213 protein-coding genes, 5 tRNA genes and 1 other RNA gene (2 of these 219 running past the window's edge) are annotated in these 226,826 nt (G+C 62.8%); 88 read left to right on the forward strand and 131 right to left on the reverse strand.

Translation table 11 applies throughout. The features are described from left to right. The 12 genes from ccoN to ABNP31_RS18040 form a co-directional block, all read left to right on the forward strand. Positions 1-125, forward strand: partial view of a cytochrome-c oxidase, cbb3-type subunit I gene (ccoN, locus tag ABNP31_RS17985; RefSeq protein WP_350012618.1) — the final stretch only. The gene continues 1,318 nt to the left of window position 1, outside the view; only the last 125 of its 1,443 coding nucleotides appear in the window; the start codon falls outside the window, past its left edge; the stop codon is at positions 123-125. Beyond that, positions 125-733 (forward strand): cytochrome-c oxidase, cbb3-type subunit II, encoded by a 609-nt coding sequence (ccoO, locus tag ABNP31_RS17990; RefSeq protein ID WP_013973496.1) that lies wholly within the window; start codon positions 125-127, stop codon positions 731-733. The genes ccoN and ccoO overlap by 1 nt, the downstream gene beginning before the upstream one ends. 5 nt (positions 734-738) lie before the next feature. Then, complete coding sequence (locus ABNP31_RS17995) at positions 739-930, forward strand: CcoQ/FixQ family Cbb3-type cytochrome c oxidase assembly chaperone (RefSeq protein WP_003259925.1); 192 nt, start codon at positions 739-741, stop codon at positions 928-930. Continuing rightward, positions 927-1,904 (forward strand): cytochrome-c oxidase, cbb3-type subunit III, encoded by a 978-nt coding sequence (gene ccoP / locus ABNP31_RS18000; protein WP_046615057.1) that lies wholly within the window; start codon positions 927-929, stop codon positions 1,902-1,904. Before ABNP31_RS17995 ends, ccoP begins: the two co-directional genes overlap by 4 nt. A gap of 321 nt (positions 1,905-2,225) precedes the next feature. Beyond that, positions 2,226-3,641 (forward strand): cytochrome c oxidase accessory protein CcoG, encoded by a 1,416-nt coding sequence (ccoG, locus tag ABNP31_RS18005; RefSeq protein WP_085664018.1) that lies wholly within the window; start codon positions 2,226-2,228, stop codon positions 3,639-3,641. 15 nt (positions 3,642-3,656) lie between these two features. Continuing rightward, positions 3,657-4,181 (forward strand): FixH family protein, encoded by a 525-nt coding sequence (locus ABNP31_RS18010; RefSeq protein ID WP_054572585.1) that lies wholly within the window; start codon positions 3,657-3,659, stop codon positions 4,179-4,181. Positions 4,182-4,336: 155 nt separating this feature from the next. Next, entirely contained in the window at positions 4,337-6,811 is a 2,475-nt protein-coding gene (locus ABNP31_RS18015) for a heavy metal translocating P-type ATPase (protein WP_350012619.1), read from the forward strand. Further along, entirely contained in the window at positions 6,790-7,005 is a 216-nt protein-coding gene (gene ccoS, locus ABNP31_RS18020) for a cbb3-type cytochrome oxidase assembly protein CcoS (protein ID WP_025340014.1), read from the forward strand. Before ABNP31_RS18015 ends, ccoS begins: the two co-directional genes overlap by 22 nt. Further along, positions 6,998-7,681, forward strand: coding sequence for a sulfite exporter TauE/SafE family protein (locus ABNP31_RS18025; RefSeq protein ID WP_046615052.1), 684 nt, complete (start codon positions 6,998-7,000; stop codon positions 7,679-7,681). The genes ccoS and ABNP31_RS18025 overlap by 8 nt, the downstream gene beginning before the upstream one ends. Before the next feature lie 142 nt (positions 7,682-7,823). Continuing rightward, complete coding sequence (gene hemN / locus ABNP31_RS18030; RefSeq protein WP_025340016.1) at positions 7,824-9,206, forward strand: oxygen-independent coproporphyrinogen III oxidase; 1,383 nt, start codon at positions 7,824-7,826, stop codon at positions 9,204-9,206. 184 nt (positions 9,207-9,390) lie between these two features. Continuing rightward, complete coding sequence (gene fnrA, locus ABNP31_RS18035; protein WP_015271145.1) at positions 9,391-10,125, forward strand: Crp/Fnr family transcriptional regulator FnrA; 735 nt, start codon at positions 9,391-9,393, stop codon at positions 10,123-10,125. A 55-nt stretch (positions 10,126-10,180) separates the two neighbouring features. After that, on the forward strand, positions 10,181-10,729 hold the full coding sequence (locus ABNP31_RS18040; protein WP_009683910.1) for an adenine phosphoribosyltransferase: 549 nt from the start codon (positions 10,181-10,183) through the stop codon (positions 10,727-10,729). Positions 10,730-10,860: 131 nt separating this feature from the next. Here the strand turns inward: ABNP31_RS18040 and recR are convergent, their stop codons facing one another. From recR to dnaX, 3 genes are all read right to left on the reverse strand, one after another. After that, positions 10,861-11,463, reverse strand: a complete 603-nt coding sequence (gene recR, locus ABNP31_RS18045) for a recombination mediator RecR (RefSeq protein ID WP_003259670.1) — start codon at positions 11,461-11,463, stop codon at positions 10,861-10,863. A 290-nt stretch (positions 11,464-11,753) separates the two neighbouring features. Beyond that, on the reverse strand, positions 11,754-12,089 hold the full coding sequence (locus tag ABNP31_RS18050; RefSeq protein ID WP_003259671.1) for a YbaB/EbfC family nucleoid-associated protein: 336 nt from the start codon (positions 12,087-12,089) through the stop codon (positions 11,754-11,756). A gap of 64 nt (positions 12,090-12,153) precedes the next feature. Then, on the reverse strand, positions 12,154-14,220 hold the full coding sequence (gene dnaX / locus ABNP31_RS18055; RefSeq protein WP_238066674.1) for a DNA polymerase III subunit gamma/tau: 2,067 nt from the start codon (positions 14,218-14,220) through the stop codon (positions 12,154-12,156). A 123-nt stretch (positions 14,221-14,343) separates the two neighbouring features. On the opposite strand from dnaX, the gene ABNP31_RS18060 reads away from it, so the two are divergent. Continuing rightward, positions 14,344-15,111, forward strand: coding sequence for a substrate-binding periplasmic protein (locus ABNP31_RS18060; protein WP_085664013.1), 768 nt, complete (start codon positions 14,344-14,346; stop codon positions 15,109-15,111). Positions 15,112-15,292: 181 nt separating this feature from the next. Here ABNP31_RS18060 and ABNP31_RS18065 read toward each other — a convergent pair whose 3' ends face one another. Then, positions 15,293-15,568: a hypothetical protein gene (locus ABNP31_RS18065; RefSeq protein ID WP_350012620.1), complete on the reverse strand. Its 276-nt coding sequence runs from the start codon at positions 15,566-15,568 to the stop codon at positions 15,293-15,295. Positions 15,569-15,927: 359 nt separating this feature from the next. Next, positions 15,928-16,416: a DUF2938 domain-containing protein gene (locus ABNP31_RS18070; RefSeq protein ID WP_350012621.1), complete on the reverse strand. Its 489-nt coding sequence runs from the start codon at positions 16,414-16,416 to the stop codon at positions 15,928-15,930. Positions 16,417-16,498: 82 nt separating this feature from the next. On the opposite strand from ABNP31_RS18070, the gene ABNP31_RS18075 reads away from it, so the two are divergent. Continuing rightward, positions 16,499-16,921 (forward strand): helix-turn-helix domain-containing protein, encoded by a 423-nt coding sequence (locus ABNP31_RS18075; RefSeq protein ID WP_085664011.1) that lies wholly within the window; start codon positions 16,499-16,501, stop codon positions 16,919-16,921. 54 nt (positions 16,922-16,975) lie between these two features. Here ABNP31_RS18075 and ABNP31_RS18080 read toward each other — a convergent pair whose 3' ends face one another. After that, entirely contained in the window at positions 16,976-17,746 is a 771-nt protein-coding gene (locus ABNP31_RS18080; RefSeq protein WP_350012622.1) for a pirin family protein, read from the reverse strand. A gap of 226 nt (positions 17,747-17,972) precedes the next feature. Between ABNP31_RS18080 and ABNP31_RS18085 the strand changes: the two genes are divergently transcribed. From ABNP31_RS18085 to ABNP31_RS18135, 11 genes are all read left to right on the forward strand, one after another. Continuing rightward, entirely contained in the window at positions 17,973-18,299 is a 327-nt protein-coding gene (locus ABNP31_RS18085) for a hypothetical protein (RefSeq protein WP_085664010.1), read from the forward strand. Positions 18,300-18,618: 319 nt separating this feature from the next. Beyond that, positions 18,619-19,995, forward strand: coding sequence for a site-specific integrase (locus tag ABNP31_RS18090; protein ID WP_350012623.1), 1,377 nt, complete (start codon positions 18,619-18,621; stop codon positions 19,993-19,995). Continuing rightward, complete coding sequence (locus ABNP31_RS18095; RefSeq protein WP_350012624.1) at positions 19,996-20,394, forward strand: hypothetical protein; 399 nt, start codon at positions 19,996-19,998, stop codon at positions 20,392-20,394. 172 nt (positions 20,395-20,566) lie between these two features. Next, positions 20,567-20,761, forward strand: a complete 195-nt coding sequence (locus ABNP31_RS18100; protein WP_350012625.1) for a hypothetical protein — start codon at positions 20,567-20,569, stop codon at positions 20,759-20,761. Between the two features lie 58 nt (positions 20,762-20,819). Next, on the forward strand, positions 20,820-21,578 hold the full coding sequence (locus ABNP31_RS18105; RefSeq protein ID WP_350012626.1) for a phage regulatory protein/antirepressor Ant: 759 nt from the start codon (positions 20,820-20,822) through the stop codon (positions 21,576-21,578). Then, positions 21,578-21,865 (forward strand): hypothetical protein, encoded by a 288-nt coding sequence (locus ABNP31_RS18110; protein ID WP_350012627.1) that lies wholly within the window; start codon positions 21,578-21,580, stop codon positions 21,863-21,865. Before ABNP31_RS18105 ends, ABNP31_RS18110 begins: the two co-directional genes overlap by 1 nt. Positions 21,866-22,129: 264 nt before the next feature. Further along, the gene (locus ABNP31_RS18115) at positions 22,130-22,963 is read left to right on the forward strand and encodes a helix-turn-helix domain-containing protein (protein ID WP_350012628.1); all 834 of its coding nucleotides are present in this window, start codon (positions 22,130-22,132) and stop codon (positions 22,961-22,963) included. Between the two features lie 1,051 nt (positions 22,964-24,014). After that, complete coding sequence (locus ABNP31_RS18120; protein WP_350012629.1) at positions 24,015-24,587, forward strand: hypothetical protein; 573 nt, start codon at positions 24,015-24,017, stop codon at positions 24,585-24,587. 25 nt (positions 24,588-24,612) lie between these two features. Beyond that, complete coding sequence (locus tag ABNP31_RS18125) at positions 24,613-24,981, forward strand: hypothetical protein (RefSeq protein ID WP_223624320.1); 369 nt, start codon at positions 24,613-24,615, stop codon at positions 24,979-24,981. A gap of 66 nt (positions 24,982-25,047) precedes the next feature. Beyond that, positions 25,048-25,659: a hypothetical protein gene (locus ABNP31_RS18130; RefSeq protein WP_350012630.1), complete on the forward strand. Its 612-nt coding sequence runs from the start codon at positions 25,048-25,050 to the stop codon at positions 25,657-25,659. A gap of 350 nt (positions 25,660-26,009) precedes the next feature. Further along, positions 26,010-26,486 (forward strand): hypothetical protein, encoded by a 477-nt coding sequence (locus tag ABNP31_RS18135; RefSeq protein ID WP_350012631.1) that lies wholly within the window; start codon positions 26,010-26,012, stop codon positions 26,484-26,486. Positions 26,487-26,792: 306 nt separating this feature from the next. Here the strand turns inward: ABNP31_RS18135 and ABNP31_RS18140 are convergent, their stop codons facing one another. After that, positions 26,793-27,644: an AbiJ-NTD4 domain-containing protein gene (locus ABNP31_RS18140; RefSeq protein ID WP_350012632.1), complete on the reverse strand. Its 852-nt coding sequence runs from the start codon at positions 27,642-27,644 to the stop codon at positions 26,793-26,795. Between the two features lie 206 nt (positions 27,645-27,850). On the opposite strand from ABNP31_RS18140, the gene ABNP31_RS18145 reads away from it, so the two are divergent. Beyond that, a complete protein-coding gene (locus ABNP31_RS18145; RefSeq protein ID WP_350012633.1) occupies positions 27,851-28,423 on the forward strand; it encodes a recombinase family protein in 573 nt (190 codons plus the stop codon). Positions 28,424-28,464: 41 nt separating this feature from the next. After that, entirely contained in the window at positions 28,465-28,683 is a 219-nt protein-coding gene (locus ABNP31_RS18150) for a hypothetical protein (protein WP_183674011.1), read from the forward strand. A 215-nt stretch (positions 28,684-28,898) separates the two neighbouring features. Here ABNP31_RS18150 and ABNP31_RS18155 read toward each other — a convergent pair whose 3' ends face one another. The 6 genes from ABNP31_RS18155 to ABNP31_RS18180 form a co-directional block, all read right to left on the reverse strand. Further along, positions 28,899-29,690, reverse strand: coding sequence for a short-chain dehydrogenase (locus ABNP31_RS18155; protein ID WP_350012634.1), 792 nt, complete (start codon positions 29,688-29,690; stop codon positions 28,899-28,901). Positions 29,691-29,898: 208 nt separating this feature from the next. Further along, positions 29,899-29,995: signal recognition particle sRNA small type (gene ffs / locus ABNP31_RS18160), an RNA gene on the reverse strand. Between the two features lie 314 nt (positions 29,996-30,309). Then, complete coding sequence (ligA, locus tag ABNP31_RS18165) at positions 30,310-32,640, reverse strand: NAD-dependent DNA ligase LigA (RefSeq protein WP_085664009.1); 2,331 nt, start codon at positions 32,638-32,640, stop codon at positions 30,310-30,312. Between the two features lie 238 nt (positions 32,641-32,878). After that, positions 32,879-33,769, reverse strand: coding sequence for a cell division protein ZipA (gene zipA / locus ABNP31_RS18170; protein WP_025340022.1), 891 nt, complete (start codon positions 33,767-33,769; stop codon positions 32,879-32,881). 205 nt (positions 33,770-33,974) lie between these two features. Further along, a complete protein-coding gene (gene smc, locus ABNP31_RS18175) occupies positions 33,975-37,463 on the reverse strand; it encodes a chromosome segregation protein SMC (protein ID WP_238066679.1) in 3,489 nt (1,162 codons plus the stop codon). A 3-nt stretch (positions 37,464-37,466) separates the two neighbouring features. Continuing rightward, on the reverse strand, positions 37,467-38,126 hold the full coding sequence (locus ABNP31_RS18180) for a GntR family transcriptional regulator (protein WP_015271155.1): 660 nt from the start codon (positions 38,124-38,126) through the stop codon (positions 37,467-37,469). 268 nt (positions 38,127-38,394) lie between these two features. Here ABNP31_RS18180 and xdhA point away from each other — a divergent pair, with 268 nt between their 5' ends. From xdhA to guaD, 4 genes are all read left to right on the forward strand, one after another. Further along, positions 38,395-39,849 (forward strand): xanthine dehydrogenase small subunit, encoded by a 1,455-nt coding sequence (gene xdhA, locus ABNP31_RS18185; RefSeq protein ID WP_350012635.1) that lies wholly within the window; start codon positions 38,395-38,397, stop codon positions 39,847-39,849. Further along, entirely contained in the window at positions 39,842-42,241 is a 2,400-nt protein-coding gene (gene xdhB / locus ABNP31_RS18190) for a xanthine dehydrogenase molybdopterin binding subunit (RefSeq protein WP_350012636.1), read from the forward strand. Before xdhA ends, xdhB begins: the two co-directional genes overlap by 8 nt. Positions 42,242-42,411: 170 nt before the next feature. After that, entirely contained in the window at positions 42,412-43,257 is an 846-nt protein-coding gene (xdhC, locus tag ABNP31_RS18195; protein WP_025340026.1) for a xanthine dehydrogenase accessory protein XdhC, read from the forward strand. A gap of 10 nt (positions 43,258-43,267) precedes the next feature. After that, a complete protein-coding gene (gene guaD, locus ABNP31_RS18200) occupies positions 43,268-44,572 on the forward strand; it encodes a guanine deaminase (protein ID WP_075045889.1) in 1,305 nt (434 codons plus the stop codon). Here guaD and aqpZ read toward each other — a convergent pair. Beyond that, on the reverse strand, positions 44,569-45,267 hold the full coding sequence (gene aqpZ / locus ABNP31_RS18205; RefSeq protein ID WP_025340028.1) for an aquaporin Z: 699 nt from the start codon (positions 45,265-45,267) through the stop codon (positions 44,569-44,571). The two genes, guaD and aqpZ, sit on opposite strands and share 4 nt — an antisense overlap. 232 nt (positions 45,268-45,499) lie before the next feature. After that, on the reverse strand, positions 45,500-46,255 hold the full coding sequence (locus tag ABNP31_RS18210) for a GntR family transcriptional regulator (RefSeq protein ID WP_085664005.1): 756 nt from the start codon (positions 46,253-46,255) through the stop codon (positions 45,500-45,502). A 282-nt stretch (positions 46,256-46,537) separates the two neighbouring features. On the opposite strand from ABNP31_RS18210, the gene ABNP31_RS18215 reads away from it, so the two are divergent. Then, positions 46,538-47,887 carry an NCS2 family permease gene (locus ABNP31_RS18215; RefSeq protein WP_013973528.1) on the forward strand — a complete coding sequence of 450 codons (1,350 nt, stop codon included), beginning with the start codon at positions 46,538-46,540 and terminating at the stop codon, positions 47,885-47,887. Positions 47,888-48,202: 315 nt separating this feature from the next. Here ABNP31_RS18215 and uraH read toward each other — a convergent pair whose 3' ends face one another. Then, the gene (uraH, locus tag ABNP31_RS18220) at positions 48,203-48,556 is read right to left on the reverse strand and encodes a hydroxyisourate hydrolase (protein ID WP_003259496.1); all 354 of its coding nucleotides are present in this window, start codon (positions 48,554-48,556) and stop codon (positions 48,203-48,205) included. Positions 48,557-48,955: 399 nt separating this feature from the next. On the opposite strand from uraH, the gene puuE reads away from it, so the two are divergent. From puuE to ABNP31_RS18255, 7 genes are all read left to right on the forward strand, one after another. Next, positions 48,956-49,882, forward strand: coding sequence for an allantoinase PuuE (gene puuE, locus ABNP31_RS18225; RefSeq protein ID WP_085691624.1), 927 nt, complete (start codon positions 48,956-48,958; stop codon positions 49,880-49,882). Beyond that, complete coding sequence (gene uraD / locus ABNP31_RS18230; protein WP_025340030.1) at positions 49,882-50,397, forward strand: 2-oxo-4-hydroxy-4-carboxy-5-ureidoimidazoline decarboxylase; 516 nt, start codon at positions 49,882-49,884, stop codon at positions 50,395-50,397. The genes puuE and uraD overlap by 1 nt, the downstream gene beginning before the upstream one ends. Positions 50,398-50,453: 56 nt before the next feature. Next, a complete protein-coding gene (locus ABNP31_RS18235) occupies positions 50,454-50,957 on the forward strand; it encodes an ureidoglycolate lyase (RefSeq protein WP_003259500.1) in 504 nt (167 codons plus the stop codon). 59 nt (positions 50,958-51,016) lie between these two features. Next, positions 51,017-52,345 carry a urate hydroxylase PuuD gene (locus tag ABNP31_RS18240; RefSeq protein ID WP_013973534.1) on the forward strand — a complete coding sequence of 443 codons (1,329 nt, stop codon included), beginning with the start codon at positions 51,017-51,019 and terminating at the stop codon, positions 52,343-52,345. Between the two features lie 209 nt (positions 52,346-52,554). Next, on the forward strand, positions 52,555-53,910 hold the full coding sequence (locus ABNP31_RS18245) for a nucleobase:cation symporter-2 family protein (RefSeq protein ID WP_085593158.1): 1,356 nt from the start codon (positions 52,555-52,557) through the stop codon (positions 53,908-53,910). 136 nt (positions 53,911-54,046) lie between these two features. Next, complete coding sequence (locus tag ABNP31_RS18250; RefSeq protein ID WP_075045891.1) at positions 54,047-54,832, forward strand: outer membrane protein OmpK; 786 nt, start codon at positions 54,047-54,049, stop codon at positions 54,830-54,832. A 352-nt stretch (positions 54,833-55,184) separates the two neighbouring features. Further along, on the forward strand, positions 55,185-55,967 hold the full coding sequence (locus ABNP31_RS18255; protein WP_025340033.1) for an outer membrane protein OmpK: 783 nt from the start codon (positions 55,185-55,187) through the stop codon (positions 55,965-55,967). Between the two features lie 137 nt (positions 55,968-56,104). Here the strand turns inward: ABNP31_RS18255 and ABNP31_RS18260 are convergent, their stop codons facing one another. Beyond that, the gene (locus ABNP31_RS18260) at positions 56,105-57,019 is read right to left on the reverse strand and encodes a DUF808 domain-containing protein (protein WP_085664004.1); all 915 of its coding nucleotides are present in this window, start codon (positions 57,017-57,019) and stop codon (positions 56,105-56,107) included. A 132-nt stretch (positions 57,020-57,151) separates the two neighbouring features. Here ABNP31_RS18260 and ABNP31_RS18265 point away from each other — a divergent pair, with 132 nt between their 5' ends. Next, entirely contained in the window at positions 57,152-57,763 is a 612-nt protein-coding gene (locus tag ABNP31_RS18265; RefSeq protein WP_015271167.1) for a TetR/AcrR family transcriptional regulator, read from the forward strand. Positions 57,764-57,901: 138 nt separating this feature from the next. Here the strand turns inward: ABNP31_RS18265 and ABNP31_RS18270 are convergent, their stop codons facing one another. Then, complete coding sequence (locus ABNP31_RS18270) at positions 57,902-58,342, reverse strand: GlcG/HbpS family heme-binding protein (protein ID WP_013973539.1); 441 nt, start codon at positions 58,340-58,342, stop codon at positions 57,902-57,904. 257 nt (positions 58,343-58,599) lie between these two features. Between ABNP31_RS18270 and gcl the strand changes: the two genes are divergently transcribed. The 6 genes from gcl (at position 58,600) to ABNP31_RS18300 (ending at position 66,309) form a co-directional block, all read left to right on the forward strand. Further along, the gene (gene gcl / locus ABNP31_RS18275; RefSeq protein WP_015271168.1) at positions 58,600-60,375 is read left to right on the forward strand and encodes a glyoxylate carboligase; all 1,776 of its coding nucleotides are present in this window, start codon (positions 58,600-58,602) and stop codon (positions 60,373-60,375) included. Positions 60,376-60,443: 68 nt separating this feature from the next. Beyond that, positions 60,444-61,226 (forward strand): hydroxypyruvate isomerase, encoded by a 783-nt coding sequence (hyi, locus tag ABNP31_RS18280; protein WP_003259508.1) that lies wholly within the window; start codon positions 60,444-60,446, stop codon positions 61,224-61,226. A gap of 181 nt (positions 61,227-61,407) precedes the next feature. After that, positions 61,408-62,301, forward strand: coding sequence for a 2-hydroxy-3-oxopropionate reductase (locus ABNP31_RS18285; protein WP_350012637.1), 894 nt, complete (start codon positions 61,408-61,410; stop codon positions 62,299-62,301). A gap of 258 nt (positions 62,302-62,559) precedes the next feature. Further along, positions 62,560-63,834: a glycerate kinase type-2 family protein gene (locus ABNP31_RS18290; protein ID WP_025340038.1), complete on the forward strand. Its 1,275-nt coding sequence runs from the start codon at positions 62,560-62,562 to the stop codon at positions 63,832-63,834. Further along, complete coding sequence (pyk, locus tag ABNP31_RS18295; RefSeq protein WP_025340039.1) at positions 63,831-65,246, forward strand: pyruvate kinase; 1,416 nt, start codon at positions 63,831-63,833, stop codon at positions 65,244-65,246. The genes ABNP31_RS18290 and pyk overlap by 4 nt, the downstream gene beginning before the upstream one ends. 187 nt (positions 65,247-65,433) lie before the next feature. Further along, complete coding sequence (locus ABNP31_RS18300) at positions 65,434-66,309, forward strand: urea transporter (RefSeq protein ID WP_350012638.1); 876 nt, start codon at positions 65,434-65,436, stop codon at positions 66,307-66,309. Between the two features lie 15 nt (positions 66,310-66,324). Here ABNP31_RS18300 and ABNP31_RS18305 read toward each other — a convergent pair whose 3' ends face one another. Further along, on the reverse strand, positions 66,325-67,080 hold the full coding sequence (locus ABNP31_RS18305; RefSeq protein WP_371915765.1) for an RHS repeat-associated core domain-containing protein: 756 nt from the start codon (positions 67,078-67,080) through the stop codon (positions 66,325-66,327). 173 nt (positions 67,081-67,253) lie between these two features. Here ABNP31_RS18305 and ABNP31_RS18310 point away from each other — a divergent pair, with 173 nt between their 5' ends. Both ABNP31_RS18310 and ABNP31_RS18315 read left to right on the forward strand, forming a co-directional pair. Then, positions 67,254-68,075, forward strand: a complete 822-nt coding sequence (locus tag ABNP31_RS18310; protein WP_085664001.1) for an ion transporter — start codon at positions 67,254-67,256, stop codon at positions 68,073-68,075. Between the two features lie 216 nt (positions 68,076-68,291). Beyond that, positions 68,292-69,293 carry a sulfate ABC transporter substrate-binding protein gene (locus tag ABNP31_RS18315; protein ID WP_015271174.1) on the forward strand — a complete coding sequence of 334 codons (1,002 nt, stop codon included), beginning with the start codon at positions 68,292-68,294 and terminating at the stop codon, positions 69,291-69,293. 124 nt (positions 69,294-69,417) lie between these two features. Here ABNP31_RS18315 and ABNP31_RS18320 read toward each other — a convergent pair whose 3' ends face one another. Then, on the reverse strand, positions 69,418-70,344 hold the full coding sequence (locus ABNP31_RS18320; protein WP_238067639.1) for a class I SAM-dependent methyltransferase: 927 nt from the start codon (positions 70,342-70,344) through the stop codon (positions 69,418-69,420). 145 nt (positions 70,345-70,489) lie between these two features. Further along, positions 70,490-71,386, reverse strand: a complete 897-nt coding sequence (locus ABNP31_RS18325; RefSeq protein WP_238066684.1) for a DMT family transporter — start codon at positions 71,384-71,386, stop codon at positions 70,490-70,492. 134 nt (positions 71,387-71,520) lie between these two features. Between ABNP31_RS18325 and ABNP31_RS18330 the strand changes: the two genes are divergently transcribed. The 3 genes from ABNP31_RS18330 (at position 71,521) to ABNP31_RS18340 (ending at position 74,794) form a co-directional block, all read left to right on the forward strand. Next, entirely contained in the window at positions 71,521-71,958 is a 438-nt protein-coding gene (locus ABNP31_RS18330) for an Lrp/AsnC family transcriptional regulator (RefSeq protein WP_025340043.1), read from the forward strand. Positions 71,959-72,516: 558 nt separating this feature from the next. Next, on the forward strand, positions 72,517-74,049 hold the full coding sequence (locus tag ABNP31_RS18335; RefSeq protein ID WP_075045895.1) for an NCS1 family nucleobase:cation symporter-1: 1,533 nt from the start codon (positions 72,517-72,519) through the stop codon (positions 74,047-74,049). A 16-nt stretch (positions 74,050-74,065) separates the two neighbouring features. Then, on the forward strand, positions 74,066-74,794 hold the full coding sequence (locus ABNP31_RS18340) for an aspartate/glutamate racemase family protein (RefSeq protein ID WP_075045896.1): 729 nt from the start codon (positions 74,066-74,068) through the stop codon (positions 74,792-74,794). 204 nt (positions 74,795-74,998) lie between these two features. Here the strand turns inward: ABNP31_RS18340 and ABNP31_RS18345 are convergent, their stop codons facing one another. From ABNP31_RS18345 to ccmA, 16 genes are all read right to left on the reverse strand, one after another. Beyond that, positions 74,999-75,661, reverse strand: coding sequence for a histidine phosphatase family protein (locus ABNP31_RS18345; RefSeq protein ID WP_085588975.1), 663 nt, complete (start codon positions 75,659-75,661; stop codon positions 74,999-75,001). A 238-nt stretch (positions 75,662-75,899) separates the two neighbouring features. Beyond that, positions 75,900-76,406 carry a hypothetical protein gene (locus ABNP31_RS18350; RefSeq protein WP_085663999.1) on the reverse strand — a complete coding sequence of 169 codons (507 nt, stop codon included), beginning with the start codon at positions 76,404-76,406 and terminating at the stop codon, positions 75,900-75,902. Between the two features lie 289 nt (positions 76,407-76,695). After that, positions 76,696-77,034 carry an FKBP-type peptidyl-prolyl cis-trans isomerase gene (locus ABNP31_RS18355; protein WP_085614511.1) on the reverse strand — a complete coding sequence of 113 codons (339 nt, stop codon included), beginning with the start codon at positions 77,032-77,034 and terminating at the stop codon, positions 76,696-76,698. 112 nt (positions 77,035-77,146) lie between these two features. Then, the gene (locus tag ABNP31_RS18360; RefSeq protein ID WP_085614512.1) at positions 77,147-77,554 is read right to left on the reverse strand and encodes a GFA family protein; all 408 of its coding nucleotides are present in this window, start codon (positions 77,552-77,554) and stop codon (positions 77,147-77,149) included. Positions 77,555-77,735: 181 nt separating this feature from the next. Continuing rightward, a complete protein-coding gene (locus ABNP31_RS18365) occupies positions 77,736-78,524 on the reverse strand; it encodes a PhzF family phenazine biosynthesis protein (protein ID WP_085663998.1) in 789 nt (262 codons plus the stop codon). 50 nt (positions 78,525-78,574) lie between these two features. After that, positions 78,575-79,513, reverse strand: a complete 939-nt coding sequence (locus ABNP31_RS18370) for a 2-hydroxyacid dehydrogenase (protein WP_350012639.1) — start codon at positions 79,511-79,513, stop codon at positions 78,575-78,577. 212 nt (positions 79,514-79,725) lie between these two features. Next, the gene (locus ABNP31_RS18375) at positions 79,726-80,142 is read right to left on the reverse strand and encodes a hypothetical protein (protein WP_025340051.1); all 417 of its coding nucleotides are present in this window, start codon (positions 80,140-80,142) and stop codon (positions 79,726-79,728) included. Positions 80,143-80,154: 12 nt separating this feature from the next. Beyond that, positions 80,155-81,345 carry a c-type cytochrome biogenesis protein CcmI gene (ccmI, locus tag ABNP31_RS18380; protein WP_085588983.1) on the reverse strand — a complete coding sequence of 397 codons (1,191 nt, stop codon included), beginning with the start codon at positions 81,343-81,345 and terminating at the stop codon, positions 80,155-80,157. Continuing rightward, complete coding sequence (locus tag ABNP31_RS18385; RefSeq protein WP_025340052.1) at positions 81,338-81,826, reverse strand: cytochrome c-type biogenesis protein; 489 nt, start codon at positions 81,824-81,826, stop codon at positions 81,338-81,340. The genes ccmI and ABNP31_RS18385 overlap by 8 nt, the downstream gene beginning before the upstream one ends. Beyond that, the gene (locus ABNP31_RS18390; RefSeq protein ID WP_085663996.1) at positions 81,823-82,359 is read right to left on the reverse strand and encodes a DsbE family thiol:disulfide interchange protein; all 537 of its coding nucleotides are present in this window, start codon (positions 82,357-82,359) and stop codon (positions 81,823-81,825) included. The genes ABNP31_RS18385 and ABNP31_RS18390 overlap by 4 nt, the downstream gene beginning before the upstream one ends. Next, positions 82,356-84,329 carry a heme lyase CcmF/NrfE family subunit gene (locus tag ABNP31_RS18395; protein ID WP_015271186.1) on the reverse strand — a complete coding sequence of 658 codons (1,974 nt, stop codon included), beginning with the start codon at positions 84,327-84,329 and terminating at the stop codon, positions 82,356-82,358. The genes ABNP31_RS18390 and ABNP31_RS18395 overlap by 4 nt, the downstream gene beginning before the upstream one ends. 11 nt (positions 84,330-84,340) lie before the next feature. Then, the gene (ccmE, locus tag ABNP31_RS18400) at positions 84,341-84,796 is read right to left on the reverse strand and encodes a cytochrome c maturation protein CcmE (protein WP_019096399.1); all 456 of its coding nucleotides are present in this window, start codon (positions 84,794-84,796) and stop codon (positions 84,341-84,343) included. Further along, positions 84,793-84,969: a heme exporter protein CcmD gene (gene ccmD, locus ABNP31_RS18405; RefSeq protein ID WP_013973562.1), complete on the reverse strand. Its 177-nt coding sequence runs from the start codon at positions 84,967-84,969 to the stop codon at positions 84,793-84,795. The genes ccmE and ccmD overlap by 4 nt, the downstream gene beginning before the upstream one ends. Further along, entirely contained in the window at positions 84,966-85,733 is a 768-nt protein-coding gene (locus ABNP31_RS18410; RefSeq protein WP_350012640.1) for a heme ABC transporter permease, read from the reverse strand. Before ABNP31_RS18410 ends, ccmD begins: the two co-directional genes overlap by 4 nt. A 46-nt stretch (positions 85,734-85,779) precedes the next feature. Further along, positions 85,780-86,457 (reverse strand): heme exporter protein CcmB, encoded by a 678-nt coding sequence (gene ccmB / locus ABNP31_RS18415; RefSeq protein WP_013973563.1) that lies wholly within the window; start codon positions 86,455-86,457, stop codon positions 85,780-85,782. Then, positions 86,445-87,077: a cytochrome c biogenesis heme-transporting ATPase CcmA gene (gene ccmA, locus ABNP31_RS18420; RefSeq protein WP_350012641.1), complete on the reverse strand. Its 633-nt coding sequence runs from the start codon at positions 87,075-87,077 to the stop codon at positions 86,445-86,447. The genes ccmB and ccmA overlap by 13 nt, the downstream gene beginning before the upstream one ends. A 266-nt stretch (positions 87,078-87,343) precedes the next feature. On the opposite strand from ccmA, the gene ABNP31_RS18425 reads away from it, so the two are divergent. From ABNP31_RS18425 to ABNP31_RS18440, 4 genes are all read left to right on the forward strand, one after another. Next, the gene (locus ABNP31_RS18425; protein ID WP_350012642.1) at positions 87,344-88,900 is read left to right on the forward strand and encodes a flagellar hook-length control protein FliK; all 1,557 of its coding nucleotides are present in this window, start codon (positions 87,344-87,346) and stop codon (positions 88,898-88,900) included. Next, on the forward strand, positions 88,897-89,241 hold the full coding sequence (locus ABNP31_RS18430; protein ID WP_350012643.1) for an EscU/YscU/HrcU family type III secretion system export apparatus switch protein: 345 nt from the start codon (positions 88,897-88,899) through the stop codon (positions 89,239-89,241). Before ABNP31_RS18425 ends, ABNP31_RS18430 begins: the two co-directional genes overlap by 4 nt. A gap of 131 nt (positions 89,242-89,372) precedes the next feature. Beyond that, entirely contained in the window at positions 89,373-92,126 is a 2,754-nt protein-coding gene (locus tag ABNP31_RS18435; RefSeq protein ID WP_085663992.1) for a dermonecrotic toxin domain-containing protein, read from the forward strand. Beyond that, positions 92,123-94,987, forward strand: coding sequence for a dermonecrotic toxin domain-containing protein (locus ABNP31_RS18440; RefSeq protein ID WP_350012644.1), 2,865 nt, complete (start codon positions 92,123-92,125; stop codon positions 94,985-94,987). The genes ABNP31_RS18435 and ABNP31_RS18440 overlap by 4 nt, the downstream gene beginning before the upstream one ends. Before the next feature lie 56 nt (positions 94,988-95,043). Here the strand turns inward: ABNP31_RS18440 and ABNP31_RS18445 are convergent, their stop codons facing one another. From ABNP31_RS18445 to ABNP31_RS18645, 41 genes are all read right to left on the reverse strand, one after another. Then, positions 95,044-95,439 carry a DUF2802 domain-containing protein gene (locus ABNP31_RS18445; RefSeq protein ID WP_025340064.1) on the reverse strand — a complete coding sequence of 132 codons (396 nt, stop codon included), beginning with the start codon at positions 95,437-95,439 and terminating at the stop codon, positions 95,044-95,046. 1 nt (position 95,440) lies between these two features. Further along, a complete protein-coding gene (locus ABNP31_RS18450) occupies positions 95,441-95,920 on the reverse strand; it encodes a chemotaxis protein CheW (RefSeq protein ID WP_003254393.1) in 480 nt (159 codons plus the stop codon). 41 nt (positions 95,921-95,961) lie between these two features. Further along, positions 95,962-96,855 (reverse strand): CheW domain-containing protein, encoded by an 894-nt coding sequence (locus ABNP31_RS18455; protein ID WP_025340065.1) that lies wholly within the window; start codon positions 96,853-96,855, stop codon positions 95,962-95,964. Further along, a complete protein-coding gene (locus ABNP31_RS18460; protein ID WP_025340066.1) occupies positions 96,855-97,643 on the reverse strand; it encodes a ParA family protein in 789 nt (262 codons plus the stop codon). Before ABNP31_RS18460 ends, ABNP31_RS18455 begins: the two co-directional genes overlap by 1 nt. A 214-nt stretch (positions 97,644-97,857) precedes the next feature. Beyond that, positions 97,858-98,715 carry a flagellar motor protein MotD gene (motD, locus tag ABNP31_RS18465; protein WP_075045915.1) on the reverse strand — a complete coding sequence of 286 codons (858 nt, stop codon included), beginning with the start codon at positions 98,713-98,715 and terminating at the stop codon, positions 97,858-97,860. A gap of 3 nt (positions 98,716-98,718) precedes the next feature. Beyond that, entirely contained in the window at positions 98,719-99,459 is a 741-nt protein-coding gene (locus tag ABNP31_RS18470) for a flagellar motor protein (RefSeq protein ID WP_085614522.1), read from the reverse strand. Continuing rightward, positions 99,459-100,592, reverse strand: a complete 1,134-nt coding sequence (locus tag ABNP31_RS18475; RefSeq protein WP_350012645.1) for a protein-glutamate methylesterase/protein-glutamine glutaminase — start codon at positions 100,590-100,592, stop codon at positions 99,459-99,461. The genes ABNP31_RS18470 and ABNP31_RS18475 overlap by 1 nt, the downstream gene beginning before the upstream one ends. Positions 100,593-100,638: 46 nt before the next feature. After that, positions 100,639-102,867 carry a chemotaxis protein CheA gene (locus ABNP31_RS18480; RefSeq protein WP_238066699.1) on the reverse strand — a complete coding sequence of 743 codons (2,229 nt, stop codon included), beginning with the start codon at positions 102,865-102,867 and terminating at the stop codon, positions 100,639-100,641. Positions 102,868-102,879: 12 nt separating this feature from the next. Next, on the reverse strand, positions 102,880-103,668 hold the full coding sequence (locus tag ABNP31_RS18485) for a protein phosphatase CheZ (protein WP_015271204.1): 789 nt from the start codon (positions 103,666-103,668) through the stop codon (positions 102,880-102,882). A gap of 20 nt (positions 103,669-103,688) precedes the next feature. Beyond that, positions 103,689-104,063: a chemotaxis response regulator CheY gene (locus tag ABNP31_RS18490; protein ID WP_075045918.1), complete on the reverse strand. Its 375-nt coding sequence runs from the start codon at positions 104,061-104,063 to the stop codon at positions 103,689-103,691. 103 nt (positions 104,064-104,166) lie between these two features. After that, complete coding sequence (gene fliA / locus ABNP31_RS18495) at positions 104,167-104,907, reverse strand: RNA polymerase sigma factor FliA (protein WP_046614576.1); 741 nt, start codon at positions 104,905-104,907, stop codon at positions 104,167-104,169. After that, positions 104,904-105,737, reverse strand: a complete 834-nt coding sequence (gene fleN / locus ABNP31_RS18500; RefSeq protein ID WP_003254408.1) for a flagellar synthesis regulator FleN — start codon at positions 105,735-105,737, stop codon at positions 104,904-104,906. Before fleN ends, fliA begins: the two co-directional genes overlap by 4 nt. Positions 105,738-105,830: 93 nt before the next feature. After that, entirely contained in the window at positions 105,831-107,138 is a 1,308-nt protein-coding gene (gene flhF, locus ABNP31_RS18505) for a flagellar biosynthesis protein FlhF (RefSeq protein WP_085589005.1), read from the reverse strand. Between the two features lie 11 nt (positions 107,139-107,149). Next, positions 107,150-109,279: a flagellar biosynthesis protein FlhA gene (gene flhA / locus ABNP31_RS18510; RefSeq protein ID WP_025340073.1), complete on the reverse strand. Its 2,130-nt coding sequence runs from the start codon at positions 109,277-109,279 to the stop codon at positions 107,150-107,152. 416 nt (positions 109,280-109,695) lie between these two features. After that, on the reverse strand, positions 109,696-110,838 hold the full coding sequence (gene flhB, locus ABNP31_RS18515; RefSeq protein WP_350012646.1) for a flagellar biosynthesis protein FlhB: 1,143 nt from the start codon (positions 110,836-110,838) through the stop codon (positions 109,696-109,698). Between the two features lie 2 nt (positions 110,839-110,840). Then, positions 110,841-111,617, reverse strand: coding sequence for a flagellar biosynthetic protein FliR (gene fliR / locus ABNP31_RS18520; RefSeq protein ID WP_346616475.1), 777 nt, complete (start codon positions 111,615-111,617; stop codon positions 110,841-110,843). 7 nt (positions 111,618-111,624) lie between these two features. Continuing rightward, positions 111,625-111,894: a flagellar biosynthesis protein FliQ gene (gene fliQ, locus ABNP31_RS18525; RefSeq protein WP_075045922.1), complete on the reverse strand. Its 270-nt coding sequence runs from the start codon at positions 111,892-111,894 to the stop codon at positions 111,625-111,627. A 21-nt stretch (positions 111,895-111,915) separates the two neighbouring features. Next, positions 111,916-112,671 carry a flagellar type III secretion system pore protein FliP gene (gene fliP, locus ABNP31_RS18530; RefSeq protein WP_003257293.1) on the reverse strand — a complete coding sequence of 252 codons (756 nt, stop codon included), beginning with the start codon at positions 112,669-112,671 and terminating at the stop codon, positions 111,916-111,918. Next, complete coding sequence (gene fliO / locus ABNP31_RS18535) at positions 112,671-113,105, reverse strand: flagellar biosynthetic protein FliO (protein ID WP_085664062.1); 435 nt, start codon at positions 113,103-113,105, stop codon at positions 112,671-112,673. The genes fliP and fliO overlap by 1 nt, the downstream gene beginning before the upstream one ends. 12 nt (positions 113,106-113,117) lie before the next feature. Further along, positions 113,118-113,588: a flagellar motor switch protein FliN gene (gene fliN / locus ABNP31_RS18540; RefSeq protein ID WP_003257291.1), complete on the reverse strand. Its 471-nt coding sequence runs from the start codon at positions 113,586-113,588 to the stop codon at positions 113,118-113,120. Positions 113,589-113,634: 46 nt separating this feature from the next. After that, a complete protein-coding gene (gene fliM, locus ABNP31_RS18545) occupies positions 113,635-114,603 on the reverse strand; it encodes a flagellar motor switch protein FliM (RefSeq protein ID WP_013973595.1) in 969 nt (322 codons plus the stop codon). Between the two features lie 9 nt (positions 114,604-114,612). Then, the gene (gene fliL, locus ABNP31_RS18550; protein WP_025340078.1) at positions 114,613-115,110 is read right to left on the reverse strand and encodes a flagellar basal body-associated protein FliL; all 498 of its coding nucleotides are present in this window, start codon (positions 115,108-115,110) and stop codon (positions 114,613-114,615) included. Positions 115,111-115,328: 218 nt separating this feature from the next. After that, positions 115,329-116,597, reverse strand: coding sequence for a flagellar hook-length control protein FliK (locus ABNP31_RS18555; protein ID WP_238066701.1), 1,269 nt, complete (start codon positions 116,595-116,597; stop codon positions 115,329-115,331). A 72-nt stretch (positions 116,598-116,669) separates the two neighbouring features. Beyond that, positions 116,670-117,017, reverse strand: coding sequence for an Hpt domain-containing protein (locus ABNP31_RS18560; RefSeq protein WP_061304343.1), 348 nt, complete (start codon positions 117,015-117,017; stop codon positions 116,670-116,672). 48 nt (positions 117,018-117,065) lie between these two features. Next, on the reverse strand, positions 117,066-118,757 hold the full coding sequence (locus ABNP31_RS18565) for a fused response regulator/phosphatase (protein ID WP_085663988.1): 1,692 nt from the start codon (positions 118,755-118,757) through the stop codon (positions 117,066-117,068). A gap of 8 nt (positions 118,758-118,765) precedes the next feature. Continuing rightward, positions 118,766-119,071: an STAS domain-containing protein gene (locus ABNP31_RS18570; RefSeq protein ID WP_013973600.1), complete on the reverse strand. Its 306-nt coding sequence runs from the start codon at positions 119,069-119,071 to the stop codon at positions 118,766-118,768. A gap of 244 nt (positions 119,072-119,315) precedes the next feature. Next, positions 119,316-119,768 carry a flagellar export protein FliJ gene (fliJ, locus tag ABNP31_RS18575; protein WP_046614584.1) on the reverse strand — a complete coding sequence of 151 codons (453 nt, stop codon included), beginning with the start codon at positions 119,766-119,768 and terminating at the stop codon, positions 119,316-119,318. Between the two features lie 6 nt (positions 119,769-119,774). Further along, positions 119,775-121,133, reverse strand: a complete 1,359-nt coding sequence (gene fliI / locus ABNP31_RS18580) for a flagellar protein export ATPase FliI (RefSeq protein WP_238066708.1) — start codon at positions 121,131-121,133, stop codon at positions 119,775-119,777. Then, positions 121,123-121,917 (reverse strand): flagellar assembly protein FliH, encoded by a 795-nt coding sequence (gene fliH / locus ABNP31_RS18585; protein WP_085663986.1) that lies wholly within the window; start codon positions 121,915-121,917, stop codon positions 121,123-121,125. The genes fliI and fliH overlap by 11 nt, the downstream gene beginning before the upstream one ends. A 100-nt stretch (positions 121,918-122,017) precedes the next feature. Beyond that, positions 122,018-123,037 carry a flagellar motor switch protein FliG gene (gene fliG, locus ABNP31_RS18590; protein ID WP_003257289.1) on the reverse strand — a complete coding sequence of 340 codons (1,020 nt, stop codon included), beginning with the start codon at positions 123,035-123,037 and terminating at the stop codon, positions 122,018-122,020. After that, positions 123,030-124,808, reverse strand: a complete 1,779-nt coding sequence (gene fliF, locus ABNP31_RS18595) for a flagellar basal-body MS-ring/collar protein FliF (protein ID WP_025340086.1) — start codon at positions 124,806-124,808, stop codon at positions 123,030-123,032. Before fliF ends, fliG begins: the two co-directional genes overlap by 8 nt. A 15-nt stretch (positions 124,809-124,823) precedes the next feature. Further along, positions 124,824-125,156, reverse strand: coding sequence for a flagellar hook-basal body complex protein FliE (gene fliE, locus ABNP31_RS18600; protein ID WP_013973606.1), 333 nt, complete (start codon positions 125,154-125,156; stop codon positions 124,824-124,826). A 262-nt stretch (positions 125,157-125,418) separates the two neighbouring features. Further along, the gene (locus tag ABNP31_RS18605) at positions 125,419-126,774 is read right to left on the reverse strand and encodes a sigma-54-dependent transcriptional regulator (protein WP_085663985.1); all 1,356 of its coding nucleotides are present in this window, start codon (positions 126,772-126,774) and stop codon (positions 125,419-125,421) included. Continuing rightward, the gene (locus ABNP31_RS18610) at positions 126,774-127,991 is read right to left on the reverse strand and encodes a sensor histidine kinase (protein ID WP_085663984.1); all 1,218 of its coding nucleotides are present in this window, start codon (positions 127,989-127,991) and stop codon (positions 126,774-126,776) included. The genes ABNP31_RS18605 and ABNP31_RS18610 overlap by 1 nt, the downstream gene beginning before the upstream one ends. A 383-nt stretch (positions 127,992-128,374) precedes the next feature. Further along, positions 128,375-129,850 carry a transcriptional regulator FleQ gene (gene fleQ / locus ABNP31_RS18615; RefSeq protein WP_046614590.1) on the reverse strand — a complete coding sequence of 492 codons (1,476 nt, stop codon included), beginning with the start codon at positions 129,848-129,850 and terminating at the stop codon, positions 128,375-128,377. 166 nt (positions 129,851-130,016) lie between these two features. After that, positions 130,017-130,313 carry a flagellar protein FliT gene (locus ABNP31_RS18620; protein ID WP_075045931.1) on the reverse strand — a complete coding sequence of 99 codons (297 nt, stop codon included), beginning with the start codon at positions 130,311-130,313 and terminating at the stop codon, positions 130,017-130,019. A gap of 14 nt (positions 130,314-130,327) precedes the next feature. After that, entirely contained in the window at positions 130,328-130,723 is a 396-nt protein-coding gene (fliS, locus tag ABNP31_RS18625; protein ID WP_003257284.1) for a flagellar export chaperone FliS, read from the reverse strand. Positions 130,724-130,857: 134 nt separating this feature from the next. Next, a complete protein-coding gene (gene fliD / locus ABNP31_RS18630) occupies positions 130,858-132,276 on the reverse strand; it encodes a flagellar filament capping protein FliD (RefSeq protein WP_085589027.1) in 1,419 nt (472 codons plus the stop codon). A 78-nt stretch (positions 132,277-132,354) separates the two neighbouring features. Further along, complete coding sequence (locus ABNP31_RS18635) at positions 132,355-132,714, reverse strand: flagellar protein FlaG (RefSeq protein ID WP_015271224.1); 360 nt, start codon at positions 132,712-132,714, stop codon at positions 132,355-132,357. Positions 132,715-132,783: 69 nt separating this feature from the next. Further along, positions 132,784-133,632: a flagellin domain-containing protein gene (locus tag ABNP31_RS18640; protein WP_015271225.1), complete on the reverse strand. Its 849-nt coding sequence runs from the start codon at positions 133,630-133,632 to the stop codon at positions 132,784-132,786. A gap of 252 nt (positions 133,633-133,884) precedes the next feature. Further along, complete coding sequence (locus ABNP31_RS18645) at positions 133,885-134,820, reverse strand: ketoacyl-ACP synthase III (protein ID WP_085589029.1); 936 nt, start codon at positions 134,818-134,820, stop codon at positions 133,885-133,887. Positions 134,821-135,131: 311 nt separating this feature from the next. Here ABNP31_RS18645 and ABNP31_RS18650 point away from each other — a divergent pair, with 311 nt between their 5' ends. From ABNP31_RS18650 to ABNP31_RS18680, 7 genes are read left to right on the forward strand one after another with little or no spacing between them, the layout of a single operon-like run. Next, complete coding sequence (locus ABNP31_RS18650) at positions 135,132-136,250, forward strand: DegT/DnrJ/EryC1/StrS family aminotransferase (protein WP_350012647.1); 1,119 nt, start codon at positions 135,132-135,134, stop codon at positions 136,248-136,250. Continuing rightward, positions 136,247-136,990, forward strand: coding sequence for a WbqC family protein (locus ABNP31_RS18655; protein WP_176240863.1), 744 nt, complete (start codon positions 136,247-136,249; stop codon positions 136,988-136,990). The genes ABNP31_RS18650 and ABNP31_RS18655 overlap by 4 nt, the downstream gene beginning before the upstream one ends. Beyond that, complete coding sequence (locus ABNP31_RS18660) at positions 136,983-137,963, forward strand: hypothetical protein (RefSeq protein ID WP_238066710.1); 981 nt, start codon at positions 136,983-136,985, stop codon at positions 137,961-137,963. The genes ABNP31_RS18655 and ABNP31_RS18660 overlap by 8 nt, the downstream gene beginning before the upstream one ends. Continuing rightward, positions 137,960-138,517, forward strand: a complete 558-nt coding sequence (locus tag ABNP31_RS18665) for a GNAT family N-acetyltransferase (protein WP_085589037.1) — start codon at positions 137,960-137,962, stop codon at positions 138,515-138,517. The genes ABNP31_RS18660 and ABNP31_RS18665 overlap by 4 nt, the downstream gene beginning before the upstream one ends. Beyond that, positions 138,514-139,293 (forward strand): phytanoyl-CoA dioxygenase family protein, encoded by a 780-nt coding sequence (locus ABNP31_RS18670; protein WP_350012648.1) that lies wholly within the window; start codon positions 138,514-138,516, stop codon positions 139,291-139,293. Before ABNP31_RS18665 ends, ABNP31_RS18670 begins: the two co-directional genes overlap by 4 nt. A gap of 5 nt (positions 139,294-139,298) precedes the next feature. Next, the gene (locus ABNP31_RS18675; RefSeq protein ID WP_085589204.1) at positions 139,299-140,027 is read left to right on the forward strand and encodes a class I SAM-dependent methyltransferase; all 729 of its coding nucleotides are present in this window, start codon (positions 139,299-139,301) and stop codon (positions 140,025-140,027) included. 2 nt (positions 140,028-140,029) lie between these two features. After that, positions 140,030-143,533 (forward strand): glycosyltransferase family 2 protein, encoded by a 3,504-nt coding sequence (locus tag ABNP31_RS18680; RefSeq protein ID WP_350012649.1) that lies wholly within the window; start codon positions 140,030-140,032, stop codon positions 143,531-143,533. Positions 143,534-143,657: 124 nt separating this feature from the next. On the opposite strand, the gene ABNP31_RS18685 is transcribed toward ABNP31_RS18680, so the two are convergent. The 16 genes from ABNP31_RS18685 to ABNP31_RS18760 all read right to left on the reverse strand — a co-directional run bounded on the left by ABNP31_RS18685 (position 143,658) and on the right by ABNP31_RS18760 (position 164,162). Further along, positions 143,658-146,378: a glycosyltransferase gene (locus ABNP31_RS18685; RefSeq protein WP_350012650.1), complete on the reverse strand. Its 2,721-nt coding sequence runs from the start codon at positions 146,376-146,378 to the stop codon at positions 143,658-143,660. Positions 146,379-146,432: 54 nt separating this feature from the next. Next, the gene (locus tag ABNP31_RS18690; protein ID WP_350012651.1) at positions 146,433-150,008 is read right to left on the reverse strand and encodes a glycosyltransferase; all 3,576 of its coding nucleotides are present in this window, start codon (positions 150,006-150,008) and stop codon (positions 146,433-146,435) included. 76 nt (positions 150,009-150,084) lie between these two features. Continuing rightward, a complete protein-coding gene (locus tag ABNP31_RS18695) occupies positions 150,085-151,668 on the reverse strand; it encodes a flagellar hook-associated protein 3 (protein ID WP_085589047.1) in 1,584 nt (527 codons plus the stop codon). 13 nt (positions 151,669-151,681) lie between these two features. After that, complete coding sequence (gene flgK / locus ABNP31_RS18700) at positions 151,682-153,715, reverse strand: flagellar hook-associated protein FlgK (RefSeq protein ID WP_238066717.1); 2,034 nt, start codon at positions 153,713-153,715, stop codon at positions 151,682-151,684. A gap of 12 nt (positions 153,716-153,727) precedes the next feature. Further along, positions 153,728-154,882, reverse strand: a complete 1,155-nt coding sequence (gene flgJ / locus ABNP31_RS18705) for a flagellar assembly peptidoglycan hydrolase FlgJ (RefSeq protein WP_085663975.1) — start codon at positions 154,880-154,882, stop codon at positions 153,728-153,730. Between the two features lie 11 nt (positions 154,883-154,893). Next, the gene (locus tag ABNP31_RS18710; protein ID WP_015271237.1) at positions 154,894-156,003 is read right to left on the reverse strand and encodes a flagellar basal body P-ring protein FlgI; all 1,110 of its coding nucleotides are present in this window, start codon (positions 156,001-156,003) and stop codon (positions 154,894-154,896) included. A gap of 12 nt (positions 156,004-156,015) precedes the next feature. Further along, positions 156,016-156,711: a flagellar basal body L-ring protein FlgH gene (gene flgH / locus ABNP31_RS18715; protein WP_085589051.1), complete on the reverse strand. Its 696-nt coding sequence runs from the start codon at positions 156,709-156,711 to the stop codon at positions 156,016-156,018. Positions 156,712-156,761: 50 nt separating this feature from the next. Further along, entirely contained in the window at positions 156,762-157,547 is a 786-nt protein-coding gene (flgG, locus tag ABNP31_RS18720) for a flagellar basal-body rod protein FlgG (protein ID WP_015271239.1), read from the reverse strand. Positions 157,548-157,594: 47 nt separating this feature from the next. Further along, a complete protein-coding gene (locus tag ABNP31_RS18725) occupies positions 157,595-158,335 on the reverse strand; it encodes a flagellar basal body rod protein FlgF (RefSeq protein WP_015271240.1) in 741 nt (246 codons plus the stop codon). Positions 158,336-158,763: 428 nt separating this feature from the next. Continuing rightward, complete coding sequence (locus ABNP31_RS18730) at positions 158,764-158,949, reverse strand: hypothetical protein (protein WP_039612679.1); 186 nt, start codon at positions 158,947-158,949, stop codon at positions 158,764-158,766. A gap of 72 nt (positions 158,950-159,021) precedes the next feature. Next, positions 159,022-160,377 carry a flagellar hook protein FlgE gene (gene flgE / locus ABNP31_RS18735; protein ID WP_075045942.1) on the reverse strand — a complete coding sequence of 452 codons (1,356 nt, stop codon included), beginning with the start codon at positions 160,375-160,377 and terminating at the stop codon, positions 159,022-159,024. Between the two features lie 31 nt (positions 160,378-160,408). Continuing rightward, complete coding sequence (gene flgD, locus ABNP31_RS18740) at positions 160,409-161,113, reverse strand: flagellar hook assembly protein FlgD (protein ID WP_075045943.1); 705 nt, start codon at positions 161,111-161,113, stop codon at positions 160,409-160,411. A gap of 15 nt (positions 161,114-161,128) precedes the next feature. Then, the gene (gene flgC / locus ABNP31_RS18745) at positions 161,129-161,572 is read right to left on the reverse strand and encodes a flagellar basal body rod protein FlgC (RefSeq protein ID WP_003257260.1); all 444 of its coding nucleotides are present in this window, start codon (positions 161,570-161,572) and stop codon (positions 161,129-161,131) included. Between the two features lie 2 nt (positions 161,573-161,574). Next, positions 161,575-161,985 (reverse strand): flagellar basal body rod protein FlgB, encoded by a 411-nt coding sequence (gene flgB / locus ABNP31_RS18750; protein WP_015271243.1) that lies wholly within the window; start codon positions 161,983-161,985, stop codon positions 161,575-161,577. 368 nt (positions 161,986-162,353) lie between these two features. Further along, entirely contained in the window at positions 162,354-163,181 is an 828-nt protein-coding gene (gene cheR, locus ABNP31_RS18755) for a protein-glutamate O-methyltransferase CheR (RefSeq protein WP_015271244.1), read from the reverse strand. A gap of 51 nt (positions 163,182-163,232) precedes the next feature. Further along, complete coding sequence (locus tag ABNP31_RS18760) at positions 163,233-164,162, reverse strand: chemotaxis protein CheV (protein ID WP_350012652.1); 930 nt, start codon at positions 164,160-164,162, stop codon at positions 163,233-163,235. Between the two features lie 77 nt (positions 164,163-164,239). On the opposite strand from ABNP31_RS18760, the gene flgA reads away from it, so the two are divergent. From flgA to ABNP31_RS18780, 4 genes are all read left to right on the forward strand, one after another. Then, positions 164,240-164,992 (forward strand): flagellar basal body P-ring formation chaperone FlgA, encoded by a 753-nt coding sequence (gene flgA / locus ABNP31_RS18765; RefSeq protein WP_085663973.1) that lies wholly within the window; start codon positions 164,240-164,242, stop codon positions 164,990-164,992. A 164-nt stretch (positions 164,993-165,156) separates the two neighbouring features. Further along, positions 165,157-165,471 carry a flagellar biosynthesis anti-sigma factor FlgM gene (flgM, locus tag ABNP31_RS18770; RefSeq protein ID WP_025340104.1) on the forward strand — a complete coding sequence of 105 codons (315 nt, stop codon included), beginning with the start codon at positions 165,157-165,159 and terminating at the stop codon, positions 165,469-165,471. 49 nt (positions 165,472-165,520) lie between these two features. Beyond that, positions 165,521-165,988: a flagella synthesis protein FlgN gene (locus ABNP31_RS18775; RefSeq protein ID WP_085705027.1), complete on the forward strand. Its 468-nt coding sequence runs from the start codon at positions 165,521-165,523 to the stop codon at positions 165,986-165,988. Positions 165,989-166,068: 80 nt separating this feature from the next. Continuing rightward, positions 166,069-166,812 carry a flagellar brake protein gene (locus ABNP31_RS18780; RefSeq protein ID WP_085663972.1) on the forward strand — a complete coding sequence of 248 codons (744 nt, stop codon included), beginning with the start codon at positions 166,069-166,071 and terminating at the stop codon, positions 166,810-166,812. Positions 166,813-167,152: 340 nt separating this feature from the next. Here ABNP31_RS18780 and ABNP31_RS18785 read toward each other — a convergent pair whose 3' ends face one another. Then, positions 167,153-168,493 carry an MFS transporter gene (locus tag ABNP31_RS18785; RefSeq protein ID WP_085663971.1) on the reverse strand — a complete coding sequence of 447 codons (1,341 nt, stop codon included), beginning with the start codon at positions 168,491-168,493 and terminating at the stop codon, positions 167,153-167,155. Between the two features lie 250 nt (positions 168,494-168,743). Here ABNP31_RS18785 and ABNP31_RS18790 point away from each other — a divergent pair, with 250 nt between their 5' ends. Further along, the gene (locus ABNP31_RS18790) at positions 168,744-169,328 is read left to right on the forward strand and encodes a hypothetical protein (RefSeq protein ID WP_238066720.1); all 585 of its coding nucleotides are present in this window, start codon (positions 168,744-168,746) and stop codon (positions 169,326-169,328) included. A gap of 24 nt (positions 169,329-169,352) precedes the next feature. Here ABNP31_RS18790 and bkdR read toward each other — a convergent pair whose 3' ends face one another. Further along, positions 169,353-169,838 carry a Bkd operon transcriptional regulator BkdR gene (bkdR, locus tag ABNP31_RS18795; RefSeq protein ID WP_012273540.1) on the reverse strand — a complete coding sequence of 162 codons (486 nt, stop codon included), beginning with the start codon at positions 169,836-169,838 and terminating at the stop codon, positions 169,353-169,355. Positions 169,839-170,036: 198 nt separating this feature from the next. On the opposite strand from bkdR, the gene ABNP31_RS18800 reads away from it, so the two are divergent. From ABNP31_RS18800 to lpdA, 4 genes are read left to right on the forward strand one after another with little or no spacing between them, the layout of a single operon-like run. Continuing rightward, positions 170,037-171,269, forward strand: a complete 1,233-nt coding sequence (locus tag ABNP31_RS18800) for a 3-methyl-2-oxobutanoate dehydrogenase (2-methylpropanoyl-transferring) subunit alpha (protein ID WP_085614551.1) — start codon at positions 170,037-170,039, stop codon at positions 171,267-171,269. A 1-nt stretch (position 171,270) separates the two neighbouring features. Continuing rightward, positions 171,271-172,329, forward strand: coding sequence for an alpha-ketoacid dehydrogenase subunit beta (locus ABNP31_RS18805; protein WP_013973637.1), 1,059 nt, complete (start codon positions 171,271-171,273; stop codon positions 172,327-172,329). Beyond that, the gene (locus ABNP31_RS18810) at positions 172,330-173,616 is read left to right on the forward strand and encodes a dihydrolipoamide acetyltransferase family protein (protein WP_350012653.1); all 1,287 of its coding nucleotides are present in this window, start codon (positions 172,330-172,332) and stop codon (positions 173,614-173,616) included. A 2-nt stretch (positions 173,617-173,618) separates the two neighbouring features. Continuing rightward, complete coding sequence (gene lpdA / locus ABNP31_RS18815) at positions 173,619-174,998, forward strand: dihydrolipoyl dehydrogenase (protein ID WP_085589062.1); 1,380 nt, start codon at positions 173,619-173,621, stop codon at positions 174,996-174,998. A gap of 179 nt (positions 174,999-175,177) precedes the next feature. On the opposite strand, the gene ABNP31_RS18820 is transcribed toward lpdA, so the two are convergent. Then, positions 175,178-176,176: a sensor domain-containing diguanylate cyclase gene (locus tag ABNP31_RS18820; protein ID WP_085663968.1), complete on the reverse strand. Its 999-nt coding sequence runs from the start codon at positions 176,174-176,176 to the stop codon at positions 175,178-175,180. A 234-nt stretch (positions 176,177-176,410) separates the two neighbouring features. Then, positions 176,411-177,289, reverse strand: a complete 879-nt coding sequence (locus ABNP31_RS18825) for a LysR family transcriptional regulator (protein WP_025340113.1) — start codon at positions 177,287-177,289, stop codon at positions 176,411-176,413. Between the two features lie 121 nt (positions 177,290-177,410). On the opposite strand from ABNP31_RS18825, the gene ABNP31_RS18830 reads away from it, so the two are divergent. Together ABNP31_RS18830 and ABNP31_RS18835 are read left to right on the forward strand one after the other, a co-directional pair. Further along, positions 177,411-178,145, forward strand: coding sequence for an AzlC family ABC transporter permease (locus ABNP31_RS18830; protein WP_350012654.1), 735 nt, complete (start codon positions 177,411-177,413; stop codon positions 178,143-178,145). Continuing rightward, complete coding sequence (locus ABNP31_RS18835; protein ID WP_085614556.1) at positions 178,142-178,468, forward strand: AzlD domain-containing protein; 327 nt, start codon at positions 178,142-178,144, stop codon at positions 178,466-178,468. The genes ABNP31_RS18830 and ABNP31_RS18835 overlap by 4 nt, the downstream gene beginning before the upstream one ends. A gap of 74 nt (positions 178,469-178,542) precedes the next feature. Here the strand turns inward: ABNP31_RS18835 and ABNP31_RS18840 are convergent. Together ABNP31_RS18840 and phnN are read right to left on the reverse strand one after the other, a co-directional pair. Continuing rightward, positions 178,543-178,619, reverse strand: a tRNA-Arg gene (locus ABNP31_RS18840). A 111-nt stretch (positions 178,620-178,730) separates the two neighbouring features. Next, positions 178,731-179,324, reverse strand: coding sequence for a phosphonate metabolism protein/1,5-bisphosphokinase (PRPP-forming) PhnN (gene phnN / locus ABNP31_RS18845; RefSeq protein WP_085589085.1), 594 nt, complete (start codon positions 179,322-179,324; stop codon positions 178,731-178,733). 345 nt (positions 179,325-179,669) lie between these two features. Between phnN and ABNP31_RS18850 the strand changes: the two genes are divergently transcribed. Further along, entirely contained in the window at positions 179,670-179,996 is a 327-nt protein-coding gene (locus ABNP31_RS18850; protein ID WP_012273554.1) for an Arc family DNA-binding protein, read from the forward strand. A gap of 96 nt (positions 179,997-180,092) precedes the next feature. Here the strand turns inward: ABNP31_RS18850 and mgtE are convergent, their stop codons facing one another. From mgtE to alaS, 8 genes are all read right to left on the reverse strand, one after another. Then, positions 180,093-181,535 (reverse strand): magnesium transporter, encoded by a 1,443-nt coding sequence (gene mgtE, locus ABNP31_RS18855; RefSeq protein ID WP_025340118.1) that lies wholly within the window; start codon positions 181,533-181,535, stop codon positions 180,093-180,095. Positions 181,536-182,581: 1,046 nt separating this feature from the next. Continuing rightward, a tRNA-Arg gene (locus ABNP31_RS18860) sits at positions 182,582-182,658 on the reverse strand. Between the two features lie 73 nt (positions 182,659-182,731). Continuing rightward, positions 182,732-182,808, reverse strand: a tRNA-Arg gene (locus ABNP31_RS18865). Positions 182,809-182,879: 71 nt separating this feature from the next. Beyond that, positions 182,880-182,956 (reverse strand) — tRNA-Arg (locus ABNP31_RS18870). Positions 182,957-183,062: 106 nt separating this feature from the next. Further along, positions 183,063-183,153, reverse strand: a tRNA-Ser gene (locus tag ABNP31_RS18875). A gap of 72 nt (positions 183,154-183,225) precedes the next feature. Then, positions 183,226-183,414: a carbon storage regulator CsrA gene (gene csrA / locus ABNP31_RS18880; RefSeq protein WP_003254503.1), complete on the reverse strand. Its 189-nt coding sequence runs from the start codon at positions 183,412-183,414 to the stop codon at positions 183,226-183,228. A 164-nt stretch (positions 183,415-183,578) separates the two neighbouring features. Then, a complete protein-coding gene (locus tag ABNP31_RS18885; RefSeq protein ID WP_013973645.1) occupies positions 183,579-184,814 on the reverse strand; it encodes an aspartate kinase in 1,236 nt (411 codons plus the stop codon). An 84-nt stretch (positions 184,815-184,898) separates the two neighbouring features. Continuing rightward, a complete protein-coding gene (gene alaS / locus ABNP31_RS18890) occupies positions 184,899-187,523 on the reverse strand; it encodes an alanine--tRNA ligase (protein WP_350012655.1) in 2,625 nt (874 codons plus the stop codon). Positions 187,524-187,788: 265 nt separating this feature from the next. Here alaS and ABNP31_RS18895 point away from each other — a divergent pair, with 265 nt between their 5' ends. After that, positions 187,789-189,066, forward strand: coding sequence for a M91 family zinc metallopeptidase (locus ABNP31_RS18895; protein WP_350012656.1), 1,278 nt, complete (start codon positions 187,789-187,791; stop codon positions 189,064-189,066). 21 nt (positions 189,067-189,087) lie between these two features. Here ABNP31_RS18895 and astE read toward each other — a convergent pair whose 3' ends face one another. The 13 genes from astE to acs form a co-directional block, all read right to left on the reverse strand. After that, positions 189,088-190,095, reverse strand: coding sequence for a succinylglutamate desuccinylase (gene astE / locus ABNP31_RS18900; RefSeq protein ID WP_085614560.1), 1,008 nt, complete (start codon positions 190,093-190,095; stop codon positions 189,088-189,090). 10 nt (positions 190,096-190,105) lie between these two features. Beyond that, complete coding sequence (locus tag ABNP31_RS18905; protein ID WP_003256592.1) at positions 190,106-190,396, reverse strand: topoisomerase II; 291 nt, start codon at positions 190,394-190,396, stop codon at positions 190,106-190,108. A gap of 14 nt (positions 190,397-190,410) precedes the next feature. After that, positions 190,411-191,760 carry an N-succinylarginine dihydrolase gene (gene astB, locus ABNP31_RS18910; RefSeq protein WP_085614561.1) on the reverse strand — a complete coding sequence of 450 codons (1,350 nt, stop codon included), beginning with the start codon at positions 191,758-191,760 and terminating at the stop codon, positions 190,411-190,413. 23 nt (positions 191,761-191,783) lie between these two features. Beyond that, a complete protein-coding gene (gene astD / locus ABNP31_RS18915; RefSeq protein WP_085663963.1) occupies positions 191,784-193,247 on the reverse strand; it encodes a succinylglutamate-semialdehyde dehydrogenase in 1,464 nt (487 codons plus the stop codon). Further along, positions 193,248-194,276, reverse strand: coding sequence for an arginine N-succinyltransferase (gene astA / locus ABNP31_RS18920; RefSeq protein WP_350012657.1), 1,029 nt, complete (start codon positions 194,274-194,276; stop codon positions 193,248-193,250). A 78-nt stretch (positions 194,277-194,354) separates the two neighbouring features. Continuing rightward, positions 194,355-195,374: an arginine/ornithine succinyltransferase subunit alpha gene (gene aruF / locus ABNP31_RS18925; RefSeq protein ID WP_085663962.1), complete on the reverse strand. Its 1,020-nt coding sequence runs from the start codon at positions 195,372-195,374 to the stop codon at positions 194,355-194,357. A 147-nt stretch (positions 195,375-195,521) separates the two neighbouring features. Continuing rightward, on the reverse strand, positions 195,522-196,742 hold the full coding sequence (locus tag ABNP31_RS18930; RefSeq protein WP_013973653.1) for an aspartate aminotransferase family protein: 1,221 nt from the start codon (positions 196,740-196,742) through the stop codon (positions 195,522-195,524). 432 nt (positions 196,743-197,174) lie between these two features. Next, positions 197,175-198,155, reverse strand: a complete 981-nt coding sequence (gene argR / locus ABNP31_RS18935; protein ID WP_085663961.1) for a transcriptional regulator ArgR — start codon at positions 198,153-198,155, stop codon at positions 197,175-197,177. A 98-nt stretch (positions 198,156-198,253) separates the two neighbouring features. Beyond that, complete coding sequence (locus tag ABNP31_RS18940) at positions 198,254-199,018, reverse strand: ABC transporter ATP-binding protein (RefSeq protein ID WP_025340127.1); 765 nt, start codon at positions 199,016-199,018, stop codon at positions 198,254-198,256. 22 nt (positions 199,019-199,040) lie between these two features. Then, a complete protein-coding gene (locus ABNP31_RS18945; RefSeq protein WP_003260115.1) occupies positions 199,041-199,739 on the reverse strand; it encodes an ABC transporter permease in 699 nt (232 codons plus the stop codon). Next, complete coding sequence (locus ABNP31_RS18950; protein ID WP_003260113.1) at positions 199,736-200,425, reverse strand: ABC transporter permease; 690 nt, start codon at positions 200,423-200,425, stop codon at positions 199,736-199,738. The genes ABNP31_RS18945 and ABNP31_RS18950 overlap by 4 nt, the downstream gene beginning before the upstream one ends. Positions 200,426-200,513: 88 nt before the next feature. Beyond that, positions 200,514-201,299 (reverse strand): ABC transporter substrate-binding protein, encoded by a 786-nt coding sequence (locus ABNP31_RS18955; RefSeq protein WP_075045965.1) that lies wholly within the window; start codon positions 201,297-201,299, stop codon positions 200,514-200,516. Positions 201,300-201,920: 621 nt separating this feature from the next. Continuing rightward, positions 201,921-203,882, reverse strand: a complete 1,962-nt coding sequence (gene acs / locus ABNP31_RS18960) for an acetate--CoA ligase (protein ID WP_015271271.1) — start codon at positions 203,880-203,882, stop codon at positions 201,921-201,923. Positions 203,883-204,280: 398 nt separating this feature from the next. Between acs and ABNP31_RS18965 the strand changes: the two genes are divergently transcribed. Further along, complete coding sequence (locus ABNP31_RS18965; RefSeq protein ID WP_003260110.1) at positions 204,281-204,535, forward strand: DUF2790 domain-containing protein; 255 nt, start codon at positions 204,281-204,283, stop codon at positions 204,533-204,535. A 141-nt stretch (positions 204,536-204,676) separates the two neighbouring features. Here ABNP31_RS18965 and ABNP31_RS18970 read toward each other — a convergent pair whose 3' ends face one another. Then, entirely contained in the window at positions 204,677-206,236 is a 1,560-nt protein-coding gene (locus ABNP31_RS18970) for a sigma-54-dependent phenylalanine hydroxylase transcriptional regulator PhhR (RefSeq protein WP_025340129.1), read from the reverse strand. 256 nt (positions 206,237-206,492) lie between these two features. On the opposite strand from ABNP31_RS18970, the gene phhA reads away from it, so the two are divergent. The 4 genes from phhA (at position 206,493) to ABNP31_RS18990 (ending at position 209,357) form a co-directional block, all read left to right on the forward strand. Next, positions 206,493-207,281, forward strand: a complete 789-nt coding sequence (gene phhA / locus ABNP31_RS18975) for a phenylalanine 4-monooxygenase (protein ID WP_003260109.1) — start codon at positions 206,493-206,495, stop codon at positions 207,279-207,281. Between the two features lie 39 nt (positions 207,282-207,320). Continuing rightward, a complete protein-coding gene (locus ABNP31_RS18980; RefSeq protein ID WP_003254532.1) occupies positions 207,321-207,677 on the forward strand; it encodes a 4a-hydroxytetrahydrobiopterin dehydratase in 357 nt (118 codons plus the stop codon). A 274-nt stretch (positions 207,678-207,951) separates the two neighbouring features. After that, positions 207,952-208,080, forward strand: coding sequence for a hypothetical protein (locus ABNP31_RS18985; RefSeq protein WP_015271274.1), 129 nt, complete (start codon positions 207,952-207,954; stop codon positions 208,078-208,080). Between the two features lie 89 nt (positions 208,081-208,169). Beyond that, positions 208,170-209,357: an MFS transporter gene (locus ABNP31_RS18990; RefSeq protein ID WP_350012658.1), complete on the forward strand. Its 1,188-nt coding sequence runs from the start codon at positions 208,170-208,172 to the stop codon at positions 209,355-209,357. Between the two features lie 125 nt (positions 209,358-209,482). Here the strand turns inward: ABNP31_RS18990 and ydiJ are convergent, their stop codons facing one another. After that, positions 209,483-212,503, reverse strand: coding sequence for a D-2-hydroxyglutarate dehydrogenase YdiJ (gene ydiJ, locus ABNP31_RS18995; protein ID WP_350012659.1), 3,021 nt, complete (start codon positions 212,501-212,503; stop codon positions 209,483-209,485). A 152-nt stretch (positions 212,504-212,655) separates the two neighbouring features. Between ydiJ and ABNP31_RS19000 the strand changes: the two genes are divergently transcribed. Then, positions 212,656-213,540, forward strand: a complete 885-nt coding sequence (locus tag ABNP31_RS19000; protein WP_085663958.1) for a LysR substrate-binding domain-containing protein — start codon at positions 212,656-212,658, stop codon at positions 213,538-213,540. 176 nt (positions 213,541-213,716) lie between these two features. On the opposite strand, the gene ABNP31_RS19005 is transcribed toward ABNP31_RS19000, so the two are convergent. Beyond that, positions 213,717-215,135: an amino acid permease gene (locus ABNP31_RS19005; protein ID WP_075047028.1), complete on the reverse strand. Its 1,419-nt coding sequence runs from the start codon at positions 215,133-215,135 to the stop codon at positions 213,717-213,719. Here ABNP31_RS19005 and ABNP31_RS19010 point away from each other — a divergent pair. Continuing rightward, a complete protein-coding gene (locus ABNP31_RS19010; protein ID WP_350012660.1) occupies positions 215,134-215,553 on the forward strand; it encodes a hypothetical protein in 420 nt (139 codons plus the stop codon). The two genes, ABNP31_RS19005 and ABNP31_RS19010, sit on opposite strands and share 2 nt — an antisense overlap. 307 nt (positions 215,554-215,860) lie before the next feature. Here the strand turns inward: ABNP31_RS19010 and rluB are convergent, their stop codons facing one another. The 5 genes from rluB to ABNP31_RS19035 all read right to left on the reverse strand — a co-directional run bounded on the left by rluB (position 215,861) and on the right by ABNP31_RS19035 (position 220,315). Beyond that, positions 215,861-216,928 (reverse strand): 23S rRNA pseudouridine(2605) synthase RluB, encoded by a 1,068-nt coding sequence (gene rluB / locus ABNP31_RS19015; RefSeq protein WP_350012661.1) that lies wholly within the window; start codon positions 216,926-216,928, stop codon positions 215,861-215,863. Positions 216,929-217,203: 275 nt separating this feature from the next. Beyond that, a complete protein-coding gene (scpB, locus tag ABNP31_RS19020; RefSeq protein ID WP_274079293.1) occupies positions 217,204-217,974 on the reverse strand; it encodes an SMC-Scp complex subunit ScpB in 771 nt (256 codons plus the stop codon). Beyond that, positions 217,961-218,686, reverse strand: coding sequence for a segregation and condensation protein A (locus tag ABNP31_RS19025; protein ID WP_162276787.1), 726 nt, complete (start codon positions 218,684-218,686; stop codon positions 217,961-217,963). Before ABNP31_RS19025 ends, scpB begins: the two co-directional genes overlap by 14 nt. A gap of 125 nt (positions 218,687-218,811) precedes the next feature. Continuing rightward, positions 218,812-219,441 (reverse strand): L-threonylcarbamoyladenylate synthase, encoded by a 630-nt coding sequence (locus ABNP31_RS19030; RefSeq protein WP_038408376.1) that lies wholly within the window; start codon positions 219,439-219,441, stop codon positions 218,812-218,814. Positions 219,442-219,454: 13 nt separating this feature from the next. Further along, positions 219,455-220,315, reverse strand: coding sequence for a PHP domain-containing protein (locus ABNP31_RS19035; protein ID WP_023661025.1), 861 nt, complete (start codon positions 220,313-220,315; stop codon positions 219,455-219,457). 67 nt (positions 220,316-220,382) lie between these two features. Between ABNP31_RS19035 and ABNP31_RS19040 the strand changes: the two genes are divergently transcribed. The 5 genes from ABNP31_RS19040 (at position 220,383) to ABNP31_RS19060 (ending at position 224,080) form a co-directional block, all read left to right on the forward strand. Then, positions 220,383-220,976, forward strand: coding sequence for a septation protein A (locus ABNP31_RS19040; RefSeq protein ID WP_003259096.1), 594 nt, complete (start codon positions 220,383-220,385; stop codon positions 220,974-220,976). A 1-nt stretch (position 220,977) separates the two neighbouring features. Beyond that, positions 220,978-221,277, forward strand: coding sequence for a YciI family protein (locus ABNP31_RS19045; RefSeq protein WP_015271283.1), 300 nt, complete (start codon positions 220,978-220,980; stop codon positions 221,275-221,277). Positions 221,278-221,483: 206 nt separating this feature from the next. Further along, complete coding sequence (locus ABNP31_RS19050) at positions 221,484-222,161, forward strand: response regulator transcription factor (RefSeq protein ID WP_085663953.1); 678 nt, start codon at positions 221,484-221,486, stop codon at positions 222,159-222,161. A gap of 101 nt (positions 222,162-222,262) precedes the next feature. Further along, positions 222,263-222,679: a Spy/CpxP family protein refolding chaperone gene (locus tag ABNP31_RS19055; protein WP_025340137.1), complete on the forward strand. Its 417-nt coding sequence runs from the start codon at positions 222,263-222,265 to the stop codon at positions 222,677-222,679. A 60-nt stretch (positions 222,680-222,739) separates the two neighbouring features. Continuing rightward, entirely contained in the window at positions 222,740-224,080 is a 1,341-nt protein-coding gene (locus ABNP31_RS19060; protein ID WP_085663952.1) for a sensor histidine kinase, read from the forward strand. Positions 224,081-224,402: 322 nt separating this feature from the next. Here ABNP31_RS19060 and ABNP31_RS19065 read toward each other — a convergent pair whose 3' ends face one another. Next, positions 224,403-224,960, reverse strand: a complete 558-nt coding sequence (locus ABNP31_RS19065) for a nitroreductase family protein (RefSeq protein ID WP_350012662.1) — start codon at positions 224,958-224,960, stop codon at positions 224,403-224,405. Positions 224,961-225,062: 102 nt separating this feature from the next. Here ABNP31_RS19065 and ABNP31_RS19070 point away from each other — a divergent pair, with 102 nt between their 5' ends. Then, entirely contained in the window at positions 225,063-226,517 is a 1,455-nt protein-coding gene (locus ABNP31_RS19070; RefSeq protein WP_013973677.1) for a TrkH family potassium uptake protein, read from the forward strand. Here the strand turns inward: ABNP31_RS19070 and ABNP31_RS19075 are convergent. Then, positions 226,474-226,826, reverse strand: partial view of an AraC family transcriptional regulator gene (locus ABNP31_RS19075; RefSeq protein ID WP_085663950.1) — the final stretch only. It continues 709 nt past the right edge of the window; only the last 353 of its 1,062 coding nucleotides appear in the window; its start codon lies off the right edge, out of view; it ends in the stop codon at positions 226,474-226,476. The two genes, ABNP31_RS19070 and ABNP31_RS19075, sit on opposite strands and share 44 nt — an antisense overlap.

The following is a 226,826-nucleotide window of genomic DNA, read 5'->3' on the forward strand; positions in this document are numbered from 1 at the left end:
TGGGCGGTGCGTTCTTCGCCACCGGCATGCTGCTGATGGCCTACAACGTGTTCCGTACCGTACGTGCCGCCAACCCGGCACAGGCTGAGGAAGCCGCCAAGATCGTCGTCGTGGGAGCGCTCTGATGAAGCATGAAGCCGTCGAGAAGAACATAGGCCTGCTGGCCTTCTTCATGGTCATCGCCGTGAGCGTCGGTGGCCTGACCCAGATCGTCCCGCTGTTTTTCCAGGACGTCACCAACAAACCCGTGGAAGGCATGAAGCCGCGCACCGCGCTGGAACTTGAAGGCCGCGATATCTACATCCGCGAAGGCTGCGTGGGCTGCCACTCGCAGATGATCCGCCCGTTCCGTGCCGAAACCGAGCGCTACGGCCACTACTCGGTAGCCGGCGAGAGCGTGTGGGACCACCCATTCCTGTGGGGCTCCAAGCGTACCGGGCCGGACCTGGCGCGGGTCGGTGGCCGTTACTCCGATGACTGGCACCGTGCGCACCTGTACAACCCGCGCAACGTGGTACCGGAATCGAAGATGCCGTCGTACCCATGGCTGGTCGAGCACAAGCTCGACGGCAAGGACACCGCGAAGAAGATGGAAGTGCTGCGCACCCTCGGCGTGCCGTACACCGACGCCGATATCGCCGGGGCCCGCGACGCGGTCAAGGGCAAGACCGAAATGGACGCCATCGTCGCGTACCTGCAGGGTCTTGGCACCATCATCAAGAGCAAACGGTGACGCTGATGGATATCGGGATGATTCGCGGCCTGGGCACCGTCGTGGTGATGGTGGCCTTCGTGGGCCTGGCGCTGTGGGTGTTCAACCCACGGCGCAAGAAGGACTTCGACGAAGCGACCCAACTGCCCTTCGCGGATGACCCCGAAGCCAGCCGGCACGTCGAGCAAGCAAAAGCTTCTGGGAGCAAAAAACAATGACAACCTTCTGGAGTCTGTACGTTACCGTCCTGACCCTGGGCACCATCTTCTCGTTGACCTGGCTGCTGCTGTCGACCCGCAAGGGCCAGCGCGAAGAGGTCACCGACGAAACCGTCGGGCATGCCTTCGATGGCATCGAGGAGTACGACAACCCGCTGCCGAAATGGTGGTTCTGGCTGTTCGTCGGCACCATCGTCTTCGCCCTCGGCTACCTGGTGCTGTACCCGGGCCTGGGCAACTGGAAAGGCGTCCTGCCGGGCTACTCGTACCTGGATAACGACAAGCAGACCGAGTTTTCCAACGGTCAGCCGGGCTGGACCGGCGTGCACGAGTGGGAAAAGGAAATGGCCAAGGCCGACGCCCGCTTCGGGCCGATCTTCGCCAAGTTCGCCGCCATGCCCATCACCGAGGTGGCCAAGGACCCGCAGGCCCTGAAGATGGGCGCGCGGCTGTTCGCTTCCAACTGCTCGGTGTGCCACGGCTCCGACGCCAAGGGTGCCTTCGGCTTCCCTAACCTCACCGACAACGATTGGCGCTGGGGCGGCGAGCCAGACACCATCAAGACCACCATCATGGGCGGTCGCCACGGCGTGATGCCGGCCTGGGCCGAGGTGATCGGTGACCAGGGCGTGGCCGATGTGGCTGCGTTCGTGGTCAGCAAGCTCGATGGCCGCACCCTGCCAGAGGGCGTGAAGGCCGATGCCGAGAACGGGCAGAAGATCTTCGCCGCCAACTGCGTGGCCTGCCATGGGCCGGAGGGCAAGGGTACGCCAGCCATGGGCGCGCCGAACCTGACCCATCCGCAGGCGTTCATCTACGGTTCGAGCTTTGCCCAGTTGCAACAGACCATCCGCTACGGTCGCCAGGGGCAGATGCCGGCCCAGGAGCAGTTGCAAGGGAATGACAAGGTGCACTTGCTGGCGGCTTATGTGTACAGCCTGTCGCAGCAGGCCGAACCGGCCAAGGCCGAGTAAGGCAGGCCTGGCCTCTTCGCGGGTAAACCCGCTCCCACAGGTACTGCGCTCGCGTCAGGATCTGTGCGATCCCTGTGGGAGCGGGTTCACCCGCGAAGAGGCCGGCAAAGACACAGCATTTCTTGCAGGCTGATGACCTGGATCAATTGACACCCGCCATAACACGATTCATGCCACGAACCCAACGCGACTAAAGGTCGCAGTGCAGCCCCATACTGCCATCAGCGGCGTATCATGGGCCGCAGAGCGCTAGCAGATTGCGCGAGACTGCGGCCGGCACGCACTGGCTGCGGCGTTTTTCCACTGCCGTGGGACTTGATGATGAGCAAGCAAATTCCGGTACATGACGTCACCCCGCCTGCCAACAAAGGGAAGGATTCCGTCGACCTCTACGCCTCCCGGGAAAAGATATACACCCGTGCCTTCACCGGCCTGTTCCGGCGCCTGCGCATGGTCGGCGGGGCTGTGCTGTTCCTGCTGTACTTCGGCACCGTGTGGCTGAACTGGGGCGGCCACCAGGCCGTGTGGTGGAACCTGCCCGAGCGCAAGTTCTACATCTTCGGCGCCACCATCTGGCCGCAAGACTTCATCCTGCTTTCGGGCATCCTCATCGTGGCCGCCTTCGGCCTGTTCTTCATCACCGTGTTCGCCGGCCGGGTGTGGTGCGGCTACACCTGCCCGCAAAGCGTGTGGACCTGGATTTTCATGTGGTGCGAAAAGGTCACCGAGGGCGACCGCAACCAGCGCATGAAGCTCGACAGAGCCCCCATGAGCGGCAACAAGTTCCTGCGCAAGTTCGCCAAGCACAGCCTGTGGCTGCTGATCGGCTTCGTCACCGGCATGACCTTCGTCGGCTATTTCTCGCCGATCCGTGAACTGGCCACCGAATTCTTTACCGGCCAGGCCGACGGCTGGGCCTACTTCTGGGTCGGCTTCTTCACCCTCGCCACCTACGGCAACGCCGGCTGGCTGCGCGAGCAGGTGTGCGTGTACATGTGCCCCTACGCGCGCTTCCAGAGCGTGATGTTCGACAAGGACACGCTGATCGTTTCCTACGACCCGCGCCGTGGCGAAACCCGCGGCCCGCGCAAAAAAGACCTGGACTACAAGGCCGCGGGCCTGGGCGACTGCATCGACTGCACCATGTGCGTGCAGGTCTGCCCCACCGGCATCGACATCCGTGACGGCTTGCAGATCGAGTGCATCGGCTGCGCAGCGTGCATCGACGCCTGCGACAACATCATGGACAAGATGAACTACCCCAAAGGGCTGATCAGCTACACCACCGAGCACAACCTGTCCGGGCAGAAGACCCACATGCTGCGCCCACGCCTGATCGGCTACGCCGTGGTACTGCTGGTGATGATGGTCGGCCTGGCCACTGCCTTCGCCACCCGTTCGCTGGTCGGTTTCGACGTGAGCAAGGACCGCGTGCTGTACCGCGAGAACGCCCAGGGCCGGATCGAGAACGTGTACAGCCTGAAAGTGATGAACAAGGACCAGCGTGACCACGTCTACGTGCTGGACGCCACCGGCCTGCCAGACCTGAAGCTTGAAGGCCAGCGCGAGATCCGCGTGGACGCTGGTGATATCGTCAGCCTGCCGGTGCAGCTGTCTATCGCACCCGAGAAACTGCCATCGACCACCAACGAAATCACCTTCATCCTCAAGAGCGCCGATGACAGCGACGCCCAGGTTGAAGCCAAGAGCCGCTTCATCGGCCCACAGATCCGCTGAGAGAGATAACCCACAATGCCTGCCACCGCCGCCAGCCCCTGGTACAAGCACCTCTGGCCCTGGATCATCATCGGCATCCTCGCCACCTCGGTGTGCCTGAGCCTGACCATGGTCAGCATCGCCGTGCACAACCCGGACAACCTGGTGAACGACAACTACTACGAGGCTGGCAAGGGCATCAACCGCTCGCTGGACCGAGAACTGCTGGCGCAGACGCTGGGCCTGAAGGCCGGCGTGCACCTGGACGAGCTGACCGGCGAAGTGGACGTGCGCCTGGCCGGCAACAGCGACCCGCAGAGCCTGGAGCTGAACCTGATTTCGCCAACCCAGCCGGAGAAAGACCGCAAGGTGCTGCTGAGCCGGGTCGAGGCTGGGCGCTATGTGGGGCAGCTGGAGGACAAGGTTGACGGGCGGCGCTTCGTTGAGCTGCTGGGTAGCGAAGGTGGCCAGGTTTGGCGCTTGTTCGAGGAAGAGAAAGTGGAGCATGGTGTCACTTTGCAACTGGGTGACGAAGCCATTCAAGGCGCCGAGCACCTGTAGGAGCGGCCTTGTGTCGCGAAAGGGCTGCAGCGCAGCCCCAGCGATGCATGCACCGCTGCTGAAGTCCCGGGGCCGCTTCGCGGCCCTTTCGCGACACAAGGCCGCTCCTACAGGGATGCGTGCCAGCCGGCCGATTTGTGTAAGGCAATGACGTGATGACCCAGCCCACCCCCTGCTACCACTGCGCCCTGCCCGTCCCCGCCGGCAGCCGCTTCAACGCCGTGGTCCTCGGCCAGCCCCGGCAGTTCTGCTGCCCCGGCTGCCAGGCGGTGGCCGAGTCGATCGTCGCCGGTGGCCTGGAGCACTACTACCAGCACCGCAGCGACAACAGCGCCAACCCCGAGGCCCTGCCCAAGCAGCTACAGGACGAACTGGCCCTCTACGACCGCAGCGACGTACAGCAAACCTTCGTTCGCCATGCTGGCGACCTGGCCGAAACCACCCTGCTGGTCGAAGGCATAAGCTGCGCCGCCTGCGGCTGGCTGATCGAAAAGCACCTGCGCAACCTGCCCGGCGTCGCCGAGGCGCGCCTGAACCTGTCCAACCACCGCCTGCTGCTGAACTGGCATGACCAGCAACTGCCGCTCTCGCGCCTGCTCGCCGAGCTGCGCCAGATCGGCTACGCCGCCCACCCCTATCAGCCCGACCAGGCCGCCGAGCAACTGGCCCGCGAGAACCGCAGCGCCCTGCGCCGCCTGGGCGTGGCCGGGCTGCTGTGGTTCCAGGCGATGATGGCAACCATGGCCACCTGGCCGGAATTCAACATCGACCTGTCGCCCGAACTGCACACCATCCTGCGCTGGGTGGCGCTGTTCCTCACCATCCCCATCGTGTTCTACAGCTGCGCACCGTTCTTCAAGGGCGCGGCACGCGACCTGCGTACCCGCCACCTGACCATGGACGTTTCGGTGTCGCTGGCCATTGGCCTGGCCTTCGGCGCCGGCATCTGGACCGCCATCACCGGCAGCGGCGAGCTGTATTTCGACACCGTGGGCATGTTCGCGCTGTTCCTGCTCACCGGCCGCTACCTGGAGCGCCGCGCCCGCGAACGCACCGCCGCGGCCACTGCGCAGCTGGTCAACCTGCTGCCGGCCTCGTGCCTGCGCCTGGACGCCGTCGGCCGCAGCGAGCGCATCCTGCTCAGCGAACTGCAGCGCGGTGACACGGTGCAGGTGCTGCCAGGCGCGGTAATCCCCGCCGACGGGCGCATCGTCGAAGGCCGCTCCAGCGTCGATGAATCGTTGCTGACCGGTGAATACCTGCCGCAACCACGGCGGGTCGGCGAGCGGGTCACCGGCGGCACCCTGAACGTCGAAAGCACCCTGAACGTGGAAGTCGAAGCCCTCGGCCACGACTCGCGGTTGTCGGCAATCGTCCGCCTGCTGGAACGCGCCCAGACCGAAAAACCACGCCTGGCCGAAATCGCCGACCGGGCCTCGCAGTGGTTCCTGCTGTTCTCGCTGCTGGCCGCTGCGGCCATCGGCCTGTGGTGGTGGCACCTGGACCCGGCGCGGGCGTTCTGGATCGTGCTGGCCATGCTGGTAGCGACCTGCCCTTGCGCGCTGTCCCTGGCAACGCCAACGGCGCTTACTGCGGCCACCGGCACCTTGCACAAGCTCGGCCTGCTGGTCACCCGTGGCCATGTGCTGGAAGGCCTGAACCAGATCGACACGGTGATTTTCGACAAGACCGGCACGCTGACCGAAGGCCGCCTGACCTTGCGCAGCATTCGCCCGCTCGGCAGCCTGCCCGCCGACCGCTGCCTGGCCCTGGCCGCAGCGCTGGAGAACCGCTCCGAACACCCCATCGCCCGTGCCTTCGGCCGCACCGCCACGCCTGCTGACGACGTGCAGACCGTGCCGGGCCTGGGCCTGGAGGGGCTGGTCGAAGGCCAGCGCCTGCGCATTGGCCAGGCCACCTTCGTCTGCGCCCTGAGCGGCGCGGAAATCCCCGGCGTGCCAGAGCCGCGCGGCCAGTGGCTGCTGCTTGGCGACCGTCAGGGCCCACTGGCCTGGTTCGGCCTGGACGACCGCCTGCGCGACGATGCCCCTGCCCTGCTGGCGGCCTGCAAGGCCCGTGGCTGGCGCACGCTGCTGCTGTCGGGCGACAGCTCGCCGATGGTTGCCGAAGTGGCCGCACAGCTGGGCATCGACCAGGCCATCGGCGGCCTGCGCCCGGACGATAAACTGGACCGGCTGAAGGCGCTGCAGGCGGCCGGGCGCAAGGTGCTGATGCTGGGTGACGGGGTCAACGACGTGCCGGTACTGGCCGCCGCCGACATCAGCATCGCCATGGGCAGCGCCACCGACCTGGCCAAGACCAGCGCCGACGCCGTGCTGCTGTCCAACCGCCTGCAGGCGCTGGTACAGGCCTTCGAGCTGGCCCGCCGCACCCGCCGCAACATCCTCGAGAACCTGCTGTGGGCGACCTTGTATAATGGCCTGATGTTGCCGTTCGCCGCGCTTGGCTGGATCACCCCGGTTTGGGCAGCCATCGGCATGTCGGTCAGTTCACTGATCGTGGTACTCAACGCCCTGCGCCTGACCCGCCTGCCCCTGCCATCGGGCCTGCCAGCGAACGAAGCGCCCCTGCCCGGGAGGAAGTCGTCATGCCCGCACTCTATGTCATGATCCCCGCAGCCCTGCTGCTGGTCGGCGTGGCCGTGTACATCTTCTTCTGGGCGGTGGACAGCGGCCAGTACGACGACCTGGAAAGCCCTGCCCACAGCATCCTGTTCGACGACCAGGACCCGCGCCACCAGGCGGCGGTGAAGCCTGACGACAACCAGGCCGACACCGACAAGGAACCCCCACCCCGTGCCTGACCTGCTGCCCCTGCTGGGCTCGGCGTTGATCCTCGGCCTGCTCGGCGGCGGCCACTGCCTTGGCATGTGCGGCGGCCTGATGGGTGCGCTGACCCTAGCCATACCACCCGAACAACGTGGCCGGCGCTTGCGCCTGCTGCTGGCGTACAACCTTGGGCGCATTCTCAGTTATGCCTGTGCCGGCCTGCTGCTGGGCCTGGCCGGCTGGGCCGTGGCCAGCAGCCCGGCGGCGCTGGCACTGCGGGTGGTGGCGGCGCTGCTGTTGATCGCCATGGGGTTGTACCTGGCCGGCTGGTGGAGCGGGCTGACCCGCATCGAGGCGCTGGGCCGAGGGCTGTGGCGGCATATACAGCCAGTGGCGTCGCGCTTGCTGCCGGTGTCCAGCGTGCCTCGGGCGTTGTTGCTGGGGGCCCTGTGGGGGTGGTTGCCGTGCGGGTTGGTGTACAGCACCTTGCTGTGGGCGGCCAGCCAAGGCAATGCCGGGTACAGCGCGGCGCTGATGCTGGCTTTCGGCGTGGGGACCTGGCCGGTATTGCTGGCTACCGGATTAGCCGCGGAGCGGGTAAACATTTTGTTGAAAAGACGCAGTGTGCGGGTGGCTGGCGGGGTGCTGGTGATGCTGTTTGGTATCTGGACCATGCCGGGGCCGCACCAGCATTGGTTGATGGGGCATTGATGGGGGCCGCTTTGCGACCCTTCGCGGGCAAGCCCGCGAAGGGCTGCAGAGCAGCCCCAATGCCCTTGATACAAATCAACACAGATTCCTACAGACGGCCATAGACTCCGGGGCACTGCTGCTCTTTCCGGGGACCGCCCTCATGCTCGACGACCTTCGTTGGGATACCGACCTGATCCGCCGTTACGACCTGGCCGGACCACGCTACACCTCTTACCCGACCGCCGTGCAACTGCACAGCGAAGTGGGCTCGTTCGACCTGCTCCACGCCCTGCGCGAAAGCCGTCGGGCCGCGCGCCCGCTGTCGCTGTACGTGCATGTGCCGTTCTGCGCCAACATCTGCTACTACTGCGCCTGCAACAAGGTCATCACCAAGGACCGCGGCCGCGCCGCGCCCTACCTGCAGCGCCTGGAGCAGGAAATCCAGCTGATCGCCTGCCACCTCGACCCTAAACAGCGTGTCGAGCAGCTGCATTTCGGCGGCGGCACGCCAACTTTCCTCAGCCATGTGGAACTGCGCCAGCTGATGGCCACCCTGCGCCAGCACTTCCACCTGCTGGACGACGACTCCGGCGACTACGGCATCGAGATCGACCCGCGCGAAGCCGACTGGTCGACCATGGGCCTGCTCCGCGAGCTGGGCTTCAACCGCGTCAGCCTGGGCGTGCAGGACCTCGACCCGGCCGTGCAGCGCGCGGTAAACCGCCTGCAGAGCCTGGAGCAGACCCGCACCCTGATCGAAGCCGCGCGCACCTTGCAGTTCCGCTCGATCAACCTCGACCTGATCTACGGCCTGCCCAAGCAAACCCCGGAAGGCTTTGCCCGCACCGTCGAAGAAGTGATCCGCCTGCAACCCGACCGCCTGTCGGTGTTCAACTACGCCCACCTGCCCGAGCGCTTCATGCCGCAACGGCGCATCGACAGCAATGACCTGCCCAGCGCGGCCGCCAAGCTGGAGATGCTGCACGCCACCATCGACCAGCTGACCGCCGCCGGCTACCGCTACATCGGCATGGACCACTTCGCCCTGCCCGACGACGAGCTGGCCATCGCCCAGGAAGAAGGCACCCTGCAGCGCAACTTCCAGGGCTACACCACCCATGGGCACTGCGACCTGATCGGCCTGGGCGTATCGGCCATCAGCCAGATCGGCGACCTGTACTGCCAGAACAGCAGCGACCTCAACACCTACCAGGACAGCCTGTCCAACGCCCAGCTGGCCACCCAGCGCGGCCTGCTGTGCAATCACGACGACCGCATCCGCCGGGCAGTGATCCAGCAACTGATCTGCCATTTCGAGCTGGATTTCGAGCCGATCGAACAAGCCTTCACCATCGATTTTCGCGGCTACTTCAACGACCTCTGGCCAGAACTGCTGACCTTGCAGCGCGACGGCCTGATCCGCCTGGACGACAAAGGCATCCGCATCCTGCCGGCAGGCCGCCTGCTGGCGCGTTCGGTATGCATGGTGTTCGACGCCTACCTGGCGATGCACAACCGCCAGCGCTTCTCGCGGGTGATCTGAACCGAGTCGTTCAACCGCATGGACAAAGTTCCTTGCCAGGCACACCATGGGCACAGCGAAGGCCCCGGCGCACACCCGCCGGGGCCCGGCCAGTTCGCACCACAACAGCGCACGCTGGCCTACAACCTACGCCGTGAGTTACCCTTACGTCTTATGTGTGCTTTCCCACAAGGATCGAATGAAAATGTCCGAGCCAGTCAAACTGCGCCCACACAACCAGGCCCATTGCAAGGACTGCAGCCTGGCCCCCCTGTGCCTGCCTCTGTCCCTCAACCTGGAAGACATGGATGCACTGGATGAAATCGTCAAGCGTGGGCGGCCGTTGAAAAAAGGCGAGTTCCTGTTCCGCCAGGGCGACAATTTCGGCTCGGTCTACGCGGTACGTTCCGGCGCGCTGAAAACCTTCAGCCTCAGCGACAGCGGCGAAGAGCAGATCACCGGCTTCCACCTGCCCAGCGAGCTGGTCGGCCTGTCGGGCATGGATACCGAAGCCTACCCGGTGTCGGCCCAGGCCCAGGAAACCACCTCGGTGTGCGAAATCCCGTTCGAACGCCTCGACGAGCTGTCGGTGCAGCTGCCGCAGCTACGCCGCCAGCTGATGCGGGTAATGAGCCGGGAAATCCGCGACGACCAGCAGATGATGCTGCTGCTGTCGAAAAAGACCGCTGACGAGCGTATTGCCACCTTCCTGGTCAACCTGTCGGCGCGCTTCCGCGCCCGCGGCTATTCGGCCAACCAGTTCCGCCTGAGCATGTCGCGCAACGAAATCGGCAACTACCTGGGCCTGGCGGTGGAAACCGTGTCGCGGGTGTTCACCCGCTTCCAGCAGAATGGCCTGATCCGTGCCGAAGGCAAGGAAGTGCACATTCTCGACCCGATCCAGCTGTGCGCGCTGGCCGGTGGCGCAATGGAGGCCTGAGGCCGGCGTTTAGCGGGTATACTTGGGCATTCGTTTTCCCAGGATACCCGCAACAATGCACAGCGACGCCTTCGACCTCAAAGCCCTGATCCGCCCGGTAGTGGACTTCCCCAAACCGGGCGTGATCTTCCGCGATATCACCCCGCTGTTCCAGTCGCCACGCGGGCTGCGCTATGTGGCCGACCAGTTCATCGAACGCTATGTCGAAGCCGAGTTCAGCCACATCGGCGCCATGGACGCGCGGGGCTTCCTGATCGGCTCGATCATCGCCCACCAGCTGAACAAGCCACTGATCCTGTTCCGCAAGCAGGGCAAGCTGCCGGCTGACGTGCTGAGCGAAGGTTACCAGACCGAGTACGGCGAAGCCTTCCTGGAAGTGCATGCCGACAGCCTGTGCGAAGGGGATTCGGTGTTGATCTTCGATGACTTGATTGCTACTGGCGGTACGCTGCTGGCAGCGGCCAACCTGGTGCGCCGGACCGGTGCGCAGGTGTTCGAGGCGGCGGCGATCATCGATCTGCCGGAGCTGGACGGGTCGCGCCGGCTGCAGGCGGCCGGGGTACCGACTTTCTGCCTGACCGAGTTTTCGCTCAGCGAATACTGAGTTGGGTTTTGGGGCTGCTTTGCAGCCCATCGCGACACAAGGCCGCTCCTACAGTATCCGAAAATTGCGCGGCCCCTGTAGGAGCGGCCTTGTGTCGCGATGGGCCGCAAAGCGGCCCCAACCATTCTGAATCAGAGCGAAATCGGCCGACGCCCCGCAAACGCATGGGCCAAGGTCCCACCATCCACCAGCTCCAGCTCGCCGCCCAGCGGCACGCCATGGGCAATCCGCGACGCCACCAGGCCCTTCTCGCTCAGCAACTGGGCAATGTAATGCGCCGTCGCCTCCCCTTCCACCGTCGGGTTGGTCGCCAGGATCACCTCGGTGAAGGTGCCCTGCTCCTCGATCCGCGCCATCAGCTGCGGAATCCCGATCGCCTCAGGCCCCAACCCATCCAGCGGCGACAAGTGGCCCTTGAGCACGAAATAGCGGCCACGGTAGCCGGTCTGCTCCACTGCATACACATCGGTCGGCCCTTCGACCACACACAACTGGGTATCGTCACGGCGCGTGTCGGCGCATTGCGGGCACAGCTCCTGCTCGGTCAGGGTGCGGCACTGACGGCAATGCCCAACCCCCTCCATGGCCTGGGTCAAGGCCTGGGCCAGGCGCAGGCCGCCGCTGCGGTCACGCTCGAGCAGTTGCAGGGCCATGCGCTGGGCGGTTTTCTGGCCGACACCCGGGAGAATTCGCAGGGCATCGATCAGTTGGCGGATGAGAGGGCTGAAGCTCATGGGAAAGGCCTGACAAATCAATAAGAGGCGGTTTATACCCAGCGGGGGCAGTGGCGTCAAATCAGCCATGCGCACATCGCAAGGCTTGCTCGGTCCCTGTAGGAGCGGCCTTGTGTCGCGATGGGGCGCGAAGCGGCCCCAGGTTATCAGCTTCACAGCATGGATTGCCGGGGCTGCTGCGCAGCCCTTTCGCGACACAAGGCCGCTCCTACAAAGACCGCGCAGGCTGCAGGAACGCACAAAAAAACCGCCGCTGTCATCAGCGGCGGTTTTCGGTAACGCAAATGCCCTTAGAACGGCATCTTGAAGCCCGGCGGCAGCTGCATGCCGGCGGTCATGCTGCCCATCTTGTCCTGGCTGTTCTGCTCGACCTTGCGCACGGCGTCGTTCAGCGCGGCGGCGATCAGGTCTTCCAGCACTTCCTTGTCGTCTTCATCAGTCGACATCAGGCTCTGGTCGATGCTGACACGCTTGACGTCGTGACGACCGGTCATCACCACGCTCACCAGGCCACCACCGGACTGGCCGGTGACTTCGGCGTTGGCCAGCTCTTCCTGCATCTTCTGCATCTTTTCCTGCATCTGCTGGGCCTGCTTCATCAGGCCGGCCATGCCACCTTTCATCATGGGGGTATACCTCGATTGGGTCATGTGATGCGGCCCGGCACCGGGCCGGCCGCATGGTTATCCGTTACTGGCCCTGGTTAACCAGGGCATCTACAGGCTCAATAGTATCCTGCCGCACCTTGGCGCCGAACAACTTGATCATCTGCTGGATCAACGGATCCTGCTCGATCGAGGTGACTGCGTCCTGCTGGCGCTCGGCGCGTTTGCGCGCCGCTGCCTGGGCTGGGGTTTCCTGCTCGGGCAGGATCAGCTCGATGCGCAGGTTCAGCGTGCGCCCCAGGTGCTGGTTGAGCGCTTCGTTGAGGCGCCGCTGCTGGGTGGCGTTGAACAGCGCACCCTGGCCAGGGTCCAGGTGCAGCAGCCAGTCGTCGCCATCGGCGGCAATCAACGTACAGTTTGCCGCGATGTTGCCTGTCATCCCGGATACAGGCAACTGTGGGAATAATTCCAGCCATTGCAGGGCCAGGCCGGTGGCCGGCTTGGCTGCGGGCAGCGGTTCGGCTGCCGGCTTGGGTGCTTCTTCCTGGACGTGTTCGGCCAGTTCGTCCAGGTAGCTGAAGCCGACCGGGTCGCTTTCGCCGCCGTAATAGTCTTCGTCCAGGGGCGGTTCATCGTCGCGGTCCATGCCTACTGCGGCATAAGCGGACGGGTCGAAGGGCGGCTCGTCGTCGTGTGCCGGGGCAGCGGGTGCCAGCGTGGGCGCAGGGGGCGGAGCAGGAGCAGGAGCCGGCACAGGCTCGGCCACTACTGGCGCGGGCTCTTCCCATGGCAGGTCAACCACCTCTGCCACGGGTTCTGGTGCTGGCTCAGGTTCGCTGACCGGGGCAGGCTCAGCCGCCACCACAGGCTCGACAACCGGCTGTGGCGCTGGCTCGACCGGTGCGGGCGCCTGCACTTGTTGCGCGGCAACCGGTGCAACAGGCTCCACGACAGCAGCGGCCGGCGGCGCCATGGCAACCGCCGGCGCTGCCACCGGTGTTGCAGGATCAGCTGTGGCCTGGCTGATCCCCACTGGCTTTAGTACCGGCTTCGGCGCGTCGTCGGTGTCGGCCGGGCGGAACGCCAGCATGCGCAGCAGGACCATTTCGAAACCACCGCGCGGATCCGGCGCCAAGGGCAGGTCACGGCGGCCGATCAGGCCCATCTGGTAATAGAACTGCACATCCTCGGCTGGCAATGCCGAGGCCAGCGCCAGCACCCGCTCACGGTCGCCCTGGCCGTTGTCCACCGCTTCCGGCAGCGCCTGGGCAATGGCCACGCGGTGCAGCACATTGAGCATCTCGGCCAGCACGCCAGCCCAGTCCGGCCCCTGCTCGGCCAGGTTGCGCACGGCCTCGAGCAAGGCCCGGGCATCGCCTTCGAGCAGCGCCTGCAGCACCCCGTAGACCTGGCCATGATCGAGGCTGCCGAGCATGGCCCGCACATCGGCGGCCAATACCTTGCCTTCGCCAAAGGCGATGGCCTGGTCGGTCAGGCTCATGGCGTCGCGCATCGAACCATCGGCCGCGCGACCCAGCAGCCACAGGGCATCCGGCTCGAACGGCACGTTTTCCGCAGCCAAGACATGGCTGAGGTGCTCGACCACCCGCTCCGGGCTCATGTTCTTCAGCGAGAACTGCAGGCAGCGCGACAGGATGGTGGCCGGCAGTTTCTGCGGGTCGGTAGTGGCGAGGATGAACTTGACGTAGGGCGGCGGCTCTTCCAGCGTCTTGAGCAAGGCGTTGAACGAGTGGGTCGAGAGCATGTGCACTTCGTCGATCAGGTAGACCTTGAAGCGCCCACGGCTCGGGGCGTACTGCACGTTATCGAGCAGTTCGCGGGTGTCCTCGACCTTGGTGCGGCTGGCGGCGTCGATCTCGATCAGGTCGACGAAACGGCCTTCGTCGATCTCCCGGCACACCGAGCAGGTGCCGCAGGGCGTGGAGGTGATGCCGGTTTCGCAGTTCAGGCACTTGGCAATGATACGGGCGATGGTGGTCTTGCCCACACCCCGGGTACCGGTGAACAGGTAGGCATGGTGCAGGCGCTGGTTGTCCAAGGCATTGATCAAGGCCTTGAGCACATGGGTCTGGCCGACCATTTCGCGGAACGAGCGCGGACGCCATTTACGTGCAAGAACCTGATAACTCATCGAAAAACCATCGTAGCCTGATCGAGCGGAAGATCGCTAATGCTAGCGGAGCGGGGGCAAAATTGCACCCTGCGCAAGTCGTCTAAGCTTTGAAACTGGCGCGCCATCCAGGGAGGATTGCCTTTGCGAAGACTGCTGGCCCTGTTGCTGCTGTGGAGCACCTACAGCCAGGCTGAACAGCCCGTGTTGCGTTTTTCTGTCGCCGAGAGCTGGAGCATGCCGCTGGTGCGCATCGAAAGCGACCAGCCGGTGGAAGGTTTGCTGTACGACCTGATGCAGGCCTTGGCCAAGGAGGTGGGCGTACGCCCCGAATACCACGTCATGGCCCGCCTGCGCCTGCAGGAGGCGATGAACAGCGGTGATATAGATGTGCGCTGCTATGTCAGCACCCAGTGGTTCAATGACCGGCCGGGGGATTTTGTCTGGAGCATCCCGCTGCTGCACCAGCGAGACCTGCTGGTAGGCCGCGCTGGCGACAGTACTCCACTGCCCCCGGAGCAACTGCCTGCCCAGGCCATCGGCACAGTGCTTGGCTACACCTATTCGACCTTGCAACCGCTGCTGGACCAGGGCCGCCTGCACCGCGAAGACAGCCGCAGCCAGTTGCTGGTGCTGCAGAAGCTGCAAGCCGGGCGCTATCGGCATGCGGTAAGCAACCAGCTGTCGTTGCAGTGGTTCAACCAGGGGCTACCCGCCGAGCAGCAATTGCAGGCGCTGGCGGTGCTGGAGGACCAGGACCTGGGGTGCATGGTACGCAATGACCCGGCGATACCGACCCAAGGGCTGCTGCGGGCACTGGTGCGGATGAAGCAGTCGGGGGAGATCGAGCGGATTGTGCAGCGGTATGGGGGGATGGGCAACCAAGAACCCATGTCTGTGGCTCGCCCCTGAGCCACGCGTACCTGATGAAAGACAAACCCGCCCGAAGCTTGCACGCCCGCTGTGGGAGCGGGTTCACCCGCGAACACCGGCAAAGCCGGTGCCATCCATCGCGTCGCGTTCTTCGCGGGTAAACCCGCTCCCACAGGGTTAATTGATATCCCTGCTATCTCTACTTACTCCAAGGCCGACTTCACTGGTTTCTACGCTCAACTGCCAGTGCCACAGCATCCGCCTGCTCCCAGGCAATCTGCATGGCCCGCCACCCGTGCTCCAGCAACTGCCGCGTCTCCTCGTCCTGGATACGCTCCAGCGCCCGCCGGCTGTCGCTATAGGCAAACATCAGATAGTGGGTGACATTCATCAACGCGAACTCCATCGGCACGATGCCTTCGCTGATGGCGCGGGAAAGGGATTTACCTTGGGGAAGCTCGAAGACGTGGGGTGGATCGGGGACTAGTTTTTTCATGGGTTCACCATACCGGGCTGAGAACACCCTTTCGCTTCCACACGTAGGGCGACAGTTGTACGCGGGGTGGAAGACCAGGGGTATGGTGAGCCCGGCAGGCCGGAGGCCTCCCACGTACAACTGTCATGACGACAGCCACCACACCCCAGGCTTCCACACCCGATCGCTGAACCGACAGCGACCGCAAAAGCCTAGTGGGTGGTGATTCCCGGGACAATCAGACGGGAGTCGACGCAGTGCGTAGGATATTTCGACACCTCCTACAGAAAAAGCGGGAAATTGCCCTGACCGTTGTAGGAAGCATCCTGAAAGCAGATCGCATTACTGCTACCGATTGCTCGTCTTGAGGAATGTAGCTCTCACACAGCCGCAACCAAACCCGCACTCAAGAACATCCCCACGCCAAACACAAAATGCGTGGCCAGGCTCTTCAAGCAGTTGCGCGCAGGCGTCGGCGTCCTCGACGCAAAGAACCCCGCGCCCATCGCCGGCTGCATGAAGCACAAAGGCGCCACGACCGTCACCACACCAACAACCAGCGCAGGCAACAATGTAGGTGCCAGCAACCAGCCCTCCCCCACGATCACGACCAGCAGCATCGCGAACAGCACGCCGATGGCGTAATGAATCCCCCATCCCAACGCCAGCTCATGCCGCACCGGTTCCGCCTTGGCAATCGCCTGGTGCCGCACACGCCCGTGCAGTAAATGCCCCGCCCAACGCCCGACCATGGCGAAGTTCAGCGTGGCGACACCCATCCGCCTCAGCAGCAGCCCCCACAAGTCCATCACCATCGTGGCACCGATACCAATTGGCAAAGCAGCGGAAAACATCGCAGTAAACGTCATTGAACAAGCCCTCGAAGATTGACGGTCATCACCATGCCGCGCAGCATAGAAGTTGAAGTCAACTTCAAGTCAAGGGCCCGAAATGGACATTGCCGACGTCGCCAAACGCACAGGCGTACCCGCCTCGACGCTGCGCTACTACGAGAAGAAAGGCCTGCTCAAGTCACTCGCCGGGCCTGGCCAGCGGCGGCAGTTCGCAGCCGATGTTGCAGACCGGCTGGCGTTGATCGCCCTGGGCCAGGCTGCGGGGTTTTCGCTGGATGAAGTGGGGACGATGCTGGTGGACCTGCAGGTCGACCGGCAGATGCTGATCGCCAAGGCCGACGAACTGGATGCACGGATCAGGCGCTTGCAGGCGATGAGCAAGGGCCTGCGGCATGCGGCGCAGTGCCCTGAGGAAGATCACCTGGAATGCCCGAAATTCCAGCGGCTGATGAAGCTGTCGGCGGCGGGGCATGGGAAAAAACAGGGCAGTTCAATATTTGTCTTGAAGCGGCCAGATTAAATCACCACCCGACTGCATCGGGACGGTCGCGGCAGGAAGGCAGTCAGAAGGCACCTACCGGCGCCGGGCACATGCCTGCGTCTTGCAGCCCCCGAAGGATTGCTTCCTGGAAGGTACCAAGCCTGTTGCCCGGAGATCGAACACCAGCACCTGCGCATCAGTAGCGTGGCTGAACGTGACCGCCTGGGTTTCCGTCAGCTTCAGTCCATCGCCCTCCACAACAGTTTCTCCGTTCACCCGGAGCCTGCCAGCGACAACGTGGACATAGGCGTGTCGTCGCCCTGCGAGGGCCAAAGTATGCGACTCACCTTGTGAGAAGTTGCCCGCATAGATTTTCGTATCCTGGAGGATTTTCAGCGATCCGGCTTGCCCCGTTTTCGAGGCGATCAGCTGGAGCTTTCCATGCCGTTCTCCGGCCGGAAAGTGCTTCTGTTGGTATGAAGGCTTGGTGCGAGACAAATGAGGGGTCAGCCAGATTTGTAGCAGGTGCACAGGCTGGGTAGCGGAGGCATTGAATTCGCTGTGCTCGATACCTGAGCCGGCGCTGATGAGCTGAAAGTCGCCTGCGTGAATCCTGGTGCTGTTTGCCAGGGTGTCTCGATGGGCCAATGTTCCCTTGAGGACATAGGTCAGGATCTCCACATCACGATGGCCATGTTGGCCGAAGCCTTTACCCTGTGAAATCCAATCTTCGTTGATGACGCGCAGGTCCGAGAAACCACTCTCTTCCGGGTTTCTATAGCTTCCAAACGAGAAGGAATGCCGGGATTTCAGCCACGGCAAACGGGTAGCGCCCCGATCACCTGCCTTGCGGATCTCTTTCATGCTCACACCGAAATGCATTGCTTCAAAGAGGACGCAGCTTAGAGGAGAGTTTGATCGAATAAAAATATCAGAAACTGCTCTGAATCATCGATTTGATAGACATTCGGTGATCCTGAGACGCTCGTTACTCATCAAAATCAATGATAGGTAACATCGATATTTGCCTGTTTTCTATCAGCCAAATGAAATGGAGAATGGCGCCTGAACTCAAATCTGGAACTGTCTGATGCGCTTTCTGCCTCTTGCTGCTGCCTCCTTCACTATCACACTGCTGGCGGGGTGCGCATCCGCGCCTAACCAGCCGACAAAGGAGTTGCTGACCGCAAAATCTCCAGAAGCTTTTTCCGCCTGCGTCATGCAGAAGTTGCAAGAGAATCAGCAATCGCCGAACGTCACCCATTCGAGCCGAAGCTATCGCGTGATCCTGAGCAGCCCTGTTGCGGCGGACAATGTGATCGAGACGTTCAAAGGAGACACGGGCGGGAAAGTCTACGTTTATCAGCGAGGGCTCTTTTCTGAAAACCTCGTTCGCGTAGCTTCCCAATGCGCTTGAGGAGAGGAAGGCTCTCACCAGGCCGAAGTTGTCGAGTTGGGTAATGCGAGGAATCCTTGAGAATTCAAGGACCTGAAATGGAGGCGGCCCCACCAGCCACACCCCGGCACTCGATGTTCCCGCTATGGCTGCTCCCTTCCGGGCCTGACCAGGTCGCATGCAAGCATGCTCGGGAATCGATGCAGGCCTTACAGGGCAAGGGTTTCAGGCTGATGGGGTAGCAGACGCTCTACCCGTGCAGACACTCAGTACGGTCGCTTAAAACTTGGGGTGTAGCCAGCACTGTCACACTTTGCTGTCACACTTTGGTGTCACACCCATGGCCTATCTGATCAGACGCAAAGCCGTCTACTACCTGAATCTCAAGCTACCCAGGCACCTCTTCCCGAAGTGTCACACTTTGCGTTTGAGCCTGAACATCAGGCACCGGCAGAGCGCCTTGTTCCTTGCCGCATCCATAGTCCAACGGCTACATGGCCACCTTAACGAACACCCGCTGACAGACCTTCAGACGCTTCGTGCGTTATGTTCACAGTGGCGAGACTCAGTCCCAACACCAGCCATTCCCGTAGCACCACGTGCGACCTCGACTGCGCCAGTGAAGGTCGGGAGCGACAGCCCGACCCTCGCCACCCTATCGAAGCTCTATATAGAAGAAGGAAAACGCGGTGGCACATGGCGGCAGGTCAGTGCGGATGAAGTCGAGCGTGCTTTATCTGACCTGTTCGAGCTGATGGGTGACATGCCTGCCCTAGCCTTCGATGCTCAGCAAGCACGCCTGCTGAAAGAACGACTCAGCCGCTGCCCGCAATATTTCGGGTTACGCCCCGAGTTCAAGGGCAAGACGTTGAAGCAGATTGTGGAGTCGGGCACCACCTACAAGACGATCACCGCCGTTACGGTAAACAACCGGCTACGTAAGCTCACGGCCTTCATGAACTGGTGCAAGGTGAACAGGTACGTCACCGAGAATCACTTGGCGGGCATCAAGGTCATGACGGGGTCGGCCAAAGAAGCTCGCCTGTCATTTGATCGTAGCGATCTGGCAGCACTACTGGATCATGAAACGCTACGAAAGGAAGCCCGTAAGCACCCATGGCGATACTGGCTACCGCTGCTTGGGCGAGCTACCGGGGCACGATTGGAAGAGCTGTGCCAGTTGCGGGTTGATGACTTCACAGAACAACAGGGTGTTCACTGCATGCGCATTGATGACAGCCGTGAAGGCCAGAACCTGAAGAACGCCAGCAGTCGTCGCATACTCCCTCTGCACCCTGCCCTGCTGGACCTGGGCCTGCTTCAGCATGTTGAATCCGTCAGAGCCAGTGGCGCTGATCGCCTGTTCCCCGAACTGGAAGCGGTACGAGGGAAGCTGGGCCATGCTCCGTCGAAGTGGTTCGGTCGGTACAAGACGAAGCTCGGCATCACCGATTCTAGAAAGACCTTTCACAGCTTCCGTCACACGCTCATTGATGATCTGCGAGATGCTGGGATACAGGACTCGCTGATCAAGCGTATCGCTGGCCATGAAGATGGGGCGGTGACCTTCAGCATCTATGGCAGCCGGAGCCCGTTGAAGGCGATGGAAGTGGCAATACGCCATGTCCCCATTCACCCAATCTGCGATAATAGAGAACACCGCACACCTCATGCTCCCCAATCAATGTCTCACGCGAATAGTCAGGACCTAAGCTAAATGTTTAAGAAAGTATTTATACCATGCCTCGCTCTTGCAACAATAAATTTCCTCGGCGCCTACTTATCTTATAAGATCGGCAAAGATTACCCATGGGGAGTAGGTATTCTAACATCTGGGGCCTTAGTTTTCTTCATGCAGCTCAGCTCCCCATCAAACGAAAGCAAAGATTCAAGGCTTCGATCTGCCATCGCCGCAGGAATTGTTATCCAATATCTCGCACTGGTTGCAACAGTAGCATTCTTTGAACAAGGCCCCAAGGAACTCCCCCCAATCACACAGACACTCATAACAAATTTCACATCGATTGTCGGAGTTGTGATCGCCTTCTACTTTGGCTCTTCCGCCTATATCGAAGCTCACAAAAAAGAAAATAAGCCCTCTTCGGAAAAGCAATAGACCTCGTTTAAAAACCAACCGCCCCTATTGCCGTTAAAACTGACGTACAACAACCGTTGATAACGGCAATAGCTCTCACCCTTCCGAAATCCAACCCCTCCCCCCAGGTTACGGCAAAGAGTCTGATGTAAGACTGAGCGTTGCCTACACGGAACGTGTAAACCGTGAATGGGTGCAGCGAACTTACGCCGGCTTCCTGACTGACGAAGAGTTTGTAGCCATTCTGGACAACGGCAAGGATTTGTATTTCTTCGCTGATGATTTGCGTGAACGTCTGCCTAAGTACGCTGAGTACCGGGCAGAACGGGAAGCAGAGTATATGGCTCAGATGCAGCAGTATCTGAGCGAGATGAACGAAGCAGCATAAATAATAAGGCGCCTACAGAGGTGGGCGCCAATTCATGCCCTGGAGGGCAACCGAGTTAATGAGTCAAGTTACACATATTACTGGCAACACCGATGCACCGCTGACTATGAGCAGCGTAGAGATTGCCGAGCTGACTGGAAAGCGGCCCGCTGATGTTAAGCGTGACATCCGCAACATGCTGGAAGCGATGGGTTCCACGACTGAGCAGTTTTGCTCACACATGAAAGTGCCTATGCCACGCGGGGGATACCGCAAGCAGGAGGTGTACGCCCTGCCCCGGCGAGAGGTAGACATTCTGCTTACCGGCTACAGCGTACCCTTGCGGGCCAAGGTGATCGACCGTTGGCGTGAGCTGGAAGCCGAGGTGGCCAAGCCAGCACCTGTGGCCAATCTGAACGATGCAGCACAGCTCCGTAGTCTGCTGCTGGGCTACACCGAACAGGTGATGCAGCTGGAACACAAAGTCGGTATCCAGGCAGCGAAGATTGCCGAAGACGCACCAAAGGCAAATTTCCACGATAAGGTTGCTGACTCGGAAGGTTTGAAGCCAGTTGCTGAAGTTGCAAAGATCCTTGGTACTGGTGAGAAACGCCTATTCAAGTATCTGCGTAAACACAAGATTCTGATTAGCGAGGGTGCCACACGTAACACGCCATACCAGCCGTACTTGGATAGTGGCCGTATGGATGTGAAGTGCAGTGACTACACCGTTCCTGAGACTGGGAAGGTTGTAATCCATTCTCAGCCGTTGTTCACAGGTAAGGGTTTGATTTGGATTCAACAATTTATCGAGGAGCATGGACGGGTGGGCCTGTAATGATCGACTTTGTACTAGCAAAATGGATGGCAATTGCTATTGCCTACGGCATTATCTATGCCGTGTATGTGATCTACGCCCTGTTCGCACTGCGATTCAAGCGTCAGGCACAAGGTCGCCGGGTAACAGAAGATGACTTCTATGAGGTACTGGGTGAAGCCCTGATTGGCCCAGTGTTGTTGTCTTACCGTGTGATGAAGAACTTCTTCAGCGGTATCAAGACTTCGATCTTGGCGATGGTGAATGCTGGTCTGCCTAAGCCGGGGAGCGCCTGGCGTGCCCTATAATTGACACAATGGCAATTAATGGTATTAAACAAAAACCTCTTGACACATACTGGTTGGGCTGTACTATCGCCACACCTGTCCATAGCAGGCATCCGCAACACCTCACCTTACAGACCAACACATCTCGCTTGCTCAAGCCAATAGGCCACTGAGCAGAGCGGGTTTCGTGCGGCCTGAAATAAGGATCACCGTTTCCAACTACCAAATGCCGGAACACGTCGAGGATTTGCACATGAAATAACAACACACGAAGAGCAAACAATTATGGAACAAGACGAAACCGATAGCATCTTACTTTCTAAATCCGAATTTGAAGCGCTAGATGCACGAATTAGAGCCAACGCTGACAGATGGCTTGAAGATAACACCCCGAAGAAAAAGTTTAAGGTCAAACGTAAAGCCAAAAGCAATCGTGGACCCAAGCCACGAGTAGTCGAAAATCCATTCTACGGGGTCATTGGCTGTGCAACACGTTGGGGCCGTTACCCAGTGTTTGCACTTGACGTCATCGAAGGAATCGCACGGTTGGACTGGCATAGTCGTGGTATCGGCGCTGATGGAAAGTCCATGCCCTTGTCTGTAAGCAATCTCACGGTGATTCTGGAAAACTTACCTATCATCACCAACGAAGCAATAGAAGATCTGCTGCAACTGGGGGAAAGGCACGCTCGGCGTTACTTCAAAGCGATTGAGTTGATCATTCCATGGATGATGAAGAGTCGGCCTCAGTCCCTGATCAATGAAATGGATGACATCGACCCTGTGCCGAAACCTTGTGATTGGGAAGATTTGGACGACGCTCGGACACCGAGTGCAGAAGAGCTGGCAAAGCTGCACCACGACCTTCGTACCCTGACTGAATACAATGCGGCTGAAGAGTACGAGTGGGATTACCCAACCTGCCAAACCACAGCGACAATCGTAGCGTTCCCAGCTTGCCATCAGCGTCGACACCCCAAGAAGCAGGCCGTGATGCGGATGCTGGCACAAGACCAGGCGGTTAAGGCCATTGAGCGGTTGACTGGCGTATCGGCAAAGACCATCAGAAAGTGGCGAGACGAGGTGCAGACCCTACAAGATAGGCTGCAAGTCGCGTAAGCGGCCTTCTCACAGGGGGGGAGTAATACGGCCGCATGTATCTGTAGGCAATCACCAAAGCAGAGAATTGAAACCATTTACCTCTATGAACTTATCATCGTGGCGCCCACGCCACAGCAGGACAACCTGTGCCTGAAGCACGGATAACACTCTATTAAGCAGGGGAAGAAAGGGGCAAACCCTTTCCCCGCTCTTGATCTTGCTTCTAACTCTACAAGCATCTTGTGCAGCAAAACCTAGTAACGGTACGTTACATCTAACCCTATAGCTCAAGCTTAGAGGTCTGGGGGCTCTTGCCTCTGCCCCCACCATATCTATGGCCATACTTCAAAGAAGTTATAACTCTATAAGTTGGAAGCAGAGTGGTGCACCAGCACCCACCCATCACCAGCGCTTAAAACTTCTGATCAGTGCATCGTGACGATGCCGTCACACATTAACACGCACTGTGCAGGCTGATAACACTGTAGAGCCAGCCACTGCCCTACCACACAGTCTGGCACTATGGGCAAGACACCACTCCTGCACGCCCTGTCAGGCATGTGACCATAACTCTAATGCCAGACAGCAACATGCGAGGCACAGCACAAGAGCACCGTGAAATGAAAATAAAGTTTCAAAATAGGACCCAAAACACTTGACACCCATGCCATTGTGGTAAACTAGGTATTAGTTTAGCGAGACTGCCATCAGCTCTCATCATTGCCTGCAACGGGCAACAGCGTACAAACACTCAGTACGCAGAAAGACAACTTAATAGAAACCTAACCCGAAGCTCGCCATGAGTGACGGGTTTTCTATTGCCACAAAGAAACACCTACACAAACAAGAGTACACACATGCAAAAGAGTTACCCATTGCAGCGGAAGTCTTGCGACCACTGCAACAAGACCTACTACAGTCGGTCACACCGTTCCCGCTGGTGCAGCTCGGCCTGCCAGACGAGAAACCACAGAGCCAATAATGCAGTCAGCCAAGAAGAGCTAGAGCAACAGTATCTTGCCCAAGAAGCAACAACCAATGAATCACAACAACAGGAAACACATCAGCAATGATTAGTACAGAATACACATACGGTGAAAAAGTCATCGAGTTCTTCAAGCACGATGAAGCAGAGCTAAGCCGCCTGATAGAGCAGAAGGTTGCACGTTACAACGCTAACGCTCAGGGGCTGTACTTCAAAGACCCTGCTGCCAATATCGAGTGGTCGTGTAAGAAACCTCTTCATCTCGCACTGCTCGACTTACAGGAAGAATGGCGAAAAGGCTATACCCTCGTCAATGCCCGATACGACACACTTGATTTCAAAGCCCAGCTGCGAAAGCCAGACAAGGTAATTAAGTCTGAGCTTCGCACACTAGCAGACCAAGCACGAGCTGAGTACGAGAAACACCGACACGAACGAAACATAGCGGAAACAACTCGCCAAGTTGAAATCACGCTATCCATTAAGCGTCGCCGTGAAGAGAAAGCCCTTGCTGCAACCAACGTAGCCACAGCAGAAGCTGAAGCCGCAGCAGCCGAGGCGATGGCACTGGCAAAGATCCAACAAGACCTATTAGATGAAGAAACAGCGTTGGCTGATCTAGTACGCGCCTACTCAAAATCACAAGGGGCGAGCTAATCGTCCTACCCACTTGGAAGCACTCTTGAACTATTTCGCAGTACACAAGCAGTCGAACACAATTCAACGTGTCATATCTTCAAGCTTTACGCCCACCAACACCGACAACACTACCTTCTATCCAGCAACCGATGGTCGATTGAGTCAGTATTACGCCAGGCTTAAATTTGATACCCCTATCGACATATACTCGATCATCGGCAAACCAAAGATTCCAGAGATCCTACCGCTGACACCAGAAGGCAAGATCGCACTTACAGACTATGTATTGAAGCATCGCCAGCATGAGACAACCGAAGCAATGGCGTCAGCATGGCGGGTGTCAGAGCGGACCATCAGAGACATCTTGTCCAAGCTTACCACCCCCCTACCCTTGACTACCCTACAGGGCTAGGGGGTGGTAGCCCTCTGGAAGCCCCGTATATAGGGGCTTGTAGAAGCACTGTCGGACGAGTCTGAGATGCTGGCAGCAGAGTTACAGACCCACCATTCAATGAATATGCCCAGCTTCATCGCTGCCTATATCGGCACATGTTATCAGTTCACCATCCAGATTCCAGCTGATACAAAGTACATCTTCTTCAGCTCCCCGGTTGTCCGCACCATCGGGCTTATGAAGAAGGCGGGAACAGCCCACACCTTCCGAACGAACATCGAAGGCACGGTTGAGGTCTATGGGTTCAGAGACTCACCACCACAAGCATCTGGCAACGTCGGGTTCCAGCTCTTTGATGAGTACGGAAATCTGACCTTTGATGCCGGCTTCATGAAGCCTGTAAACGCCCTCACCGTACCGACGACAGGTGTAGAAGTTCAGCCTTGGCCAAACGCTGCCCGCCAGTACGCTGTGGGCTTGGGTGTGTACCCGAAGCAATGCCGTGGCGCTTCGCAGGCTGGCGTCCCGTGGGGCATATTGATGTCGTACTGTGTTCGCGTTGGCCCTAACTCTGGCGGTGGTGGTTTGACCGCCATTGCTAGCCGACCTTGGGGCAGTGCGGGCGGACCAGCTCCAGGCACAACACCACTTGCATCGCCACCAACAGCAATGACGGTTGATGTAACGGGGCGTTGATTGATCAGCACCCACAAGAATTAAACAGTTCGTAGAGCCGGGCAGGTGTAATAGATTTCAACCTGAGCAATACTCGAAAGTTGTTGAGTTTTTGGAAGTAGCCGAATGCACTAGTTGTCGACTTTCTGGAAAACATAGAAACACTACACACACACTACGAAAAGCAAGTATCGACTTAGTGAAAGAGAAAATTTTAGTTAGTTTTCGAGTTTTTGTACTTAGTGTTCGAGTTTCCTAGAAATCCCAACCAAAGTGCCAGCACCCGATCAAGAAAATTCTACCAAACCGCTTGACAAGCTCTCAGGCACGCCGCTAGCTTGGAATAAGAATCCAACCGAAGGAGCATGTCAGTGCTTACCGAAAAGCCCGACCTAAGTGCCGATGAAGACAAATGGCGAGAATATGCCAAAGCAGGATGCGAACACCTGAAGCAGGAACTTTCTGTGTTTCTTCAGGAAGAGTTTGGTTTCACAAAGTCCAAGGTGGATCGTTACCTGTATATCGCCCTAGGCTCGACCGTAAAAGCCGATAACGGCCAACGCGACTATGATCTTTACTTGCGGCTCTTCCCGCCCTTGGCAGTCGGATGGCCTCAGGAAACACTGGTACTTGCACGACTCATTTTTGTAGCCGAACGCAAAGGCCACGGTCGAAGCCTATTGAATTTCCTTGTGAAGCTCGCACCAGTGATTGGCTACAGGTACATCGCCATCGAGGCAGCAAATGATAAATCGAGCGCTTTCGGCAAACGCTTTGGATTTGAACTTTACAAGGGTAAGAACGGCTGGCTTGGCTCTATCGATAACATCCAACAAGCACTTCTCTAAAACCAAGTTCAAACTTATCTGGTGACCGCACAGCATTTGCTGCGGTGGCTCACTCGGCTGACTTATTAGAACATGAAATTTCAGAAGAGCTGGACACAGTGAACTGTGTTCAACGTAGACCGCTGTCTAAGCTAGTTCGCCAAGGTCGGCCTGAGGCGATGACCGTTCAAAAGGAGCCGCAATGAGCTAATGAACAGCTAACGGATTAACTAATCGAGTTGTCTACCTTTCTTGGTCGTCTGGATGCTGCCAAGCTTGTATAAGCCCCTATTCACGGGGCTTATGAAACGCAAGGATCAAGCCAAGTCAGCGTTCGCAAGTGTCAATGGCGAAATTTATGAATGCCGAACAGCATATCAGCATGAAGCGAGCATCCGCCTTGGTCGTTGTAGCATCATCTTTCATCATTGCGTGCCGAATACCGTCGCCATCACTCGCATAGCCGTACAGTTTACTGAAAGCCTGCTTCACTGTAGGCTCGAGACTATGCTTATTTTCCAAGACTTTGAGGGCATCCCCTAAAGTAGCTTTTGAGTTGCCGGTAATGTGCCTCGCCAGAGACTCAACGGCACTAATGCTTTCCTTTATCGAATTCCGATAATCGGGCTTATCTCTGTTGGTGAGTAGACCTAAAGCTGTCTGAAGGTGGCGTTTCACACCCGCATAAGGCTGCGACGCTTGAATAGCACCTTCAATCTCGTCCAGCTCGGCGCCTGAGGTTATTGGTGCGATTTTCAGATCAATGAACCTATAACCAGAGTTGTGACGCTCCAGCACATGATTTGCGAACTCAACGAATGAGCTCCTCCAGCGCCGTGAGTTATTCGTCTCATCTGGCCCGCTTTCTGCCATGAACTCTAAGAAATCGTAGACTTTGTTCCAAGCGCTACCCATGAACCTTGTGCGTATGGAAGCAACAAGCTCATACCAATAACCGGGGAGCTCATCAATACTGATCTCATGATGGAAAGCGTAGATTTTCGCGAAACTAGCGAAGTTGGAATAACAGAGTCGGTTAGACGAGTATCCGTTCTGATAATGCTCCCAGAACGAGAGAGTGAGCACATTCCAGAGCGCAAGACGAAGCCTTTCATCTATGTCGTCAACCTGGATAGCCCTAGTGGCCGGCTCCAACCCCATACGCTGCGAGAAACTCATTTGCACCCCCTTGGCGAGTTGACCCGATAGTAGCGCATAGGATAACCAAACGGTAAGCGTTGCACCTCTGAGTCACAGCATCATAAAACGACCGTTAAACGATGCCGTCAAATCTGGTCTGTATAGGTATCAACAAAATAGGGTTTACACCACATGGCGATACCGATACTATGATCCCACGTTAAATGATCCCTTGGGTGATGCCGATGTCTCGTACCTTCCTTTACTGCCGTGTAAGCACGTCGAATCAGTTCACCGAGAACCAAGTCCAGGACGTGAAGAACGCTGGCTTCGATGTACAGGCCAGCCGGGTAATCGAAGAGACTATTTCCGGCAGCGTCCCCGCCAGTGAGCGCCCCGGCTTCCAGAAGTTGCTTGAGCGGATGGAATCGGGTGATGTGCTGATCGTCACCAAGCTGGACCGTCTTGGACGCAACGCTATGGATGTACGACAGACCGTCGAGCAACTGGCAGCAACCGGCATCCGTGTTCACTGCCTTGCCCTTGGTGGCGTAGACCTGACCAGTGCAGCGGGCAAGATGACCATGCAGGTGCTTGGTGCTGTCGCAGAGTTTGAGCGAGATTTGCTGATTGAGCGTACCCAGTCCGGCCTGAAACGTGCCAAGGCAGAAGGCAAGAAGTTGGGACGCCCTGAAGCGGTTGATACCACCAAGGCGGTGCAGAAGGCCAAGGCCAAGAACATGACACAGGCGGAAGTGGCAGCCGAACTCAACATCGGTATCGCCACGGTCAAACGCCACTGGAACAAGCCGCTGTAAGGCCCTACGCTGCGGTATCTGCCCTATAACGAGAACGCCACATGGATGATAAAGCTACGGCTGATTTCTCAGCTACAGCCGACGCCCTAGAGCTGCTGCATATGAACCAGACAGCCTTGAGAGCAGCCATTGAAGAAGTAAGTACATGGATTAGACAGCGTGGGTCTGTAAATGCCCACGAAAACACCATGACCTGCCTACAGGCACTTGATGCCAACGCTGATGCCATCACTTCAGCGATAGAACGCCTTCGCACGTAGCCGCCTTCGGGCGGCTTTTTGCTGTCTTGGATATTCTGAAATCGTACGGTGTGGCTTGCACCGGGCCAGCTAGTAGCATTAAGCACTGACCCACACTGAGCCGACTTTTCGGCCCAATGCTGCCGATGATATTCCCGCCCCGGCTCATGGACGATATTCGACTGTGGGCGATGGTCTGCGTGCAAAAGTTGGGGTGACCACTTTGCTTCCCGTGATCACGCTTTACTGACAAGGCCATGAATAGCGCTTCTTGCCTGTTGCAGCTTTTTCTGCTTTGCCGCTGCGGCCAGCTTTTCATCTAGCACCAGTTCAATTCCCATTTTTACGACCGGGAACGCCGCTAGGCACTCGTTCTCTGTCAGCTCGTGTACGCCTTGACTTAGAATCTTGTACATCGAACGATTCTCTACAAGGAATTCGGGCAGGTGCCCATCTAGCAACAGTATCCGTTCAGCCATGCGCCCGTTGCGGTAAGCCTCGTCATCCCATCCATCATCGGTTTTCGCGACCTGATATGCAGCATCAACAAGATTCTCGAAAATTCGCCTTAGATAGACGAATGAGCCCACCCCCACACCGTGTGCAGCCAAGCCGATAGCTTTTGTGAACTCCTTGAAGTCTTCTTTGGAAAGCACAGCAGAGTACTGACGGACATCATAGGTGTTAAGGGCCGCAAGGGACGGATACTGACCAATTTTCTGCACCGTCCTGCCCTCAACGTCGAACAGGAAATACAAGGTGTGGGACGTATTCCGAGAGCACTTAAGCCAGACGCTAAGCCGTCTACTCCCTACCCACGCGCTAGCATATTGCGGAATGCTCCCGCTGATGGTCTGGTGGAAAATGCTGTGTGAATTACATCCCGGGCAGTACGTGTCGATTGGGTCCTGGGCGAAGAAAATGTTCCAGCCTTCCTGATCGTGCTCTTCAGCAAAAGTGAATTGCTCGTACAACGGATAGTCGATACAGAATTCTTTTTTCGTGGGTGGTGGTTTCTGTGCGGTCATACAAGCTGACTCAAAATGGCGAGATAGGAAGTGTAAGCCATCGACAGAGGCGACCAAACCCCTTCAAACCACTAGATTGGCTACTGGCAGTGGGAACGATATGATTGCGGGTACAGTGCACCACCTAGGTGTACCCAAACGCTGTCACACTTCGAGATTTTTGAGCGAAAAATCCTTGTAGAATCAAGGATTTAGAGAATGGAGGCGGCCCCACCAGCCACACCCCGGCACTCGATGTTCCCGCTATGGCTGCTCCCTTCCGGGCCTGACCAGGTTAACGGGTAATCAATGCGGGGGGACCGATGGGGCCACCACTACAAGGCTCGCTGAACAGCGAGTGGCGCCATTGTACCGGTCTTGGGGGCAGATACAACCTCTGGAGCAGAAAAAGTCATCATTTCTCAATGACTTGTCCGGGTCGGGGTGGCCTGGAGCTGCCAATTCGCGGGTGAACCCGCTCCTACAGGGGTAGCGTTGACAGCAAGACCAGCGCAGGACCTGTGGGAGCGGGTTCACCCGCGAAGCAGGCGCCGCGGTGGATGGCACGGGCTTCGCCCGTGTTCGCGGGCATGCCCGCTCCCACAAGGACCGCGCAAGCCACAGGGGATTGCGCAGGGCGTTAGACAGCGATGCCCTGCTCGCCCAGGAAGGTGACGAAGGCATCTTCATCAAGCACCTTCACCCCCAACTCACTGGCCTTGGCCAGCTTGGACCCCGCCCCCGGCCCCGCCACCACGCAGTGAGTCTTGCCGGAAACCGAACCCGCCACCTTGGCCCCCAGGCTTTCCAGCTTTTCCTTGGCGATATCACGGCTCATGCGCTCCAGGGTGCCGGTCAGCACCCAGGTCTGGCCGGCCAGCGGCAAGCCTTCGGCGACTTTCTTCTCGCTGCTCCAGTGCATGCCGAACGCCAGCAACTGTGCCTCGATGTCCCGGGCCAGTTTCTGGTTGGCTTCATCCTTGAAGAACTCGCGCACGGCTTCGGCCTGCTTGGCCGCCAGGGCCTGGCGCAGGTCGATGCCGTCGGCGGCGATGATCTTGTCCAGGCTGTCGAGCTTGGCCACCAGCTTCTCGGCACCGGTCGGGCCAACCGAGGCGATATCGAGCTTGGCGATCATGCCGGCCAGGGTGGTGCTGGCGGCGAATTCGGCAGCCAGCTCGCCTTCGTCCTGCAGTTGCATGCCGCTGTCGAGCAACTGCTTGATGACCTTGCGGTTGTGCTCGTCCTCGAAGAAGTTGTGGATCTCGTACGCCACCTCCAGGCCGATGTCCGGCAGGTAGGTGAGCACTTGCGGCAGCGCTTGCTGCACGCGCGACAGGCTGCCCAGCGAGCGGGCCAGCACCTTGGCGGTCTCCTCGCCTACGTCCGGGATGCCCAGGGCGTAGATGAAGCGCGCCAGGCCCGGGCGCTTGCTGGCTTCGATGGCATCCAGCAGCTTCTTGCTGGACACTTCGGCAAAACCTTCCAGGCCGACGATCTGGTCGAATTCCAGCTTGTACAGGTCGGCCGGCGAGCCGATCAGGCCTTCGTCCACCAGCTGCTCGACGCTCTTCTCGCCCAGGCCGTCGATGTCCATGGCGCGGCGTGACACGTAGTGGATGATCGCCTGCTTGAGCTGGGCGCCACAGGCCAGGCGACCGACGCAGCGGTACACCGCCCCCTCGCTGGTGGTTTCCTTGCCCTTGCTACGCTTGACCAGCTGGGTACGCTCGACCTGCGAGCCGCATACCGGGCATTCGCTAGGCACCTGCACCGGGCGCGCATCTTCCGGGCGGCGCTCCAGCACTACCTGCATCACCTGCGGAATCACGTCACCGGCGCGGCGGATGATCACCGTGTCGCCAATGCGCAGGCCCAGGCGGGCGATTTCGTCCATGTTGTGCAGGGTGGCGTTGGACACGGTCACACCGGCGACCTTGACCGGCTTCAGGCGTGCCACGGGCGTTACCGCGCCGGTGCGGCCGACCTGGAACTCGACATCCAGCACCTCGGTCAGCTCTTCCATGGCCGGGAACTTGTGGGCGATCGCCCAGCGCGGCTCACGGGCGCGGAAGCCCAGTTCGCGCTGGGCGGCCAGGCTGTTGACCTTGAACACCACGCCGTCGATTTCGTAGGGCAGGCTGTTGCGTCGCTCGCCGATGTCGCGGTAGTAGGCCAGGCATTCTTCAATGCCAGCGGCATGCTTGAGTTCGCGGCTGATCGGCAGGCCCCAGGCCTTGAGCTGCTCGAGGATGCCGATGTGGCTGTCGCCGATGCTCGCGGACACCTGGCCGACGCCATAGCAGCAGAATTCCAGCGGGCGGCTGGCGGTGATTTTCGAATCCAGCTGACGCAGGCTGCCGGCGGCGGCGTTGCGCGGGTTGGCGAAGGTCTTGCCACCGGCTTCGGCCTGGGCGGCGTTGAGCCGGTCGAAACCGGCCTTGCTCATGTACACCTCGCCGCGCACCTCCAGCACCGCCGGCCATCCCTCGCCTTGCAGCTTGAGCGGGATGTTGCGCACGGTACGCACGTTGGCACTGATGTCTTCGCCAGTGGTGCCGTCGCCACGGGTGGCACCCTGCACCAGTTGGCCGTCGCGGTACAACAAGCTTACGGCCAGGCCGTCGAGCTTGGGCTCGCAGCTGTAGTCGACCGCACCGGGCTGGTCGAGGCCGTCTACCACGCGGCGGCCGAACTCACGCAAGTCGGCTTCTTCGAAGGCGTTGCCCAGGCTGAGCATGGGCACTTCGTGGCGGACCTGGCTGAACGCGGCCAGGGCTTCGCCACCCACGCGCTGGGTGGGCGAGTCGGGGGTTACCAGGTGCGGGTGTTCGGCTTCAAGCGCCTTGAGCTCGTTGAACAGGCGGTCGTATTCGGCATCGGGCACGCTTGGCTCATCGAGCACGTAGTAGCGGTAGTTGTGCTGGTCGAGCTCGGCACGCAGTTCGTGGATACGGGTTTCGGCGGTCATGGGATTTGTCTTCTCTTGCAAAGCAAAAGAGCAGCCTGGGGGTGGGTGCCGGGGGCTTGAGGTATTTATTGCCTGTCCGGCCTCTTCGCGGGTAAACCCGCTCCCACAGGGACATCACAGCCCTTGAGGTTTGTGGTGTCCCTGTGGGAGCGGGTTTACCCGCGAAGAGGCCGGCACAGGCGATAACAACACCCGAACCGACCAGCACGCCCTCAGGCTGCTCTTTCGTCTGGATCTGTCAGCGCTTCTGGGTCAGCGCACGGCGCTCGAACTCGACGATGCGCTGGCGGTAGTGCTCGATGGTCTGGGCGGTCAGCACGCTGCGCTGGTCGTCCTTGAGCTCACCGTTCAGTTCGTGCGCCAGCTTGCGCGCCGCAGCCACCATCACATCGAAGGCCTGCTTCGGATGACGCGGGCCCGGCAGGCCGAGGAAGAAGCTCACCGCGCGGGTGCTGAAGTGGTCGATGTCGTCCAGGTCGAACACGCCGGGCTTGACGGCGTTGGCCATGGAGAACAGCACCTCGCCGTGACCGGCCATGCTCTCGTGACGGTGGAAGATGTCCATTTCGCCGAAGCGCAGGCCGCTTTCCAGAATGTTCTGCAGCAGCGCCGGGCCCTTGAAGCCACCCTCGTCGCGGGAGATGACGCTGATCACCAGCACTTCCTCGGCCGGCGGCAGCTCCTTGACGCTGTTGCTGGCAGGCGCCGCACCGTTGCTGCGGGTATTTTCCGCGGCAAAGTCGTCATCGCTGTCGGCAAACAGGTCGGGCTCGCGTGGCTCGGCGCTCAGGTTCAGGTCGCCCTGCTGTGCATCCGCAGCAGCGGTGGCGCGCTTGCCGCGCTTGGCAGCCTTGGCCGGCTTGGGCTCACGCTCGCGATCACGCGCAGAAGCACTGAGCGACGGCAGGTCGCTTTCGTCCAGCTCAGGCTCCTTGTGGGTATCCAGCACCCGCGACGGGCCAAGCACTTCGGCATTGCCCTCTTCGTCCGGCAGGTTGGAATAACTGCGATCCAGACGGAATTTCAACTTGCCTTTCCCGCCGCGCATGCGGCGCCAGCCGTCGAAAAGAATCCCGGCAATGACAATGATGCCGATGACGATCAGCCACTCGCGCAGACCGATTTCCATGTAATCCCGTGCCTCTATAAAAATATGCTTGAAAACAAAGGGTTCAAAGCCCTTTAACACGTGGCGCCAACTCTATGTTCTGACAGGCGTTTTACCCACGCAAAAAACGAGTGACATTAAGCTAGCACGACCAAAGACAACTTTACACCGTCTGTCGCACATGGCGGGGGCATTTCGCTACGGAATATGCCCTTATCGTCGAGCATCAGGCATCGACCATGGCCATGGCCTCCTCCACATCGACGGCAACCAGACGTGAACAGCCCGGTTCATGCATGGTCACCCCCATCAATTGATCCGCCATCTCCATGGCAATCTTGTTATGGGTGATGTAGATGAACTGCACGCTTTCACTCATTTCCTTGACCAGACGGGCGTAACGCCCGACGTTGGCATCGTCCAGCGGCGCGTCGACTTCGTCGAGCATGCAGAACGGTGCGGGGTTCAACTTGAAGATGGCAAACACCAGCGCCAATGCGGTCAGTGCCTTCTCGCCGCCGGACAGCAGATGGATGGTGCTGTTCTTCTTGCCCGGTGGTCGCGCCATGATCGTTACCCCTGTATCGAGTAGATCTTCGCCCGTCAGTTCCAGATAAGCGCTGCCACCACCGAAAACTTTTGGGAAAAGTGCCTGTAATCCGGCATTTATCTGATCAAAGGTATCCTTGAAGCGGTTGCGGGTTTCCTTGTCGATCTTGCGAATGACGTTTTCCAGGGTCTCCAGGGCTTCGACCAGGTCGGCGTCCTGGGCGTCCAGGTAGCGCTTGCGCTCGGACTGCTGCTCGTACTCTTCGATGGCCGCCAGGTTGATCGCCCCCAGGCGCTGGATACGCGCCTCGAGCTGCTCCAGCTCCTGTTCGGTGCCCTGCTCGCTGGCCTCGGCCTCCAGGGTGGCGAGCACGCCTTGCAGGTCGTAGCCATCGGCCAGCAACTGCTCCTGCAGGGTCTTGCGCCGCACATCCAGGCCCTGGCACTCCAGGCGCAACTGCTCCAGCTGGCCACGCAGCAACTGGGCCTGCTGCTCGGCCTGGGTACGGCGCTTTTCGGCGTCGCGCAGTTCGCGGTCGGCTTCGTCCATGTGCAGGCGAGCCTGGCGCATTTCCTCGTCGACGCTCATGCGCCGCTCCAGCAGCTCTTCCAGCTTCAGGCGCAGTTCTTCCTGTGGGGCCTCGCCCTCTTCCAGGTTCAGGCTCAGTTGCTCCTGGCGCTCGGTCAGGCGCGCGGCCTGCTGCTCAAGGCGCTCCAGGGCCTGGCGGGTGGAATCATGCTGTGCGCGCAGCGAGCCCAGGCGTACAGCCAGCTGGTGGGCGTGATCCTTGTGCTGGCGGGCCTCCTGGCGCACGCGATCGAGGCTTTCGCGCAGGGTGTCGCGGCGGGCCATCAACTGCTCGCGCTGCTCGGTGTCCTGGGCCATCAGCTCCAGGGCCTCCTGCAGCAGCAGGCGGGCTTCGCCCAGCTGCTCATGCTCCACGGCGCGCTGTTCTTCCAGCTCGGTCAGCTCTTCCTGCAGGCGCCGGCGGCGCAGCTCGACCTGCTCGGCACGTGCGCGGCCAGCCGACAGGTTGGCCTTCAGCTCGCCATGCAGGCGGTTTTCTTCCTGGGTGCGACGGCGCAGTTGTTCACGCTGTTCTTCAAGGTCCAGCTGCTGCTCGCGCAGGGCCTGCAGTTGCTGTTCCAACTGCTCCAGCGCCGCTTCCTGCTCCAGTTGCTCCTGGCCCAGGCGCTCGATCTCCTGGCCACGCGCTAGCACGCCGCCTTCGGCTTCGCCGCCACGGCGCACCCGCAGGAAGTGTCGGCCAACCCAGTAGCCATCGCGGCTGACCAGGCTCTGGCCTTCGCCGAGCGACGCGCGCTGCGCCAGCGCCTGGGCAAGGTCTGCCACGGGCTTGACCTGGCCCAGCCAGGGCGCCAGGTCGACACGGCCTTCGACCTTTTCCAACAGGCTCCCGGGCAGCGACGAGCCGGTACCGCTCGCCAGCAGCAAGCGCAACTCGCCCTGCTCCAGGCCGGCAAAATCCAGATTACTGAAGTCGTCCACCAGCACAGCCTGCAGGTCGGCGCCGAGCACGGTTTCTACCGCAAGCTCCCAGCCCGGCTCGACCCGCAACCCTTCAGCCAGCCGCGGCTGTTGCTCCAGGCCTTGGCCCTGGAGCCAGTCCGCAGCACCTGCACCCGGCTCCAGGGCGGCCTGCTGCAAGGCTTCGAGCGAGGCCAGGCGCCCGCCCAGGCGTTGCAGGTCGCCCTGCGCCTGCTGTTGGGCCTGGGTGGCCTGCTGCAGTTGTTCACGCGCGCCTTCCAGGCGCTCGACCACCTGCTCTTCCGACAACTGCAACTCTTCCAGCAACATTTCGCTGCTAGCCAGCTGCTCGGCCAGTTCGAGCATGGCCGCATCCTGCGGGTCGCTGCCCAGCAGCTCACGCTCCTCGCCCAGCTTGCGCTGGCGCTCGGCCTGGCGTTCCAGGCTGGCCTCCAGCTGTTGCAGGCGCGCCTGCTGCACTTCGGCCTGGCGGCGCGGCTCGGCGGAACGGCTGTTGAAGCTGTCCCACTGTTCCTGCCAACCGTGCATGCCCAGCTCGGCCTCTTCAAGGGCGGCAGTGGCTTCTTCGGCAGCGGCCAGGGTCATTTCCTGCTCGGGTTCGAGCATGGCCAGCTCTTCGCCCAAGGTAGCCAGCAGGGTACGGTCGTGGCCCAGGTGCGACTCGGTTTCCAGGCGCGTGCGCTCGGCTTCCTTGAAGTCATCCTGCAGCTGGCGCAGGCGCTGCTGGCCGTGCTGGATGCTCTGCTCGACCCGGGCGATGTCACCGGCCACCGAGTAGAAACGGCCCTGCACCTGGTTGAAGCGTTCGGACAATTCGTGATGGCCATCGCGCAGGCGCTCGATGCTGGCATCGGCATTGCGCTGCTCGGCCACCAGCGCCTCATGGGACACATCCTGGTCGCCGATCACCGCCTCGCGCTGGCGCACCCGGTCGTCCAGGTCGCGCCAGCGCAAGGCCGACAGGCGTGCCTTCAGCTGGCGTTCCTGGGCCTTGTATTCGCGGTACTTCTCGGCCGCCTGGGCCTGCCGGTGCAGGCGCTCCAGCTGGCGCTCCAGCTCTTCGCGCAGGTCGGTCAGGCGCGCCAGGTTTTCCTGGGTGCGGCGGATGCGGCTCTCGGTTTCACGGCGGCGTTCCTTGTACTTGGAAATGCCGGCGGCTTCCTCGATGAAGTTGCGCAGCTCCTCGGGCTTGGCCTCGATCAGCTTGGAGATCATGCCCTGTTCGATGATCGAGTAGCTGCGCGGCCCCAGGCCGGTACCGAGGAAGATGTCGGTGATATCGCGCCGGCGGCACTTGGTGCCGTTGAGGTAGTAGCTGTTCTGCCCGTCGCGGGTGACCTTGCGGCGGATCGAGATCTCGGCGTAGGCGGCATATTCGCCGACCAGGGTGGTTTCGCTGTTGTCGAACACCAGCTCGATGCTGGCCTGGCTGACCGGCTTGCGGCCACTGGAGCCGTTGAAGATGACATCGGTCATCGACTCGCCGCGCAGGTTCTTCGCCGAACTCTCGCCCATCACCCAGCGCACGGCATCGATGATGTTGGATTTGCCACAGCCGTTGGGGCCGACCACGGCCGCCATGTTGCTGGGAAAGTTGACCGTGGTCGGGTCGACGAACGACTTGAACCCGGCCAGGCGAATGCACTTCAGGCGCATCGGTCAGCCTCGGGCCAACGCCGCCAGCACCAGTTCGCAGCTGCGCTGGCCATAGGCGGTGAGCACCTCGCGAATGCGCGGCAGATCACGGGCGATCACGGCGTCGAGCAGGCGGGCGAACAGGTCCAGGTAATCGATCATGTTGGCCTGGCGCTGGTCCAGCGACAGGTAGTAGGCACGGCTCATCGCCGGCTGCAGGTTTTCCACGGTTTCCTGCAGGAACGGGTTGTCGGCGAACGGATAGGCCGCCCGCATGACCGCGAAGCTGTCGGCGACGAAGGCCTTGATGTCCAGCTGGTCATGGGCCCGCTGCAGGCGCTGCTGGATCTCCAGGAACGGGCGCAGGTCGGCATCGGTGCGCCATTTTTGCGCAACCGCGTTACCCAGCAGGATGTAGAACTCACCCATCAGTGCGCACAGGCTGCGCACACTGCGCTCGTCGAGTTCGGTCACATGGGCACCCCGGCGCGGCAGGATCGCCACCAGGTGGCGGCGTTCGAGGATCAGCAGCGCCTCGCGCACCGAGCCGCGGCTGACGTTGAGAGCCTGGGTGACCTTCTGCTCCTGGATACGCTCGCCTGGCGCCAGCTCGCCGCGGATGATGCGTTCGGCCAGGTAATCGGCAATCTGCTCGGAGAGGCTGTCCGGGGCCTTGAACGTCATGGTTTTCCTTCAAAATCATTGAACTGGGCACAAGAAGCGGATTGTAGCGTACTTGGCCGGTAATCGCGCAGAGGGGCCTGGCGGTTTATTTGACCTGCAAGGCATCCAGGCGCCCGGCGCGATCTATGCTTGAAATATGGGCAATGTGTGCGGCCGGGCTCGGACATGAGCAATTTCTTGACCTTTGAGTCAGAAAAATATTGACCAGCTGGACAGCTCTTGCTTAGAGTCCGCCCAACAACAATAAAACCATTGCGAGGCCATCCCCGTGATCCAGTTTCTCGTCAACCAGGAGCTGCGTAGTGAGCATGCCCTGGACCCGAACATGACGGTGCTGCAGTACCTGCGCGAGCACCTGGGCAAACCTGGCACCAAGGAGGGCTGCGCCAGTGGTGACTGCGGCGCCTGCACCGTGGTGGTCGGCGAACTGACCCAGGACGACCAGGGCAACGACAGCCTGCGCTACCGCAGCCTCAACTCGTGCCTGACCTTCGTTTCGTCGCTGCACGGCAAGCAACTGATCAGCGTCGAAGGCCTCAAGCACCAAGGCCAGCTGCACAGCGTGCAACAGGCCATGGCCGATTGCCATGGCTCGCAGTGCGGCTTCTGCACCCCCGGCTTCGTCATGTCGCTGTTCGCCCTGCAGAAGAACAGCAGCGGCCCCGACCTGCACCAGGCCCAGGAAGCCCTGGCCGGCAACCTGTGCCGCTGCACCGGCTACCGGCCGATCCTCGACGCCGCCGAGCAGAGCTGCCGCCAGCCTTGCCGCGACCAGTTCGATGCCCAGCAGGCACAGACCATCAGCCGCCTCAAGGCCATTGCGCCAACCCAGACCGGCGAACTGAACAGCGGCGACAAGCGCTGCCTGGTACCACTGACCGTGGCCGACCTGGCCGACCTGTACAGCTCGCACCCCGAAGCGCGGCTGCTGGCCGGCGGTACCGACCTGGCCCTGGAAGTCACCCAGTTTCACAAGACCTTGCCGGTGATGATCTACGTCGGCCATGTGGCCGAGCTCAAGCGCATCGAGAAAACCGCCAGCCACCTGGAAATCGGCGCCGCCACCCCGCTCACCGACTGCTACGGCGCACTGAACGAGGAATACCCGGACTTCGGCGCCCTGCTGCACCGCTTCGCTTCGCTGCAGATCCGCAACCAGGGCACCCTGGGCGGCAATATCGGCAACGCTTCGCCAATCGGCGACTCGCCACCCCTGCTGATTGCCCTGGATGCGCAGATCGTCCTGCGCCAGGGCGAGCGCCAGCGGGTGATGCCACTGGAAGACTACTTCATCGACTACCGCATCACTGCCCGCCAGGACAGCGAGTTCATCGAGAAGATCATCGTGCCGCGCGCCACCGGCGATTGGGCGTTCCGCGCCTATAAAGTGTCCAAGCGCCTGGACGATGACATTTCCGCCGTGTGCGGCGCCTTCAACCTGAGCATCGAAGACGGCGTGGTCAGCGGTGTGCGTATCGCCTTCGGCGGCATGGCGGCGATCCCCAAACGGGCCCTCGCCTGCGAAGCGGCGTTGCGCGGCAAGCCGTGGAACCAGGCTGCCATCGAGCGCGCCTGCCAGGCCCTGGCGGAAGACTTCACCCCGCTCAGCGACTTCCGCGCCAGCAAGGAATACCGCCTGCTGACCGCGCAGAACCTGCTGCGCAAGTACTTCATCGAACAGCAAACGCCGTACATCGAAACCCGGGTGACCGCTTATGTCTAACCATCACGTAGCCAAGAGCCAGGCCGAGATGGCCGAACTGTTCAGCCAGGACCTGACCACCGGGGTCGGCCGCAGCGTCAAGCACGACAGCGCCGACAAGCATGTGTCCGGCGAGGCGGTGTACATCGACGACCGCCTGGAATTTCCCAACCAGCTGCACGTCTATGCACGCACCGCCGACCGCGCCCACGCGCGCATCCTGCGCATCGACACCACGCCGTGCTATGCCTTCGAGGGCGTGCGCATCGCTATCACCCACGAAGACATCCCCGGCCTCAAGGACATCGGCCCGGTGGTCGCCGGCGATCCGCTGCTGGCCATCGACAAGGTCGAGTTCTTCGGCCAGCCGGTGCTCGCCGTGGCCGCCCGCGACCTCGATACCGCACGCCGTGCGGCCATGGCCGCCATCGTCGAGTATGAAGACCTGGAGCCGGTGCTGGATGTGGTCGAAGCATTGCGCAAGAAGCACTTCGTGCTCGACAGCCACACCCACCAGCGTGGCGATTCCGCTGCTGCCCTGGCCAGTGCCCCGCACCGCATCCAGGGCACCCTGCACATCGGTGGCCAGGAGCACTTCTACCTGGAAACGCAGGTTTCCTCGGTGATGCCCACCGAAGATGGCGGCATGATCGTCTACTGCTCCACGCAAAACCCCACCGAAGTGCAAAAGCTGGTCGCCGAAGTACTCGACGTGCCAATGAACAAGGTGGTGCTGGACATGCGCCGCATGGGTGGCGGTTTTGGCGGCAAGGAAACCCAGGCCGCCAGCCCGGCGTGCCTGTGCGCCGTGGTCGCGCGCCTGACCGGCCAGCCCACCAAGATGCGCCTGCCACGGGTCGAAGACATGACCATGACCGGCAAGCGCCACCCGTTCTACGTCGAGTACGACGTGGGCTTCGACGACGACGGGCGCCTGCACGGCATCAACTTCGATCTGGCCGGCAACTGCGGCTACTCGCCCGACCTGTCCGGTTCGATCGTCGACCGCGCCATGTTCCACTCCGACAACGCCTACTACCTGGGCGATGCCACCGTGCACGGCCACCGCTGCAAGACCAACACCGCCTCCAACACCGCATACCGCGGCTTCGGCGGCCCGCAGGGGATGGTCGCCATCGAGCAGGTGATGGACCACATCGCCCGCCACCTGGGCCGCGACCCGCTGGCGGTGCGCAAGGCCAACTACTACGGCAAGACCGAGCGCAACGTCACCCACTACTACCAGACCGTCGAGCACAACATGCTCGAAGAGATGACCGCCGAACTGGAAGCCAGCAGCGACTACGCCGAGCGCCGCGAGTCGATCCGCCGCTTCAACGCCAACAGCCCGATCCTGAAGAAGGGCCTGGCGCTGACCCCGGTCAAGTTCGGTATTTCGTTCACCGCCACCTTCCTCAACCAGGCCGGTGCGCTGATCCATATCTACACCGACGGCAGCATCCACCTGAACCATGGCGGCACCGAGATGGGCCAGGGCCTGAACACCAAGGTGGCACAGGTGGTGGCACAGATCTTCCAGGTCGATTTCAGCCGTATCCAGATCACCGCCACCAACACCGACAAGGTGCCCAACACCTCGCCGACCGCAGCCTCCAGTGGTGCCGACCTGAACGGCAAGGCGGCGCAGAACGCTGCCGAAATCCTCAAGAAGCGCCTGACCGAGTTCGCCGCGCGGCACTACCAGGTGACCGAGGAAGACGTCGAGTTCCGCAACGGCCATGTGCGCGTGCGCGACCAGATCGTCAGCTTCGAGCAGCTGGTGCAGCAGGCCTACTTCGCCCAGGTGTCACTGTCCAGCACCGGCTTCTACCGTACGCCGAAGATCTACTACGACCGCAGCCAGGCACGTGGCCGGCCGTTCTACTACTTCGCCTTCGGCGCCGCCTGCGTGGAAGTGGTGGTCGACACCCTGACCGGCGAGTACAAGATGCTGCGTGCCGACATCCTGCACGATGTGGGTGATTCGCTGAACCCGGCCATCGACATCGGCCAGGTGGAAGGCGGCTTCATCCAGGGCATGGGCTGGCTGACCACCGAAGAGCTGGTGTGGAACGCCAAGGGCAAGCTGATGACCAACGGCCCGGCCAGCTACAAGATCCCGGCAGTGGCCGACATGCCGCTGGATTTGCGGGTAAAGCTGGTGGAGAACCGCAAGAACCCGGAAGACACCGTGTTCCACTCCAAGGCCGTGGGCGAGCCGCCGTTCATGCTCGGCATCGCTGCCTGGTGCGCGATCAAGGACGCCGTGGCCAGCATCGCCGACTACCGCGTGCAGCCACAGGTGGATGCGCCGGCGACGCCGGAGCGGGTGTTGTGGGGTTGCGAGCAGATGCGCAATGCCGTGGCTGCAGCGCAACCTGCCGAGCCGGAGCTGGAAACCGTCACCCAGTAACACCGCCGCTCCGCTTTTTGTAGGAGCGGCCTTGTGTCGCGAAAGGGCCGCGCAGCGGCCCCAAAACTTGTACAGCAACATGGATTTCTGGGGCTGCTGCGCAGCCCTTTCGCGACACAAGGCCGCTCCTACACAAAGCGGACCGCGTTGTTCTGAAGAGGAATTGCATCATGCACCAATGGATCAACGCCCTCGCCGACCACCAGTCCCGTGGCGAAGCCTGCGTGCTGGTTACCATCATCGAGGAACGCGGCTCGACCCCGCGCAATGCCGGCTCGAAAATGGTCGTCAGCGCCAGCGGCCTGTTCGACACCATCGGCGGCGGCCACCTGGAATACAAGGCCCTGCACATCGCCCGGCAGATGCTCGAAGAGCACCGCACTACCCCGCACCTGGAGCGCTTCAGCCTCGGTGCCAGCCTTGGCCAGTGCTGCGGCGGCGTCACGGTGCTGCTGTTCGAACCCATGGCCGCGGTGCAGGCGCAGATCGCGGTGTTCGGCGCGGGCCATGTCGGCCGGGCTCTGGTACCCTTGCTCGCCGCGCTGCCCTGCCGGGTGCGCTGGATCGATTCGCGCGAGCAGGAATTCCCTGCCCTGATCCCCGACGGGGTGACCAAGGTGGTCAGCGAGGAGCCGGTCGACGAAGTGGCAGACCTGCCGCCAGGCTGCTACTGCATCGTCATGACCCACAACCACCAGCTCGACCTGGAACTGACCGCCGCCATTCTCAAGCGCAACGACTTCACCTGGTTCGGCCTGATCGGCTCGAAGACCAAACGGGTCAAGTTCGAGCACCGCCTGCGCGAGCGCGGCTACGACGATGCCGTGATGGCGCGCATGCGCTGCCCGATGGGCCTGGCCGAGGTCAAGGGCAAGCTGCCCATAGAGATTGCCGTGTCCATCGCCGGTGAAATCATCGCCACCTACAACGCCTGCTTCGGCCAGCACGATGCTGCCGCCAATGCCGGCCCCATTGCCCAGTTGCTGCCGCCTTCCCGGCGCAGCCAAGCCATTTGACGAGTGAGTTATGACCGTTACCCGCAAAGCCTACCGTGCCGCCATCCTGCACAGCATCGCCGACCCGGCCGAGGTGGGCCTGGAGGCTTCCCATGAATACTTCGAGGACGGCCTGCTGGTAGTCGACGACGGCCGCATCCGCGCCGTAGGCCACGCCGCCGAACTGTTGCCGACCCTGGACGCCGATATCCCGGTCGAGCACTACCAAGACGCACTGATCACCCCGGGCTTCATCGACACCCACATCCACTTCCCGCAGACCGGCATGATCGGCTCCTACGGCGAACAGCTGCTGGACTGGCTGAACACCTACACCTTCCCCTGCGAAAAGCAGTTCGCCGACAAGGGCCACGCCGACCAGGTGGCGAAGATCTTCCTCAAGGAACTGCTGCGCAACGGCACCACCACCGCCCTGGTGTTCGGCAGCGTGCACCCGGAATCGGTCAATGCCCTGTTCGAGGAAGCCGAGCGCCTGGACCTGCGCCTGATCGCCGGCAAGGTGATGATGGACCGCAACGCCCCGGACTACCTGACCGACACCGCCGAGTCCGGCTATGCCGAAAGCAAGGCACTGATCGAGCGCTGGCATGGCAAGGGCCGCCTGCATTATGCAGTCACCCCGCGCTTCGCCCCGACCAGTACGCCTGAGCAGCTGACGCTGGCAGGCCAACTGCTCAAGGAGCACCCGGGCGTGTACATGCACACGCACCTGTCGGAAAACCTCAAGGAAATCGATTGGGTCAAGTCGCTGTTCCCCGAGCAGAAGGGTTACCTGGACGTATACGACCACTTCGAGTTGCTGGGCGAACGCTCGGTATTCGCCCATGGCGTGCACCTGTGCGATGACGAATGCCAGCGCCTGGCCGAAACCGGCTCGGCCGTGGCCTTCTGCCCCACCTCCAACCTGTTCCTCGGCAGCGGCCTGTTCAACCTGCCCCAGGCCGAGCGCTTCAAGGTCAATGTGGGCCTGGGCACCGACGTTGGCGCCGGCACCAGCTTCTCGCTGCTCAACACCCTCAACGAAGCGTACAAGGTGATGCAGCTGCAGGGCGCGCGCCTGCACCCGTACAAGTCACTGTACCTGGCCACCCTCGGCGGCGCCCGCGCGCTGCGCCTGGACGACCGCATCGGCAGCCTGCGCCCGGGCAACGATGCCGACTTCGTGGTACTGGACTACAAGGCAACGCCACTGCTGGACTACCGCATCCAGCAGTCCAACAGCATCGAGGAAACCCTGTTCGTGCTCACCACCCTCGGCGACGACCGCACCGTGCGCGAAACCTACGCCGCAGGGCGTTGCGTGCACCAGCGCTAAGGTTCTTTTGCCAGGCCCCGGTACAGTGCGCCGCCGATCGCAGCACCAATCAGCGGCGCCACCCAGAACAGCCACAGCTGTTGCAGGGCCCAGCCTCCGACGAACAAGGCCGGCCCCGTGCTGCGCGCGGGGTTGACCGAGGTATTGGTCACCGGGATCGAGATCAGGTGGATCAGGGTCAGGGCCAGGCCGATGGCGATCGGTGCAAAACCCGCTGGCGCCCGGGCGTCGGTGGCGCCCATGATCACCACCAGGAACATCGCCGTCATCACCACTTCACTGACAAAGCCCGCCCCGAGCGTGTAGCCGCCGGGCGAGTGGTCGGCGTAGCCGTTCGAAGCCAATCCCGCAGACAGCTCGAAACCTGCCTTACCGCTGGCAATCAGGTAGATCACACCCGCCGCCAGGATGGCGCCGATCACCTGGGCGATCACGTAGGGCAACAGCTCTTTGGCCGGGAAGCGCCCGCCCACCACCAGCCCGAACGACACGGCGGGGTTGAGGTGGCAGCCGGAGATATGGCCGATGGCGAAGGCCATGGTCAGCACGGTGAGGCCGAAGGCGAAGGCGACGCCGAGTACACCGATGCCGATGGGGGAACTGGCGGCGAGTACCGCACTGCCACAGCCGCCAAGCACCAGCCAGAAGGTGCCGAGCAGCTCGGCGCCCATGCGTTTACCGAGGGACATGCTCATGAGTCCATTCCTCAAGAAGTTGAACGCAACGAATGCGCAAGCCCAACTGCTTGATGAAGGTTTGCTCACAAGAATTTAGCAGACCTTTGATCAATGACCAGAAATGGCCGTGCTTCTTGTGGGAGCGGGTTTACCCGCGAAGAAGGCGACACCATGTATGGCACCGGCTGCGCCGGTGTTCGCGGGTGAACCCGCTCCCACAACGGCGCATTACGTTCACCTAGGCAAACGATCAACCCTTGATCGATACCTTGGGCTTTTTCAACAGATGCGAGAACACCGCATGCAGATCGTCCGAGGCACTCTCCTCGTCCAGGTTCAGCTTGCTGTCGATGTGGTCCATGTGGTGCATCATCAGGCTCACCGCCTGCTCGGCATCGCGCGCCTCGATGGCATCGATCAGCTGCATGTGTTCGTCATACGAGCAATGCGAGCGGTTGCCGCTTTCGTACTGGGCAATGATCAGCGAGGTCTGCGACACCAGGCTGCGCTGGAAGCTGACCAACGGCGCATTACCTGCGGCCTCGGCCAGCTTGAGGTGGAATTCGCCGGAAAGACGAATGCCGGCACCGCGGTCACCACGGGAGAAGCTGTCGCGCTCCTCGCGCACCATCTGCCGCAGCTCGTTGAGCTGCTCGAGGGTAGCGTGCTGCACGGCCAGTTCGGTGATGGCCCGTTCGACCATGCGCCGGGAGAAGAACACCTGGCGGGCCTCTTCCACCGTCGGGCTGGCCACCACCGCGCCGCGGTTCGGCCGCAACAGCACCACGCTTTCGTGGGCCAGGCGCGACAAGGCGCGGCGGATGATGGTGCGGCTGACGCCGAAGATCTCGCCCAGCGCTTCCTCGCTCAACTTGGTGCCCGGTGCCAGACGCTGCTCGAGGATCGCCTCGAAAATATGCGCGTAGACGATGTCGTCCTGGGTACCACTGCGGCCAGCCTTGCCGGTACGCGCAGGTTTCTTCAGAGGTTGCAGCTGTTCGTTCATGGGCTCTCGAGGCACGAAGGAAAGTATGGCGCCATTGTACACAGGCTGAGCCGTTTCTGCAGGTGGCCTTTTACCTATATAGCCGTTGTACGACGCATTGCGCACACAAAACATAAAACATTATTTGCATTCTTTGTACACAAAAGCATAATCCACCGAGCAACTTCTTGACCCATAAGTCAACAAACCGGTCAGACGTCTGCCTTCCCTCGCGGAGCCGCCAAGTGCATTGCTCAGGCCCCTGGCTCCATAACAACAAGAAAGACTTGAGGAGTACTCGCTGTGGAAAGCCGCAAATCCGAAGCCCCTACGCTGGATCTTGCCCCACCGCTCGAAACGAGCTGGCTGGAGCGGATTTTCAAACTCAAGCAACACGGCAGCACCGTCAGAACCGAAATGATCGCCGGGGTGACCACCTTCATCACCATGGCCTACATCATCTTCGTCAACCCCAACATCATGGCCGACGCCGGCATCGACCACGGTGCCGCCTTCGTCGCCACCTGCATCGCCGCCGCGCTGGGTTGCCTGCTGATGGGCCTGTACGCCAACTGGCCGGTAGGCCTGGCGCCGGGCATGGGGCTTAACGCCTTCTTCACCTACACGGTGGTCGGCACCATGGGCTACAACTGGGAAACGGCACTGGGCGCAGTATTCGTCTCGGGTGTGCTGTTCATGTTCCTGACCTTGTCGAAAGTGCGCGAATGGTTGCTCAACAGCATCCCGGTCAGCCTGCGCCATGCCATGGGGGCCGGCGTCGGATTGTTTCTCGGGCTGATCGGCCTGAAGACGGCAGGCATCATCGTCGACAGCCCGGCCACGCTGATCAAGCTGGGCTCGCTGCATGAACCGGGGCCGCTGCTGGCGGCGGTGTGCTTCCTGCTGATCGCCATCCTCAGCTACAAGCGGGTGTTCGGGGCGATCCTGATCAGCATCATCGGTGTCACCCTGGCCGGCTGGGGCCTGGGCCTGGTGAAATTCGGCGGGGTGATGTCGATGCCGCCAAGCCTGGCACCGACCTGGATGGCCATGGATGTGGCTGGCGTGTTCAACGTCAGCATGATCAGCGTGGTGCTGGCGTTCCTGTTCGTGCACATGTTCGACACCGCCGGCACCCTGATGGGCGTGGCGCAGCGGGCCAACCTGGTGGCGCCGGACGGGCGTATCGAGAACCTGTCGAAGGCGCTGAAGGCTGACAGTGCTTCAAGTGTGTTCGGCGCCGTGGTCGGCGTGCCGCCGGTGACCAGCTATGTGGAAAGTGCTGCCGGCGTGGCCGCAGGTGGTCGTACCGGCCTGACTGCCGTGGTGGTCGGCCTGCTGTTCATCGCGGCGATGTTCTTCGCTCCGCTGGCCGGGATGATTCCGGCCTATGCCACCGCCGGTGCGCTGATCTACGTGGCGATGCTGATGATGGGCAGCATGGCGCATATCCACTGGGACGAGGCCACCGACAGCATTCCGGCGATCGTCACGGTGATCATGATGCCGCTGACTTTCTCGGTCGCCGACGGTATTGCCCTGGGCTTCATCAGCTATGTGGCATTGAAAGCAGGTACTGGCAAATACAAGGAAATCTCCGCCAGCCTGTGGGTGCTGTGCGCGATCTTCATTGCCAAGTTCGTGTTCCTCTGAACCCTGCTGCACCAACCAAGGGCGCCTCGGCGCCCTTTCTTTATTTGGCCGGCATCAATCTGCTGACCTGCACTGGCCTTTGTAGGAGCGGCCTTGTGTCGCGAAAGGGCTGCGGAGCAGCCCCGGCAATTTGTGCGTCTGCGCTGAAACCCTGGGGCTGCTTTGCAGCCCTTTCGCGCCACAAGGCCGCTCCTACAAGGGCCAGTGCTACCGATCAGATGGCAGCTGGCTTGCCGGCGACAAACAGCAGACGAAAAAAAGCCCGCCAGTGTGAGAGCGGGCCAAAGGACCTACGAAGATTCTTCTAGCGACCAACTAGCTTCCACGATAGGTCGAATAGCTGTACGGCGAGATCAGCAGCGGCACGTGGTAGTGCTCCTGCTGCTCGTCGATGCCAAAGCGCAGCACGACAACATCCAGGAACGCCTGGGCCGGCAGCTGTACACCGCGAGCGCGGTAGTAGTCGCCAGCGCTGAACTGCAGCTGGTAGACGCCGGTACGGTAGTCGTCACCCTGCAGCAGCGGCGCGTCGACACGGCCATCGCTGTTGGTCAGGGCGGTGTTCACCAGCTCCAGCTGCTGGCCTTCGACACGGTACAGCTCGACCTTGATCGAGCTGCCCGGGCAGCCATGCGCGGCATCCAGTACGTGTGTGGTCAAACGTCCCATTGCTTGTCGCCTCTTGATCAATCTGTGGGCAAAAAATACACGGCCATCATCACGCCAAAGGGCCTGAGATGTGCGGGAATGACGCCATTAAGACATTCCATCGCCAAATTGTACACAATTTTTTGAGCCCTTCTGTCGTACCTGCCGTTTCTTGCCCATAAACGACCCATCGGTCGCAAATACAGGCGCCGTAAAGACGCCAACGTCATTAGCTGACCAATCAGGCAGGTTTCTTGCACTGTTTTTCCAGGTCGCTGCGAGGCGACAAAAGGGAAGAAATGCGGAAAAACAGGCTTACAAAAGATTTCAGAAGTTGTATACAATCAGCCCATCCGGTGGTGCGACATACCGACGCGGCCCGCCCACCCCCCGCACTAACGCACAAGAAGGAAGACTGCAGTGAGCGCTGACTACCCTCGCGACCTGATCGGTTACGGCAACAACCCTCCTCACCCGCAATGGCCGGGCAACGCTCGCATCGCGCTGTCTTTCGTCCTCAACTACGAGGAAGGTGGCGAACGCAACATCCTGCACGGCGACAAGGAGTCCGAAGCATTCCTCTCGGAAATGGTCGCCGCCCAGCCACTGCAGGGCGTGCGCAACATGAGCATGGAATCGCTGTACGAATACGGCAGCCGCGCCGGCGTATGGCGCCTGCTGAAGCTGTTCAAGGACAGCGGCGTGCCACTGACCATCTTCGCCGTGGCCATGGCCGCCCAGCGCCACCCCGACGTGATCCGCGCCATGGCCCAGGCCGGCCATGAAATCTGCAGCCACGGCTACCGCTGGATCGACTACCAGTACATGGACGAGGCCCAGGAGCGCGAGCACATGCTCGAAGCCATCCGCATCCTCACCGAAATCACCGGCGAGCGCCCGCTGGGCTGGTACACCGGCCGCACCGGCCCGAACACCCGTCGCCTGGTGATGGAGGAAGGTGGCTTCCTGTACGACAGCGACACCTATGACGACGACCTGCCCTACTGGGAGCCGAACAACTCTACCGGCAAGCCGCACCTGGTGATCCCCTACACCCTCGATACCAACGACATGCGCTTCACCCAGGTACAGGGCTTCAACTGCGGCGAGCAGTTCTTCCAGTACCTGAAGGACGCCTTCGATGTGCTGTACGCCGAAGGCGCCGAAGCACCGAAAATGCTGTCCATCGGCCTGCACTGCCGCCTGGTCGGCCGCCCGGCACGCCTTGCCGCACTGAAGCGCTTCGTCGACTACGCAAAAAGCCATGACCAGGTCTGGTTCGCCCGTCGCGTGGACATCGCCCGCCACTGGCACGCCACCCACCCGTACAAGAAAGAGAACGCCTGATGACCGCCTTCAACACCCTCAAGCCATCCGCCCTGGGCCGTGACGCCTTCGTCAAGGCATTCGCCGACATCTACGAGCACTCGCCGTGGGTAGCCGAAAAAGCCTATGACCTGGGCCAACTGGGCGAGCTGGACGAGATCGAGGCGCTGCACCAGCGCATGAGCGACATCCTGCTCAGCGCCAACCACGCCGACCAGCTGGCGCTGATCAACGCTCACCCGGACCTGGCCGGCAAGGCCGCCATCCAGGGCGAGCTGACCGAATCGAGCACCAACGAGCAGGCCGGCGCCGGTATTCACCAGTGCACCGCCGAAGAGTTCGCCCGTTTCACCGAGCTGAACGACGCCTACAAGGCCAAGTTCCAGTTCCCGTTCATCATGGCGGTTAAAGGCAGCAACCGGCACCAGATCCTCGCCTCCTTCGAAAAACGCATCCACAACGATGCCGATGCCGAATTCAAGGAAGCCCTGGCGCAGATCAACCTGATCGCCCTGTTCCGCCTGCTGCAGCTGTAAAGCCGCGGCAACGCTTGAGCCTTATCCAGAACAACGAACATAGAAGAGATATCCGCATGCGCACCCTGATGATCGAGCCCCTGACCAAAGAAGCCTTCGCCCCTTTCGGAGACGTGATCGAAACCGACGGCAGCGACCACTTCATGATCAACAACGGCTCGACCATGCGCTTCCACAAGCTCGCCACGGTCGAAACCGCCGAGCCTGAAGACAAGGCGATCATCAGCATCTTCCGCGCCGACGCGCTGGACATGCCGCTGACCGTGCGCATGCTGGAACGCCATCCGCTGGGCAGCCAGGCTTTCATCCCGCTGCTCGGCAACCCCTTTCTGATCGTGGTCGCGCCAGTTGGCGATGCACCTGTATCAGGTTTGGTCCGAGCCTTCCGCAGTAATGGCAGGCAGGGCGTCAATTACCATCGCGGCGTCTGGCACCACCCGGTGCTGACGATCGAAAAGCGGGATGACTTCCTGGTGGTTGATCGCAGTGGTTCCGGTAACAACTGCGACGAGCATTACTTCACCGAGGAACAGATGCTGGTCCTCAATCCCCACCAATAAGAAAAGGTCGGTCATTCAAGGGCAATGCCCGAGCGGGTGACCGGCAAGAGGTACATACTGTGGAAGCACACCTTCACGAATGGCTGAACCTGAGCATTCGCTGGGTTCACATGATCACCGGTGTCGCCTGGATCGGTGCATCGTTCTACTTCGTCTGGCTGGAGAACCACCTGAACCGAAGCAACCCGCGCGATGGGTTGTCGGGTGATCTCTGGGCAATTCACGGCGGTGGTATCTACCACCTGGAGAAATACAAGCTCGCACCCCCGAAAATGCCCGAGAACCTGCACTGGTTCAAATGGGAAGCCTACTTCACCTGGATGTCCGGTATCGCCCTGCTGTGCGTGGTGTTCTACTGGAACCCGACCCTGTATCTGCTGGCCCCTGGCAGCACCCTTAGCGGTGCCGAAGGCGTGGCCATCGGTATCGGCTCGCTGATCGCCGGCTGGTTCATCTACGACTTCCTGTGCGACTCGCCCCTGGGCAAGAAGCCAGCGCTGCTCGGTGCTGTACTGTTCGTGCTGATCATCGCCGCGTGCTGGGGCTTCAGCCTGGTGTTCAGCGGCCGTGGTGCGTACCTGCACACCGGCGCGATCATCGGCACCATCATGGTCGGCAACGTGTTCCGCATCATCATGCCGGCCCAGCGCCAGCTGGTGGCTGCGATCGAGAACAACCAGACCCCCGACCCGGTACTGCCGGCCAAAGGCCTGCTGCGCTCGCGCCACAACAACTACTTCACCCTGCCGGTGCTGTTCATCATGATCAGCAACCACTTCCCGAGCACCTACGGTAGCCAGTACAACTGGCTGATCCTGGCCGGTATCGCAGTAGCCGCGGTCCTGATCCGCCACTACTTCAACACCCGCCACGACAGCAACAAGTACGCCTGGACCCTGCCGGTCGGCGCCCTGGCGATGATCTGCCTGGCCTACGTCACCGGTCCGAAACCGATGGCCGTCAGCCCTGAGCAAGCCGCGGCGAAGGTCGAGTACCAGCCACTGCCTGCGACCGCTGTAGGTGGCAAGACCGCTGCCGAGCAACGCGCCGAGGACGCCGCCAAGGCTGCCGCAGCACCTGCCGCGCCGGCCGAAGCCCCTGCCCAGGCCACGGCCCAGGCTGGCGGCGAGAGCTTCGACAAGATCCACAATGTCATCCAGGAACGCTGCACCGTGTGCCACTCGTCCAAGCCGACCAGCCCACTGTTCAGCGCCGCCCCTGCCGGCGTGATGTTCGACACCCCGCAGCAGATCCAGGCCCAGGCCGCGCGCATCCAGGCGCAAGCGGTCGCCAGCCAGATCATGCCGCTGGGCAACATCACCCAGATGACCACCGAAGAGCGCAAGCTGGTCGGTGACTGGATCGCCAAAGGCGCCCCGGTCAACTGAAACACAATTGTCGGGATAACACCGCCCCCTGTGGGAGCGGGTTCACCCGCGAAGAGGCCGGCACCCCCGGCCTCTGTTTCAAGACATACGCAACAAGCAAGCATCGAGCGTTCAGCCTCAAGCGGGAACCTCAGGCTCTCTTAACCGGAAGCCTGCCGCCTGAGGCCGGCGCTTGGATCCGAGAATAAAAACAAAACTCGAGGTGCTGCATGTCCGAGTCACGCAAGGCGTACATCCCTGTTGCGCCGCCGCGCGAGCCCTTGCCCCTGTTCCAACTGATCCTGGTTGGCCTGCAACACGTTCTGCTGATGTACGGCGGCGCCATCGCCGTGCCATTGATCATCGGCCAGGCCGCCGGGTTGTCCCGTGAAGAAGTCGCTTTCCTGATCAACGCCGACCTGCTGGTCGCTGGCGTCGCTACCATCATCCAGTCCTTCGGTATCGGCCCGGTGGGCATCCGCATGCCGGTGATGATGGGTGCCAGCTTCGCTGCCGTCGGCAGCATGGTGGCCATGGCCGGCATGCCTGGCGTGGGCCTGCAGGGGATCTTCGGCGCGACCATCGCCGCCGGGTTCTTCGGCATGCTGATCGCGCCGTTCATGTCCAAGGTCGTACGCTTCTTCCCGCCACTGGTCACCGGCACGGTGATCACCTCGATTGGCCTGTCGCTGTTCCCGGTGGCAGTCAACTGGGCCGGTGGCGGCCACCAGGCAGATACCTTCGGCTCGCCGATCTACCTGCTGGTGGCCGGCCTGGTGCTGGCGGTGATCCTGCTGATCAACCGTTTCATGCGCGGTTTCTGGGTCAACGTGTCGGTGCTGGTGGGCATGGGCCTGGGCTACATCCTGGCCGGCTCCATCGGCATGGTCGACCTGTCGGGCCTGAACGACGCACCGTGGCTGCAAGTGGTGACCCCACTGCACTTCGGCATGCCGACCTTCAGCCTGGCACCGATCCTGTCCATGTGCCTGGTGGTGGTGATCATCTTCGTCGAGTCCACCGGCATGTTCCTGGCCCTGGGTAAGGTGACCGATCGTGAAGTTACCCCAGGGATGCTGCGCCGCGGCCTGCTGTGCGATGCAGGCGCGTCGTTCATCGCCGGCTTCTTCAACACCTTCACCCACTCTTCGTTCGCCCAGAACATCGGCCTGGTGCAGATGACCGGGGTGCGCTGCCGCTATGTCACCATCGTGGCCGGTGCACTGCTGATCCTGCTCAGCCTGCTGCCCAAGGCGGCCTTCCTGATTGCCTCGATCCCGCCTGCGGTACTGGGCGGCGCGTCCATCGCCATGTTCGGCATGGTCACCGCCACCGGGATCAAGATTCTCCAGGAGGCGGACATCGGCGACCGTCGCAACCAGCTGCTGGTTGCGGTGAGCGTCGGCTTCGGGTTGATCCCCGTGGTACGTCCGGAGTTCTTCGCCCAGATGCCCCAGTGGATGGAGCCCATCACCCACAGTGGCATCGCCATGGCCACGGTCAGTGCCCTGGTGTTGAACGTGCTGTTCAACATCCTTGGTGGTGCCGACCGCGCGGTGCACAACGAAGCCTGTCACCAGCATTGAGCAAGGGGGGCGGCGCACTGCCGCCCCGCCTCGAATTCGCCGTAAACGCTACACCGTCGGCCCGCCGGAATGGGCCGTCCGGGGCGCCTGCGCGCCAAAAAAACCCAACAAAAACAATAAGTCCGGGAACCACAACATGAAACGCATCACCTCGTCCCTCTTGCTGGGCAGCAGCCTGCTGGCCACCCTCCCCGCCCACGCTGGCGAATGGCTGCAGTGGCATGGCGAAAGCCTGACCTACCTGTACGGCAAGGATTTCAAGGTCAACCCACGCATCCAGCAGACGGTGACCTTCGAGCACGCCAACAAATGGAAGTACGGCGATACCTTCATGTTCGTCGACAAGGTCTTCTACAACGGCAAGCCCGACCCGGGCAAAGGCGTCACCTCCTACTACGGTGAGTTCAGCCCGCGCCTGTCGTTCGGCAAGATCTTCGACCAGAAGCTGGCGTTCGGCCCGATCAAGGATGTGCTGCTGGCCATGACCTACGAGCGTGGCGAGGGCGACAACGAGGCCTACCTGATCGGCCCCGGCTTCGACCTGGACATCCCCGGCTTCAACTACTTCACCCTCAACTTCTACCTGCGCAACACCGAAGGCAGCCGCCCCGGTGACAACGTCTGGCAGATCACCCCGGCCTTCTCGTACACCATTCCGGTGGGCAAGTCCGACATTCTGATCGACGGTTACATGGACTGGGTGGTCGACAACGACCAGACCCGCCGTGGTACCTACCACGCCAACCTGCAGTTCAACCCACAGGTCAAGTACGACCTGGGCAAAGCCCTGAACCTGGGCGCCAAGCAGCTGTACGTGGGCATCGAGTACAGCTACTGGAAGGACAAGTACGGCATCGACAGCCAAGGCAATATCGACAGTAACCAGAGCGTCACCAGTGCCCTGATCAAGGTGCACTTCTAGAAAGCTGACCAAACGCACAAGTTTGTACCACACTGCTCCAGGACGGAGCACTTGAGGCAAGGCGCGCAAGCCAGTAATCTGCGCGCCCCCTCGATCAGGGCAGAAGGGATTCTGCCTGCGTTTACTGACCGCTCAGTCAATGAATTCGGGCGGTTGGCCAACGTGTTGCCAGCCTGAAAGACCCTTTTCATCCGTTCAGAACGAAGTCGAGCAGGAAGGTTTTGCCAGCCCAGGAAAGTTGGCTCAACCCTTGCCAAACAGCTGTGGCCTATCGAAAAAAGCTGACTCAAAAGACAAAAAAGCGCCAACAACGAGCGCTGACAATAGATCAATCAAGGGAGCGACACTCGCAATGCGTACCATCAACAGCCTGATCCTCGCCGGCGGCCTGCTGGCCTGTGGCACCACCTTCGGCGGCGACCTGCTGCAATGGCAGAACAACAGCCTGACCTACCTGTGGGGCAAGAACTTCAAGGTCAACCCGTCGATCCAGCAAACCGTGACCTTCGAGCACGCTGATGGCTGGAAGTACGGCGATAACTTCATCTTTGTCGACAAGATCTTCTACCAGGGCCAGAAAGATGAGGGCAATGGCCCGAACACCTACTACGGCGAAATCAGCCCGCGCCTGTCGTTCGGCAAGATCTTCGACCAGAAGCTGGCCTTCGGCCCGGTCAAGGACGTGCTGCTGGCGATGACCTACGAGTTCGGCGAAGGTGATACCGAGTCGTACCTGATCGGCCCTGGCTTCGACCTGGACATCCCTGGCTTCGACTACTTCCAGCTGAACTTCTACAACCGCACCACCGACGGCAGCCGCGCCGGCGACAACGTGTGGCAGATCACCCCGGTGTGGTCGTACACCATTCCGGTCGGTTCGTCCGATGTGCTGATCGACGGTTTCATGGACTGGGTGGTGGACAACGACGAGAACCGCCGCGGCACCTACCAGGCCAACCTGCACTTCAATCCGCAGATCAAGTATGACCTGGGCAAAGCCTTGCACCTGGGCGAGAAGCAGCTGTATGTGGGTGTGGAGTACGACTACTGGAAGAACAAGTACGGCATCAAGGATTCCGATGCCTTCACCACCGACCAGAACACCATGAGCTTCCTGCTCAAGGTTCACTTCTGATCTGAGTATAGGGGCCGCCTTGCGGCCCATTCGCGGGTAAACCCGCTCCCACAGGGTCCGCACCGGATTCATGGCAGACGCTATACATGTGGGAGCGGGTTCACCCGCGAACCGGGGCAAAGCCCCGGCCATGCAACTCAGTTGGCCGGCCGAACCGCCCGCCACAGTTTCCCCGCAATGCCCACCACCGCCAGCACCACGGCACCGGCCACAACCCCGACACCGCCGTTCAGCAGCGCCACGGTCAACGCCCCGCCACGCCCTTCACTGAACGCCTCGATGGCGTGATGCAGCGGCCCGATGCCATGCACCAGGATCCCGCCACCGACCAGGAACATGGCCGCCGTGCCGATCACCGACAGGCTCTTCATCATGTATGGCGCGGCACGCAGAATGCCGTTACCCACCGCCCTGGCCAGGCGTGATGCCTTGCGGGTCATCCACAGCCCCAGGTCATCGAGCTTGACGATACCGCCCACCAGCCCGTACACGCCGATGGTCATGACTACCGCGATACCCGACAGCACGACGATCTGCTGGGTCAACGGCGAGTCGGCAACGATGCCCAGGGTGATGGCGATGATTTCCGCCGAAAGGATGAAGTCGGTACGTACCGCGCCCTTGATCTTGGCTTTCTCGAACGCCACCAGGTCGACATTGGCATCGGCCACCGCCTCCTTGAGCGCTTCATGCTCGGCGTCAGTCTCGGCCTTGCTGTGCAGGAACTTGTGCGCCAGCTTCTCGAAACCCTCGAAGCACAGGTAGGCGCCGCCCAGCATCAGCAACGGCGTCACCGCCCAGGGGATGAACGCACTGATCAGCAGCGCCGCCGGCACCAGGATGGCCTTGTTCACCATCGAGCCCTTGGCCACAGCCCACACCACCGGGATCTCGCGCTCGGCACGCACCCCGGTGACCTGCTGGGCATTCAGTGCCAGGTCATCGCCCAGCACGCCTGCGGTCTTTTTCGCCGCCACCTTGGTCATCACCGAGACGTCATCAAGCACCGTGGCGATGTCGTCGATCAGTACCAGTAGACTGCTTCCTGCCATGTTTGCCTGTATCCAGAAGAGTGAGTGCCCAGGATTCTAGCCCAAAGCCGCTGCCTTGAGCGCCCGTCGAGCCCGGTGCTACCATGCCCGATCCCTCTTAGAGGTGGCCAGACACGAGGAAGATCCCTGACCATGAGCACCATTCGCGAGCGCAACAAGGAACTGATCCTGCGCGCGGCCAGCGAGGAATTCGCCGACAAGGGCTTCGCCGCCACCAAGACCAGCGATATCGCGGCCAAGGCCGGCCTGCCCAAGCCGAACGTGTATTACTACTTCAAATCCAAGGACAACCTCTACCGCGAGGTCCTGGAAAGCATCATCGCGCCGATCATGCAGGCGTCGACCCCGTTCAATGCCGACGGTGACCCGAAGGAAGTGCTGAGTGCGTACATCCGCTCGAAGATCCGCATTTCCCGCGACCTGCCGCATGCGTCCAAGGTGTTCGCCAGCGAGATCATGCACGGTGCCCCGCACCTGTCGCCGAACCAGGTAGCGCAGCTGAACGAGCAGGCACGGCATAACATCGAGTGCATCCAGCGCTGGATCGACCGCGGGCAGATCGCCCATGTGGATGCGCATCACCTGATGTTCAGCATCTGGGCAGCGACCCAGACCTATGCCGATTTCGACTGGCAGATCTCTGCGGTGACCGGCAAGGCCAAGCTGGCCGACAGCGATTATGACGCGGCGGCGGAGACCATCATCCGCATGGTGCTCAAGGGCTGTGAGCCTGAGCTAGCCTGACAGGGCCAGTGGGGCTGCCTTGCAGCCCTTCGCGACACAAGGCCGCTCCTACAAGGGATCGCGTACTACCTGCGATCCCTTGTAGGAGCGGCCTTGTGTCGCGAAAGGGCCGCAAAGCGGCCCCAGCCATCTTCAGCCTTACGCCGCTACCCCGGCATCCGCCTTCAACCCCACCTCCTCGATCGCACTGATCGCGCACTGCTCGTCGATATCCGACGTATCCCCGCTGATCCCTACCGCACCCAGCACCTTGCCATCCTGATCACGCACCAGCACGCCACCCGGCGCCGGCACCACCGGCCGCTCGCCCAACCCGTTCAGCGCGGCAAAAAATGCCGGCCGCTGCTGCGCGTCCAGCGCCAGCAGGCGCGAGCCCTTGCCCAGGGCAATCGCGCCCCAGGCCTTGCCGGTGGCCACCTCCGGCCGGATCAGGCTGGCGCCATCCTCGCGTTGTAGCGCCAGCAAGTGGCCGCCGGCATCCAGCACCGCCACGGTCAGTGGCGCGGCATTGATCTTGCGGCCCGCCGCCAGCGCGGCATTCACCAGGCTGACCGCGACTTTCAGGTTCAAAGCGTTCATGGAAAGGTCCTCTTCTTGTTGTGAGAAGCCCTGAGGGCAGTTGAAAACCGATAGAACAAATAGAACACAACGAAAGATGTTTTTGTATACAATATTTTGAAACGATCGTATGCGATGGCGCAAACCTCCGTTTTCACGGGCGCTCGAACGAAAGCGACGTCCGCCGACGAAAACCCGTTGACCTAAGCGGCCAGCCGTGAATACACTCTGGCACAAAGCAAGTTGTATACAATTACAAAATCGATGAGGCACAAACCATGAGCAAAATGAGAGCAATCGATGCAGCCGTTCTGGTCATGCGCCGTGAAGGTGTAGATACCGCGTTCGGCATCCCGGGGGCTGCCATCAACCCGTTGTACTCGGCCCTGAAGAAAGTCGGTGGCATCGATCACGTCCTCGCTCGTCACGTCGAAGGCGCCTCGCACATGGCCGAGGGTTACACCCGTGCCAACCCGGGCAACATCGGCGTGTGCATCGGCACCTCCGGCCCAGCCGGCACCGACATGGTCACCGGCCTGTACAGTGCCTCCGCCGACTCCATCCCGATCCTCTGCATCACCGGCCAGGCCCCACGTGCCCGCCTGCACAAGGAAGACTTCCAGGCTGTCGACATCACCAACATCGTCAAGCCGGTCACCAAGTGGGCCACCACCGTTCTGGAGCCAGGCCAGGTGCCTTACGCCTTCCAGAAGGCCTTCTATGAAATGCGCACCGGCCGCCCAGGCCCGGTACTGATCGACCTGCCGTTCGACGTGCAGATGGCCGAAATCGAATTCGACATCGACGCCTACGAACCGCTGCCAGTGCACAAGCCGTCCGCCACCCGCGTACAGGCCGAAAAAGCCCTGGCCCTGCTCAATGACGCCGAGCGCCCGCTGCTGGTAGCCGGTGGCGGCATCATCAACGCCGACGCCAGCGACAAGCTGGTCGAGTTCGCCGAACTGACCGGTGTACCGGTAATCCCGACCCTGATGGGCTGGGGCACCATCCCGGACGACCACGCACAGATGGTCGGCATGGTCGGCCTGCAGACTTCGCACCGCTACGGCAACGCCACCCTGCTGAAATCCGACCTGGTGTTCGGTATCGGTAACCGCTGGGCCAACCGCCACACCGGTTCCGTCGACGTCTACACCGAAGGCCGCAAGTTCGTGCACGTGGACATCGAGCCGACCCAGATCGGCCGCGTGTTCACCCCGGACCTGGGTATCGTTTCCGACGCCGGCAAGGCACTGGACGTATTCCTCGAAGTGGCCCGCGAGTGGAAAGCCGCTGGCAAGCTGAAGTGCCGCAAGGCCTGGCTGGAAGACTGCCAGGAGCGCAAGGCAACCCTGCAGCGCAAGACCCACTTCGACAACGTGCCGGTCAAGCCGCAGCGCGTCTACGAAGAAATGAACCAGGTATTCGGCAAGGACACCTGCTACGTCAGCACCATCGGTCTGTCGCAGATCGCCGGCGCGCAGTTCCTGCACGTGTACAAGCCACGCCACTGGATCAACTGCGGCCAGGCCGGCCCGCTGGGCTGGACCATCCCTGCCGCCCTCGGTGTGGTCAAGGCCGATCCGAAACGCAAGGTGGTCGCGCTGTCGGGTGACTACGACTTCCAGTTCATGATCGAAGAGCTGGCGGTGGGCGCACAGTTCAACCTGCCGTACGTGCACGTACTGGTGAACAACGCCTACCTGGGCCTGATCCGTCAGGCGCAACGTGGCTTCGACATGGATTACTGTGTACAACTGGCGTTCGAGAACATCAACTCGACCGACGCCGCCACCTACGGTGTCGACCATGTCGCCGTGGTCGAAGGCCTGGGCTGCAAGGCCATCCGTGTATTCGAGCCGGCCGAGATCGCCCCTGCCCTGCTCAAGGCACAGAAGATGGCCGAAGAGTTCCGCGTGCCGGTGGTGGTCGAGGTGATTCTCGAACGTGTGACCAACATTTCCATGGGCACCGAGATCAACGCGGTCAACGAGTTCGAAGACCTGGCCCTGGTCGGCAACGACGCGCCAACCGCCATCTCGCTGCTGGACTGATCGCCTGACGCCCCCGTGCCGGCCCCTACCTGAGGGCGCCGGGGGCCTTCATCGCAAGGAGACACAACATGCCTCGCTTCGCTGCCAACCTGTCCATGCTGTTCACCGAACAGGACTTCCTGGCCCGCTTCAAGGCTGCCGCCGATGCTGGTTTCAGCGGCGTCGAATACCTCTTCCCGTACGACTTCAGCGCTGCCGAGATCAAGCAGCAGCTGGACGCCAACGGCCTGACCCAGGTGCTGTTCAACCTGCCGGCGGGCGATTGGGCCAAGGGTGAGCGCGGTATCACCTGCCACCCTGACCGCGTCGAGGAATTCCGCGCCGGTGTCGACAAGGCCATCGAATACGCCAAGGTGCTGGGCAACACCCAGGTCAACGCCCTGGCCGGCATTCGCCCACAAGGCCCGGACTGCGCCACCGTGCGCAAGACCTTCGTGGAAAACCTGCGCTACGCCGCCGACAAGCTGAAAGCCGCCGGGATCCGCCTGGTCATGGAAATGATCAACACCCGCGACATCCCCGGCTTCTACCTGAACACCACCAAGCAAGCGCTTGAAATCCAGGCCGAGGTTGGCAGCGACAACCTGTTCCTGCAGTACGACATCTACCACATGCAGATCATGGAAGGTGACCTGGCTCGTACCATGGAAGCCAACCTGAAACTGATCAACCACATCCAGCTGGCCGACAACCCCGGCCGCAACGAGCCAGGCACCGGCGAGATCAACTACCGCTTCCTGTTCGAGCACCTGGACCGCATCGGCTACCAGGGCTGGGTGGGCGCGGAGTACAAGCCGCTGACCACCACCGAAGCGGGCCTGGGCTGGCTGAAGACCCATAACGCAATCTAAGGCTGATCGGGGTCCCGTGACACATGCCTGACCCTGTGGGAGCGGGTTCACCCGCGAATGCGATGCTGGCTTCACTGCCGCTTTCGCGGGTAAACCCGCTCCCACAGAGTTTTGTGTCCAACAAGGGGGCCTGTGCAGCCTGCTCCATCGAGATTCAACAAATACAACGAGGTAATCTCTCATGGCTAAAATCGGTTTCATCGGCACCGGCATCATGGGCAAGCCCATGGCTCAGAACCTGCAGAAAGCAGGTCACAGCATCTTCGTCTCCACCCACCACGACGCTGCCCCGGCCGACCTGATCGCCGCCGGTGCCGTGGCCCTGGCCAACCCGAAGGAAGTTGCCCAGGAAGCCGAGTTCATCATCGTCATGGTCCCCGACACCCCGCAGGTCGAGAGCGTCCTGTTCGGTGACAACGGCGTGGCCGAAGGCGTGGGCCCGAACAAGGTCGTGATCGACATGAGCTCGATCTCCCCTACCGCTACCAAAGCCTTCGCCGAGAAGATCAAGGCCACTGGCGCTGCCTACCTGGACGCCCCGGTGTCCGGTGGCGAAGTCGGTGCCAAGGCCGCGACCCTGAGCATCATGGTCGGTGGCTGCCCGAAAGCCTTCGAGCGCGCCCTGCCGCTGTTCGAAGCCATGGGCAAGAACATCACCCGCGTCGGTGGCAATGGCGACGGCCAGACCGCCAAGGTGGCCAACCAGATCATCGTTGCCCTGAACATCCAGGCCGTTGCCGAAGCCCTGCTGTTCGCCGCCAAGAACGGCGCCGACCCGGCCAAGGTACGTGAAGCACTGATGGGCGGCTTCGCCTCGTCGAAGATCCTCGAAGTGCACGCCGAGCGCATGATCAAGGGCACCTTCGACCCAGGCTTCCGCATCAACCTGCACCAGAAGGACCTGAACCTGGCCCTGCAGGGTGCCAAGGAACTGGGCATCAACCTGCCCAACACCTCCAATGCCCAGCAAGTGTTCAACACCTGCCAGGCCCTGGGCGGCGGCAACTGGGACCACTCGGCGCTGATCAAAGGCCTGGAGCACATGGCCAACTTCTCGATCCGCGACGAAAAATGATTTAGATCCGGGGGCTGCTGCGCAGCCCTTTCGCGACGCAAGGCCGCTCCTACAACGGATCGCGGTCCCCTGTAGGAGCGGCCTTGTGTCGCGAAAGGGGCGCAAAGCGCCCCCAAAATCTCAGATCCAACACCTTTGAACCTGCGACCACAGGTTCAAAGGTGGCACCGAGCAACACCCGCCCCTGGTTCGGCCTGCACGGAGGCAGTTCCAGGGGCGTTTTTGATTCTGCAGAACAACAATAATTGGGAGCCTGCCATGTCGGTCGATCCGCAAAAACTTCTCCGCGAGCTGTTCGACACAGCCATCGCCGCCGCCCACCCCCGTCAAGTCCTCGAACCCTACCTGCCCGCCGACCGCAGCGGCCGGGTCATCGTCATCGGTGCCGGCAAGGCCGCAGCCGCCATGGCCGAAGTGGTCGAGAAAAGCTGGCAGGGCGAAGTCTCCGGGCTTGTTGTCACACGGTACGGTCACGGCGCCAACTGCCAGAAGATCGAGGTGGTCGAAGCTGCCCACCCGGTCCCCGATGCCGCCGGCCTGGCCGTGGCAAAACGCGTGCTGGAACTGGTCAGCAACCTCAGTGAAGACGATCGCGTCATCTTCCTGCTGTCCGGCGGTGGCTCGGCGCTGCTGGCCCTGCCCGCCGAAGGCCTGACCCTGGCCGACAAGCAGCAGATCAACAAGGCGCTGCTGAAATCCGGCGCCACCATCGGCGAGATGAACTGCGTACGCAAGCACCTCTCGGCGATCAAGGGCGGCCGCCTGGCCAAGGCCTGCTGGCCGGCCACGGTGTACACCTATGCCATTTCCGATGTCCCGGGCGACCTCGCCACGGTGATCGCCTCCGGCCCGACCGTGGCCGACCCGAGCACCTCGGCCGACGCCCTGGCCATCCTCAAGCGCTACAACATCGAAGCGCCCAAGGCCGTTATCGACTGGCTCAACAACCCAGCCTCGGAAACCGTCAAGGCCGATGACCCGGCCCTGGCCCGCAGCCACTTCCAGCTGATCGCCAAGCCCCAGCAGTCGCTCGAAGCCGCCGCGGTCAAAGCCCGCCAGGCCGGGTTCAGCCCGCTGATCCTCGGCGACCTGGAAGGCGAATCACGCGAAGTGGCCAAGGTGCACGCCGGTATCGCCCGGCAGATCGTCCAGCACGGCCAGCCGCTGAAGGCACCCTGCGTGATCCTGTCCGGCGGCGAAACCACCGTGACCGTGCGCGGCAATGGCCGTGGCGGGCGCAACGCCGAATTCCTGCTCAGCCTCACCGAAAGCCTGAAAGGCCTGCCGGGCGTGTACGCCCTGGCCGGTGACACCGACGGTATCGATGGCTCGGAAGAAAACGCCGGCGCCTTCATGACCCCGGCCAGCTACGCCCGTGCCGAAGCCCTGGGCCTGTCGGCCAGCGACGAGCTGGACAACAACAACGGCTACGGTTATTTCGCCGCCCTGGATGCGCTGATCGTCACCGAGCCGACCCGCACCAACGTCAACGACTTCCGCGCCATCCTGATCCTCGAGACTGCCCAATCATGACGCCTGATAAAAAAGTCAAAATCCTCGCCACCCTTGGCCCTGCGATCAAAGGCATCGACGACATCCGCCAACTGGTAGAAGCCGGGGTGAATATCTTCCGCCTCAACTTCAGCCACGGCGAGCACGCCGACCACGCCCTGCGCTACCAGTGGATCCGCGAAGTCGAGCAGCAACTGAACTACCCGCTGGGTATCCTCATGGACCTGCAGGGGCCGAAGCTGCGCGTCGGCCGCTTTGCCGACGGCAAGGTGCAGCTGCAACGCGGCCAGGCCCTGCGTCTGGACCTGGACAACACCCCGGGCGACAGCCGCCGGGTCAACCTGCCGCACCCCGAGATCATCGCCGCCCTCGAGCCGGGCATGGACCTGCTGCTGGACGACGGCAAGCTGCGCCTGCGCGTCACCGCCAAGCACAGCGACGCCATCGACACCGAAGTGCTGGCCGGCGGCGAACTGTCCGATCGCAAGGGTGTCAACGTGCCGCAAGCGGTGCTCGACCTCTCCCCGCTCACCGAAAAAGACCGCCGCGACCTGGCCTTCGGCCTGGAGCTGGGCGTGGACTGGGTGGCTCTGTCGTTCGTGCAGCGCCCCGAAGACATCACCGAAGCACGCCAGCTGATCGGTGACCGTGCCTACCTGATGGCGAAGATCGAAAAGCCATCGGCAGTCGAACAGCTGCAAGCCATCGCGGAGCTTGCGGATGCGATCATGGTGGCCCGTGGCGACCTGGGCGTGGAAGTGCCGGCCGAAAGCGTGCCGCAGATCCAGAAACGCATCATCGGCACCTGCCGCCAGCTGGGCAAACCGGTGGTGGTGGCCACGCAGATGCTCGAATCCATGCGCTTCTCGCCAGCGCCGACCCGCGCCGAAGTCACCGACGTGGCCAACGCCGTGGCCGAAGGTGCCGATGCGGTGATGCTGTCGGCCGAGACTGCCTCGGGCGAGTACCCGCTGGAAGCTGTACAGATGATGAGCAAGATCATCCGCCAGGTGGAGAACGGCCCGGACTACCAGGCCCAACTCGACGTTGGCCGGCCGAAGGCCGAGGCCACCGTGTCGGACGCCATCAGCTGCGCCATCCGCCGTATCAGCGGCATCCTGCCGGTGGCGGTGCTGGTCAACTACAGCGAGTCGGGCGCCTCGACCCTGCGCGCGGCCCGCGAACGGCCACGGGCCCCGATCCTCAACCTGACCCCGAACCTGACCACCGCGCGCCGCCTGAGCGTAGCGTGGGGCGTGCACTCGGTGGTCAACGACCGCCTGCGCCAGGTGGACGAGGTTGTTTCCACTGCACTGGAGATTGCCCAGGCACAAGGCATGGCCAGCCGTGGCGACACGCTGCTGATCACTGCCGGTGTGCCTTTTGGCAAGCCAGGGTCGACTAACACGCTGCGGATCGAGACCTTGATCTAAAGCACCGCATCTCTCCTGTGGGAGCGGACGTGCCCGCGAAGAGGCCAGCAGGGACAACGATGTTGCCTGAGCTGACGCATTCGCGGGCACGCCCGCTCCCACAGGGTCGGTGGTGTCGCACACAACTGCGGAAAACCCGAGGCCCAAAGAGGCCCACCGCTCCCCATCAACCTCACTGACTGCCCCGATGTACACCAAAAATTTCGTCAACCCGTGCCCCGACTGGGCCACGGCGTTACTCAACGGCTTCAGCCAGGTGCTGCTGCTGCGCCACCCCCTGTGCGGCCTGTGCTGCCTGCTGGCCATCCTGCTGACCGCCCCCGGCCTGGTCGGTGGCGCCCTGCTCGGCGCCCTGGCCGGCCTGCTCACCGCCCAGGCACGCAGCTACGACCGTGCCGACCGCCAGGCCGGGCTGTACTGCTACAACGGCGTGCTGATCGGCATCCTGATCAGTGCCGTGCTGCCTTGGTCGGTCATCCTGCCGCCATTGATCATCGCCGCTGGCGGCCTGTCCAGCATCATCACCCACCAGTGGCGCAAGCGCGGCGGCAAACTGCTGATCGCCTACACCGCACCCTTCGTGCTGCTGGGCTGGGCCGTATTGCTGATCGCCAGCCCCTCGCCCAGCGGCTTCGTCGAAGCCGACCCGCTGTACGCGTTGGCGCGCGGCGTGGGCCAGATCTTCCTGCTCGACCAGCCGCTGGCCGGCCTGCTGATCATCATCGGCATGTTCATCGCCAACCCTTATGCCGCAATGTGGGCGGTGATCGGCTCGGCCATCGGCGGCGGCGTGGCACTGTTCGCCGACCAGGCGCAAGCCGCCTGGCTGGGTTTGTTCGGCTTCAATGCCGCGCTGGCAGCTTTAGCATTCAGCCGCCAGGGTGAAAAGCCTTGGGTGACGTTACTGGCAATTGCCTTGGCCCTACTACTGCAACCGCTGTTCAAGTTACTACCGATAGCCGGTTTGACCGCACCCTTCGTCACAACCTGCTGGCTGATGCACTTGGGCATTCATCTCATGCAGCTGGGCGAAAGACGCAATACCAAAGGGTTACACAGCTAAACTCGATGCTGATTGCTAACTAGAGCTATCATGTCGGCGACCCTTTCTGATTGCAGCTGCCAGTCCAGGCATGGCCAAGTTCGGTTTAGAGTAGTCGTCGATGCCTGATTCATTAATGAATATCATGTCAGGGTCAGGTAAAATACGGCCATTCTCCACTACTACATGATCGGGATTGACGTTCATAAGTACGAACCCCTCCTCAATAAATTTCTTGTCGAGGGGTTTCAACGGTGACATTTCAATGCCTTCAGCTGTTACCAAATATTCACTAATGAATAGACTTCGGTCGCGATTGACATAGAATTTTCCGCGAAGACTTGCGCTCGGGTCGCTACGCTCCAGAATTTTTCCATCTACTGATTTTGCCCTGAACGGCTCAATTCGTTCACCAGCCGACCTTGCTCGGTTATAAGCAAAACCCTGAACCCGCTTATCCGTGTTGTTGATTTTCTTGAATACTGGTTCGAAAGCAGCCCAGTTCTGTTTGAATCGGCTGGTACCTTGGGGATCGCTGAAATTGACAGGGTCTCCTCCGCAATATGCATAGGAATTAAGACCTCCCTTTTCAAAGGGGCTGAATACGTCGGGACTGCAAAAGCGCATCAAGACCGGGCGGTATAGCCGCCTCCCATTCCCCAGAAAATAACCTTGCACCAAGTGATCCAGTAGCTGGCCGTTGTAACACAATCGATCTCCACGTGATCCGCTGTGCAATGAGCCGTAGACCGAAAATGCAAATGATTGGGGTGGCCTTCGGGAATGCCTCATTTTATCGTCCATCCCTATCTCCAAGTCTGAGCAGCACGAGCCCTGAATGTTGCATCGCGCCTGTGAAAATCGAAACTGGCATTTCTACCAGGTTGGCTCAGTTTTACTTCACGTTGCATCTGCTGACAGAGACCCTCTAGGCTTGCTACTCACACCATCGGAATAGCCCTCGCATGTCCACCCCACAATCCCTGCGTGAACGCCTCTACATCATGGTCTTCCAGACCGACACCGTAGCCGGCCGGCGCTTCGACAAGATCCTCCTGCTGATCATCCTGGCCAGCTTGGTCACCGTCATCCTCGACAGCATCGACGAAGTGCACCAGGGTTACGCCGGCGTGCTGGCGGGTATCGAGTGGGGCTTTACCGCGATCTTCCTGGCCGAGTACCTCACCCGCCTGTACTGCTCGCCCAAGCCGTTGCGCTATGCCTTCAGCTTTTATGGCCTGGTCGATCTGCTGGCGATCGTGCCGGGGATCATCGCGCTGTACTACAGCGACGCCCAGTACCTGCTGATCATCCGCGTGATACGGATGCTGCGGATCTTCCGCGTGCTCAAGCTCAGCCCGTACCTCAAGCAGGCCCATTACCTGATGGAGGCGCTGCGCGGCAGCAAGCAGAAGATCATTGTGTTCCTGGTGACGGTATCGACCCTGGTGACGGTGTTCGGCACCTTGATGTATGTGATCGAAGGGCCTGAGCATGGCTTTACCAGCATTCCCAAGGGTATCTACTGGGCCATCGTTACCCTGACCACGGTAGGCTTTGGCGACATCGTGCCAAAGACACCGCTGGGGCAGGTGCTGTCGTCGCTGGTGATGATTACCGGTTATTCGATCATCGCCGTACCGACCGGGATCTTCACCGCCGAGCTGGCCAATGCCATGCGCGGGGAGCAGCTGCAGCATGATTGCCCGACCTGCAGCAAGAAGAGCCATGAGCATGGCGCGGCGTTCTGTTCGCGGTGCGGGAATGTGCTGTTTCCCAAGCAATGATTCCGCCTGTTCCAGCCCTTTCGCGGGTAAACCCGCTCCCACAGGGACCGCGCACGGTTCGGGTATGTGGTGATCCTGTGGGAGCGGGTTTACCCGCGAAAGGGCCAGAACAGGCAGAAGCATAACCAAAGTGTTTTTTGTTCTTTAACCCCCACAAACCCACCCGCTATAGTCGCAGGCAAACTGCCAACACCTTCTCGATAACAAGGAAGCAACGTGAAAAAACTCTTCACCGCCTCGCTGCTCGCCGCAGGCCTTGCCCTGGGCAATTTCGCCCAGGCTGCCCCCACCCTGCTCAACGTTTCCTACGACGTGATGCGCGACTTCTACAAGGACTACAACCCGGCCTTCCAGAAGCACTGGGAAGCCGAGCACAACGAGAAGGTCAACGTGCAGATGTCCTTCGGCGGCTCGAGCAAGCAGGCGCGAGCGGTGATCGATGGCCTGCCGGCCGATGTCATCACCATGAACATGGCCACCGACATCAACGCCCTGGCCGACAACGGCAAGCTGGTGCCGGACAACTGGGTAACCCGCCTGCCGAACAACAGCGCGCCGTTCACCTCGGCCACTGTGTTCATCGTGCGCAAGGGTAACCCCAAGGCGCTGAAAGACTGGCCCGACCTGCTCAAGGATGGCGTACAGGTGATCGTGCCCAACCCCAAGACCTCGGGTAACGGCCGCTACACCTACCTGTCGGCCTGGGGCTATGTGCTCAAGCAAGGCGGTGATGAAAACAAGGCCAAGGACTTTGTCGGCAAGCTGTTCAAGCAGGCGCCGGTATTGGACACCGGTGGCCGTGCCGCCACCACCACCTTCATGACCAACCAGATCGGCGACGTGTTGGTGACCTTCGAGAACGAAGCCGAAATGATCGCCCGCGAGTTCGGCCGCGACCAGTTCGAAGTGGTCTACCCGAGCGTGTCGGCCGAAGCCGAGCCGCCGGTCAGCGTGGTCGACAAGGTGGTGGCGAAGAAAGGCACCCAGGCAGCGGCCGAGGAATACTTGAAGTACCTGTGGTCGCCAGCCGCTCAGGAAATCGCCGCACAGAACTACCTGCGCCCGCGTGATGCGACGGTACTGGCCAAGTACACCGACCGCTTCCCGAAAGTGGACTTCCTGTCGGTAGAGAAGACCTTCGGTGACTGGCGCACCGTGCAGAAGACCCACTTCAATGATGGTGGGGTGTTTGACCAGATCTACACCAACAATCAGTAATTGATGCAGGCAGGTCCGGCCCTATCGCCGGCAAGCCAGCTCCCACAGGTACTCCACAGTACTCAAGACCTGTGCAGTACCTGTGGGAGCGGGCTTGCCCGCGAAAGGGCCGGTACAGGCAACATCAGACCTGACGGAATACCAGAGCCTTCAAGCCCCCCGCCGGGTCCACGTCAGGAAACTCCGGCGGGTTCTCCAGCCGCTCGACGAATGCCAGCGTCGGCGCCTGCTCCGCCATCCCCTCGATCAGGAACTCCGGCCCGATGCCCGGGTCGTTCACGCACGCCAGCACCGTCCCGCCCTCGCTCAACAACTCCGGCAAGCGCCGCAGGATCTTCGCGTAATCCTGGGTCAGCACAAAGCTGCCGCGCTGGAAGGTCGGCGGGTCGATGATGATCAGGTCATAAGGCCCGTACTTGCGCACCTTGCCCCACGACTTGAACAGCTCGTGCCCCAGGTACGCCACCCGTGATGCATCGTGGCCATTGAGGCGGTGGTTGTCGCGGCCCCGGGACAACGCCGACTTGGCCATGTCCAGGTTCACCACCTGCTCGGCGCCACCGGCAATCGCCGCCACCGAGAAACCGCAGGTGTAGGCGAACAGGTTCAGCACGCGCTTGCCCGCCGCCTGCTCGCGCACCCAGCGCCGACCATAGCGCATGTCGAGGAACAGGCCATTGTTCTGCCGCACGCCCAGGTCCAGCAGGTAGGTCAGCCCGTCCTCGACCACCTCGCGCTGCTGGCACGGCTCGCCCAGCAACCACTGGCCCGGGCTGTCGGGCAGGTAGCGATGCTGGAGAAGGATGGCTTGACCAGTCCACTGCGGGCGCTCGGCGAGAGTACGCAGCATGGCCTCCAGTTCGGCCAGCTGGCCTTGCGCCGGCTCGCGGAACAGGGCGACCGACAGCACGCCTTGCAGCCAGTCGACGGTGACCTGCTCCAGGCCCGCCCAGCAGCGGCCGCGGCCGTGGAACAGGCGGCGGGTTTCCTGCGGGGCAGGGTCGAGGGCGGCGAGCAGGTGTTGCTCCAGAGTCTGGATCGGCGAAGTCATCATGGGTCGCAAGCTGGCAAAAGCGGCATTCTACCTTGCGGGCCCTTTCGCGGGTAAACCCGCTCCCACAGGATCACCACAGGCCCGAACCGTGTGCAGCACCTGTGGGAGCGGGTTTACCCGCGAAAGGGCCCGCAAGACCACCTCATTCCTCTGCCACAACCCGCGCAGGCCTGAACCACCACCCCTGCTGCATCCCCGCCGCCGCCAGCAGGATCAACGCCACCCCCAGCCACTGCAACGGTGCCAGCCGGTGCCCGAACGCCACCCAGTCCACCAGAATCGCCGCAATCGGGTAGATGAACGACAGTGCCCCGGTCAGCGCCGTGGGCAAGCGCTGGATGGCGCTGTACAGCAACACATACATCAAGCCGGTGTGCACCATGCCCAAGGTCACCAGGCTGGCCAGCGCCGGCACTTCGCCCGGCAACCCGCCAAGCTTGACCCACGGCGCCAGCAACAGCACACCCGTGGCCACCTGGATCAGCGCGATCAGGTGCGGTGGCGTGCCACTCAGGCGCTTGATGATCAACGCCGCAATGGCGTACAGGAAGGCCGCCCCCAGCGCCAGCGCAATGCCCAGCAAATAGTCCTCACCGCCACCCTGCCCCGCGCCATGGGCACTGACGATGGCCAGCATGCCGAGGAACGCCACGCTCAGCCAGGTGACCTTGGCCAGGGTGATCCTCTCGCCCAGGAACACTGCCGCCAGCCCCACCAGCATGAAGGGCTGCACGTTGTACACCGCCGTGCCGATGGCAATCGACGCCCGCGAGTAGGAGGCGAACAGCAGCACCCAGTTGCCGACGATGGCCACACCGCTGGCAATCGCCAGCAGGAACGCCGTACGGCTGATCACGCCCGGCCGCAGGAAGCCGAACCCCGCGCAGATCGCCAGCAAGGTCACGGCACCGAACACGCAGCGCCAGAACACCACCTCGAGCACCGGCTGGCCGGACACCAGCACGAACCAACCGATGGTCCCGGAAATCAGCATGGCAGCGACCATTTCCAGCGAGCCACGACGCAATGAACTGTCCATCTCACACCTCCTGTTGAAGACGGCAACAGTATGCAAAGGTTGCTGGCCGGCCTTCCAGCGGATAACGAAGGAAGATTGGCATGTCTGCCTTTACTATCAAGGCAAATCACACGAACTACCTGCTTGAGGTGACCATGACCGATGCCATCGACCAACTGCTGATCAACGCGCTCATGGAAGACTCGCGCCGCTCGCTCAAGGCCCTGGCGCAAATCAGCGGGCTGTCGGCACCCAGCGTCAGCGAACGCCTTCGCCGCCTGGAGGAACGCGGCGTGTTGCGCGGTTACACCGTAGAGGTCGACCCGCGCGCCTTTGGCTACCAGTTGCAGGCCATCGTGCGCATCCGCCCGCTACCCGGGCAGCTGCAGGAGGTGGAACGGCAGATCGTCGCCATTGCGGAGTTCACCGAGTGCGACAAGGTTACTGGCGAGGACTGCTTCATCGCTCGGCTGCATGTGCGCTCGATGGAGCAGCTGGATACCCTGCTCGACCGCATCAATGTGCTGGCCGAGACCAACACCGCCATCATCAAGAAAAGCCCGGTGAAGCGGCGGTTGCCGCCGATGGATTGAGTTTTGCCTGTACGGGCCTCTTCGCGGGTAAACCCGCTCCCACAGGATCTCGACGGGCCTGAATGCTGTGGAGTACTTGTGGGAGCGGGTTCACCCGCGAAGAGGCCGGCACAGGAAAAAGCTGACTAATTTTTGTACACAAGAATGTCACCATAAGTGCCGTTTTTGTGTGCACTTTCCAAGATCACGCCCCAATACGTTACACACTTCCCACAACTTATTCTGACCAAATGATCAACTAAATCATCCTCGAAAAATTTAAACCTGTTCATTTGGTCAACTTATATCCCATTCATTTCATCAACTTATATTTCAACAAGATAGATTCGAAATGATAGCCAGCTGAAGTTTGCTTTTTCCTTGGCATGGAACTCGCTTTTGTGTGTTCGTGTTTTGTATACAAACCAAGCAAAACATAAATACACAAGAACCCGCGACGCCGACCCAACATCGGCCGCCGCGCCCCAAACCCTGAGATGCCAACGCTGCACCGACGAGATGGCGAGCCCGTGCGCATGCCCGCTCATCGCAGTCCACGTGCATCAGGAGCCCGCCGGAATGAGTACCAGCCTCGACCTTGCCCCTGAACTATCCGTCGCCAGCACCCACCCCGCTTCCCCTCTCGCCGGCAGCCAGCCGGAACTTGCCCTGAGCCCGCGCCTGCATAACCGCGACCTCGCCCCGACGCGCATCGAAGGCCGCCGCTGGGGCGGCTACAGCATCTTCGCGCTGTGGACCAACGATGTGCACAACATCGCCAACTACTCGTTCGCCATGGGCTTGTTCGCCCTCGGCCTGGGTGGCTGGCAGATCCTGCTGTCGCTGGCCATCGGCGCGGCGCTGGTGTACTTCTTCATGAACCTGTCCGGCTACATGGGGCAGAAGACCGGCGTGCCGTTCCCGGTCATCAGCCGCATCGCCTTCGGCATCCACGGCGCGCAGATCCCGGCGCTGATCCGCGCGGTCATCGCCATCGCCTGGTTCGGCATCCAGACCTATCTGGCTTCGGTGGTGCTGCGCGTGCTGCTCACCGCCGTATGGCCGCAAATGGCGGCCTATGACCATGACAGTATCCTCGGCCTGTCGAGCCTGGGCTGGGCATGCTTCGTGTCGATCTGGCTGGTGCAGCTGGTGATCCTGGCCTACGGCATGGAGATGGTGCGCCGCTACGAGGCCTTTGCCGGCCCGGTGATCCTGCTGACCGTCGCCGCCCTGGCGGTGTTCATGTACTTCAAGGCCGACGCCCGCATCGCCTGGTCGGTGGCCGAACCGCTGACCGGCTACGAGATGTGGCGCAACATCTTTGCCGGCGGCGCGCTGTGGCTGGCGATCTACGGCACCCTGGTGCTGAACTTCTGTGACTTCGCCCGCTCCTCGCCATGCCGCAAGACCATCCGCGTCGGCAACTTCTGGGGCCTGCCGGTGAACATCCTGGTGTTCGCCGTGATCACCGTGGTGCTGTGCGGCGCGCAGTTCCAGATCAACGGCCAGATCATCGACAGCCCTACCCAGATCGTCGCCGCCATCCCCAGCACAGCGTTTCTGGTACTGGGCTGCCTGGCCTTCCTGATCGTCACCGTGGCGGTGAACATCATGGCCAACTTCGTCGCCCCGGCCTTCGTCCTCAGCAACCTGGCACCGCGTCACCTGAACTTCCGCCGCGCCGGGCTGATCAGCGCCACCCTGGCAGTGCTGATCCTGCCGTGGAACCTGTACAACAGCCCGCTGGTGATCGTGTATTTCCTGTCCGGCCTGGGTGCCCTGCTCGGCCCGCTGTACGGGGTGATCATGTCCGACTACTGGTTGCTGCGCAAAGGCTGCATCAACGTGCCGCAGCTTTACAGCGAAGACCCGGCCGGCGCGTACCACTACACCAAGGGCATCAACCTGCGCGCGGTGGCCGCCTTCGTGCCGGCCGCACTGCTGGCCATCGTCCTGGCCCTGGTGCCCAATTTCCATGGCGTGGCGCCGTTCTCCTGGCTGATCGGTGCCGGCATCGCCGCCGCCCTGTACCTGCTGATCGCCCCACGCAAACGCCAATACCACGACGTCAGCGGCGAATGCATCGCCGTTGACCACAGCAGCCATTGACCAGGGAGGACTACCCATGCGCATTCTGATCGCCAACGTCAACACCACCGAAGCCATCACCGAAGCCATTGCCGAACAGGCCCGTACGGTGGCCGCACCCGGCACCGAAATCATCGGCCTCACCCCATGGTTCGGTGCCGAGTCGGTGGAAGGCAACTTCGAAAGCTACCTGGCCGCCATCGCGGTGATGGACCGGGTGCTGGCTTACGAAGGCCCTTACGACGCCGTGATCCAGGCGGGTTACGGCGAACATGGCCGCGAAGGCCTGCAGGAACTGCTGAACGTGCCGGTGGTGGACATCACCGATGCCGCCGCCAGCACGGCGATGTACCTGGGCCATGCCTACTCGGTGGTGACCACCCTGGACCGCACCGTGCCGCTGATCGAGGACCGCCTGAAGCTCTCCGGCCTGTATGACCGCTGCGCATCGGTACGCGCCAGCGGGCTGGCGGTGCTGGAGCTGGAAGCCGACCCACAGCGCGCCGTGGAGGCGATTGTCGAGCAGGCAGAACGCGCCGTGCGCGACGACAAGGCCGAGGTGATCTGCCTGGGTTGCGGCGGCATGGCCGGGCTGGACGAGCAGATCCGCCAGCGCACCGGCGTGCCGGTGGTGGATGGTGTGAGTGCGGCGGTGACCATAGCCGAATCGCTGGTGCGCATGGGCTTGAGTACCTCCAAGGTACGTACCTATGCCACGCCACGGGCGAAGAAAGTGGTGGGTTGGCCGGTGCGGTTCGGGCGTTAGGCATCTTTCGCCTGACCTGGCCTCTTCGCGGGTAAACCCGCTCCCACAGGGACCGCATTGCTCTCAGGGCCTGTGCAGTACTTGTGGGAGCGGGTTTACCCGCGAAGAGGCCGGTCCTGCCGAAGTATCATTCTGGCCAACCGCTGTGTAATCAACTTCATCGTCACTCTGTTCAGGGCTTCCTGGCAGAACAGTACCAGCGGATCAGGTCGGGCAGCTATGCGCACCATCATTCAGGCCCTGACGCACGTTGCGGCTGAGCAGGCTGGCCTTGCCGTCGTGCCAGGTCAGGGTCAGGACGTAGAGGGTGTCGAAGTCGTCGCCGCTCCAGTCGTCGGTGATCACCCGCTCCTCACCGAGGGCCTTGCCAGCCACGGCATTGATCAGGTCAGGGAGGTAGCCATGCGACCAGGCGGTGTACACGGTCGCGTTACGGTACTTGTCGCGCAGCAGCTCTTCGGCCAGCGCGTCGGTGTCGTTGGCACCATAGTCGATGTTTACCGGCAGGCCCAGGCGAATGGCGCTGGGGCTGATGGTCATCAGCGGGCGAATGTAGCTGTAGCTTTCGTCCTTGCTGCCTTCCTCGACATGCCGCGAGGGGTTGGCAGCGAACACGTAGTCGGCCTTGCCAAAGCGCTCGGGCAGCACGGTAGCCAGGTCCAGCGCACGGTTGAGGCCCTGGCAGTTCAACTGGCCCAGCCCCTCGCCCGGCTTCTCGGCGTGGCGCAGGAACACAAGGGTCTGGGTGCCATCCACCGGTTGAGCCCGGCTTTCTACAGCTTCCAGCGCCAGCGGTACGGCTATGGCTGTAAGCGTCAGGCTCAGCAACCAGTGACGACGACGGCGGAAGAATGTTGGCAACTTCATCAAGACAGGCCCATGTGGCAGAAAGAATCGGGTAGACCCGCCACATCACCCCGCCAACAGCACCGCGGGGCATCCTTGTAGTGAATGCCGTCCATGGCAACGAGTGAGGGTGAGAGTGCCCTGAACCCGTTTGGTTCCTCCCTGGAGGTGGATGCCGTTCCCTAGGCAAGGCTTAGATTAGAGGATGGGTGTTGCTGAAATGTGTCCGTTCGTTACTCGTTGCTCTCGCTGATTACCGTTACGGTGGCCCGGCTGCTTCTTCCATAGAGACTGAGTCGAGAATGGTTACATCAAATACCTGCTCGATAACCTGCTTCGGGCCCTGATTCAGACTCCAGGTGAAGAACACCAGAAAGCCCAGCAAGAACACGAATAGAATCGAGCCCACGAGACTTTGTGCCACACCCGACCAAAATCCTGGTTTGGCTTGCCTGACTTCGCTGCTCGCTTTATCGGAATAGTACTGTTCAAGCTCCACAGCTTGGGCTGCGATCGAGGCATCAAGAAAGCCTTGAGCAAGCTGGCTGGCCTGATTGCGGTAGCTCTCGATCTGCGAGGGGCTGTTGCTGACATCATGGAAAGGGGCCAAGTCTTCATCCTTCGGCTCCCGGTCATGCTTGATCTTGAAAGCCTGGATAAACTCGATTTTCTGCCTCTTGTACAACGAATAGGCAATGATACCGAGTGTATCTTGCTCATTCTCCACAAGCACCGAGTATATGTGGTTGTAACAGCCATCGGCCATATGGCTCTTACCCTTTGCGCAGGCGGGAATACGCAGCCGCGAATGCTGCCTTCAGTTCCGAACGGGTTTTTCGGGAGTTGGTAACCACACTCGCGAGTTCGCGTGGTAACGAGATTTCCATTCGCGCGCCAGATGCCACCAACAGCGCGTTCGCTTCGCGTACCACCCGTGAGGAAAAATGCGATTTCATGGATAGGCTACCCTCTTCACTCAATGAGTCTGCAAGGTTAGCCGTACCCGGGAGGCTCCTCAATCAGACACTGGCCGACAGCGCGTGTAGTCCTTTTCCTCAATCATCCCGCGTCAGCACTTCCAGCAATTCGATCTCGAAGGTCAAATCCGAATTCGGCGGAATCGCCCCCACGCTGCGTTCGCCATAGCCCAGGTGCGCCGGTACCAGCAGCTTGCGCTTGCCGCCAACGCGCATGCCCATCAGGCCTTGATCCCACCCCTTGATTACCCGACCCGTGCCGATCACGCACTGGAACGGCTTGCCGCGCGACCAGGACGAATCGAACTCGCTGCCGTCGGCCAGCCAGCCGGTGTACTGGGTGGTGATCAGGGCGCCTTTGACGGCGGCTTTGCCATCCCCCTCCACAAGGTCGATGATCTGCAGTTCTTGGTTCACGGGGCATACTCCAACGCTGGAAACAAAGCCGCCCTTTTCTCAGGAATGCACCGGTTTGGCAAGTTCGCGTGGCGTTTCGTGCTGGCGCATCGATCACAGCACGCCGCCTGAATCAGCCGAGCTGCTCGAAGGCTTCCTGGCCAGTCAGTTCCTTGGTCTGGTTGGCGAAGCAATACCAGGCGGGTTTCTGTTCGACGAAGATTTGCAAGTCGAAATGCCATTCCTGGTCGCCGTCGAGCAGGCCGACCGGCACGGCGTGGAAGTCATTGGCCTTGAGCCGGTAGTACAGGTGCGTGCCGCACTGGCCGCAGAAGCCGCGCTGGGCCCAATCGGAAGACTCATAGACGCTGGGCGCGCGCCCTTCGATCACCGGTGGCTGGCTGCAATGCACCACCAGCAATGGGCCGCCGGTCCATTTGCGGCACATGCTGCAGTGGCAGGCGCTGATATGGTTGTTGTCGACGGTGACCTTGAGCCGGGTGGCGCCGCACAGGCAGGTGCCTTGTTTTTCCAGGGCCATGGCTGGCTCCTTGAGCAAGGGATGGGCAGACCAGTATAGGTGCTCGGTTCCTGTAGGAGCGGCCTTGTGTCGCGATGGGCTGCAAAGCAGCCCCGGGTCTATGCAGTGTTACCGACATCGAGGGGCCGCGTTGCGGCCCATCGCGACACAAGGCCGCTCCTACAGGGCATCGCGTAAGCTTCTAGATGAAAATGGTACCGCGCAGGTACAACGCAGCCCGCCCGCTGATGATCACCCGGCCATTACCCGGCACTTCGCACTGCAGCTGCCCTTTGCGCACCCCACCCTGCTCGCAGCTCAGCACGTTCCTACCCAGCCGCTCTGCCCATATCGGCGCCAGCGAGGTGTGCGCCGAGCCAGTCACCGGGTCTTCGTTCACGCCGACCCGTGGGCCGAACCAGCGGGTGACGAAATCAAAGCCACGGCCTGCTGCGGTAACGGCGATACCGCGCACATCGAAAGCCGACAGCGCTACGAAATCCGGCTTCAGGGTGTCGAGCAACAGGGCGTCATCGATCACCACCACATAGTCGTCACTGCGGTACAGCGCCTGTGCCTGGCCAAGGCCCAGCGCCTGCAACAGGCCCGGCAGCATGTCCACGGCGACCGGCTGCTTGGCCGGGAAGTCCATGGCCAGCAGCCCGTCGGCGTTACGGCTGACCCGCAGCTCGCCACTGCGGGTGTTGAAACGCAGCACCTGCACCTGCTCGCCCAGCTGTTCGAACAGCACATAGGCCGAGGCCAGGGTGGCATGGCCGCACAGGTCGACTTCCACGGTCGGGGTGAACCAGCGCAGGTCGAAGGTTTCGCCGTTGCGCACGAAGTAGGCGGTTTCCGACAGGTTGTTCTCTTCGGCGATGCGCTGCAGCACATCGTCCGGCAGCCAGCTTTGCAGCGGGATCACTGCCGCCGGGTTGCCCCCGAACGGTTCGGCGGAAAACGCATCGACCTGGAAGATTTCAAGTTGCATGCACACACTCCTTGTTGCCCGATCGCTGCCAGGCAGATGTATGAAAAGGGTTACTGGCGTACCGGGGTCAACACGGCTTCGCCGGCAAAGAACGCCTGCAGGTTGCGCAGCACCAGGGTCACCGTGTCGCGCGCCGCCTCCGGCGACTGGCCGGCCACGTGGGGGGTGAGCACGGTGTTGCCAAGGGCCTTGAGGGCATCGGGTACAGCCGGCTCGTCGTCGAACACATCCAGTGCCGCACCAGCCAGTTGGCCATGCTGCAGCGCGGCGACCAGGGCCTGGGTGTCGACCACGCTGGCACGGGCGATGTTCACCAGGTAGCCCTCGGCCCCCAGGGCCTCGAGCACCTGTGCATCGACCAGATGGCGAGTGTTGGCACCGCCGGGGGTGGCCACCACCAGGATGTCGACGGCATCGGCCAGGTGCAGCGGGCTGTCGTACCAGGTGTAGGGCACATCTTGGCGCGGCGTGCGGCTGTGGTAGCTGACGGGCATGGCAAAGCCCAGATCGGCGCGCCTGGCGATGGCCAGGCCCACCGCACCAAGGCCGAGAATGCCCAGGCGCTTGCCACTCACCGAGGGGCTGATCACCCGGTTCCATTCGCCCCGGCGGGTACTGGCATCGGCGCGGGGAATGTCGCGCAACAGCGCCAGCAGCAGGGCAAGGGTGTGGTCGGCGACTGCCTCGGCATTGGCCCCGGCGCCGTTGGTAACCGTGATGCCGCGCGCAGCGGCGGCGGCCAGGTCGACCTGCTCGTAGCCGGCACCGATCACGCAGATGATCTGCAGTTTGGACAGCGTGTCGATTTCGCTGGCAGTCAGGCCCAGCGGGCCGCGGGTGAGCACGGCATCGATTTCATGGGCATGGCGCTGGATGGCCTCGGCCCGCAGTTGCGGCGAAGGGGCGCGGATCAAACGGTAGCCGGCCTGCTCCAGCATGGGCAGGTAATCATCGACGGTTTCCACCAGCACCAGGACTGTCTTGTGCATGCCACCTCCTTATTCTTGAAGGGGCATTATGCGGAATCACAGCACAGTACAGTCAATCGGTAATTGCGGAAAAACTGTACTGTATTGGTTGCCTGTCCCGGCCCCTTCGCGGGTAAACCCGCTCCCACAGGGATATCACAGCACTTGAGATTTGTGACGTACCTGTGGGAGCGGGTTTACCCGCGAAGGGGCCGGGACAGGCAACCAACCCACTACTGGGCGAACGCACGCCCCAGACCACCCGGCACACCGCTGCTGTCAGTCTCCTGCCACGGCCCATCCGGGCTCAGCGACCAGCTCCAGCCGTTGTCGAAGCGGTAGTAGGTCCGCTGGCGGTAGAAGGTATTGGGTTTCTTCTCCAGCACATACACACCCAGCTTCGGGTCCCAATGGCTCGCCCCGCCAGGTGGCGGCGCGAAGCTGGCCGAGGTGCGTGGCATCGGCTTGGGCGTGGCCGCAGGCTTGCTCGGCGCGGGGGCCGGTTGCCTGTCCGGCAAGGGCTTGACCGCCGGCCCCGGTGGCGGCAGGCGCTCGATCGGTGGTTCGGGCTGCTCGTACGGCTCATGCACCGTACACGCAGACAAACCCAGGGCCAGGGTGATCAGGGTCAGGCGGACGATGCTGTGCATGGCATTGCTCTCTTACGGGTCGGGGCTGTCGATGGTCAGGTGCTGGATGGCCTGGGTGGCGCTAGGCAGTGGCGTGCCCTGGCCAATCCACTCGCCATGGGTTGGCTGGCCAGCGCGTGATACACGTGCAACGAGTTGGACTTCGGCAAAGTCCGACAGTTTCATCTGCGGCATCATGGCGTCAGCATCGGACAACTCCACCTCGATCGGCAACTGCGCCACGGTCACCCGCTTGGCCGCCAGCGGCATGGGTGGGCCATTGCTGGCGCGGGCGAAGATGAACACCGTGTCGTCCGGCTTGACCTTGTCCTTCAACGCCGCCGCCAGTTCCACGCGCACCTTCAAGCGAGCCGCCACGGGCGCCGCAGCCTGCCCCGGCGAACCACCCAGGCGCTCGGCGGCGCGGTCGATACCGCCCTGCAGCGCCGCACGCGAGGCATCACCTTCCGGCAGCTGCGCCAGCAGGCGCTTCCAGTAATCGATGGCTTCCTGGTAACGCTCGCCCTCGAAGGCAGCGATACCACGCAGGCCCAGGCTGGTCACTTCGTTGGGGTCGGCTTTCAGCGCCTCGTCAGTCAGCGCCTGCAGCTGCGGGCTCCATTTCTTGTCGGCAGCGAAGTACAGCGCCTGTGCCCACTGCCCGAGCAATTCGGGCTGGCGACCGGCCAGGGCCACGGCGCGCTCGAAAGTACGCGCGGCATCGGCGGGGCGCTGCTCGGCCATGTAGGCTCGGCCCAGGAAGTACACGGCCTCGGCCGAATCCGGCTGGGCCTGCACCACCCGTTCCAGGCGGGCAGTCATTTCTTCCATCGACTTGGGCGCTTCGGCAAACTCCTGGGTCAGTTCCACCTTGTCGGCCGCGCCGAAATGCAGGTACAGCCCCAATGCCAGCAGCGGTACCAGCAGCGCCGCCAGCAACGGCAGGGCCTTGCCCAGATGCCCCTGGCGCGGGGCCTCGGCACCTTCGGTATCCGCCAGCAGCTCACGGGCGGCCTCGTCACGGCCCTTGGCCATCTGCGCCTCGTCGAGCACGCCAGCGGCCTGCTGGGCAGCCAGTTCGGCGACGCGCTCCTGGTACAGGGCCACGTTCAGGGCGGTGCGGTCTTCTTCCTGCTGGCGGCCACGGCCACGCAGGATCGGGATCAGCAGGAAGCTGAGGGCAGCGAGCAGCAGCAGGCCCGCGCTAAGCCAGAATTCAATCATGGGTCTGTTCTTTTTCCAGCAATTTGGCGAGACGCTCGCGTTCTTCGGCGGACAACTCATTGGCGCCCTGCACGGCCGCACCGCGGCGCCGGCGCACGATCAGCGCCAGTACCACGAAACCACCGGCCAGCAAAATCCCCGGGCCGAACCACAACAGCCAGGTACGCCCGCTGAGCGCCGGCTTGTAGCGCACGAAGTCGCCATAGCGGTCGACCATGAAGTCGACGATCTGCTGGTTGCTCTTGCCCTCGCCGAGCATGCGGAAGATTTCCCGACGCAGGTCGGCGGCAATCGGCGCGTTGGAGTCGGCGATGTCCTGGTTCTGGCACTTGGGGCAGCGCAGCTCCTTGGTCAGCTGCTGGTAGCGCTCACGCTCGGCATCGTCGCGGAACTGGTAGGTGTCGATGGCCGCCTTGGCCACGCCTGCCAGGCTCAACCCCATGAAGAGCCCCAGCACGGCAGCTGCCAGCCCCCGCTTCATTGCTTGGCCTCGTCGACCAGGCCCTGGTACAGCGGCGCCAGCTGCTCACGCCAGACCGTGGCATCGACCACGCCCACGTGCTTGTAGCGGATGATGCCCTTGGCATCGATCAGGAAGGTTTCCGGCGCGCCGTACACGCCCAAGTCCAGGCCCAGGCTGCCCTGCTCGTCACGAATGTCCAGCTGGTACGGGTTGTGGAACTCGGCCAGCCACTTCAGGGCCGCAGCATTGTCGTCCTTGTAGTTGACGCCGTGGATCACCACGCCCTGCTGGGCCAGCTGGTTCAGGTACGGGTGCTCGACCTTGCACGACGGGCACCAGGTGGCCCACACGTTGACCAGTGCCGGGCGGCCACGCAAGTCGGCCTCGGTCAGGGTACGGTCGCCCTGGGTCGAGGCCAGGGAAAACGCCGGGAACGGCTTGCCGATCATTGCCGAGGGCAGCTCGTCGGGCTTGAGGAACAGCCCTTTGTAGAGGAACACCGCCACCAGCAGGAATACCGCCAGGGGGACTACCATGATCCAACGCTTCATGCAGCTGCTCCAGACACGCCCAGGGCATCACGCACCCGGGTCTTGACCTTGACGCGATAGCGCCGGTCGAGGGCCGCCAGCAACCCGCCCAGGCCGGTCAGCAGACCGCCCAGCCAGATCCAGCGGACGTAAGGCTTGATATGCACGCGTACCGCCCAGGCACCGTTCTCCAGCGGCTCGCCAAGGGCGACGTACAGGTCGCGGGTAAAGCCGGCGTCGATGCCGGCTTCGGTCATCATCGACTGCTGCACGGTGTACAGGCGTTTCTCCGGGTGCAGGGTGGTCACTTCACGGCCATCGCGGCTGACCACCACGGTGCCCTTGTCGGAAATGAAATTCGGCCCTTCGAAGTGCCGGGCACCCTGGAACAGGAAGTGGTAACCGCCCAGTTCCACGCTCTCGCCCGGCGCCATGCGCAGGTCGCGTTCGGCGCTGTTATTGCTCGACAGCACCACGCCCAGCGCGCACACCGCCAGACCCAGGTGCGCCAGCTGCATGCCCCAGTAGCTGCGACCCAGCCCGGGCAGGCCCTTGAGCAGGCCTTTGTGGCGGGTCTTGTCGAGAATGTCGCGCAGCCCGCCAAGCACCACCCAGGCGGCCAGGGCGAAGGCGGTCAGGGTCGGCCAGTCGAAGTCGTCGACGATAAAGCCCGCCACCGGCGCGAGGATGGCGCTGCCGAGCAGCACCGGGGTCATCATGCTGGCCAGCCATTTGCCGGGGGTGTCTTTCCAGCGCACCACCACGCCCACGCCCAGCACCACCATCAGCAGTGCCATCAGCGGCAGGAACAAGGCGTCGAAATACGGTGGGCCAACCGACAGCTTGGCCCCGGTCAGCGCATCGAGCACCAGCGGGTACAGAGTACCGAGCAGAATCATCGAGGCCGCCACTACCAGCACCAGGTTGTTGGCCAACAGCAACGTCTCGCGCGACCACAGCGCAAAGCCGACCTGGCTCTTGACCACCGGTGCGCGCAGGGCGAACAGGGTGAGCGATCCGCCGACCACGAACAGCAGGAAGATCAGGATGAAAATGCCCCGCGACGGGTCGGCGGCAAACGCGTGCACCGAGGTCAGCACACCGGAACGCACCAGGAAGGTACCCAGCAGGCTCAGCGAGAACGCGGCAATCGCCAGCAGTACGGTCCAGCTCTTGAATACCCCGCGCTTCTCGGTCACCGCCAGCGAGTGGATCAGCGCCGTACCTACCAGCCAGGGCATGAACGAGGCGTTTTCCACCGGGTCCCAGAACCACCAGCCACCCCAGCCCAGCTCATAGTAGGCCCACCACGAGCCCAGGGTAATGCCAACCCCGAGGAAGGCCCAGGCAACGATGGTCCAGGGCCGTGACCAGCGCGCCCAGGCGGCGTCCAGGCGGCCACCGAGCAAGGCGGCGATGGCGAAGGCGAAGGCCACCGAGAACCCGACGTAGCCCATGTACAGCATCGGCGGGTGGACGATCAGGCCAAAGTCCTGCAACAGCGGGTTGAGGTCGCGGCCATCGGTCGGCACCTGCGGCAGCAGGCGCTGGAACGGGTTGGAGGTGATGATCAGGAAGCTCAGGAAGCCCACGCTGATCATGCCCATTACCGCCAGCACGCGGGCCAGCATCACCTGCGGCAACTGCCGCGAGAACACCGATACGGCGAAGGTCCAGCCGCCGAGGATCAGCGCCCACAGCAGCAGCGAACCTTCGTGAGCGCCCCACACGGCACTGAACTTGTAGTACCAGGGCAAGGCGCTGTTGGAGTTGCTGGCCACATAGGCGACCGAGAAGTTGTCGGTCATGAAGGCATGGGTCAGGCAGGCGAAGGCAAAGGCCAGGAAGGCGAACTGCCCCCAGGCCGCCGGCCGCGCCAGGCTCATCCACAGGCTGTCGCCACGCCAGGCGCCGAGCAGCGGCACGCTGGCCTGCACGGCGGCAAAGCAGATGGCCAGGATCATCGCCAGCTGGCCGAGTTCGGGGATCACCAGCGCCGCGTTCATGGCTTGGCCTCCCCGCCGGTGGCGGCCTGGCCGCTTTCCTTCAGGGCCTTGGTAACCTCGGGCGGCATGTATTTCTCGTCGTGCTTGGCCAGTACTTCATCGGCCACCACCACGCCATCGGCGTTGAGCTTGCCGAGGGCGACGATGCCCTGCCCTTCGCGGAACAGGTCGGGGAGGATGCCACGGTAGGTGATCGGCACCGACTTGTTGAAGTCGGTGACCACGAAGCGCACGTCCAGCGAATCGGACGAGCGCTGTACCGAACCTTTCTCGACCATGCCGCCCGCGCGGATGCGGGTGTCCAGCGGCGCTTCGCCGTTGGCGATCTGGGTCGGGGTGTAGAACAGGTTGATGTTCTGCTGCAATGCGCTCAAGGCAAAGCCGACGGCAACCCCGACGCCGACCAGCAGGCCGACGATGAGCAACAGGCGTTTCTTGCGCTGCGGATTCACTGGTTGTTCTCCCGGCGCAAACGGCGCGCCTCATCTTGCAGGTAGCGACGGCGGGCCAGCACGGGCGCGGCGACATTCAGCGCCAGCACCGCCAGGCAGATGCCATAGGCCGTCCACACGTACAGGCCATGGTGGCCCATGGCGAGAAAGTCACCGAAGGTGGCGAAACTCATTGTGCGGCCCTCCGCCCCAGGCTGTTCAATACTTCATCCTTGACCCAACTGGCGCGCGCTTCGCGCTTGAGCACTTCAAGGCGCATGCGCAGCAACAGCACCACGCCAAAGAAGCAGTAGAAGCCCAGCGCCGTGCACAGCAGCGGCAACCACATTTCTGCGGGCATCGCCGGCTTTTCGGTGAGGGTGAAGGTGGCGCCCTGGTGCAGGGTGTTCCACCACTCCACCGAGTACTTGATGATCGGGATGTTCACCACGCCGACGATCGCCAGTACCGCACAGGCCTTGGCTGCACTGTCACGATTACTGATTGCCTGGCCCAGCGCAATAATGCCGAAGTACAGGAACAACAGGATGAGCATGGACGTCAGCCGGGCATCCCAGACCCACCAGCTTCCCCAGGTGGGCTTGCCCCAGATGGCCCCGGTGACCAGTGCCACGGCGGTCATCCAGGCACCGATGGGGGCGGCGCACTGCAAGGCAACGTCGGCCAGTTTCATCCTCCACACCAGCCCCACCACCCCGGCCACTGCCAGCAGCACGTAGCAGGACTGCGCCAGCATCGCCGCCGGCACGTGGATGTAGATGATGCGGAAGCTGTTGCCTTGCTGGTAGTCCTGGGGGGCGAAGGCCAGGCCCCAGGTGATGCCGACCAGCAGCAGGAGCACGGCAGCGCCGGCAAGCCACGGCAGCATGCGGCCGCTGATGGCATAGAACCATTTGGGGGAGCCCAGCTTGTGGAACCACGTCCAGCTTATTTTCATCAGGGTACATCCAGGGTATTGGCCGGGCTTGAAAGCCCGGGACTCGTTATTCGCCGACGCTGATCTTCAGGCCGGCCGCTATCGCAAAGGGTGCCAGGGTCACGGCGAGGGCCGTCAGGCTGGCGAGCCAGAGCAGGTGGCCGGTTGCCGGCATATTCTGCAACGCCGCTTGCAACGCACCACTGCCCAGGATCAATACAGGGATATACAACGGCAGAATCAGCAATGCCAGCAGCAAACCGCCGCGTTTCAGACCGACTGTCAGCGCCGCGCCCACCGCGCCCAGCAGGCTCAGCACCGGCGTGCCCAGCAGCAGGGAACCGAGCAGCACCGGCAGGCAATGGCTCGGCAGCCCCAGCATCAGTGCCAGCAGCGGCGCCAACAATACCAGCGCCAGCCCGGAAAAGATCCAGTGCGCCAGCACCTTGGCCAGCACCAGCAGCGCCAACGGGTGCGGCGACAGCACCCACTGTTCCAGCGAGCCGTCCTCGAAATCGCTGCGGAACAGGCCGTCCAGCGACAACAGCACCGCCAGCAGTGCCGCCACCCAGACCAGGCCTGGCGACAAGGTTTGCAACAATTGGCTTTCCGGGCCGACTGCCAGCGGGAACAGCGCAACCACGATGGCGAAGAATACCAACGGGTTGGCCAGCTCGGCCGGGCGGCGGAACAGCAGGCGCGCTTCGCGGCGCAACAACAGGATGAATACGCTCATGCCGCCCATTGCCCCAGGTTCAGTTCACGGTAACCGGAGGGCTTGCGTTCCAGCGTGTGGTGGGTGGTCAGCACTACCGTGCCGCCCTGCTCGCAGTGGGCCGTCAGGTGCGCCTCGAGCTGCGCCACGCCCTGCTTGTCGAGGGCGGTGAAGGGTTCGTCGAGAATCCACAGCGGCGGGCTGGCGAGGTACAGCCGGGCCAGGGCCACGCGGCGCTGCTGGCCGGCAGACAGGGTGTGGCAGGGCACATCTTCGAAACCACGCAGGCCGACGGCCGCCAGTGCCGCCCAGATCGCCTCGCGGCTGGCCGGCTGGTGCAGGGCGCACAACCAGGTGAGGTTCTCCTCGGCGGTGAGCAGGTCCTTGATGCCGGCGGCATGGCCGATCCACAACAGGATGCTGGCCAGGGCGTGGCGCTGCTCGGCCAGTGGCTTGCCGCCCAACAGGATCTGCCCGTCCGTCGGCTGCATCAGGCCGGCCAGCAGGCGCAGCAGGCTGGTCTTGCCGCTGCCGTTGGGGCCGCTGATCTGCAGCATGTCGCCGGGTCGCAGCTCGAAAGCGAGGTGCTCGAACAGCAGGCGCCAGTCGCGCTCGCAGGCCAGGCCCGCGGCTTGGAGGTGAAGGGTCACGGTTTCGCCTTATCTTTGTAGGGTTCCGGAGCGGTGTCGCCTGCTTCGCGGGCACGCCCGCTCCCACAAGGTTTCACGCAAGGCTTGAAAGCTGCGCAAGACCCTGTGGGAGCGGGCATGCCCGCGAAGCAGGCGACACGGCCCTTAAGCCCTGTATCTCAAGTCGCCCCCCTCGCTGCCGTTATACTGGCAACGACGGACGGTCGGCATTATTACACGCGCCGCCGCGCTGCCAAGAGGGCGGGCTCGACAGGTTGTATACAATCATGACTGAAATCAATAGTCTCGGCGCACAAACCGCGATCAGCCCCCAGGCCATCAAGGCGGGCATGACCGGCGAACTGCTGCGCCTGACGCAACCGCAGCCCGGCTTGATGGCCCCCGGCGAGACCGCGCAGGCCGAGGTCATGTCTTTGCGCCAAGTGGGCCAGGACTTCCAGCTGGTGCTGCGGCTGATGCTGGCCAACGGCACCCAGACCCAGCTGCAAGCCAGCGCCAGCCAGCCCCTGCCCCAGGGTAGCCAGGTCACGGTCAGCCAGACCGAAAGCAACCGCCTGGCGATCATGCTGCAGCAGGCCAGCGCCAGCCAGGTCGCCACCCTCACCCAGCTGGACACCAGCAAGGTGCCGGTCGGCACCCTGCTGCAGGGCAAGGTCCTGACCAACCAGGCGCTGGCCCAGGCGCCCGGCCAGCCCGCCGTCTACCGGGCGCTGGTCAGCCTGCTGAACAGTGCCCAGGCCGGCGCAACCCTGAGCGTGGACAGCCCGCGACCGCTGGCCGTCGGCAGCCTGCTCAGCGCGCTGGTGCAGGGCGACCAGTCGCTGCGTTTCGTACCGCTCAGCGGCCGCCAGGACCAGCTCAGCATTGCCCAGCAGCTGCTGACCCAGCAGAACCGCCAGGCTTCGCTGCCCGGCCTGCTCAATGCCCTGCAACAGGTGGCCCGCGACCCGGGCGCCGATGGCGAACTGCGAGCCAGCGCCGAACGCCTGCTGGCGGGCCTGCCGGAAGCCCGGCAACTGGGTGATGCCAAGGCAGTGGCCCAAGCCCTGAACAACAGCGGTACCTTTCTCGAAGCCAAACTGCTGAGCGGCCTCCCGGCCACCGTCGCCACCGACCTCAAGGCGCACTTGCTGCGGCTGATCACCGTCGCGCCGGCCAGCATACCCGGGGCGCCCAACCTGGCGCCCGCCAGCCTGGCCGTAACCATGCCGGCCCTGGCCCGCAGCGCGCTGGGCATGCTCGAACGGGTCAGCCCCAAGCCGCAGCCGGGCGCATTCCCGCTGCCGTCGCGCCTGCTCAAGGCCATGGAAGACGAAGGCGACCTGCAACAACTGCTGCGCCTGGCCGCCGCTGCCGTATCGCGCCTGCAAAGCCACGCCATGAGCAGCCTGCAACAAACCGGTACCCTGGAAAACGGCAACCTGCAGACCACCTGGCAAACCGAAGTGCCGATCCGCCACGGCCAGGAGTTCATCCCGTTGCAGGTCAAGCTGCAGCGCGAAGAAACGCCACAGCAGCAGGCCGACCGCCAGCAGGAGTCAGCCGACCCGCTGCAAGCGCTGTGGCGTATAGAGCTGGCTTTCGACCTCTCGCCCCTTGGCCCGGTGCAGGTCCAGGCACAACTGAGCCAAGGCCGCCTGGGTGGCCAGCTATGGGCGGAACGCGAGGCGACAGCCCGGCTGATCGACAGCCAGCTCGGCAGCTTGCGCGAACGCCTGTTGGCGCGGGGCCTGGATGTGGGTGATCTGGAATGCCATCCTGGTATCCCGCCACAAGGCCCGCGTACGCGGGTAGAACAACGTTGGGTGGATGAGAACGCATGACGCACCAACCTGCACGGCAGGCGATTGCCCTGTTCTACGACGGGCAGCAAGCCCCTACCCTCACCGCCAAGGGCGACGATGCGCTGGCCGAGGCCATCCTGGCATTGGCCCGCGAGCACGAAGTGCCGATCTACGAAAATGCCGAGCTGGTGCGTCTGCTGGCGCGCCTGGAGCTGGGGGACCAGATACCGGAGGCGCTGTACCTGACCATTGCCGAAATCATCGCCTTTGCCTGGCACCTGCGGGGCAAAGTGCCTGCGGGCTTCGATGACGAACCTGCCGCCCCAGGGACAACCCCACCGCTGCTAGGAAGGCTGCTGCCCGGAGGCGAAGGCACCTGACACCAGCCCTTGCCCTTGCGAGGGTCACGGGGTGATGAGAACGGCCAGGCCCCGCACCGACATATCTACCACCGCTTTTCCGTGCCCCTGCTCCAACCTTGCCGGCTTCATCTCAGCGCAAGGTACCCCCCATGCATTCGACTCGCATCAACGTGATGGGCACGCATTACGTTATAGACCACCTCGGCCATGTGCCTCGCCCCGATCGTGAAGCCAACCGCGCCATCCGCCAATGGCTCGCGCAGCAAGGCCATGACCTGGACCCAGACCAGCTCGACGTCGTTACCCTCCACTACTGCCCGGACGGTGCAGGTGGCCATCTGGCCGCGATCAGCCAGCGCACCAGCCTGCCCCAGGCACTGCTGGGCAACTGGCAGGGCGAGTCGGCCAGTGACGTGTTCGGCAAGCTGCTGCAAGCACCCTGGGCCGGTGCATTACCCGCAGGTCCGCTACGGTTGGTGGAAACCCTCCCGGCACCCGGCTTCAATCACTACGGGGCCCCCTTCGAGGTATTCAACGGTCTGTTCCGGCGCACTGCCCCGCAACGCTACGACGCTTCCACCCATCTGCCGGTAAGCGCCGAAGCCTTCCAGCAGTTCATCAGCAACCTGGACTTCCAGCAGCCTTTCAAGGCGGCGCTGGATGTGTACTGGCGTGACCATCTGCACAGTCACAGGCTGGCGCTGAAGCTCAACTTCATCGCAGCCTGCAACAGACAGGTCAGCGAGGGCAGCCTCAGCGAGCCTGCACGGCAACTGGTCTGGCAAGCGGCCGGGCTGATGCCGCGGCGTAACAGGCTGCGACGCAGCACGTTGAGCATCTACGGCTATGCCGCAACCGACCTGCTGTACCTGAACGACCCCGCCACCGACCTGACAGTGCTGTATGTTCCTGGCAACAGCTCACCGTTGCTGACGTTCAGCAGCGAACGAGAATTGAAGGCCTGGGTCGGCGAACAATGCAAAGACCCGACCAAACGCCAGGCCCTGAAACAGCACTTTCGCCTGGCCGATTGCCCGCAAGGCCTCGACTTCAGCGGCCTGGACACTGCCATGGAGGGGCTGGGCGCCTACCCTGAACGTCACCTGCTGCCGCCCGAACACGGCTATTTCAACGACGACGGCACCTGGCCGCCGCAGACCTATGTCAATTATCGACCTACCAAGTACAACCCAAGAATCAAGGGCGACCTGTTCCAGGCATTGGCCGAGCGCCAGCGTCAGCGCAGCTACGACGATGCCGCGTTTCTGATCACGGCTGACAGCGAAGTCATCAAGGCCAGGTGGCGTGGCTACCTGGCCACTACGCTCAACCTGCTGGCGCCACTGTGCCTGGTGGTACCCGGCCTGGGGCCGCTGCTGGCCATCGGTGGCATCGCCCAGCTTGGCCTGGGGCTCGACCAGGCAATCAACGGCAAGTCCCTGCAGCAGCAGCAGGAAGGCATCGGCAACATCACCTGGGGCCTGTTCAATGCCTTGCCCCTGGCGGTGGGCGCTGCCGCAAGGGGCAAGGCACTGTTCGAATTCAAGGTCGAGGGTTTCGCGCCGCCGACGCGGCTGAATGAACAGATCGGCTACCCCCTGAGCCCGCTCTCGCCACCGCGCTTCCCCGAGCCCGAGGGCGCACGCTACTTCCATATCACCGACCCGATAGAGCCACTGGAGGACGCTGACCAGGCAGTTGCCGACGCCGTCATTCGTACGCCCCAGTACGATGGTGAGCCAGACACCCTGGCAGCGAACATCGATGGCTACAACGCCAGGGTGATCTACGACATGGAGCGGGACGTATTCATTCGGGCCGAAGACCTGAACCAGGTCGACCCTGTCGGCTTCGTGGCGGTACCCGGCAGCCGGAACCTGCGCCCCGCGCCACAAGGGCGCGTGGTGACCCATGCGATGCGCAGTCGTACCTTGCGGGCGCTGGGCGTGGACCTGCCATTGCCGCTACAGGTGCCGGCCAGAGCGCCGGGCAGTTGGCCAATACCCAGACACATCTCCTGCCTGTGGGTCGGCGACCAGATCATCGGCCCGGAGCTGCTGGCCAACCTGGGCCAGAACGCAGCGCGGTTGCAAGGCAGCGAATACAGCATACGGTTGTTCCTTTCCAGCACTGCCCGGCAGGCCTACGCCGAAAACCTGGACCTCCTGGCCGCTCACGCCCCGGGCTTGCAGGTGCTACCGCTGGAAGAGCAGGCCTTCTTCAGGGCTTTCCGCCAAAGCAGGTACTACACGCAGTACGACGCGGCCCTGGATGGCAACGGCGGTGTTGCCCGCAACTATGCATCGGCATGCGATGTGCTGCGCTACCCGATGTTGCACCACGAAGGTGGCTTGTACATGGATGTCGATGACACCTTGCTCGCGCCAGGCGAATACTCATTGATCATCGACGGGCAACCGGTAGGCCCCGCCGGTGAACCCATCGATCAGGTCGACTTGAGCACGGACGCCAATGGGCTGCTGCTGGTACCGCCCATGTCCAATGAAAAGATGAGCATGAACAGCCTCTACAACTCCAGCCTTATCGGCAGCCACCCCGGCAACCCCACCCTGGAGGCCATTTCCGAAGAGATGTACGCACGTTACCAGCTCAATCGCGACTTCTACGACAGCAAGCCCAGCCTGGCTGAAGACCCGGGGAACTTCTATGAGTATGCCAGCCGCCTGAGCTACCTCACCGGCCCTGCCCTGCTCAGCGACGTGGTCGACAGGCAGCTGCCGAGCCTGCGTATCCTGCGCCAGCTTACCAACCTCTATGGGATGCCGCGCATCAATGCCTACCGGTTCGTCGATCTGCCACGCATGCGCGATTCGGTGCGTACGCTCCTGCCCCTGAACCGCTTCGCCACTGTCGGTGGCAACCATTCCTGGAGCCGAACATGACCCAACGCCAACCTGTGGTCGGCGCAGCCGGCCAAGACTACGTCAAGGCAATGCTGGGTTCGGTGCCTCGCCCTGACCGCAGTGCCAGTGCAGCCATCCGCGAATGGGCCAGCCAGCAGCGGTTGGACGTGGAACCCGACAACACGCTTGCAGTGACCTTGCATTGCAAATTCGTTCCCAAGCGGGGCTGGCTGGCCAAGGTCGTCCAACAAATGAGCCTGACCGAAGCGCTGCTTGGCAACTGGCAGCAAAGCGGCTACTCCAAGGTTGCCGAGCAAACCGCGCAGTTGCTGCTAAGAGGCGGGACGGCCACCGTCGACCTGCTAGGTGTACTGCCGGAGCTGTCACTGCCACATGGTCGAGCACCCTGGGCCCAGGCCTTCAGCCATGGTCAGGTGACGATCGTCGATGAATTGCCAGGAAGCGGCCTGGACCACGACATCGATGTGCACACCGAATTCCACGGCCTTTTTCGCCGAACCGCACCCATGCGCTACGACGCCAGCACTTATGTCCAGTTCGACGCCACGACTTTCCAGTCCTTCATCTGGCAACTCGACTTCCAGGGCGTATTCAAACGCCAGCTCGATGACTTCTGGGCTCATGCCGCCAGCCAGTACAGCGTCAGCGCGTGCATCGCATTCCTCGCTGCCTGCAACCGGCAAGCATTGCGGGGCAACCTCAGTGAACAGGGCCGCAGCCTGGCGTGGCGGGCGGCAGGCGTGGAACGCTGGCACCACGGCGCCAACCTCAGTGCCAACGGGGTAGACGCCAGGCTGCTGAACATCAATGGCTACCCATCAAGCGACATCCTCTGCCTGAGCGATACGCGCAGCCGCCTGACCTTGCTGTACATACCGGGCAATGCGGCGCCGTTGCATGAGTTTGCCAACCCGGGCGCCATGCGTACGTGGCTTGCCAGGCAGTGCCGCGACGCCGACAAACGGGCGGCCCTGCTTGCCCACTTCAGGGCCTGCGATATTCCGGACAGGATCGGCCGGTCGGGGTTGCGTCGGGTACTTCAGGGCATGGCCGATTTCCCGCCCCGCCAGATCATCCTGCCTGCAACCAGCGTGTATCGCCTGGCCAGGGTATGGAACCCGCATACCCTGATCAACTACAAGGCAGACACCTCCAGCCCGCGCATCGAATACAACCTGTTCAAGGCATTGACGGTGGCACAACGTCAACGCAGCCAATCCGACGCCGACTTCCTGATCACGCGCGACAGTGAAGTGACCAAGGCCGCATGGCGCAGCTATTTCTACCTGACCATGAACCTGGCCACACCGTTTCTGCTGGTGGTTCCCGGACTGCTACCCCTGGCTGCCGTGGCCGGGGTGGCCCAATTTACAGTGGGCCTGGACCAGGCGCTGCACGGCAAGGACTTGAACCAACAGCTCGAAGGCGCGGAGCAGGCCGTGTTCGGCCTGCTGAACGCAGCCCCGGGGCTGGCGCGTGGAGTCAAGGCGAGCAAGGCGCTGTTCGGCCAACGCCCCATTGGCTTCATCAAACCGGTGAGGCTCAATGGCCGCATAGGCTACCCGCTGAGCCCGGTCTCGCCGCCACGCTGGCCCGGGCCTGCGATGACACCCTATTTCCAGGACCTGGCAGTAGCGGGCGACCAGGTAGCCGCCAGCTGGTCCGGCGCCGATTCGCACATTGCCCGCTGCGTAACGCGGCGCAGGGCATTCGGCACGGGTGACGAACTGATCGGCGATGTGGGCAATGGCCCGCACCCGCTCTACTACGACGCCCGACAGGACAGCTTCGTGCTCAAGTACCCCAACGGCACACGCGGCGCCCAGCACTATGTGGCCAGCGCCGATCCGCTGCAGCCCTCGATCAGCCGGCTGCTGCCCGATACGGACCCGTTGCGGGAAATCAGCCCGGCATCGCGCTCGCGTACGCTGCGGGCACTGGGTATCGATCTGCAGCTGCCCGTCGACCTCGATGCTCTGGGGACTGCACCAGGCATACCCGTCCCCAGGCAGGTATTTCACATCTGGCTGGGTGACAGGACGATCGCCGGTGATTACCTGGCTGCGCTCGACAACAACGTACAGGCACTGCGCAACAGCGATTTCACGCTCAAGCTCTACCTCTCCAACGCAAACCCTCAGGCATTCGAACGCAACATGATCCTGCTGCAGCCCCGCATCGCCGAGGGGCTGAAGGTGGCTGTGCTGGAGCACCAGACCTTCTATCGCCAGTTCGAGGCAAGTGAATACTTCGGCCAGTACCAGGCTGCGCTGAAAGGGAATGGCGGTGTGGCGAGCAACTTCTCCTCGGCCTCCGACATCTTGCGCTACCGCGTCCTGCACAGCGAAGGGGGCATCTACCTGGATATCGACGACCATCTGCTGGTCGAGCCGGACGCAACCGGGCAGCTGCGGGCAAAGATCGACAGCGTACCGCTCACCACGCCCCTCGACGGGCTGCTGTTGAGGAGCCCGGTGTGCAATGCGCAATTGGGCATGTATACCAGCTACAACACCAGCATGATTGGCAGCCGTGCTGGCAATCCGGTGCTGAACGCCATTTCCGACGAGATCCTGGGCCGTTACCTCACCCCGGAGGGCCAGGCGTTCTACGAGGCTCCCAAACCGCCGCGGCAGCATGCGGCGGCATTCCAGGCCTATACCGAAAGGCTCAACACGCTGACCGGGCCCGCGGTGCTCAACCATGTGATCGACCAACGTCTACCTGAGCTGTACACCTTCAGGCAGGTGGCGGACCTGGCAAACATGCACACCCTGAACTATGACGCGCTGCTGGATGAAGCAGCACAACGGCGTGCAGAGCTGCGGCTGCTACCACTGGAAGAGGTCGCAATGGCGGGGAACGCACAGGGCTACTGACTGCCGGGCGAGCTTGCGCGGCCACTGTATCAGGGGCCGCGCAATGCTCATGGCAATCAGTTGCTGCGATGCAGCTTGCTCATCAGCTCCGCCTCGGCCTGGGTCAGGCCGCAGCTTTCGGTCAGCTCGGCCACGCTGGCGCCCATGCCCACCAGCTTGGCCGCCTGGGTGAAGGTGACGTTGTGCGGGTCGCGCTGCTCCAGCTGCTGGATCTTGTCTGGCAGCGGGGCAACCGCCACGCGCAGATCGTGCAGCGCCTCGCCCATGCGCACGGTACCGTTCTGGTAGTCGTCCAGGCGCTTGGCGAGGTCCTTGATGCGCTGGTCACGCAGGGCATCACCCTCGGCCTGTTGCGCGGCCAGCTCGCGCTGGCGCTTGCTGTAGTTGAGGAAGAACCACAGGCTCAGCGCCCAGACCAGCGCCAGGAAGATGACAGCAACCTGTAGGATCAACTCAGATGTTCTCCAGCTCGGACCACTCTTCCTCGGTCATCATCTTGTCCAGCTCGACCAGGATCAGCAGTTCGCCATTCTTGTTGCACACGCCCTGGATGAACTTGGCCGATTCTTCGTTACCCACGTTCGGCGCGGTCTCGATCTCGGACTGGCGCAGGTACACCACCTCGGCCACGCTGTCGACCAGGATACCGACCACTTGCTTGTCGGCCTCGATGATGACGATACGGGTGTTGTCGGTGACTTCGGTCGGCATCAGGCCAAAGCGCTGGCGGGTGTCGATCACGGTCACCACGTTGCCGCGCAGGTTGATGATGCCCAGCACGTAGCTTGGCGCACCCGGCACCGGGGCGATCTCGGTGTAGCGCAACACTTCCTGCACCTGCATCACGTTGATGCCGTAGGACTCATTGTCCAGACGGAAGGTAACCCACTGCAGGATCGGATCTTCGGAACCTTGTGCAGACGACTTTTTCATTCCCCTACCCTCAAAATCCGCCATCGGCGGTGTATTCGGTGTCATTTCTGTTTGGCGTGCATCTGCTTGACCGCACCGCTGGCGATCAGCTCGGCCAGTGCGGCGACGTCGAGCAGTGCACACATGTGTTCAATCACCGTGCCGGCCAGCCACGGGCGCTGGCCACGCTGGCTGCGCCACTTGATCTCGGACGGGTCCAGGCGCAGCGAGCGGCTGACCTGGTGCACGGCCAGCCCCCATTCGTAGCCCTGCACGGAAATCACGTATTGCAGGCCCTGGCGAAAATCATCGCGGTAGCGGTCGGGCATCACCCAACGCGCGGTATCCAGCACCTTCAGGTTGCCGGCCTGGCAGGTCAGGATGCCGAGGAACCAGTCGGGCTGGCCGAACAGCGGTGTCAGTTCCTGGCCAGCCAGGGTGTAGATCGAACCCAGGCACACCAGCGGCACCGCCAGGGTCAGGCCGGCCACGTCGAACAGCAGGCATTCGAACGGCTCGGCGGCCCAGGCCGGGCGACCATCGACCGTGGCCGGGGGCACGGGCACCTGCGGCGCCGGCAGGTGCACATCCACCAGCGGCACTGCCGGTTCCACGGTTTGCTCTTCGACCAGCACCGGGATGCTGGCTTCGGCCACCACTTCGCGCTCGACCACCGTCACCACCGGTGCTTCCACCGGCATCACGCGGGGCAGCACCGCCAGCCTGGGCTCGGCGAACGGCCGTGGTGCGGGGCTGACGGTCGCTTCGGCTGACGCCGGCCTGGCTTGCTGCAAGGCATCACGCGCCTGCTCTTCGCGCACCGCTTCGGCGAACTCGTCCGCCGCCGCTGGCGCCTCGAACAGGTCTTCGGCTTCGGTGGCCTCCTGCAACAGGCCGTCGAGGTATGACTGCAGGGCCATCTGTGGCCGGGTATTGGTTTGCCGGGTCTGGGTCATCAGGCCACCTGCGCTGCAGTCTTGTAGGTCAGCAGGTGCTTGAGCAGCGCCCGATAGGCAATCAGCCCGCGGCTCTTGCTGTCGAATTGCGAGGGCGTGACGCCCTTGCGGCTGGCATCGCGCAGGCGCGTATCCACCGGGATGTAGCCCTGCCATACATGCTGGTCGTAGGTGTCACGCAGCAGCTTGAGCGTGGCCAGCGAGGCCTGGGTGCGGCGGTCGAACAAGGTCGGCACGATCTGGTACGGCAGCGCTTGCTTGCGCGAGCGGTTGACCATGGCCAGGGTACCGACCATGCGCTCCAGGCCCTTGACCGCGAGGAACTCGGTTTGCACCGGGATCACCAGCTGCTGGCTGGCTGCCAGGGCATTGACCATCAGCACACCGAGCAAGGGTGGGCTGTCGATCAGGGCAAAGTCGAAATCCTGCCACAGCTGCGCCAGACTCTTGGCGATCACCAGGCCCAGGCCGTTCTGCCCCGGTGACTGGCGCTCCAGCACCGCCAGCGCGGTACTCGACGGCAACAGCGAGATGCGTTCGTCACTGGTGGGCAGCAGCAGTTGCCCGGGCAGGCCCTCGGGCACCGCGCCCTTGTGCAGGAACAGGTCGTAGCAGCTGTGCTCCAGGGCATCGGGGTTGTGCCCGAAATAGCTGGTCATCGAGCCGTGCGGGTCGAGGTCGACAACGACCACGCGCTTGCCGGCCTCGGCCAGCAGGCCGGCCAGGGCGATGGTAGTGGTGGTCTTGCCGACGCCACCTTTTTGATTGGCTACTGCCCAGACTCTCATCAAGCAAACTCTATCTATTGATTTGGCAGGGACACTGCTGGGGCAACTGTCTTGCAACATCGGAAAGCTGGCGCGATCCCTGTGGGAGCGGGTTTACCCGCGAACACCGGCGCAGCCGGTGCCATGCACCGTGTCACCTTCTTCGCGGGTGAACCCGCTCCCACACAAGACCGCGCTACATTCAACTATTTGGCAACGTCGGGGAATTGACGGATCACTGCCCCGCCACCGTTGCTGGCGTAGCCGGTGCACTTTGTGTGCCAGCCCGGCGCAATGCGGCATCCGGCGTGGCATTGGCACTGCCCGAGCCCGTCAGGCTGCGGCGCACTTCGAGGTTGCGCGAAATCACCAGCACCACGCGGCGGTTGCGCGCACGGCCTTCGGCAGTGTCGTTGCTGGCCACCGGCTGGTACTCGCCATAGCCGACCGAGGCCATGCGTGCCGGGTTTACCCCTTCCATGGCCAGCAGGCGCACGATGCTCGCCGCCCGCGCCGATGACAGCTCCCAGTTGGTCGGGTACTGCGCGGTACGGATCGGCAGGTTGTCGGTAAAGCCTTCGACGTGCACCGGGTTGGCGAACGGCTTGAGAATGCCGGCCACCTTCTCGATGATGGCAAATGCCTTGTCGCTGGGCATGGCATCGCCACTGCCGAACAGCAACGAGGAATTGAGCTCGATCTCGATCCACAGCTCATTGCCGCGCACCGTCATCTGGTCGCTATTGATCAGGTCGCCAAAGGCATCCCGCACATCATCGCTGATGGTTTTCAGCGGGTCGACACTGGTCGCCCCAAGGCCTGCATCGGTCTGCTCGCTGTCCTTCACCAACGGCTCGGCCGGGCGCACGCTCAGCGGCCGCTCTTCACCGATGGGGATCGGCTTCATGCTGCGCTCGGGGTCGTTGAACACCCCGAGCAAGGCCTGGGAAATGACCTTGTACTTGCCCTCGTTGATCGAGGAAATCGAGTACATCACCACGAAAAAGGCGAACAGCAAGGTGATGAAATCGGCGTACGACACCAGCCAGCGTTCGTGGTTTTCGTGTTCCTCGGTATGACGACGGCGACGCATGAGTTACTCCATGAAGCCTTGCAGCTTCAGCTCGATCGAGCGCGGGTTCTCACCCTCGGCAATCGACAGCAGGCCCTCGAGCAGCATCTCGCGGTAGCGCGACTGGCGCATGACGATGGCCTTGAGCTTGTTGGCGATCGGCAGCAGCACCAGGTTGGCGCTGGCCACGCCGTAGATGGTCGCGACGAAGGCCACGGCAATGCCGTTGCCCAGCTGCGACGGGTCGGCCAGGTTGCCCATCACGTGGATCAGGCCCATCACCGCACCGATGATGCCGATGGTCGGCGCGTAGCCACCCATGCTTTCGAACACCTTGGCGGCCTGGATATCACGGCTTTCCTGGGTCAGGAAATCGACTTCGAGGATGCTGCGGATGGCCTCCGGCTCTGCGCCATCCACCAGCAGTTGCAGGCCCTTGCGCGCATACGGGTCAGGCTCGCTGTCGGCCACCCCTTCCAGGCCCAGCAGGCCTTCCTTGCGCGCGGTCAGGCTCCAGTTGACGACGCGGTCGATCCCGCCCGCCAGGTCGACCCGTGGCGGAAACAGGATCCAGCGCAGAATCTGCAAGGCACGCTTGAACGACGACAGCGGCGATTGCAGCAAGGCAGCCGCCAGCGTGCCGCCCAGCACGATCAGTGCCGCCGGGCCATTGATCAGGGCGCCGACATGACCGCCTTCGAGGAAGTTGCCACCGACGATGGCGACAAAGGCGAGGATCAGGCCGATCAGGCTGAGCACGTCCATCAGACGCACGCCTCCACCAGGTGCTTGCCGATTTCGTCCAGGCTGTACACCGCGTCGGCCAGGTTGGCCTTGACGATGGCCATGGGCATGCCATAGATCACGCAGCTGGCTTCATCCTGGGCCCACACCGTACTGCCGCCCTGCTTGAGCAGGCGCGCACCTTCACGGCCATCGGCGCCCATGCCGGTAAGCACCACCGACAGCACCTTGTCGCCATACGACTTGGCCGCCGAGCCGAAGGTTATGTCCACGCACGGCTTGTAGTTCAGGCGCTCGTCACCGGGCAGGATCTTCACCGTGCCACGGCCGTCGATCATCATCTGCTTGCCACCCGGGGCCAGCAGGGCCAGGCCCGGGCGCAGCATGTCGCCGTCCTCGGCTTCCTTGACGCTGATGCGGCACAGCTTGTCCAGGCGCTCGGCAAAGGCCTTGGTGAACGCCGCCGGCATGTGCTGGATCAGCACGATCGGCGCCGGGAAGTTGGCTGGCAACTGGGTCAGCACCCGCTGCAGGGCGACCGGGCCGCCCGTGGAGGTGCCGATGGCCACCAGCTTGTAAGGCTTGCGCTTGGGTGCCGGCGAGTGTGCTGGCGCCGCAGCCGGGGCCGCCGCACGGGCAGGCGCAGGCGTGCGCGCCGCTGCCGGGCTGGCGAAACTGCTGGTGGGTGCGTGGCTGCTGCCTGCCAGCGCAGGTGCGGCAACCGGCGCATGGCTGGCGTAGCTGCCAAAACGGCGGTTGCTGCGGGAAATGGTATGCACCTTCTCGCACAGCAGTTGCTTGACCTTGTCTGGGTTGCGCGAGATGTCCTCGAAGTTCTTCGGCAGGTAATCCACCGCACCGGCATCCAGCGCATCGAGGGTGACACGGGCGCCTTCATGGGTAAGCGACGAGAACATCAACACCGGCGTCGGGCAGCGCTGCATGATGTGCCGCACCGCGGTGATGCCGTCCATCATGGGCATTTCGTAGTCCATGGTGATGACATCGGGCTTCAGCGCCAGCGCCTGGTCGATTGCTTCCTTGCCATTGGTCGCGGTACCCACTACCTGGATCGTCGGATCCGCCGAGAGGATTTCCGAGACGCGGCGGCGGAAGAAACCGGAATCATCCACCACCAGGACCTTGACTGCCATAAACACTCCATTAGGCGGCGCAACCCGCCAGGGTGCGCCACCGAAATCAAATACGCCGCGCGGCGTAACGCTTGAGCATGCTCGGGACGTCGAGAATCAACGCGATGCGACCGTCGCCGGTGATGGTGGCCCCGGACATGCCCGGGGTGCCCTGCAGCATCTTGCCCAGCGGCTTGATTACCACTTCTTCCTGGCCAACCAGTTGATCGACGACAAAGCCGATGCGCTGGGTGCCGACCGACAGGATCACCACGTGGCCCTCGTGCTGCTCTTCGTGCACCTGGCCCTGGACCAGCCAGCGCTTGAGGTAGAACAGCGGCAGCGCCTTGTCGCGCACGATCACCACTTCCTGGCCGTCGACCACATTGGTGCGCGACAGGTCGAGGTGGAAGATCTCGTTGACGTTGACCAGCGGGAAGGCGAACGCCTGGTTGCCCAGCATCACCATCAGGGTTGGCATGATCGCCAGGGTCAGCGGCACCTTGATGACGATCTTCGAGCCCTGGCCCTTGGCCGAGAAGATGTTGATCGAGCCGTTGAGCTGGGAGATCTTGGTCTTCACCACGTCCATGCCCACACCGCGGCCGGACACGTCGGAAATCTCGGTCTTGGTCGAGAAGCCCGGGGCGAAGATCAGGTTGTAGCAGTCCGACTCGCTCAGGCGATCGGCGGCATCCTTGTCCATCAGGCCCTTTTCCACGGCCTTGGCGCGCAGGATGTTGGGGTCCATGCCCTTGCCGTCGTCAGAGATCGACAGCAGGATGTGGTCGCCTTCCTGCTCGGCCGACAACACCACGCGGCCGGTGCGCGCCTTGCCGGAGGCTTCACGCTCTTCGGGCATTTCCACGCCATGGTCGACGGCGTTGCGCACCAGGTGCACCAACGGGTCGGCCAGGGCCTCGACCAGGTTCTTGTCGAGGTCGGTCTCTTCGCCGACCAGCTCCAGGTTGATCTCTTTCTTGAGCTGGCGGGCCAGGTCGCGCACCAGGCGCGGGAAGCGGCCGAAGACTTTCTTGATCGGCTGCATGCGGGTTTTCATCACCGCGGTCTGCAGGTCGGCGGTGACCACGTCGAGGTTGGACACAGCCTTGGACATGGCCTCGTCGCCGCTGTTCAGGCCCAGGCGCACCAGGCGGTTACGCACCAGCACCAGTTCGCCGACCATGTTCATGATCTCGTCCAGGCGCGCGGTATCGACCCGCACGGTGGTTTCCGCTTCGCTGGCGCCATGCTTCTCGGCAGCCGGCGCCGGGGCGCGGGGTGCTGCGGCAGGTTTGCTGGCAGGTGCCGGTGCCGGCGCAGCAACTGCGGCTGGCTTGGCCACGGGCTGGCTGTCGGCCTTGGCCGCGACCGGCGCTTGCACCTTGGCCGCAGCCGGGGCTTCGACGGCGGCAACGTCGCCACCGAACTTGCCCTTGCCGTGCAACTGGTCCAGCAGCGCCTCGAACTCGTGCTCGCTGATTTCGTCGCTGGCTGCGCTGGTATCGGTTGCGGCAGGCGTCTGCGCCTTGGCAGCGGGCAAGGCATCGGCCTGGAAGGTGCCCTTGCCATGCAACTGGTCCAGCAGCGATTCGAACTCGGCGTCGGTAATTTCGTCGCTGGCCGCTTCCGGCGCGCTGGCAACCGGCTGCGCGGCAACCTCGGCGCTGAACTGGCCTTTGCCGTGCAACTGGTCGAGCAGCGACTCGAACTCGGCGTCGCTGATTTCGTCACCTTCACCGCTGACGGTCTCGCCCTGCATCTGCTCGTCGGCCGCAGCTTGTGCCTTGACCGCATCGAGCGAATCGAGCAGCTGCTCGAACTCGCTGTCGGTGATGTCCTGCTCCTCGGCAGGCGCTTCGGCAACCGGTGCCGCAGCGGCAGGCACTTCAACGGCTTCGGCGCCACCCGGCTCGGCCAGGCGCGACAGCGCCGCCAGCAGCTCGGGGGTGGCCGCGGTCACTTCGGTGCGCTCGCGCACCTGGCCAAACATGCTGTTGACCGTGTCCAGTGCCTCGAGCACCACATCCATCAGTTCCGCGTCGACCCGGCGCTCACCTTTGCGCAGGACGTCGAACACGTTCTCGGCGATATGGCAGCACTCCACCAGCTCGTTCAGCTGAAGGAAGCCGGCGCCCCCTTTTACAGTGTGGAAACCGCGAAAGATCGCATTGAGCAGGTCGGCATCGTCGGGCCGGCTTTCCAGCTCGACCAGTTGCTCGGACAGTTGCTCAAGAATTTCGCCGGCTTCTACCAGGAAATCCTGGAGGATTTCTTCATCGGCGCCGAAGCTCATCAAACGTGCTCCTTAAAAACCCAGGCTGGACAGCAAATCATCGACATCGTCCTGACCGGACACGACGTCTTCACGCTTATCGGCATGAATCTGCGGACCTTCACCCCGAGTCGGATGTTTTTCTCGATCTTTTTCTGCGCGCAGTTGATCGTGGTCATGCTGGATGCCCGCAAAGCGGTCGACCTGGCTGGCCATCAACACCAGTTTGAGCAGGTTGCTTTCCACCTCGGTGACCAACGTGGTGACGCGCTTGATCACCTGGCCGGTCAGGTCCTGATAGTCCTGGGCCAGCAGAATGTCGTTGAGGTGGCCGGCGACCTTGCGGTTACCTTCGGCGCTGTGCGTCAGGAAACTGTCGACGCGCTTGACCAGGTCACGGAACTCCGGCGCAGCCACTTCGCGGCGCATGAAACGCTGCCAGTCGGTGCTCAGGGCCTGGGCCTCGCTGGCCAGGTCGTTGAGCACCGGGGTGCTTTCCTCGACCAGGTCCATGGTGCGGTTGGCCGCGCCCTCGGTGAGCCTGACCACGTACGACAGGCGCTCGGTGGCGTCGGTTATCTGCGACACCTCCTCGGCCTGCGGCATGGTCGGGTCGATCTGGAAACTGACGATGGCACTGTGCAGCTCGCGGGTCAGCTTGCCGACTTCCTGGTACAGGCCGCGGTCGCGGGTCTGGTTCAACTCGTGAATCAGCTGCACCGCCTCGCCGAAACGGCCCCGCTCCAGGCTTTCGACCAGCTCCTGGGCATGCTTCTTCAGGGTCGATTCGAACTCGCCCAAAGACGTTTGTGATGAATCCATGGCGCGCCCCCTGACGTGACTCAGCCGTTGACGCGTTCGAAGATCTTCTCGATCTTTTCTTTGAGCACCTGGGCGGTGAACGGCTTGACCACGTAGCCATTGACGCCGGCCTGGGCCGCTTCGATGATCTGGTCGCGCTTGGCTTCGGCGGTCACCATCAGCACCGGCATGGATTTCAGGCGATCGTGGGCACGCACCTTGCGCAGCAGGTCGATGCCGGACATGCCGGGCATGTTCCAGTCGGTCACCAGGAAGTCGTAGTGGCCGTTCTCCAGCATCGGCAGCGCCGTGGTGCCGTCGTCGGCTTCTTCGGTGTTGGTGAAGCCCAGGTCACGCAACAGGTTCTTGATGATCCGCCGCATCGTCGAAAAGTCGTCAACGATGAGGATTTTCATGTCTTTGTTCAAGTAGACCTCCAAGCAGTCTCAAACGCGCTCGGCCCCGAGCGCGCATTCACAATTCGGTACAACGTAGAAAACGACTGCAACGACAGCGGGCTCAACGCGCCCGCCATTCCCCCAGGCGGCTGCGCAGGCGCGCGGCACACTGGCTGTGCAACTGGCTGACCCGCGACTCGCTGACCCCCAGCACCTCACCGATTTCCTTGAGGTTCAGCTCTTCGTCGTAGTACAGCGCCAGCACCAGGCGCTCACGCTCCGGCAGGTTGGCGATGGCCTCGGTCAGGGCGGCCTGGAAGCGCTCGTCCTCCAGGCCACGCGCAGGTTCTACCTGGCCACTGGCGCCATCCTCATGCAGCCCTTCGTGCTCGCCGTCCTGCAACAGGTCGTCGAAGCTGAACAGGCGGCTGCCCAGGGTATCGTTCAAGATCCCGTAGTAATCATCGAGACTCAATTGGAGTTCGGCAGCAACTTCATGATCTTTAGCGTCACGGCCGGTTCTGGCTTCAACCGCACGCATCGCGTCGCTTACCATGCGGGTGTTGCGGTGCACCGAACGCGGTGCCCAGTCGCCCTTGCGCACTTCGTCCAGCATGGCCCCGCGAATGCGGATGCCGGCGTAGGTTTCGAAGCTGGCGCCCTTGCTGGCGTCGTACTTGTTGGCCACTTCCAGCAGGCCGATCATGCCGGCCTGGATCAGGTCCTCGACCTGCACGTTGGCCGGCAGCCGCGCCAGCAGGTGGTAGGCGATGCGCTTGACCAGCGGGGCGTAGCGCTCGATCAGCTCGTACTGCGCGTCTTTCGACGCCCGGCTGTACATCTTGAAGCCGCTGGCGTTCATAGCACAGGTCCCGCGCTGGTGGGCTGCACCAGACGCTCGACAAAGAACTCCAGATGGCCGCGCGGGTTGGCCGGCAGCGGCCAGCTATCGACCTTCTGGGCAATCGCCTTGAAGGCCAGCGCGCATTTGGAGCGTGGGAAGGCTTCGTACACGGCACGCTGCTTCTGCACCGCCTTGCGCACGCACTCGTCATACGGCACGGCGCCCACGTACTGCAGGGCAACGTCAAGGAAGCGGTCGGTGACCTTGGTCAGCTTGGCGAACAGGTTGCGGCCTTCCTGCGGGCTCTGCGCCATGTTGGCCAGCACCCGGAAACGGTTCATGCCGTAGTCGCGGTTGAGCAGCTTGATCAGGGCGTAGGCATCAGTGATCGAGGTGGGTTCGTCGCATACCACCAGCAGCACTTCCTGGGCGGCACGGACGAAGCTGACCACCGAATCACCGATACCGGCCGCGGTGTCGATCACCAACACGTCGAGGTTGTCGCCGATTTCGCTGAACGCCTGGATCAGCCCGGCATGCTGGGCCGGGGCCAGGTGCACCATGCTCTGCGTGCCCGAGGCAGCCGGCACGATGCGCACACCACCGGGGCCCTGCAACATCACGTCGCGCAGCTCGCAGCGCCCTTCGATGACATCGGCCAGGGTCCGCTTGGGGGTAAGGCCCAGCAGCACATCGACATTGGCCAGGCCCAGATCGGCGTCGAGCAGCATGACCCTGCGGCCAAGCTCGGCCAGCGCCAGGGACAGGTTCACTGAAACGTTAGTCTTGCCGACGCCACCTTTGCCACCGGTCACGGCGATCACCTGTACGGGATGCATGCTACCCATGTCTGTTCTTTACCTTGTCTCGCTGGGACTCAGGCCACACGTAGGGCAATTCTGCGTACCCCTTGGCATAGCTACCTTGCACACATTTCATCATCAACCCGCTCGCCGTGGGTTGTGATAGAGATCAGCGAACATGTCGGCCATGGCCTCTTCGCTGGGCTCGTCCTGCTGCTGCACATTGACCGCGCGGGAGACCAACTGGTGCCCCCGTGGCAGGTGCAGGTCGTCAGGAATGCGCGGCCCGTCGGTCAGGTAGGCCACTGGCAAATCATGACTGATGGCAAGGCTCAGCACGTCGCCAAGGCTCGCCGTTTCATCGAGTTTGGTCAGGATGCAACCGGCCAGGCCGCAGCGCTTGTAGCTGTGGTAGGCGGCGGTCAGCACCTGCTTCTGGCTGGTGGTGGCCAGCACCAGGTAGTTCTTCGCGGCAATGCCACGCCCGGCCAGGGTGTCCAGTTGCATGCGCAGGGCCGGGTCGCTGGCCTGCAGGCCGGCGGTATCGATCAGCACCACCCGCTTGCGCAACAGCGGCTCCAGCGCCGCGGCCAGCGACTGGCCCGGGTCGACGTAGGTAACCGGCACGTTGAGGATGCGACCCAGGGTCTTGAGCTGCTCCTGGGCGCCGATGCGGAAGCTGTCCATGCTCACCAGCGCCAGGTTCTGCGCGCCGTACTTGAGCACGTAGCGGGCGGCCAGCTTGGCCAGGGTAGTGGTCTTGCCCATGCCGGCCGGGCCGACCATCGCGATCACCCCGCCCTCTTCGATCGGCTCGACCTCGGGGATTTCGATCATCCGCGCCAGGTGCGCCAGCAACATGCGCCAGGCCTGGCGTGGCTCGTCGATCTCGGCAGTCAGGTCCAGCAGCTCACGGGCGATCGGCCCGGACAGGCCGATGCGCTGCAACCGGCGCCAGACGGTGGCCTGCTGCGGCTTGCTGCCCTGCAGCTGGTTCCAGGCCAGCGAGCCGAGCTGCACTTCCAGCAGCTCGCGCAGGCCCGACAGCTCGGAGCGCATGGCATCGAACAGGCGCGGGTCGACCGGCGCCGACGCAGGCGCTGCAGCAGCCTCGGGAACATCGACATGCGGTTCGATCAACGGCTCGGCGGCGGTCAGCGACTGCCCGGCGAACAATTGGCGGTTGTTGTCGCTGCTGTCCTGGCGGTGGCCCAGCTCGGCCTGGGCGGTGGCGATGCGCGTATGGGTCTTGCGCAGCTCTTCTTCCAGTTCGGCGTTGGGCACACGCGGGGCCAGGGCGGACAGCTTGTAGTCCAGCGCGGCCGTCAGCTCGACACCGCCGGCGATGCGACGGTTGCCGATGATGGCGGCATCGGCGCCCAGCTCATCACGGACCAGCTTCATGGCCTGACGCATATCGGCGGCGAAAAATCGCTTAACTTGCATTATCCCCTACCTCAGCCGTTAGGGCCCACGGTGGCAACGATGGTGACTTGCTTGTTGTCCGGTATTTCCTGATACGCCAGAACATGCAAATTCGGTACAGCCAGGCGACCGAAACGCGACAGCATGGCGCGGATCGGGCCGGCAACCAGGAGGATGGCCGGCTGGCCCTGCATTTCCTGGCGCTGGGCCGCCTCGATCAGCGAACGCTGCAGCTTCTCGGCCATGCTCGGCTCCAGAAGAACACCGTCTTCCTGACCTTGCCCGGCCCTTTGCAGACTATTGAGCAAAATCTGTTCCAACCTTGGCTCCAGGGTAATCACTGGCAGCTCCGACTCAACGCCGACAATGCTTTGCACGATGGCGCGACACAATCCGACGCGCACTGCCGCCACCAGCGCGGCGGTATCTTGACTCTTGCCGGCGTTGTTCGCGATCGCCTCGGCGATACTGCGAATATCGCGCACTGGCACCTGTTCCGACAACAGCGCTTGCAGCACCTTGAGCAGGCCCGACAAGGAAATGACACCCGGCACCAGCTCTTCTGCAAGTTTAGGCGATGCCTTGGCCAACACCTGCAGCAGTTGCTGGACCTCTTCATGGCCGATCAGCTCGTGGCAGTGCTTCTGCAGGATCTGGTTCAGGTGGGTGGCAACCACGGTACTGGCGTCGACCACGGTGTAGCCCAGCGACTGCGCCTGGGAGCGCTGGCCGACATCGATCCACACGGCTTCAAGGCCAAACGCCGGGTCGCGCGCGGCAATGCCGTTGAGGGTGCCGAACACCTGCCCCGGGTTGATTGCCAGTTCGCGGTCCGGGTAGATCTCGGCTTCGGCCAGGATCACCCCCATCAGGGTCAGGCGATAGGCGCTGGGCTGCAGGTCGAGGTTGTCGCGGATGTGCACGGTGGGCATGAGGAAGCCCAGGTCTTGCGACAGCTTCTTGCGCACGCCCTTGATCCGCGCGAGCAATTGGCCACCCTGGTTACGATCGACCAGCGGGATCAACCGGTAGCCGACCTCCAGGCCAATCATGTCGATCGGCGTGACGTCGTCCCAGCCCAGCTCCTTGGTTTCCAGCGCACGCTGTGGCGAGGGCAGCAGGTCCTGCTGGCGTTGCGCCTCCTGCAGCGCCTGCGCCTTGGCCTTCTGTTGCTTCTTCCATACCAGGTAGGCGCCACCACCGGCCAGCAGGCCGAGGCTTAGGAAGGCCACGTGCGGCATGCCCGGCACCAGGCCCATGACGATCATCAGCGCGGCGGACACCGCCAGGGCCTTGGGCGAATCGAACATCTGCCGGTTGATCAGCTTGCCCATGTCCTCGGAGCCCGAAGCACGGGTAACCATGATCGCGGCAGCGGTGGACAGCAACAGTGATGGCAATTGCGCCACCAAACCGTCACCGATGGTCAGCAAGGCGTACACCTTGCCGGCATCGCCAAAGCTCATGCCGTGCTGCAGCATGCCGATCAGCATGCCGCCGATCAGGTTGATGAACAGGATCAGCAGGCCGGCAATGGCGTCACCGCGGACGAACTTGCTGGCACCGTCCATCGAACCGTAGAACTCGGCTTCCTGCGCTACTTCGGCACGACGGTGCTTGGCCTGGGCCTGGTCGATCAGGCCGGCGTTGAGGTCGGCGTCGATGGCCATCTGCTTGCCGGGCATGGCGTCGAGGGTGAAACGCGCGCTCACTTCCGAGATACGCCCCGCGCCCTTGGTCACCACCACGAAGTTGATGATCATGAGGATGGCGAACACCACGGCACCGACCACGTAGTTACCGCCGATCACCACCTCGCCGAAGGCCTGGATAACCTTGCCGGCGGCGCCGTGGCCCTCCTGGCCATGCAGCATCACCACCCGGGTGGATGCCACGTTCAGGGCCAGGCGCAACAGCGTGGCCACCAGCAGGATGGTGGGGAATGCGGCGAAGTCGAGCGGGCGCAGGGCGTAGACGCAGACCAGCAGGACCACGATCGACAGGGCGATGTTGAAAGTGAAGAACACGTCGAGCAGGAACGGCGGTATCGGCAACATCATCATTGCCAACATCACCAGCAGCAACAGCGGCACACCCAGGTTGCCCCGGCCGAGCCCGGCCAGGTTGTTACGGGCGTTGCTGATTAACTGAGTGCGATCCACCGCGAGTCCTCTTGATGCAAAACTTTGACGCACAGGAGGCGCCTGGCGCTGGCTTTGCAAGAAGCCTTCCAACTTTGCTCGACGGGGGATTTATGTTGCCTGTTCCGGCCTCTTCGCGGGTGAACCCGCTCCCACAGGTGCGGCGTCGCCCTCGAGGAGCATAAGGTCCCTGTGGGAGCGGGCGTGCCCGCGAAAGGGCCAGACGCCCTGACACAAGGTCAACTGTCGCGGCGCAGGCGCCTGGCGCCAGCTTGACAAGAAGCCTTCCAACTTTGCTCGACGGGGGATTTATGTTGCCTGTTCCGGCCTCTTCGCGGGCACGCCCGCTCCCACAGGGACCGCACAGCCTTCAAGGCCCGCAGAGGACCTGTGGGAGCGGGTTCACCCGCGAAAGGGCCAGGCGCCCTGACACAAGGTCAACTGTCGCGGCGCAGATCCGGCGGAATCGGCAGGTCGTCCTTCAGCGGCTCTGGCCGCTTGCCCTTGCCTGCCCGGTACTGGCGGATCTGGAACACATAGGCCAGCACCTGCGCCACCGCCAGGTAAAGCCCGGCAGGGATTTCCTGCTCGAGTTCGGTGGAGTAGTAGATCGCCCGCGCCAACGCCGGCGACTCGAGGATCTGGACCTTGTGCTCCACGCCGATCTCGCGAATCTTCAGGGCAATGAAATCCGTCCCCTTGGCCAGCAGCAACGGCGCCGCCCCGCCTTTCTCCGGGTCGTATTGCAAGGCCACCGCATAATGCGTCGGGTTGGTGATGATCACGTCGGCTTCGGGCACAGCCGCCATCATGCGCCGCTGCGAGGCCTCACGCTGCAGCTGGCGAATACGCTGCTTGACCTCGGGCTTGCCTTCGCTGTCCTTGTACTCGTCCTTGATTTCCTGCTTGGTCATCTTCAGCTTGTTGTGCGTCTGCCACAGCTGGAACGGCACGTCCGCCGCCGCAATCAACAGCAGCCCGGCCGACATCCACAACGCACTCCAGCCCACCACCTGCAGGCTATGGATGATCGCCTGCTCCAACGGCTCATTGGCGATGGCGAGCAGCGCCTGGCGGTCATTGACCAACACCACTACCGCAACGACCAGAATCACGAAAAACTTGGCGAGTGCTTTCAATAGCTCGGTCAGGGCGTTCATCGAGAACATGCGCTTGATCCCCGACAAGGGATTCATGCGGCTGAATTTCGGCTGCAACAGGCTGCCGGAAAACAGGAAACCGCCCAGGACAATCGGCGCGACAAAGGAAATCACGAACAACAGGATCAAGATCGGCTGCACCGCCCAGATGGCCATCTTGCCCGAGGCCAACAGGAAGGCACCCATGGCCCGCTCATCGACGATGAAGTCGCGGGTCAGGCTGAAGTTCATGCGCATGATCGCCATCAGTGTCTCGGCCAGGTGGCCGCCGAACGCCAGCAGGCCACCGGCGCCGGCCAAGGTCACCGCCACCGTGTTCAGCTCCTTGGAACGCGCGATCTCGCCTTTCTCGCGGGCATCGCGCTTGCGCTTGTCGGTGGGTTCCTCTGTCTTGTCCTGACCGCTTTCGCTTTCCGCCATGCTCAGCGCGCCCTTGCCAGATCACGCAGCCATTGCAGCGCTTCGCTGGCCAATGCCTGGTAATGGGAAAGTATGTCGGCCAGGCCGACCCAGAAAATGAACATGCCCATGACCAGGGTCAGCGGAAAACCGATGGAGAAAATGTTCAGCTGCGGCGCGGCACGCGTCATTACGCCAAAGGCGATGTTCACCACCAGCAACGCGGCGATAGCCGGCAGGATCAGCAGCAGGCCGGCACCGAACACCCAGCCCAGGCGCCCCGCCACCTCCCAGAACTGATTGACCACCAGCGCATTGCCCACCGGCAAGGTGGTGAAGCTTTCGGTCAGCACCTCGAACGCCACCAGATGGCCGTTCATCAGCAGGAACAGCACGCTCACCAGCATGGTCATGAACTGGCTGATCACCGCAACGTTGACGCCGTTGGCCGGGTCGACCATCGATGCGAAGGCCATGCCCATCTGCACCGCGACGATCTGGCCAGCGATGACGAAAGCCTGGAACAACAACTGCAGCGACAACCCGAACAACGCCCCGACGATGACCTGCTCGGCACACAGCAGCAGTCCGCGCAGGCTCAGCGGATCGAACTCGGGCAAGGGCGGCAGGGCCGGGACGATCACCACGGTGATAGCCACCGCCACGTACAGACGCACCCGCGCCGGCAGCATGCGGGTGCCAAAGATCGGCATGGTCATCAACACTGCCGTCACCCTGAACAACGGCAGGATGAAGGTGGCGACCCAGGTGCCGATCTGCGTGTCGGTCAGCTCCAGCATCGGCGCGTCAACCGATCAGCTGCGGGATGTTGGTGTACAGACTGGTGATGTACTCCATGAACTTCTGCACCAGCCACGGCCCGGCGACGATCAGCGTGACCAGCATCACCAGCAGGCGTGGCAGGAAGCTCAGGGTCTGTTCGTTGATCTGCGTGGCGGCCTGGAACATGGCCACCACCAGGCCCACCAGCAGGCTGGGCACCACCAGTATGGCGACCATCAGGGTGGTCAGCCACAAGGCATCACGGAACAGGTCGACAGCGACTTCAGGTGTCATCGGCGGCTCTCCTTGACGGCGTCAGACGCCGCCGAAACTGCTGGCCAAGGTGCCCATGATCAGCGCCCAGCCATCGACCAGCACGAACAGCATGATCTTGAACGGCAGCGAGATGATCAGCGGCGACAGCATCATCATACCCATGGCCATCAGCACGCTGGCTACCACCATGTCGATGATCAGGAACGGGATGAAGATCATGAAACCGATCTGGAACGCAGTCTTCAGCTCGGAGGTGACGAACGCCGGCACCAGGATCGTCAGCGGCACCTGGTCCGGACCGGCGATGTCGGTACGCTTGGACAGGCGCATGAACAGGTCGAGGTCGCTTTGCCGGGTTTGCGCCAGCATGAAGTCCTTGAGCGGCCCCTGGGCCTTGTCGATGGCCTGCTGGGCAGTCATCTGCTCCTTCAGGTACGGCTGCAGTGCGTCCTGATTCACCCGGTCGAACACCGGCGCCATGATGAACATGGTCAGGAACAGTGCCATGCCCGTCAGCAGCTGGTTCGACGGCGTCTGCTGCAAGCCCAAGGCCTGACGCAGGATCGAGAACACGATGATGATGCGGGTGAAGCTGGTCATCAGGATGACGAACGCCGGGATGAAGCTGAGCGCCGTCATGATCAGCAGGATCTGCAGGCTGACCGAATACTCCTGCTGCCCGTCCGCGGTATTGGACAGGGTAATGGCTGGGATCGACAGCGGGTCGGCCCCCAGGGCCAGCGGCGCAGCCAGCAGCAGCGCCAGAGTCAACAACACACGCAGCGCGCCACTCATCACTTCTTGTCCTTAGGGTCTTTGCCCATCAGCTCCATCAGCCGCTGGGCAAACTCCGGCGTCGCCTGGCGGGCGTTTTCCGGCACTTCCACGGGTTCGGCCAGCACATGCAGGGCCTCGATGCTGCCAGGGGTATGGCCGATCAGGATCTGCTCCTTGCCCACCTGCACCAGCAGCAGGCGGTCACGCGGGCCGATGGCCCGGCTGCCGACGATCTCGATCACCTGCCCGCCCTTCACCGCCGTGCTTTGCATGCGCCGCAGCAACCAGGCCAGGAAGAAGATCAGGCCGACCACCAGCAGCAGGCCGAAGACCATCTGCGCCAGCTGCCCACCGAGGCTGCCAGGCGCGGTTGCCGGGGTTGCCACCGGTGTGGCCGCGGCCAGGCAAGCCTGGCTGGCGAGCAGCGCGGCGAGCGCCGCGATGGCGCGCATCGTGCCCTTCACTCAGCGCAGCTTCTTGATACGTTCGCTGGGGCTGATCACGTCGGTCAGGCGGATGCCGAACTTCTCGTTGACCACCACCACCTCGCCATGGGCAATCAGCGTGCCGTTGACCAGCACGTCGAGCGGCTCGCCGGCCAGGCGGTCGAGCTCGATCACCGAGCCCTGGTTGAGCTGCAGCAGGTTGCGGATGTTGATCTCGGTACTGCCCACTTCCATGGAAATGTTCACCGGGATATCCAGGATCACGTCCAGGTTAGGGCCTTCGAGGCTGACGTTTTCGTTCGGCTTCGGCGAGCTGGCGAACTCCTCCATCGGCAGGCGGCCCGCGCCGCCGGTGCTGCTACCGGTGTCACCACCCAGCAGTGCATCGATATCGGCCTGGCCGGCTGCACCGGTTTCTTCCAGTGCCGCAGCCCATTCATCGGCCAGTGCCTGGTCCTCTGCGGAGGTGATCTCGTTTTCGTTAGCCATGGTTTCCTCGACAGGCATTCAATTCGTTATGAGCGACCGGCACGCGTCAGCGGCGTTCGATCGGGTCGATGATCTGCAGCGCCAGGTTGCCCTTGTGCGAACCCAGGCGCGCCTTGAACGACGGCACGCCGTTGGCGCGCAGCACCAGGTGCTCGGGCAGCTCCACCGGGATCACGTCGCCAGGCTGCATGTGCAGGATGTCGCGCAGCTTCAGCTGGCGCCGGGCTACGGTGGCGGTCAGCGGCACAGCCACGTCCAGCACGTCCTCGCGCAGGGCCTTGACCCAGCGCTCGTCCTGGTCGTCCAGGTCCGACTGGAAACCGGCGTCGAGCATTTCCCGCACCGGCTCGATCATCGAGTACGGCATGGTCACGTGCAGGTCGCCGCCACCGCCGTCCAGCTCGATGTGGAAGGTGGACACCACCACCGCCTCGCTGGGGCCGACAATGTTGGCCATGGCCGGGTTGACCTCGGAGTTCATGTACTCGAAGGTGACCGGCATGATTGCCTGCCAGGCTTCCTTGAGGTCGACGAAGCACTGGTCCAGCACCATGCGCACCACGCGCAACTCGGTGGGGGTGAACTCGCGGCCTTCGATCTTGGCGTGGCGGCCGTCGCCGCCAAAGAAGTTGTCCACCAGCTTGAACACCAGCTTGGCGTCGAGGATGAACAGCGAGGTACCGCGCAGCGGCTTGATCTTGACCAGGTTGAGGCTGGTCGGCACATACAGCGAGTGCACGTATTCGCCGAACTTCATCACCTGCACGCCGCCCACTGCCACATCGGCGGAGCGGCGCAGCAGGTTGAACATGCTGATACGGGTGTAACGGGCGAAACGCTCGTTGATCATTTCCAGGGTCGGCATGCGACCCCGCACGATACGGTCCTGACTGGTCAGGTCGTAGCTTTTGATGCTGCCAGGCTCGGATGCACTCTCGGTCTGCACCAGCCCGTCGTCGACGCCATGCAACAGGGCATCGATTTCATCCTGGGACAGCAGGTCCTGTACGGCCATTGCGGACTCCTACTGCAATACGAAATTGGTGAACAGCAACTGGTCGACGACCGGCTTGCCGACTTCCTTCTGCGCCACTTCCTGAACCACTGCGGTGGCCTTCTGGCGCAGCATTTCCTGCCCCACCGGGCTGCCGGCCAGGGTGTCGAAGCCTTGCCCGGAGAACATCATCACCAGGTTGTTGCGGATCACCGGCATGTGCACCTTGAGGGCGTCCAGGTCAGCCTGGCTGCGCGCTTGCAGGGTGATGCTCACCTGCATGTAGCGCTGGCGGCCGTTCTGGTTGAAGTTGACCACGAAGGCCGGGGCCAGCGCTTCGTAGATAGCCGCTGGCTTGACGTTGCTGGCTGCAGGATCGGCGGCCGGGGCCGGCTCGCTCTTGTGCATGATGAACCAGGTAGCGCCCACCGAAAGGCCGATCGCCAGCAACAGGCCCACTACCGCCAGCAGGATCAGCTTGAGTTTGCCTTTAGTGGCGGGGTCTTTGACTGCTTCGCTCTTCGCCATGCCAATAATCCGTCGTCCATCGGGGGTTCAAGGGAGGATGGCTTGGCTTGAGCAAGTGTTATGCCAGATTTCGCAGAAGGGAGATTTCAGCAGGAACGACTGTGCTGGCTTCTTCGCGGGTGAACCCGCTCCCACAGGACCTCCACAGGCTTCGAAGCCTGCACTGTACTTGTGGGAGCGGGTTTACCCGCGAAGAGGCCAGTACAGGCAATCGGGATCTACGCGTAATAATCGACCGCACTGTCGCCAACAACCACCTGCTGCTCCACAGGCCGGGCGCTATCGACTGCCTCTGCCCCGCCCTGCTCGGCCCGGCGCGCCGCCACCCCGGACAGGTTGCTGCCCTGTGCCTCCCCCTGCTGCTGCTGTTGCTGCCCACGCGACTGGTCGGCCACGTTGACATCCGGCTGTGCCAGCCCCTGCTGGGCGAACAGCTCGCGCAGGCGGTGCACCTGGCTGTCGAGGGCGTCACGCACGCCGGCGTGGCCGCTGATGAAGGTGATCTGGGTCGACTGGTCCGTCGCAACATTGACGCGAATGTCCAGGCGGCCCAGTTCTGCCGGCTCCAGCTGGATATCCGCCGACTTGAGGTTCTGGCTGGACAGGTACATGACCCGATTGACCAGGCCCTCGGCCCAGGCGTTCTGGTTCATCGGCAGCGGTTGGTGCAATGGGCTGGCATTGGCCGGCACGGCATTGGCGGTCTTGGCCGTGGCGGCCTGGGTCAGGTTGGCCAGGCGGTTGGCGAAATCGTCTACGCGTGTATCGCTGCCAGCGCTCTTGGTGTCTTTCAGGCCATCTTCGAGCAAGCCGGCAAAGGCCTTGTCGCCAGGCTCGCCCGCTTCACCCTCGGCATTCTCGACCAGATTCGCCAAGGTATTGACGGCCATCTGCCCCTCTTCGCCCTGAGCCTGCGAAGGGTCCAGGGCATGCGCCGAGGTCGCTCCCTTGGCCTGGGCGCTTTGTTCCAGCGCCAGGCGCAGGGTAGGCAGGTTGGCCAAAGGGTCGGAGTCAGGGTCGAAGGCTTCCTCGGCGGCCGGCTCCTCGGGCAGCTCGGCGGTGACCTGCGCCTGCGCCGCGGCGGCCTGCAACACCGGCGCCACCGCCTCGGCCTGGGCCTGGATCAGTTGTGCGCCAGGCTGGGCGTCGGTGACCTGGCCGGCAACCAGGCTGGCATCGCGCAAGCCGGTGTCGGCCTGGGCCTGGTCGTCGGCTGGCAATTGTTTGCCGTCATCGGCAACCGCGGGTTTGTCGACAGCGGCTTTCTTGCCGCCCTGCGCCGCCTCGGGCTTGTCCTTGGGCTTGGCCTGGGCGACCTTGTCGTCCTGCCCGGCGGCCTTGTCGCGGCCCTGCCGGGCCATCACCTGGCCGAAGCCGTCGCCCTTGTCGCCCGGCGCCTGCAGCGGCTTGTCGGCCTGTGCGGTGGCCGAACGCGAGGTGTTGGCAATGGCGTTGCCTTGCAACAATGGGTTGGGTGCGACAGGCATCGAGCGGTCTCCGCGCCAGAAACAAAAAAATCATCCAGCCAGAGACAGGCAAGACTCGCGCCAAGTCGTGTTTCAACCCGCCGAAATGCGCTGCTGCTCACCTCGGTAGAAGCCCTGCACCTCGAGGAACTCTTGGTCGATGCGGTTGATCAGGTCTTCGATGCCATACAGCGGGGGCCGCCGTGCGCGCTCCTCCAGCTGCTGGCACAGGCTGGCCAATGCAACCGCGCCCATGTTGCTGCTGCTGCCCTTGAAACTGTGGGCCGCGGAGCCGAGCTCTTCGGCATTTTGGGCCGCGTGCAGCTGGCCCAGGCGCCGTTCGGAGTCTTCGAGAAAGGTTTGCACCAACTGCAGGTAGCCATCTTCCATGACCTCACGCAGGTCGCTGAGTACCTTGTGGTCAATATGCATGTCAGTCACTTGTTCACTCCTTGATCAAGCCAGATTATGCCCGAGCCAACCCGTGGCTCACCAGACGAACTCCACATGCGCGCAGCGCCCGCCCTCACTCCAGTGCGCGCTGCTGGCCAGCCGCCGCACCAGGTTCAGGCCACGCCCGCTCAGCTCCTGCTCCAGCGAGGGCCGCGACAGCACCCGTTGCACATCGAACCCGGCACCACTGTCACGGACCTCGATCATCAGACGCCCGCCGTCGGCTTGCGGTTCAACCTTGAAATCGATGCGCACGTAACCGTCGGTCAGAACCCCAAGGCGCCGGGCGCGTTCCTGATAATAGTCGGCAAAGCCCTGTACATCGCGCTTGAGCTGCGAGTCCAGGCCCAGCACGCCATGCTCCAGGGCATTGGAATACAGCTCGCTGAGCACGCTGTGCAGGTTGCCGGTACGCGCGCGCAGGCCATGAATCTCCTGCAACAACTGCACCAGGTACGGCACCGGGTTGAAGCGCTTCAGGCTCTGGCCACGCACCTCGAACCCCAGCGACCAGTCCAGCGGGCTGGAGCGGCCGCTATCAGAGTAGATCATCGGCGCCGGCACCCGCTCCTCGGCGCTGAACATGCGAATGTCGCACAGGCTGATGTCATCGCGCGGGCGCCCGCCAAAGCGCTCCAGGGCCTGCATCACTTCGTCGAACAACCGCACCGGGTCCCGGTTGTCGGCCAGCACCCTGCGCAGGCGCTGCACACCGAACAGGCGCTCCTGGTCGTCGGCGGTGTCCAGCACGCCGTCCGACAGCAGCAGCAGGCGCTCGCCCGGTGCCAGCGGCAACACTTCGGTACTGTCATCGAAACGCTCGGCGTCCAGGATGCCCAGCGGCAGGTGTCGCGACGTCAGCACCGACAGCACCTGGCCATCCACTGCCAGGCGATAGCCATCAGGCATGCCGCCGTTCCACACTTCCACCGAACCGCGCTGCATGCTGAGGTTGAGCAGCAGCGCACAACAGAACATGTCCACCGGCAGGATACGTTTGAGCTTGGCATTCATCTCGCGCAGGATCTGCGCCATGCCGTAGCCCTTGGCAGTCATGCCGTAGAACACTTCGGCCAGCGGCATGGCGCCTACCGCCGCCGGCAGGCCGTGGCCGGTGAAATCGCCGAGCAGCACGCGCATGTCGCCGGACGGGGTGAACGCGGCCAGCATCAGGTCGCCATTGAACAGCGCATAGGGCGATTGCAGGTAGCGGATGTTGGGCGCGGCCAGGCAGCCGGAGTGGGCCACCTTGTCGAACACCGCCTTGGCCACCCGCTGCTCGTTGAGCAGGTGGTGGTGGTGCCGGGCAATCTGGTCGCGCTGCTCCAGCACGGTGGCCTGCAGCCGGCGCAGGCGGTCCATGGCGCGTATCTTGGCACCGAGGATCACCGCACTGTAGGGCTTGGCCATGAAGTCGTCGCCCCCGGCCTCCAGGCAGCGCACCAGGCCTTCCTCCTCGTTCAATGACGTCAGGAAAATGATCGGCACCAGCGCTTCGCCGGCCAGTGCCTTGATCTGCCGCGCCGCCTCGAAGCCATCCATCACCGGCATCAGCGCATCCAGCAGCACAAGTTGCGGGCGCCGCTCGACGAACAGCGCCACCGCCTGCTCGCCGTTTTCCGCGGTGAATACCTGATGGCCCTGACGGCGCACGATCTGCGCCAGCAGCAGGCGGTCGGCGGCACCGTCTTCGGCGACCAGCACGGTCAACGTCTGTTCGGCCGGCATGTCGGCGCTCAACTGATATCGAAGAGTTTTTCGAAATTGGAGATGGCGAGGATCTTGCGCACATCGGAGCTGGCATGCACCACACGCACATCCGACTCATCGCCGCCCGCATGGTCGCGCAGCAACAGCAGCATGCCGAGTGCGGAACTGTCGAGGTAGGTGGTGTCCTTCAGGTCGACGACCACCGAATCTGGCCGGCTGGGCTGGCGTTCGTAGGCGTCACGAAATTCCTGATGCTTGCCGAAATCGAAGCGCCCCTTGATCTTAATCGTCAGCTTTTTCCCGTCCTGCGAAAAATCAGTCTCGACTGCCATGCTAGCGATTCCTTCGATGATGGCGGATGCAACTCCTTAAAGGTTTAGCAGGCGATGCCGGGGGTGGCAAGCATGCCATTCCCACAGGCGGTGCACCCAGTGTAGGAGCGGCCTTGTGTCGCGAAAGGGCCGCAGAGCGGCCCCGGCGATATTTGCTGCGAAGCTGAAATCCTGGGGCCGCTGCGCGCCCCTTTCGCGACACAAGGCCGCTCCTACAGGGTACGGCGCAAGCCCAATGGGCAGCTTAAAGGTGATTCTGCCGCGGCAGGCGTTGTGACAGCTCGTCGAGCAAGCGCTGCTCGCGCTTGTCTTCGGCCCGCCGGGCTTCCTCCTGGTAGCGCTGCACCAGCTTGCGCAAGCCTTCCACCCGGGCATAGGCCTGCTGCCAGGTGCCGCGGGCGTTGTTGAGGTTGTTCTGGTGCCAGACCAGGCTCTGGCGCTGCTGGGTCATGGCCGTTTCCAGCTGCCCGAGGAAGCGCTGGTAATTGACCAGCCAGCTACCGTTTACCCCCTGCCCGCCACGGTTGATCCACTGCAGTTGGTAGTCTTCGCGAAACCGTTCGAGTTCGGCCAGCTTGGCCTGTGCCGTGGCCACCTGCTGCTGGAACTGCCCAAGGCGCTGGGCCGCCTGGCGCTCGGCCTCTTCGGCCATGTCCACCACCGGCGCCAGGCGCGCGGCACGTCCGGGCAGTGCCATGGCCTATCAACCGCCCGCCGGGGGCGCAAAGATCGCCCCCAACTGTTCGCGGCTTTGCGCCATGCCCACGCTCTCGCGCAGGCCCTGGCGCAAAAACTCCACCAGCTTCGATTGCAGCGCAATGGCCAGATCGGTTTCCGGGTCGCCACCCGCCACGTAGGCACCCACACTGATCAGGTCACGGCTTTGCGACAGGCGCGACCACAGCTGCTTGAACTTTTGCGCCTGGCGCAAATGGTCGGCATCGACCACCTGAGGCATGACCCGACTGATCGAGGCTTCGATGTCGATAGCCGGGTAATGGCCTTCCTCGGCCAACCGCCGCGACAGCACGAAGTGGCCATCGAGCACACCACGCGCCGAGTCGGCAATCGGGTCCTGCTGGTCGTCACCCTCGGACAACACAGTGTAGAACGCGGTGATCGAACCACCGCCTGGCTCGCCGTTGCCGGCCCGCTCCACCAGCTTGGGCAGTTTGGCAAACACCGACGGCGGGTAACCCCGGGTGGCCGGCGGTTCGCCGATGGCCAAGGCGATTTCACGCTGGGCCTGGGCAAAACGGGTCAGCGAGTCCATCAGCAACAGCACGTTCTTGCCCTTGTCGCGGAAGTACTCGGCAATACGTGTGCAGTACATGGCGGCGCGCAGGCGCATCAGCGGCGCATCGTCGGCGGGCGAAGCGACCACCACCGAGCGCTTGAGGCCTTCTTCACCAAGGATATGCTCGATGAATTCCTTGACCTCGCGGCCCCGCTCGCCGATCAGGCCGACGACGATGATCTCGGCTTCGGTGAAGCGGGTCATCATGCCCAGCAACACCGACTTGCCCACACCGGTACCGGCGAACAGGCCCAGGCGCTGGCCGCGACCGACGGTGAGCAGGCCATTGATGCTGCGAATGCCCACGTCCAGCGGCTTGCTGATGGGGTCGCGGTTCAACGGGTTGATCACCGGGCCGTCCATCGGCACCCAGTCCTCGGCCTTCATCCCGCCCTTGCCATCCAGCGCGCGACCGGCGCCGTCGAGCACCCGGCCGAGCATGCTCATGCCCATGGGCAGGCGGCCGCTGTCATCCAGCGGCACCACCCGGGCGCCGGGGGCGATGCCGACAATGCTGCCGACCGGCATGAGGAATACCTTGGACCCGGCAAAGCCCATGACTTCGGCCTCCACCTGCACCGGGTGGTAGCTGTCGTCGTTGATTACCAGGCAGCGGCTGCCGACTGCAGCGCGCAGGCCTTCGGCTTCCAGGGTGAGGCCGACCATGCGCAGCAGGCGGCCTTCGACGATGGGCTGGGCCGGCAGCTCGATGGCCTCGGCGTAACTGCCCAGGCGCTTGCCGAAACTGGTGCGCTCAAGTTGCATCCGGGCTACCCACGGCGCGCTCTGGCAGGCTGTCCAGGTCTACCGACATGTCCGGCGCTGCCGGGTGCAGCGAATGGTCGTGCAACTGGTCGAACAGTTGTGCCACGGCTTTCTCGATGCGGGTTTCCATGGTCGCGTCGATGCGGCTATGCGCGGTCTCGATACGGCAGCCGCCTGGTAGCAGTGCGCTGTCCTCGAGCAGCCGCCAGCTTTCCTCATGGCGCTCGCGCAGGGCCTTGGCCAGCTCGAAATCCTGCGGGTTGAGATGAATGCGGATATTGTCCGCGCCCATGGGCAGCAGCTTGAGCGCTTCGCGCAGTACCTGGGTTATCTGACTGGAATCGCCCCGCAGTTCGCGACCGATCACCTGGCGGGTCATGTGAGCCACCAGGTGGACCAGGGTTTTCTCGATCTGCGTGTCCTGCTCGGCGATCGGCTCCATCAGGTTGGTCATCAGCCGGTCGAGGCTCTCCAGCTTGGTCTTCAGGGCCTCTTCGGCTTCCTGGCGGACCTTGAGCTGGGTGCTATGGAAGCCCTCGCGCTCACCGGTGGCGAAGCCTTCGTTGTAGGCCTCCTGGCGGATGGCCTCGAGTTCTTCCAGGGTCAGTGGCTGAACTTCTTCCAGCGGCACTTCCTCGACTTCTTCCTCGATTACCTCGGGTTCCGGCTCCGGTTCGGGCTCAGGCTCCGGTTCCGGGTCGAAGCTGGGCAGCGCCCATACATCCACGCCCTCGAGGTCGCGGGCGCGGATCAGGTCGCTGGGGTGATGTTCTTTGGTGGGCATGCTGTCATGTTCTCAAACCATGTTCAGCCGACACGGTCCCTGTGGGAGCGGGTTTACCCGCTCCCACAGGGACCGTGTCGGCCTTCAGATCGCGAATACCTTAGATCATTTCCTCGGCACCCTTGCCGCCGAGCACGATCTCGCCGGCCTCGGCCATGCGGCGGGCGATGGTGAGGATTTCCTTCTGCGCCGTTTCCACGTCGCTGACCCGTACCGGCCCCTTGGCCTCCAGGTCGTCGCGCAACAGCTCCGAGGCACGTTTGGACATGTTCTTGAAGATCTTGTCCTTGACCCGCTCGTCGGCGCCCTTGAGCGACACCACCAGCACGTCGGACGAGACTTCGCGCAGCAACGCCTGGATGCCACGGTCGTCGACGTCGGCCAGGTTGTTGAAGACGAACATCAGGTCTTCGATCTGCTCCGACAGGTCGCTGTCGATCTCGCGGATCGCGTCCATCAGTGCACCTTCCACCGAGCTGTCGAGGAAGTTCATGATGTCGGCGGCGCGCTTGATGCCGCCCAAAGTGGTACGCGCCGCGTTGGAGTTGCCCGAGAACTGCTTCTCGAGGATCTGGTTCAGCTCCTTCAGCGCCGCCGGCTGCACGGTGTTCAGCGACGACACGCGCAGGACGATGTCCAGGCGCACCTTGTGGTCGAAGTTGCTCAGCACTTCGCCGGCCTGGTCGGGGTCGAGGTAGGCAACCACGATGGCCTGGATCTGCGGGTGCTCGTAGCGGATCACGTCGGCAACGGCGCGCGGCTCCATCCACTTCAGGCTGTCCAGGCCGCTGGTGTTGCCACCGAGCAGGATGCGGTCGACCAGGCCGTTGGCCTTGTCCTCGCCCAGGGCCTGGTTGAGCATCTTGCGGATATAGGCATCGGAGCCCACGCCCAGGCTGGTCTGGTCGCCGACGATTTCGACGAACTCGCTCATCACCTGCTCGACCTGTTCACGGTGCACATTGCCCATCTGCGCCATGGCCACACCCACCCGCTGCACTTCCTTGGGCCCCATGTGCCGCAGCACCTGGGCGGCATCGGTCTCGCCCAGCGAAAGCAGGAGGATCGCCGCCTTGTCGACGCGGCTCAGCTTGGCGGTAACGGCTCGGTTATCACTCATCGGCGTTGATCCACTCTTTCACGACCTGGGCAACGCGGCCCGGGTCTTCGGCCACCAGGCCTTTGATTGCGTTGAGCTGTGCCTCGTAACCCTCGTTCGGGCTAGGCAGCAGAATGCTTGTCGGGCCACCCAGACTGACGCGGTCGTTGGCCAGTTCGCCATCCAGACCCATCATGCCGCCCAGCTCCATGTCGCTATCCGGGGCAGCCTGCTTGCCGCCCCCTGTAATGTTGTTCAGCACCGGGCGCAGCACACCGAACACCAGCACCAGGATGAACACCACGCCCAGCACTTGCTTGACGATGTCCCAGAACCACGGCTGCTGGTAGAAGGCGATGTCGGTGATCTCTTCGCCGCGGTCGGCGGCGAACGGCACGTTGATCACCGTCACGCTGTCGCCACGGCTGGCATCGAAGCCGACCGCGTCCTGCACCAGGCGAGTGAAGCGTGCCAGGTCCTCGGCGCCCCATGGCGCACGGGTGGCGTCGCCGGTGGCCGGGTCGATCTTGACCTGGTCGTCCACCACCACCGCCACCGACAGGCGGGTCATGCGCCCCTGCTGCTGGCGGGTGTGGCTGATGGAACGGTCCAGCTCGAAGTTCTTGGTGCTTTGCTGGCGCTTGTCCGACGGGTACGGCGCGAGCATCGGCTGGCCGGTGGCCGGGTCCATGATCTGCTGGCCGTTGGCATCCACCAGCGGCTGGCCAGGCTGGATGGCCGCGGCCGGGGTAGCGGCACCACCGGTGGTCTGCGGTGCCGAGGCCGGGCCTGGCGGCTGGTTGCTCAGCGCACCGGGCACACCTTGCGGGCCCTGGCTGCTGGCACGTTGTTCATCGACCGACTGCTCGCTGCGCAGCGCCGGCTGGTCTGGGTTGAACTGCTCGGAGGTGGACTCGACCGCACTGAAGTCCAGGTCGGCGGACACTTCGGCCTTGTAGCGGTCATTGCCCAGCACCGGCTGCAGGATGTTGTGCACCCGCTGGGTGAGCATGCTTTCCACCCGGCGGCTGTAGTCGAACTGTTTGCCTGCCTGGGTCAGGGCGGTGTCCTGGATCTGCTCGGACAGCAGGTTGCCCTTCTGGTCGACCACGGTGACCTGGGACTTGTCAAGTTCCGGCACGCTTGTTGCCACCAGGTTGACGATGGCCATCACCTGCCCGGCTTCCAGGGCACGGCCCGGGTACAGCTCGACCAGTACCGAGGCGCTGGGCTTGCGTTCGTCACGCACGAACACCGAGCTTTTCGGGATGGCCAGATGCACGCGCGCGCCCTTGACGTTGTTCAGGCTGGACACGGTACGCGCCAGCTCGCCTTCCAGGCTGCGACGGTAACGGGTGGCTTCCATGAACTGGCTGGTGCCCAGGCCCTGCTCCTTGTCGAGCAGCTCGAAACCGACGTTGCCATCGCTTGGTGCCACGCCGGCGGCCGCCAGTTTCAGGCGCGCACGGGAGAGGTCGTCGGCCTTGACCAGCAGAGCACCGGAATTGGGCTCGACGTTGTAGGGGATGTCGGCGGCGGCCAGGGTATCCATGACCTGCTTGGTGTCCATGCCCGCCAGGCTGCCGTACAGCGGACGGTAATCGGGTTGTTGCGACCACAGCACCACGGCAAAGCCGATCGCCACGCTGGCGGCCAGGCCGACCAGAAGGCCGATCTGACGCAGCATGGGCATCTGCGCGATGTTTTCCAGAAACGCCATGCCGAACAGCGGCGGCTTGGCCGCGGGCGGGCCGCTTTTGGCAGGGGGGTTGTCGACGACTGCTTCAGCCATGGTTTACGTCCGTCCTCAAACCGGCATCTGCATGATGTCCTGGTACGCCTGGACCAGCTTGTTGCGTACCTGGGTCAGGGCCTGCATCGACACGCTGGCCTTTTGCGAAGCGATCATCACGTCGGTCAGGTCGACGCCACTCTTGCCGATCTCGAAAGCGTTGGCCAACTGGGTCGAAGCCTGCTGCGTCTCATGCACCTTGCCGATGGCCTGGCCGAGCATGTCGGCAAAGGTACTTTGCCCGGGTGCCAACTCGGGGGCGGCGGCCACCTTGGGCAGCGACATGGCATCGGCCTGCATGGCCCGCATGTCCAACATCAGACGATTGAATTCAACACCTTGGCTCATGACCCTTCTCTCTCCTGCGGCCGCATTTTTTTGACAGTGATGCGGCGGATAGCCAACCTAAAGCAACAAAGGTGCCAGCCTTGGGAATCACCGCCCCGTGCGCTTGCGCGATCTTTGTAGGAGCGGCCTTGTGTCGCGACAGGGGCGCGGAGCGGCCCCACATCTGCGCTTCGCCGCCGATATCGCCGGGGCCGCCTTGCGGCCCTATCGCGACACAAGGCCGCTCCTACAGGGGTCGCATCTGCAGCAGCTGCAGTGTCAATCAGCCGAACAGGCTGGCCTCGACGTCAAACCCGGCATCGCGCATCTGCGCCAGCTTGTAGCGCAGGGTACGCGGGCTTATCCCCAGGCGTTCGGCCGCCTCTTTGCGGCGGCCGCGCTCGGCGCGCAGGGTGTCGATGATCATCTGGTACTCATGACGACGCATGTCATCGCCCAGCCCGCCGGGCTCGGCCACCACCTCGGATGACGGCTCTATGCCAGCTGACAATGGAATGGCGCCCGCCAGACAAAAATCCGCCGCCTCGATCACCCCGCCCTGCTGCAGGATCAGCGCCCGCTGCAGGGCGTTGTCCAGTTCGCGTACGTTGCCCGGCCAGGCATACGCCTGCAGGCAGGCTCGGGCCTGGGGCGACAGCTGCACCGGGGCGTGCTTCATCTTCGCCACGTGGCGTGCCAACAGGCGCTCGGCCAGTTGCAGGATGTCACCCGGGCGTTCGCGCAGCGGGCGCCAGGCCAGGGGGAACACCGACAGGCGGTAGTACAAATCTTCACGGAAACGCCCGGCCGCCACTTCGCCAGCCAGGTCACGGTTGGTGGTGGCCAGCACGCGAATATCCAGGCTGATGGGCTTGCGCCCACCCACCCGCTCCACCTCGCGCTCCTGCAGCACGCGCAGCAGCTTGGCCTGCAAGGCCATTGGCATTTCCGAGATTTCATCGAGCAGCAAGGTGCCACCTTCGGCCTGCTCGAACTTGCCGGCCTGGGCAGCGATGGCGCCGGTGAAGGCACCCTTCTCGTGGCCGAACAGGGTGGCCTCGAGCATGTTGTCGGGGATGGCAGCACAATTGATCGCCACGAAGGCCTGCGCCGCCCGCGGTGACTGCTGGTGAATGAAGCGCGCCAGCACTTCCTTGCCGGTACCGGATTCGCCGGAAATCAGCACGGTCGAGTCACTGCGCGCCACCCGCGTGGCCAGCTCCAGCAACTGTCGACTGGCCGGCTCGCAGGCCACCGGGCCTTCCTCTTCAGCCACGCGCCCGGCGGCATGCCGCTCGACCAGACTGAGCAAGGCCTTGGGTTCGAATGGCTTGACCAGATAGTCGGCAGCCCCTTGGCGCATCGCCTCGACGGCGCGCTCCACCGCGGCATGCGCGGTCATCAGCAACACGGGCAGTTGCGGTTGCTGGCGGCGCAGCTGGGCCAGCAGTTGGTGCCCATCCATGCCAGGCATGTTCACATCGCTGACTACCAGGCTGAAGGCCTCCTCCAGTACCGCTTCCAGCGCTTCTTCGGCACTGCCCACCGCCTGGTAGGCGAAGCCGCCGATTTCCAGGGTATCGCCCAGCGCCTGGCGCAATACGCGGTCGTCCTCGACCAGCAGCACCTTGATCGCCATTACATGCCCTCCGCCAGTTGCCCGTCGATCAACGGCAGCTCCACCCGCACACAGGTACCACGGCCAACCTTCGAGCGCAGGCGCAGCGTACCCTGGTGCGCACGCACCACAGCCTTGACCACGGCCAGGCCCAGGCCGGTGCCAGTGGCCTTGGTGGTCAGGAACGGCTCGCCCAGGCGGCCGAGCAGGTCGCCATCGATGCCACTGCCGGCGTCGCTTACACACAGGTGCAGACTGCGCTCGCGGCGCAACAGGTGCACCTTCAGTCGCGCCGGGCCGTCGCTGGCTTGCAGCGCATTTTCGATCAGGTTGAGCAATGCACCAACCAGGGTGTCCCGGTTGCACAGCAGCTCACCCAGGTGGCTGTCACACTGCCAGCGCACGGCGTGCCCTTGCACATGCGCCTGGGCAGCCTGCTGCAGGGCCTGGAACAAGGCTTTTGGCGTGACTCGATCATTCAGCGGCAGCTCGCCACGGGCGAATACCAGCATGTCGCGCACCTGGTGTTCCAGCTCGTGCAGGCGCTCCTTCAGGGTGCCGGCAAAGCGCTGGCGGGTTTCCGCGCCCAGCTCTTGTTCGGGATCAGCCAGGTGGCTGGCGTAGAGCATCGCCGCCGACAGTGGCGTGCGGATCTGGTGCGCCAGCGAGGCGACCATGCGCCCCAGCGAAGACAGGCGCTCGTGGCGAGCCAGCTGGTCTTGCAGGCGACGGGTTTCGGTCAGGTCGTTGAGCAACACCAACTGGCCAGGCTCGGCATCCAGCGAGCGAGTGGCAATGGACAGACGGCGGCCATCGCGCAGCGAGACTTCGTGACCGTCATCCTTGCGCGGGGCAAAGCTGCGGGCGATCACCTGGCGCCACAGCTGGCCGACCAGCGGCTCGCCGAGCAGTTCGCAGGCGGCCGGGTTGGCTTCGCGTACCAGGCCCTGGCCATCGATCACGATCACCCCGCCGGGCAGCAGGTCCAGCAGGTTCTGCAGGCGGTTGGCCAGGCGTTCCTTTTCGCTCAGTTCATCGATGCGCTGGGCGCTGACCACCGCCAGCTCGCCCTTGAGTTCGCTGACCCGGGCTTCGAGCAGGCTGTAGGACTGGCTCAGTTGGGTGGATACCTGACTGAACAGGGCGAAGGCCTGCTCGAGACCCTGACGGCTTTCCTGCTCGATCGGGGTTTGCCCCTGCGGATCGGGGGCTAGGGATACGTGGGCGGCCTGGGGCATCTTGCTCTCTCGCGTGGCTGACCGTCATAAAAACGGTGTGTTGCCAGCGGTGTAGCAATAGCCGTGCCGGAGATAGGGATTTGGGTTGGCTGTGCCGGCCTCTTCGCGGGTGAACCCGCTCCCACAGAGACCGCGCAGGCTTCAAGCCTTGCTCAGTACTGGGGATTTTGGCTCCCTGTGCCGGCCTCTTCGCGGGCATGCCCGCCCCCACAGGGACCGTGCAGGCTTCAAGCCTTGCGCAGTACTGGAGATTTTGGCTCCCTGTGCCGGCCTCTTCGCGGGCATGCCCGCTCCCACAGGGATATCACCGAATTCAAGCTGTGCATCGATCCTGTGGGAGCGGGCGCGCCCGCGAAGAGGCCGGTACAGGCAACCGCCAGCCGTCAATCCTCCGCCTGTTCCTCGCCGCCCTGGCGGCTCATGCCGTACTTGCGCATCTTCTCGACCAGGGTGGTACGACGTATACGCAAACGTTCAGCCGCGCGCGCAACGATACCGTTGGCATCATCCAGCGCCTGCTGGATCAGGCCCTGCTCCAGGCTACCCAGGTAGTCCTTCAGGTCCAGGCCTTCAGGTGGCAGCATGGCGTGGTTGCTGAAGTTCGGCGTATGGCCGTTGATCGCCACGCGCTCTTCCAGGTCGCTGCGCAGGCTGTCGACCATCTGCTCGTCTTCGTCATCAACGTAACGGAATTTCTTCGGCAGCTCGGACACGCCAATCACCCCGTACGGGTGCATGATCGCCATGCGCTCGACCAGGTTGGCCAGCTCGCGAACGTTGCCCGGCCAGCCGTGGCGACACAGCGACATGATCGACGCGGAGTTGAAGCGGATGGACCCGCGCTTCTCGTGCTCCATGCGCGAGATCAGCTCGTTCATCAGCAGCGGGATGTCTTCCACCCGCTCACGCAGTGGCGCCATCTCGATGGGGAACACGTTCAGGCGGTAGTACAGGTCTTCGCGGAACGTGCCCTCCTCGATCATGGTCTCGAGGTTCTTGTGGGTCGCGGCAATGATGCGCACATCGATGCTCTGGGTCTTGTTGCTGCCCACGCGCTCGAAGGTACGTTCCTGCAGCACGCGCAACAGCTTGACCTGCATCGGCAACGGCATGTCGCCGATTTCGTCGAGGAACAGGGTACCGCCGTTGGCCAGCTCGAAACGCCCGGCACGGCTGGTGATCGCCCCGGTGAAGGCGCCCTTCTCGTGGCCGAACAGTTCGCTTTCCAGCAGCTCGGCCGGGATCGCGCCGCAGTTGACCGGCACGAACGGCGCCTCGCGGCGCTTGGAATGGTAGTGCAGGTTGCGCGCGACCACTTCCTTGCCGGTGCCGGACTCACCCAGGATCAGCACGCTGGCATCGGTATCAGCCACCTGCTGCATCATCTGCCGCACGTGCTGGATGGCACGGCTGGTACCGACCAGGCTGCGGAACAGGTTGGGTTCGCGCTGGCGACCACGCTCGCGCGCCTGGTCGTACATCTCGCGATAGACCTGGGCACGGTGCAGCGAATCCAGCAGCTGGCTGTAGCTTGGCGGCATTTCCAGGTTGGAAAGCACCCGGCGGCGAAGGTCTTCCGGGAACTCCGCAGAAGAAATTTCACCTAAAAGCAGAACCGGAAGGAACTCATCCCACCCAGCCACTGTCTTAACGAGCCCAAGCACACTGCCCGGGGCGTTTACAGTGCCGATGAGCACGCACAGCACTTCGCGACTCGAAGACAATGGCTCGACCACCTGCTGCCAGTCCTGGCTGGAGCAAGCGAGGTTTTCTTCGCCGAGGAAGTTAAGCACCACCGCCAGGTCGCGGCGGCGTGCGCTGTCGTCGTCGATCAGCAGAATCTTGGTTTCACGCCACATGCAATAGCAACTTCCCTAGTCATATCGGCGCCCGAGGGCGTGCTCGACATCATTCCGACTGAATGGTCAGTGTTCGGACGTCTGAAATTCGAAAACAGCCACTAGTAAAGTCAAAAAACACCAGCCAGTCAAATTAATGGCGCATGGCTTTTGGCAACATCTGTGGTCAGGTGAATAGATGGTATACCTTTGCCGCATTCTTCGCCTGACGGATTTTCGTCATTTCATCCACCAAGGATTGACGTTCGCCACTTGCAACATCGATTAGTTGACGGTATACGGCCAGCAACTGCTCAAGGCTGGCACTGACATCGGCCTCGTTGCCTTTCGCCTCGCTCACCATGTCACCGATGCGCAAGCGGCATTCCAGGTCCAGCTCACCCACCGCTTCCCAGTTGCGCTCGGCCAGCGCCGCCAGCAGCATTTCCCGAGTCTGCTCGATCCGGGCGATTACTTCGTTCATGTCATCCTCCTTTATCAGGAAGCCGACGACTGATCGCCGATTGCGTCCCAACCTTCCTTCACAGTGATCAGCAGGCGCGCGACCTCGTCGATGATGGCCGGGTCACCCTTGACGTTGGCCTCGATCAGGCGACGGCTCATGTACATGTACAAGCTGTCCAGCTCAGCCAGGCTGTCGGCATGGTTTTCCAGGTCCAGGCCTTCACGCAGGCCGCCGATGATGTCGATGGCCTTGCCGATGAGGATGCCCCTTTGCGCGATGTCGTTGCGGGCAATGGCGCCCTTGGCCTGCGCCATGCGATCAAGGCCGCCCTGCATGAGCATCTGCACCAGGCGGTGCGGGCTGGCTTCGGACGTCTGCGCTGCGCCGTTGACTTTCTGGTACTGCCGAAGGGCCAACATCGGGTTCATGGATCTGCCTCGTTGCTGCGGTAAAAAGTTGCTTGTACCTGCTGTATCGCCTGTACGTCAAAAAACTTTAGGGGAAAAGCAAAAAGCCCGGGGCGTCTCGCGGACGCCGCCGGGCTTTTGGCATGTTCAGCCGATCAGGATTTCTTGGCCTGGGCGTTGATCGCTTCGAAGATCGAGGTGATCTGGTCGGCCTGGGCTTTCATCTTGCCCAGGGCGGTGTCCAGGGCCACGTACTTCTTGGTCAGCGATTCGGTCAGCGACTCGGTGCGGCGGTCAAGCGCGGCCTGCTGGTTGGCCAGTTCCGAGACCGCCTTGTCGAGGTTCGACTTGCGCGTTGCAAGGCTGCCATCGGTCTTGTTGTAAGGATCGATGGCCTTGTTCATGCGCTCGAAGATGCCGTCGGTACCGGTGAACAGCTCCTGCACTTCCGGGCCGAGCTTCTTGTCGTTCATCGCCGCGGTGAACTTGCTGCTGTTGAATTCGAGCGTGCCATCTTTCTGGGTGTTGATACCCAACTGGCTCAGCGTGGTCAGCTGGTCGCCGGCCCCCACCTCACTCAGCACCTTGCGCACATCACCCAACAGAGAGCGGGTGGTCGGGTCGTTGGTGAGCGGGCCGAGCACCAGCTTGTCATCGTCATCACGGCTGGTCGACGTCAGCGACGTGATCGCCTTCTGCAGCGTATTGTAGGCATCGACGAAGCTCTGGACCGACTTCTTCAGGCCATCGTTGTCCGCCGCAACGGTGACCGCGGTCGGCGTACCAGTGGCGACGCCGCTGGCCTTCGGGCTGACCCCGGTCAACTCCAGGGTCATGCCGCTGATGGCGCTATCGAGCGTGTTGGAGGCACTCTTGACCTTCAAGCCGTCGATGGTCAGTTCGGCGTCCTGGGCCTTGGCAGTGATGAAGCCCGCACCGGTCCCGGACATCTGCGTGGTGCCATCGATTGCCAGCTCGGCGATACCGCTCAGGGAGATGTCAGTCCCCGCACCTGTGGTGGTCGAGCTGAGCACCAGGCGCGAGCCGCCTTCCTCGTTGACGATGTTGGCGGAAATGCCGTTGGCGCTCATTTCCTTGTTGATCTGGTCGCGCACACTTTGCAGCGTCGCACCACTGGCCACGTCCAGGTTGTAGGTCTTGCCGTTCTGACTGATGGTCAGCTGGCCAGCACTGATCGGGCTGGTGGCACCACCGCTGAACTGCTGGCTGGCCACTTTCGAGCTGGTGGCCAGCTTGTCCACCACGATGTCGTAGCTACCCGCTACCGCCGAGTTGCTCGACTTGACCTTGACCACCGACTCGTTGGCCGAGGTCGCTGCATAGGCGTTGAACGACGGCGCATCCTTGTTGTTGAGCGCCTTCATGGCGTCCTGGAATGCCGTGAGGGCACTGCGCAGCGAGCCGATACCCGAAATCATCGCAGTGTTGTTGCTGGTTTGCCGAGTGATCTGCGCCTGTTTGGCGGATGTATCGGCCTTGACCAACGCGGTCACGATCTCGGTAATGTTGAGACCAGAACCCAGGCCTGTACTGGAAGTAATCGGGCTTGCCATGCTGTAGTCCCTCTCATCAACGCGTCAACCCGCTCCTGCGGGACAGACATGCTTCACTTCATTGGTGTTCGCCGCCAACTATACCTTGGCGTCGAACAGAACACTTTTGACATCGCTCAGGCTGTGAGCGATCCGCAGGGCCTCTTCCGAGGGCAACTGGCGAATCAGTTCACCACTGTCGGTAGCGATGACTTTGACCACGATCTTGCCGGATTCTTCATCCGTGGAAAATTCCAGATTGCGCTGCGACGCCTTCAGGAACTTTTCGATCTCCGAAACGGCATGTTTGACCTTGTCGGCATCCTGCACCGCCTTGGCGTCTTTCTTGTCGTCTTCGGGTTTTACGTTTTCCGTCGACCGGGCAACCGGTTTTTCGGCAACCTGCTCGGCCGGACGTGCGGCCGGATAAGACAGGTTCAGCTTGACGCTCATGTCCATGCCCACCACCTCGCAATGAAAAGGCGGGGAAGTGCCTTACCAGCACTTCCCCGCCAGCAACCAGGCAGATTAGCCCAGCAGCTTCAGTACTGCCGACGGCAGCTGGTTGGCCTGGGCCAGAACCGAGGTGGAAGCTTGCTGCAGGGTCTGCTGCTTGGTCAGCTGGGCAGTTTCAGCAGCGAAGTCGGTGTCCTGTACGCGGCCACGAGCAGCTTCGGCGTTTTCGTTGATGTTTTGCAGGTTGTTGATGGTGCTGGTCAGACGGTTCTGCGCGGCACCCAGGTCAGCACGGTTGCTGTTGATGGTTTGCAGAGCGGCGTCGATGGCCGAAACAGCAGCGCTGAAGTTGGCTTCGGCGGTGGTGGTGTCGGAACCCTGAATGTTGATCGAGGAAGTAACGCCCAGGTCCGAAGCGGTGAACTTGGCGCTCAGGTCGATGGTGATCTGGTTGGCGGAACCGGTGTTGGAACCAACCTGGAAGGTCATGACCGAAGCCGAACCGTCCAGCAGGTTCTTGCCGTTCAGCTGGGTGCTGTTGGCGATACGGGTCAGTTCCGAAGCCATCGACTGGAATTCTTTGTCCAGAGCGACACGGTCGTTGGTGCTGTTCGAGTCGTTTCGGGACTGAACGGCCAGTTCACGCATACGCTGCAGGATGTTGGTCTGCTCTTGCATCGCGCCTTCAGCGGTCTGGGCGATGGAGATACCGTCGTTGGCGTTTTTGATAGCCATGGTCTGACCACGGATCTGCGAGGTCATGCGGGTAGCGATCTGCAGGCCGGCGGCGTCGTCTTTGGCGCTGTTGATTTTCAGGCCGGAGGACAGACGGGTCATCGAGGTGCTCAGCGCATCGGAAGCACGGTTCAGGTTTTTCTGAACGCCCAGAGAGGTGGTGTTGGTGTTAACAGTCAAAGCCATGACGAATTCCTCGTTGGATTGGGTACTACGGCTTCCGGCCTTGGCAATTCGCCGGGTGTGGCACAGAGAACCTTCGTAATGTTTATCGTCGTCAGGGCAGTTTGCTTTAGGGCGATTTCTCACTTTTTTTGCTGGCATCCGGCCATCCCAATGAAATCAAGGGTTTGACGCCAGAAAACCATCATCAGAAACGAAAGAAGCGCGGCCCGAGGCCGGGCAGCGCTTCTTTGATAACGCGAGGGTGACGCTCGATCAGCCGTTGCGCTCGATGATCGCCGACCCCCAGGACAGGCCGACGCCGAAGCCACTGAGCGCAACGCGCTTGTGCTGCGAGTTCATCACGTGCTTTTCCAGCAGCAACGGGATGCTCGACGACACGGTATTGCCGGTCTCGACCATGTCCTTGACGAACTTCTGCTTGTGCGCGCCCTCGTCGAAGCGCGCAGACACGGCATCAACGATCGCCGCGCTGCCCTGATGCAGGCAGTACAGGTCGATGTCCTCGGCGCGCAACTGGCTGGCCTCGAGCAACTGCTGCAGGTGCGCAGGCACTTTGACCAGGGCGAAGTTGTAGACCTGACGGCCGTTCATGAAGAACTTGCCGTCGGTGGTGCGCAAGTGCTCGGCACCTGCACCATCGCTGCCGAACAGCGATTTGCCGAGCTGCCAGGCAGCATCCTCGCCCATCCAGGTCGCGGTCGCGGCATCCCCGAACAACATGGTCGTGTTGCGATCCTCGGGATCGACGATCTTCGAATAGGGGTCGGCGGTAATCAGCAGGCCATTCTTCAGGCCCGCTGCTTCCATGAAGCCCTTCATCGCATACAACCCGTAGACGTAGCCGGAGCAGCCCAGGGAAACATCGAACGCCGCGACATGCGTCGACAGCCCCAGCTTGTGCTGGACGATCGCGGCCGTATGCGGCAGGCCTTCGGCATCACCATTCTGAGTGACCACGATCACCGCATCGATGGCCGCCGGGTCAAGCGATGGATTGGCAGCGAACAGCGTCCTGGCCGCCTCGACGCACAGGTCAGAGGTTTCCTGGGCCGCATCCTTGCGCGGCAAGAAGGTCGAACCGATCTTGCCGAAGATGAAATCCTGATCCTTGCCGAATTTCGCACCCTGAGCGTAGTTATCCACGCCTTCTACAGGTACGTAACTGGCGATGCTTTTGATGCCAATCATTGTGGCTTCCCGATGGAAATGGCAAAAATTCGCAGGTAACGCGGCCATGGCTGCCAGAACTTGCACCCCACGGCGACGGGACTACCCACAGACTCAATAGATTAAAGATGCACGTTTCGACTGCCAAGTCACGATCAACGACAGATTGAACACAATCATACCAATGGAGAAGGTTGGCCGACTTCTTGCTATCAACCCATCAACCCGGTGCCGGCCGTCGGTTTCATGGCGAAACCTCGTCTGCGCACGTTGTACAGCGGCAGGGTCCAGCTTGCCCTGCTTCTATAACCGAAAAAACGAGCAGTGCCGCCATGGCCAAACCGATCACCGTAACCAGCCCTCTCCTGCCTCCCCTGGAAGAGTTCCTTCCTTATCTGGAGAGTATCTGGGAAAGCAAGCGCCTGACCAATGCAGGGCCGTTCCATCAACAGCTGGAAAGTGAGCTGGCCGAATACCTGGGCGTCAAGCACATATCGCTGTTCTCCAATGGCACCCTGGCGCTGGTGACAGCGCTGCAGGCGCTACGCGTGACGGGCGAAGTCATCACCACCCCCTACTCCTTCGTCGCCACAGCCCATTCGCTTTTGTGGAACAACCTCAAGCCAGTCTTCGTCGACATCGATCCGCGTACCAACAACCTGGACCCACAACGCGTCATCGAAGCGATCACCCCTGAGACCACGGCAATTCTCCCGGTCCATTGCTATGGCATCCCTTGCGACATCGGTGCCATCCAGGAGATCGCAGACACCTACGGCCTGAAGGTGATCTATGACGCCGCCCACGCCTTTGGTGTACGCCAGGACGGGCGCAGCATTCTCGACAATGGCGACCTGTCGATCCTCAGCTTCCACGCCACCAAGGTATTCAACACCTTCGAGGGCGGTGCAATCATCTGCCAGGACGAAAAGCTCAAGCGCCGTATCGATTTCCTGAAGAATTTCGGCTTTGTCGATGAAACCGTGATCATGGCCACCGGCATCAACGGCAAGATGAACGAGATCCAGGCAGCGTTCGGTGTGTTGCAACTGCGCCACATCGATGATGCCCTGCAGCGCCGCCGCCAGGTCTTCGAGCGCTACCGCCGGGCCCTGGAAGACGTCGCCGGTATCTCCCTGCTGCAACAGCCGGAAGGGCTCGACTGGAACTACGCCTATTGCCCCATCCTGATCGATGAACAACGCTTCGGTATCTCGCGCGATGCGCTGTACCAGCGCTATCGCGACCAGGACATCCTGGTGCGCCGTTACTTCTACCCACTGATCTGCGAATTCCCCATGTACCGGGGCCTGGCCAGCTCCAATCTGGAACGCCTGCCCAACGCCCTGAGGATCTCGAGCCAGGTGCTGTGCCTGCCGATCTATCCGGACCTGGACGTACCATCCCAGGAACAGATCATCGATATCCTGCTGCAGGCTCGCCAGGCATGACCCGACAGACCGCCCCCCGTTCGCCCGGGCGTCATCGGGTTGCCTTGATGCAGCCGTACTTCCTGCCATACCTGGGTTATTTCCAGCTGATCGCTGCTGCGGATCACTTTGTCCTCTATGACAATGTGCAATTCATCAAGAATGGCTGGATCGAGCGCAACCGTTATCTGCTCGACGGCGAAGCCAAGTGGTTTCGTATCGCCCTGGCCAAGGCCAGCCATACCCAGCACATCATGCAGCGGCGCATTGCCGAACAGTTCGAGCTCGCCGACCTGCTCAACAAGCTCGACTTCGCCTACCGCAAGGCGCCCCGTCGCGCGCCGGTGATGGCCTGGCTGGAAGCGCTGCTCACCCCGCCCGCTGACAGCATCGCAACGCTTGATGAGCGCCTGCTCAAGGCCTGCTGCACGCTGCTCGGCATCGACACACCGATATCACGCGCAAGCGCGCTGCCCATCACCGGCGAGGCCTCGAGCCAGGAGCGGGTCATTCAGATCGTTCAGGCGTGCGGCGCAACCCATTACCTCAACCCGATCGGTGGCGGGCACTTGTACCAGGCCGAGGCATTCCAGCAAGCCGGCATCACCCTGGAACTGCTTGGCGCCACGCTGCCCCCATATTCCCAGGGCAGCGACAGCCAACCCTTCGTTGCCGGGCTGTCGATCCTCGACGCCTTGATGTTCCAGGAGCCAGAAGTGGTGGGTGCCTGGGCCAGACTCGGAGAAATCCAAAGTGCCTGAGGCCATAGGCGGCTATTTCGAACTGGAACTGCGCAGCGGCCAGCACCCCTACCCACAAGCCAAGGCGTTCAACAGTGCCCGCTCGGCCTTTCGCGCCTTGATGCAGGCACGTGATCTGCGCCGTGTCCACCTCCCCCACTATATCTGCGCCGTCCTTGAACAAGCGCTGGCCGGCCTGGACATCGAAGTGTGCCGCTACACGCTGGACGCCGAACTCTCCCTGGCCGCCCTGCCTGACGTGGCTGCCGACGAAGGTCTGTTGTACGTCGACTACTTCGGGCTCAAGGCCGACTACGTCCGCCGGGTGCTCGCGCCCCGCTACGGGCAGCAGTTGATCATCGACAACTCCCAGGCATTGTTCAGCCAGGCATTGCCAGGCATTGCCACCCTCTACTCGCCGCGCAAGTTCGTCGGTGTGGCCGATGGTGGCTGGCTGGTCAATGGCCCCGCCCGGATGCCCGAGGCACAGCCCAGCGCTTCGCGCTACCGCTTCGCGGCACTGCTCGGAAGGCTCGAGCAGGCGGCCGAGCAGCACTACAACGAATATCAGGCAAATGAGGCAGCACTGGCCGAGCAAGGCGTTCGAGCCATGTCTGCCAGCACCGCGCGCATCCTCGACAGCATCGACTATGCAAGCGTGGCTGACCGGCGCCGCAACAATCTGAGCCTGTTGCGCGAGCGGCTGGACGGCTGCAATCGCTTCAGCGCCTGGCCCGGCGAGCTGCCTGCAGCCCTGTGCTACCCGCTGCTGCTCGATTCGCCTGCCCAGGCAAACCGCCTGCGCAGGCACCTGCTCGACCAAGCCATCTATGTTCCCTGCTACTGGCGGGAACTGATCGACAACCCGACGACACCCGCGCTGGAGCGGCATCTGGCCGAATGCCTGTTGCCACTGCCGATGGACCAACGCTACGGGGCCACGGACATGCACCGCCTGGCCGACGCCGTCATCCTGCATATGAGGACACCATGAGCATCAACGGCCAACGCATCGTGCTCAGAGCACTGGAACTCGAAGACCTGCCCATGTTGCACCGCTGGTCCAACGATGAAGCCCTGTGGAGCCTGCTGGGCGGCTGGCACTTCCCCGTCTCGCGCGAAGCTCAGCGGGATTGGCTGCTAGGCCTCAAGGGTGACCCGCTGAATCAACGCTTTGGTATCGAGGTCGCCCAGCACGGCCTGATCGGCACGGCCAACCTGGTGGGGATCGACTGGAAGAACGGCACGGCAGAGCACGGCATGATGATCGGCGACAGTTCACTGCGTGGCCAAGGCTATGGCACCGAGGTGATCAGCACGGTCATGCGCTACGCCTTCGATGAACTGGGCCTGCATCGCCTGTGGACGACCATCATCGAATACAACGAAGCCTCCCTCGCCACCTACACGCGCAAGGTGCCGTGGTCCATCGAAGGGGTCCAGCGCCAGTGGTACTATCGAAAAGGGCAACGCTGGGACCGGATCCTGCTCGGCGTCACCGCCGAAGACTATCGCCACTGGCGCGATGAGCAGGAGCAAGGCCGATGAATGCACTGCACGAAACCCTGCAGCGCAATGGCTACGCTTGCGTACCCGGCCTGATCGCCCAACCGCTGCTCGACCATTTGCGCAACGACCTGGCCACGGCCATCGAGCGATGCCGCCAGGTACAACTGGAAAACGGCATCACCCAGCGCACGGAACAGACGGCCCACCACATCATCACCCGTGACAGCCACTTCCCTGAACTGCTGGCCAGGTTCGCCGACTGGGGGCTGGTCGACACCCTCGCGCACATGCTCGGCGGTGTGCCGATACTCAACTCCTTTGGCGGCTTGAACAACCTGAACAGTACCGATGCCTACGTACGCAACGTGCACCGTGATGTCCGTTCGTGGTCTGCCGAGAACATGCAGATGGCCCAGGCCCTGGTGCTGCTGGACGACTTCACCGCCGACAACGGTGCAACACTGTTCCTGCCGGGTTCACATGGCGCCCCGCACAAGCCCACCGACGCCATTTTTGAAGCCCAGGCGCACACGGCCCTGGGCCGCGCAGGCTCGATCTACCTGTTCGATTCGCGCATCTGGCACGCCGCCGGGGTCAACCGCACCACCCTGCCCCGCCGCTGCCTTACCCTGACCTTCACCCGCAGCCATTTCAAGCCGCAATTCGACTACTGCCGGGCGCTCGGCGAAGCCTTCTGCGTCTCGCAACCGCCTGCGGTCCAACAACTGCTCGGCTGGTATGCCCGTACCCCGACAACCCTTCATGAGTGGTACCAGCCTGAAGATCAGCGCTTTTACCGCAAGAACCAGGGATGAGCCCCATGACCACACGCGACTACAACAAAGAGTTCCAGGACAACGCGCACCGCAGCTATTTCTATGATTTCGATGCGCGGCTCAGGGGCTACATGCTGGACACCTTCTCGCCCTGGCTGGTCAACGGCCCGGCGCTGGAGATGGGCTGCTTCGAAGGCGCCTTCACCGCCCTGTTCGCCAAGCGTTTCCCCGACCTGACGGTGATCGAGGCGGCCAGCGACCTGATCGAGGTGACGCGCAAGCGTGTCGATGCGCCCATCCAGTTCATCTGCAGCACGTTCGAACAAGCCCAGGTCGAACCGCGCTACAGCAACATTTTCCTGATCCACACGCTGGAACACCTGGACGACCGCCGTGGCGTGCTGGAGCGTGTGCGTGGCTGGCTGGCGCCCGGCGGTCGGCTGTTCATCGCCGTCCCCAACGCCAACGCACCATCGCGCCAGATCGCGGTGAAGATGGGTCTTATCGAGCACAACAGCGCCGTCACCGAAGGCGAGCGCCTGCACGGCCACCGCGTGACCTACAGCCTCGACACCCTTGAGCAGGAAGTACGTGGCGCCGGCTGGACCGTGCGCCAGCGAGGCGGCGTGTTCTTCAAGCCTCTGGCCAACTTCCAGCTGGACAAGGCCCTGCAGAGTCAACTGATCGACGATCGATTCATGGATGCCTGCCAGGCCCTCGGCATGGTCTACCCGGACCTGTGCGCCAGCGTCTACGTCGTCTGCGAGAACTGAACATGACCCCTGCAAGCCTGCACGGCAAGCCGCGCCACCCCTACTACATCTGCGCACCCGATTACCGCGAAACCTCTTCCGGTGTGTGCGTGCTGCATTACCTTTGCCACGCCCTGAACCTGGCAGGTCATGAAGCCTACGTGACTCATTGCAAGGTCAACCCAGCACTGCGCACGCCGATCCTCACCGATGAGATCCGCCTGCGCCACATGGCCCTTGGCCTGGCCCCCATCGCGGTGTACCCGGAAGTCGCCGATGGCAACCCGATCGGCGCACCGATCGTGGCCCGCTACATCCTCAACCGTGAAGGCTTCCTGACCGGCAGGGCCATCGATGCCCGGGAATCGGACCTGTTCTTCTACTACACCCAGGATTTTCGCGGTAATGCCAAGAGCGACGACCTGCTGCTGCTGCCGGTAATCGACTCGGAACTGTTCTCGCCACCTGCCGAGCCGATCGAACGTCGCGGTCACTACCTCTACCTCAATCGCTTCGACAAGACCAAGGTCGACTACTCGCTGCTGCCGGACGACATCGAAGTGCTGAGCCTGGCCAACCCGAAGACACTTGCGCAACTGGCGCAGATCTTCCGTCAGGCCTCGGTGCTGTACAGCTACGAGATTTCCGCCACCTGCACAGAAGCCATGCTGTGCGGCTGCCCGGTCATCTACATGCCAGGCGGCCATGTCACGGCCCAGCCATTCGTCGAACAGTTCGGTAACGCCGGTTCGGCCTTGTACCACGAGCCCGGGGGGCTGGAGCGCGCCCGCGCAAGCGTGATGCAAGCGCGTATGCGCTGGCTGGATATCGAGCGGGCGTTCTGGCCGCAACTGCAGCGGTTCATCGATACCACCCAGCGCGCGGCGGTGCGCCACGTTGTGCAAAGCCAGGTGCCTTCAGTCAGGGACTGGCTGCTGCAGCGCCAACTCACCCCCGTGCAGCAGCAGCTGACCGAGGCACGTCGCCAGCAACTGTCGGGGCTGACCAGCCTGACCTTGCTGGTACGCGATGAAAAAGGCGATGCCGCCGCACTTCAGGACACGCTCGACAGCATCGCCTGGTGGCGCACGTCGTCCTCCATCCGCCTGAGCACCGTGGTGCTCAGCACCCGGACAGCGCCACCAGCACTTGCCGCAGGTGTGCGCTGGCTGCATTGCACGGCCCCGGGCGCCCTCGAACTGAACGAGGCCCTGCAACGCGAAGACAGCGACTGGATGATGCTGCTCGACGCTGGTGACGAGATCCTGCCGTCCGGCGCCCTGATGCTGGACCTGGAACTTGCCGGTGCCGAAGGCTGCCGCATGCTGTACTGCGATGGCATGTTCCGCTCCGCCGAAGGCCCTGGCGCCGTATTGCGCCCAGGCGTCAACCTCGACTACCTGCTGAGCCTGCCGCTGGCCATGGCGTCCCACTGGCTGGTACGGCGAACCTTGGCGCTGCAGGTCGGCGGCTACGACCCGAGCCTGCCACGTGCATTGGAACTGGACCTGACCCTGCGCCTGATCGAACAGGACGGCCTGGCCGGCATTGCTCACCTCGATGAAGCCTTCATCGTCAGCAACACCCCTTTGATCGAAGACAACGCCGACGAGCGAAATGCCATCAGCCGACATCTGGCCAACCGCGGCTACGTCAACGCGCAAGTGCTGGAAAGCCCCGCTCGCCATTACCACATCAAGTACGGTCATGCGCAGCAACCGCTTGTATCGATCGTTATCCCGACCCGCGACAACCTGGCCCTGCTGCAACGCTGCGTGGAAAGCCTGCTGGAAAAGACAGGCTACCCACATTTTGAAATCATCCTGGTCGACAACGACAGCCAGGATCAGCAGACCCATGACTGGCTGAACAACATGGCCATGATCGGCCAGGACCGCCTGAGCGTGCTGCGCTACCCTGGGCCGTTCAACTTCAGCGCCATCAACAACTTCGCCGCAGGGCAGGCCCGCGGTGAATACCTGGTGTTGATGAACAACGATGTGGCTGTGCTCGACGAGCATTGGCTGGACGAATTGCTCAACCACGCCCAACGCCCTGAAGTCGGCGCAGTCGGGGCCAAATTACTGACACCTGCAGGGCGTATCCAGCACGCCGGGCTTATCGGCGGCCTGCATGGCCCTGCCGGCAGCCCATCGCTGGACCAACCTGCCAACGCCAGCGGCTACCTGCAGCGCCTGCACGTCGACCAGAGCATGAGCGCTGTCAGTGCCAGCTGCCTGATGGTCGATAAAGCGCTTTACCTGGCTGCCAACGGCATGGACGAAGAACACTTCCAGGTCACCTGCAACGATCTCGACTTGTGCCTGAAGCTGGTCGAGATGGGCTACCTGAACGTCTGGACGCCGCATGCCACGCTGGTTCATGAAGGGGGCGCCAGCTGGGCACAAGTGCGCAAACTGCCGCAGATGCGCGAACGCTTCGCCCAGGATCAGCACAATGCCTATGCCAAGTGGCTGCCCCAGCTGGCCAACGATCCGGCACACAACCGGCACCTTTCCTTGCATGGCAGCGGCTTTGAATTCGAGCGTTTGATGGAGCTGAGCTGGCGGCCGTTGTGCTGGCGGCCGCTGCCCGTGGTGCTGGCCTGCCCGAGCCAGGACGAGCATGCTGCGGCGCAACTGCAAGCGGCATTCAACAACCTGCGTGACACAGGGCAGATCGACGGCTGCGTTAGCGATCGCCTGCTCAGCCCGGTCGAAGTGCAACGCCTGCGCCCTGACGTGATCGTGCTCCAGCACACCTGCGACGCTCGCCGGCTGCCGCGCCTGAGCCAGATGCTGGGCCTGTCGTCGGCGTTCAAGATCCTTCAGGTGACTGCCCTGCCGAACACCGCCGCAGAACGCGACACCCTCGAGCAAGCGGCGCGCATGGTGGACCGCATCGTGGTCTGCAGCCAGGCACTGGCCAACAATCTCGAGGGCCTGCATGACGATATCCAGGTCATCGACAACCGACTCGATGGACAATGGGCAGACCTGCCGCGACCTGTTCGACTCGAAGGCAAGCCTCGCCTCGGCTGTGCCTTCCTCGGCAACGACCCGGCCTCGGCCGAACTGGCCGAGCAGGTGGTTCGTCACTGGGCCTCACGCGTGGACTGGGTACTTTGGGGAGATGTACCGGCACACCTGCAACAGCATGCCCGCGAACTGCACCCGGCACAGGTACAGCATTCGCCCAGGCTGCTGGCCAGCCTGAACCTTGATGCTGCCCTGCTGATTCGCAGCGACAGCACCCAGGCTGTCTACGACGACGCTTTGGCACTGATGCAACTCGGCGCCTGCGGCTATGCGGTGGCCTGCAGCGACGTAGCCACCCTGCCCGCCAGCCTGTGCGTCACACGTGCGGCCAATGAAGTATCGGCCTGGAACGACGCCATCACTGCCTTGGTCGACGATGAGCCAGCCCGGAACCACCAAGGCGCGGCACTGCGTGCACAGGTGGGCCAGGCAGCCATGGCTGACGCAGCCTACCTGCAGAGGCTGTCGACGGCCTGGCTGCCAGGTTGATCGATGGTGGCTGAGTCGCGCACTCAGCCGCCACTGCCGCCAGGCAATGAAAAATCCGCTACCCACGACAGGTAGCGGATTTTTTTTTGCCGCATTGCCAGACGACGCTGGCCGAATGCCTGGCTCAGTGCTGACGCGCAGGACTCAGCGCATCACAGGCCCAAGTGCTGGCAAACGCGTCAGGCCAACGCGCCTGCAACACGCCACAGGCCACCGGGTCGGCCACGTTCGGCGCATCGTCGAACAGCTGCGCCACAGGCGTCCAGGCCACCAGCAAGCCCGCCGCCGCCGCCGCCAGGCAGACGTCCAGGTCGAAAGCCCGTAACGGCTGCAGGCCACCGCAATGGTCGAACAGATCACGGCGCAGCAACATGCAGTCGGCGGAAACCGCGGCGCAGTTGCGCACCGACGCTGGCCAGCGTGCCTTGCCACAGTCCACCACCGACATGCCCTGCCATGGCTGGTGCAGCACCGGCCCCTGCAACAAGTCGAAGCCAGCATGCACAACCGTGCCGTCGCGCGCGAGCAAACGGGCGCCGACGACACCTACTTCAGGCCTGAGCCCCTCGTTGAGCAACCCTTCGATCCAGGCCGGCGAAATCACTTCGCAGTGCTCGGCAAGCAGCAGCAGGTATTCACCCCGAGCCTGTTCCGCCGCCAGGTTGAGCAACGCCTCACGCCCGCTCGCCGTGCCTGCCAGCAGCACGACACGCTGGCCAAACCCTTGCAGCGCGGCAGCGGTAGCTTCGGCGTGTTCGGAATTACAGGCAACCCGCAGCTCGTAGCGCGGGTAACGGGTGCGCTGCAGGACGCTGGTCAGGCAAGCCTGCAAACGCTGCACGTCACCTTCGGCGGCCACCAGAATGCTCACCAGCGGTGTGGCCGAATGGCGGAAGTCCACCACCAGGCCAGCCTCGCCCTGGTCGTGCACTTCACCACGGTAACCCAGCAGCGTCAGGTGCCGCTTGAGCGTAAGCAGCGCATCGGCCTGCAGCGCCGGCGTCGCCTGGCTGCCCACCACGAGGTATTCGTCCATGTGGGCCAGGCCGCCCTGCCCATGCTGCTCCACCAGGCGCAACAGCAAGTCGAACTCCAATGCATGGCGGCAGGTTTCGCTGTAGCCACCCAACTCCACCACGGTCTCGCGGCGCACGCACCAATGCCGCGACATCAGCCCCGGTTGTGCACGCAGCAGGTCGAGGTTGCTGCCTGGGCGAACCACGCCATGCAGGCGGCCCTCGGTGTCACGCTGCACTTCATTGGCACAGACCGCCTGGCAACCCGGGGCTTCGGCCAGCTCCTGCTGCAAGCGCAGCAAGCCACCGCTGACCAAGGTATCGCCGGCCTCCAGCAACATCAGCCAATCGCTGCTCAGTTGACGCACTTGCTGGTTGAGGTGGGTGACCCAGTTGCTTTCATTGACTTGCACGAAATGCAGGGTATCGCGGGCGGTGGTGATCGCCGGCGGCTTGCCACCCTTGAGCACCACCAGTTTGAACTGGCGCAACCCGCTGGCCAGCAGGCTGTCGAAGGTCGCCTGCAACGCCAGGTCGTCGTCGCCCAGGTCGACAATCACGAAAGTGACCTGCGCCCCCGGGCGCTTGTTCAGGTGTGCCAACAGGCGCTGCTGTGCGGCCCTGTCCGGCGTGGCAGCGGCCAGCGCGTCAAGCACCTGGCCAGACCCCGTACTGCGCAACCAGCCGTTGCCATCGATACCGGGCACCGCCTCCAGGCGCGCAAGCCAATCACCCAGTTCGCGGGCGCGCTCACCATCGTCATTGCCGGTGAGGGTCGGTACCAGGCGCTGGCAGACCTCCAGGTTGAACAAGCCCAGCGCCAACGCTTTCCAGTAACGCTGCTGCAAGGTTGCGGCGGTGTCGTTGGGGTGCACCTGCAACAACTCGCGCTGGCGCACCCAGGTGCCCTCCAGCGCCTGGCGGTGGGCTTGCCCGGTCGGCCAGGCATGGCAGAGGAATTCCAGCGCGCTCAGGCGCTCGAACAGCGCGCCATTGTAGTAAGGCAACTCGACATACTGCCGCGGCTCGAAAATACGCTCCGGTTCGCCGATCACCGTGCCCCATGGCGAGGTGAACAGCAAAGGTGCTTCGCCCTGGTCGTAGGTCGCGCGCACAAAACGATTGAGTACGGCAAAACCAGCCTCGTCATTGCACAGCTCGCCCCCCCATTCGCGCAGCAGGCGCACGGTACGGGTCAGCTGTTCGTCGCGAGCCACGGGGGTCAGCATGCTCGGCGCGAACTCGCAGACCACATCGGTCTGCGCCAGTTGCGCGATTCTGCCTGCGGCGACCAGGGCGCAAGACAAGGCCACGCGCCAGCCAGCGAAATCCAGCTCGCCCGGCAAGGTGTCGAGCAGCGCCTGCACTGCCCCGACCCGCAGTACCGCACGCCAGGCCTGCTGACCAGCCATGGCGTACTGGCGCAGGCGTGCGCGCGCACTGTCATCGGCTGCGGCCTCGAAGGCCGAGCCCATCTTGTGGTAGGCCACCTGGGCATTGCCCGGCGCATAGCCCAACGCGTAGCCCTGAGCGCCCTGCACCTGAGGTTGCGCATGCAAGCAGGCAGCGGCCTGCTGCAGGGCCGACGCCAACACGAAATCGGCATCCAGGGCCAGGGTCACGAACGGAGTGGCGACCTGTTGCAAGGCCAGGGCCAGGCGGGCGCTGCACTGCGCGCCCGCGGTGTCCGCCTGCAGTGGCTCCAGGGCCAGGCAGGGAATGCCCGCCTGGCGATAGTAATGGATGGCTCGGGCACGATGGTCCGGCTGTTCATGCCCAAGCAGGACGACGGTCACTTGGTTGTGCGACCCGATTACGGTTTCGGCCATAGGGCACCTGTTCATGTTGTTGGTCTGGCGCCCGACGGTGGCAGGCCCCAAGGTTCAATCCGCCAGCCAGGCGTTGGCCCACTGTTGCAGGTGGTGTGGCATCAGCACGTAGTCCCGCAGCACCGTTTCGCGCAGGGCATCACCCTGGCGGTAGCTGGCCTGGGGGTCGGCCAGGTGCATGCGGATCGCATCCAGCCATTGTTCCGAGGTGTTGTTGCGCACCCGCGTGCAAGGCAGGTAGCCGTCATAGGCCTTGGTGTCGGTACAGATCACCGGGAAGCCGCACGCACCATACTCAAGCAGGCGCAAGTTGCTCTTGCAGTCGTTGAACAGGTTCTGTTCGAGCGGCGCCAGTGCCAGGTCAAGGTTGAGGCTGGCCAGCTTCTGCGGGTACGACGCCAAGGGCACGCCTTTGTGGAACTCCTTCACATAAGGCCGCAAGGCATCCGGGCACATACCGAAGAATACCCAGTCGACCTCGTCGGCCAGGGCCTTGATGACGTCCAGCAACAGCTCCAGATCGCCCCGGTGGCTGGTGCCCCCCGCCCAGCCCACGCGCGGCCGCGCGCTTGTCTGGCGCTCGCTGGCCAGCCCGGCCCACAGCGGGGCGGCAAGCATGTTGGGGACTACACGGATATCGTGGTGCATGCTCGACAGTGCATCGGCCAGCGGCTGGGTCGACACCACCACCCGGTCGCACAAGGCAATACCCTGGGTGACCAGCTCGCGCATGTTGGCCGGTATGTTCCGCGCATGGGCGTTCTTTTCCGGCACCTCGATGATGTAGTCGTCGATCTCGTAGATGCGTCGGGCGTTCGACAGACGCTTGAAGCGCGTCATTTCATCGATCGAATTGACCGTGTAGCGACACTGCAAGATCATCACGTCGGGCTTCTCGCGCTCGATCTCGATCATCTCCGGAGTACTGTAATCAAGCCGCCCCTGGATCCAGCCAGCGCGCTCCAGCTCGGTGAACGGCTGTGCCACCCGGTAGTGACCGACCGCCGAAGTGTTGATCGGCAACGCCAACACCGACGGCAGCACACGGCTGATGAACGGGTCCCAGCCACGACGCTGTCCGGCATCGAGGTTGAAGCTGGCCATCTTCAGGCTCAGGTTGCGGTTATAGGCAGGGTCGCGGGCAACCTTGGCCAACCAGCGTTCATGGAAGATGTCCTTGTCCAGCACCTTGCGCTGCCTGTCGGTCCGCACGTCACGGGTCGAAGCGAAGCGAACGAGCACCGCATGGGGCGTCCACACCGCCAGATAGCCTTGTTCGCGGATGCGCAGGCAGAGGTCGGCGTCCTGCAGGCCGCCCTTGAGGCCCTGCACATCGAAACCGCCCAGCGCGGCGAACAGCTCGCGGCGCACCAGCAGGCAGTCCAGGCTCAGCGCGCTCCAGTTCTGCACGGCATTGAGCCGGAGCATGTAGCCGCCGCTGTCAGCCGGCATGCCAACGAACGGGCTGCTGACGCCGCCATGCAGCCCCAGGACCAGCCCGGCGCCAAAGATCTCGCCGCTTTGGGTACATAGCTTGGGCGCCACCACGCCGACCTCCGGGCGCTGGGCCTGGGCCATCAACTGCTCCAGCCAGGAACGGTCGAAGGCGGCGCAGGCGCTGTCGAGCATCAGCAGGTAGTCGCCACGGGCAGCCTCGCTGGCCTGGTTCAACTGCGCCAGCTGGCTGCCGCTGGCCACCTCGATCACCCGCAATTGGTTGCTGCCCAGCCCCTGCATGGCCTGCAGCCATTGACGCAGGTCGGCAGGCGTATCCGGCGAGGCGATCAGCAGCACCTCGAAATGGCCATACCGGGTGTGTTCGAACACGGACTCGACACAACGCATCGCCGCGCTCAGGTCGTCCCCGAGCGTAACCAGGATCGACACCAGGGCTTGCTCCGGGTGCCGGTACGCCACTTGGCACAACGACATGCCTTCGGCACCGACAACCTCGGCATCGACGCCCAGCCGCTGCAGATGGGCCCGCACCACGCGTGGCGCCTGCTGTGCGCAGCGCGGGTCGTGCAGCCACTGGCCAAAGTCGTGCTGGCAATGCACCAGAAGTTCGTCGATGTGCTCGATGACCTGCAAGCCCTGGTGTTCCGCCAGGCGCCACAGCAGGTCGTGGGGTGCAAGGGTATCGAAGTCCGGGTCGAAGCCGCCGACCTCGCGCAGCGCCGTACAGTTGAATGCCAGTACGCGCCCTACATATGGCAGGCTGCGCATCAGGTCGAGGTTGAAGTCCGGCTTGAAGATGGGTGTTGTCGGGCGCAGCCCGTCATGGCTACCTTCGTCGACATAGATGCAGGCCCGCTCGCGAAGTGCCATGCGCTCGCCCATGATCGCCAGAGCATGGGGCACCAGGCGGTCGCCAGCGCGCAACAGCAGTATCCAGTCGGCATCGTCGGCACGCGCCAGGCGCGCCTGCAGCTGGGCCAGGCCATTGCCCTGCACGAGCATGCGTTCAACCGCGACCGGGTGGCCTGCCAATTCCAGCGTCGCCGGTGCCAGCAGCCAGGTACCGGCTGCCGAACAGGACTGCGCGGCAAGGCTGTCCAAGGTCGCGCGCAGGGCCAGTTCCTCACCCGCCTCGGCCCAGATCACCGGGACGATGCGCGGCTGCCGGGGCCACTGTTCGAAGCGCTTGGGCAACGCCTTGAGCTGTGCAGCCGACAGGTCACGGCACTCCAGCCACTGGGCATACACCTCTTCAAACGACAGGCAGTCAGTGCCAACCTGCTGCGCCTGGCGGGCCTGCTGTGCACCGTACAGGCGGTTGAGTTCGTACTCGTCCCACTGCGCACCCTGCTCGCCCTGGTACCGCTCCAGCGACAAGTAGCGCACCCAGCCACTGGCCGGTGCGGCCTCGCTTGCCCGCGCGGCCAGCATTGCCTTTATCCAGTCGGTCTCGATGGGGAAGGCCAGGGTCATGCCTGCCTGGTGGCTCAGGCGCGCAGGGTGCAGACGCTCCATGCTGAGGAAGCGTGACAGGTGCCCCAGGTTGCCTCGGCGCATGAGGCAAATGTACAGCGCCATGTCCAGGCGCGCGGCAAACCCGCTGCCCTCCTGCACCAACGCCGGCAGGAACTCGGCCACCAGGTCACGGCGCATCAGTGCATGGCTGAGGCCGCCGAACAGGTTGGGGGCGTTCGTCTCCAACGCTTCGAGCAAGTCGCTGCCCTTGACTACCGCATCCTCCGGGCACATCACCGCATTGAGCATGCGCGGCGGTAGCAAGGCATCGTCGGCCGCGCACAGCATGCGCTGGCAGATGGTCATGCTGACATCGGCATGCTGTTCCATGACCGCGGCCTGCAGGCCGACACATTCGGGGAACAGTCGGTCGTCGTCGCAGAGGAACTTGATCAGCGGCCCTTCAGCATGCCCCAGGCACGCCAGCAGGTTGCGGGCGAACCCAAGGGTCTGCGGATTGCGCACGTAGCGCACCGGCTTGCCGGTCTCACCTACCACCTCGTCGACGATACGCTGGATCTCCAGGCCCCGGCTGTCGTCGCAGACCAGCACCTCCAGCGCCGAGTAATCCTGGTTGAGCGCGCTGAGCAACGTGGCGCGGAAGAACTCGGGGTTGAAGGCTGGGATGGCGATGCTGACGAGGGTCTGTTGATTCACGGCGAAGACCTTGAAGAGGTGGCGTGGCCAGCACCGAATGGGCTGGCACACGCCGGATGACGCGAGAGAGGTGAAATCAGATGTAGTTGACCAACGACAAGCTGGCGACCTTGGCATAGGCCTGCAGCGACGCTTGCAGCATGTTGGTTTGCATCTGCAGGCGCAGCATCACTTCAGCCGGGTCGCTTTCGCGGATAGAGCTCTGGGTCTTGGTGTTCTCGGTGCTCAGCGCCTCGTTGGTTTCGGACTGCACATCCAGCGCCTGGCCACGGCCACCGATCGCACTGACCGACGACGACACCTGGTTGGTGGCGCTGGCGATGTTGCCAACGGCCGAATCCAGCGCGGCGAGGAAGTTCTGCCGGGCCACCGGGTCGTTGTCCACCGGGCTGGTCAGCGCGGTACGCAGCTTGCCGATGGTGTCGAGGATGTTCTGGGTCTGGTGGGTATCGACCTTGACCGCGAACGAGTCCCCGGCATTCGGTGCGCCGGACAGCTCGAAGCTGACCCCAGCCGCGGTGGCGGTGGTGCCGTTCGGCCCGCCCAGCGCACCCGATGCCACCGGGCGGCTGTCAGCAGTGACCGGTGCGGCGTACAGCTCGAAGGTGCTGCTGCCGGTGAACTTGAGCACCGCGCCACCGCCCGGGAAAGCGGCCTTGTAGGCAGCCTGATCGGTGATGGTCGCGCCCGTCACCTGCTCGGAGGAGGTATTGCCAGGGCTGCGGGTGCCGGAAACCTCATCGGCCTTGGAACTCAGGCTGAACGTATGCCCTGCGATAGCGGCATCTTCATTACCCTTGTCGCCGTCCTTGAAGGTGATGTCCAGGCGCAGATCGACACCGCGGAAGCTGATGCTGGTGTTGTCGCCATTGGGGTCGAACTTGCCGCCCTGGCTGGCCTCGAGCGTGACGTCATTGCCGTCGACGTCGGTGATCTTGTATTCGGTGCTGCTGAGGAATTCGATGCTGTACGGCTCGCCACTGCGGAAGCGATCGTTGTACAGGCTGTTGCCGGAGACCTGGCCGTTGGACAGGCTGACGCGGCCATCGTCGGTGGCCGGCGCGGTCAGGCTGGTCTGGCTACGGCTGGTGTTGAGCGCCTGCTCGAAGGCGTCGTAGCCAGTTTCATTGGCCGCCAGGCTGAGCATGTCACCCACCTGCAGGTTGAGCTTGCCCTGGTCGCCCTGGTAGCTGTAGGTGCCATCGGCATTGCGCGCGTAAGGCGGGGTATCGCCCTTGGAGCCGGAGAAGATGTACTTGCCGTTCTCGTCCTTGCTGTTCATCAACGAGAACAGCTGGTCTTCCAGCGACGCCAGTTCATCGGCGTTGGCCTTGCGGTCGGCATCGGTGAACGTACCGTTGCCAGAGCTCACCGCCAGCTCGTTGACCCGCTGCAGGATGGTGCCGATGGAGTTCAGGGTGCTTTCGGCAGTGCCCAGGGCGTTACGTACGTTGACGATGTTGCCGCTGTACTGCTTCAGCATGTTCTGCTGTTGTTCCAGTTGCAGCAGACGCGCCGCCCCCACCGGGTCATCCTTGGCCGAACGCACGCGAATGCCATCGCTTGCCTCCTGCTGGCTCTTCACCGTCTTGGCGAAGTTGCTCTGGTAGTTGGCCTGGTTGGTGTTGTAGAACTGCGAAGTAGAGATGCGTACGCTCACGATCTACGGCTCCTTAAAGACTGTTGATCAGGGTGGCGAAGGTTTCCTGGGCCGCCTTGATGATCTGCGACGACGCGGTGTAATACTGCTGGAACTTGACCAGGTTGCCGGTCTCTTCATCGATCGACACACCCGACAGGCCGTTGCGGCTTTCCACTGCAGAGGCATGCAAGGCAGTGGTCGCATCGCTGTCCATCTGTGCCTGGCCGGCCTTGCCGCCAACATTGGAGACCAGCTTGGCGTAGGCATCGGTGAAGCTGATGCCCTTGCCGTTGGCGCCAACCTCGACCGTGGACTTGGTCTGCAGGTCGATCACCGACAAGGCGTTGCGGTTGTCTGCCGAACCTGCGCCGGTCAGCGCCACGGTATAGCTGTCGCCGTTCTTCGGCGCGCCGGAAACGCTCATCTCGAAGGTGAAGTTGCCGCCCAGCGAATTGCCGCTGCCATCGACCATCGGCACCGACAGCTGCAACTTGTTCTCCTGGCCCGGCACGATGGTGCCGCTGCCGATCTCGGTACCCTTGGCGTCGTACATCTTGTAGGCCTGGGGCGAACTGGTGTCATCGCCGAACACCAGCTTGACCGGGGTCGAATACTTCAGGCCAGCCTGCAATTGCGAACGCTGGGCGACATCGTAGATGTCCATCTCCGAGGTCAGCGTCGGCTGGGTGATGACGCCGGTACCTTTGTTGCCCGACCCACTGGTGGCGGTCAGTGGCGAAGCCAAGGCCAGGCGCTTCGGGTCGGTCAGGACAGTGTCGATGCCCGCGGCCGCATTGCGGGTCGGGGTGATCTTGAAGCTGTCGCCAGCACTCAGGCCGCCACCATTGAGCGACAGGGTGAACCCGTCGATCACCGGAGGCGGCGTGTCGGTGATGTCGAAACTGCCCATGTCGGTGCCTTCCGGCAACTTGCGCACGCTGTAGCCAGTGGCGCTGGTGAAGGTCACCTGGTAATCGCTGGTGCTCAGCTTGCCGGTGTCCTTGATGGTCACATCGAGGTTGCCGGAGCCGGCGCTGTTGCCGGTCTTGGCGACACTGCGCTGGCTGATGGCCGCAGCGCTGTTGATATCGCCGAACAGGGTGGCACCGAAGTCACCGTTCTTGTCGATGCCCTGGGCCAGCTGGCTGTTGATCGCATCGGCTACTACCAAGGCCACGCGACCGAGCTCGTTGAGCGCCGGGTCGAGGGTATCCTTGCGGTAGCGGATCAGGCCGCCGAGCTCACCACCGGTCGTGGTGCTGGTGATGTCCATCTTGGTCGAGCCGCGATTGAGTATCAGGCTCATGCGGGTCGGGTCGGTGGCGCTCGGCTGCACGCCGATGGTCTGGGTGGTATTGCCCAGCACCAGGGCCTGGCCGTTCTTCAGGTAGATGTCGTAGTTGCCGTTCTTCTGCTCTACAACGTCGGCACCGATCAGCGCCGACAACTCGCGCACCGCACCGTCGCGCTGGTCGAGCAGGTCGTTGGGCTGGCCATTGACGGCCGTCATCTTGGAGATCTGGCCGTTGAGGTCGGCAATCGACTTGGTCAGCGCGTTGACCTTGTCAGCGATCGACGCCATGTTGGCATTGATATCGCTGTTCTGCTGGTTCAACTGCGCCGACAGGGTATTGAAGCGCTTGGCCAGGGACTGCGCGCTGGTCAGCAGCAGTTGGCGCGAGGCGTCCTCGGTCGGCTTGGCCGCGGCATCCTGCATGGCGCTGAAGAAGCTTTTCAGTGCAGCGGTGATACCGGTGTCGCTGCTCGACAGGGCGGTATCCAGCGGCGTGATCTGGTTCAGGTACGAGGTGGCATCGCTGCTCAGCGAGGTGGTGCTGCGCAGCTGGTTCTCGAGGAACGCGTTATAGACCCGGCGCACATCCGCCAGGGTAGTACCGCTGCCGATGAACACCTGGCCGACTTGCTGCCCGCCCTTGGTCTTCTGCACGTTCTGCTGGCGCGAGTAGCTTTCGACATCGGCGTTGGCGATGTTGTTACCGAGGGTGTACATCCCCGATTGCGCGGCGCCAAGCCCCGACATACCAATGTTGATCAGACTCGCCATGGTTCCATGCCCTTAAAGTTTCGTTGCGGTACCGAGCATTGCGTAGTGCTCGTACGACTTCATCTGTCTTGCGATCTGCGAGATCTTGCTGGCGTAATTCGGGTCGGTGGCGTACCCGGCCTTTTGCAACTCTTGCACGAACTGTTCTGGTTTATCGGCGGCCTTCACCGCATCTTGATAGCGCGAATTGTTCTGCAGCAGGCTGACCAGGTCGTGGAAGCTGTCCTGGTAGGAATCATAGGAACGGAACGCCGCCGTCTCCTTGACGAACTGGCCATCGCGGAACTCGCTGGTGATCGCCCGCGCCTCGCCGCCTTCCCAGTTGCCGGTTGCCTTGATGCCGAACAGGTTGTGGCTGCTGCTGCCATCGGTGTTGCGCATGACCGACTTGCCCCAGCCGGTTTCCAGTGCGGCCTGCGCCACCAGATAGCGCGGGTCGATACCGATGCGCCTGGCTGCCTGCTCGGCCATCGGCAGCATGGTGGCGACGAACTCGTCGCTGTCGGCAAAGGCTTTTTTCGGTGCCAGTGGTGGCTGGGCCACGGCGCGCCCGAGGATGCGCAGGCCGTTGTCCGGCACGGCGAAGGCCTTGGCCACTTGCTGGCCGTCACGGGCCGGCACGGCTGCGGTATTGGTGCTGGCCGCCGACGGCACGATGCCGGCCATCAGGCGGTCGGTGAGCTTGCTCGGCAGCGCCAGGCGTCGTGAATTGAGCGCGGCGACGTCGTTGCGGGTGGCGGTCGACTGCACGGCATGCACGGGCTCGGCCACCTTGTTGCCCCACAACGTCGGTGCACTGCCCTCGATACGCGGAAACGGGCTGGTGTTGGCCGGTGTGCCCTTGTTCTTCGACAGCTGGCGCACCAGTACGTCCTGCAGCCCGATGCCGCCACCTTCGCGGGACATGCTCACGGCCAGCTGCTGGTCGTACATGTCGCGGTACTGCTTCACCGTTTCGGTGTTCATCGGGTTGTCGTCGGCCAGCACGTCGCTGGCCTTGCGCGAGGCCTTGAGCATTTCGCTGATGAACAGCGACTCGAATTCCTGGGCCACCTTGCGCACGTTGGCGTCGCTGTCGCGGTCGCCATGCTTGAGCGAGCTCAGGCGGTTGAGGTCGGTGTAGGCGCCGCTGTCGGCGCTGCCGGAAACCAGGCTTTTGCTGTTCATCCGTGCCGTCCTCAGATCACGATCAGGTCGGCCTGCAGGGCGCCGGCCTGTTTCAGGGCTTCGAGGATGGCCATCAGGTCACTGGGCGCTGCGCCCACCTGGTTCACCGCACGGACGATTTCATCCAGCGTGGTGCCCGGGCCGAACTTGAACATCGGCTTGGCTTCCTGCTCGGCGTTGACCCGCGAGCGCGGCACCACGGCGGTCTGGCCATTGGAGAACGGCCCCGGCTGGCTGACGATCGGGTCTTCGGTAATGGTCACGGTCAGGCTGCCGTGGGTCACTGCGGCCGGCGACACCTTGACGTTCTGGCCGATGACGATGGTGCCGGTGCGCGAGTTGATGATGACCTTGGCGACTGCCTGGCCCGGGTCGATCTCGAGGTTCTCGAGGATCGACAGGTAGTCCACGCGCTGGCTCGGGTCCATCGGCGCAGTGACCCGTACCGAACCGCCGTCCACGGCCTGGGCCACGCCCGGGCCGAGCAGGTCGTTGACCTTGTCGACGATGCGCTTGGCAGTGGTGAAGTCGGGGCGGTTGAGGTTCAGGGTCAGGCTGTTGCCCTGATTGAAGCCGCTCGGCACTGCACGCTCGACGGTAGCGCCGCCTGGGATACGACCGGCCGACGGAACGTTGACGGTGATCTTCGAACCGTCACGGCCCTCGGCATCGAAGCCGCCCACCACCAGGTTACCCTGGGCCACGGCATAGACGTTGCCGTCGATACCCTTGAGCGGGGTCATCAGCAGGCTGCCGCCGCGCAGGCTCTTGGAGTTACCGATCGAGGACACGGTAATGTCCACCACCTGGCCTGGCTTGGCGAACGCCGGCAGGTCGGCATGCACCGACACTGCCGCAACGTTTTTCAACTGCACGTTGCCGGAGCCGGCCGGCACCTTGATGCCGAACTGCGACAGCATGTTGTTGAAGGTCTGCAGGGTGAACGGCGTCTGGGTGGTCTGGTCACCCGTGCCATTGAGCCCCACCACCAGGCCGTAACCGATCAGCTGGTTGGAGCGCACGCCAGAAATGCTGGCGATGTCCTTCAGGCGCTCGGCCTGGGCGCCGAAGGCACAGGACAGGAGCAGGGTTGCGGCAATCAGCTGCCTCACGTTGAACATGGTCATCCGTACTCAGAAAGGCCAAAGCGGGCTGATGAAGAAGCGGTCCAGCCACCCGGGCTGGCTGGCATCGGCGAACGAGCCGGTACCGGAATAGGTGATGCGCGCGTCGGCCACGCGAGTGGACGGCACGGTGTTGTCGGTGGCGATGTCGTCGGCGCGGATCATGCCGGCAATGCGCACCAGCTCTTCGCCGGTGTTCAGGGTCAGCCACTTCTCGCCGCGCACGGCGATGATGCCGTTGGGCAGCACTTCGGCCACGGTCACGGTGATGGAACCGGTCAGGGTGTTGCCCTGAGTGGCCTTGCTGTCGCCCTTGGTGGCGCGCTCGCCGCTGTAGCCGGCCTCCAGCGACAGGTCACCACCGCCGAACGGGTTGTTGGTGTTCGGCGTAGTGCCGAACAACGATGTCAGGCCGATGTTGGCGTTGCTGTTTTTCTGGATCTGCGAGCCAGCGTTCTTGCTGGCCGATGTGCGCTCGTTGAGGGTGATGGTGATGATGTCACCCACCCGGAACGCCTTGCGGTCGCTGTACAGGTTCTGCTCGAAACCGGCCTGGTAGATCGAACCGTTGTTGGCCGCTGCCGGCAACGGGGTGCGCGGCAGTACCGGCGCGTAGTACGGGTCGTTGGGCTTGGGCGTCGGCGCGACGCAACCTGCCAGCAACACCGCCCCCCCCAGGGCGAAAACGGACAACAGACGATTCATGACGCTTACCTCACGGGTGCAACGGAGTGACGGGGTTAGAGCTGCCTGCTTCAGAGCTGTTGAGTAACGAACGACAGCATCTGGTCAGCGGTGGAAATGACCTTGGAGTTCATCTCGTAGGCACGCTGGGTGGTGATCATGTTCACCAGCTCTTCCACGGTGCTGACGTTGGAGTTTTCCAGGGTCTGCTGCAGGGTGGTGCCGAAACCGTTCAGGCCCGGGGTGCCGACTTGCGGCGCGCCACTGGCGGCGGTTTCGAGGAACAGGTTGTCGCCAATCGCCTGCAGGCCGGCCGGGTTGATGAAGTCGGCGGTCTGGATGTTGCCGATCACCTGCGCAGCCGGGTTGCCGGCGGTGGTGATCGACACGGTGCCGTCCTGGCCGACGGTGAAGGTCTGCGCGTCGTTCGGCACGACGATGGCAGGCTCCAGGGCGAAGCCGTTGGCGGTGACGATCTGGCCGTCGGAGTTCAGGTGGAAGGTACCGTCACGGGTATACGAAACGGTGCCGTCCGGCTGCAATACCTGGAAGAAACCACGGCCGTTGACCGCCATGTCCAGCGGGTTTTCCGTGGTTTGCAGGCTGCCGGTCTGGAAGTTCTTCTGGGTGCCGACGATGCGCACACCAGTACCGACCTGCAGGCCGGAAGGCAGCTCGCTGTCCTGGGTGGACTGCGCGCCCGGCTGGCGTTTGATCTGGTACAGCAGGTCCTGGAACTCCGCGCGATCACGCTTGAAGCCGGTGGTCGAGACGTTGGCCAGGTTGTTGGAGATGACCGTCAGGTTGGTGTCCTGGGCGGACAGGCCGGTTTTAGCGACCCAAAGAGCCGGAAGCATGTAAGTTCTCCTCGTGCGCCTGTTTTACGGCACCCGTTCAAAAGTGATTAGCCGATTTGCAAAACACGCGCCATGGCTTCGTCGCCTTCCTTGGCCGCGTTCATCATCTTGACGTGCAGTTCGAATTGACGGGACAGCGCCAGCACCGAGGTCATTTCTTCCACGGCGTTGACATTGCTGCCTTCCAGGAAGCCCGACACCACCCGCACGTTGACGTCGGCGTCCGCCGGTTGGCCGTCGCGGGTATGGATCAGACCATCCAGGCCCTTGGTCAGGCCTTTGGTATCGGGGTTGACCAGCTTGATGCGGTCGACTTCGGCCATCACGCGCGGGTCTTCCCCCATGGAGCGGATGCTGATGGTGCCATCGGCGCCGACTTCGACCTTCTGCTCTGGCGGAATCGCAATCGGGCCGCCATTGCCGATCACCGGCATGCCGTTGCCGGCACGCAGCACACCGAGGGCATCGATGTTCAGGCTACCGGTGCGCACGTAGGCTTCACTGCCATCGGGTGCCTGCACGGCGATGAAGCCCTTGCCGGTCACCGTCACATCCAGATCGCGGCCGGTTTCCACCATCGGACCTTCGCTGAAGTCGGTGGCCGGGCGCTCGGTCATGGCAAAGGCGCGCGACGGAAAGCTGTCACCGAACACCGGCATCGAGCGAGCCTGCTCCAGGTCTCGCTGAAAACCGTTGGTGGAAATGTTCGCCAGGTTGTTGGCGTGCGCCTTCTGCGCCAGCGCATTCTGGCTGGCACCGGTCATGGCCACGTAAAGCATCTTGTCCACAGTCATCCTCCATTGCACTGGCGGTCGTTTGCCGCTCGCCGTTGCTATGCGAGCTAGAAAGCAAGTTCCGAACCAACTTTGCGAAATCATGAAAAAGCCCGTGGATACGGGCTTTTGGAGGCCTTGCTCAAGTCGCGAACGCCGGTTATCCGGCGCCGGGTTGCCGATGGCGGCAAACTTGTACCGGCCTCTGCGGGAGCAACTGTCTTGGCGCGATCCCTGTAGGAGCGGCCTTGTGTCGCGAAAGGGCTGCAAAGCAGCCCCAGCAATCTATGATGCGGCGAAGCTGAAATCCCGGGGGCGCTTCGCACCCCTTTCGCGACACAAGGCCGCTCCTACAGGTACAGCGCCAACCTCGAGAGCAACACTCCCACTGAGCGGCCTTGCCAAATAAATCGGTCATGAACAAAGGGCCGGTACCGGCTTCATCAAGGCTCGCGGCAACCACCATTGCTGTAGGGGCCGGCGAACTTCTTCCAGCCATCCCCCGGCGGCCATTGCGAGCAGACCAGGCGCCCATCCACCTGGCTTTCCCAGCGCCACCAGGGCGCGGTACCGGCCTGGGCCTGGTACAGGCAGAAAGCAGCGACCAATGTGACAACCAGCCTTTTCATGCCCCCTCCGGCAAAGACGACGAACCCCTTCATGACAAAGGGGTTCGCCCACACACACTCAGCCAGCGACCATCAGGCCATCTGTATGACAGTCTGCATGATGGTGCTTTCAGTGGAGATGGTCTTGGCGTTTGCCTGGTAGTTGCTCTGCGCCTTGATCAGCTCTACCAGCTCCTGCGTCAGGTTCACGTTCGAGCCTTCCAGCGCGTTGGACTCGACGCTGCCCAGGGTACCTGTCTTCGGCGCATCGATGCCCGGGATGCCGGACGTGTAGGTTTCGGTCCAGCGGGTACCACCAATCTGCTGCAAGCCCTGCTCGTTGGCGAAGCTGGCCAGGGCCACCTGGCCAATGGCGCGGGATTGCTGGTTGCTGAAGCTGGCGAACAGCACACCCGTCGAGTCGATGCTCAGGCTCGACAGGATACCGGTCGCGTAGCCGTCCTGAGACTGCGACATGCGCGCGGTCTCGGTGTTGTAGGAGGTGGTGCTGTTCATCGCCAGGCGCATGCCATCGGCATTGCCCACCGCGCCGTTGGAGATCCAGTTACCCGCAGAATCTTCCACCGCCGGCACCCAGCCAGTCATGGTGAAGGTGTTGTTGGTCACGGTGAACGACGAGCCCGCCGGGTGGCCGGTATTGTCCGCAGTCATGCTCTTGACCGAGCCATCGCTGTTGAAGCTGATGGTGCCAGTCAGCGGCACGGTGGAGGATGGGGAAAACGGGTTGCGCCCATCGACCAGGGTGTACATGGTCCACTCATTGGTGCCAGTCTTGCGATAGAACTGCTCCATGGTGTGCTCGTTACCCTGGCTGTCGTACACCTTGGTCGGGAAAGACTTGGTGTAAGTCGTCTGATCGGAAGGATCGAACGGCAGGTTCGGCACCATCACGCCAGTGCCATCATCCACTTCCAACGGGATGTCGGCGGCCGAGGAATTCAGGTTGATACCCTGGTCGATCAGCGATGTTGCCTTTGGCTGCAGCGACGACGTATCGATCTGCAGATCGGTGAGCACGCCCTTCTGGATCTTGCCAGTCGAGTCGGCGGCATAGCCCTGCAGGCGCAAGCCGTCCGAGGTAACCACGAAGTTGTCCTTGCTGGCCTGGAAAGCACCCGCACGGGTGTACACGCGCGAGCCGTTATCGGACAGCACGAAGAAGCCCTGCCCCTGAATCCCCATGTCCAGCACGTTGCCGGTGGTGTTGACGTCACCCTGGGTGAACTGCTGGGAAACCGCTGCCAGGCGCACACCGTTACCCACCTGGTTCTTGCCCACGCCCAGGCGGTTGGAACCTGCATAGACATCGGCGAACTCGGCACGCGACGACTTGAAGCCGTTGGTGTTGACGTTGGCGATGTTGTTGCCGGTGACATCCAGCTGCTTGTTTGCTGCGTACAGACCGCTAAGGCCGATATTGAAAGACATGAATTCGCTCCTTTTGCCGCTCTAGCGGGCCTTAGATACCGATGGTTTGCACGTCGGAGAGGGACACTTTGCCAACACCGGCGAGGTTGAGCACCATTTCGCCGGCGGCACTGAAACTGACGCTGGTCACCTTGGCTGGCAACAGCGTATTCATCTGCACCGACTTGCCATCCACTGTAGTGGTGGCAGTGAAGGTGTAAGTACCAGGGTCGACTTTCTGGCCACTGCTGTTGGTACCGTCCCAGATGAAATCGGCGTAACCGGCTTTCTGCTCGCCCAGCTCGATGGTCTTGACGGTATTGCCGTCCTTGTCCTTGATGGTGATCTTCGCTTCGCCGATGGCTTGCGGCACGACGAACTGCGCATTGAAGCTTTCTGCGGTGTCGACCACGGCCTTGTCGTTCTGCACCACCACCGAACGCCCGACCAGCGACGACGCCTGCAGGGCCTGGGACGAGGCCATGGCGCTGGTGATGGAGTTGACCGATTCGTTCAGCGAGGTAATGCCTTCCAGGCTGCTGAACTGCGCCAACTGGGCAACGAACTCACCGTTGTCCTGTGGGTCCAGCGGGTTCTGGTGTTGCATCTGGGTGACCAGCAATTGCAGGAACGCGTCCTTGCCGAGCGAGTCGTTGCCGGTCTTGGATGCGGTGTCCGTGGTCTTCTTGGTGCTGGTGCCTACACCCGACGCCGCGAGCACGTCGTTGAGGTTCACACCGTTGGTATCGATTGCCATGGTCTGGTTTCCTTATCACTGACCGAGGGTCAGGACCTTCTGCATCATGGCCTTGGCCGTATTCATCAACTCGGCGTTGGTCTGGAACGCGCGGCTGGCGGAGATCATGTCAGCCATCTCCTCGACCACGTTGACGTTCGGGTAGTAGACGTAGCCGTCCTTGTTCGCCGCCGGGTGGTTGGGCTCGTAACGGGCCTCCAGGTTGCTCTGGTCCTCGACGATGCCTTTTACCTGCACGCCCTGCCCTGCCTCGCCCTGGTCTTCGAACAGCGACTGGCTGCCGCCGGCCTGTGCGTCCTGGAAGGTGGTGGCGAACACCGGGTGGCGGGCGCGGTAGGTCTGGTCGATGCTCGAGGACACGGTCTCGGCGTTGGCGATGTTGGAAGCAACGGTGTTCAGGCGCGTGTTCTGCGCACTCATGCCGCTACCGGCAATGTTGAAGACACTGGAAAGGGACATGGTCATTCTCCCCGCAGGGCCGAAACCAGCCCTTTGAATTTACTGTTGAGCAAGGTGAAGCTGGCCTGGAAGCCGACGGCGTTTTCGGTGTAGTTCGATTGCTCGATCTGCGCGTCCACGGTGTTCTGGTCGATCGACGGCTGCGTTGGTGTGCGGTACTTGAGGGTATCGTCGGCCATGGCCAGGCCCTCGGCCTCGATATGGCGGCTGTTGGTACGATCGAGGCTGAAACGGCCGCCACTCTGCTGCTTGTCGCTCTCGGCAGCGAGCACCGAGGCGAAGTCCATGTCGCGCGCCTTGTAGTTGGGCGTGTCGGCGTTGGCGATGTTGTTGGCCAGCACTTCGGCGCGCTGGGCGCGGAAGCCCAGGGCCTTTTCGTGAATACCAAGCGCCTTGTCGAAGCTGATGCTCATGTCGGGGAAACCTTCGGAGGTTGACCGGAATATCGTTGGGCAAGGTATAGCAAGGGCTGTGCCAACCAACAGAAAGCCCGGAAATACGGGCTTGCAGGGCAAGGTGCTGTCAGAGTGATGCCAGAAAAGCGGCAAAGGCCTTCCGCCTTGAGCGGCGAAAGCGGCAATTGCCGGGCGGCAAAAGCGGCAAAACAAAAAATTGACGTCAGTATTTTTCCTGCGCCGGCCTCTTCGCGGGTAAACCCGCTCCCACAGGGTTCTGCACAGCTTTAAAAGTCGGTGCGGTACCTGTGGGAGCGGGTTTACCCGCGAAGAGGCCAGCACAGGCAAACAAAAAGGCCGGCAACTTTCGCTGCCGGCCTTTGTGCTTACTTCGCCTGGTAGATGATCCCCGGACTGCACTGCACCATCTGGTAATGGTCCGGCAACCCGTTCAGCGCCTCGGAAGCCCCGAGGAACAGATACCCACCCGGCTTCAAGGTACTGTGGATACGCAACAGGATGTCCTTCTTCACCTGCGCCGAGAAATAGATCAGCACGTTACGGCAGAACACCACATCGAACTTGCCCAAGCTGGCATAGCTGTCGAGCAGGTTGAACGAGCGGAACTCGACGCGGCTGCGAATCGCCGGCTTGACCGCCCAGCGCCCCGGCCCCTTGGTGTCGAAGTAGCGCTGCAGGCGCTCCTGGGACAAGCCACGGGCAATCGCCAGGCTGTCGTACTCGCCGGTCTTGCAGTTGGTCAGCATGGTGCCAGACAGGTCGGTGGCAACGATCTGCGCGCCCATCTTCAACTGGCCGAGGTTGCTACGCTCGAATTCGTCGATGGCCATCGAGATGGAATACGGCTCCTGCCCCGACGAACAGGCCGCCGACCACATGCGCAGGCGCTGGCCGGGGTTGTTGCGGATGAACTCGGGGATGACCTTGTTCTTCAGCACCTCGAACGGGTAGGTATCGCGAAACCACAGGGTCTCGTTGGTGGTCATGGCATCGACCACCTGCTCGCGCAAGCCGCCACGCGGCTGGGCCTGGATGCGCTGCACCAGCTCGCCCAGGCTCTTGATGCCCTGTTGCTCCATCAGCTTGTTGAGACGGCTGGAGACCAGGTACTGCTTATTCTCGCCCAGCAGGATGCCACAGGCTTTCTCCAGGAAGACCCGGAACTGTTCGAAATCCAAATTACCCGTAGACACTACTGCCGCCTCTTTTAAATCACTGGTGCCGGGGGCCTGCCCCCGGCTGCTTCAATGCGTTGCCTTGATCCGGTCGACCACCCGCTGGGCCAGGTCGTCCGGCTTGAACTTGGCCAGGAAGTCATCGGCACCGACCTTCTTGACCATCGCCTGGTTGAACACCCCGGAAAGCGAAGTATGCAGGCAGATGTGCAATTTTTGCATGCGCGGATCGCTGCGGATCTCCGCTGTTAGCGTATAGCCGTCCATTTCCGGCATTTCAATGTCCGAGATCATCATCAGGAACTCTTCTTCCGGCTTCTTGCCCTCATCCACCAGCTGGCGCAGGTAGTTCAGGGCCTGACGGCCGTCATTGAGCGCCACCACCTCGACCCCCACGGTCTGCAGGCAGCGGCTGACCTGCTTGCGCGCCACCGACGAATCGTCGACGGTGAGCACCCGCAGCAGCACGGCCTTGTCCTGCACCTCGGCATCGATCACCCCGGCCGACACCGACTCGGACGACGGCGCCACTTCGGCCAGCACCTTCTCCACATCGATGATCTCGACCATGCGGTTGTCCACCCGGGTAACCGCGGTCAGGTAGTGGTCGCGGCCGGTGCCCTTGGGTGGCGGATGGATTTCTTCCCAGTTCATGTTGACGATGCGCTCCACCGAATGCACCAGGAAGCCTTGGGTCTTGGTGTTGTACTCGGTGATGATCACGAAACTGTTGCACGTGTCTTCCTGCAGCGGCCGCAACCCGGTGGCCATCGACAGGTCGAGGATCGGGATGGTCGCCCCGCGAATATTGGCAACACCGCGCACCACCGGGTGCGCCTTGGGCAGCAGGGTCAGCGCAGGGCATTGCAGCACTTCCCTGACCTTGAATACGTTGATGCCGTAAAGCTGCTCGCCATTGAGGCGGAACAGCAGCAATTCCAGGCGATTCTGCCCTACCAGCTGCGTGCGCTGGTTGACCGAATCCATAACACCTGCCATGCCAGACTCCTTTATGTTTCAGCCTTTCGTTGCAACTCATGTAGCGAGTCGGCACGGGCTTTGCTTTTTTGAGCGCCATGTACACGAAAACGACATTTTTCCGACGATTGACGCGCCTGCTGACTGGCTCGCTGGCCATGCTGTGCCTTCTGGTGCCCGGCGTTCGCACGGTAGCGGACGCGTTTACCTTGCCTGAACAGCTTATCGGTGTCACTCAAGGGTTTCTTGAATTCAGCGTCGAAGATTATCTGGCAACCACCCAGACCGCCGGCCGTTACGAGATCCAGGTCAACCCGCTGGACCCGCGCCTGCGCATGCCGCTGTGCAGCCAGCAACTGGACGCCTCGCTGGAAAGCCCGGCCCAGCCGTTGGGCCGCGTCACGGTAAAGGTGCGCTGCGAAGGCACGGCGCCTTGGACCGTGTTCGTGCCGGCCACCGTGCGGCTGTTCCGCGAAGTGGTGGTGGTGACCCGGCCGCTCAAGCGCGACAACGTGGTGGGCGAAGGTGACGTGGCCCTGCGCGAGCGCGATGTCGGCACCCTGGGCCAAGGCTTCTTGACCGAACTGGAACAGGCGGTAGGCATGAAGATGCTGCGCCCCACGGTGATCGACCAGGTACTCACCCCGCAACACCTGGAACAGGCCGAGGTGGTGCGCAAGGGCGACCACGTGGTGATCATCGCCCGCAGTGGCAGCCTGAGTGTGCGCATGCCCGGAGAAGCCCTGAGCAAGGGCGGCCTGAGCGAACAGATCCGGGTGCGCAACCTCAATTCCAAACGGGTGGTCAAGGCCAGGGTGACCGGCCCCGGCCAGGTCGAGGTAAGTATGTAGCCAGCCCATTGATTTGCGCTGGCGGTGAGGAACCGCTTTTCCTAAACTGTGTCAGAAAACGGGTTCGCGAGCTTGCTGACAGGCGGCTATGCATTTGTGCCTAAAGTTTCTTTCGGGTTGGCCGAAAACAAGGCAAGCGTCCAAATACCCAGAGGTTTCTGATCATGGTCATCGACTTCAGTCGTTTGAATAACTCTCCGTCCGTCACGGGCGGCGTGCGCGGCAACACCGCGAACGGCAGCGCCGAAAAACCGGCAGCCAGCCAGGAAGCGGCAACCGCCACCAGCGCCAGCGGAGAAGCGGTACACCTCAGCCAAGAGGCCCAGCAGTTGCAGAAGATCAGCGACAAGCTGCGCGACGAGCCAGTGGTCAACAGTGCCCGTGTGGCCCAGTTGAAACAGGCGATCGCCGACGGCAGCTACCAGGTCGATGCCGGCCGGGTCGCCAGCAAACTGCTCGATTTCGAAGCCCAGCGCTGACCGTTCGGCGCGCTGACTTCACGGACGCTAGAAAAGCCAAGAGTTAGCCATGCACGACACCACCTTGCTGCAACTGATCGAAGATGACATCGCCCCCATGCAGGAGCTGCTGGACCTTCTGCAAAAGGAAGCGATCGCCCTGCATGGCCGCGACATGGCGCCACTGGAGAATATCCTGGCCCGCAAGCAGTCTTTGATCGTGCTGCTGGAGCAGCAAGGCCTGCGGCGCAACAACCTGCTTGTCAGTCTTGGCCTGAGCCCTGATCGCGCCGGAGTGGAGGCCGTGGCGGCACAATCGCCGAACGGTGAACTGCTGCTGCAGCAACTCGATGTGATCAGCCAGTTGATGCAAGCCTGCCAGCAGCTCAACGAGACCAATGGCCGGATCATCCAGGTGCAGCAACACGTCACCAACAACCAGATCCGGATCCTCATGGGCGGCGATTCTCCGTCGCTCTACGACAGCCGCGGCAGCACCTCGCCACTGGCCAAGCCACGGGCGCTCAGCCAAGTGTGATTTTTTCTATCAAGGCACGGAACATACTGGCAAAATGCCGTTAATTGCGTGTGTCGCTTTTGCCTGGAGAACGATAAGCCGTGTTCAATGAATCCGATGCCCCGCAGCCGCCAAAGGTGCTGACCACCCCTTTGGAGATTGCGGCCAACTTGCGGCAGCTGCAGGAAAGCCACGACCCCCTGATCATCACCTTCCACGACCGCAGCCAGCGCTTCCAGAGCTACGTGGTGCACGTGGACCGTGAAAGCAACACCCTGGCGCTGGACGAGATGATCCCGCGTGACGGTGAAAAGTTCATCGAGAACGGCGAACACTTCCGCGTCGAAGGCTTCCATGATGGCGTGCGCATCGCCTGGGACTGCAACCACGAGCTGAAGATCAGTGAAGTCGACGGCCACCGCTGCTACCGCGGCGCCATGCCATTGGAGATGACCTACCACCAGCGCCGCAATGCCTTCCGCGCCGCGCTGAAGCTGTCGCAGCTGGTCGATGTCATCCTCGATGGTACCCACCTCAAGGGCAACGGCGCCCTGCGTGGCAAGCTGCTGGACATCTCCGCCACCGGCTGCAAACTGCGCTTCGAAGGCAATGTCGAGGATCGCCTGCAACTGGGCCAGGTGTACGAGCGTTTCAAGGCGGGCAACCCGCTGGGCCTGGTCGACACCATGGTCGAGCTGCGCCACCTGCACTATGAAGAGCGGATCAACACCACCTTTGCCGGCGTGCGCTTCCATAACCTTACCGGGCAGGCGCAGCGCAAGGTCGAGAGCTTCGTGTACCAGTTGCAGCGTGAAGCGCGGCGGTTCGACAAGGACGACTATTGATCGTCGGCCGAGTACAAAAACGCCACCTATCAAGGTGGCGTTTTCATTTGTGCTTCTCCTGTGCCGGCCTCTTCGCGGGCATGCCCGCTCCCACAGAACTGCACATAACTCATTGAATTAGCAGGGACTCTGTGGGAGCGGCTTTAGCCGCGAACACCGGCGCAGCCGGTGCCATGCACCGCGTTGGATTCTTCGCGGCTAAAGCCGCTCCCACAGGGTACGCGTACTGCTTGCGGATCCAGTTATCTACGCGACAGCTCTCCCACAGGTACAACGCATGCCTTGAACGCTGCGCGGTCGCTGTGGGAGCGGGCGTGCCCGCGAAGAGGCCGGCACAGGCCTACACCGACTTGCTGACCTCACCTTCCGGCTCAGGCTCCTTGTCAGTCCCCTTCTCTTCCGCCTCGGTATCCTCCGCCGCCACCGGCGCCTGCATTACCTCCTGCACCGTCTGCTCATCCACCCGTGGGTCCAGCGCCGCCGACAGTGGCGAACCGGCAGCCGGCATGGCAACGTGGCCCAAAGGCGCATCCTGCACCTGGTGTAGCCCAGTGACCGCCTTCGGCCGAATGCGCCACACCAGCACCAGGGCAAAGAACACGAAGAAGGCATACAGCATCTGCGGGCCGAGCACCTTCATCAGCACGCCTGCCGCCAGCGGCCCGATACACGCGCCCACGCCGTAGGTCACCAGCAGCATCGCGGTCAGCGACACCCGCCGTTCGCTTTCCACATGGTCGTTGGAAAACGCCACCGCCAGCGGGTACAGGCAGAACTGCAGCAACGAAATCACGAAGCCTATGCCGAACAGCAACTCCAGCGGCACGCTGGGCAGCATCGCCAGCGGCGACGAGGCCAGCGCCAACCCCACCGCCACGCTGCGGATCAGCACTGCCCGATCGTAGCGGTCAGACAACCAGCCCAGCGGCCACTGCACCAGCAGGCCGGCAAAGATGCAGCTACCCATGAACAGACCGACCTGCTCGGTAGTCATGCCCTGGCTGGAGGCATACAAGGGTGCCAGGCCATAGAACGAGCCGACGATCAGCCCCGAACCCAGCACCGTGCTGAGCGACTGCGGCACGCGCTTGATGAAGAACTTCGGCTCCATCGGTGCCGGGCGCAACGGCGCCGGGTGAATGCGCCGGGTCATGGCGACCGGTACCAGGCACAGGGTGAAACACATGGCCACCAGCATCAGCAGCTCCAGGCCAAGCTGTGGGTGCACCACCAGGATCAGCTGGCCGAGCACCAGGCCCAGGTACGAGGCGATCATGTAGCCGCTGAACACCGCGCCGCGATGCTTCACGTCGGCCTGCTCGTTCAGCCAGCTCTCGATGACCATGTACTGGCACATCATCCCCAGGCCGACGATCATCCGCAGCCCGACCCAGGCCGGCAGCCAGCTGGTCAGGCCATGGCCGAGCACCGCCGCGCCGACGATGCCGGCGCAAGTGGCATAGGCGCGAATGTGCCCTACCCGGCCAATCAACCGGTGGCCGACCTTGCCGCCTACCGCCAGGCCAAAGTAGTTGGCCGCCATCAAGGCACCCACCCACAGGCTGTCGACATGATCGGCTGCCAGGCGCAGGGCCAGGTAGGTACTGAGCAGGCCCGAGCCGATCAACATCATCAGCGCGGCGAAATACAACGACTGAAACGGCTTCCAGATATTTCGCATAAGTCCCTTGCGGCTCCCGGGTCAGGTGGCGATGGGTTGCAGACAAGCATAAGGGCAAATGCCAGGGAATGAGTGCGGTGGCGGGTAAAATGCTGTTGCCGGGGCGCGTCCGGTGCAGGTCATGTCGCGATCAGGCCTGTACAGCAGGCTGACAGGCACCCCCTTCCGTTGGCTGAAACGCATCCATGTCCCAAGTCGACAGGCAGTGCCTTAGCCTGGGCTACCGCCTCAGCAATCATCGGAGACCTACATGATAAGGGCCAATTTCACCGCTACACTTCATAACGTCCACCGTGGCCAGATCGTTGTTGCAGACAACAACGTACACCCAGTGCTTGGCCTGGATGAAGACGGCTGGCTGTGCACGACTGCCGCGCGCAGGAGCGTGCCACGCAGTGCGGATGAATTCCAACGACTTGCATTCCATTTCGAATTCATCGAGCACCGTGAAGACCGCACGCACTACTACATTACCTGCGCAGAACACTGGGCCTATATTGGCGCCAGGCTTGAAAGCAGTTCCAATGGCTGGCTAGGCCTGTATGGTACGCATGTGGCCGGGCGGGTCCGGGATGTGCTCAACGCCCCACATCCGTACAACCTGCTACGCACCCGGCCCTACTGGAAAATCGAAACGCTCCGGCCATGGGACGGCACAGTGGAGAGCGCCGACTTGGTTCCCTTCTACCTGCGGGACATGAACGGCTACCGTGTTGCGGAGTCGCTCTCGGACAATGTCCCGGTACTTGACCTGGGCCGCCAGTACTACCTCAACGCCGGCGAGCGCACCGGTGACGTGCTCGAATTCTTCCTGCGCGATATTCAACTGACCTGACCAGCAAGCGCAGTACTCGGACGGCTACTCCCGCAAGGTCATGCCATTGGCCGGCAGCGGCAAGGCCGTCTTGTAGCGCACCTGCTTCAAGGCAAAACTGGAACGGATGTTGGCCACCCCCGGCAACCGAGTCAGGTAATCCAGAAACCGTTCCAGCGCCTGGATACTGGGCAGCAATACCCGCAACAGGTAGTCCGGATCGCCCGTCATCAGGTAACACTCCATCACTTCGGGCCGTTCGGCGATTTCTTCCTCGAAACGGTGCAACGACTGCTCGACCTGTTTTTCCAGGCTCACGTGGATGAACACGTTCACGTCCAGCCCCAACGCCTCGGGCGACAGCAAGGTCACCTGCTGGCGGATCACCCCCAGTTCTTCCATGGCCCGCACCCGGTTGAAGCAGGGTGTGGGGGACAGGTTCACCGAGCGGGCCAGCTCGGCGTTGGTGATGCGGGCATTTTCCTGCAGGCTGTTGAGAATGCCGATATCGGTACGATCGAGTTTGCGCATGAGACAAAATCACCGGTTTTTTGTGTTTATGCGGAATGTTTATCTGCCCCGCTCGGCAAAGGCAATCAACTTGAGAGAAAAATTCTCCTGCCGGCCCACTAAGATGTAGGGGACGCTGACCTACCAGTCACAAGCCGGTACTCAGCGGCGGCCGCTTCAGAGCTCACAAAAACAAATACCCGAGCGAGCGTAAAAAGCATGAACGAGTACGCCCCCCTGCGTTTGCATGTGCCCGAGCCTACCGGCCGGCCAGGCTGCCAGACCGATTTCTCCTACCTGCGCCTGAACGATGCAGGTCAAGCCCGTAAACCCCCAGTCGATGTCGACGCTGCCGACACCGCGGACCTGTCCTACAGCCTGATCCGCGTGCTCGACGAGCAAGGCGACGCGCAAGGCCCGTGGGCCGAAGACATCGACCCGCAAGTTCTCCGTCAGGGCATGCGCGCCATGCTCAAGACACGGATTTTCGACAGCCGCATGGTGGTCGCCCAGCGCCAGAAGAAGATGTCCTTCTACATGCAGAGCCTGGGTGAAGAAGCCATCGGCAGCGGCCAGGCCCTGGCGCTGAACCGCACCGACATGTGCTTCCCCACCTACCGCCAGCAAAGCATCCTGATGGCCCGCGACGTGTCGCTGGTCGAGATGATCTGCCAGCTGCTGTCCAACGAGCGTGACCCGCTCAAGGGCCGCCAGCTGCCGATCATGTATTCGGTACGCGACGCCGGTTTCTTCACCATCAGCGGCAACCTGGCGACCCAGTTCGTGCAGGCGGTCGGCTGGGCCATGGCCTCGGCGATCAAGGGCGATACCAAGATCGCCTCGGCGTGGATCGGCGACGGCGCAACCGCCGAGTCGGACTTCCACACCGCCCTCACCTTCGCCCACGTGTACCGCGCCCCGGTGATCCTCAACGTGGTCAACAACCAGTGGGCGATCTCCACCTTCCAGGCCATCGCCGGTGGCGAGTCGACCACCTTCGCCGGCCGTGGCGTGGGTTGCGGCATTGCCTCGCTGCGGGTTGACGGCAACGACTTCGTCGCCGTGTACGCCGCCTCGCGCTGGGCCGCAGAACGCGCCCGTCGCGGCCTGGGCCCATGCCTGATCGAGTGGGTCACCTACCGTGCCGGCCCGCACTCGACCTCGGACGACCCGTCCAAGTACCGCCCGGCCGATGACTGGAGCCACTTCCCGCTCGGCGACCCGATCGCCCGCCTGAAGCAGCACCTGATCAAGATCGGCCACTGGTCCGAGGAAGAACACCAGGCCACCACTGCCGAACTGGAAGCCGCGGTGATCGCCGCGCAGAAGGAAGCCGAGCAGTACGGCACCCTGGCCAACGGTCACATCCCGAGTGCCGCCTCGATGTTCGAGGACGTGTACAAGGAAATGCCCGACCACCTGCGCCGTCAACGCCAGGAACTGGGGGTTTGAGATGAACGACCACAACAACAGCATCAACCCGGAAACCGCCATGGCCACCACTACCATGACCATGATCCAGGCCCTGCGCTCGGCCATGGATGTCATGCTCGAGCGCGACGACAATGTGGTGATCTACGGCCAGGACGTCGGTTACTTCGGCGGCGTGTTCCGCTGCACCGAAGGCCTGCAGAACAAGTACGGCAAGTCTCGCGTGTTCGACGCGCCGATCTCCGAGAGCGGCATCGTCGGCACCGCCGTGGGCATGGGTGCCTACGGCCTGCGCCCGGTGGTGGAAATCCAGTTCGCCGACTACTTCTATCCGGCCTCCGACCAGATCGTTTCCGAGATGGCGCGCCTGCGTTACCGTTCGGCCGGCGAGTTCATCGCCCCGCTGACCCTGCGCATGCCCTGCGGCGGCGGGATCTATGGCGGCCAGACCCACAGCCAGAGCCCGGAAGCGATGTTCACCCAGGTGTGCGGCCTGCGCACTGTCATGCCGTCCAACCCGTATGACGCCAAGGGCCTGCTGATCGCCTCGATCGAATGCGATGACCCGGTAATCTTCCTGGAACCCAAGCGCCTGTACAACGGCCCGTTCGACGGCCACCACGACCGCCCTGTCACGCCGTGGTCGAAGCACCCGCAAAGCGCGGTGCCCGATGGCTACTACAGTGTGCCGCTGGACAAGGCGGCCATTACCCGCCCCGGCAATGACGTGACCGTGCTGACCTACGGCACCACGGTGTACGTGGCCCAGGTGGCGGCCGAAGAAACCGGCGTCGACGCCGAGGTGATCGACCTGCGCAGCCTGTGGCCGCTGGACCTGGACACCATCGTCGAGTCGGTGAAAAAGACCGGCCGCTGCGTGGTGGTACACGAGGCCACCCGCACCTGCGGCTTCGGCGCCGAACTGGTGTCGCTGGTGCAGGAACACTGCTTCCACCACCTGGAGGCGCCGATCGAGCGCGTCACCGGCTGGGACACCCCCTACCCCCACGCACAGGAATGGGCTTACTTCCCAGGGCCTTCGCGGGTAGGTGCGGCATTGAAAAAGGTCATGGAGGTCTGAATGGGCACGCACGTCATCAAGATGCCGGACATTGGCGAAGGCATCGCGCAGGTCGAGTTGGTCGAGTGGTTCGTCAAGGTCGGCGACATGATCGCCGAAGACCAGGTAGTGGCCGACGTCATGACCGACAAGGCCACCGTGGAAATCCCTTCGCCGGTCAGCGGCAAGGTGCTGGCCCTGGGTGGGCAGCCAGGTGAAGTGATGGCGGTCGGCAGCGAGCTGATCCGCATCGAAGTGGAAGGCAGCGGCAACCATGTGGATGTGCCCGCCAAGGATGTGCCCAAGCGCGAACAGGTCGAGGCCCCCGCTGCCCCGGTAGCCGCCAAGCCAGAGCCGCAGAAGGAAGCAAGACCGGCCGCGTGCCAGGCGCCCGTCAACCACGAGGCAGCCCCGATCGTGCCACGCCAGCCTGGCGACAAGCCGCTGGCCTCGCCGGCGGTGCGCAAGCGTGCCCTGGATGCCGGTATCGAACTGCGTTACGTGCATGGCAGCGGCCCGGCCGGGCGCATCCTGCACGAAGACCTCGACGCCTTCATGAGCAAGCCGCACAGCACTGGCGGACAAGCGCCGAGCGGCTATGCCAAGCGCACCGACAGCGAGCAGGTGCCGGTGATCGGCCTGCGCCGCAAGATCGCCCAGCGCATGCAGGACGCCAAGCGCCGGGTCGCGCACTTCAGCTATGTGGAAGAAATCGACGTCACCGCCCTGGAAGCCCTGCGCCAGCAACTCAACAGCAAGCACGGCGACAGCCGCGGCAAGCTGACCCTGCTGCCGTTCCTGGTGCGTGCCCTGGTCGTGGCACTGCGCGACTTCCCGCAGATCAACGCCACCTATGACGACGAAGCCCAGGTCATCACCCGCCATGGCGCGGTGCATGTGGGCATCGCCACCCAGGGTGACAACGGCCTGATGGTGCCGGTGCTGCGCCATGCCGAAGCTGGCAGCCTGTGGAGCAATGCCGGCGAGATCTCGCGCCTGGCCAACGCTGCCCGCAACAACAAGGCCAGCCGCGAAGAGCTGTCCGGTTCGACCATCACCCTGACCAGCCTGGGCGCCCTGGGCGGAATCGTCAGCACACCGGTGGTCAACACCCCGGAAGTGGCGATCGTCGGCGTCAACCGCATGGTCGAGCGGCCTGTGGTGATCGACGGCCAGATCGTCGTGCGCAAGATGATGAACCTGTCCAGCTCGTTCGACCACCGCGTGGTCGATGGCATGGACGCCGCGCTGTTCATCCAGGCCGTGCGCGGCCTGCTCGAACAACCCGCCTGCCTGTTCGTGGAGTGAGCATGCAACAGACTATCCAGACTACCCTGTTGATCATCGGCGGCGGCCCTGGCGGCTACGTGGCTGCCATCCGTGCCGGGCAACTGGGCATCCCCACCGTGCTGGTGGAAGGCCAGGCACTGGGCGGTACCTGCCTGAACATCGGCTGCATCCCGTCCAAGGCGCTGATCCACGTGGCCGAGCAGTTCCACCAGACCTCGCGCTTTGCCGGCCCGTCGGAGCTGGGCATCAGCGTTGCCTCGCCGCGCCTGGACATCGGCCAGAGCGTGGCCTGGAAGGACGGCATCGTCGACCGCCTGACCACCGGCGTCGCCGCCCTGTTGAAAAAGCACGGGGTCAAGGTGATCCATGGCTGGGCGAAGGTGCTCGACGGCAAGCAGGTCGAGGTCGATGGCCAGCGTATCCAGTGCGAGCACCTGTTGCTGGCCACTGGCTCCAGCAGTGTCGAACTGCCGATGCTGCCGCTGGGCGGGCCGATCATTTCCTCGACCGAAGCCCTGGCACCGAAAACCCTGCCGCAGCACCTGGTGGTAGTGGGCGGCGGCTATATCGGCCTGGAGCTGGGCATCGCCTACCGCAAGCTGGGCGCACGAGTCAGCGTGGTGGAAGCGCGCGAGCGCATCCTGCCGACCTACGACAGCGAGCTGACCGCACCGGTGGCCGAATCGCTGAAGAAATTGGGCATCACCCTGCACCTGGGCCACAGCGTCGAGGGTTACGAAGGCGGCTGCCTGCTGGCCCGTGATGGCCAGGGTGCGCAATTGCGCCTGGAAGCCGACCAGGTGTTGGTGGCCGTGGGCCGTCGGCCGCGCACGCAAGGTTTCAACCTGGAGTGCCTGGACCTGAAGATGAACGGCGCCGCCGTCGCCATCGACGAGCGCTGCCAGACCAGCATGCGCAATGTCTGGGCCATCGGCGACGTGGCTGGCGAACCGATGCTGGCGCACCGGGCCATGGCCCAGGGCGAGATGGTCGCCGAGATCATCGCCGGCAAGGCACGCCGTTTCGAACCCAGCGCGATCGCCGCGGTGTGTTTCACCGACCCGGAAGTGGTGGTGGTCGGCAAGACCCCGGAACAAGCCAGCCAGCAAGGGCTGGACTGCATCGTCGCGCAGTTCCCGTTTGCTGCCAATGGCCGGGCCATGAGTCTGGAATCGAAAAGCGGTTTCGTGCGGGTGGTGGCGCGCCGTGACAACCACCTGATCCTGGGTTGGCAGGCGGTTGGCGTGGCGGTTTCCGAGTTGTCGACGGCGTTTGCCCAGTCGCTGGAGATGGGCGCGTGCCTGGAGGATGTGGCCGGCACCATCCATGCCCACCCGACCCTGGGTGAGGCGGTACAGGAAGCGGCACTGCGCGCCCTGGGCCACGCCCTGCATATCTGACACTGAAGCGGCCGAGGCCGATTTGGCCCGCAGCGCCCCAGGCGTTGCGGGTCTTTTTTCATTGGCGAGCCTGTGCCGGCCTCTTCGCGGGTAAACCCGCTCCCACAGGGACATCACTGCCCGTGAGAGCAGTGGCGCACCTGTGGGAGCGGGTTTACCCGCGAAGAGGCCGGCACAGGCTACTCGGCAATAGCGTTCTTGCCGTTCCCCTTGGCCCGGTACAGCGCCGTGTCGGCACGCGCCAGCAGTGCATGCTGGTCCTCCCCTTCCTGCCATTGCACCACGCCGTAACTCATGGTCAGCTGGCAATCGCCCACCGGCTCCACCTGCACCATCGCCTGGCGCAAGCGTGCTGCCACTTCCAGCGCCTCGCCCAGCGAGGCCTGCGGCAATACGATGACGAACTCGTCCCCGCCCCAGCGCGCCAGCAGGTCCTGCTGCCGCAGGCAGGTACGCAGGACGTCGACCACCCGCACCAGCGCCGCATCGCCACGGGCATGGCCATAGCGGTCATTGATCGGCTTGAAGTCGTCCAGGTCCATGGCTATCAGCGACAACGGCTGGCGAAAGCGCTTGGCACGCTCGCACTCCAGTTGCAGCGCCTTCTCCAGCCGATAGCGGTTGGCAATGCGGGTCAACGCGTCGCGCTCGGCCAGCTCGCGGTTTTCGTCCAGCTGCCGCTGCAACTGCTGGTTCACCCAGGACAGCTCGCGGGTGCGTTCGGCCACCTGGCTTTCCAGCGACTGGTTCCTCTGCTCCAGTTGCGCCACCAGGCGCTTGTTGGCGTCGATGTTGCGGTGGGCACCGAGCATGCGCGCCACCGAGCCATCCTCGTTATGGGCGATGATGTAGCCGCTGTCTTCGATCCACAGGTAGCTGCCATCGTGGCAACGGCAGCGGTATTCGACCAGGTAATGCTCGTTGCGCTGGTTGATGTACGCCTCGAAATGCGCCATCACCCGCGAGTAGTCCTCCGGGTGGATCACGCTTTCCCAGGTGAGCACCGAGTTGGCCATGGAGTGACTGGGGTAGCCGAGCATGGCGTACCAGCCCGGGTTGCGATAGACGTAGCCGGTATTGGCATTCCAGTCCCAGATACCATCGCTGATCAGATCGAACAACGTATGCAACTGCTGTTCACTGAAGCCGGCGGGTACCGGCCGGGTTTCCTGACTCATGGACGCTCTCCCTGATGCCCAGCCACAAGTGGCATGCCTCTGACGGGCAAGCATATGCCTAGCGTGGCACCATCGGAATAGCCCCAACGCCCTATTTTCGCGGTGTTGACGACGGGCATGGCATTTGCCCCGTTCGGCCTCTGTGGGAGCAGGCGCTGCGGTGTAGGGCACCGGCTTCGCCGGTGTTCGCGGGCACACCCGCTCCCACAGACACCGTGCATGGCTTGGGGGCGCTCAAGCCAACTGCAACAGCGCCTCCTCCACTGCGGCAACCACCTGGTTGCCCTTGGCACCCGGCAGCCGCCATGCGGCGATGGTCATGCCCAGTGGCACCGCGCGGTCGATGGGGGCGACCAGTTCGCCGCTGTCGAGGTAACGTTGCACCAGGCTTCTGCGCCCTATCAGCACCCCGGCGGCCAGCAAGGCTTGCTGCAGGGCGATCGAGTACAGGGAAAAACCCGGCCCACGGGCAACGAACTTGTGCCCGGGCATCACCGCCCCCGTCCACACCGCCCAGTCGTTCCAGCCCACGTCGGCGATGCAACGGGCGTCGGCAAGGTCCTCGGGCTTGGCGATGCTGGCGGCCAGGGCCGGCACGCACACGGGCAGGACTTCTTCCGTGGCTATCCTGCGTTGCCAGCGCTCGGGCTTTTCGGTGTAGAACAGGCACAGGTCGAACGGGCTGCGCTTCAGGTTGGGCGGCTCATCCACCGCCGTCACCGAGATCTCGATGGGTGCCAGCAGCCGGGTCAGTTCCGGCAGGCGTGGCCCTATCCACAACTGCGCCAGGGCAGGCGATGTGACGATATGCACCCGCTGCGGTGCGGCCAGGCGGCGCAGTGTGCGCGCGGCGGCTTCCACCGCGTCGAACGCCTCGGTGAACTGGCCTTTCACGCTTTCGCCCAAGGGCGTCAGGCGCACGCCTTTGGCGTGGCGCTCGAACAAGGCCGCGCCATATTCGCTTTCCAGGGTCTTGACCAGGGCGGCGATGGCCCCCGGGGTCACCTTCAGCTCGAGTGCGGCACGGGCAAAACCGCCCAGGCGGGCTGATGCTTCGAAGGCACGCAGGGCATTGAGCTGCAGCGAGTGCCGGGTGGGAGTATCGAGGTACACGGTTTCAGGCCTATTTTTTTTAGGCCTACTATTCCAGAAATCTGACGTTGAGGCCAACTGTCGCGCGCATTAACGTGGGCGTACCGCCCTTGCACCGTCTGCACTCTTTCAAGGATTTCAAATGCCGTATCCAAACGGGACCCAAGCGTTCAGGCAAGGTGCCCACAGCGCCCTGCCATTGACCTCCGGCATCGTGCCCTTCGGCCTGATCACCGGGGTCACGGCGATCGGCATGGGCCTGTCGCCAACCGATGCCATCGGCATGACCTTGCTGTTCTACTCCGGTTCGGCGCAAATGGTGGTGATGCAGTTGATGCAAAGCGCCGCCCTGCCGGTGACCATGGTAGTCACCGCACTGGTGATCAACCTGCGCTTCCTGATGTACAGCGCCAGCCTGGCCCCGCACCTGGGCCAGCTGCCGCGCCGCCACAAGTGGCCGATGGCGTACATGCTGTCAGACCAGTCCTTCGCCCTGTGCACGCTGAAGATGGGCTCGGGCGGGCTGGGGCAGCATGCCTACCCCTACTATGCCGGTACGGCAATCACCATGTTCTTCGGCTGGAACCTCTCGGTGCTGGCGGGCATGTACCTGGGCGCGAGCATTCCTGAAGACTGGTCGCTGGGCTTTGCCATTCCATTGTCATTCCTGGCCCTGTTGATACCCGGCATTCGCAATGCGGCCACGCTTGGCGCAGCGCTGACCGGCGGCGTGCTCGCCGTGCTGGCCGCCAACCTGCCCTACAACCTCGGCCTGCTGGCTGGCGCGCTGGGCGGCATCATCGCCGGGCTGGCCATCGAGAGCTGGCAAAAACAGCAAACCGTGGCAGACGCCAATACCGAGCAGGAAGCATCATGAGCGAAACGACCCAGTGGATAACCTTCATTCTGATCGGCCTGGGCACCTTCGCCATCCGCCTGTCGTTCATCGAGTTGCACACGGTGCTGCGCATCCCCCCACTGTTTCGCCGCGCCCTGGCGTATGTCCCGGCCAGTGTGCTGGCGGCATTGGTACTGCCGGCCGTGGTATTCCCTGACCGGCAGGCGGGGTTCGACTGGATGAACCCGCAGATACCAGCGGCGATACTGGCCGCGCTGGTGGCGTGGCGTACGCGCAGCACGATGCTGACGCTGATTGTGGGAATGGGAATGCTGTGGGCCTTGAAGCATCTGGGGATGTAGGAATACGCAGGTTCAAGGCTTCCCGATTTCGCGTCACCAACACCGGGTGAACGCGGTAAGGGAACGAAAGGAAATGGCGTCCCAGGCAGGAATTGAACCTGCAACCTTCCCCTTAGGAGGGGGATGCTCTATCCAATTGAGCTACTGAGACGCAAGTACCGGCAGCGGACGCTGCACAGCAGGACGGCCAGCATGTTAACCAGCATGCTGGCGTTTGTCATGCCTCACGCGGGCTTTTTCGCGTAATCCTTTTCTGCCAATGCTACACCTGCGGCAGCACGCCTTCATCACGCAGCAGCGCGAACAATGCCGCGACCGCGGTTTCCAGGGTGGTGGAGTTGTCCAGCACATGCAGCGACGGATCGGCCAGCGCCTGCAAGCGTGCATTACGTGCCAGGCGCTGCTCGACTTCCTCTGCGCTTTCCCGGCCACGGGCCACCAGGCGCTCGCGCAGCACCTCGTGCCGGACCTCGACCAGCACTGCCAACAAGTTCGGGTAGCGCCGACGCGCCTCGGCCAGATAAGCCCGCGACCCATTCACCAGCACCGCCCTGCCCTCTGCCAGCCACTGGTCCACCTGCAGTGGAATGCCGTAATCCAGGCCATTGGCCCGCCAATGCATGGCGAACGCGCCTTGCGCACGTAGTGCTTCGAACTGTTCGGCCGAGACTCCATGGGCGGCTTCGCCCTTGGCTTCGGCCGATCGGGTAATGACGCGACGGGCGATTTCCACCCCGGCGGCTGCCAATCGCTCACGAGAAGCATCGATCAGGGAATCTTTCCCGGAACCCGACGGTCCTACCAGATATATCAACCGGCCTGTACCTGATTGGCGGTCGCTTGCGTCATGTTGCATAGCCACTATGCTCTATGGAGGGAAACCGGCACATTCTAGGGGCTTTCCCGACCTTTTGCTGCGTTTTACCAGTTTTTGACGGCAAAAGTCTGACGATTGGGCAAGCTGGAGCATGTAAAACTTTTCAAACCAGTACTCATTTCTGATAATTGGTACTGGCACAAAGCCTTTATCCGGCTCACTATTTGTCACAGAATTGACGCCAAGGAAACGGCGACCATGAGGCAAGATGAGCATCCATTTTTCACAGACGGTTGAACATTTCATCGTCGCCACGGTCGTACTACCACCCCGTGCGGCCAATTTGAGAACCGCTTCCCCTGAACCAAAATCCGGTCAATTTATATGCGCCCAATGAAACAGGCTATTTATTCGAGCCGCACCGCTGACAAGTTCGTCGTCCGCCTGCCAGACGGGATGCGTGAGCGCATTGCCGAGGTAGCGCGCAACCATCACCGCAGCATGAACTCCGAAATCATCGCGCGCCTGGAACAGAGCCTTATCCAGGAAGGTGCGCTGGGTGACGAGTTGAGCATGCGCCTGGACAGCCCTGAACTGTCCCTGCATGAACGCGAGTTGCTGCAACGCTTCCGCCAACTGTCGCACCGCCAGCAGAACGCGCTGGTCGCCCTCATCGCTCACGATGTGGAAATGGCTACCGACGCCTCCTGAGGTTTGCAGCCGTACATGAAAAAGCCAGCGTAAGCTGGCTTTTTTGTGGATGGCGATCCTGCAAGAGGCGCGATCCGTTTGTTTGGGGACCGCGGGCTACAGCAGGAACAGCGTGGCCAGCCCGAGGAAGATGAAGAACCCGCCGCTGTCGGTCACCGCGGTAATCATCACGCTGGAGCCCATCGCCGGGTCGCGCCCCAGGCGCGTCAGGGTCATCGGGATCAACACTCCCATCAAGGCCGCCAACAGCAGGTTCAAGGTCATCGCCGCAGTCATCACCAGGCCCAACGACCAGCTGCCATACAGCCAGAACGCCACCGCACCGATCACCCCGCCCCAGATCAGGCCGTTGAGCAGCGATACCGCCAGCTCCTTGCGCATCAGGCGGCTGGTGTTGCCCGGCGACACCTGGTCCAGCGCCATGGCGCGCACGATCATGGTGATGGTCTGGTTACCGGAGTTGCCACCAATACCCGCCACGATCGGCATCAGCGCAGCCAGGGCCACCAGCTTCTCGATCGAACCTTCGAACAGGCCGATCACACGCGACGCAACGAAAGCGGTAATCAGGTTGATGGCCAACCAGGCCCAGCGGTTGCGCAGCGAACGCCAGACCGAGGCGAAGATGTCTTCTTCCTCGCGCAAACCGGCCATGTTCAGCACTTCGCTTTCGCTTTCTTCACGAATCAGGTCGACCATTTCGTCGATGGTCAAGCGGCCGATCAGGCGTTCGTTCTTGTCCACGACCGGCGCAGATACCAGGTCATAACGCTCGAAGGCCTGCGCCGCATCATAGGCATCTTCCTCGGGGTGGAAGGAGACCGGGTCGGTCGCCATGACCTCCGCCACCTTCTTTTCCGGGTCATTGACCAGCAGGCGCTTGATCGGCAATACACCCTTGAGAATGCCGTCATAGTCGACCACGAACAGTTTGTCGGTGTGGTTCGGCAGTTCTTTCAGGCGGCGCAGGTAGCGCAACACCACTTCCAGGCTGACGTCTTCGCGGATGGTGACCATCTCGAAGTCCATCAGCGCACCAACCTGCTCCTCGTCGTAGCTCAGCGCCGAACGCACGCGCTCGCGTTGCTGGGCATCGAGGGTTTCCATCAGCTCGTGAACAACGTCACGCGGCAGCTCAGGAGCCAGGTCGGCCAGCTCGTCGGCGTCCATTTCCTTGGCGGCGGCGAGCAGTTCGTGATCGTCCATGTCGGCGATCAGCGATTGCCGCACGGCGTCGGACACTTCCAGCAGGATGTCGCCATCGCGATCCGAGCGCACCAGCTGCCAGACCGTCAGGCGGTCTTCCAGGGGCAAGGCTTCGAGGATGTAGGCGATGTCGGCGGGGTGCAGGTCATCGAGCTTGCGCTGCAGCTCGACGAGGTTCTGGCGGTGGACCAGGTTTTCCACCAGGTCGTTGTGGGCGCCTTCCTGACGGTGGGTCAGGTCTTCGACCACGCGCTGGCGTTGCAGCAGTTCGACCACCTGGGCCAGGCGGTCCTGCAGGCTTTCCTGCGCTTTTTTTACTTCTACTTCAGTCATAGGCGAACTCCACTCCCAGCAGCGGAGCACGCCGGGAGAATCAATCGGTCAGATCTTTCTGTATGAATCTTGTTAGCGAGTAACTACTGGGTAAGTCCATGGTGGTTTTCCACAAGCCCCGGCGGGGCTGACGGGCGCAATCATACACTGCTAAAGCTGTCAGATCGCTTAAAATTTTGGCCAGAACAATCGTTTGCGTGATAAAGCTGGGACAACGCTCGAAGCTATCAGTGCGACGGTGGGTCTGGCGGTCAAGTTACATTTGTTGTGTGCCTGGATGTGTATGCGGTGCCTGATCGATACTGGGGCTGCTTTGCAGCCCATCGCGACACAAGGCCGCTCCTACAAGGGATCGCGTACTTCTGTAGGAGCGGCCTTGTGTCGCGAAAGGGTCGCGCAGCGGCCCCCAAAGGCACACGCTCAATCTACAGAAGAGCTTAGATCGACATCACCAACAATTCATTGGCGCAGAAAAACAAAAAGCCCGCTCAATTGAGCGGGCTTCTTGATTTGGTATGGCGCCACATTTGTTGTGTGCCTGGATGTGCATGCGGTGCCTGATCGATCTCGGGGCTGCTTTGCAGCCCATCGCGACACAAGGCCGCTCCTACAAGGGATTGCGTACTTCTGTAGGAGCGGCCTTGTGTCGCGAAAGGGTCGCGCAGCGGCCCCCCAAAGGCACACGCTCAATCTACAGAAGAGCTTAGATCGACATCACCAACAATTCATTGGCACAGAAAAACAAAAAGCCCGCTCAATTGAGCGGGCTTCTTGATTTGGTGTGGCGCCACATTTGTTGTGTGCCCGGATGTGCATGCGGTGCCTGATCGATCTTGGGGCTGCTTTGCAGCCCATCGCGACACAAGGCCGCTCCTACAAGGGATCGCGTACTTCTGTAGGAGCGGCCTTGTGTCGCGAAAGGGTCGCACAGCGGCCCCAAAGGCACACGCGCAATCTACAGAAGAGCTTAGATCGACATCACCAACAATTCATTGGCGCATAAAAACAAAAAGCCCGCTCAAATGAGCGGGCTTCTTGATTTGGTGTGGCGGACTCAGGAGGATTCGAACCTCCGACCGCTCGGTTCGTAGCCGAGTACTCTATCCAGCTGAGCTATGAGTCCGTGGTGGTATTTTTTAGACCAGGTTACCACTGGTTGGTTGAAGTGCCTTTGCAAGCAGAGCCACTTCAAAAAGTGGCGGACTCAGCAGGATTCGAACCTGCGACCGCTCGGTTCGTAGCCGAGTACTCTATCCAGCTGAGCTATGAGTCCGCGATGGTAGTTTTAGACCAGATTACCACTGGTTGTTTGAAGCAGCCTTGCAAACAAAGCCACTTCAAAAGTGGCGGACTCAGGAGGATTCGAACCTCCGACCGCTCGGTTCGTAGCCGAGTACTCTATCCAGCTGAGCTATGAGTCCGTGTCTTGCCGCGCATTATAGGTCGCTGAAACATTTTTGCAAGAACTTTTTCGTTTAAAATCAACTACTTAGCGTTCTTACTGTTTACAGCGCCCTAAGCGAATAATGGCGGTGAAGGGGGGATTCGAACCCCCGATACCCTTATGAGGTATACTCCCTTAGCAGGGGAGCGCCTTCGGCCACTCGGCCACCTCACCGCAACACGAGGCGAATATTAAACAGGCTCTTCCTCGTTTGCAACCCTTTTTTTGAAAAAAACTTCAAAAAAATTAAAGGCTTGGCTCCTCGTCCTTCTCTTTCTTGATCCGCAGGTAGATTTCCTCGCGGTGCACAGCCACTTCTTTCGGGGCGCTGACGCCAATACGCACCTGGTTGCCTTTGACGCCGAGCACCGTCACGGTGATCTCGCCGTCTCCAATGATCAGGCTCTCGGCGCACCGACGAGTCAGAATCAACATAGCTTTCTCCTTACGCAAACATTCAGGGGTAACAGTCTTGGGTGTCGAGGCCTGGTCGTGGACGACGACCTGGGCCCGGTTGATCGCCACACAGGGCAGGACGGGCCTGCGTGGCGAGCAGAAACGCGAAGGGCGCGGCAAGCCGCGCCCTTCCAGGCAGCGTATTACTCGCTCTGTCGTGCCGGAGCGTCGAGCTCGAACGCGGTGTGCAGCGCGCGTACGGCCAGCTCCAGGTACTTCTCTTCGATCACGACCGAAACCTTGATCTCGGAGGTGGAGATCATCTGGATGTTGATGCTCTCCTTGGCCAGGGCTTCGAACATGCGGCTGGCAACACCGGCGTGCGAACGCATGCCGACGCCGACGATCGAGACCTTGGCGATCTTGGTGTCGCCGATCACTTCACGGGCACCGATTTCGCGGGCAGTGTTTTCCAGCACGCTCTGCGCCTTCTCGTACTCGTTGCGGTGTACGGTGAAGGTGAAGTCGGTGGTGTTATCGTGGGCAACGTTCTGCACGATCATGTCGACCTCGATGTTCGAGGCGCTGATCGGGCCGAGGATCTTGAAGGCCACGCCCGGGGTGTCCGGCACGCCGCGAATGGTCAGCTTGGCTTCATCACGGTTGAAGGCGATACCGGAAATGATCGGCTGTTCCATGGATTCCTCTTCATCAATGGTAATGAGGGTACCCGGACCCTCCTTGAAGCTGTGCAGCACGCGCAGCGGAACGTTGTACTTGCCGGCGAACTCCACCGAACGGATCTGCAGCACCTTGGAACCGAGGCTGGCCATTTCCAGCATCTCTTCGAAGGTGATCTTCTCCAGGCGCTGGGCCTGTGGCACAACGCGCGGGTCGGTGGTGTAGACGCCATCGACGTCGGTGTAGATCTGGCACTCGTCAGCCTTCAGCGCAGCCGCCAGGGCCACGCCTGTGGTGTCGGAGCCACCACGGCCCAGGGTGGTGATGCTGCCGTGCTCGTCGACGCCCTGGAAGCCCGCTACCACGACCACGCGGCCTTCCTTGAGGTCGGCACGAATCTTCTGGTCGTCGATCTGCAGGATGCGCGCCTTGTTGTGCGCGCTGTCGGTGAGAATGCGCACCTGGTTGCCGGTGTAGGACACCGCTGGCACACCACGCTTGATCAAGGCCATGGTCAGCAAGGCAATGGTGACCTGCTCACCGGTCGACACGATCACATCCAGTTCACGCGGAACCGGCTGATCGGTGATCTGCTTGGCCAGGTCGATCAGGCGATTGGTTTCACCGCTCATGGCCGACAACACAACCACCAGGTCGTCGCCCGCCTCACGGTGTTTCTTGACCTTATCGGCTACCTGCTCGATCCGCTCGATGGAACCGACAGAGGTGCCGCCAAATTTCTGTACGATCAACGCCATTTCAATGGTGCCTCAGCCCATACAGGGCCCCAAAAAACAATCCAACATGAAGAGGCCGGCGACTAGACCGCCGGCCCCCTCATCTCAAAGTCCCTGCTCTGCGAATGGCACGGCCAGCGCCAGGGCCTGATCCAGTGCAGCGACGTCGACGCCACCACCCTGGGCCATGTCCGGACGGCCACCGCCCTTGCCACCCACCGCCGCAGCGGCTTGTTTCATCAGATCGCCAGCCTTGAGTTGGCTGGAGAGGTCCTTGGTCACGCCGGCCACCAGCACGACCTTGCCCTCATGCTCGCTGCCCAGCAGGATCACTGCGTGGCCGAGCTTGTTCTTCAGCTGATCGACCAGCGCCAGCAGGGCCTTGCCGTCCTGCCCATCCAGGCGGGCGGCGAGCACCTTGGCGCCCTTGACCTCAACGGCCGCGTTGGAGAGATCATCCCCGGCGGCGCTGGCGGCCTTGGCCTGCAGCTGTTCCAGCTGCTTCTCCAGCTGGCGGTTGCGCTCGAGCACAGCCGACAGCTTGTCGATCAGGTTGTCGCGGTTACCCTTCACCAGCTGCGCGGCTTCCTTGACCTGCTCTTCGGCAGCGTTCAGGTAGGCCAGCGCAGCAGCGCCGGTGACCGCTTCGATACGGCGCACGCCAGAGGCCACGCCGCCTTCGCTGATGATCTTGAACAGGCTGATGTCACCGGTGCGCTTGGCGTGGATACCGCCGCACAGCTCCACCGAGAAATCGCCGCCCATGCTCAGCACACGCACGGTGTCGCCGTACTTCTCACCGAACAGCGCCATGGCACCCTTGGCCTTGGCGGTTTCGATGTCGGTCAGTTCGGTTTCCACCGCAGTGTTCTTGCGCACTTCGCGGTTGACGATGTCTTCCAGGGCCTTGATCTGCTCCGGTTTCACCGCCTCGAAGTGGCTGAAGTCGAAACGCAGGCGCTGGCTGTCGACCAGCGAGCCTTTCTGCTGCACGTGCTCGCCCAGTACCTGGCGCAGCGCTTCGTGCAGCAGGTGGGTGGCGGAGTGGTTCAGCGAGGTGGCGTGCTGCACGTCGGAATCGACCTTGGCCTGGACCGGCGAACCGATCACCAGCGCACCGCTGGCAACCACGCCGTGGTGCAGGAAGGCACCACCGGTCTTGGTGGTGTCGCGCACGTCGAAGCGCGCAGCGCCAGCCTGCAGGTAGCCGGTGTCGCCCACCTGGCCACCGGATTCGGCGTAGAACGGCGTGCGGTCGAGCACGACCACGCCCTGCTCGCCTTCACCCAGCTGGTCGACGGCCTGGCCGTCCTTGTACAGGGCGATGATCTTGCCCTGGCCTTCGGTGGCCTCGTAGCCGAGGAACTCGGTAGCGCTGTCGACCTTGACCAGGCTGTTGTAGTCCATGCCGAAGGCGCTGGCGGAACGGGCGCGCTCACGCTGGGCGTCCATTTCGCGCTCGAAGCCGGCTTCGTCGATGGTCAGCTCGCGCTCGCGGGCGATGTCGGCGGTCAGGTCCATCGGGAAGCCGTAGGTGTCGTACAGCTTGAACACCACATCGCCCGGCACCACATCGCCCTTCAGCTGGGCCAGGTCCTGCTCGAGGATGCGCAGGCCCTGCTCCAGGGTCTTGGCGAACTGTTCTTCTTCAGCCTTGAGCACGCGTTCGATGTGCGCCTGCTGGCTGTTCAGTTCCGGGAAGGCCTCGCCCATTTCGGCGACCAGCGCGGCAACGATCTGGTAGAAGAAGCTGCCTTTGGCGCCCAGCTTGTTACCGTGGCGGCAGGCACGACGAATGATGCGGCGCAGCACGTAGCCACGGCCTTCGTTGGACGGCAGCACGCCGTCGGCGATCAGGAAGCCGCACGAACGGATGTGGTCGGCGACCACTTTCAGCGAGGCCTGGCCCTCATTGGCGCAACCGATGGCCTTGGCCGCGGCCGACAGCAGGTTCTGGAACAGGTCGATCTCGTAGTTCGAGTGCACGTGCTGCAGCACGGCGCTGACGCGCTCCAGGCCCATGCCGGTGTCTACCGACGGCGCTGGCAGCGGGTGCAGCACGCCGTCGGCGGTGCGGTTGAACTGCATGAAGACGTTGTTCCAGATCTCGATGTAGCGGTCACCGTCTTCTTCCGGCGAGCCGGGTGGGCCGCCCCAGATGTCCGGGCCGTGGTCGTAGAAGATCTCGGTGCACGGGCCGCACGGGCCGGTGTCGCCCATGGTCCAGAAGTTGTCGGAGGCGTACGGGGCGCCCTTGTTGTCGCCGATGCGCACCATGCGCTCGGCCGGCACGCCGACTTCCTTGGTCCAGATATCGTAGGCTTCGTCGTCAGTGGCGTAGACGGTAACCCAGAGCTTTTCCTTGGGCAGGTTCAGCCATTTTTCCGAAGTCAGGAAGGTCCAGGCGAAGGTGATCGCATCGCGCTTGAAATAGTCACCAAAGCTGAAATTGCCCAGCATTTCGAAGAAAGTGTGGTGACGCGCGGTGTAACCGACGTTTTCCAGGTCGTTGTGCTTGCCACCGGCGCGCACGCACTTCTGGCTGCTGACGGCACGCGTGTAGGCACGCTTCTCCGCACCGAGGAAGCAGTCCTTGAACTGGTTCATGCCGGCATTGGTGAACAGCAGGGTCGGGTCGTTGTTCGGGATCAGCGAACTGGAGGCGACTCGGGTATGTCCCTGCTCTTCGAAGAAGCGAAGGAAGGCTTCACGGATTTCTGCGCTTTTCATAGGTTCTTCCACGGAAACGGCGGCCGTTTGGGCTAATACGTCGAATCGACGAAACGACGGCAAAGGGCGCCATTATAGCCAGCCTGAACGGGAGATACAGTGTGTTTGTACACCAGAACAGCAATCGGCGGATGAAAAGCCGTTCATGAGCACGGCCAGGGCGGAAAAGCAGACCTGCAGGCCCACCCATGCGGTACATAAGCAACACCTGACCCGCGCAGTGGAGCGGGATCCTGCCGGCCCACCCTCGCTGCCGGAGCACTCCATGCCTGAGCTGAACCTGTCCAAACTCCACTCGGATCCACACCCACTGCCTCACGAGGCTACCCTGGCCAATCCGAACCCGATCTACTACATAGATGCTCGCGAACCAGGTTACGCCCAGACCGCCTTTCCCAATGAAGACAACCCCCAGCAGCAGACCGAGGTCAAGTACATCCAGGCTGACCCCAACGTGCGAATCACCCTGGAACACACTTACCCGTTGGGGCGACGCTATCGCCGCAACACCCAGAACAGCGAGCTGCTGGTCTTCAACGTGGCCCCGCGTGCGCTGCGCGCGGATGAGCAGCAAAAGCGCGTACGTATCGCCCCTCGCGAATGCCTGCTGGAAGTGACCATCAACGATGCGGTATTCATGGTCGCCGCGCATACCGCCCAAGCCATCGCCATTCGCCTCACCGATGGCAATCACCACATCGTCATCGCCCCGGAGGTGAAGAAGACGGTGCTGATCGACATGATAGGGAGCGGCAACAGGATCGAGACCGGCGCAGGTATCGTCCATATCGACGCCCATACCGGCACGCACCAGATTGTGGTCGGTAGCGGCCCGGTACTCATCGACAAGGGCGACGCGGTTGTCAACGTCACGGGGCACCGCCTGCTTGGCCGCGAGTCCTCCAGGGTCGAGCTCTACCGCGATACCGAAAACGATGCACGACTGGCCCGGCCCGTGACAGCCGAACATCAGACCCTGGGCAATATCGGCGTGCGAGTGACGGGTAGCGACCCGTTCAGGCAAGCAGCACAGGATGCGCTGGAGCTCCTGCGCAAACTACCCTGCGGCCAGGCGCTACTGGCGGCCCTGGATAAAAAGGCCGGGCAGTCCGGGACACCGATCAGCCTGATCGAAGCATCCAGACACCAATTCACGACCTATACACCCAGCGACCACGAAGAAGATGAAGACGAAGGCCACTTCATCATCGACGAAAACCAGAGTAGCTGGGGCTACAGCGGCGGCACCCTGGCATACAACCCAGGCTGGTCGACCGCTGCGCAACTGCCACTACTCGACCTTTACCGCTGCCTTTGCCAAGGCTGGAACTCGATGTCAGGCACCGTCTTTCCGGGCCAGACCGAGGTTCAAGGCAAAAACGGCGCTTATCCGGTGGACAACCTGCTGCTGCAAAGCATCGGCTTACCCACCGATTGCAGGTTCACATTCGGCGGCAGCACCGCCCTGAACACCAACCCACCCGCCTTCACTGAAAACGGGCTGCGCCAGGCGCTGCAACTGGAGCTGCGCACACAGCCGTGAGCCCAGTGTATCGGGGCCAGCTCAGCCTAGTCGCTGGCCGGAGTCAGGAACGATCAGAATCCCCGCCCTGAGGCCATTCTTGACCTTGGGGTTGGGGAAGATGATGCGTGCGCCCTCCTCCTCGACCACCCAGCGCGTCTCGGCCAGGTCTTCGGCCAGCAGGTAACCCTTGCTCAGCTCGGAGAAATTCTCGATGTCCGCCGGCAGGTGCAGGTGGAAGCTGTCGCTGTGCTTGATGATCTCGCGGGACACGCTGAACAGCTGCAGGCCATCCAGAGAGCCTTCGCCCTGTGGCTCGGTGTCTTCGATGATGTGGATCAGCCTCGCTTCCAGCTTGTCGAGGTTGACCAGCTCGTTCTGACCGAACGGGCGGGCCTTGCCCAACTCCAGGGTGAAGGCTTCGGCCTCCAGCTGCTCGTAGGTGAAGGCGCTGAAGGTGATGGAGGATTTGCTTTGCAGCAACACCGCCTCCATGCCCGCCGCCGCCAGGCGTGCCAGCTCGCGACGGGAATGCTTGCGCCCCTCTTTATAAGGGTACAAGGCGAACTGCTCGATCTTCGAGCCGCGGATGGCGGTATGCAGGTCGTAGTGCAGGCGGCTGCGCCCCGGCTTGCTGAAGAACACCCGGGCGAACTGTTCCAGCTCGGCGGCACGCAATGCCTCGAAGCCACTGGACAGCTCGTGGCGGCCGTTGAACAGGCGGTTGATGTCCTGCTCGATGAAGCGCTCGCCCTTGCGGATCGCTGCCGGGTTGCCGAACAGGAACAGCACCCGGGCCTTGGGTTTGATCTTGCCGTTGGCCACGCCATGCAGCAGCCGCTCGAGCAACTCGATCGGTGCCGTTTCGTTGCCGTGGATGCCGGCGGACAACAGCAAGTCCAGCCCGCAATCCTCGCTTTCGGCCGGGCGCACTTCGAGCGCGCCCTCCCCCAGCCAACGCAAACGCGCGCCCTTGGGTGTCACTTGGGTCTTCTCGGCCGGTTCGTGATCGGTGAGGGTCAGCTCAAGCAATTTGCCAAGGGCGAGCATAGGTACTTCCTTAGTGGTGGTGGCCGCAGTCGGGGCCATGGACGTGATCGTCGTCTTCGCCGACCTCCGCCGGTTCCATTTCCAGCTGCAGGCTGACCAGGTTGGTGGCCATCGGGCGCAGCAGCAGGTTGGCGTACTCGGTGTCGTCTTCCTCGACATCCACGCCGATCAGCAGCTGGCCACGACCATCCTGCTGAATCCACACTTCCTTGCCTTGCCAGACCACGGCAAAGCGGGTGCAGGAAGTTTCCAGCTGGGTGCCGTCTTCATCTTCCAGGATAAGGCGCAGGGCGTCGGTCATTGCAAAGTCTCTCTTCAAGGTTGGCGTTGGAACGGATACACCGAGCCCAACTTCAGGATCTGGGTCAATTCGTCCAGTGCCGTACGGCATTCCACCAGCAACTGCGGGTCGGCCAGGTCCGCCTCGCCAAGGCGATCGCGGTAATGCTTGTCGACCCACAGCAGCAGGGTGTCGTACAGCGAGGCGGTCATGATAACGCCTTGGTTGACCGCTGCCAGTTCCGTTTCCTTCAACGCCACGCGCAAACGCAGGCAAGCCGGCCCACCGCCGTTCTGCATGCTCTGCTTGAGGTCGAACACCTTGACCTCTTTCACCGCGCCGCCCTGGCTGGTCAACTGGCCCAGGTAGGCCCAGACCCGCTCGTTGTTGCGGCATTCTTCCGGCACCACCAACAGCATGGAGCCGTCGTCGCGGCTGAGCAGCTGGCTGTTGAACAGGTAGGAACGCACCGCGTCCTCCACCGTCACCGCTGCCCGCGGCACGCAGATGGCCTGGAAGTTGCCACCCTTGCTGGCCAGTTTAGCTCGCAGCTGGCCAAGTACCGCGTCGGTGTCGAGGAAAGCGTCCTCGTGATAGAACAGCACCTCGCCGTTGCCCACCGCAATCACATCGTTGTGGAACACGCCCTGGTCGATCACGGCCGGGTTCTGTTGAGCGTAGACCACGCCGTCATCGCTCAGGCCATGCAGCCGGGCCACAGCCTGGGAGGCTTCCAGGGTTTGCCGGGCCGGGTACTTCTGCGGCGCCGGGTAGCGGCTGTCGAAGGCGCTGCGGCCGTAGACGAAGAACTCCACGCCGGCCTCGCCATATGCACGGCAGAAGCGCGTGTGGTTGGCCGCCCCCTCGTCACCGAACTGCGCCACGGCAGGCAGTGCCTCGTGGTGGGCAAAGTGCTTGTCGTTGCTGAACATGGCACCCAGCACTCGGCTGGTGGTCGGGTGCTCGATACTGCGGTGGTACTTGCAGTTGAGGTTGGCAGCAGTGAAGTGCACGCGGCCATCGGCAGTGTCGGCACTGGGGCTGACCGTGGCGGCGTTGGCCACCCACATGCTCGAGGCCGAGCAGCTGGCCACCAGCAATGGCATGGCCTCCTTGGCGGCACGCTGGATCACTTCGGCATCGCTGCCGCTGAAGCCCAGGCGACGCAGTGCGGCCACGTCCGGGCGCTCCTGCGGCGCCAGCACGCCCTGCTTGAAGCCCATGTCGGCCAGCGCTTTCATCTTCGCCAGGCCCTGACGCGCGGCTTCGCGCGGGTTGGAACCCTGCTGGCTGTTGCTCTGCGAAGCCACGTTGCCGTAGGACAGGCCGCCATAGTTGTGGGTAGGCCCCACCAGGCCATCAAAATTCACTTCATAGGATTTCATCGGCTAGGCTCCGTGACCTGTTGTTATAGGGTGACGCCCGGCGTCAGGGTTGCCGGCAAGGCAAGGCTGGCGGTCTCCAGCGAAGCCACGGGGTAAGCGCAGTAGTCCGCCGCGTAATAGGCGCTGGCGCGATGGTTGCCACTGGCGCCCACGCCGCCGAACGGTGCACTGCTGGCGGCACCGGTCAGTTGCTTGTTCCAGTTGACGATGCCAGCGCGGCTGCGCAGCCAGAAGTACTGGTAACGGGCGCGGGAGTCGGACAGCAAACCGGCAGCCAGGCCGTACTGGGTGTTGTTGGCCTCATCGATGGCGGCATCGAAGTCGGCATAGCGGATCACCTGCAGCAGCGGGCCGAAGAACTCTTCGTCCGGGCGCTCGGCCACAGCGGTGACATCGACAATGCCCGGGGTCAGCAGTGCGGCATCGGCCTGTGGCTGGGTCATTTCCAGCAGCTTCACGGCGCCCTTGGCGACCAGTTCGGCCTGGGCTGCAATCAGCGCCCGCGCTGCCTGCAGCGAAATCACCGAGCCCATGAACGGCGCCGGTTGCTGGTCGAACGCACCGACCGTGATGGATCTGCTCACCTCGACCAGGCGCGCGATCAGCGCATCGCCCCAGGCGCCTTGCGGCACCAGCAGACGGCGGGCGCAGGTGCAGCGCTGGCCGGCGGAAATGAACGCCGACTGGATAATGGTATACACCGCCGCATCGAGGTCCTTGACCTCGTCCACCACCAGCGGGTTGTTGCCGCCCATCTCCAGGGCCAGGATCTTGTCCGGGCGGCCGGCGAACTGCTGGTGCAACAGGTTGCCGGTGCGGCTGGAGCCGGTGAAGAACAGGCCATCGATACCCGGGTTGGCGGCCAGCGCCACACCGGTTTCGCGCGCGCCCTGCACCAGGTTGAGCACACCCGCCGGCAGCCCGGCGGCAATCCAGCAATTGACGGTCAGCTCGGCGACCTTGGGCGTCAGCTCACTGGGCTTGAACACCACACAGTTGCCCGCCAGCAGCGCCGGCACGATATGGCCGTTGGGCAGGTGGCCGGGGAAGTTGTATGGGCCGAACACCGCCACCACACCATGGGGCTTGTGCCGCAGCACGGCCGTGGCATCGGCCAACGGGCCGCTCTTTTCGCCGGTGCGCTCGCGGTAGCTCTGCACCGAGATCGCTACCTTGTTGATCATGCTGGTGACTTCGGTCGCCGACTCCCACAGGGGCTTGCCGGTTTCCTCACCAATGCACTGGGCCATGGCTTCGGCATGCGCTTTCAGTTGCGTGGCGAACTTCTCCAGCAAATCGATACGCGCCTCCAGGCTCAATTGCGCCCAGGCCGGGAAGGCCTGACGGGCTGCCTGCACGGCGGCATCCACCTGGCTGGCGTCAGCACCCCGCCCCTCCCAGACGACGGCTTGCGTCACCGGGTTGAGCGACTGCAGGGTTTCGCCCTGGCCAACCTGCCAATTGCCTGCGATGTAATGCGTGGTCATTTACTGGGCCTCCCGGCTTGCCGACAGCGGCACGGCGCGCACGTTGTCGCCGGCGCCCATGCGCAGGCGCTTGGCGGTCAGGGGGTCGACCACCAGGGTACCGGCAGCCAGCCGCGCAGGTGCGGCCGTGATGCGACAGTCGTCGCGCTTGCGGTTGTGGATGATGTAAGGCGTCGCGTCCTCGCCCGGCGTGCCCACCGCCAGCACCAGGGTCTGGCTCTCGCGCACGGCGCGGATCTTGGAGGTGTCGCACTCGATGGCGGGGCCGGCGTCGAAGATGTCGACGTAGCCCTGATAGTTGAAGCCTTCCTGCTTGAGCATCGCCAGCGCCGGCTCGGTGTCCTTGTGCACGCGGCCGATCACGTTGCGCGCCGCTTCGGACAGGAAGCAGGTGTACAGCGGGAACTTCGGCATCAATTCGGCAATAAACGACTTGTTGCCCACCCCGGTGAGGTAGTCGGCCTGGCTGAACTCCATCTTGAAGAAGTGCCGGCCCAGGCTTTCCCAGAACGGCGAGCGGCCCTGCTCGTCGGACATGCCGCGCATTTCGGCGATGATCTTCTTGCCGAACAGCTCGGGGAACTCGGCGATGAACAGCATGCGCGCCCGCGACAGCAGGCGGCCGTTGAGGCCGGAGCGGTAGTCGCTGCGCAGGAACAGCGAGCACAGTTCGGAGTTGCCGGTCAGATCGTTGGCCAGGAACAGGGTGGGGATTTCGCGGTAGATCTTCAGCTCCTGCGAGGCGCTGACGGTCAGGCCGACCCGGTAGTTGTACCAAGGCTCGCGCAGGCCGACGGCACCGGCGATGGCACTGATGCCCACCACCATGCCTTCGTCGTTTTCCAGCACGAACAGGTAGTCGGTGTCGCCACGCTCGGCTTCGCCGCGGAAGCTCTTCTCCGCCCAGCCAACGCGATGCCCCAGGCGCTCTTCGTTGGCCGGCAGCGTGGTCAGCCCGGTGGTACCGGTGCTGCGTGCCAATTCGATCAACGCAGGCAAATCGCTGCTGCGTACAGGACGAACGATCATGCTATCTCCTTTTGCGGCGGCGGCGGCCGGCGCGAAACTCTTCTAACGCATCAATCCCGAAACGTCTGTTGCCAGACCTCAGACCGCAACCAGACGCACGCTGGCACCCTCGCCCACCCCCAGTGCCTCGGCGGCGGCCGGGCTCAGGCTGACCGGTTTGCCCGGCACCCAGTCCAGGTCCAGCAGTACCGCGCGGTAATCCTGCAACTGGCCGTTGCACACCAGGTACGGGCGCCCGCCCTTGACCGGGGTGACCTCGAGCTTCACCGGCACCACCCGGCTCTGGGCGATCGAGCGGATACCCGAGGTACGCGCATGCAGGGTCGGGCCGCCATCGAAGATGTCGATGTAGTGCTCGGTCTCGAAGCCTTCGCGCATGAGGATGTCGAAGGTAATCTGCGCCCGCGGGTGCACCTGGCCCATGGCTTCCTGCGCCAGGTCAGGCAGCAGCGGCACGTAGATCGGGTAGTGCGGCATCAGTTCGGCGAGGAAGGTGCGGCTCTTCAGGCCGCACAGGCGCTCGGCGTGGGCATAGTTGAGGTCGAAGAAGTTGCGGCCGATGGCATCCCAGAACGGCGATTCACCCTGCTCGTCGCTGTAGCCGACGATCTCGGTCACCACCGAGTCGGCGAAACGCTCCGGGTGGGCGGCCATGAACAGCAGGCGACCGCGCGAATTGAGCTCGGCCCAGCCACTGTTCACCAGTTCCGGCAGCACATAGAAGCTGGTCAGCAGGCTGTTGCCGGTCAGGTCATGGCACAGCGACAACACGTGGATCTTGTTATGGATCTTCAGCTCGCGCGAGGCGTGCACGAAGGTCTCGTTACGAAAACTGTAGAACGGCTCGGAGTAGCCGGCCGAAGCTACGATGGCCGAGCAACCGGCCAGCTTGCCGGTTTCGCTGTCCTCGAGCACGAAGAAGTAGCTTTCTTCACCGTTGAAGCTGACCTCGGCGGCGAAGGAAGTCTCGGATGCGGCGATCTTGTCGCCCAGGCGAGCGGTGTCGTCCGGCAGCGAGGTGACACCAATGGGGCTGTCTGCAGCCATGCGCTGCACTTCGTTCAGATCAGCCATTTGCGCGGGGCGCATCACCAGCATGGTGTCACTCCTTTGGAATACGGGCCGCTCACGGCGGCACGGAAAAACGGCAGGTGCACTGGCACCTGCACTGGAATCGGGTATCACCGGCCCGGTGCAGGCTCGGGTTGAGCCTGTACCAAGGCCGGCGAAGGAACCGCAGGCGGATCAGCCCTTGGTCAGGGTGGCCACGGCGCGCTCGAAGCGGTCCAGACCTTCGTCGATGTCGGCGTCTTCAACTACCAGGCTTGGCGCGAAGCGGACCACGTCCGGGCCGGCCTGCAGCACCATCACGCCTTCTTTCTCGGCGGCGTTGAGCACGTCCTTGGCCTTGCCTTTCCAGGCCTCGGTCAACACACAGCCCAGCAGCAGGCCAACGCCACGCACCTGGCTGAACAGGTTGTACTTCTGGCCGATCTGCTCCAGGCGGACCTTGAAGCGCTCATGCTTGGCCTTGATGCCGGCCAGGGTTTCCGGGGTGTTGACCACATCCAGCACCGCGCAGGCGACGGCGCAGCCCAGCGGGTTGCCGCCATAGGTGGTGCCGTGGGTGCCGACGGCCAGGTGCTTGGCCAGCTCGGTGGTGGTCAGCATGGCACCGATCGGGAAACCGCCGCCCAGGCTCTTGGCGCTGGTCAGGATGTCCGGGGTAACGCCGTAGTGCTGGTAGGCATACAGCGAACCGGTACGGCCAACGCCGGTCTGCACTTCGTCGAAGATCAGCAGGGCGTTGTGTTCGTCACACAGTTTGCGCGCGCCTTCCAGGTAGGCCTTGTCGGCCGGCACCACGCCGCTCTCGCCCTGGATCGGCTCGATCACCACGGCGCAGGTCTTGTCGGAAATCTGTGCTTTCAGCGCTTCCAGGTCGTTGTACGGCACATGGCTGATGCCGGTGATCTTCGGGCCGAAGCCATCGGAGTATTTCGGCTGGCCACCGACGCTTACGGTGAACAGGGTACGGCCGTGGAAGCTGTTCACGGTGGCGATGATTTCGTGCTTTTCCGGGCCGAAGCGGTCGTGGGCAACGCGACGGGCCAGCTTGAAGGCGGCCTCGTTGGACTCGGCGCCGGAGTTGCAGAAGAACGCACGGTCGGCAAAGGTGGCGTCCACCAGCTTGTGGGCCAGGCGCAGGGCCGGCTCGTTGGTGAACACGTTGGATACGTGCCAGAGGGTGTTGGCTTGCTCGGTCAGGGCCTTGACCAGTGCCGGGTGGCAGTGGCCCAGGGCGTTGACCGCGATGCCACCGGCAAAGTCGATCAATTCGCGACCCGACTGGTCCCAGACGCGGGAACCCTCGCCTCGCACAGGAATGAAGGCCGCCGGAGAATAGTTGGGGACCATGACCTGGTCGAAATCGGCACGTTGCACCGGGGCTTGCTCAACGGACATCTGAGTCTCCTGAAGAGGAACGCTGGCCTGGAAGTGGCGAGCGATGGGGGGATTGTAAGGACTGATCCGCGCCTGTCCTTGCGGCCAAGCGACAACTTGTTACAGCGCAAAACCCAGTTTTGACAAGGCTTTCGGCAATGCGACAAACACTGTCGCAATCGCGCAGTGTACGGGAGAGAGGGGGCTGGGTGAACGGGTGTACACATATAGAAGCGTGGTTGCCTGTACCGGCCGATTCGCGGGCACGCCCGCTCCCACCTGGACCGCACAGGCTTCAAACATCGCACAGACCTGCGGGAGAAAGGGCGCTGCCCGCACCGGCCTCTTCGCGGGTGAACCCGCTCCCACAGAACCTGTGCAAGATTCGAACGTTGTGCGACCCCTGTGGGAGCGGCTTCAGCCGCGAAAGGGCCGGCACAGGGTAAGGAAATGTCAGCCTTTTTCGGCAGGCGCCGAGCTCAGTTCGAACGGGCTGCTGCTACGCCTCTGATTGCGGTCTTCCCGCGGCGTTGCGCCAAAGAAGTTGCGGTAGGCACTGGAAAAATGCGGCCCCGAGGAGAAGCCGCAGGACAGCCCGATCTGGATGATCGACTTGCTGGTCTGCATCAGCATCTGCCGCGCCTTGTTCAGCCGCAGCTCCAGGTAGTACTGGCTCGGCACGCGATTCAGGTACTGCTTGAAGATACGCTCCAGCTGCCGGCGCGAAACGCACACGTGCTGGGCAATTTCGTCGGTGGTCAGCGGCTCTTCGATGTTGGCCTCCATCAGCAGCACCGCCTGGGTCAGCTTGGGGTGGCTGGAGCCCAGGCGGTTCTGCAGCGGAATGCGCTGGCGCTCGCCACCCTCGCGGATGCGCTCGACCACCAGCTCCTCCGACACTGCCCCGGCCAGCTCCGCCCCGTGGTCACGGGCCAGCACCGCCAGCAGCAGGTCGGTCACGGCCATGCCGCCACAAGCGGTCAGGCGATCGCGGTCCCAGTCGAACAGGTGGCTGGTGGCGATGACCTTGGGGAAGCGCTCGGCAAAATCATCCTGCCAGCGCCAGTGCACCGCAGCCCGGTAACCGTCGAGCAGGCCCAGCATCGCCAGGGGGTAGACCCCGGCCGACAGGCCGCCGATCATGCAGCCACTGCGCGCCAGTTGCTTGAGCGCCGCCGACAACGCAGCCCCCACTGCCGGCGGCTGCTCGTCAGCCAACAGGAACAGCTTGTGGCACCCCTCAAGGCGGCCGTTCCACGGCTCGCCCGGCAGGCGCCAGCTACCCTCTTGCGCCGGCTCCGCCTGCAGGAAGACCAGCTCGTAGACCACCTCCGGGTGCACCCGCTGCGCCACCTGCAACACTTCCTCGGCCAGCGCCAGGGTCAAGGGCCGGGTGCTGGGCCAGATGAGAAAACCGATTCGCTGGGTGGTCATAGGGTGCGGTCCGAAACCTGAGGTCGTTCGAGTCTGTGCGCCGGGTCAGGCTGCGCTCGCCGCGCAGCATGCCCTATTCTGGTGCAAAATTGCAGTTTTTACTTCAGGCTGCCGGAGAGGAACTGCTTCAGGCGCTCCGACTGCGGGTTGGCCAGCACTTCACGCGGGCAGCCGGTTTCTTCCACCAGGCCCTTGTGCAGGAACACCAGCTGGTTGGACACCTCACGGGCAAAGCCCATTTCGTGGGTCACCACCACCATGGTGCGGCCTTCCTGGGCCAGCGCCTGCATCACCTTGAGCACATCGCCCACCAGTTCCGGGTCCAGCGCCGAGGTCGGCTCGTCGAACAGCATGACCTCCGGCTCCATGGCCAGCGCCCGGGCAATTGCCACACGCTGCTGCTCACCGCCGGACATGTGCCCCGGGAAGGCGTCCTTGCGATGAGCGACACCTACCTTGGCCAGATAGTGCTCGGCCTTTTCCAGGGCTTCCTTGCGGTTCACGCCCAGCACGTGCACCGGCGCTTCGATGATGTTTTCCAGCGCGGTCATGTGCGACCACAGGTTGAAGTGCTGGAAAACCATCGACAGGCGCGAGCGCATGCGCTGCAGCTGACGCGGGTCGGCGGCCTTGAGCGCGCCGTCCTTGCCCGGTACCAGCTTCAACTCTTCGTTGTTGAGCAGGATCTTGCCGGCGTGCGGCTGCTCCAGCAGGTTGATGCAGCGCAGGAAGGTCGACTTGCCCGAACCGCTGGAGCCGATGATGCTGATGACATCGCCTGCCTTGGCCGACAGGGACACGCCCTTGAGCACTTCATGGCTGCCGTAGCGCTTGTGCAGGTCTTGGACTTCGAGTTTGTACATGCTGTCGATTCTCACAAAGCGGTCAGTGCTTGCGCGGCGCCAGGTAGCCGAGCCAGCGGCGTTCGGCCATCTTGAACAGGCGCACCAGGATGAAGGTCAGGCACAGGTAGAACACGCCCGCCGTGATATAGGCCTCGAAAGGCAGGTAGTACTGGGCATTGACCGTGCGCGCAGCGCCAGTGATGTCGATCAGGGTGACGATCGACGCCAGGCTGGTGGTCTGCAGCATCATGATCACTTCGTTGCTGTACTGCGGCAGCGCCCGGCGCAGGGCCGACGGCAGCAGGATGCGCCGGTACATCTTCATGCGCGACATGCCCATGGCCTTGGCCGCCTCGATTTCGCCGTGGGGCGTGGCCTTGAGGCTGCCGGCGATGATTTCGGCGGTGTAGGCACTGGTGTTGATGCCGAACGCCAGGCAGGCGCAGAAGGTAGCGCTGGACAGCAGCGGCCACAGGAAGCTTTCGCGCACCGCCTCGAACTGCGCCAGGCCGTAGTAGATCAGGAACAGCTGCACCAGCATCGGCGTGCCGCGGATCACGTAGGTGTACAGCCACGCCACGAGATTGACCGCTGGCTGCTTGGACACCCGCATCAGGCCCAGCGGAATGGCCGCCAGCAGCCCGAAGAACAGCGAAATCGCCAGCAGCTTGAGGGTGGTCAGCAGGCCGCCGAAGTACATCGGCAGTGCCTCCCAGACGACGTTGTAGTCGAAGATCATAGTTCAGCCACCTTGACGCCAACCGAGTAGCGGCGCTCGAGATACTTCAGGGCCAGCAGCGAGATGCTGGTCAGCACCAGGTACAGGGCCGCCACCGCCAGGAAGAAGGTGAAAGGCTCGCGGGTGGCGTCGGCCGCCTGCTTGGCCTTGAACATCATGTCCTGCAGGCCCACTACCGAAATCAGCGCGGTGGCCTTGGTCAGCACCAGCCAGTTGTTGGTGAAGCCCGGGATCGCCAGGCGAATCATTTGCGGCACCTGGATGCGGAAGAACACCTGGCGGTTGCTCATGCCATACGCCACGCCCGCTTCGGCCTGGCCTTTCGGAATACCGAGGAACGCACCGCGGAAGGTTTCCGACAGGTAGGCACCAAAGATGAAGCCCAGGGTACCGATACCCGCGATCAGCGGATTCAGGTCGATGTAGTCTTCATAACCGAGCAGCGGCGCAACGCGGTTGATGATGTCCTGCCCGCCGTAGAAGATCAGCAGGATCAGGACCAGGTCCGGAATACCACGAATCACCGTGGAATACAGATCGCCCAGCCAGGCCAGCCAGCGCACCGGCGACAAGCGCAGCGCCACACCGATCAGGCCGAGCACGATGGCCAGGGCCATCGACGACAGGGCGAGCTGAAGCGTCAGCCACGCCCCGTCGAGGATGACTGCCCCGTAGCCTTTCAACATGATGAGGTCCTCGACCTAGAGAATGAAAAATGGTGCAAACCTCAGAGCCTCTGCTGTTTGCACCATTGCACAGGTGAAACCCGACGTCTTAGTTCGAGTCTGGACCGTAGATGTCGAAGTTGAAGTACTTCTTCTCGATTTCTTTGTACTTGCCGTTGGCACGGATGGCGTCGATGGCAGCGTTGATGCGGTCGACGTTGGCCTTGTCACCCTTGCGCACGGCAATACCGATGCCGTCACCGAAGTACTTGGCGTCGGTGAAGGACGGGCCTACGAAGGCGAAGCCCTTGCCGGCGTCGGTCTTGAGGAAGCCGTCTTCCAGCAGGGTGGCGTCAGCCACGGTGCCATCGAGGCGGCCAGCTGCCACGTCCAGGTAGATTTCGTTCTGGGTGCCGTAAGGAACCACGGTGGCACCTTTGGCGCCCAGTACTTCCTTGGCGAAGCGGTCGTGGATCGAACCGCGCTGCACACCAATCTTCTTGCCCTTGAGCTCATCCAGGCTGTCGCTGACGGCGGTACCTTCCTTCATCACCAGGCGCGCCGGGGTCAGGTAGTAGCGCTTGGTGAAGTCGACCGATTTCTTGCGGTCTTCGGTGATCGACATGGACGACAGGATGGCGTCGATCTTGCGCACTTTCAGCGCCGGGATCAGGCCGTCGAACTCCTGCTCGACCCAGGTGCACTTGGCTTTCATCTCTTCGCACAGGGCATTGCCGATGTCGTAGTCAAAACCGGCAATGCTGCCGTCTGGCTGCTTGAAAGCGAAGGGTGGGTAGGCGGCTTCGATGCCGATTTTCAGCGGTTTTTCATCGGCCTGCGACACCAGGGAAAACACGGACAGCGCCAGGGCGCCAAGCAGTGCGAGCTTCTTCATCAGGTAACTCCATCGGTACGGAGCAATACAAGGCAGGTAACGGCTGCCCGATATGCGAATGGGTACAACGCGAGCCGCGCAGGGTTCGACCAAGGTCGCAGACCACGAGCGAGTGATTGGCATTTTAACGACAGCCCGGTAGTCGATATTTCTTCAAAGCGACAACTACTTACAGAAGCGCTTGAAACGGCAGCGGGCGATGTTGACAGCCATTGCAAAATATGCAAGAGCGCAAGAAATAGAACCTATAGTACTAGCAATTCCCGGGCCTATTATTGGCAAAGCCTTGTATTACGGCAAGTGCAGCGTGCCGTGTCGCAAAAAAGGCTGCGAAAACGCACTGAAACAGGCCGGATTTGTTTCCTGGCGCCCCGATATTGTGCGGCGTCGGTGACAGAACAGTTACCGATGAATGTCGGGTAACAGTAAAGCAAAAAACCCCGCCGGTTGCCCGGACGGGGTTTTGTTGGCGGCACACGCCCCTGTAGGAGCGGCCTTGTGTCGCGATGGGTCGCAAAGCGACCCCGGCAATTCAGGCTGTGAAGCCGAAATCCTGGGGCCGCTTCGCGACCCATCGCGACGCAAGGCCGCTCCTACAACGGATCGCGTCCAGCCCCACTATCAGGCCGAAGCCAGGCTCATGGCCTTGTGGGTATCGATCAGGTGCTGCACCACACCCGGGTCGGCCAGGGTCGAGATATCGCCCAGGGCATCGTACTCACCCGTGGCAATCTTGCGCAGGATGCGGCGCATGATCTTGCCCGACCGGGTCTTCGGCAGCCCCGGCGCCCACTGGATCACATCCGGCGAGGCGATCGGGCCGATTTCCTTGCGCACCCAGTTCTTCAGCTCCAGGCGCAACTGCTCGCTGGCCTCGATACCGGCATTGAGGGTGACATACACATAGATGCCCTGCCCCTTGATGTCGTGCGGCACACCCACCACCGCGGCCTCGGCCACTTTCGCATGCGCCACCATGGCACTTTCGATCTCGGCAGTACCCATGCGGTGACCGGACACGTTCAGCACGTCATCCACGCGACCGGTGATCCAGTAGTAGCCATCCTCGTCGCGGCGCGCACCGTCACCGGTGAAGTACATGCCACGGAAGGTCTTGAAGTAGGTATCGACGAAACGGTCGTGATCGCCGTACAGCGAACGCGACTGGCCCGGCCAGGAATCGAGGATCACCAGGTTGCCTTCGGCAGCACCCTCGATCAGGTTGCCCAGGTTGTCCACCAGCGCCGGCACCACGCCGAAGAATGGGCGGGTTGCCGAGCCCGGCTTGAGGCCGGTAGCGCCCGGCAGCGGGCTGATCAGGATGCCGCCGGTCTCGGTCTGCCACCAGGTGTCGACGATCGGGCAACGCTCCTTGCCCACGGTCTTGTAGTACCAGTTCCAGGCTTCGGGGTTGATCGGCTCACCCACCGAGCCCAGCAGGCGCAGGCTGGAGCCATCGGCACCTTCGACTGCAGCCTGCCCTTCAGCCATCATCGCGCGGATGGCGGTTGGTGCGGTGTACAGGATGTTGACCTTGTGCTTGTCGACGATCTTCGACACGCGCGTGATGTCGGGGTAGTTCGGCACGCCTTCGAACAGCAAGGTAGTAGCGCCGTTGGCCAGCGGGCCGTAAACGATGTAGCTGTGGCCGGTGACCCAACCCACGTCGGCGGTGCACCAGTACACCTCGCCCGGGCGATAGTCGAACACGCGCTCATGGGTGAGCGCCGCGTACACCAGGTAGCCACCGGTGGTGTGCAGCACGCCCTTCGGCTTGCCGGTGGAGCCGGAGGTATAAAGGATGAACAGCGCTTCCTCGGCACCCATCTCTTTCGGCGCGCAATGGCTGGAGGCGACTTTCATCAGGTCTTCGTACCAGATGTCGCGGTGCTGGTGCCAGGCAATGTCGCCACCGGTGCGCTTGCACACGATGATCTTCTGCACGCTGTTGGTTTCAGGGTTGGTCAGCGCCAGGTCGACGTTGGCCTTGAGCGGGGTACGCCGGCCACCGCGCACGCCTTCGTCGGCGGTAATCACGACCTTGGACTTGCAGTCGATGATACGACCGGCCAGCGCCTCGGGCGAGAAGCCGCCGAACACCACCGAATGGATCGCACCGATACGGGCACAGGCCAGCATGGCGACCACGGCCTCGGGGATCATCGGCATATAGATGGTGACCACGTCACCCCGGTGCACATCCTGGCCACGCAGGGCGTTGGCGAACTTGCAGACCTGCTCGTGCAGTTCGCGATAGGTGATGTTGCGGTGTTCGGAAGGGTCGTCGCCTTCCCAGATGATGGCCAACTGGTCACCGCGCTCTTCGAGGTGGCGGTCCAGGCAGTTGGAGGAAACGTTCAGAGTGCCGTCGGCGAACCATTTGATATCGACGTGATGGTCGTCGAAGGAGGTCTGCTTGACCTTGGTGAACGGCTTGATCCAGTCGATGCGCTGGGCCTGCTCGCGCCAGAAGCCGTCCGGGTTGATCACCGATTGCTGGTACATGGCCTTGTAGGTGGCCTCGTCGGTCAGGGTGGTGGCCGCAACCTCGGGACGAACGGGATACAGTGGAGCCGCACTCATCTGTGTTACCTCGGTGTAATAGTTGTTTTTGTATGGAACCGTTTGTAACTGTACCAGAGCGACAAAAGCCATTCGACGTTGGTAGTAATTTGGTACGCCCGTTCTGACAAAGCGCTCTGGCACGCACCTTACAGCCCAGGCGAGAAATTACGGGCGCGGTTTACCAGAGGATTGTTACAGATTCTGTCAAAACACTTTATCAAAAGACCCACTGTTTCGGCCTTGGCCCCAGCCATAAAATTCACCTCGCCAGCAACGGCAAGGCGATTAACAACTGGTAACAGCCCCCACGAAGGCAAGCGTTAATCCCCCTCCAAACCTGATAGTTAAAACTAGCAATACTCGCGGCGCCATAAGCGCCGCGTGCCCCCTCACGACCTTAGACAGGTAAATTGAAAATGAAAGCTTTACTGGTATTGGTACTTGGCAGTCTTTGCGGCGCGGCGATGGCCGGCGAAGCTAAAGATGCCGAGCAGATTCCGGTTGAACAGTACAGTTACTCACAGCACCTGGACATTGCCCGCGTCATTTCCATGAGCGAAGTGCCCAATGTGTGCGAAGTCGTGCCAGCCCGCATGACCTACGAGGACTCCAAGGGCCAGAAGCACATTCTCGAATACCGCGTGATGGGGAACGGCTGCTCGAACGGCTGATACCTTGTGAATTGGGGGCCCTGCGGGCCCCATTCGCGACACAAGGCCGCTCCTACATTGATAGGCGTACGCAGGCCTTTGTAGGAGCGGCCTTGTGTCGCGAAAGGACTGCGCAGCAGTCCCGCCTCTTATAAATCCTGATTAATCTGCAGACTTGCCAAGTGAATAATCCCTCAACTTGTTGGCAATAGTCGTATGCGAAACACCCAGTCTTTTACCTAAAGCCCGACTACTCGGGAATTCCCCCATCAAACTTTCCAGCACCGCTTTTTCAAAGCGCCCGACAATCTGCGAAAGATCCCCGTCCAGCGAAAACTCACCCAGCGGTTGGCGCACGCCGTAATCCGGCAAACGTATATGTTCACTTTTGACCACGCCGCCTTCGCATAACGAAACCGCCTGGAACAACACGTTTTCCAACTGCCTTACATTACCTGGCCAATGATACTGGCCAAGTTTGTCCATCGCCGCCGGCGCCAGGCGCGGCATGGCGCAGCCGATCTGTCGGCTGGCCTGGTCGAGAAAGTGCTGCACCAGCCCTTCCAGGCCATCCATGCATTCGCGCAAAGGCGGAATGTGCAGCGACAACACATTGAGCCGGTGATACAGGTCCTGACGAAACTCGCCACGGGCACACAATTCGGACAAATCCACCTGGGTCGCGCAGATCACTCGCACATCCAGGTACACCTCTTCATCGCTGCCTACGCGGCGGAAGCAGCCATCTTGCAGAAAACGCAGCAGCTTCACCTGCAAGCGCGGGCTCATCTCCCCTACCCCGTCGAGAAACAGCGTGCCACCGGCGGTCAGCTCCAGCAGCCCCAGCTTGCCCTCGGCCCGCGCCCCTTCGAATGCCCCGGGGCCGTAGCCGAACAGCTCGGTCTCGGCCATCGACTCGGGCAACCCGGCGCAGTTGAGCGCCATCAACGGCGACTGGCCGCGCGGGCTTGCCAGGTGGCAGGCACGCGCCAGCAACTCCTTGCCGGTGCCGGTCTCGCCCTCGATCAGCAAAGGCGCGTCCAGCGGCGCCATGCGCCGCGCCTCGCGCACCACCGCAGCCATCACCCGCGAGCTCTGGAAGATACTGTCGAAACCGCGCAGCTCCTGCTTGCGCACGTTATAGATGCGCTCACCGATTCGGTCGGCGCGGTGCAGGGTCAGCACCGCGCCGGCCAGCGCCTCGCTGTCGTCGTGCTCGGACTGCAGCGGCGCGATATCGGCCAGGAACACATCGCCCTTGACCTTGATGCGCAAGCCGTTGATGCGCGACTTGTTGGCGCGCACCAGCTCTGGCAGGTCGAAGTCCTCCACATAGCGCGCCAGCGGCATGCCCGGCACCTCGTCCACCCGCACCCCCAGCAGCTGCGCAGCGGCACGGTTGGCGGCGACGATGCTGCCGCCCATGTCGATCGACAGTACCGGAAAATCCAGCGCACCCAGCAACGCATTCAGCTCCATGTGTCGGCGCTCGCTGGGCATCAGCCCCACGCGCTTGACACCGAATACCCCGGCAATCGCCTCGAACTTCGGCCGCAGCGCCTGGAACTGCAGATTGATCAGGTTCGGGCAATGCAGGTAGATGGCGTTGCCATGGTCACCGCCCACCTCGCCGCGCAGCACGTTGATGCCGTACTCCACCAGCAGGTTGAGGATGTCGCGCAGGATGCCAATACGGTTCTGGCAATGCACTTTGATACGCATGAGGGCTCTCGAAGCGCCAATGTTTTTCAACACCGCGCGGAAAAGTCGTAAAGATAAGCTGACAAAAACAGCCGAAGCTTCAGCCAGATGCCTCGGATTTTCCGACACCTGCGCCTTTTTGTAAAATTATCGTTACGAAAACATCGCCGAATGCCGGTCCCGCCCACTGGCCCACCCCGTGCAAAGTGGCCAGTGAAGGGATATTCCTTAGGCATGTCCTGCACATAACAAGAAAAGCCCTCACCAGGAGAGCCACATGAAACAGACGCAATACGTGGCACGCGAGCCCGATGCGCATGGTTTTATCGATTACCCGCAGCAAGAGCATGCGGTATGGAACACCCTGATCACCCGTCAGCTGAAAGTGATCGAAGGCCGCGCGTGCCAGGAATACCTGGACGGCATCGACCAGCTCAAGCTGCCCCATGACCGTATTCCGCAACTGGGCGAGATCAACAAGGTGCTGGGCGCCACCACCGGTTGGCAGGTTGCCCGGGTCCCGGCGCTGATCCCCTTCCAGACCTTCTTCGAACTGCTGGCCAGCAAGCGCTTCCCGGTCGCCACCTTCATCCGCACCCCGGAAGAGCTGGACTACCTGCAAGAGCCCGATATCTTCCACGAGATCTTCGGCCACTGCCCGCTGCTGACCAACCCCTGGTTCGCCGAATTCACCCATACCTACGGCAAGCTCGGCCTGGCCGCGACCAAGGAACAACGTGTGTACCTGGCGCGCCTGTACTGGATGACTATCGAGTTCGGCCTGATGGAAACCGCGCAGGGCCGCAAGATCTATGGCGGCGGCATCCTCTCGTCGCCAAAGGAGACCGTCTACAGTCTGTCTGGCGAGCCCGAGCACCAGGCCTTCGACCCGATCGAGGCCATGCGCACACCGTACCGCATCGACATCCTGCAGCCGTTGTATTTCGTGCTACCGAACATGAAGCGTCTGTTCGACCTGGCCCACGAAGACATCATGGGCATGGTTCACAAAGCCATGCAGCTGGGCCTGCACGCACCGAAGTTTCCACCCAAGGTCGCTGCCTGAGCGACCTTGCCGATAACAACTCGAACCGGAAAACACCACATGAATGCCTTGAACCAAGCCCATTGCGAAGCCTGCCGCGCCGACGCACCAAAGGTCACCGACGAAGAGCTGGCCGAGCTGATTCGCGAAATCCCGGACTGGAACATCGAAGTACGTGACGGCCACATGGAGCTGGAACGCGTGTTCCTGTTCAAGAACTTCAAGCACGCCCTGGCGTTCACCAATGCCGTGGGCGAGATCGCCGAGGCCGAAGGCCACCACCCGGGCCTGCTGACCGAGTGGGGCAAGGTCACCGTGACCTGGTGGAGCCACTCGATCAAAGGCCTGCACCGCAATGACTTCATCATGTGCGCACGCACCGACAAGGTGGCGGAGACGGCTGAAGGCCGCAAGTAAGCACTGAGAAACTGGGGCCTGTGGGAGCGGGTTCACCCGCGAAGCAGACAACGCGGTGCATGGCACCGGCTTCGCCGGTGTTCGCGGGTAAACCCGCTCCCACAGGGGCCCCAGTTTTTTGCAGGAAACATGTCCGCTGTTCGCCCGCAAAACCGACAAGCGACCGCTAAAAAATCCAAACTGTCATCCAGACTTGTGTATCCTGCCCCAGCTTTGCGAAGCTTCAAACGCGCCTGGCGCAGACTTTTCACTCACACTTGCGAGGAACGACGAGATGCATGAAATCCCGAATCTTCCCTTCCCAAGCCTGAACCCAGAAGAGCCAACCGTGACCGTTCACGCCGAACCGGCAGCTGCCGTCGAGCAGGATGGTGACGATCAATCCAGCGCTGACCAGGAATAACCGCGCATCCCCGACTGTGTGAAAACGGCTGACCTGCGGGCTACCCCGTCATCACGTTTTCACACCGTCCAGAACCCACGTAGGCCCTCATGCCCCACTCACCGCGCCCCCTTGCGGTCACCCTGCAAGTCGTCTCCATCGTCCTCTTCACCTTCATCGGCTACCTGAACATCGGCATCCCGCTGGCCGTATTGCCCGGCTATGTGCACAACGACCTGGGCTTCAGTGCCGTGGTCGCGGGCCTGGTGATCAGCGTGCAGTACCTGGCCACCCTGCTCAGCCGCCCCACCGCCAGCCGCATCATCGACAACCACGGCAGCAAGAAGGCGGTCATGTATGGCCTGGCCGGCTGCGGGCTCAGCGGGGTGTTCATGCTGGCCTGCGCCTTCCTCACCCACCTGCCCTGGCTGAGCCTGGCCTGCCTGCTGGTCGGCCGCCTGGTGCTCGGCAGTGCGGAAAGCCTGGTGGGCTCCGGTGCGATTGGCTGGGGCATTGGCCGCGTAGGTGCCGAAAACACGGCCAAGGTCATTTCCTGGAACGGCATCGCCAGCTATGGCGCGCTGGCCATCGGCGCTCCGTTGGGCGTGCTGATGGTCAAGAGCCTGGGCCTGTGGAGCATGGGCGTGAGCATCATCCTGCTGTGTGCGCTCGGGTTGCTGCTGGCCTGGCCCAAACAGGCCGCACCGATCGTCAGTGGCGTGCGCCTGCCGTTCCTGCGGGTGCTGGGCAAGGTGTTCCCGCACGGCTCGGGGCTTGCCCTGGGCTCGATCGGCTTTGGCACCATCGCCACCTTCATCACCTTGTATTACGCCAGCCGCGGCTGGGCCAATGCGGCACTGACCCTGAGCCTGTTTGGCGCCAGCTTCATCAGTGCGCGACTACTGTTCGGCAACCTGATCAACCGGCTTGGCGGGTTCCGGGTGGCGATCGCCTGCCTGTCGGTGGAAACACTCGGGCTGCTGATGCTGTGGCTGGCGCCCAGCGCCGAACTGGCGTTGGCGGGGGCCGCACTGAGCGGGTTCGGCTTCTCGCTGGTGTTCCCGGCACTGGGGGTGGAGGCGGTGAACCAGGTGTCGGCGGCCAACCGCGGGGCGGCGGTGGGGGCTTATTCGCTGTTCATCGATTTGTCGCTGGGGGTGACCGGGCCGCTGGTGGGCGCGGTGGCGGCGGGGTTCGGGTTTGCTTCGATGTTTCTGTTTGCGGCAGCGGCGGCGGCTTGCGGGCTGGTGTTGAGCCTGTATCTGTACAGGCAGGTGCGGCGTCAGCGGGGTCTTTAAAAACAGGGGGGGCGCGTTGCGCCCCTTTCGCGACACAAGGCCGCTCCTACAAGAAAAACGCGATCTCTTGTAGGAGCGGCCTTGTGTCGCGATGGGCTGCAAGGCAGCCCCCGGGGCCGTGAAGGTCAGCGCTGAGCGTACTGCAGCACCACTTCCAGCGGGTGGCGCATCTGCCGCTCGGTCATGCGCTTGACCTGGCTGCGGCACGAGTAACCGGTCGCCAGCGGCTCGCCTTCCTTGTCCAGCTTGGTCGCCCACGACTGCTCGAAGATGGTCCGCGAGGTGTCCTGGTTACGCGCCTCGTGCCCATAGGTACCGGACATACCGCAGCAGCCAGTCGCCTCGGTCACCAGCTTCAGGCCAAGGCGGGCGAACACCTGCTCCCACTGCCTGGTGCTGGCCGGCACGTTGGTCTTCTCGGTGCAGTGCGCCATCAGGCGGAAATTGCCCGGCGCGGTCGGTGCCTGCTCCGGCAGCACATCCATCAACCACTCCTGCGGCAACAGCACCTGCGGGCAGCCATCCAGGCCCGGCACTTTCTGGTACTCCTGGCGATACACCAGGGTCATTGCCGGGTCCAGGCCCACCAGCGGCACGCCGCACTTGGCCAGGGCCTTGAGCTGGGTGGCATTGCGGATCGCCGCCTTGGCGAACGCACCGAGGAAGCCCTGAACGTGCAGTGGCTTGCCGTTGGCACTGTACGGCGCCAGGAACACCCGGTGGCCCAGGCGGTGCGCCAGGTCGATGAAGGCCGACAGCAGCGGTGTCTCGAAGTAACGGGTAAATGCATCCTGCACCAGCACGATGCTGCGCTCGCGCTGGGCCGGGGTCAGTTCACGCAGGGCCGGCACGCTGGCCACGCCGACGCGGCAGCGGGTCAGGGTGGCCTGGAAGTTGAAGCGACTGATCAGCGGGCTGTCGACCATGCCGACCTTGTCGGCCAGCAGCTTGCTCACCCACTTCGAGCCCATCACCGCGTTGTACAGCCCGGGCGCGTGGGCCAGGTACGGGATGGTGAACTCCAGCGAACCGATCAGGTAGTCACGCAGCGGGCGCTGGTAGCGGCCGTGGTACAGCTCGAGGAAGCGCGAGCGGAAGTCCGGCACGTTGACCTTGATCGGGCACTGCCCGGCGCACGACTTGCACGCCAAGCAGCCGGCCATGGCGTCGTACACCTCATGGGAGAAGTCTTCCTGGCCCTGGCTGCGCGCACGGTTGTTGCGCAGGCGTGCCGGCAGGCCCTTGAGCCAAGACACCTTGTTGCGTGCCGCCGCCAGCACGTCGATATCGGCTTCGCCCTGCAGGCGCAGCCATTCGCGCATCAGCGAGGCACGGCCCTTGGGCGAGTGCTGGCGCTCGCGGGTGGCCTTCCACGACGGGCACATGGCGTCGTTGGGGTCGTAGTTGTAGCAGGCGCCGTTGCCGTTGCAGTGCACGGCGCTGGGGAAGTCCTGCCACACGCGCTCGTCGATGGTGCGGTCGAGATCGCCGCGCAGGGTCACGCCATCGACCGGGGTCAGGCCTTCGGCACTGCCCAACGGGGTGCAGATCTTGCCCGGGTTGAGCTGGTTGTGTGGGTCGAAGGCGCCTTTAAGGCGCTGCAGCGCCGGGTACAGCTCGCCGAAGTACTCCGGCACGTATTCAGAACGCAGGCCCTTGCCGTGCTCGCCCCACAGCAAGCCGCCATAGCTTTTGGTCAGCGCCGCCACGGCGTCGGAAATCGGCTTGACCAGTGCGGCCTGGGCCGGGTCCTTCATGTCCAGCGCCGGGCGCACGTGCAGCACGCCGGCATCGACGTGGCCGAACATGCCATAGGCCAGGCCGTAGCCATCGAGCAGTGCACGGAAGTCGGCGATATAGTCGGCCAGTTGCTCCGGCGGTACCGCGGTGTCTTCCACGAACGGTTGCGGGCGTACTTCGCCCTCGACGTTGCCCAGCAGGCCCACCGAACGTTTACGCATGGTGTAGACGCGGGTCACCGCCTCGGCGCCCTCGGCCAGGGTATGGCCCAGGCGCTCGACGCTGGTGTCGTTCTGCAGGTGCTGGATGAACGCTTGCACCTTGGCATTGACCTCGGCCGGCTCGTCGCCGCAGAACTCCACCAGGTTGATGCCCAGGGTCGGGCGCTCGGGGTCGGCCGGGAAGTATTCGGCGACGCTGTGCCAGACGATATCCTTCATCGCCAGCATCAGCACCTTGGAGTCGACGGTCTCGATCGACAGCGGCTTGTGCGCCATCAGCGCGTTGGCATCACGCAGTGCATCCATGAAGCTGGTGTAGCGCACGTTGACCAGCACGGCGTACTTGGGGATCGGCAGCACATTGAGCTTGGCTTCGACCACATAGCCCAGCGAGCCCTCGGCACCGCACAGCACGCTGTTGAGGTTGAAGCGGCCCTGCTCGTCGCGCAGGTGCGCCAGGTCGTAGCCGGTCAGGCAACGGTTGAGCTTGGGGAAGGTGGTTTCGATGAGGTCGGCCTGGGTTTCCTGGATTTCCCGCGCCATGCGGTACACCTCGCCGACCCGGCCGGGCGCGGCACAGGCCTGTTCCAGCGCGGCATCGTCGATCGGCAGGCTGTGCAGGCGCTCGCCACCGAGCAGCACGCTGTGCAGCTCCAGTACGTGGTCGCGGGTCTTGCCATAGGTGCAGCTGCCCTGGCCACTGGCATCAGTGTTGATCATGCCGCCGACAGTGGCGCGGTTGGAGGTGGATAGCTCGGGGGCGAAGAACAGCCCGTGCGGCTTGAGCGCGGCGTTGAGCTGGTCCTTGACGGTACCGGCCTGCACCCGCACCCAGCGTTCCTCGACGTTGATTTCGAGGATCTTGTTCATGTGCCGCGACAGGTCGACGACGATACCGTCGGTCAGCGACTGCCCGTTGGTGCCGGTACCACCGCCGCGCGGGGTCAGCTTGACCTGCTGGAAGCGCTCCTCGGCCATCAGCGTGGCGACCCGCGCCACATCGTCGGCGTCCAGCGGGAACACCGCCGCCTGTGGCAAGCGCTGGTAGATCGAGTTGTCGGTGGCCAGCACCGTGCGGGTACCGTAGTCGGCACTGATCTGGCCACGGAAGCCGCTGTTGCGCAGGGCTTCGAGGAATTCGGGGTAGTTGGCGCTCGGGGCAACGGTCGACAGCTGGGCGATCATCGAAGGATGGCCTCTTGATATTGGCTAATTCACGGGATTCCTGTCGTTCCGGCATGGGTTATGGCATGCAGGGATGACGTATAGGCCAATGTTCCTGTAGTTTCGCTTCAGGGGCAAACGGATAATCCTGCCGCTATTAATGACTTTCATGAATGAATTACCGCCATCTGACCCCATCCATGTCGCTGCTACTGGCTTTCGAGGCTGCCGCCCGGCATGAAAGCTACACCCGCGCCGCCGCCGAGCTGTCGCTGACCCAGAGCGCGGTCAGCCGCCAGGTGCAGGCGCTGGAGCAGCAACTGGGCCTGACCCTGTTCCGCCGCGAGGGGCGCCAGGTGCAGCTGACCGATGTCGGCCGCCTGTACCAGCGCGAGCTCAGCGAGGCACTGGGGCGCATCCGCAGCGCCACCTTGCAGGCACTGGCCTACCAGTCGGGGGTGGGCACCTTGCGCCTGGCCACCTTGCCCACCTTCGGCTCGAAATGGCTGCTGCCACGGCTGCACGCCTTCTACAGCGCCCACCCGGGCATGCTGGTGCACATACATTCACGCATCGAAGCCATCAACTTCGACACCAGCGAGATCGATGCCGCCATCGGCGTGGCCAGCCACGACCTGCCGGGGTTGATCTGCCATCGCCTGCATGCCGAGGAACTGGTGGTGATATTGCCGCCGGAGGCTGGCGCGGACAGCCAGGGCTGGAACCCTGCACGCATCAGTGAAGAGGTGCTGCTGAATGTGGCCAACAACCCGCATGCCTGGGGCGAGTGGTTCTCGCACCATGGCCTGGCGCACCGGGCGATGCGCCTGGGGCCGAGCTTCGAGCTGACCTCGCACCTGATCCAGGCGGTACGCGCCGGGATCGGCATCGGCCTGGTGCCGCGCATACTGGTGGAGGAAGAACTGGCCAAGGGTGAGCTATACAGCCCCGGGGTGGCATTTGCCAGCCAGCGCAGTTATTACCTGATCTACCCACCGCGCAATGAGGCGTTGCCGTCGCTGCGGGCGTTTCGCAGCTGGTTGCTGGAGCAGATCTGATTTTTGCCTGTGCCGGCCTCTTCGCGGGTAAACCCGCTCCCACAGGTATAGCGCTGCTTTCAGGTCAGGTGATGTCCCTGTAGGAGCGGGTTTACCCGCGAAAAGGCCGGTACAGGCAATAAAAAACCCGAAGCCAGTTCCTGACTTCGGGTTATTTGTACGCTACCTGCAGCGCCTTACTTGGCCACGCTACCAGCAGCCCCAAGCGCCTGCGCCCTGCGACGCGGCTTGACCATGTAGACCACGAACATGGCGAACAGCCACACCGGGATCGCATACACGGAAACCTGGATACCCGGGATCATCGCCATGATGCCCAGAATCAGCACCACGAACGCCAGGCAGATGTAGTTGCCATAGGGGTACCACAGCGCCTTGAACAGCGGCTTCTGGCCAGTGCGGTCCAGGTGCTGGCGGAACTTCAGGTGCGAGTAGCTGATCATCGCCCAGTTGATCACCAGGGTGGCCACTACCAGCGACATCAGCAGCTCCAGCGCGTTTTGCGGCATCAGGTAGTTGAGCAGCACCGCGATCAGCGTCACGCCTGCCGACACCAGGATCGAGCGCACCGGTACACCGCGGCTGTCGACCTTGGCCAGCGACGCCGGGGCGTCACCTTGTTCGGCCATGCCCAGCAGCATGCGGGCGTTGCAGTAGGTGCCGCTGTTGTACACCGACAGCGCTGCAGTCAGGACCACGAAGTTCAGCAGGTGCGCAGCCACATCACTGCCCAGCAGCGAGAACACCTGCACGAACGGGCTGCTGCCATAGCTGCCGCCGGACGCATCGATGCTGGCGACCAGGTTGTCCCAGGGGGTCAGCGACAGCAGCACCACCAGGGCACCGACATAGAAGATCAGGATACGGTAGATGACCTGGTTGATCGCCTTGGGGATCACGGTCTTCGGCTTGTCGGCCTCGGCAGCGGTGAAGCCGAGCATTTCCAGGCCACCGAAGGAGAACATGATAAAGGCCAGGGCCATCACCAGCCCGCTGACACCGTTCGGGAAGAAGCCGCCGTGCGACCACAGGTTGGCCACGGTGGCTTCAGGGCCGCCGCTGCCGCTGGTCAGCAGGTAGGCACCCAGGCCGATCATGCTGACGATGGCCACCACCTTGATGATGGCAAACCAGAATTCGGCCTCACCGAAGAACTTCACGTTCATCAGGTTGATGGCGTTGATCAGCACGAAGAACGCTGCCGCCGTGACCCAGGTAGGGATCTCCGGCCACCAGTAGTGGACATATTTGCCGACCGCCGAAAGCTCCGACATGCCCACCAGGATGTACAGCACCCAGCAGTTCCAGCCCGACAGGAAGCCGGCGAAACCACCCCAGTAGGTGTGGGCGAAATGGCTGAACGAGCCGGCCACCGGCTCTTCGACGATCATTTCGCCGAGCTGGCGCATGATCATGAAGGCGATGAAGCCGCAGATGGCGTAGCCAAGGATCATCGACGGGCCAGCGGATTTCATCACGCCTGCCGAGCCGAGGAACAGGCCGGTACCAATCGCACCGCCGAGGGCGATCAACTGGATATGGCGGTTCTTCAGGCCCCGCTTGAGCTCGCCTGAATGCATGTTTTGTCCACTCATGAACGAAGTCACCTGCATTGTTTTTATCTGTGACGGAATCGGACCCACCGCGCTCGTGGCGCAGCGGAATGGGCAAGGTGGTTACCTTGGGTTTCCTGACCTCAGGTGCCGCCGGGGCGGGTCAACCAGGCGTGATCAAGAGTGCGCGGTACGCAAGGGAGTCACAGGTAAAACGCGGCGCACTGTATACCCCTGCAAACGCGCAGGCGTCAACGCGTTGCATCGTTTCCTCGGGAAAAAACGCAGCGATCCTGTGGTGTGGGCCTTGAAAGGCGAAGTGATCGGCGTACATGGCGCCTCCATTTGTTGTTTTGTCAGCCTGGCTCTGTGGACAGGCTTTGCACACGGCAATGGCGGCTATAACACCGTGGGGCGGGGCTTTGGGCAAGGGTGGGCGGGGCTTGGCTGGCTGTTTTGACGGGGAGTCGGCGGCAAGGTTTGTTTACACGATTCGACTTAATCTGAAATCCGGGCTGAAATCGACCACATTCGTACAATTTTCTTTACAGGGTGGTTCGGGAACTTGCCAGTCGTCCGAAAATTCTTTTTGTTCAATGTCTTGGGGCCGCTTTGCGGCCCATCGCGACACAAGGCCGCTCCTACAGGGACCGCGTCAATTTCAGTAGGAGCGGCCTTGTGTCGCGATGGGCTGCGCAGCAGCCCCAAAATCTCACAGGCATAAAAAACCAGCCCGAAGGCTGGTTCTCTTTCAACGCAAAGGCCAATCAACCACGCGGTTTGCCGCGGCCACGCCCTGCCGGCTTGTCACCTTCAGGCTTGGCCGGACGCTTGCGCATCTCGCTCGGGCGCTCGGCCACGGTGCTGCCACGGCCGGTCTTGCGCGGGGCCTCTTCGCGCGTCTGGCGCGCAGGGCGTTCGCCGGCAGCAGCACCTTCGTGAGCCGGGCGCAGGTTGCGCACGCGCTCGCCACGGCCCAGCGGGCGGGTCGATTTGCGCTGCAGGCGCTCCATCTTGTCCTTGGCCTTGAGCTTCATGGCTGGCAGCGCCACCGGCTGCAGGCCCACTTCAGCAGCGAGGATGTCGATTTCGCCCTGGCTCATTTCACGCCAGCGGCCCATCGGCAGGTCGGAGTTGAGGAACACCGGGCCGAAACGCACGCGCTTCAGGCGGCTGACCACCATGCCCTGGGACTCCCACAGGCGACGCACTTCACGGTTGCGGCCTTCCATCACCACGCAGTGGTACCAGTGGTTGAAACCTTCGCCACCTGGTGCCTTCTGGATGTCGGTGAACTTGGCCGGGCCATCTTCCAGCATCACGCCGGCCTTCAGGCGCTCGACCATCTCGTCGTCGACCTCACCACGCACACGTACCGCGTATTCACGGTCCATCTCGTAGGACGGGTGCATCAGGCGGTTGGCCAGTTCACCGTCGGTGGTGAACAGCAGCAGGCCGGTGGTGTTGATGTCGAGGCGGCCAATGTTGATCCAGCGGCCTTCTTTCGGCCGTGGCAGGCGGTCGAACACGGTCGGGCGGCCTTCCGGGTCGTCACGGGTGCAGATTTCGCCATCGGGCTTGTTGTACATGATCACCCGGCGGGTGGCCTCGGCGGCCTCTTCGCGCTTGATCAGCTTGCCATCCACGGCAATGGCGTCGTGCAGGTCGACGCGCTGGCCGAGGGTGGCCTCGACGCCGTTGACCTTGATGCGGCCCTGGCTGATCCAGGCCTCGACGTCACGGCGCGAGCCAACGCCAATGCGCGCCAGCACTTTCTGCAGCTTTTCGCCGGATGGAGGGGTGATTTCGGTATCTTGCAGGTCTTGCTCACTCATCTGGGCACCTCCCGGTGTAGGAATGAAAATAAGGGTTCTGGCGACGAACGCGCCAAAAGGTCGCGCATCATACGCGGTTCGGCGGGGGAACGCACTGGAGGGTAGAGGGTTTTGTGGGCATTGCGAGGGGTTTCTGCCTAATGGTTATGTATTGGCAGTACCGGCCTCTTCGCGGGTAAACCCGCTCCCACAAGTACCGCATCACTCTCAGGACCTGTGATATCCCTGTGGGAGCGGGTTTACCCGCGAAAGGGCCAGCACAGACAACAGAAGACTCAGGGCTGCAACTTGCCGTCCTCTTCCACAGCAGCCTCAGTCTCTTCCTCGCGCAAATCATCGAAATCGGTCTTCAGCCCCTCTTCCATGGCATCCAGCTCCACCAGCAGGCTACGGAAGCTGGTCTCCTCCTTCGGCTCGGCAACCTCTTCCTCTTCCCCAAGGCTGGCATCCGCCAATGCCTGCAGGTGCGCCGGCACTGGCGCATCATCCGGGTCGAGCAGCGGCTCGGGCTCCATCTCCCGCAGCTCGGCCAAGGCTGGCAGCTCGTCCAGGCTCTTGAGGTTGAAATGGTCGAGAAACGCCTTGGTAGTGGCGAACATCGCCGGCCGCCCGGGCACTTCGCGGTAGCCGACCACGCGGATCCACTCGCGCTCCATCAGGGTCTTGATGATGTTGCTGTTCACCGCCACGCCACGCACATCCTCGATTTCGCCACGGGTGATGGGCTGGCGGTAGGCGATCAGGGCCAGGGTTTCCAGCAGCGCGCGCGAGTAGCGCTGCGGGCGTTCTTCCCACAGGCGCCCGACCCACGGCGCAAAGTCTTCGCGAATCTGCAGGCGGTAACCGCTGGCCACCTCCTTGAGCTCGAAGGCACGGCCATTGCACGACTTGCCCAGCAGCTCCAGAGCCTGCCTGAAGACCTTGGGCTCCGGTCGCTCGGCTTCCTCGAACAGTTCGTACAGGCGCTCCAGGGATTGCGGCTTGCCCGAAGCCAGCAGGAAGGCTTCGATCAGCGACGCCAGGTCGCGGGGTTCATTCAGGTTCATCAGGTTCTTCAACAAGCGCCGGGCGAAGCCGCACGTGGATGGCGGCGAAGGGTTCATTCTGCACCAGTTCGATCAGCGATTCCTTCACCAGCTCGAGAATCGCCATGAAGGTCACCACCACGCCCAGCTTGCCCTCCTCGGCGGCGAACAGCTCGACGAACGGCACGAAACCGCCACCCTTCAGGCGTTCCAGCACCTGGCTCATGCGTTCGCGGGTGGACAAGGTCTCGCGGGTGATCTGATGGCTTTCGAACAGGTCGTTGCGGCGCATCACCTCGGCCATCGACACCAGCAGCTCTTCCAGGCTGACCTGGGGCAACAGCTTGCGCACCTTGGCCTGCGGTGCCTCCAGGCGCGGCACCACCACCTCGCGGCCAACCCGTGGCAATTCATCGATACCTTCGGCGGCGGCCTTGAAGCGTTCGTACTCCTGCAGCCGGCGGATCAGTTCGGCGCGCGGGTCACCCTCCTCCTCCTCGACGTCGGCCGAGCGCGGCAGCAACATGCGCGACTTGATCTCGGCGAGCATGGCAGCCATCACCAGGTATTCGGCGGCCAGCTCCAGGCGCACGCTCTTCATCAGCTCCACATAGCCCATGTACTGGCGGGTGATTTCCGCCACCGGGATGTCGAGGATGTCGATGTTCTGCTTGCGGATCAGGTACAGCAACAGGTCCAGCGGGCCTTCGAAGGCTTCGAGGATGACTTCCAGGGCGTCCGGCGGGATGTACAGGTCCAGCGGCAGCTCGGTCAGGGCTTCGCCATAGACCAGGGCCAATTGCAGTTGGCGAGGCAACTCGGCCTGTTCGGCCGGTGCCTCGGGCGTTTCCACCTGGCTCACGCGTTGACCAGGAACGGCGTGGGGTCGCCGCAGCCTTCACGGACCAGTTCCGGTTCATCACCGGAGAGGTCAATGATGGTCGATGCCTTGAGGTCACCGAAACCGCCGTCGATCACCAGGTCGACATGATGCTCCAGGCGCTCACGGATCTCGTAAGGATCGGTCATTGGCTCGGTGTCGCCCGGCAGGATAAGGCTCACACTCATCAACGGCTCGCCCAGTTCAGCCAGCAAGGCCAGGGTGATGGCATGGGCCGGCACCCGTAGCCCGATGGTGCGGCGTTTATCGTGCAACAGCAGGCGCGGCACTTCGCGCGTGCCATTGAGGATGAACGTGTAAGGCCCCGGCACATGTGCCTTGAGCAGACGGAAGGTGCCGGTATCGACCTTGGCGTACAACCCCAGTTGCGACATGTCGCAGCACATCAGGGTGAAGTTGTGGGTCTTGTCCAGCCCGCGCAGGCGCCGCACCCGTTCGATGGCCGCCTTGTCACCCATCTGGCAACCCAGCGCATAGGCCGAATCCGTCGGGTACACCACCACACCGCCCTTGCGGATAATCTCGACGGCCTGCTTGATCAGGCGCTGCTGCGGGTTCTCCGGATGAATCTGGAAAAATTGGCTCACGTAGTCGTCCTGTTCATACCGCCAAAGGCTGTTCATGGCTGAATCGGCGCCACAGAGGTGGCAGGTCCTCGGGCAAAGGCCGGTAGGCACCGATCTCGCCCCAGGTGCCGGGGCCGTGGAAGTCACTGCCAGCGCTTGCCAGCAGGCCGAACTCACGGGTGAGGATGGACATGGTGCCCACCTGCTCGGCAGGCATCATCCCGTTGACCACTTCAAGCGCCTGCCCGCCTGCCTGAATATAGTCGGCAATCAGCCTTCTGCGCTTGCTGCGGGTCAGATCGTAGTGCATGGGATGCGCCAGGCTCACCCAAGCGTTGGACTGGCGCAGGGTGGCGACGGTTTCATCGAGGGTAGGCCAGTGCTGCTTGACGTCCCCCAGCTTGCCGGCGCCCAGCCATTTGCGAAACGCCTCGCCGCGGTCCTTGACGTGCCCGGCACGCACCAGGTACTCGGCAAAATGCGGGCGCGCCGGGGCGTTGCCGCTATCGCCCAGTTCGTGCTGTACGGCGCGAGCGCCGTCGAGGGTACCGGGCATGCCCTTGGCCGCCAGCCGTTTGTCGATTTCTTCGGCGCGCAGCCAGCGGCCACGGTGCAGCGCTTCGATCGCCGCCAGCAGGGGCGGTGCGTCGAGCGGGAAGTCATAGCCCAGCACATGGATGGTCGCGCCACCCCAGGTGCACGACAGCTCCACCCCGCTGACCCAGTGCATGCCCTTGTCGCGGCACGCCTGGCGCGCCTCGGGCAGGCCTTCGATGGTGTCATGGTCGGTCAGTGCCAGCGTTTGCACCCCATGCTCATGGGCCCGGGCGACCAGTATCGAGGGCGACAGGGCGCCGTCGGAGGCCGTGCTGTGACAGTGCAGATCAACATTCATGGAGGAGCGCTTTCGCTGGAATCGATGTTTGTTATTATGCCGTCACATCCCGATTCTGGCTGCCATTGTGAAACAATTCATCGATTTCATCCCGCTGCTGCTGTTCTTCATCGTCTACAAGCTCGACCCGCGCCCCATGGAAGTCGCCGGCCACAGCTTCGAATTCGGCGGCATCTACAGCGCCACGGCCATGCTGATCATCAGCTCGCTGGTGGTCTACGGCGCGCTGTTCCTGCGCCAGCGCAAGCTGGAAAAGGGCCAGTGGCTGACCCTGGTGGCCTGCCTGGTGTTCGGCGGCCTGACCCTGACCTTCCACAGCGAAACCTTCCTGAAGTGGAAGGCGCCAGTGGTGAACTGGCTGTTCGCCCTGGGCTTCGCCGGCAGCCACTTCATCGGCGACCGGGTGCTGATCAAGCGCATCATGGGCCACGCCCTGAGCCTGCCCGATGCCATCTGGACCCGCCTGAACCTGGCCTGGATCGGCTTCTTCCTGTTCTGCGGCGCGGCCAACCTGTTCGTCGCCTTCACCTTCCAGGACTTCTGGGTCGACTTCAAGGTGTTCGGCAGCCTGGGCATGACCGTGATGTTCCTGGTAGCGCAGGGCGTGTACCTGTCGCGCCACCTGCACGACGACCCTTCTACCTCCAAACCCAAGGATTGACATGCTCTACGCCATCATCGCCAGCGACGTCGCAAACTCCCTGGAAAAGCGCCTGGCCGCCCGCCCGGCGCACATCGAACGCCTGCAGCAGCTGAAGGCCGAGGGCCGCGTGGTACTGGCAGGCCCGCACCCGGCCATCGACAGCAACGACCCGGGCGAAGCGGGTTTCAGCGGTAGCCTGATCGTTGCCGAGTTCGACTCCCTGGCCGCGGCGCAGGCCTGGGCCGATGCCGACCCTTACATTGCCGCGGGTGTGTACGACAAGGTGGTGGTCAAGCCGTTCAAGCAAGTGCTGCCTTGATCTGAGACCGCGTGGGCTTCTTCGCGGGCTTGCCCGCTCCCACAGGGACCACCACAGGTCCTGAGGTTTGTGGGTTACCTGTGGGAGCGGGCAAGCCCGCGAAGAAGCCCACGCGGTACCGGCAGTTATACTGTTGCCATCAGTCTGCGGTATCTTTGCCACTGGCGGGCCGAATAGCCGCCGTCAATGGTTGAATTGAGTGAGTCATGAGCGAGCTGTTACTGATAGATGATGACCAGGAGCTGTGCGAGCTGCTCGGCAGCTGGCTGACCCAGGAAGGGTTTACCGTGCGCGCCTGCCACGATGGCCAGAGCGCACGCCAGGCCCTGGCCACGCATGCCCCGGCGGCCGTGGTGCTGGACGTGATGCTGCCCGACGGCAGTGGCCTGGAACTGCTCAAGCAGTTGCGCAGCGAGCATGCCGAACTGCCGGTGCTGATGCTCTCGGCCCGCGGCGAGCCGCTGGACCGCATCCTCGGCCTGGAACTGGGCGCCGACGACTATCTGGCCAAACCCTGCGACCCGCGTGAACTCACCGCTCGCCTGCGTGCCGTGCTGCGCCGCAGCCACCCCACCGCCACCACCAGCCAGGTGGAACTGGGCGACCTGGTCTACAGCCCTGCCCGTGGCGTGGCCTGCATCGATGGCCGCGAAATGACCCTGACCCTGTCCGAAAGCCGCATTCTCGAAGCCCTGCTGCGCCAACCCGGCGAGCCGCTGGACAAGCAGGAACTGGCGCAGATCGGCCTGGGCCGCAAGCTGACCCTGTACGACCGCAGCCTGGACATGCACGTCAGCAACCTGCGCAAGAAGATAGGCCCCCACGCCGATGGCCGGCCGCGCATCGTCGCCCTGCGCAGCCGTGGTTATTACTACTGCCTCTGAACTTCTTTACCGAGCCTTTACCATCCACTGACCGCGCTTGACGGTGATCTCCCTAGACTGTGCTCATCCGGTAACCACCGGCCCATGAAAGGAGAGACACCATGCGCAAGACCCTTATCGCCCTGATGTTCGCCGCCGCCCTGCCGACCGTGGCCATGGCCATGCCTGAAGGCGGCCCGCGCCACGACGGCCCACATCATCGCGGTGATGCGCCTTTCCACCAGCTGGACCTGAGCCGTGACCAGCGCCAGCAGATCGGCAAACTGATGGGCGAGCAGATGAAACAGCGCCGCGACATCACCGAGCGCTACCTGTCCAAACTGCCGGCCGCCGACCAGAAGGCGATGAAGGACGAACTGCAGGCCAACCGCGACAAGACCGACAGCGCGGTCCGTGCCCTGCTCAAGCCTGAGCAGCAGAAGAAGTTCGACGAACTGCAGAAGGAACGCGCCGCACAGAAAGCCGAGTGGCAGGAGTTCCAGGCCTGGAAAGCTGAAAAAGGCAACAAGGCCCAGTAAGCTGTCCGCCCGATGCCCGGCCCGCCTCAGTGCGAGCCGGGCTTTTCTTGTTTGCAGGAGGTGCACTTGCGTTCACTGTTCTGGCGCATCCTGGCCAGTTTCTGGCTGGCCATCACCCTGGTTGCGGGCCTGTCGATCCTGCTGGGCCATATGCTCAACCAGGACGCCTGGATCCTCAGCCGCCACCCGGGCCTGAATACCCTGGCCAGCAAGTGGGCCAAGCATTACGAACAGGAAGGCCTGGCTTCGGCACAGCACTTCCTGGAACGGCGCAAGGACCGCTACAAGATCGACGTGCAGGTGCTCGACGACAGTGGCGAAGCCGTGGTGCCCGGCACCTTCCCGCGCCGTGCGGCGGCCTTCGAGGCACGCCAGCACAATGACCAGCGGCGCCTGCCGTGGCGCCGGTTGACCGAGGAATACACCAGCCCCGACACCGGCGAGACGTACCTGCTGATCTACCGCATCCCCCACCCGGCGCTGGATGCCTGGCACCGCGAAAGCCTGTTGTGGCCGCTCAGTGCGCTGGGCATTGCCCTGGTGGTGCTGACCCTGTTCAGCCTGCTGGTGACCCTGTCCATCACCCGCCCGCTCAGCCGCCTGCGCAGCGCCGTGCATGACCTGGGCCAGACCACCTACCAGCAGAACAGCCTGGCGCAGCTGGCGGCGCGGCGTGACGAGTTCGGCGTGCTGGCCAAGGACTTCAACAAGATGGGCGCGCGCCTGCAAAGCACCATCGGCAGCCAGCGCCAGTTGCTGCGCGATGTGTCCCACGAACTGCGCTCGCCGCTGGCCAGGCTGCGTATCGCCCTGGCCTTGGCCGAGCGCGCCGAGCCTGAGCAGCGTGAGGCGCTGTGGCCACGCCTGACCCGCGAATGCGACCGCCTGGAAGACCTGATCAGCGAAATTCTCGCCCTGGCGCGGGTCGATGCCGAACAGGCCCATGCCGAGCCGGTCGACCTCAACGCCCTGCTCGGCAGCGTACGCAAGGACGCCCAGCTCAGTGCACCAGAGCAGGACGTGCGCCTGGAGGCACAGCCGGGGTTGACCTTGCAGGGTTGGCCAACGCTGATCGAGCGTGCCGTGGACAACCTGCTGCGCAACGCCCTGCGCTTCAACCCGCAGGGCCAGCCGATCGAAGTCAGCGCCGTGCGCGAGCAGGACCGTATCGTGATCAGCGTGCGTGACCATGGGCCGGGAGCGGCGGCGGAACACCTGGCGCAGCTGGGGGAACCGTTCTTCCGTGCGCCGGGGCAGGATGCGCCGGGGCATGGGCTGGGGCTGGCGATTGCACGCAAGGCGGCGGAGCGGCATGGTGGCAGCCTGGTGCTGGAGAACCATCCACAGGGGGGCTTTGTGGCGCGGCTGGAGTTGCCTGTGACTGAAGCGACAGGCAGTTGATCTGATGTAAATGCTCCCGGCCTCTTCGCGGGTAAACCCGCTCCCACAGGTACCTGTGCAAGGCCTGAAATTTGCGCCACACATGCGGGAGCGGCGGGCGGTTGATGTGCTGTAAAGGCACCCGCCCACTTCCACAGGTACTGTGCAAGGCCTGAATTTTGCGCCACACCTGTGGGAGCGACAGGCGGTTGATGTGCTGTAAAGGCACCCGGCCTATTCCACAGGTACTGTGCAAGGCCTGAAATTTGCGCAACACCTGTGGGAGCGGGTTTACCCGCGAAAGGGCCGGATGCCTTGATACGGCAATCAGCCCAAGGCCGCGTTACTCGCCCCAGGCACTGACGAAATCTGCAGTTTCCAGAGTCGGCGCGGTGCGCGGCTCGGTCAACGGCGTACCCACATACAGATACCCGATCAGCTCCTCGTTCGCGGCCAGCCCCAGGCCCTTGTGCACATGGGCATCGAAAGCCATGTCCCCGGTGCGCCACACCGCACCGATACCTTGCGCATGCGCCGCAATCAGGATGCCGTGCGCCGCACAGCCTGCCGCCAGCCGCTGCTCGGACTTGGGCACCTTGAAGTGGTCCTGCAGCTTGGCAACGACCACGATCAGAAACGGCGCCCGCAGGGGCATGGCGCGGGCCTTGTCCAGGGCAGCCTGGCTGGCATCCCCCTTGTGCTGCAGCGCTTCGGCGAACAGCTCACCCAGCTTCTCGCGGCCCTGGCCTTCGATGGTGAGAAAGCGCCACGGCCGCAGCTGGCCGTGGTCCGGGGCGCGCAGGGCGGCCTGGAACAGCGCCTCGCGCTGGGCGGCATTGGGCGCCGGGTCGGTCAGGCGTGGCACGGAAACACGGTTGAGCAATGCGTCGAGAGCCTCCATCGGCTACCCTCCTGGCAGGTAAATGTGCCGCCATTCTAGCGTTTACATCACCAGACCCATAGGTAGAATGGCGCCCTTCCGTTTCGAGTCAGAGCAGATCACATGGCGTTGCCGACCTTAAGGATCATTGGTTTCATCATCGGCATCTTCCTGATTACCCTCGCCGTCAGCATGGCCGTGCCCATGGCGACCCTGGTGATCTTCGAACGCACCCGTGACATGCCGTCGTTCCTCTGGTCGAGCCTGATCACCTTCATCGCCGGCCTGGCCCTGGTGCTCCAGGGCCGCCCCGAGCATGTGCACCTGCGCCCGCGCGACATGTACCTGCTGACCGTCAGCAGCTGGCTGGTGGTGTGCGTGTTCGCCGCCCTGCCGTTCCTGCTGACCCAGCACATCAGCTATACCGACGCCTTCTTCGAAAGCATGTCGGGCATCACCGCCACCGGCGCCACGGTGCTCAGCGGGCTGGACAACATGTCACCGGGCATCCTGATGTGGCGCTCGATGCTGCACTGGCTCGGCGGCATCGGCTTCATCGGCATGGCGGTAGCGATCCTGCCGCTGCTGCGCATCGGTGGCATGCGCCTGTTCCAGACCGAATCGTCCGACCGCTCGGAGAAGGTCATGCCGCGCTCGCACATGGTCGCCAAGTCGATCGTGGGGGTATACGTCGGCTTCTCGATCCTGGGCGCGCTGGGCTTCTGGTGGGCCGGCATGAGCCCGTTCGATGCGATCAACCACGCCATGTCGGCGATTTCCACTGGCGGGTTTTCCACCTCCGACCAGTCGCTGGCCAAGTGGGATATCCCGGCCGTGCACTGGGTCGCGGTGGTGGTGATGATCCTCGGCAGCCTGCCCTTCACCCTTTACGTGGCGACCCTGCGCGGCAACCGCAAGGCACTGATCCGCGACCAGCAGGTGCAGGGTTTGCTGGGCATGCTGGTGGTCACCTGGCTGGTGCTTGGCACCTGGTACTGGGCCACCACCAACCTGCACTGGCTCGACGCCCTGCGCCACGTGGCGCTGAACGTGACTTCGGTGGTCACCACCACCGGCTTCGCCCTGGGTGACTACAGCCTGTGGGGCAACTTCTCGCTGATGCTGTTCTTCTACCTGGGCTTCGTCGGTGGCTGCTCCGGCTCGACGGCAGGTGGCATCAAGATCTTCCGCTTCCAGGTCGCCTACATCCTGCTCAAGGCCAGCCTCAACCAGCTGATCCACCCACGCGCGGTGATCAAGCAGAAGTACAACGGCCACCGCCTCGACGAAGAAATCGTGCGTTCGATCCTGACCTTCTCGTTCTTCTTCGCCATCACCATCTGCGTCATGGCGCTGCTGCTGTCGTTGCTTGGCGTGGACTGGATGACCGCCCTGACCGGCGCTGCCGGCACGGTCTCGGGTGTGGGCCCGGGCCTGGGTGAAGTGATCGGCCCGTCGGGCAACTACGCCACGCTGCCGGACGCTGCCAAGTGGATTCTTGCCAGCGGCATGCTGCTCGGCCGATTGGAAATCATCACCGTGCTAGTGTTGTGCATGCCGGCGTTCTGGCGTCACTGACCACCTCGGGCTCGGCACCCAGGCGGGCGCGGTACTCACTGGGCGTGGCATGGAACCAGCGGCGGAACGCCCGGTAGAAGTTGCTGGGGTCGGCAAAACCCAGCAGGTAGGCGGTTTCCAGCAGGGTCATGCCTGGCTGCGCCAGGTACTGTTCGGCCAGTTCGCGGCGGGTATCGTCGAGCAGGGTCTGGAAGCTGGTACCTTCTTCCTGCAGCCGCCGCTGCAAGGTGCGCTGCGACAGGTGCAGGGCCTGGGCCAGGGTTTCGCGCTTGGGCTCGCCCTGCGGCAGGATGCGGCACAGTACCTGGC

The organism is Pseudomonas asiatica (assembly GCF_040214835.1).
In the GTDB taxonomy this organism is placed as follows: Bacteria; Pseudomonadota; Gammaproteobacteria; order Pseudomonadales; family Pseudomonadaceae; genus Aquipseudomonas; species Aquipseudomonas putida_Z.

What these genes read in the sequence shown, in the direction of transcription:
- ccoO (WP_013973496.1), top strand. Translation starts at nt 125, where the DNA reads ATGAAGCATGAAGCCGTCGAGAAGAACATAGGCCTGCTGGCCTTCTTC.
- ABNP31_RS17995 (WP_003259925.1), top strand. Translation starts at nt 739, where the DNA reads ATGGATATCGGGATGATTCGCGGCCTGGGCACCGTCGTGGTGATGGTG.
- ccoP (WP_046615057.1), top strand. Translation starts at nt 927, where the DNA reads ATGACAACCTTCTGGAGTCTGTACGTTACCGTCCTGACCCTGGGCACC.
- ccoG (WP_085664018.1), top strand. Translation starts at nt 2,226, where the DNA reads ATGAGCAAGCAAATTCCGGTACATGACGTCACCCCGCCTGCCAACAAA.
- ABNP31_RS18010 (WP_054572585.1), top strand. Translation starts at nt 3,657, where the DNA reads ATGCCTGCCACCGCCGCCAGCCCCTGGTACAAGCACCTCTGGCCCTGG.
- ABNP31_RS18015 (WP_350012619.1), top strand. Translation starts at nt 4,337, where the DNA reads ATGACCCAGCCCACCCCCTGCTACCACTGCGCCCTGCCCGTCCCCGCC.
- ccoS (WP_025340014.1), top strand. Translation starts at nt 6,790, where the DNA reads ATGCCCGCACTCTATGTCATGATCCCCGCAGCCCTGCTGCTGGTCGGC.
- hemN (WP_025340016.1), top strand. Translation starts at nt 7,824, where the DNA reads ATGCTCGACGACCTTCGTTGGGATACCGACCTGATCCGCCGTTACGAC.
- fnrA (WP_015271145.1), top strand. Translation starts at nt 9,391, where the DNA reads ATGTCCGAGCCAGTCAAACTGCGCCCACACAACCAGGCCCATTGCAAG.
- ABNP31_RS18040 (WP_009683910.1), top strand. Translation starts at nt 10,181, where the DNA reads ATGCACAGCGACGCCTTCGACCTCAAAGCCCTGATCCGCCCGGTAGTG.
- recR (WP_003259670.1), bottom strand. Translation starts at nt 11,463, where the DNA reads ATGAGCTTCAGCCCTCTCATCCGCCAACTGATCGATGCCCTGCGAATT.
- ABNP31_RS18050 (WP_003259671.1), bottom strand. Translation starts at nt 12,089, where the DNA reads ATGATGAAAGGTGGCATGGCCGGCCTGATGAAGCAGGCCCAGCAGATG.
- dnaX (WP_238066674.1), bottom strand. Translation starts at nt 14,220, where the DNA reads ATGAGTTATCAGGTTCTTGCACGTAAATGGCGTCCGCGCTCGTTCCGC.
- ABNP31_RS18065 (WP_350012620.1), bottom strand. Translation starts at nt 15,568, where the DNA reads ATGAAAAAACTAGTCCCCGATCCACCCCACGTCTTCGAGCTTCCCCAA.
- ABNP31_RS18070 (WP_350012621.1), bottom strand. Translation starts at nt 16,416, where the DNA reads ATGACGTTTACTGCGATGTTTTCCGCTGCTTTGCCAATTGGTATCGGT.
- ABNP31_RS18075 (WP_085664011.1), top strand. Translation starts at nt 16,499, where the DNA reads ATGGACATTGCCGACGTCGCCAAACGCACAGGCGTACCCGCCTCGACG.
- ABNP31_RS18080 (WP_350012622.1), bottom strand. Translation starts at nt 17,746, where the DNA reads ATGAAAGAGATCCGCAAGGCAGGTGATCGGGGCGCTACCCGTTTGCCG.
- ABNP31_RS18085 (WP_085664010.1), top strand. Translation starts at nt 17,973, where the DNA reads ATGCGCTTTCTGCCTCTTGCTGCTGCCTCCTTCACTATCACACTGCTG.
- ABNP31_RS18090 (WP_350012623.1), top strand. Translation starts at nt 18,619, where the DNA reads ATGGCCTATCTGATCAGACGCAAAGCCGTCTACTACCTGAATCTCAAG.
- ABNP31_RS18095 (WP_350012624.1), top strand. Translation starts at nt 19,996, where the DNA reads ATGTTTAAGAAAGTATTTATACCATGCCTCGCTCTTGCAACAATAAAT.
- ABNP31_RS18105 (WP_350012626.1), top strand. Translation starts at nt 20,820, where the DNA reads ATGAGTCAAGTTACACATATTACTGGCAACACCGATGCACCGCTGACT.
- ABNP31_RS18110 (WP_350012627.1), top strand. Translation starts at nt 21,578, where the DNA reads ATGATCGACTTTGTACTAGCAAAATGGATGGCAATTGCTATTGCCTAC.
- ABNP31_RS18115 (WP_350012628.1), top strand. Translation starts at nt 22,130, where the DNA reads ATGGAACAAGACGAAACCGATAGCATCTTACTTTCTAAATCCGAATTT.
- ABNP31_RS18120 (WP_350012629.1), top strand. Translation starts at nt 24,015, where the DNA reads ATGATTAGTACAGAATACACATACGGTGAAAAAGTCATCGAGTTCTTC.
- ABNP31_RS18130 (WP_350012630.1), top strand. Translation starts at nt 25,048, where the DNA reads ATGCTGGCAGCAGAGTTACAGACCCACCATTCAATGAATATGCCCAGC.
- ABNP31_RS18140 (WP_350012632.1), bottom strand. Translation starts at nt 27,644, where the DNA reads ATGAGTTTCTCGCAGCGTATGGGGTTGGAGCCGGCCACTAGGGCTATC.
- ABNP31_RS18145 (WP_350012633.1), top strand. Translation starts at nt 27,851, where the DNA reads ATGTCTCGTACCTTCCTTTACTGCCGTGTAAGCACGTCGAATCAGTTC.
- ABNP31_RS18150 (WP_183674011.1), top strand. Translation starts at nt 28,465, where the DNA reads ATGGATGATAAAGCTACGGCTGATTTCTCAGCTACAGCCGACGCCCTA.
- ABNP31_RS18155 (WP_350012634.1), bottom strand. Translation starts at nt 29,690, where the DNA reads ATGACCGCACAGAAACCACCACCCACGAAAAAAGAATTCTGTATCGAC.
- ligA (WP_085664009.1), bottom strand. Translation starts at nt 32,640, where the DNA reads ATGACCGCCGAAACCCGTATCCACGAACTGCGTGCCGAGCTCGACCAG.
- zipA (WP_025340022.1), bottom strand. Translation starts at nt 33,769, where the DNA reads ATGGAAATCGGTCTGCGCGAGTGGCTGATCGTCATCGGCATCATTGTC.
- smc (WP_238066679.1), bottom strand. Translation starts at nt 37,463, where the DNA reads ATGCGCCTGAAGTGCATTCGCCTGGCCGGGTTCAAGTCGTTCGTCGAC.
- ABNP31_RS18180 (WP_015271155.1), bottom strand. Translation starts at nt 38,126, where the DNA reads ATGACGTTCAAGGCCCCGGACAGCCTCTCCGAGCAGATTGCCGATTAC.
- xdhB (WP_350012636.1), top strand. Translation starts at nt 39,842, where the DNA reads ATGTCTAACCATCACGTAGCCAAGAGCCAGGCCGAGATGGCCGAACTG.
- xdhC (WP_025340026.1), top strand. Translation starts at nt 42,412, where the DNA reads ATGCACCAATGGATCAACGCCCTCGCCGACCACCAGTCCCGTGGCGAA.
- guaD (WP_075045889.1), top strand. Translation starts at nt 43,268, where the DNA reads ATGACCGTTACCCGCAAAGCCTACCGTGCCGCCATCCTGCACAGCATC.
- aqpZ (WP_025340028.1), bottom strand. Translation starts at nt 45,267, where the DNA reads ATGAGCATGTCCCTCGGTAAACGCATGGGCGCCGAGCTGCTCGGCACC.
- ABNP31_RS18210 (WP_085664005.1), bottom strand. Translation starts at nt 46,255, where the DNA reads ATGAACGAACAGCTGCAACCTCTGAAGAAACCTGCGCGTACCGGCAAG.
- uraH (WP_003259496.1), bottom strand. Translation starts at nt 48,556, where the DNA reads ATGGGACGTTTGACCACACACGTACTGGATGCCGCGCATGGCTGCCCG.
- uraD (WP_025340030.1), top strand. Translation starts at nt 49,882, where the DNA reads ATGACCGCCTTCAACACCCTCAAGCCATCCGCCCTGGGCCGTGACGCC.
- ABNP31_RS18235 (WP_003259500.1), top strand. Translation starts at nt 50,454, where the DNA reads ATGCGCACCCTGATGATCGAGCCCCTGACCAAAGAAGCCTTCGCCCCT.
- ABNP31_RS18245 (WP_085593158.1), top strand. Translation starts at nt 52,555, where the DNA reads ATGTCCGAGTCACGCAAGGCGTACATCCCTGTTGCGCCGCCGCGCGAG.
- ABNP31_RS18250 (WP_075045891.1), top strand. Translation starts at nt 54,047, where the DNA reads ATGAAACGCATCACCTCGTCCCTCTTGCTGGGCAGCAGCCTGCTGGCC.
- ABNP31_RS18255 (WP_025340033.1), top strand. Translation starts at nt 55,185, where the DNA reads ATGCGTACCATCAACAGCCTGATCCTCGCCGGCGGCCTGCTGGCCTGT.
- ABNP31_RS18260 (WP_085664004.1), bottom strand. Translation starts at nt 57,019, where the DNA reads ATGGCAGGAAGCAGTCTACTGGTACTGATCGACGACATCGCCACGGTG.
- ABNP31_RS18265 (WP_015271167.1), top strand. Translation starts at nt 57,152, where the DNA reads ATGAGCACCATTCGCGAGCGCAACAAGGAACTGATCCTGCGCGCGGCC.
- ABNP31_RS18270 (WP_013973539.1), bottom strand. Translation starts at nt 58,342, where the DNA reads ATGAACGCTTTGAACCTGAAAGTCGCGGTCAGCCTGGTGAATGCCGCG.
- gcl (WP_015271168.1), top strand. Translation starts at nt 58,600, where the DNA reads ATGAGCAAAATGAGAGCAATCGATGCAGCCGTTCTGGTCATGCGCCGT.
- hyi (WP_003259508.1), top strand. Translation starts at nt 60,444, where the DNA reads ATGCCTCGCTTCGCTGCCAACCTGTCCATGCTGTTCACCGAACAGGAC.
- ABNP31_RS18285 (WP_350012637.1), top strand. Translation starts at nt 61,408, where the DNA reads ATGGCTAAAATCGGTTTCATCGGCACCGGCATCATGGGCAAGCCCATG.
- ABNP31_RS18290 (WP_025340038.1), top strand. Translation starts at nt 62,560, where the DNA reads ATGTCGGTCGATCCGCAAAAACTTCTCCGCGAGCTGTTCGACACAGCC.
- pyk (WP_025340039.1), top strand. Translation starts at nt 63,831, where the DNA reads ATGACGCCTGATAAAAAAGTCAAAATCCTCGCCACCCTTGGCCCTGCG.
- ABNP31_RS18300 (WP_350012638.1), top strand. Translation starts at nt 65,434, where the DNA reads ATGTACACCAAAAATTTCGTCAACCCGTGCCCCGACTGGGCCACGGCG.
- ABNP31_RS18305 (WP_371915765.1), bottom strand. Translation starts at nt 67,080, where the DNA reads ATGAGGCATTCCCGAAGGCCACCCCAATCATTTGCATTTTCGGTCTAC.
- ABNP31_RS18310 (WP_085664001.1), top strand. Translation starts at nt 67,254, where the DNA reads ATGTCCACCCCACAATCCCTGCGTGAACGCCTCTACATCATGGTCTTC.
- ABNP31_RS18320 (WP_238067639.1), bottom strand. Translation starts at nt 70,344, where the DNA reads ATGACTTCGCCGATCCAGACTCTGGAGCAACACCTGCTCGCCGCCCTC.
- ABNP31_RS18325 (WP_238066684.1), bottom strand. Translation starts at nt 71,386, where the DNA reads ATGGACAGTTCATTGCGTCGTGGCTCGCTGGAAATGGTCGCTGCCATG.
- ABNP31_RS18330 (WP_025340043.1), top strand. Translation starts at nt 71,521, where the DNA reads ATGACCGATGCCATCGACCAACTGCTGATCAACGCGCTCATGGAAGAC.
- ABNP31_RS18335 (WP_075045895.1), top strand. Translation starts at nt 72,517, where the DNA reads ATGAGTACCAGCCTCGACCTTGCCCCTGAACTATCCGTCGCCAGCACC.
- ABNP31_RS18340 (WP_075045896.1), top strand. Translation starts at nt 74,066, where the DNA reads ATGCGCATTCTGATCGCCAACGTCAACACCACCGAAGCCATCACCGAA.
- ABNP31_RS18345 (WP_085588975.1), bottom strand. Translation starts at nt 75,661, where the DNA reads ATGAAGTTGCCAACATTCTTCCGCCGTCGTCGTCACTGGTTGCTGAGC.
- ABNP31_RS18350 (WP_085663999.1), bottom strand. Translation starts at nt 76,406, where the DNA reads ATGGCCGATGGCTGTTACAACCACATATACTCGGTGCTTGTGGAGAAT.
- ABNP31_RS18360 (WP_085614512.1), bottom strand. Translation starts at nt 77,554, where the DNA reads ATGGCCCTGGAAAAACAAGGCACCTGCCTGTGCGGCGCCACCCGGCTC.
- ABNP31_RS18365 (WP_085663998.1), bottom strand. Translation starts at nt 78,524, where the DNA reads ATGCAACTTGAAATCTTCCAGGTCGATGCGTTTTCCGCCGAACCGTTC.
- ABNP31_RS18370 (WP_350012639.1), bottom strand. Translation starts at nt 79,513, where the DNA reads ATGCACAAGACAGTCCTGGTGCTGGTGGAAACCGTCGATGATTACCTG.
- ABNP31_RS18375 (WP_025340051.1), bottom strand. Translation starts at nt 80,142, where the DNA reads ATGCACAGCATCGTCCGCCTGACCCTGATCACCCTGGCCCTGGGTTTG.
- ccmI (WP_085588983.1), bottom strand. Translation starts at nt 81,345, where the DNA reads ATGATTGAATTCTGGCTTAGCGCGGGCCTGCTGCTGCTCGCTGCCCTC.
- ABNP31_RS18385 (WP_025340052.1), bottom strand. Translation starts at nt 81,826, where the DNA reads ATGAAGCGGGGGCTGGCAGCTGCCGTGCTGGGGCTCTTCATGGGGTTG.
- ABNP31_RS18390 (WP_085663996.1), bottom strand. Translation starts at nt 82,359, where the DNA reads ATGAAGCGTTGGATCATGGTAGTCCCCCTGGCGGTATTCCTGCTGGTG.
- ccmD (WP_013973562.1), bottom strand. Translation starts at nt 84,969, where the DNA reads ATGAGTTTCGCCACCTTCGGTGACTTTCTCGCCATGGGCCACCATGGC.
- ABNP31_RS18410 (WP_350012640.1), bottom strand. Translation starts at nt 85,733, where the DNA reads ATGAAAATAAGCTGGACGTGGTTCCACAAGCTGGGCTCCCCCAAATGG.
- ccmB (WP_013973563.1), bottom strand. Translation starts at nt 86,457, where the DNA reads ATGGGCGGCATGAGCGTATTCATCCTGTTGTTGCGCCGCGAAGCGCGC.
- ABNP31_RS18425 (WP_350012642.1), top strand. Translation starts at nt 87,344, where the DNA reads ATGACTGAAATCAATAGTCTCGGCGCACAAACCGCGATCAGCCCCCAG.
- ABNP31_RS18430 (WP_350012643.1), top strand. Translation starts at nt 88,897, where the DNA reads ATGACGCACCAACCTGCACGGCAGGCGATTGCCCTGTTCTACGACGGG.
- ABNP31_RS18435 (WP_085663992.1), top strand. Translation starts at nt 89,373, where the DNA reads ATGCATTCGACTCGCATCAACGTGATGGGCACGCATTACGTTATAGAC.
- ABNP31_RS18440 (WP_350012644.1), top strand. Translation starts at nt 92,123, where the DNA reads ATGACCCAACGCCAACCTGTGGTCGGCGCAGCCGGCCAAGACTACGTC.
- ABNP31_RS18450 (WP_003254393.1), bottom strand. Translation starts at nt 95,920, where the DNA reads ATGAAAAAGTCGTCTGCACAAGGTTCCGAAGATCCGATCCTGCAGTGG.
- ABNP31_RS18455 (WP_025340065.1), bottom strand. Translation starts at nt 96,855, where the DNA reads ATGACCCAGACCCGGCAAACCAATACCCGGCCACAGATGGCCCTGCAG.
- ABNP31_RS18460 (WP_025340066.1), bottom strand. Translation starts at nt 97,643, where the DNA reads ATGAGAGTCTGGGCAGTAGCCAATCAAAAAGGTGGCGTCGGCAAGACC.
- motD (WP_075045915.1), bottom strand. Translation starts at nt 98,715, where the DNA reads ATGCGTCGCCGTCGTCATACCGAGGAACACGAAAACCACGAACGCTGG.
- ABNP31_RS18470 (WP_085614522.1), bottom strand. Translation starts at nt 99,459, where the DNA reads ATGGACGTGCTCAGCCTGATCGGCCTGATCCTCGCCTTTGTCGCCATC.
- ABNP31_RS18475 (WP_350012645.1), bottom strand. Translation starts at nt 100,592, where the DNA reads ATGGCAGTCAAGGTCCTGGTGGTGGATGATTCCGGTTTCTTCCGCCGC.
- ABNP31_RS18480 (WP_238066699.1), bottom strand. Translation starts at nt 102,867, where the DNA reads ATGAGCTTCGGCGCCGATGAAGAAATCCTCCAGGATTTCCTGGTAGAA.
- ABNP31_RS18485 (WP_015271204.1), bottom strand. Translation starts at nt 103,668, where the DNA reads ATGGATTCATCACAAACGTCTTTGGGCGAGTTCGAATCGACCCTGAAG.
- ABNP31_RS18490 (WP_075045918.1), bottom strand. Translation starts at nt 104,063, where the DNA reads ATGAAAATCCTCATCGTTGACGACTTTTCGACGATGCGGCGGATCATC.
- fliA (WP_046614576.1), bottom strand. Translation starts at nt 104,907, where the DNA reads ATGAACGCCAGCGGCTTCAAGATGTACAGCCGGGCGTCGAAAGACGCG.
- fleN (WP_003254408.1), bottom strand. Translation starts at nt 105,737, where the DNA reads ATGGGTAGCATGCATCCCGTACAGGTGATCGCCGTGACCGGTGGCAAA.
- flhF (WP_085589005.1), bottom strand. Translation starts at nt 107,138, where the DNA reads ATGCAAGTTAAGCGATTTTTCGCCGCCGATATGCGTCAGGCCATGAAG.
- flhB (WP_350012646.1), bottom strand. Translation starts at nt 110,838, where the DNA reads ATGGCGGAAAGCGAAAGCGGTCAGGACAAGACAGAGGAACCCACCGAC.
- fliR (WP_346616475.1), bottom strand. Translation starts at nt 111,617, where the DNA reads ATGCTGGAGCTGACCGACACGCAGATCGGCACCTGGGTCGCCACCTTC.
- fliQ (WP_075045922.1), bottom strand. Translation starts at nt 111,894, where the DNA reads ATGACACCTGAAGTCGCTGTCGACCTGTTCCGTGATGCCTTGTGGCTG.
- fliP (WP_003257293.1), bottom strand. Translation starts at nt 112,671, where the DNA reads ATGAGTGGCGCGCTGCGTGTGTTGTTGACTCTGGCGCTGCTGCTGGCT.
- fliO (WP_085664062.1), bottom strand. Translation starts at nt 113,105, where the DNA reads ATGCGCGCCATCGCGGCGCTCGCCGCGCTGCTCGCCAGCCAGGCTTGC.
- fliN (WP_003257291.1), bottom strand. Translation starts at nt 113,588, where the DNA reads ATGGCTAACGAAAACGAGATCACCTCCGCAGAGGACCAGGCACTGGCC.
- fliM (WP_013973595.1), bottom strand. Translation starts at nt 114,603, where the DNA reads ATGGCCGTACAGGACCTGCTGTCCCAGGATGAAATCGATGCCCTGTTG.
- fliL (WP_025340078.1), bottom strand. Translation starts at nt 115,110, where the DNA reads ATGGCGAAGAGCGAAGCAGTCAAAGACCCCGCCACTAAAGGCAAACTC.
- ABNP31_RS18555 (WP_238066701.1), bottom strand. Translation starts at nt 116,597, where the DNA reads ATGCCTGTCGCACCCAACCCATTGTTGCAAGGCAACGCCATTGCCAAC.
- ABNP31_RS18565 (WP_085663988.1), bottom strand. Translation starts at nt 118,757, where the DNA reads ATGCCGGCCGAACAGACGTTGACCGTGCTGGTCGCCGAAGACGGTGCC.
- ABNP31_RS18570 (WP_013973600.1), bottom strand. Translation starts at nt 119,071, where the DNA reads ATGGCAGTCGAGACTGATTTTTCGCAGGACGGGAAAAAGCTGACGATT.
- fliJ (WP_046614584.1), bottom strand. Translation starts at nt 119,768, where the DNA reads ATGGCACTGCCCGGACGTGCCGCGCGCCTGGCGCCGGTGGTGGACATG.
- fliI (WP_238066708.1), bottom strand. Translation starts at nt 121,133, where the DNA reads ATGCAACTTGAGCGCACCAGTTTCGGCAAGCGCCTGGGCAGTTACGCC.
- fliH (WP_085663986.1), bottom strand. Translation starts at nt 121,917, where the DNA reads ATGCCCACCAAAGAACATCACCCCAGCGACCTGATCCGCGCCCGCGAC.
- fliG (WP_003257289.1), bottom strand. Translation starts at nt 123,037, where the DNA reads ATGAGTGATAACCGAGCCGTTACCGCCAAGCTGAGCCGCGTCGACAAG.
- fliF (WP_025340086.1), bottom strand. Translation starts at nt 124,808, where the DNA reads ATGGCTGAAGCAGTCGTCGACAACCCCCCTGCCAAAAGCGGCCCGCCC.
- fliE (WP_013973606.1), bottom strand. Translation starts at nt 125,156, where the DNA reads ATGAGCCAAGGTGTTGAATTCAATCGTCTGATGTTGGACATGCGGGCC.
- ABNP31_RS18605 (WP_085663985.1), bottom strand. Translation starts at nt 126,774, where the DNA reads ATGGCGATCAAGGTGCTGCTGGTCGAGGACGACCGCGTATTGCGCCAG.
- ABNP31_RS18610 (WP_085663984.1), bottom strand. Translation starts at nt 127,991, where the DNA reads ATGCCCCAGGCCGCCCACGTATCCCTAGCCCCCGATCCGCAGGGGCAA.
- fleQ (WP_046614590.1), bottom strand. Translation starts at nt 129,850, where the DNA reads ATGTGGCGTGAAACCAAGATTCTGCTGATCGACGACGACAGCGCACGC.
- ABNP31_RS18620 (WP_075045931.1), bottom strand. Translation starts at nt 130,313, where the DNA reads ATGAACGAAGTAATCGCCCGGATCGAGCAGACTCGGGAAATGCTGCTG.
- fliS (WP_003257284.1), bottom strand. Translation starts at nt 130,723, where the DNA reads ATGAACCCGATGTTGGCCCTTCGGCAGTACCAGAAAGTCAACGGCGCA.
- fliD (WP_085589027.1), bottom strand. Translation starts at nt 132,276, where the DNA reads ATGGCAAGCCCGATTACTTCCAGTACAGGCCTGGGTTCTGGTCTCAAC.
- ABNP31_RS18635 (WP_015271224.1), bottom strand. Translation starts at nt 132,714, where the DNA reads ATGGACATGAGCGTCAAGCTGAACCTGTCTTATCCGGCCGCACGTCCG.
- ABNP31_RS18640 (WP_015271225.1), bottom strand. Translation starts at nt 133,632, where the DNA reads ATGGCTTTGACTGTTAACACCAACACCACCTCTCTGGGCGTTCAGAAA.
- ABNP31_RS18645 (WP_085589029.1), bottom strand. Translation starts at nt 134,820, where the DNA reads ATGATTGGCATCAAAAGCATCGCCAGTTACGTACCTGTAGAAGGCGTG.
- ABNP31_RS18650 (WP_350012647.1), top strand. Translation starts at nt 135,132, where the DNA reads ATGGCCAAACCGATCACCGTAACCAGCCCTCTCCTGCCTCCCCTGGAA.
- ABNP31_RS18655 (WP_176240863.1), top strand. Translation starts at nt 136,247, where the DNA reads ATGACCCGACAGACCGCCCCCCGTTCGCCCGGGCGTCATCGGGTTGCC.
- ABNP31_RS18665 (WP_085589037.1), top strand. Translation starts at nt 137,960, where the DNA reads ATGAGCATCAACGGCCAACGCATCGTGCTCAGAGCACTGGAACTCGAA.
- ABNP31_RS18670 (WP_350012648.1), top strand. Translation starts at nt 138,514, where the DNA reads ATGAATGCACTGCACGAAACCCTGCAGCGCAATGGCTACGCTTGCGTA.
- ABNP31_RS18675 (WP_085589204.1), top strand. Translation starts at nt 139,299, where the DNA reads ATGACCACACGCGACTACAACAAAGAGTTCCAGGACAACGCGCACCGC.
- ABNP31_RS18680 (WP_350012649.1), top strand. Translation starts at nt 140,030, where the DNA reads ATGACCCCTGCAAGCCTGCACGGCAAGCCGCGCCACCCCTACTACATC.
- ABNP31_RS18685 (WP_350012650.1), bottom strand. Translation starts at nt 146,378, where the DNA reads ATGGCCGAAACCGTAATCGGGTCGCACAACCAAGTGACCGTCGTCCTG.
- flgK (WP_238066717.1), bottom strand. Translation starts at nt 153,715, where the DNA reads ATGGCGAGTCTGATCAACATTGGTATGTCGGGGCTTGGCGCCGCGCAA.
- flgJ (WP_085663975.1), bottom strand. Translation starts at nt 154,882, where the DNA reads ATGAACAGCAAAAGCCTGGTTTCCGGCAGCGCCGACAGCGGCGCCTAC.
- ABNP31_RS18710 (WP_015271237.1), bottom strand. Translation starts at nt 156,003, where the DNA reads ATGTTCAACGTGAGGCAGCTGATTGCCGCAACCCTGCTCCTGTCCTGT.
- flgH (WP_085589051.1), bottom strand. Translation starts at nt 156,711, where the DNA reads ATGAATCGTCTGTTGTCCGTTTTCGCCCTGGGGGGGGCGGTGTTGCTG.
- flgG (WP_015271239.1), bottom strand. Translation starts at nt 157,547, where the DNA reads ATGCTTCCGGCTCTTTGGGTCGCTAAAACCGGCCTGTCCGCCCAGGAC.
- ABNP31_RS18730 (WP_039612679.1), bottom strand. Translation starts at nt 158,949, where the DNA reads ATGAAAAGGCTGGTTGTCACATTGGTCGCTGCTTTCTGCCTGTACCAG.
- flgE (WP_075045942.1), bottom strand. Translation starts at nt 160,377, where the DNA reads ATGTCTTTCAATATCGGCCTTAGCGGTCTGTACGCAGCAAACAAGCAG.
- flgD (WP_075045943.1), bottom strand. Translation starts at nt 161,113, where the DNA reads ATGGCAATCGATACCAACGGTGTGAACCTCAACGACGTGCTCGCGGCG.
- flgC (WP_003257260.1), bottom strand. Translation starts at nt 161,572, where the DNA reads ATGTCCCTTTCCAGTGTCTTCAACATTGCCGGTAGCGGCATGAGTGCG.
- flgB (WP_015271243.1), bottom strand. Translation starts at nt 161,985, where the DNA reads ATGAGCATCAGCTTCGACAAGGCGCTTGGTATTCACGAAAAGGCCCTG.
- ABNP31_RS18760 (WP_350012652.1), bottom strand. Translation starts at nt 164,162, where the DNA reads ATGGCAGGTGTTATGGATTCGGTCAACCAGCGCACGCAGCTGGTAGGG.
- flgA (WP_085663973.1), top strand. Translation starts at nt 164,240, where the DNA reads ATGTACACGAAAACGACATTTTTCCGACGATTGACGCGCCTGCTGACT.
- flgM (WP_025340104.1), top strand. Translation starts at nt 165,157, where the DNA reads ATGGTCATCGACTTCAGTCGTTTGAATAACTCTCCGTCCGTCACGGGC.
- ABNP31_RS18775 (WP_085705027.1), top strand. Translation starts at nt 165,521, where the DNA reads ATGCACGACACCACCTTGCTGCAACTGATCGAAGATGACATCGCCCCC.
- ABNP31_RS18785 (WP_085663971.1), bottom strand. Translation starts at nt 168,493, where the DNA reads ATGCGAAATATCTGGAAGCCGTTTCAGTCGTTGTATTTCGCCGCGCTG.
- ABNP31_RS18790 (WP_238066720.1), top strand. Translation starts at nt 168,744, where the DNA reads ATGATAAGGGCCAATTTCACCGCTACACTTCATAACGTCCACCGTGGC.
- bkdR (WP_012273540.1), bottom strand. Translation starts at nt 169,838, where the DNA reads ATGCGCAAACTCGATCGTACCGATATCGGCATTCTCAACAGCCTGCAG.
- ABNP31_RS18800 (WP_085614551.1), top strand. Translation starts at nt 170,037, where the DNA reads ATGAACGAGTACGCCCCCCTGCGTTTGCATGTGCCCGAGCCTACCGGC.
- ABNP31_RS18805 (WP_013973637.1), top strand. Translation starts at nt 171,271, where the DNA reads ATGAACGACCACAACAACAGCATCAACCCGGAAACCGCCATGGCCACC.
- ABNP31_RS18810 (WP_350012653.1), top strand. Translation starts at nt 172,330, where the DNA reads ATGGGCACGCACGTCATCAAGATGCCGGACATTGGCGAAGGCATCGCG.
- lpdA (WP_085589062.1), top strand. Translation starts at nt 173,619, where the DNA reads ATGCAACAGACTATCCAGACTACCCTGTTGATCATCGGCGGCGGCCCT.
- ABNP31_RS18820 (WP_085663968.1), bottom strand. Translation starts at nt 176,176, where the DNA reads ATGAGTCAGGAAACCCGGCCGGTACCCGCCGGCTTCAGTGAACAGCAG.
- ABNP31_RS18830 (WP_350012654.1), top strand. Translation starts at nt 177,411, where the DNA reads ATGCCGTATCCAAACGGGACCCAAGCGTTCAGGCAAGGTGCCCACAGC.
- ABNP31_RS18835 (WP_085614556.1), top strand. Translation starts at nt 178,142, where the DNA reads ATGAGCGAAACGACCCAGTGGATAACCTTCATTCTGATCGGCCTGGGC.
- phnN (WP_085589085.1), bottom strand. Translation starts at nt 179,324, where the DNA reads ATGCAACATGACGCAAGCGACCGCCAATCAGGTACAGGCCGGTTGATA.
- ABNP31_RS18850 (WP_012273554.1), top strand. Translation starts at nt 179,670, where the DNA reads ATGCGCCCAATGAAACAGGCTATTTATTCGAGCCGCACCGCTGACAAG.
- mgtE (WP_025340118.1), bottom strand. Translation starts at nt 181,535, where the DNA reads ATGACTGAAGTAGAAGTAAAAAAAGCGCAGGAAAGCCTGCAGGACCGC.
- csrA (WP_003254503.1), bottom strand. Translation starts at nt 183,414, where the DNA reads ATGTTGATTCTGACTCGTCGGTGCGCCGAGAGCCTGATCATTGGAGAC.
- ABNP31_RS18885 (WP_013973645.1), bottom strand. Translation starts at nt 184,814, where the DNA reads ATGGCGTTGATCGTACAGAAATTTGGCGGCACCTCTGTCGGTTCCATC.
- alaS (WP_350012655.1), bottom strand. Translation starts at nt 187,523, where the DNA reads ATGAAAAGCGCAGAAATCCGTGAAGCCTTCCTTCGCTTCTTCGAAGAG.
- ABNP31_RS18895 (WP_350012656.1), top strand. Translation starts at nt 187,789, where the DNA reads ATGCCTGAGCTGAACCTGTCCAAACTCCACTCGGATCCACACCCACTG.
- astE (WP_085614560.1), bottom strand. Translation starts at nt 190,095, where the DNA reads ATGCTCGCCCTTGGCAAATTGCTTGAGCTGACCCTCACCGATCACGAA.
- ABNP31_RS18905 (WP_003256592.1), bottom strand. Translation starts at nt 190,396, where the DNA reads ATGACCGACGCCCTGCGCCTTATCCTGGAAGATGAAGACGGCACCCAG.
- astB (WP_085614561.1), bottom strand. Translation starts at nt 191,760, where the DNA reads ATGAAATCCTATGAAGTGAATTTTGATGGCCTGGTGGGGCCTACCCAC.
- astD (WP_085663963.1), bottom strand. Translation starts at nt 193,247, where the DNA reads ATGACCACGCATTACATCGCAGGCAATTGGCAGGTTGGCCAGGGCGAA.
- astA (WP_350012657.1), bottom strand. Translation starts at nt 194,276, where the DNA reads ATGATCGTTCGTCCTGTACGCAGCAGCGATTTGCCTGCGTTGATCGAA.
- aruF (WP_085663962.1), bottom strand. Translation starts at nt 195,374, where the DNA reads ATGCTGGTGATGCGCCCCGCGCAAATGGCTGATCTGAACGAAGTGCAG.
- ABNP31_RS18930 (WP_013973653.1), bottom strand. Translation starts at nt 196,742, where the DNA reads ATGTCCGTTGAGCAAGCCCCGGTGCAACGTGCCGATTTCGACCAGGTC.
- argR (WP_085663961.1), bottom strand. Translation starts at nt 198,155, where the DNA reads ATGACCACCCAGCGAATCGGTTTTCTCATCTGGCCCAGCACCCGGCCC.
- ABNP31_RS18940 (WP_025340127.1), bottom strand. Translation starts at nt 199,018, where the DNA reads ATGTACAAACTCGAAGTCCAAGACCTGCACAAGCGCTACGGCAGCCAT.
- ABNP31_RS18945 (WP_003260115.1), bottom strand. Translation starts at nt 199,739, where the DNA reads ATGATCTTCGACTACAACGTCGTCTGGGAGGCACTGCCGATGTACTTC.
- ABNP31_RS18950 (WP_003260113.1), bottom strand. Translation starts at nt 200,425, where the DNA reads ATGTTGAAAGGCTACGGGGCAGTCATCCTCGACGGGGCGTGGCTGACG.
- ABNP31_RS18955 (WP_075045965.1), bottom strand. Translation starts at nt 201,299, where the DNA reads ATGAAGAAGCTCGCACTGCTTGGCGCCCTGGCGCTGTCCGTGTTTTCC.
- acs (WP_015271271.1), bottom strand. Translation starts at nt 203,882, where the DNA reads ATGAGTGCGGCTCCACTGTATCCCGTTCGTCCCGAGGTTGCGGCCACC.
- ABNP31_RS18965 (WP_003260110.1), top strand. Translation starts at nt 204,281, where the DNA reads ATGAAAGCTTTACTGGTATTGGTACTTGGCAGTCTTTGCGGCGCGGCG.
- ABNP31_RS18970 (WP_025340129.1), bottom strand. Translation starts at nt 206,236, where the DNA reads ATGCGTATCAAAGTGCATTGCCAGAACCGTATTGGCATCCTGCGCGAC.
- phhA (WP_003260109.1), top strand. Translation starts at nt 206,493, where the DNA reads ATGAAACAGACGCAATACGTGGCACGCGAGCCCGATGCGCATGGTTTT.
- ABNP31_RS18980 (WP_003254532.1), top strand. Translation starts at nt 207,321, where the DNA reads ATGAATGCCTTGAACCAAGCCCATTGCGAAGCCTGCCGCGCCGACGCA.
- ABNP31_RS18985 (WP_015271274.1), top strand. Translation starts at nt 207,952, where the DNA reads ATGCATGAAATCCCGAATCTTCCCTTCCCAAGCCTGAACCCAGAAGAG.
- ABNP31_RS18990 (WP_350012658.1), top strand. Translation starts at nt 208,170, where the DNA reads ATGCCCCACTCACCGCGCCCCCTTGCGGTCACCCTGCAAGTCGTCTCC.
- ydiJ (WP_350012659.1), bottom strand. Translation starts at nt 212,503, where the DNA reads ATGATCGCCCAGCTGTCGACCGTTGCCCCGAGCGCCAACTACCCCGAA.
- ABNP31_RS19000 (WP_085663958.1), top strand. Translation starts at nt 212,656, where the DNA reads ATGAATTACCGCCATCTGACCCCATCCATGTCGCTGCTACTGGCTTTC.
- ABNP31_RS19010 (WP_350012660.1), top strand. Translation starts at nt 215,134, where the DNA reads ATGAACGAAGTCACCTGCATTGTTTTTATCTGTGACGGAATCGGACCC.
- ABNP31_RS19005 (WP_075047028.1), bottom strand. Translation starts at nt 215,135, where the DNA reads ATGAGTGGACAAAACATGCATTCAGGCGAGCTCAAGCGGGGCCTGAAG.
- rluB (WP_350012661.1), bottom strand. Translation starts at nt 216,928, where the DNA reads ATGAGTGAGCAAGACCTGCAAGATACCGAAATCACCCCTCCATCCGGC.
- scpB (WP_274079293.1), bottom strand. Translation starts at nt 217,974, where the DNA reads ATGAACCTGAATGAACCCCGCGACCTGGCGTCGCTGATCGAAGCCTTC.
- ABNP31_RS19035 (WP_023661025.1), bottom strand. Translation starts at nt 220,315, where the DNA reads ATGAATGTTGATCTGCACTGTCACAGCACGGCCTCCGACGGCGCCCTG.
- ABNP31_RS19045 (WP_015271283.1), top strand. Translation starts at nt 220,978, where the DNA reads ATGCTCTACGCCATCATCGCCAGCGACGTCGCAAACTCCCTGGAAAAG.
- ABNP31_RS19050 (WP_085663953.1), top strand. Translation starts at nt 221,484, where the DNA reads ATGAGCGAGCTGTTACTGATAGATGATGACCAGGAGCTGTGCGAGCTG.
- ABNP31_RS19055 (WP_025340137.1), top strand. Translation starts at nt 222,263, where the DNA reads ATGCGCAAGACCCTTATCGCCCTGATGTTCGCCGCCGCCCTGCCGACC.
- ABNP31_RS19065 (WP_350012662.1), bottom strand. Translation starts at nt 224,960, where the DNA reads ATGGAGGCTCTCGACGCATTGCTCAACCGTGTTTCCGTGCCACGCCTG.
- ABNP31_RS19070 (WP_013973677.1), top strand. Translation starts at nt 225,063, where the DNA reads ATGGCGTTGCCGACCTTAAGGATCATTGGTTTCATCATCGGCATCTTC.